Genomic DNA, 230686 nt, shown 5'->3' with positions numbered 1-230686 from the left:
GCTCGACGACATCGCCGTTGACGAGGCCGCCTGCCCACTCACCCTTCGATCTTCGGGTCAGGTTTGGTCACGGTCCCTCCGGTACGGGTCGGCACTTGATCGGCAGTCAGAGCCAACCCGCCCGGAGGGCCGTCTTCGTTCATCGGCAACAGTTGGGCGTTTCCTGAAGACCGTTATGGGAGCGGTTGCAGGGTGAAGTTCTCCGTCGTGGTTCTTCCTCTCATGATCCGGGTTTCGCGGCTCTGCGGCACGTATCCGTGTTTCGCCACGACGATCTGCAGGGTCTGTCTGGTCTGGTTCATCCAGCGGGCGTAGCTGCCGTCAGCGCCAGTGACCAGTGTGGAGGCATCGTTCGCGTCATTGACCTGGACAATCGCCCCGGCTACGGGTGTGACGGCACCGTGGGTGGACTGGCCACTGACGGTGCCGGTCAGCTTGCCCCACGACTTCGGTGGAACCACGTTCATGGTGACGCCGATGGTGGGGCCCGGGTGCGGGGTGTTCTCCTTGATCTTCAGCTCGGCCGTGTAGGTGCCCGGCTGGCTGACCGCCGCGGAGTCGAACAGGACTCCGACGGTGAGGCTGTCACCGGCCTTGATCGTCGCTGTCGTCGGCCCGGCGCTCAACCACGACACACCGGGGCCACGACAGTCCTCGTATCCCGGAAGGACCTCGCTGGCTGGCGTTGCGGACCAGTTCGCCCACGACCCGCCGATCTTGAAGAAGCCACATGCCGCGGCACCCCGGTACAGCGAGTTGTTGGAGTTGGGGAGAGCGGTCCACTTGTCGGCGCGCGGGTCGTACGCGTACCCCTCGTTGGTCACCGCCGTCGAGTCGGCAACCGCGCCGCCGGAGAGCAGCAGCTGACCGTTGGCGGCGCTGTAGCTGGTGCCCCACGCGTCGTACGTACCCGGCAGGTCGGCCCGACGCGTCCAACTGTCCGTTGCAGGATCGTAGGAGTACGTCGAGACGGAACTCGTAGAACCGGTGAAACCACCGGCACAGACAACTTTGCCGTCCAGACCCGCGCAAGCGAGCCAGGAGGTGTTCGTGGGGTAGTCGGCAGCGGTCTGGTAGGTGTCGGTTTCGGTGTCGTACACGACCACATCGCGCGTGCCGCAGCTGCTCGTGCAGCCGCCGACCATGTAGATCTTCTCGTTCAGCACCGCGGTCCCCGCCGCAGCCGCCGGCGACGGATGGTTGCGTGCGCCCTTCGTCCAGGTGTTGGTCTCCGGGTCGTAGATGGCCGCGACGCCGACGGTGGCACCGTCACCACCGGACCAGCCGCCGATCAGGTAGAACCTGCCGTCGACGAATGCCGACGAGGCCTGCTGTCGCCCTTCCGGCATCGGGGCCAGCGCGGTCCAGGTCAACGTCGTTGGATCGTAGACGTACGACGCACTGGTCGTGCCGAATCCTGATTCGGTGCCGCCGAAGGAGTAGACCTTGCCGTCGAGATAGCCGACATGGTTGTCCATGATGTTGGTGGGATAGTTGGGCAGGTCGGTCCATGGCTCGCCGTGTGGGACAACGGGGGGCTTGGCATCATCGGCGGTGGTCGCCGATGGTGCCAGTGGCAACGGGGTCACGTTGGTCTTCACCCGATTGACGGAGGTGCCGGTGGACCCCGCGATCCTGGTCGACGACGTTCTGGTGCCGTCGGCCTTCAGGATCGTGAAGCTACCGTCGTTCTCGGTGATCTCCAGTTCGACGGGCGCGGTGCCGTCGTTGGTGATGGTGAAGGTGCGCTCGTCCACGCCGCCCAGGGGGACGCTGGCCTGCACCGAGGAGGGTTTGACCGTGAGGCGCCCGGCGCCCAGCAGGAAGTCGGCCGACGTCACGCCGCCTTTGACCACGTCGACTGGTCGGGTCGTCGACTGATAGCGAGCCTTGGTCGCGGTGAACGGGTGCTTGCCGGTCAGCGACGAGTACATCCAGTAGAAGCCGTCGGCCAGGGCGTCGTCCTGGGGAGTCGCCACGGTGGTGGCGGTGTCGTGGGGAGCCTCGTCGCTGGTGACGGTCGCGCCGTTCACCGGGGTCCTGTCGTTGGCGTCGTAGACGTTGCCGACCATGAGACCGACATCGAGCGGGACGCAGTCCCGCAGGCCGACGAAGACGTCGTCCACCTGCCACCAATGGCTCCAGGTGCCGACGCGGTAGTGGAATCTGATCTGCACGTCGGGCTCTCCGGCCGCGCCAGGTAGCGAGACCTGTACCTTGCGCGGTCCGCGCAGGCTGATGTCCTGGGTCCACACCGTGGTCCAGGTCGCGCCGCCGTCGACCGAGAGGCCGATCTCCGGCTTCTCGCTGGCGTGATGCAGGTAGTCGGTCGCGAACTCCAAGGTCGCGTCGGTGATGTCGGAGAGGTCGAGCACCGGCGTCACGAGTGCGGTGTCCTGGGTGCTCGGCGGGCCGTAGTAGTCGCCGTTGACGTCTGCGAAGGCCCCGTCGCCACCGGTGAGGTTGCCCCAGTTCTCCGGGTCGTTGAAGGTCCAGACCCGCCCTGTTCCGAGGTTGTCGACGACGGTCCAGCCGTCGGGGACCTTCCCGGTGTCGAAACTCTCCCGGAGCACGGGCTCATACACGAGGCGGTAGCCCGGAGCATTGCACCCGAGGTTGACCTCCAGCGTCACGTCGAGCGTGACGTTGCCGCCAGCGGTGAGGTCCAGAGCCACCGTCTTCGGGTCGTAGCCCGCGTACTGCGCGGTCACCTGAACCCGGTAGCTGGTGCCCGACGGGAGGTTGAGCGAGTAGGCACCGGTGACGGGGTTGGTGAACGCGGACACCGGGGTGTCGCCGACGTCGAGTTTGGCGTAGAGGGGCCAGCCCTGGCCGGATCCGTCGGTGATGGTGCCCGTCACGGTGCTGGACGGACGGCTTGCCAGCGGTACGTTCAGCGTTGTCGTCCGGTCCGCATCGATCTTGACTGCGGTGAAGGTGTCGGTCGCGTAGCCGAACTTGGACACGCTCAGGTCGTACGCGCCCACCGGCAGCCGCAGCTCGAAACGGCCGCTGGCGTCGGTGCTGACAGTGCGGGCGATCAGGCCGGTCAGGCTGACCTTGGCCTCCGCGACCGGGCCACCACTCGTCGCGTCGGTCACCGTGCCGGACAGGACCCCGGTGTCGCGGGTGGGGGCGGCAGCGAGCAGCGCGAGCGCGTCCAACCGACCCTCGCCGAAGACGTTGTTGTCGTCGTCGGTGCCGCCGCACTGGTTGTCGGGGGTGTCGACCGCGGAACCGTCCATCAGGGCCTTGGTGGCGGCGACGTCCCCGAGCAGGGTCGGCGCCGCCGACCAGGCCAGGGCGATCGCGCCCGCGACGTGTGGGGCGGCCATCGAAGTGCCGGAGTAGTGGGCGTAGCCACTACCCGGAACCGACGAGCGGATAGCCGATCCCGGAGCGGAGATGTTGGGCTTGGTCTCCCCGTCCTGGCCGGCTCCCCGGCTTGAGTAAGGGTTGATGGCGTGGTTGCTGTCGTAGTTGCCTACCGAGTAGTTGATGATCCGGCTGCCGGGTGACCCACTGGTGTTGCAGGCGGAACCGATGTTGCCGTTGGCCCAGACACTGAAGATCCCTGAAGCCTCCCACGCCCTGGAGATGTCCTCCATGAACGGGTCGTTGGACGGAGACTGCGTGCCCCACGAGTTGTTGATGATGTTCGGACGCTTGCTGACGTCCGGATTCTGGCCATTCAAGTCTGTGGGTTCGAGCAGCCACTGGCCGGACTCGATCAGCGTCGTGTCGCTGTCACAGCAGCCGTTCGTCGTAATCCAGGTGGCGCCCGGCGCCATACCGATCTGATTGCCCGCACGGTCGTCCCCGACCATCGTGCCCATGGTGTGGGTGCCATGGCCGTTGAGGTCACAGGGCTTGCCCCCACAGGTGCCAGAGGCATCGAACCAGTTGTAGTTGTGGTCGAAGGTCCCGTCGCCGTTGGTGCCGCGATACTGCTTGACCAGTGCCGGGTGGTCGTACTGCACCCCGGAGTCGATGCTCGCGACCACGACGCCCTCGCCGGTGATGCCGTAGTTGGTCCAGACATCGTCGGCGTTGACGTCGGCGATACCCCACTGGAGTGACTGCGGTGTGACACTGGGCTGGTCCTCCGCGACTACGGGGATTTCGTAGGTACGCGGCTCATAGAGCATCTGCACCTCTGCCCTCCCGGCCAGTTGCTGGGCCAGGGTCGCCGAGCCGTCCTCGACGTAGATCGCGTTGGTGGCCCAGAACGACTTGTAACTGACCTTTGCCTTGTCCAGCAGGGCGCGTACCCCGCGCTGGCTGCGCGCCGCGCTGGCCTTCAGCGCGTTCGCGGTTGTGGCGCCGCGCACGTCCCAGTCCTTGGTCCGCCCGGCTTCGGTCAGGTCGGCCCTTTCGGTGAACCGGACCAGGAAGTCCTGCATGGCTGCCACCGCGAACTTCCCACCGAGAGGCTTCTCAATCTTGGCACTCGCCCGGTCAGCCGGCTCCCCCTCGGTCGGCGCAGCCTGTGCCGCCGGAGCCGTGCTCGCAAGCAGTGCCAACAGGGCGATCGTCGCAACAGCCGCGGGCCTCGACTTCCGCCGCGGACCCCGAGGTCGTTGTTTCCACATGCGCCTTCTCCTCTTTGTGCAGGCGTCTGCCGCAGTTCCGGTCGTGGCAGGCTTGGGACGGTTCATCCGGACCAGCCGGTCGGTCAGGTGCTGGCCAGCCCTCGCAGGCGCGCGGCACGCCAAGTTGACGGCGATGTCGGCGAACCCGGCGAAGCGGAGGAGGGCGGGTGATCCTCCTGGGGATGGGCCAGAGCCGCCCCAGGACAACATCGCCGGAGGGGGTTGGGGAAGCGCCCACGACGTGCGGGAATGCGACCGTGCGTGTTTCCGACAGCCGCCGGGAACCGGCCGGACGCGTGCCGTCAGCTGCGCGTTCGTCAGGCTACGGGCGGTAGCGGTGATGCTGCTTCGTCCGCGTCAGCCGTGGATGACCGACCGCCGGCCGGCTCGTCCACCAGCCATCCGCGCCGGTGCGCCTCCCAGCCGAGTTGCAGCCGGGTGCGCACCCCGGCCTCGTCCATCATCAACCGCACCCTGCGTTGCACCCAGCGCTCGCTGCGACCGAGTTGATGGGCGATCGTCGCGTCGGTGGCCCCGGTCAGGAGCAGCCCGAATATCCGCCGATCATCGATCCCTAGCCACCGGCGCTCAGCACCGGATCCGAGATCGGCGTCTCCGACCGGCAGTGGGGTCGCCTCGCGCCATATCGCCTCGAAGAACTCGACGGCGAGGGTCACGAGGCCACCAGAGTGCACCAGCAGCACGGCCGGTTGGGCGTCATGTCGCACCAGGGGCAGAACAGCGACCCGCTGGTCGTACACCCTCAGCCGCATCGGCACCGCAGGGTGCACACGGAGCTGGTCGCCCGGCCGGACGGTCTGCCGCAGCCGCTCGACCGTGTGGTAATCATCGGCGAACACCGCGTGGTCGAAAATCACCCGGCTGCTCGGAGCTGTCGAGAGTGCGGCGTCGTCGCTGAACGACACCGCGACGAACGGCGGCTTCACCAGCGCGAGCACCTCCTGCGCGGCGTCGTCCAGCCGGCTCAGCTGCGCGTGCAAGGCGGCCTCGCCTACCACGACCTCCACAAGAAGATGCTCCGCGCCGCCAGCCCTGACCGTCCGCTGGTGGGACTCGGAGAGCGCGAGCAGTTCACGCTGCGCCTCGAGCAGCCGCGAAGCCTGCTCGACCAGGAGCCGCTGGCCGGTCAGCAACGGAGGAACAGCGGTCCACCGCGCCTCCCCGCCGAACTCGGACCGGCTGGCAAGCGCATGCCGCTCCAACGCGGCGAGGACGGTGACGGCGTCATCAGTGCTGGTGCCCAACGCCCTGGCCATCTCGTCCGGCGCCACCGACGGAACAGTCACCAGATGGGCATACGCGTCAGCCAGGCCAGCCGGCAGGCCGAGCCCCTCAAGCACGGCACCACCACCTACGGCGATGCCCGCAGCGCCGCAGCCCCGGGTTTTTGTCCTCCGCAGCCGACCGGGCCGGGGGCGACTCCTGGCCGAGCCGTCGGGCGAGATCCGCCTCACGTCGCCTGGTGACGTCGGTGCTCGTACGGGGTAGCCGCCTGGTCGGCCCTACCGGGCGCCCGCCGGTCCAGGTCGGAGAAAGCCGGTACGGGGCCCGAATTGAGCACCACGTCGTGCAGGCGCTGCCGGGGCTCACTCGGCTACCGGTGGGCAAGGTCTGCGAGCTGGCTCTGGCCTGCGATCATGCGCGGATCATGCCGCCACCACCGGCAGCCGGTCAAGGAACCGAGCTGCTGGTCAGCGGCTCCGTTGCGGTGCGCGTTGGCAAGATCAAGGCAGACTTGAGCAGGGACGTCACCCTCCTGTTGCAAGTCGGCCGGTCTTGTGGCGTGGGGCCAGTTGCGTCGTCAGTCAAGGGTCCGAGCCATCCCGACAGAGTTCGGCCCCGTCTGCTGGAAACCGTGCCGCTCGTAGAGGCGGCGACCCGGCGGATCGGCGAGCAGGTTCACGAACGCACCGGGCGGCGCTTCCCGACGGATTGTCGCCAGTAACGCAGTCAGTACCGCTTCACCTATGCCCCGACGCTGGTGCTCTGGCAATACCGCCATGTCGACCACGTGGAAGTACCACCCGCCATCGCCGAGCACCCGACCCATCCCTACTGCCGTGCCGCTCTCCTCGTGCAATACGTGCACCGCAGCCCAGCCGCCCTGCACCGCGGCGGCAGCTTGATCGGGTCGACGCGGTGAGAGCCCGGACCTTTCGCGAAGGAGCAGGTAGTCTCCGACCGTCGGTGGTCCATCGACCAACCGATAACCCGCCGGCAGGGCGGTAGGCGCTGTCATGACCGCTACGGTACAGCGCTCCTTACGAGGTGTCGGGCACCGGGTCGACGTCGGCGCTGTCCCGGGTGTCGACTGGCCGGTGTCGGTGTTGTACCACCGGGTCGGATGTCGGCCCGATCACTCGGCCCAGGGTCGTGCCTCCGCGCAGCGACTCCTCTGCCGGCGGAGTGTCGCCTCCGGGCTCAGCCTCGCAGGCTGGCGATGGCCTTCTCGATACGCCGCTGGCGCGTCTCGGGCTTCTTTGCGCTCTCGATGGCACGCACGTGCTCGCGCTTGTGGCCGTACGCCACGTTGTCGTACGCGGCGCGGGCGGCCGGGTCGTCGTCCAGGGCTCGGGCGAAGTCTGCGGGTTCGACGACGTCGCGCGGCTCGGTGTCGACCTCGACCTCGACCGCGCCGCTGCCGGCCCGGCCCTACAGCCACGCGGAGATCGATCCTGCGGGAAGCGATCAGCCGACCGACGGTTGTGCTCGGCGGCGGGCCACGGTCGTGCTTGGTGTGGCCGGGGGCGGCCCACCGCGGGCCGGGCGGCGACGGGCAGGCGCTCCCGGCGCAGGCGAAGAGAGAGAGTCGGTCGCACTAGGCTTTCCGCGCGACCGCCCCGTACATGGCGATGTCCTTGTCTGCGATCCCTGGGGCCTCGGACCCGTCCGGACGCCACTTGTGGACCTGGACCAGCCCGGGCTCGACCAACTCCAAGCCGTCGAAGAACCTCAGCGCCGTGGCACGGTCGCGGAAGATGAGGGTCTCACCGAGCCTGTTGTACTGCCGCTGGACCTCGGCCAGCGGGATTGGGTCGAACTCATCGGTTGCGATGGACATCGCCAGGTAACTGCCCGCCGGCAGCACGTCCATGACCTGCCGTACGACCCGCAGTGCTTCCGCGTCGTCCTCGATGAAGTGCACGATTGCGATCAGCAGTAACCCAACCGGCTGGCTCAGGTCGAGGGTACGCAGGAATTCCGGCGCGGAGATGATCGTCTGGGGGTCGCGCATGTCCGCCGCCACATAGGCCGTGCGTCCCTGTGCTGTCCCGACCATCAGCGCACGCGCGTGCGCGAGCACGAGCGGATCGTTGTCGGTGTAGACCACACGTGCGGTCGGGTCAACCGACTGCACAATCTCATGGAGATTCGGTGATGTCGGCAGTCCGGTGCCGATGTCGAGGAACTGCCGGACCCCGCACTCGGTAGCCAGGTAACGCGCCACCCGGTGCATGAAGAACCTGTTCGCCTGCATGTGGACCCTCAACGCGGGCCAAATCCGCAACGAACTCTCACCAGCCTCGCGGTCGGCGGCGAAGTTGTCCTTGCCGCCCAGGATGTAGTCGTAGATTCGTGCGCCGTGCGCCCGGTCCGTTCGCAGATCGACCCCGCGAGCATCCTCGCCACGACGTTCCACCACTGCCTCCGTTAAGCGATGCCGCCACCCGTGCAGGCGACCCTACACCGGCGATGCGCAGTAGCTGATTCCTCTGTGGAACCTTGACGGCCCGCTGAGCTCGTTGGGTGGGCAGCAGGCCGGACGCGACCAGGGCCGCTGACCGGTGACGCATGTGGAACGACCTCGGCGAGGCGGCCGAACGCGTGGTCGCCCGACATCCGGCCCGCCCCGAGATCGCGCCCTCCTCACTGACTAAGACCACGGTTATCGCGGTCCGGGTGCCACATGGAGCGTCACGGCGCGTGGTGCCCGGACCTGCCAGATCCGCGCCCCCGCTACCGCGCCGCAGTGACCATGCCGCAGTAGCGGGGTGGTCGTCCGATGGGGTCAGTTTGCCGGCGACTTCTGGTTCTCGATTGGCGGTCGTTGGAGGTGATGACGACCGGCAAGTGGTGCGTCTTCCCGGTAACCGTCGGGACGATGGAGGACTCCTTCCTTGACCGGCCTGCGGGATGTAGCTAAGTTTCGATGAATTGAGCGGCTTGGGAGGCACCCGATGGAGCGCAGAATCTTCCTCACCGGAGCCAGCGCGATCACCGGGGGTACCCTCGCCGGGGCCCTGGCCGGCGCACCCGCCAGCGCCGACCCTGGAATCCGCCGGGTCGAGACCGGCCTGGACCTGCTGGTCCGCTCCGGCTTCCGGGACCTGCACGGACAGCGGGTGGGGGTCATCTCCAACCCGACCGGCGTCGACTCCTCCTACCGCCACCTGGTCGACCTGATGCACGGCTCGGGTCAGGTCAACGTGGTGGCGGCGTTCGGCCCCGAGCACGGATTCCGGGGCTCGGCCCAGGCAGGCGGCAGCGAGGGCACCGGCACGGACGCCCGGACCGGCATCACCGTCTACGACGCGTACGGCGCCTCGCAGGCCGACTGGGAGCGCATGTTCACCCAGTCGGGGACGGACACGGTGGTGTTCGACATCCAGGATGTCGGCGCCCGGTTCTACACCTACATCTGGACGATGTACACCTCGATGCTCGCCGCGGCCCGGGTCGGCAAGCGGTACGTCGTGCTCGACCGGCCCAACCCGATCGGCGGCCGGGCGTACGGCCCGATGATGACCGCCGGCTACACCTCCGGTGTCGGGCTGAAGGAGATCGTGCAGCAGCACGGCATGACCGTCGGCGAACTGGCTCGCCTCTTCAACGCCGAGTTCCTGCCCGCCGAGGCCGGACGGTCGGTCGACCTGCACGTGGTGCAGTGCCGGCACTGGAAGCGGGACGTGCTGGCGGCCGACACCGATCTGCCGTGGGTGATGCCCAGCCCCAACATGCCCACCACCGACACGGCGCTCGTCTACCCGGGTACCTGCCTCTTCGAGGGCGTCGCGTCGATCACCGAAGGTCGCGGCACCTGCCGTCCGTTCGAGCTGATCGGCGGACTCGACACCGACTTCGACTACCACTGGAGTGACCGCCTCAACGCCCGTGACCTGCCGGGAGTGCGGTTCCGGGAGGCGTACTTCTCGCCCACCGCAGCCGGCCAGAAGCCGGCTCTGCTCAACAAGCTCTGCGCCGGGGTCGAGGTGAAGGTCGTGGACCGCCACGTCTACGACCCGATCCGCACCGGGGTGGCCATGTTGGTGGAGGCGCGGAGGTATCCGGCGTTCGCCTGGCGGCAGGACACGTGGGACGCGGTTCGGCCGTACTGGATCGACAAGCTCACCGGGTCGCCCCGGCTGCGCACCATGGTCGACGCGGGCGCCGACGTGGACGACGTGGTGGGCGCCTGGGCCGATGAGCTGGCCGCTTTCGGCCGGCAGCGCCGGCCCTACCTGCTCTACTGATCACGGCCGGTACTGGCCGTCACCCCCTCGCGGACCGCGGGGCACCGACGATGCTGTAGTCGGTCATCCACATGACCTGGTGCTCCGGCACGCGCTTCCAGAAGTAGACGTAGTCGATGTGCCGACCCGACGTGTGCGTTCCGGTGCCCTTCTCCCCATAGAGATTGGGGACGGCCTGAAGACCTGCGGCACATTTCTTGACTGATCCTGGTTCCCAGAATGCCGAAAAGAGCCAACCCGAAATCCGGATCAGCCCCCTCACGAGACGAGCACCGCCACTGCACCGGCACCAGGCGCGAGCCGTAGCTAACCTTCCTTGACGATACATAGATGGGTAGCTAAGTTTCAGCCATCCGGATTGAAAGGCCGTCGTCTATGAAAGCTCGACTCTTCACCGCGACCGTCCTGATGGCCACGCTAGCGATCACCGTCACGCCGTTCCCCGTCCGGGCCTACGCCGAGCCTGTGTACCCGCCCGCCGCCGAGCACGGCTGGGTCACCTCGACGTTGCGGCACATGAGCCTGGAGCAGAAGGTCGGCCAACTCTTTTCCACCTACGTCTACGGCGGTAACGCCGCCGAGCCCACGGCAGCCGACCGCGCCGCCAACCGGGCCGCGTTCGGCGTCGAAACGCCGGCCGAGGTCATCGATCGGTTCCACCTCGGCGGCGTCATCTACTTCTCCTGGTCCCACAACCTGGATAGCCCCCGCCAGATCGCCACGCTTTCCAACGGGCTCCAGCGGGCCGCCCTCGGTGACGGCGCCAAGGGTCGCGTGCCGCTGCTCATCTCCACCGACCAGGAACAGGGCGTGGTGCTGCGGATGCCGGCCCCCGCGGCGCAGTTTCCCGGAGCGATGGCACTCGGCGCTGGGCGGTCGCCCCGAGCGGCGTACACGGCGGCGGAGATCACCGGGAGGGAGCTGCGGGCAGTCGGCATCCACCAGCCGTACGCACCGATTGCCGATGTCAACATCAACCCGGACAACCCGGTGATCGGCGTACGGTCCTTCGGCGCCGACCCCACCCTGGTGGCTGAGCTGACCGCCGCGCAGGTCGTCGGGTTCGAGGACGGCGCCGGCGTGACATCGGTGGCGAAGCACTTCCCCGGCCACGGCGACACGGCGGAGGACAGCCACACCGGCCTGCCGGTGATCGACCACAGCCGGGCGGAGTGGGAGCGGATCGACGCGCCTCCGTTCCGGAGAGCGGTCGCCGCGGGCGTTGATTCGATCATGACCGCCCACATCGTGGTGCCCGCGCTCGATCCGTCCGGCGACCCCGCGACGTTGTCGCCGAAGATTCTCACCGGTGTGCTGCGCGGTGAACTCGGTTTCCGGGGAGTCATCGTCACCGACGCGCTGAACATGGCCGCCGTGCGACAGAAGTACGGCGATGACCGGGTGCCGGTGTTGGCGCTCAAGGCCGGCGCCGACCAGCTCCTGATGCCGCCGGACCTCCGGCTGGCGCGAGACGCGGTGCTACGGGCCGTCGCCACCGGCGAGCTCACCGAACAACGCATCGACGAGTCGGTCCGGCGTATCCTCGCCATGAAGTACCGACAAGGGCTGGCCGGGTCGCCGCTGACCGACGTCGACGAGGCGGTACGGACGGTCGGAGCACCCCAGCACATCGCCGCCGTCGCCCAGGTGACCGACCCGACGCTCACCGCAGTGCGCAACGACGCCGGGCTGCTGCCACTGACCCACGCGAACCGGTCGGTGCTGGTCACTGGTTGGAACAGTGCCGCCTTCGCGCCGATCGCGGCGGTCGCCGGCGGGTTCACCGCCCGCGGCGCCCGAGCCACCGCCCAGCCCGCGACCCTACCGTCCGACGCGCTGATCGCCGCAACGGCCGCCAAGGCAGCGGATCATGATCTCACCGTCGTGCTGGTGAACAAGGCGTGGGACGACGTCGTCACGGACCCACGTGGCACCCAGCGGCGCCTTGTCGCGGCGCTGGTCGGCACCGGGAAACCCGTGGTGGTGGCGGCGGTCCGGGACCCGTACGACATCGCCTACCTGCCGGGTGTGACCACCTACCTGACGACCTACTCGTACACGGTGGCGGCGATGGACGCCCTCGTCCGCGCGCTGCATGGCGAGCTGTCCCCGAGCGGACGGCTGCCCGTCACGATCCCCACAGCCGAGGGCGCGGGAACCGCGCTCTACCCGTACGGCCACGGCCTGACCTGGTAGGAGGCGACGCATGCAGCGTAGGAATTTCTCCACCGATGTGGTCGGCGCGGGAACGCTCGGCACTGGTGCGGGGAGGAGAGCCACCGCGTCCTCCCGCCCGCTGCTCCGCAAGGTCGCGCTCGGCGTGACCCTGGCTCTTTTGGGTGCGGCGATGCCAGCCACCGGGGCGCCCGTCACCGCCGCGCCGCCCTCGGCCGAGTCCGGCCCGCCGGCCGTCACCCCTGCCGACATCCAGTTCCGTGACGACACGCTGCGGCCCGGCACCGCCCGCGAGGTGGGCCTGCTTCCCGAGGAGGTGGATCGCCTCCCCGCCGACCTGGCGGCATATCTGCAGCCGACCCCGGACCACCCCGGTCATCCCACGTACGCGGGTGCCGTGGTCCTGGCGGCCAAGGACGGTGTGATCGTGCAGCACGCCGCCGCGGGAACGGCGGTACGGTACGCCGCCGTCGGACCGGCACCCGGGCTGGTCGGCGTGGAGCTTCCCGCCGACCAGCAAATCCCGATGCGGCCCGACACCATCTTCGACATGGCGTCGGTGTCGAAGCTGTTCACCGCGATCGTCACCATGCAGCTGGTCGAGCGGGGACGGGTGGAGCTGGACACGCCGGTCGCCCACTACGTTCCGGAGTTCGCGGCCGGCGGCAAGGAGACCGTCACCGTACGCATGCTGCTCACCCACACCTCGGGGCTGCCCGCATTCACGGCGCTGTGGAGCAAGTACCCGACGCCGGCCGAGCGGATCGCCGCCACGCTCGCCACGCCGCTCACGGCACCGCCCGACACCCGGTACATCTACTCCGACCTCGGGCTGATCACACTCGGCGTCCTGCTGGAACGGGTGACCGGCCGACCGTTGGCCGAACTGGTCCGGGACGGCGTCACCGGGCCGCTCGGCATGACCGACACCGGCTACAACCCGGGGCCGCAGCTGCGGTCGCGGATCGCCGCGACCGAGTACCAGCCGTACGCCGGGCGCGGCATGGTCTGGGGCCAGGTGCACGACGAGAACGCCTGGTCGCTCGGTGGCGTGGCCGGGCATGCCGGCATCTTCTCCACCGCGGCGGACCTCGCCGTCCTCTGCCAGGCACTACTCAATGGCGGTGCGTACCGTGGGCAGCGGATCCTGCGGGACGACACGGTGCGGGCGATGCTGGTCAACTACAACGCACGGCTGGAGTCGGCCGATCCGGAAAGCCGCCGCGGACTCGGCTTCGAGCTCAACAAGCCCTGGTACATGATGGGGCTCTCCTCCCCCGTGACGTTCGGGCACACCGGCTTCACCGGCACGTCCATCGTCATCGACCCGCTCTCCCACTCGTTCGTCATCCTGCTCAGCAACCGGGTGCACCCCGATCGCGGCTGGGGCAGCAACAACATCGCCCGACGCGCGGTCGCGCGCGACCTCGCCGAGGCGATGCCGGTGCGCCCCCGGTCACGCGAGGCCTGGCGGGCCGACCCGGGCGACCTCGCGACGAGCACACTCACCGCACCGCTGCGCCGGGCGGCGCGAGGCGGGAAGGCGCGTTTCCTCCTGTGGTACGACACTGAGCCCCGCTACGACAGCGCCCGGTTCGAGATCTCCACGGACGGAGGGCACACCTGGGCTCCGGGGCGGATGCTGCTACACCAAGGGGACCGACGGTGGACCAGCGACGGCACGGTCACCGGCTACGGCGGCCGGGTCTGGTGGCAGGTCACGGTCGACCTGCCCGACCAGGCGACCCACCTGCGCTGGAGCAGTACGACCGACAGCTCCAGCCAGGGCCGCGGAGTTTACGTCGACCAGATCATCGCAACGGACCGGGACGGAATGCTCTTCCAAGGCGATGGGGGCGACGACTCCCGACTCATCGCCGACGGATGGTCACCCGCCCGCGACTGACGTAGCGGCCTGCGGCGATCAGCAGCGGCAGGGCGCAACACGCGGCGCAGGCGAGGGCGGCGAGCCCGCCGGTGACCTTGCTCTACTCCAGTTCGGTCCGCGGCATCACACCCGGTAGCACCACCGGCCCCACGGCTTCAACCGTCCCGCCCCGCCTGCCCACCACCCCGGTACCGTCAGACAGCGGAGCGGCGGGACGCTCAGGCCGGCCCGGTCACACCGCCCCGCTGCGGGGGTCAGCCCTGGCGGCGGTTCCAGGGGCCGGTGACGGCGTACGTGATACCCGGGTTGTAGACGTTGAAGAACATGGTCCGGCCGTCGGCGGAGAACGTCGCTCCGGCCAGTTCGCCGTACTCCGGGTCTTCATCGGTGCCGACGTTGACCCGGTTACGCGCGAAGACGAACACCTCGCCGTCGGCGGTCGTACCGAGGATGTGCTGGTCCCCGATCCCGTCCTCGCACATCATCAGGCCCCCGTACGGCGACATGCAGATGTTGTCCGGGGAGTCGAACTCCGGGTTCTCCGGCGCCGGCGTCGGACGGGTGAAGATGGTCTCCAGCCGCAACGTGTTGGCTCGCGGGTCGTACCGCCAGACCTGGCCGTCGTGGTCGCGGGCCGAGCCCAGCTCACGCCGGGCGAACGACGAGACGAAGTAGGCACAGTTGTCCTTCTCCCCCCACCAGGCGCCCTCGATCTTGTACCCACCCGTGATCGGCTTGCGGTAGTCCTGGGCACGGACCGACTCCGTCGTTGCCAGCGGGTCCGGCACGTCAAGCCACTCGACGCCGGAGAAGGACGTGCCCGCCTCGGTCACCACCGACAGGTCCGACAGGTCCGGGACGTGCAGAGCCTGCAGCACACCGCCTGCCCGCAGGCTCCCGTGGCCGCCGAGCGGCCGGTTCGGCAGGAAACGGTAGAAGCTGCCCAGCGGCGCCACGAAGGCGTCCTCGGTCTCGTAGACGATGCCGGTGTCCGGGTCGACGGCGACCGCCTCGTGCTGGAACCGACCCATCGCGGTCAGCGGTGTCGGATCTGTGTTGCGAGCACTGTCGTACGGGTCGACCTCGAAGACGAACCCGTGGTCCTTCGTGTACCCGCGGGTCCCCGCCTTGTCTTCGGTCTCCTCACAGGTCAGCCAGGTGTGCCACGGCGTCCGGCCGCCGGAACAGTTGATGGCCGTGCCGCCCAGGCTGACGTGCTCAGCGACGGCGCGGTTCGCCGCGTCGACGGCGAGTGTGCTGGTCCCACCTCCGGCGGCCGGGTCGTACGTGCGTTCCGGCGGAGCCACGACCGTGATCTTCGCGGTCGGCGAGCACTCGTGGTTGCGGACCAGGCGAGTACCGCGCGCCTCGCCGGCGAACGCACCCATGCCGTCGAACCGGCTCGGCACGATGCCACCGTCCGGCCGTACGGTGCCTTCGCGCGACAGCACCGTGTAGCGGAAGCCCACCGGCAGGTCGAGCATGCCGGCCGGGTCAGGCACCAGCGGACCGTACCCGATCTCCGGGCCGGACACCCCCAACGCGGGTGCCGCAGTGAACAGGGCGTCGACCGAACCGACCACGGCCACAGCAAGACCAGCTCCGGCCGAGCGGGACAGGAACTGGCGGCGAGACATAGACACAGACAAGCCTCCTATCTTGATCATCAAGCAGCGGAACCGGGCGGGCTGCAGCCCGGTGAACGGGAAGATCCAGTCCGGGCGGGCTGCCGAAATCACCTACATCCCGACATGATCCACCATGGACCGGCCGCCGAGCTACGAGACGTCTTTCATCTGCTGGTCGTCACCACCTCCGGGTTGTGAGCGACACCTGCCATAACCGCGCCCCCGCTGCCCCCGCCGCTCCGGTGAGCCGGACCGATGAGACCGTCGATGCCGTACTCGCCGATCTCGCTGCCGTCGCCGAACAGCTCATGGCGGACACCGTCGCCGCCGAGCGCACGGCCAGCGAGCTCAGCGACGACAAAGAGCGACCGCCGGTGCAGGGGCAGGGCGGTCCCGGCTGTTGGAGCCGGCCCAACCCGACGCGGGCGCTCACCTCGCTTCGTCTTTCCCATGCCCATCAAGCCGCTCACGATCTTCGTGACGCCAGTCGAAGGGTGGTCGCCTGGTGGGCTGACCTCGTCACTTACGTGCTGCTGGCCGCCGTGGCGGGTGAGCCCGTGGCCGCGTACCGCGCCGCCGCAGCCGACCCCAGCGCCATTCCTGATGTCGAGGAACCGCGGCGGCTGCCGTACCCCATCGAGGAGGCACGTCGGTTCGCCGAACTCGGAGCTGCCGTCGCCGGCACGCCAGGCCCCAATCCCGCCACCGACGAGGATCTGTACAGCGCGATGGCCGACTACGTCGCGCGGGTGCGTCTCGCCCTGCGGCCCTCGCCCACCGGCGGTCTGGTCGTCGTGGACGACCTCACCCGGACGATGGCCGACTGGGAGTGCCGGGTCGTGGTTCTGGTCGACTGCATCTTCAGGGGCACTCTGCGCAACTGCTCGTTCTCCGCCCGTCCGCCGGAGGACTACCGGACGCTGCTAGGAGGTGTCTTCAAAGGATCTTGGGGTCGGATGATGCAGCGCGTGGGTCGTCGTTACGAGTTGTCTGACGTCGAGTGGGAAGCCCTGTCGAGGTACCTACCGTCGGCGGTGACCGGCGGTCGACCACGGGTCGATGATCGGCGGGTTCAGGGTTCGAGTACCTGGCGGCCCCAAAGGAGCTGATTGAGAACTAGTATCCGATGCCGTGACGGAGATCATCGAGAGGGTCCTCATCGACGGCGACGCCGAACAGGTGGACGGGTACCTCGGCAACGCCAGGAACACCGCTGTGATCGACTGGCGGGCGGACGACACCGAAGTCGTCTGGGACTTCGGCCGATTCCTCGACGAGGGCGACGAACTGGGATCGGAGCACACCGACGATGGGCTCACCATCACCTACAACGGGATCTCCCACCATGTGACGCTGCCGGGGACGTTGGCCAACCGGTACGAGACGATCCGTGCCGTCATCCGGATCCTCGCTCCGAAGTACGACGCGCGACTCGTCCGCGACTCGTACTACTCGGACACACACGTGTTTCTCGTACGCCATGCGGCCTGGTGGGCCGAGTTGGACCGCCACCACCCGGAGCGCGCGGCCGAGCTGTTCCAGCCGGTGACGGCGGAGCTGGACTTTCCCTAGGGAGCTGGACTTTCCCTGGTAGTGCTTTGTTAGGTTGGCGCGTCGTTGGGTGCTCGGGCTGGTCCGGGTAGTTCGATGGTGTCGTGACCCCTGATGAGCTTTCCGTGGTGCGGCAACGGCTTGAGGCGTTCGCCGCGGACGTGTTCACCCGTTGGTGCGCTCGGATCAGCGGGCCAAGGGTGAGACCGCGTGCCGCAGCGGCGGGACCTTGACCACGGTGAAGATCGCCGACAGCAACACGGCCGCGTCGTCACCGTGCTCGCTGCCCGTGGCCGGAACCATACTCCCGAGGTCACGATGGTGACTTTCGCCGTCGGGCAACCCTCCCGCCAGCCTGGACATGGTCACCGACGTCAGGTCGGGGGGCAGCGACTGGCGGTAGAACCCGGCCGGATTCGCGATCTGTGCTATGGTATCCCAGTTGCAGTTTTGATTTCCGTAGACGTTTTCGACGCCTGATGGGGTTATCTGAAACCCATACAGGCGTTTTTTCGTTTGTCGTGTCGGTTCCGGCGCGGGGTGATCAACGCGGCGGCGTAAGGGTCCGCGCAGTGCGGTCTCTAACAGCCTGCGAAGGAGCAGACATGGCTACAGGTACCGTGAAGTGGTTCAACGGCGACAAGGGCTTCGGTTTCATCGCCCAGGACGGCGGCGGCGCTGACGTCTTCGCCCACTTCTCCGGGATCTCGGCGAGCGGTTTCCGCAGCCTCGACGAGAACCAGCGGGTGGAGTTCGACATCACCCAGGGCCAGAGGGGCCTGCAGGCGGAGAACATCCGCTCACTCTGATCCGCAACTTGCGAACGGCGGCCCGACTGGTTCAGCGGGCCGCCGTTCGGCGCTTCCTCCACGCTACCGGGACCCGCGCGCCGATCTCACCGCCGCCACTGGCGCGCGCATCGCTGCGGTCGTGCGTGCGAGTGGTCGTCAACCAACGATGGCGGCAGCGGCGCCCACCCGCAGAGCGGTCCCGCTCTTCTCGATCGCGATGGCCACGACCGGGCCCCGCAACGGTGCACTCCACGTCAACCTGTCCACGTCCTCGGTCACGTGCTCCCGGCTCGGCAGCGTGTCCTGTCCGGCGCTGTCGATCACCACGAACGAGGTTGATCTCAGGTCGCCGTCCGGGAGCTCGACCCGTAGCCCGTCGCCATCGCTGAGGGCAGTCAGCCGCAGCGTCGGCAGCTCGGGATCGATGCGTTCATCGCCGACGTGACCGAGCGGCACGAGTATCAGGAGCGGCCAGACCAGTCGCGTCGGGCCGGTCGAGTAGCGCACGACCACGACCTCGCTCGGCGTGTTGTAGTGCAACCGGTCGTCCACCGCAAGCCAGCCAGTCGCCGCGCGATCCCCGCCGGGATTGGGGTCGGCCTCGCGGAGCGCCTTGCCGAGACGGTCGAAGATGGTTTGAAAGCCGGCCACATCCACGTACCGAGACCGCGCCCCGTCGGTCAGCATCTCCCAGGCGCTGGACACATCGCCTCGCCGAACCAGGGCCTCGAACCGTACGGCCGCGTCGTGGGCAGGATCCCGAACATTGGGTTCGATACTGCAACCGCAGGCTGGCTTCGGCCTCCCGGTCGTGGTAACCGCGATGGTCAGCGCCGAGACGACGACCGCCAAGACAACGCCCACAATGATCATCCGGCGCATAGGCATACCGGCTTGGATGTCGGTACGGTGGGCCAGGTTCCCAGCATCCGCTGGCCACTGCCCGCCTTTCGCGAGGACGTCCGTTCTCTACTGCCGGTGCAGCTCGGTCGTCCAGGTGCCGGCAACGGCGACCAGGCCCTTCTGCCTGGCGGGCCGCTCACGTGGCCGGCCCACGCCGCCGGTGCGGGGCACCCGAACCTGCCCCAGCAGCGGGATCAACCGGCGGGTGTCAGCTGCCTAACGCGTCCTCGCCACATCGTGAACCGCACCAAGATCACTCACAGAACCAGCCTTTTTTATCCTGCGTAGCGATTGGCTTCGACATGGTGTAGGACGAGGACGGCCTGGACGATCGGGGTTGCTCGCCGTGGGCAGCAGCGCAGCTTGGTCAGGATCTTCCAGGTCTTGAGGGTGGCGATCGCGCGTTCGCCGCGGGCGCGGATTTTCGCGTGGGCGCGGTTCACGGCCTTCTGCCGGCGTGACAGCTTCGGGCGGAAGCGGCGCCGCTTGAACGGAGTGCGCACGCTGCCGCGGGCTCCTTGGTAGCCCTTATCGGCGAAGGTCATCACGTCTGCCCTGGTCAGCGCCTCGACGATGCCGTGGGTCCTGGCTGCGGTCAGGTCATGGACCGAACCGGGCAGCGCCGGTGAAGCCCAGACGAGCCGGCCAGCGGCATCGGCGATGACCTGCACGTTCATGCCGTGGTGCTTGTGTTTCCCGGAGTAGTACGGCCGCTGGTCGGCGACCCGGTCGGTCGGAAAGGGTGCCGTCCAGGATCGCGTACGCCAGTCGGCGGATCCGTTCCATGGCGGTGGCCAGGTCATTGGCGGCCGGCGCGAGCAGGGTTATCGCTTCCTGCACGTACCGCCAGGCGGTGGCGACGCCGATCTCGAAGCCGGCCGCGAGTCGGGTGTAGGTGTCGCCGTTACGCAGATGGGCCAGAGCGAGCAGCGCCTGCCGGCCGGGTTCGAGACGCCGCCACCGGGATCGGCGCTGTTTACGGTGGCCGCGGATGCGTTCGGCGAGGTGGTTCAGGGTGCGGCTGGACAACGGAATCGTGGCGGGGTAAGACAGCATGGCGAGGCTCCCGGGCGGGGCTTCGAGTCTTGGTCGACGGCTGTCCTACTGGAGCTTCGCGCCCTCACCGCAGTGCTGACGACCGCAGCGGTCAGGGAACGACTCGTCCGGGGTGGATCTGTCATCACCATCGGATCAATCGCCGCGGACACGGGAGCCGGCGCCTACGGAGCAGCCAAAGCGGCCGTAGCGGCATGGAACGTCGATCTCGCCGCGCAACTCGGGGCCCATGGAGTCACCGCCAACGTGGTCGCGCCCGGGTACATCGCCGACACCGAGTTCTTCCGTGACCAGCTCGCCGACGAACGCCGCGACGAACTCATCGCCGCCACCCACACCGGCCGCGCCGGTACGCCGGACGACGTGGCAACCACCGTCCACTTCCTCGCGTCTCGCGGCGCCCGTCACATCCAGACCGGGTGTGCATGCCGTATCCGAGTTCCTCGGCGGCGACGGCCCAGAAGCTGTCCTCAGCGTCGGCGACGCCTGGGTCGATGATACGGATCTGCGCCAGCAGATCCGTACCGATGGCTATCCAGCTTTCGTCGTCGGCGTCGGACGTGCGGATCGCCGCCGAGTAGCGGCGCGCGCACTCGGCCAGCGCGGCCAGGGAACTGTTGACCACGGATTCGCCGTGGCCGTCGAGCAGCAGCACCGTGCCGCGGTCGCGGTCCACGACCAGTGCGCTGAGGCCCGGATCCTCGGCGATCACCGGCCGTCCGGCCCGCACCTCGTACGGGGTGTCCGCCCACACGCCCGGGTACGGAACGATCGATTCGCCGGTCGTGAGGGGGATCAGCGCAGTCGCGATCTCACGGTCGGCCGTCATCATCCAGCCACCATAATTTCAGCCGGTGAGCCGGTGACGCGGTAGCGTGCGTCAGTGGATTGGGACGCCTTCGAGACGGCATGGCATGACAATGGATGCCAGGCCCTGGCCGACCTCGCTGCGGCGCATCCGGGCGAGCGGCTGTACGCCGCGGCCTTCCACCTCTTCTACAGCGACGACATCGAAATCCTCCCGCCGGCTCTCGCCGCTAACACCGAGGCCGCGGTGCACCAGAACCACGGTTACTCAACGCGGTTCGCCCCGCCGGAATGGCGGTGGGACGTCCTGGACGCCGCGAGCGAGGCGATGCGGCCGTGGTACCACCGCCTCACCGAGGAGTTCCTCTCGCCCAACCGCACCGACGCCGAACGAGGCAAGGCGGCGGGCGCACTCGAGGTGGCACACGACGGCGCCATGGCCCGGGTCTGCAGGGCGATGACCGCGACCGCTCGCCAGGGCGGCATCCACCGCTTGCTTCCGGCCGACTTCGTCGTCGTCATCCTCGACGGTCAACGCGGGGACGAGCAGGTCGATCTGATCCGGGCGAGCGTCGATTCGCCGGTGCTCGCAACCGTCCTCGACCTGGCCGAGTACCTGCACGAGTTCGAGCAGACGTGACCTCCAGCCGATTCAACGGCCGACCTCGCCGGTGCGGATGACCGAGGCGGGCGGCAAGCATCCCGGTCCGCTGACCACAACCCCGAGGAAGACGCGTCCCGAGGCTGCTCTCACGCAGCCAGGCGCGGATACGACGGCGTGCGTTCGCATACGGCGATGAGGTGTTGAACTGGATCATCCGCCCTGCCACGTACGTGCCGTACCAGGGCGCTCCGTACAGGTCCCCGTCGTTCATCCGGCACGTGTTCGTGCTCTGCGCGGGTGGGCTGGGTGGCCTGCTCGGCGGCGGTACCGCCGCCGGGACCTGCCTACCGATCTACCTTCCGTCAGCGAGTTCCACCGCCCCCAGCCCGCCGAGGATGCCCGGCGTCTGGCCGGCGATCGGCGAGTGGGACGGCGATCAGGTCGCCAACGCGGCGGCGATCGTCACCACCGGCACCCAGCTCGGGGTACCGGGCCGTGGCTGGGTCATCGCGGTCGCCACCGCGATGCAGGAGAGCAGCCTGTAGTAACGCGTCAAAGGTGTGCTCAACGAGCGGTCGCGGTCGCCCGCAATGACGGTGCGCAGCAGGTAGTTGTAACCCGTCGCCCGCCGACATGACCCGCATCGAGACCGTCACCGCCCGCCGCTGCCACAAATACGCATCGCATGGATCTGGTCCCGTTTGGTACCGGCTCCTGCAGCCGGGGCGGTGTTGGTCCAGGTCAGGCTGGAGTATCCCTGCTTCTCGAAGATCCTGAGTCGCTGGGAGAAGGGATTGTCCGACCATTGTTTCTCCCGCCACTGATGCCAGATCGCGGCGGCGTCGGTGGACGCGGATCTGACCTCCGTAGGCTGCGATCAGGTACTCCGATGGGACCCCGGTGGGTGGGGTTTCGATAGGCTGAGGCCCGTCCTGCCGTCGATCGCTGGAGACGACATGTGGTGGTCGGGCGCTGGCATCCTGGCGGTCATCTTTCCCGCCGTCACGGTCGCCGTGGGATACCAGCTCGGCGGCTACCCCGGCGTACCCTGCGGCTTCCTCGTGGCCGGTATCGCGACGTGGTTCGTCGGGCGGCGGGTGAACCGCACCGACGACCCGAAGACCTACCACAATGAACACCGCTTGTACTCGATCCCCATGCAGTACTGGGCGTTCCTCTGGGCGTTCTTCGCGCTGACGCAGACCGTTCTGGGGCTCCTGGGAAAGGCGGGCTGGCAGCAGGAGTGACGGTGAAGGTCACCGCCCTGCGGACGATAGAGGCCGCCGGCAACCACTCCGCGACTGTCGATCCTGTGCGGCAACGGCGGGCTCTTCCTCGACTTCGAACTCGGACGCCGCGCGGACGGCGCGATGACCGGGGACTGCTTCCCCGAGCTGTTGGTCGACCTCTTCGCACCGATGGGCAAGGGCCGGCGACCGTCCGGCCAGGGAAACGATGCCGGTCTGACAAGCCCACGTTCCTTGATGACCTCGGCCACCAGCTCACGCGACCGTTCAACCGCGTCCCGCCACACTGCATAGATCCCTTCCGGAGAATCCAGCGCTTTGGTACGCCACTCCCGGTGTCTACCAGCAGTGCCCGACCCTGGGCGACCCGCCGCTCCCGACCACACGACTGCCGATGGGCGCCCAGACCGCCATCTGTCGGCTGCTCCTGCGGATCCGCGTCAGCCGGACGATGGCCGACCTGCTCAACCCCACCCTCGACGAGGCCGCCCAGGTCGCGGCGCACGACGGGCCGCCCGAGCAGTACGCGGGGGTCACCGCCGAGGTGCTGTTCGCCTACGGGCAGGCCGGCCCGCCGCACTATCCCGCCATCGCGGCGGCCCTGAAACCCGCCTTGCCCCGGATGCGGGTGCTACCGGTGCCACGCTGCGGCCACGACGGCATCAACCGGGCACCGGCCCGGCTCCTCGCCCCCCTCGCGGCCTTCCTCGCCGAGAACCCATGACGGTACGTCCGCCGGCCGATCGCAGCTGACTGGAGTCGGCCGCCGTCGCGGCAGTGCCGAAGGCCCTCGGCGGTACCTGCCGTGGTCGACCGCGACGAGACGCGAGAGAGCCGCAACGGTGACGGGCCGTCCCTGCGCGAATTCGCTACCGCACGGGGACGGGGGCTGTGCACCGTCGCGCCATGGCCAGGAGTCGCGAGCGCTCGCCTGCGATGCCGTGGGCGACCGCCGCGCGACGCCGGTCAGATGTCGGTGATCCGGATCCCCGCGTGCGCCTTGTACCGCCGGTTCACGCTGATGAGATTCGCGGTCAGCGCCTCGACCTGGTGCGCGTTGCGGAGCCGCCCCCCGTACACGCCTCGTACGCCGGGGATGCAACTCGCGAGTTCCTGCACCAGGTCGCTCGCCTCTCTTACGTCGGCCAGCACCAGCAAGTCGGTGTCGACCGAGGCGATCTTGGGGTCGTCGAGCTTGACCGCGCTGACGTTGTGGAACGCCCCGACCACGGTGCTCTCCGGCAGCAGCGCCTGTGCCTGCTGGGCCGCCGACCCCTCCTCGACGGCGAGCGCGTAGGCCCCCTGCTTGTCGAAGCCGAGCGGGTTGACGCAGTCGACCACCAGCTTGCCCGCCAGCACGGTGACCAACTCCTTGAGCAGGTCGGCGTGGCCCTGCCACGGCACGGCGATCACCACGATGTCCCCGGCAGCGGCCGCGCCGGCGTTGTCCGTGCCGGACACACGACGGCCGGTCGCCCCGGTCAGCTCGCTGGCGGTGCCGGCGGCGCGCTCCCGGTCGCGACTACCGATGACCACCGTCAGCCCGGCGGCGGCGAATCGCCGGGCCAGGCCACGGCCTTGCGGGCCGGTGCCACCCAGGACCGCGATGGTCTTGCCGGCGAGCGACTCGGGTGGGAGAGCTGTCACGTCCTACTCCTGTTCGGGTAACGGGACGGGCTGGTCGGTTCGGCGGTGCCGCCCGTCACGTGCGCTTGCGGATCTCCTCGGCGACCTGCGGGACGATCTTGAACAGGTCACCCACCACCCCGAAGTCGGCCAGCTCGAAGATCGGCGCCTCGCCGTCCTTGTTGACCGCGACGATCGTCTTCGAGGTCTGCATACCCGCCCGGTGCTGGATCGCACCCGAGATACCCAATGCCACATACAACTGTGGAGAGACCGTCTTACCGGTCTGACCCACCTGGAACTGATGCGGATAGTAACCGGAATCCACCGCCGCCCGGGACGCCCCGACCGCACCACCAAGCAGGTCGGCCAACTCCTCGACCAGCTTGAAGTTGTCGGCGTTGCCGACGCCCCGACCACCGGACACCACGATCGACGCCTCGGTCAACTCCGGCCGCGAACCCTTCTGCTCCGCCACCCGCTCCACGACCGTCGCCAGCTTGTCGGCCTCACCGACCTGCACGGTGAGCTGCTCCACCGTCGGGGAGGCCGCCGCCGGGACCGGGGTGACCGAGTTCGGCCGGACGGTGACCAGCGGCAGGCCTCTGGTGACCTTGGACGTGACGATCGTGGAACCGGCGAACGCCACCTGCGTGGCGGTGCCGTCGGCGGCGAGCCCGACCACATCGGTCAGGATGCCGTTGTCCAGCTTGACCGCGAGCCGGGCGGCGATCTCCTTGCCCTCCTGGGCCGAGGCGAGCAGCACGGCCGCAGGCTGCACCCGACCGACCAGCTCCGCCAGGACGGTGGCCTTCGGGGCCACCAGGTAGCCGTCGATCTCCTCGCTCTCTGCGGCGTAGATCTTCTCCGCCCCGTACTCGCCGAGCTTGGCGCTCAACGTCTCGGCCACACCCGGACAACCGAGAACGACCGCGGCAGGAGTGCCCAACTCGCGGGCGAGGGTGAGCATCTCCAGGGTGACCTTCTTGACGCCGAACTCCCGGGTGGCTTCGACGACGACGAGAACCTCAGACATGTCCCTGACCCCTCACACGAACTTCTCGGTGGCGAGGAACTCGACCAGCTTGACGCCGCCGTCGCCCTCGTCGGTGACCTTCTCGCCGCCGGAGCGCGGCGGGCGCTTGCTGTGCTCCAGCACGGTGCTGGTCGCGCCGTCGAAGCCGACCTCGCTCGGCACGACGCCCAGGTCGGCCAAGGAGAGGGTCTGCACGGGCTTCTTCTTGGCCGCCATGATGCCCTTGAAGGACGGGTAGCGCGGCTCGTTGATGGTGTCCCACACGGAGACCACGGCCGGGGTCGAGGCGGTGACCACCTCGTACCCCTCCTCGGTCTGCCGCTCGATCGCCAGCTGGCCGCCGTCGACAATGAGCTTGCGCGCACCGGTCAACGCCGCGACACCCAGCCGCTCGGCGAGCATGTGCGGCATCACCTGCACCCGACCGTCGGTCGACTCCGCACCACAGATCACCAGATCCGCGTTCAGCGTGGCCAGAGCGGCGGCGAGGACCTTCGACGTGGCCACCGCGCAGGAGCCGTGCAGCGCGTCGTCCACCACGTGGACGGCCTTGTCCGGCCCCATGGAGAGCGCCTTGCGGATCGACTCGCTCGCCCGGTCCGGACCCATGGTCAGGATGGTGACCTCGCCGCCGTGCGCCTCCTTGATCTTCAGCGCCTCCTCGATGGCGTACTCGTCCATCTCGTTGATCACGTTGTTCGCCGAACCGCGGTCGACGGTGTTGTCGTCACTGCGCAGGTTGCGGTCCGCGCCCGAATCGGGCACCTGCTTGACGAGTACGACGATGTTCATCGCGCTTCGACGACCCTCCTGTTTGGTGCTGCTCTCGCTCGCCCGGTCACTTGTCGGACGCCAACCCGGTCACCACGCCCACGCGCGCCGGTTCGGCGGTCGTGGGGTCGACCGTCAGCCGGAAGCTCGGGTATCCGCCTTCCACCTCTGCCTGAAGGCGGCGGCGGTAACGCGGGGCCCCACCGAGATAGACCATCACCCGTGGGCGATCGTCGCGGTCCAGGTTGATGTTGTGACCGTTGAACCACGACTGGGTCTGCGACAGCAGGAGCTTGGCGTTCACCTCGCGCACGTGCTCCAGCCAGTCCAGCTCCGCTTCGCGGCGCCCTTCGAAGCGTCCGATCCGGTGCTCCTGGATGTGACGTGCGGTCTCGGTCATCCAGTTCACCACGTCCTCGATGCCCCGAGGGAAGTTGGCGGTAGCCGATCCGGACTGGGGCCCGACCAGGACGAACATGTTGGGGAAGCCGTTGACCTGGACGCCGATGCAGGTTTCCGGCCCGTCCTTCCAGCGTTCCTTCAGCCGGACGCCGTCGGTGCCGATAATCTCGATCCGGTCGAAGGGTCCCGTCACCGCGTCGAAGCCGGTCGCGTAGACGATCACGTCCAGCTCGAGATCACGGACCGTGCCGGCGCCGGTGTCCAGTCGGATCCCGGTCTCGGTCACCTCCTGGATCGGCTGGGCCATCAGGTCGATCAGCTCGACGTTCGGCTGGTTGAAGACCTCGTAGAAACCCGACTCACCGGCGACCCGCTTGGTCCCGAAGCCGTGGTCCTTGGGGATCAGCAGCTCGGCCACCTCCGGGTCCCGGACCCGCTGGCGGATCTTGCTGGCCACGAACTCCGACAGCTCGCGGTTCGGGCCGGGTTCCATGATGCAGTCGCGGTAGTTGCCCATGTAGAGCCCGGCGCCCTGGCCGTTGTACAGCTCCTCCCAGTGCCGTAGGCGCTCCTCCCTGCTGACGTCGGTCGACAGCGTCCGGTCGGGACGGTGGATGAAGCCGGCGGGTGTCTCCCGGCACCAGGCGAAGATCTCCTCGTACCGGGCTCTCAGCTCCGCCATCTCCTCGGGGCTGATCGGGGCGTTGCCGAGGGGGGCGCACCAGTTGGCGTCCCGCTGGAGCACGTAGAGCTGGTCGACCTTGTCGGCGACGTCGGTGATGACCTGGACGCCGCTGGCACCGGTTCCGATGACGGCGACCCGCTTGCCGGTGACGTCGTAGCCCTCCGGCCAGTCGAAGGTGTGGGTTTCCAGCCCCTGGAACGAGTCGCGGCCGGCCACCCGCGGATAGGTCGGGACGGAGAGCAGGCCCATCGCGTAGAGCACGAACTTCGCGCGGATCCGCGACCCGTCCTCGAACGAGACAGTCCACCGCCAGTCGTCCTCGGACCACTCGGCGCGCACCACCCGCGCGTTGAAGGTGATGTGCCGCCGCAGGTCGAACTTGTCGGCGACGTACTCCAGGTAGGACAGAGTCTCGGGTTGGGCCGCGAACTTCTCGGTCCAGTCCCACTCGCTCAGCAGTTCCTCCGAGAAGGAGTACTGATAGGTGTAGGACTCCGAGTCGAAACGGCACCCGGGATAGCGGTTCTTGTACCAGGTGCCACCGAGGCCGGCGTTGGCGTCGACGACCCGGACGTCGGCACCGATCTCCCGCAGTTGGCGGAGTTGGTACAGCCCGCAGACCCCCGCGCCGATGATCAGGTAGTCGACAGCGGAGGCGTCACCTGCCTCGTCCACCTTCGTTGCCATGCGCCACTCCGATCAATCAAGCGCTTGCTGCACTTTTTCCAGTCTATCGCAACGGGCCAGGAGGCGAAAGCACCATCAGAGCCCGATGATCTCGGCGTACCGCCGCATGTCCCGCTCGTAGTTCTCGTCACCGATGCGCGGGGAGACCACCACCTCGTCGATGCCCAGGCGGAAGGCCTCGTCGATGTAGGTGCGGTCGTCCTCCCAGTCCGTCTCCGTGGCCCCCTTGCTGCGCCGGCCCACCTTGAGGGAGAGCTCGGACATGTCCCGCCCGGCCGCGGCCATCGCCGCACCCAGCCGCTCGACGAAGATCCGGATGTCCTCGTGGGTCCGGCTGTACCCGGCCCACCCGTCGCCGTACTTCACGATCCGCCGCAACGTGGAGTCCGAGTTGCCACCGACGATGATCGGCAGCCGCTGCTGCGCCGGCTTCGGAAAGCAGTAGAGCGGCTCGAACTCGATGAACTCGCCGCGGTACTCGCTGATCTCCTTCGGCGACCACAGCTCACGCATCGCGGCGAGATAGTCGTTCATCCGGGCGCCACGCCGCTCGAACGGGACGTCGAGCGCCGTGTACTCCTCCTCGGACCAGCCGACGCCCACGCCGAACTCGAACCGCCCACCGCTGAGCTGGTCCACGCTCGCGACCTGCCGCGCCGTGACGATCGGATTCCGCTGCGGAACCACGAAGACGTACGTCCCGATGCGGAGCCGGCGGGTGCTCGCCGCGATCGACGCCGCCACCACCAACGGGTCGTGCACGCCCAGCGTGCGGTGGACCTCGGTGGCGCCACCCGACTCGTAGGGGTACTGCGACCGGTATGACGGGAAGAAGACCACGTGCTCGGGCAACCAGACCGAGTTGTACCCCAGTTCCTCGATGAGCGCAGCGGCGTCGTTCGGCCAGCTTCCGGAGCGCGGGCCCGTTCCCGGGAACAACTCGCTGATGCCCAGCTTCCTCATGCCGACGCTCCTTCCGACGCGGTCTTCACCTGGTCGGCGAAGCGCTCCTTCAGGACGTGCTTCATGACCTTCATGCTCGCGTTGCGCGGAAGCTGGTCGGTGAAGAAGATGTGGACGGGCTTCTTGTACCCGGCCAGTTGCGTACGCGCGAACTGCCGGACCTCGTCCTCGGTCACCGTCGAACCGGGCGCCCGGACGATCGCGGCGGAGACGGCCTCGTCCCACTTCTCGTCGGCGAGGCCGAAGACCGCCACGTCCACGACGTCGTCCATCATCAGCAGCACCCGTTCGACCTCGGCCGGGTAGACGTTCGCGCCGCCGCTGATGATCAGATCCTGGACCCGACCGGTCAGGTAGAAGTAACCGGCCTCGTCACGGTACCCGAGGTCACCGGTGAAGTACTCGCCGTCGCGGAGCACGGCTGCGGTCTTCTCCGGCTGGCCGTGATATCCGGAGAACATCGTGTCGGCCTCGATGAGCAGTTCGCCGACCTCACCGTCGCGGAGGGTCCGGCCTTCCGGGTCGGCCACCCGGACCGACGAGGTCGGCAACGGCCGCCCGACGGAGGCGAAGATGTCGCGGGCCTTCGAGTGCCCCGTCCAGTCGCTGCGGTTGGTGATGGTGATCGGGCCGACCACCTCGGTCATCCCCCAGGTCTCGACCAACCGGTCGTCGATCACGTCGACCAGCCGGCGGGCCAGCTCGGGAGGGAGCGGACCACCGGAGTGCAGCACCGACTGCAGGGTCGACAGCGCCTCCGGGTGGGCCTCCAGCGCCGCGAGCAGGCCCGGGATCAGGGGGGTGAGCCCCAGGGTGAAGGTCGCCTTGTGCTCGACCATGTGCCGGCCCCACTCCTGCGGGCTGACGCCGGGGATGAAGGCGACCGTGCCCCCGGTGTAGAAGTGGGGGAAGATCACGCCCCACAGACCGGAGACGAACGACCAGCCACCGGGGAAGGCGGCGTGCCCCTGTAGGGGCAGTCGGTAGGCGGCCGGCACGAGCTTGATGCAGTTGACCACCGCCCGGTGACTGACCCGGACCCCCTTGGGGAACCCGGTCGTGCCGCTGGTGTAGCCCACCAACGCGATGTCGTCGAGGTTGCGGTCGATTGGCAGCGGGGTGGCGTCGGCCGCGGCGAGCGCGTCGGCGTACCTGGTCGCCCCGGCCGGCGGCTGGTCGTCGATCGCGAACCAGGCAGCCAACCCCTCGGTCGCGCTCACCTGCGCCGCGACCGGGCTCACCCCCTCGGTGTGCACGAGAGCCGCCGCCCCGGAGTCCGTCAGGACGTGGTCGACCTCGGCGGCGGTCAGCCGGTCGTTGACGTGGACGGCCGTGTAGCCCCCCAGTGCCAGACCGACGTAGACCTCCAGGGACTCGACACGGTTGCCCAGCATCGCCGCGACCGACGCGCCGGGCGCGAGAGCACGGTCCCGAAGCGCGTGGGCGAGCCGCCACCCGTTCTCGATCACCTCGGCGAAGGTGCGTTGCTCCCCCAGGGCTGTGATCGCGACGTTGCCGGCGAACCGCCGGCCCGCCTTGCGGAAGACCTCCCCGAGTGTCTCCTCGGTCATGAATACTCCTTCAGGTCGTAGAGCCGAACCGCGTTGCTGCCCAGGAAGAGATCGAGTTCCTCCGCGCTGAGGACGGGTCGGTCCCCGGCGTACGGCGTCGCCAGGTCCCGCACCAGGCCGATCCACCGCTCGAGGTGCGCTCCGTCCGGGTCCTCGCGCGGGCCACGGATGATGTCCGACCCGAAGATGAGCCGGTGGGCACCGAGCTGCGCACGCATCCGGCGGACCCGGCGACGGAACTCGGGGTAGTCCTCCGCCGCGCACCGCTGCCACAACGACAGCTCGAGGTAGACGTGTTGCCAGCCGGTCGCGCAGTCGAGCGCCTCGGCCCACCAGGCCTCCAGCCCGGCGTGGGCGAAGACCAGGCGCAGGCCGGGGTAGCTCGCGAGGGCCGCCGCGATCCGCGCGGGCCGGCACCGGTCGACCTGCAACGGGTCACCGCCGAGTGGGCTGGAGTGGACCACCACCGGCAGCCGGCGCTCCTGGAGCTCGGTGAGCAGCCACGCGTACGCGGGGTCCTGGAGATCCCAGCCCGCCGCCGGGTAGAGCTTGACGCCCTTGCAGTGCCCGTGCGTGAGCGCCGCCGCGAAGAGCTCCCGGGCATCCGGGTGCCGGGGATCCAGACCGGCGCAGAAGTACAACCGGCCCTCGTGCTCCTGGGCTAGCTGCTCGTAGCGCGCGTTGAGGGCGGCGATCGGCAGGTGCGTCCCGGTGGGGGCACCGACGATCGTCCAGTCGACGACCGGCACCAGCCCGGCCGCCACCCCGGCCCGGTCGAAGGCGGCCATCGTGAGCGTGGCGTCCGGGTCGCTCTGCCCGACGGCGACGTGACCGAGGATCTCCTCGGGGTCGCGCTCGGGCAGGCGGCGTCCCGCACCCTGGCGGGCCCAGGCCCGGCGCAGCCCCTCCGGCAGCCAGGACGCGTCCCAGACGTGCATGTGCGCGTCGACGACCGGGGCGACCATGTCAGTCCCGTCCCAGCACGTGCACGGTGGAGGCGGCGGTCAACCAGTCGACGACGCCACCACCGATCTGGACGACCGCGCGCCGGTTCGCCCCGGTCAGTTGCAGCGGCCCGGCCTCGCCGCGTAGCTGTGCCACCGCGTCGTGGACCTGCGCCAGCCCGCTGGCACCGAGCGCGTGCCCGCGCCCCACCAGCCCGCCGGAACGGTTGACCGGCATCGGTCCCCCGGCATCGGTGACGCCGTCGTCGATCCAGCGCTGCTCCTCGCCGTCCGCGCAGAGCCCCACGTCGGTCCAGGCCATCAGCTCGTAGGCGACCGAGGCGTCGTGCACCTCGGCGAAGTCCATGTCCCGGGGCCCGAGGCCGGCCTGCTCGAACGCCGCCCGCGACGCCGCCTGGACGGCGTTGGGCGCGTCGGGCTGGTCCTTCGGCGGTCGGGTGCGCAGCTGGGAGGCGAGGATCCGGACCGACCGATGTGCGGCCACCGCCTCCGGCCGGCTGGTCACCACGACCGCGGCGGCGCCGTCGCTCACCGGTGAGCTCATCAGCACCGTCAGCGGCGCGACCACGGTACGGGCGGCGAGGACCTCCTCCGGGGTCGCGCCGAACCGACGGTGGGCGTACGGGTTGAGCCGCGCGCTGTTCAGGGAACGGGAGGCGACCCGGGCCAGACCCGCCAGGGTCACCCCGCGCTCGTCGAAGAGCGCCGCGGCGAGCGCGGCCTGACGGTCGACGAAGGGGCTGCGGTCGACGCCGGCACCGTCGCCGGTCCGGAACGCCTCCTCGACGTCGGCACCGGCGGAGTAGGCACTGAACATGCGCTGCCGGTCGGGGTGGTTGGCCTTCTCGACGCCGAGTGCGAGCACCGTGTCGTACATGCCGGAGGCGACGGCCATCCACGCCAGGTGCAGCGCGTTGCCGCCCGACGCGCAGGCGTTCTCGACGTTGTGGATCGGGATGCCGGCGAGACCGAGCGGATAGCCGACCACCTCACCCCGGATGCACTCCTGACCGGTGATGAGTCCGGCCAACGCGTTGGCGAAGAACATCGCCTGCACGTCGCCGACGCCGATCTGCGCGTCGGCCAGCGCGGCGTCGACGGCCACGCGGGCCAGGTCCTTCATCGACGTGTCGAGGAACTTGCCGAAAGGGCTCATCCCGACGCCACTGACCACCACGGACCCGTTCATCGCTTCTCCTCCACCTCGGCCGACGGCCTGGGCGGCACCGGCCACGCGGCGCTCACTCCCCCGTCGACCAGCAAGCTCTGGCCGGTCACGTAGCCGGCATCCGCGCTGGCGAGGAACGCGACCGCCCCCGCCACCTCCTCGGGCCGCCCCTCGCGGCGCATCGGCACGACGCTTCCCCGTGCCGTGCCGGCGTCGCCGAACTCCCGCCGGACCAGGGCGGAGTCGATGTTGCCGAGCACCACCGCGTTCGCCCGGACGCCACGGTCGGCGTACCGGACCGCCACGTGCCGCATCACGGCGAGCTGGGCCGCTTTCGTGGCTTCGTAGGACAGGGACCGGCGGCTGCTGAGCACACCGGCGGTGGAGCCGACGAAGACGAACACGCCGTGTCGGCGTTCCAGCATGCCGCCGAGCGCCGCCTGGGCGGTGAGCCAGTGCGAGCGGACGTTCACCTCGGTTGCCAGGTCCCAGTCCGCGAGGCTCTGCACCTTGACCGGCTCGCGCCCCGAGATGCCGACGTTGCAGACGACGACGTCGAGGCGCCCGTCGCCGAACTCGACCGCTGCGGCTACCGCTGCCGCGCACTGCGCCGGGTCGGCGGCGTCGACCCGGACCGCCAGGCCGGGGGTCGCCAGGTGCGCCACGGTCAGCCGCGCCCGGTCGAGGTTCTTGTCCCCGACGACGACGCGCGCCCCCTCGGCGGCGAGTCGCAGCGCGATGGCCCGGCCGTTGCCCATCGGCAGCTTCTCGCCGGGGCGCGCCGGTCCGTCGCTGCCGCCACCCAGCACGTAGGCGACCTGACCTTCGAAGCGGCGCATCTCAGTAACTCCTGGGCAGACCCAGCACCTGCTGGGCGATGAAGTTCAGGGACATCTCCTGGCTCACCGGCGCCAGGCGCATGATCCGCGCTTCCCGCCAGTAGCGCTCCACGTGGTACTCCTGCGCGTACCCCAGGCCCCCGTGGGTCTGGACCGCCTGGTCGGCCGCCTGGTACCCGGCGTCGGCGGCCAGGTACTTCGCGATGTTGGCCTCCGCCCCGCAGGAGAGTCCGGCGTCGTACCTGGCCGCGGCGACGAGCGTCATCTCCCACGCCGCCTCGAGCCGCGCGTAGGCGTCCGCCAGCGGGTGGCTCAGCGCCTGGTTGCTGCCGATCGGCCGGTCGAAGACCCGCCGGACCTTGGCGTACTCGGTGGCGCGACGGAGGGCGGCCTGGCCGATCCCGACGGCCTCCGCGGCGATGAGGACGCGCTCGGGGTTCAGGCCGGCGAGGATGTGCTTGAAGCCCTTGCCCTCCTCGCCGATCAGTCGCCAGCCCTCGACCGGCAGGTCGTCGTAGAAGGTCTCGCAGCTGGCCACGGCGTTGCGTCCGGCTTTGGGGATGGGACGGATCTGCACGTGGGCCGGGTCGAGGTCGACGAGGAAGAGGCTCAGGCCGTCGAAGCGTCGCGCCGGATCCCGGGGCGCGGGGGCCGTCCGCGCCAGCATCAGCGCCACCGACGACTCCAGTGCCTTGCTGGTCCAGATCTTCTGGCCGCTGATGCGCCAGTTCTCCCCGTCCCGCACCGCCCGGGTCTTGATCTGCGAGGTGTCGGTCCCGGCGTCCGGCTCGGTGACGGCGAAGGCGACGTGCAGGTCGCCGGCGGCGGCCCTGGGCAGGAAGGTCTCCTTGAGCCGCTCGTTGCCGTACTTGATGACGGGCTGAAGACCGAAGACGTTCATGTGCAGCGCGGTGCAGCCGTTCATCGCCGCCCCCGAGGCGGCCACCTCTCGCAGCAGGATCGCCGCCTCTGTCACCCCCCGGCCGCCACCGCCGTACTGCTCGGGAACCGCGATGCCCACCCAGCCGTCCTTCGCCATGGCGGAGAAGAACTCCCAGGGGAACCGGTGCTCACGGTCGCAGGCCAACCAGTAGTCGTCGTCGAAGCCCGCCAACCGGTCCCTGATCGCCCGGGCGATCAGCTCGTGGTCGGGGTCTCGTAGCTCGGGCACGGCTCCTCCTCGGCACCCCCGCGGGGACACCCTCGCTCGCTCTGCCGGCATGTCCACGGGGAGCGCGGGCACTGGCGTCAGTAAAGCAACTGCTCGATTATTGAGCAAGTGCTTGCTTTTTATGACGCCCACTGCCGCGCCCTCCGCCGCCTCAGCGACCCAGCAGGTCGGTGAGGATCGCCATCTCCTGCCGAAAGTCGGTGACCACCGTCGCCGTGGACTCGTCGTTGATCTCCGTCCAGGCGTCACGCACCTGCTCCCCGGTGAGGTCACGCGCGAACAGACCCCGGGTCTGGGCCACCACGACGCGGGCCACCCGCCCACCGCCGACGTTGTAGACCTCGCCGGTCGCCTCGCACTCCTGCGCACCGAGCCACAGCACCAGCGGCGCGACCAGCGCCGGGTCGAGGCTGTCGGCCAGGTCCCCGAGCAGGTTCTCGGTCATCCGGGTACGGGCACCGGGCTCGATCGCGTTCACCCGGATGCCGCTGCGAGCGCCCTCGATCGCGAGGGTCCTGGTGATGCCGATGATCGCAGCCTTCGCCGCGGCGTAGTTGACCTGACCGAAGTTGCCGAAGAGTCCCGCGGCGGACGTGGTGTTGACGATCCGCCCGTACCCCTGGCCGGTCATCACCGGCCAGGCGGCCTGGGACATCCAGAAGGTTCCGCCCACGTGCACCTGCATGACGGCCTCGTACTCCTGCGCCGACATCTTGGCGAAGGACCGGTCGCGGAGGATGCCCGCGTTGTTCACCAGGATGTCGAGCCGGCCGTACGTCGAGGTGGCGCGGTCGACGATCCGGTCGGCGCCCTCGGCGGTGCCGACCTCGGTGTCGTCGACGACCGCCGCGCCACCGGCCGCGCGGATCTCATCGACGACCTGCTGGGCGGGCGAGGCCCCGGAGGCGTCCCCGTCACCGACGTCGTTGACCACCACCTGGGCACCCCGGCCCGCCAGGAGCAGCGCGTGCTCCCGCCCGAGGCCACGCCCGGCACCGGTCACGATCGCGACCCGCCCGTCGAGCCTGATCTCGCTCATGGAACTCCTGTCAGTCGGGGCCGGCGACGCGCCGGCCGGTTCATGCGGGCGTCAGCCGAACAGCGCTGACATGACCTCGGTACGGTCACGTACCTCGTCGGGCGCACCCGAGGCGACGATCTGACCGCGCTGCATCACGTACACGTGGTCGCTCACCGCGAGCGCCAACTCGGCGTTCTGCTCGACGAGCAGGATGGTCGCGCCCGAGGAGTGCAGCCGCGCGATGGTCTCGAACATCACGTCCACGACCGACGGCGCCAGACCCATCGACGGCTCGTCGAGGAGCAGGACGTCCGGACCGGTCATCAGGGCCCGGCCGAACGCGAGCATCTGCTGCTCCCCACCGCTCATCAGGGCGGCGAGTTGCTGGCGTCGCTCGGCCAGGCGCGGGAACAGCTCGAACACCTCGTCGCGCCGCGCACGGAGTCTCGCCTTGTCGCTGCGCCCGCTGTACGCGGCGAGGTCGAGGTTCTCCTCCACGGTCAGCGGCGGCGCGATCCGCCTGCCCTCGGCGACCAGCGCCACCCCGGCCCGGACCACCTTGTGGCAGTTCCACCCGGTGATGTCCCGCCCGCCGACGGTGACCGTGCCCCCGGACGGACGGTGCAGACCGGCGATGCTGTGCAACGTCGTGGTCTTCCCCGCGCCGTTGGAGCCGATCAGCGCGACCAGTGATCCCTGGTCGACGGCGAGGTCGACCTCACGAACCGCCTGGACCGCGCCGTACGCGGCGGAGAGTCGCGATACGCGCAGCATCGGAGCGTTTGCCAAAGTAGGCCTCCCTCACGTCGTCCTGTTCCAGACACCACCGGGGCGCACCCTGCGAGAGCATCGCGCCGGAGTTCATCACCGAGACGGACTCGCAGAACTCCTCCACGAGCCGCATGTTGTGCTCGACGAGGATGAGGGTCAGCCCGCTGTCGCGCAGCTGCACCAGAAGCTCGCCGATCTCCTGCGACTCGGCGTCGTTCATGCCCGCGGTCGGCTCGTCGAGCAGGAGGACGCGTGGCTCGGTGGCCAGGGCCCGCGCGATCTCGACCCGCCGCTGGTCGCCGTAGGGGAGCGTCTCGGCCAGGACGTCGTGGTCGGCGCGGACCCCCACCCGGTCGAGCAGCTCGCGGGCGCGCGCCCGGACCTCGCGTCGCTCCCGGCGCTCGCCGGGGCTGAGGAGGATTGCCCCGGCCAGGGTGGACGACCTGCGCAGGTAGGCCCCCGCGACCACGGTTTCGAGGACCGTCATGCCGGCGAACAGTCGGATGTTCTGGTACGTCCGCGCCACCCCACGTCGGGCGATCTGGTACGGCGGCAGGTGGGTCACCTCGTCGCCGAAGACGGAGATGGTGCCGTCGTCGGGGCCGATGAACCCGGTGACCATGTTCAGCACCGTGGTCTTGCCGGCGCCGTTGGGGCCGAGGATGCCGTGGATCCGCTGGGGCGGCACCTGGATCGTGATGTCGGAGACCGCCTTCAGGCCACCGAAGGCCTTCGTCAGACCGACGATGTCGGCCGCCGGCACCGGCACGCCGGACGGTGTCCCGCCCGCGACGGCGGGCGGAGCGGCAGGGGGGTTCACGGGGCCACCTTCTGCTCGACGGTGCCGCGGGAACGGCTGACGACGGCCGGGGGACCGCCACGCGAGCGGGAGCGCAGCAACCGCAGACGGCGCAGATCCACGAGGCCGCGAGGCAGGTAGATGATGATGACGACGAGCAGGATGCCGGTGACGACGCGGTCGTACTCGCCCATGACGTCCTTGAGCAGCTCGGGCAGGATCGTGAACGCGACCGCGCCGACGATCGGCCCGGCCCAGTGGAACGCCCCGCCGAGCACCACCGCGGCGAGTGTGACGAAGCCCAGGTGGGTGTAGAAGGTGTCGGGCCCGATGTACTGCAGGAAGCTCGCCTGCATCACGCCCGCGACCCCGCCGAGGGCGCCGGAGATGACGAAGCCGACCAGTTGGATCCGGCGCGGCGAGACGCCCAGGGTCTGCGCGACCGCCGCGTCCTCCCGGACCGCCGCCGCGGCGAACCCGAAGCGGGACTTGGCCAGGCGGGCCAGGACGAAGCCCGCGACGACCAGACAGCCGATCAGCCAGGCCCAGGTGCCCAGCTCGCCGGGGACGAGGGTGCCGGCCGCGCCGCCGGTGAAGTCGGTGAGGTTGACGATCAGGACCCGACCGATGAGGACCATCGCGATGGTGGCCATGGCGAGGTAGTGGCTGTGCAGGCGGACCACCAACGCGGCGGTGACGGCTCCCAGGCCGGCGCCGAAGACGGCCCCCAGCACCAGGCCGAGCAGGGGCGACAGGCCGACCGCCCCGGCGAGGTAGCCGAAGGTGAAGGCGCTCACGGACCCGAAGAAGATCGGCGCGAGGCTGAGGACGCCGGTCCAGAGACTGACGTAGATGCTGAGGGCGAACAGCGCGTTCACGCCCGCGAACTGGAGCGTGGTGATCCAGGCAGTTGTGCTCATGGGGACCCTTCGCTGGAGGCGGTCAGGCGCGGACGAGTTGGCGCTCGCCGAAGATGCCCTGGGGCCGGACGACGAGCACGAGCAGCAGCACGCCGAAGGTGATCGCGTCACGGAACCCGGAGGAGATGTACTGCGAGCTGAGCACCTCGAGGACACCGATCGCGACACCGACCGCCGCCGCGCCACGGATGTCGCCGTAACCGCCGACGACGACGGCCGCGAATCCCTTGAGCAGCAACGCCTCGCCGACGCCGAAGGACACGTTGTTGTCGGAGAGGGCGGCCAGCACGCCGGCCAGGCCGGCGACCGCCGCCGCCAGGAACGCCACGGCGACCAGGGTGCGCCGGGCGTCGACACCCACGATCGTGGCGGAGCGCGGGTCCACCGAGACCGCCCGTACGGCCGCGCCGAAGCGCGAGCGGTTGAGCAGGAGGTGGACGGCGGTGACCGTGACGACGAGGGCCGCGATGCTCAGCAGGTGCGCGGGGAGCACGACCAGCCCCGCGACGCGGATCGGCGTGGCCGGCACCGCCTCGACCGGGTAGCTCGTCGTGGTCGGGCCCGCGAAGGCCTCGGCGACGGTCAGGAGCACGATCCAGACGCCGATGCTGGCGATGATCGGGGCGAACATGCCGGCGTTGCGTCTGCGCAGCGGGGCGAAGGCCAACGTGTCGGCGAGGACCCCGAGCAGGCCGGCGAAGAGGATGCCCACGGCAGCGGCCACCCAGAAGTTGACGCCCTCCTGGGCGACCAGCCAGTACGACGAGAGCGCACCCCAGGTGGCGAAGGTCCCGTGGGCCACGTTGAGGATGCCCATCCGCGCCAGGATGAGGGCGAATCCGATCGCGAACAGCGCGTAGACGCATCCCAGCGCGATCCCGTTGACGAGCTGTTGGGCCAGGAGTTGCACAGGGGCACTCCCCTCCGAAGGAAGTAAGCGTTCGCGACAGCTCGAATCAAGCGTTCGCTTTACCACATCATCGTAAGCTCCGTCACACTTCTTCTGTCAACACTTAATCAAGCATTTGCTTAACTCATCTCCGCGCACTAGTGTCGGGGGCCTCGCTCGGCCGAACCGGACGTCGCCGCGCGCCCCTCGACCCTGCCGGAGGTGCGATGAAACTCCCGACGACGGTGGCCCCGGACCAGGCCATCCGAACGATCCCGCCGGGGAGCACGATCGTCGCCGCTCCCGGCTGCGGCACCCCCGAGACCCTGCTCGCGGCCCTCGGCCGGCTCGCCGACCTCCTCGACGCCCCCCGGCTCTGCTCGGGCCTGCAACTCGGCTCCTACCCCTTCCTCGCCGCCTCCGCGGCCGGTCATCTGCCCTACCGCACCTGGCACCCCTACGGCCCGGCCCGGGCCGCGCTGCGCCCCGGGCACGTGGACTACGTCCCCGCCCGGGCGTCGGCGGTGCCCGGCCTCCTCGACGAGTGGGAAAGCTCGGTCGCGCTGATCCGCGTCTCGCCGCCGGACCGCAACGGCTGGTGCAGCCTCGGCCCTTCGTCCAGCTACGTCCACCACGCCGTCGCCCGCGCGTCCCTGGTGCTCGCCGAGGTCGGCCACGACGTCCCGCGCACGCACGGCGACACGGCGGTGCACGTCAGCCGCATCGACCGCCTGGTCGAGGCCGAACATCCGATGTGCGTGTTCCCGGCCGCCGCCCGCGACGAGGTGAGCGACCGCATCGCCACGCACGTGCTCGACCTGCTTCCGGCGGAGCCGACCCTCCAACTGGGGATCGGGGCCGTCCCCGAGGCGCTCACCGCGTTCCTGCGCGACAGCGACGTCCGCGGGGTGCGGTTCGTGGGGATGGCCAACGACGCCATGGTGCCGCTCTTCTCCGCCGGCGTCGTGCCGTGGAGCACCGGCCCACGGCCCGCCGTGCTCGCCGCCGAGCTGATGGGCACCGCCGCGCTGATGACCTTCGCCGACGGCAACCCGGCGATCGTGCTCCGCGACAGCCGGGTCTCCCACTCCCCCCGCGTCCTCGCGCAGATCCCGCGTCTCGTCGCGGTCAACTCGGCGATCGAGGTCGACCTCGCCGGCCAGGTGAGCGCCGAGATGGTCGGGGACCGTCAGGTCTCCGGCGTCGGCGGCAGCGCGGACTTCGTCGAAGCGGGCTTCGGATCCGACGGCGGCCTGTCGGTCGTCGCGCTGCCCGCCACCACCCCCGACGGCCGACGCAGCCGGATCGTGAACCGGCTGGGCTCGGGCCCGGTCACCCTGGCCCGCCACACGCCGGACGCCGTCGTGACCGAGTACGGCGTCGCCTGGCTGCGCGGACGCACCATCGCCGAACGCGCCGAGGCCCTCGCCGCGGTGGCCCACCCGGACCATCGGTCGCCGCTCGTCACCGCGACCCCCGACACCCCCGAGGAGACCCCGTGACCATCCACACCCGCCGTGGCCGCTACTACGAGGAGATGATCCCCGGGGACGTCTACCGGCACGAACCCGGCCGGACCATCACCGAGGCCGACAACGTGCTCTTCTGCAGCCTGACGCTGAACACCCAGACGCTGCACCTCGACGCGGTGAAGTCCGCCGAGACGGAGTTCGGGCAGCGTCTGGTCAACAGCATGCTCACCCTGAGCATCGTCTGCAGCGTCGGCGTGCCGGACCTGACCCAGAAGACCACCATCGCCAACCTGGGCTTCCAGGAGATCTCCTTCCCCGCCCCGGTCTTCATCGGCGACACGCTGTACTGCGAGACCGAGATCGGCCCCAAGCGTCCCTCGGCGAGCCGCCCCGGCCAGGGCATCGTGACCCTGGAACATCGGGGCCTGAACCAGCACGGCGTCCTGGTGTGCCGGGCCGTCCGCAGCGCGCTGGTCCGCTTCCTGCCCGAGGACGAGCGGTCGGCGTGACCCACGAGCCCAGCTACGAACAGCTCGCCGAGCGGGTACGCCGCCTCGAGGACCTGCGGGCGGTCGAGGCCCTCGCGGCCCGCTACCACCACCTCTGCGACGGCGGATGGCACGGTCCGAGCCACGAGAACCTCGACGCGCTGGTCGCGCTCTGGGTGCCGGACGGCGTCTACCGCATCAATCCCCAGCGCCCACCGTGCCGGGGACACGCGGAGATCCGCGCGCAGTTCGAGCGCCTGCGGACCTCCATGCCGTGGATCTTCCACACCTTCACCAACAGCGACGTCACCGTGCACGACGACGACGCGTCCGGAACGTTCAAGGGCATCGCCTACTACCGCCGGGGCGGCGGGGCGCACATCGTCGTCGGCACCTACTCCGGCCGGTTCCGGCGTACCCCGCAGGGTTGGCGCTTCGTGTCCTGGACCGCCGACCTCGCCCACGGCTCCGTGCTGAGCGCCGAGAAGGGCGTGGCGGTGGACGCCGAGAACGGGGCGTCGCGGTGAGCCTGCCGGGCGGTCCGTGGGGGGCCTGGGCGACCGGGCTGCGGGTCCGGCCGATCGGCGAGGCGCGGGCCGCCGCCGCAGCCCTGGAAGGGATGGGCGTCTCCGCGCTGTGGATGACCGGCGGCACCGGCGACCCCTTCGACCGGGTCACCGCGCTGCTGGAGGCAACCAGCAGCATCACCGTGGCCACCGGGATCCTCAGCATCTGGGAGCTGACGCCGGCCGAGCTGGCCACCCGACTGGCCGGGTTGCCGACCGAGGGCCGGTCCCGGTTCCTGCTGGGCCTCGGGGTCAGCCATCAGCAGTTGGTCGACCGCCGGACCCCGGGACGGTACGACCGACCGTTGACCCGGATGCGGGAGTTCCTCGACGAACTCGACCGGATCCGGCCCCCGGGAGCACACCGCTCGGAACGGGTGCTCGCCGCGCTCGGGCCGCAGATGCTCGCGCTGGCCGCCGACCGTGCCGCCGGAGCCCATCCGTACCTGACCACGCCGGCCCACACCCGCACCGCGCGCGGTCGCCTGGGCGACGCTTTCCTCGCACCCACCCAGATGGCGCTCCTGCTCCCCGACCCGGACCAGGCCCGGCAGGCGGCCCGCCGCCACCTGGCGCCGTACCTCTCCCAACCGAACTACCGCAACAGCTGGCTGCGTCAGGGCTTCACCGCCGACGACCTGGCCGACGGCGGCTCGGACCGGCTGGTCGACGACCTGGTCGCCTGGGGAGATCCCGCCCAGGTCGTCCGGCGTGCCAGCGCGCATCTCGACGCCGGCGCCGATCACGTCTGCATCCAGCTGCTCGATCCTGCGGGCACCTGGGCGGACCACACGATCCCGCTCGACGCGTGGGGTGAACTGGCGGGCACGCTCACCACGTGACGCCGCGCGACCGGTTCACACCACGCCGGGTCCCCCGGGCACAGGCCCCGAGGACCCGGCGCGCTCCTCGACGGCCGGTCAGCGGGTCGCCGCGCTGCCCAGGACGAGGGTGCCGGACGTCATGAACATGCCACCGACCCCGGTGACCACGCTGACGTCGACCCCGTCGACCTGCGCCGCCGCCGTGCCGCGCACCTGCCGGACCGACTCCTGGATGGCGAACATCCCGTACATCCCGGTGTGCGTGTAGGCCAGTCCACCACCGTTGGTGTTCAGCGGCAATCGGCCACCGGGGGCGGTGTTGCCGTCCGCGACGAACGCGGGAGCCTCGCCCCGACCCACGAACCCCAGATCCTCCAGGCCGTAGAGCGGGACGTGCGCGAAGGCGTCGTAGATCATCAGATGGTGGACGTCGGCGTGGCCGACCCCGGCCTGACGCATGGCCGCCCGGCCGGCACGTTCGATGGCGCGCGACGAGGTCAGGCTCTGCAACCCCGACACGACCGAGGACTCGCTCGACTCCCCGGCGCCCAGGACGTAGACCGCCGGTGACCGGGGGCTCAGGTCCTTCGCGCGCTCGGCCGAGGTCAGCACCAGCGCCCCACCGCCGTCGGTGACCAGGCAGCAGTGCAGCAGATGGACCGGGTCCGCGATGACCGGCGAGGCCAGCACGTCGTCGACGGTGATGGGATCGCGCAGCTTCGCCCTCGGGTTGCGCGCCGCCCACTGCCGCTGGACGACCGGGACCATCGCGAACTGCTCCTCGGTCATGCCGTACTCGTGCATGTAGCGGCGCACGCCGATCGGGAAGAGCGACGGTGCGCCCGCCGGCCCGTAGGGGACCTCGAACTGACCCATCATCGACTGTGCGGCCGGCGCCCAGGGCTGCATCCCGACGCGGGACCGACCGGACTCCCCGTGGGTCACCAGCACGGTCTCGCACAGGCCGGTGGAGATCGCCGCCATCGCGTGCCGCACGTGCAGCATGTACGAGCAACCGCCGACGTTCGTGGCGTCGAGATAGTCCGGGACGATGCCGAGGTAGTCGGCGACGTCGTTGGGCAGCTCACCGGCGGACGCCACCCCGTCGACGTCCGAGGGCCGCAGCCCCGCGTCGACCAGCGCGTTGAGGGCGGCGTCGACGTGCAGTTGCAGGGCCGACCTGTCCGGGATGCGGCCCAGGTCGGTGCTCTCGGCGGCCCCGACGATCGCGATCGCGCCGCGCAGACCCATCAGTGCACCTCCGCCGGCACGAACTGGACCACCCTGCGCTCGCCGCGCTCCTCGAAGGTCACCGCGACGGGCAGGTCGACCCGCACCTGTGCGGGGTCGTCGACGAGCACGTTCGCCATGACTCGTGGGCCCTCCTCGAGCCGCACCAGGGCCAGCACGTACGGCACCTGTCCGGCGAAGGCGGCCGGCCCCCGGTGGTTGACGACGAACGAGTCGACGGTGCCGCGCCCGCTCGCGGGGGCGAGCTCGACCGACCGTGACCCGCACGCGGGACAGCACATCCGCGGGTAGAGGAAGACGTCGCCGCAGTCGAGGCAGCGCGGTACGGTCAACCGGCCCTGGTCGATCAGGTCGAACCACGCCCGGGTGTCCGGGGTCGGATCGGCGATGGGTTTCACGGGGTTCCTCTCGATGGTCGGCGGACCGAACCGATGGTGGTCAGCCTCGGACGAGTGCGGGCAGCAGGTGCTTGCGCAGCTTCCCGTTCGCCGCCCTCGGCAGCTCGGCCACGACCGTGACCAGGCGCGGCACCTTGTAGCGGGCCAGCCGGTCGGCCAGGTGGTCCCGCAGGGCCTCCGTCGGGCCGCGCCCGTCGCGGGCCAGGCCCGAGTCGGCCCGGGCCTGGACGACCGCCGCGACGCGCTCCCCCCACTCCGGGTCGGGCACGCCGAACACGCCAACGTCCTCGACGTCGGGATGGGTCAGGATCGCGGCCTCGACCTCGGCCGGGTAGACGTTGACCCCGCCGGAGACGATCATCTCCGCCGACCGGCCGAGGAGGTACAGGTAACCGTCCTCGTCGAGCCAGCCGAGGTCCCCGACCGTGACGAAGTCACCGAGCCGGTTGGCGAGGGTCTTCTCCTGGTCACCGTGGTACTCGAAGGCGTGCGCCCCCATCCGGAGGTAGACCGCCCCGGGCTCACCGGTCGGGGCGTCCCTGCCGTCCGCACCGACGATTCTGACCTCCGCCCCCGGCTGTGGGCGACCGACGCTGCCGGGGCGCTCGAGCCACTCCCGCGCGGAGATGACGGTGCCGGCGGCCTCGGTGGCGCCGTAGTACTCCCACACCACCGCACCGAACCAGTCGATGATCGCCCGTTTGGTTTCCTCGCTGCAGGGGCCCGCGCCGTGGATCAGGTTACGCATGCTGCTCACGTCGTACTTCTCGCGGACCTCCCCGGGCAGTCGCAGCAGACGGTGCAGTTGCGTCGGCACCATGTGCGTGGTGGTGACCCGCTCGGCCTCGATCAGCCGCAGGGCCGTCTCGGCGTCGAAGCGCTCCATCAGCACGATCGTGTGGCCGAAGTGCAGCGACGTGACCGCCAGGCCGTTCACGGCGGTGTGGCTCAGCGGCGAGGTCACCAGATGGACGCCGTCACCGAGCGGCTCGACCCCGAACATCCCCAACTGCCACCGGGCGCCAGCGGCGAAGACGTCGTCGGGGTCGCCCTCGGCGAGCTTGCGCAGCACACCCTTGGGACGGCCGGTGGTCCCCGAGGTGTACCCGAGGTAGGAGCCGGGACTGCGGTCGGCGAGCGGACCGTCCGGGTGGTCGGCGCTCTCGGCCAGGAGGTTCCGCAGGCCGGGAGCCTCCCCCAACGCGAACCGACGCTCCGCCGGCAGCCCTGCCGCGTCCGCCGCGGCGGTGAGCATCCCGGCGGACCGGACCGACGCGACGGCGACGACCGGGTCGGCGTCGCCGAGGATGTACGCGACCTCGCCGGTGGTGAGGGCGGTGTTGACGGGTACGAAGTAGGCGCCGATCTGCTGGCAGGCGAGGACCACGGCCAGCGCCACGCCCTCGTTCGCCAAGACGCCGACGACCCGGTCGTGGCGTTGCAGTCCCTGCGCGCGCAGGAGCCGGGCGATCGCGTTCGCCCGACCGAGCAGGGCCCCGCGGCTGATCCTGGCCCCGTCGGCCTCGACCACCGCGCATCCCTCGGGGTGGGCCGCGGCCAACCGCCAGAAGCCGAGCTGTTCACTCATCGTCCGGTCGCCTCCGTCCGCGCACTCCGGCCAGCAGGTCGGTGGCGAGGTTCCGGCGGTGCGCCGTGGTCGTCCCGTACGCCGCCGTGAGGCTCATCACCCGCTTCAGCCAGAAGTGCAGGTGGTACTCCCAGGTGAAGCCGATCCCCCCGTGCAACTGGAGCGCCTGGACGTTGGCGAGATCGGCGGCCTGGCCGGCGTAGGCCTTGGCCGCGGCCGCGCGGTGGGCCGCATCGGGCTCGTCGATCGCGTCCAACGCGCTCAACGCGGCGGCTTCGGCCATGTCGACGCCGACGGCGACGTCGGCGATCCTGTGTTTCACCGCCTGGAACGAGCCGACCGGTCGACCGAACTGGTGGCGCACGCTGACGTACTCCACCGTCAGGTCCAGCAGCCGGCGCGCCGCTCCCGCCAGTTGGCAGGCCGCTGCGGCGACGGCCAGCGTGCGGACCCGCGCCGCGAGATCCGGCGCGACCCCCAGGACCGTACCCGGGCCACCGGGCCGGATCCGGGCCACGGGCCGGAGCGGGTCGACCGCCGGGAGGGGTTCGACCTCGACCTCCTCGGCCCGGTACATGGTGACGGTGCCGTCCGGCGCGACGTCGAGGACCAGGTCCGCCTCGGCGGCGAAGGCCACGTACGGGTCCAGGTCGCCGATCCGTACGGCGACCAGCAGCGAACCGTCGGCGAGCGAGGCGAGCCGCTGGGCCACGTCCGGGACGTCGGCGCAGGCGGTCAGGACGGTCGCCGCGAGCACCGAGGTCTCCAGGTAGGGCTCGGGCAGCGCGTGGTACCCGGTCGCGTGCAGGACGCCCGGCAGGTGCCGGGGAGTCAGTCCGGCACCACCGAACTCACCGGGGACCAGCGCCGAGACGAGTCCGGTCTCGGCCATGCGGGCCCAGAGTGACGCACTGTGGGCGGTTCCGGCGTCGAGGCACCCGCGCAGGTGGTCGAGGCCGCAGTGGCGTCGCAGCAGCTCGGTGGTGACGTCGTCGAGCTGACGACGGTCCAGGTCCAACGGATCGGTCATGACGGTCGGGGCTCCTGGGGCAGTCCGAGCACGCGCTCGCTGATGATGTTGCGCTGAATCTCCGAGGTGCCGCCGAAGATCATGGCGGCCCGGGCGTACCAGTACCGGTGGTGCCAGTCCCGCCACGCGTCGGCGGTCACCGGGTCGACCCCGGCGACGGCCGACGGGTCGCCGACGATCGCGCCGTCCTCGGCCATCAGCCGCAGACCGGTGGCGAAGATGTCGTGCTGCATCTCCGTCCAGTACAGCTTGTTGATGCTGGCCGTCCGGTCGAGGTCACCCCCGCTCTCGGCGAGCGCGGCGAGCCGGTAGACGTTGGCCCGGTAGGCCTCGGTGGCCACCAGCACCCGGCCGAGCTCGTCGAGGGCGAGGGAGTCCTCCGCCAGCCCCCGGTGCCGGATCAGGTCGGCCAGGGACGCGACGTCGTTGGAGAACTTCGCGTGGTCGCCGAAGACCGCTCCGCGTTCAAACCCGAGGGTGGACATCGCCACCTTCCAGCCCTGGTCGACCTCCCCGACGACGTTCCCGACCGGTACCCGCACGTCGGTGAAGAACACCTCGGCGAAGCCCTTCGTCCCGTCGACCATGGTCAGCGGGCGGACCTCCACGCCGGGCGTACGCAGGTCGATACAGAGGAAGGTGATGCCGGCGTGCTTGCGCCGCCTGGCCGCCTCCGGGTCGGTCCGCACCAGTGCGAAGATCCAGTCGGCGAACCCGCCCATCGAGGTCCAGATCTTCTGGCCGTTGACCACGAAGTGGTCGCCGTCGCGGACCGCCCGGGTCCGCAGCGAGGCCAGGTCCGAGCCGGAGCCCGGCTCGGAGAAGCCCTGACACCAGATGGTCTCGCACGAGAGCAGGTCGGGGATCCAGCGCCGCCGCTGCTCCTCGGTCCCGTACCGCATCAGCACCGGCCCCAGCAGGTAGAGGCCACCCATGTTGACCCGCTCCGGGGCCCTGGCCCGGTAGTACTCCTCCGCGAAGGCGATCGTGTGCCGCAGCCCGGCAGCCCGTCCGCCGTACTCGACCGGCCAGTCGACGGCGGCGTAACCGCCCTCGAACAGGGTGCGCTCCCACTGCCGGTGCTGGTCGAAGCCCTCCCGGGTGGTCCACGGCAGCAACGGCTGCGCGGGGACGTTCTCGGCGAGCCACCGCCGGACCTCGGTCCGGAACTCGTCGACGGAGTTGACCTCGTCGATCGTCGTGTGCACACTCATCGCGCGTCTCCCCCGCCAAGGCCGAGTGCGTCCGCCGCCTCGGCCAGCACCTCGCCGTAGTTGTCCACCGTCATCCGCAGCGAGATGTTGATTCCGTCGACGCCGAGTTCGGCATAGCGCCGGACGATCTCCGGCAGATCGGAGAGCTCACCGACGCCCCGGAAGCCGGCGATCACGTGCAGGTCGTCCCGGCTACGACCGGACGCTTCGACGTGGTGCTCCAGCGTCCGCAGGCCGTCGGCCAGCTCCGCGGGGGTCAGGTTCCAGGGGTACCAGCCGTCCGCCACCGTCCCCGCCCGGCGGATCGCCGCGGCCGAGTGCCCACCGACGAGGACCCGGGGAGCCCGGATGCCGACCGGCAGTGCGGGCCCGGCCCGGTCACCGCCGCCCCACGCGTCAGTCAGGGCACGGACCAGTTGTTCGCAACGCCTGCCACGGGTCCTGAAGTCGGACTCGCAGGCGGCGAACTCCTCGGCCGACCAGCCCACCCCGACGCCGAGGTCGAACCGGCCGCCGGTCAGCTCGGCCACGGTGAGGGCCTCGCGGGCGAGGATGCGCGGGTTGCGCAGCGGCAGCAGCAGCACCGAGCTGCCGAAACGCAGCCTCGTCGTGGCCGCGCACACCTCGACCGCGGTCTGGAAGATGTCCAGCAGGCCCTGGTCGGGCGCCGTCTCCACCTGGGCCTTGCCCTGGACGACCTTGTTGTGCCGCTCCTTGACGTCCGGTCTGGCCGCCAGGGGTGCCTCCGGGTACGGATAGACCGAGTCGTACCGCTCGAAGAAAAGCATGTGCTCTGGCAGCCAGATGCCATCGAACCCGGCGTTCTCCACCGCCCGGGCGAACTGCGTCATGAAGGCGAGATCACGCTCCGGGCTGCCGTCGAAGAGGTCGACCAACCCGATCTCGACCCGCCCCCGGGCGCCGATGACGCCGCTGTCGTTCATCCGGCCACCTCCGCCAGCGCGGCGGGCTCGGGAATGCGGTCGAAGACGGCCACCAGCTCGTCGATGCCGACGTCCGCCGCCACCGCCCGGCTCGTCGGCACCAGGTGGGCGTCGACGAACCAGGTCCGACGGACCGGTCCCGGCTCCGCCCCCGACGCGTCCCGTAGCTCAGCCAACGCCGCGTCGAGCGCCGCCGGGTCCAGCCGCCACGCCGCCCACGCCTCGATCCGGCCCCGGGTTTCGAGGACCCGACGCAGGACCAGTGCACCGGGGTGGCGCAGGTGGACGGTGAGGCGGCGCTCCCCCACCGGCTTCGGGTTCGCGATGGCGCCCGAGAAGCTGACGGTCGGTGAGCTGACCGCTGCTCGGCGCTGGGTCCACAGCGCCTCCATCGCGGCCAGCCGGTCCAGCGAACGGCCGACCGGGTCGGCGACGTCGGCACCGGGTTCGAGCAGGTCGGCGGAGGGCGCATCGAGGTCGACGCCGAGCTCCAACCGTCCGCCGGCGAACCAGTCGAGACTTGCCAGTTGCTTGGCGCGCACCGCTGCGGCTCGCGCCGCGAGCACGTCTCCGGCCAGACCGAGTCGGATCCGTCGGGTGGCCCGGGCGACGCAGTACAAGCCCAGGGTCGCGTCGTGCGAGGCGGTCTGCGCGACCTCCCGGTCACCCAGACCCCACCAGGAGGCGAAGCCCTCGTCCTCGGCGGCGAGCGCCGCCGCTCGGATCGCCTCCCGCAACGAGCCGGCCTGTCTCGACTCGAAAGCGCAGGCTATGCCGATGTCCATCCCGTCTCCTTCGTCGGCCGAGCGCGGGGTGAACGTCCGCGATCGGGGGGTACGGCGGGTGCCGCGACGTCGTGGGTGGGCCCGGCCGGAGTTGCGCCGGGCCCACTGCCGCGTGACCTGTCGTCAGCCGGTCCAGCCGGCGATCTTCCCGTCCGTGGACCACTGCAGGTAGGTGGCCTTCGCCTTCATCCGCGCCTGGCCGCCCTCGTAGCTGACCGGGCCGTAGACCGTGTCGAGCTGCGAGATCCCGGCGAGCGCCGTGGACACCGCCTCCGGCTTGCCGTCACCAGCGGCCTTGAGGGCCTCGGCGACGAGCCACATCGCGGTGTAGCCCTGCGCGCCGTACATGTCCGGGAGCGACCCGTACTCCTTCTGGTAGAGCCCGACGAACCGACGGGCGACCTCGTTGTCGGTCTGCTCGGCGTGGAACGGCGCGAAGAAGATCGTGTTCCGCAGTCCGCCGCCCGAGGTCTCGTACAGCTTGGCGCTGTCGACTCCGTAGTTGGCCAGGATCGGCTTCTCGTAACCGCGCTCGCGCAGCGCCCGCGCCACCAGTGCCGACGGCGTGCCGAGCATGGAGCTGACCACCGCATCCGGGTTCAGCGACTGGATCTCGGTGGCGGCCTGGGTGTAGTTGGTGTCGGCGGACTGGGTGTTGATCCGCTTCACCACGTTGACGCCGTTGCGTTTGAGCGCCGCCTCCCAGATGGTGGCGTCCTTGGCCATGCCGTCGTTGTCCGCGGTGACCACGAGGACCGCGGTCCGGACGCCGGCAGCCGGCACGACGTCGTCGATGAACTGGTCGTACAGTCCGCCGGGCTCCGAGGGGATGATCACCGGCCGGAAGACGTACGGCGGCTCGGCGAGGCCCGGCAGGATCGCCGAGGTGACGATCCCCGGAACCTTGGACTGCTTGATCACCGGAGCGAGCGCGCCGGCCTCGGACGAGAGCCCGCAACACAGGATGGCGCTCGCCCCGTCGGCGACGTACTGCCGGTACTGCGCGATGGCCTGCGCCGGGTCGCTCTTGATGTCCCCGGACTTCAGCTCGATCTTGACGCCCTCGCCCAGGAAACCGGAATCGTTGATCTCCTTGACCGCGAGCTTGGCGCCGTTGACGATCGGCACCCCGGCGAAGGCGGCCGGGCCCGAGGCCAGCGCGGGGAAACCGACCAGGTAGGTCGAACCTTCACCGGAACTCTCGGCGCTGCTGCTGCAGGCCGCGCTCGTGACTGCGGTCAGCAACGCGACGCCGGCGACGAGGATGCGACGAGGCACCCCTCCTCGACGATTGACCATGACGTTCCCTTCTTCCCACAGTGGATGAGCTGGCATTCCGTACCGGCGTCTGATGCGGTCGGGTGTTCAGCCCGGGGGTCCCGGTCGACGAGCCTGCGAGGCCGGGTCTCGAAACACTTCTCACGGCTGGTTCGGGTGCGGTACGCGCGTCAGCGCCCCCACTCCGTGATCCTGGCGTCGGCACCCCACACGAGGTGGCGTGCGGATTCCTCGACTGCGGCCTGACCGCCCGTGAAGGTCAGACCGCCGTAGACGCTCTCCATGCTCCCGAGCGCCGACAGGGCCCTGCCGACCGCTTCCGGATCGTGGTTGTCCGCGTCGGCGATCGCCGTGATCAGCATCTGCGCGGCGGTGTATCCATGGGCGGCGAACATGTCCGGTTTCGAGCCGTAGGCCGCCTGGTAGTCCTTCGCGAAGGCGGCTCCGGCCTCGTTGACCGGGAAGTCGGCGTGGTAGGGCGTCGGGAAGATGGTTCCTGCCATCGTCCCCGCCGACGCCTTGTACGCGGCGGCGCTGTCGGCACCGACGTTGGAGACGATGGGCTTGTCGTAGCCGCGTTCCCGTAGGGACCGCGCCAGGGCCGCGGTGGAGGACCCGATGGTGCTGGCCACCACGATGTCGGGGTCCTTCGCCACGATACTGGTGGCCACGCTCGTGAAGGAGGTCGTCGCGGTCGCCGCGTTGATCCGGGCGAGGAGGCGAACCTTGTTGCGTCCGAGCGCGTCGGCGTACACCCGGGAGTCCTGCACCATGGCCTGGTTGTCGTCGTTGACGACCATCACGGCCGTGCTGAACCCGGCGGCACCGATGACGGTGTCGAGGAACTGGTCGTAGATGCCGCCAGGCTTGGAGGGGATCTCGAAGGGGCGGAACAGGTGCGGCGGATCGGCCAAGCCGTCGAGGATGGAGACCGTCACCACGCCCGGCGTGACGCTCCCGGTCATCACCGGGCGCAGCGCACCGGCCTCACTGCCCAGGGTGCAGCAGAGGACGCCGGCAGCGCCGTCGGCCTCGAACTGCCGGTACGCGGCGATCGCCGCCGCCGGGTCGCCGGCGACGTCGACGGTCTTGAGCTCGATCCGGACCCCGTCGCCCAGCACGCCCCGGGCGTTCGCCTGCTCGACGGCGAGCTCGATCCCCTGCCGCACCGGAACGCCGGCGAACGCGGCCGGCCCCGACGTGCTGATCGCGGCACCCACCAGGACCCGCTCGTCCGCCCCACCGGGGGAGTCCTCGGACGCGCAACCGGCGACGGCGACCGTCAGGGTCGTCGCGACAGCCAGACCAGTAGCGCGGAACCGTCGGGACGCGACCTGCACGGGGACCACCTCGGGCTGTGAAGCAAGCGATTGATTTCGAGTATGGCGTGGGTCACGTGGCACGTCAACGGCAGTTCAGACCTCTTCTTGACCCGCTCGTCACATCCCCGAAACCGCCCGCCCGGCCCCGGGTGAGCAGGCAGCCAGGTGCCGTTCGGTCTCCTCACGTACCGGCCGCGTCGCGTCGTATGTGACACTCCGGTCGGCCTGGGGCCTCTCTGAGTTTCATCGTGATGACGTCACCTTCAGGCCACGGTCCTGGGTCGCTCCGAGGCGGGAACGGCTCACTGACGAGGGGGCCGTCCGCATGTTCGCCCCGACAGGGGCCTGAGGCCCCCGCGTACACCGGCGGACCGGGGAGCCCCCGGCCGCGACCGGCGCGCACGTGACACCGGCCGATCCGCTACCGACCGCCGCCGTCGGTGCCGGGCCGCAGGCCGACGACGCCGCGGTCGAGCACCGGTTCACCGGCGGAGTTCGTGGTCCGGAAGAGCACCTCCGAGTCGTCCTCCGTCCGCCAGGCGCGGATCACCAGGTCGTCACCGGGGAAGACCGGGCGGGTGAACCTGCCACGGACGGACGCGAGTCGGCCCGCGTCGGCACCGGCGAGTTCGTTGACGAGGATCCGGGTGGTGTAGCCGTAGGTGCAGAGCCCGTGCAGGATCGGACGGGCGAACCCGCCGCGGGCCGCGAACGCCGGGTCGGAGTGCAGCGGGTTGCGGTCACCGGTCAGGCGGTAGAGCAGCGCCTGCTCGGGTCGGGTCGACACGGTCACCTCCACGTCGGGCGCCCGGTCGGGCAGCTCCCACGACGGGCTGCTGCCGCGCTCGCCGCCGAAGCCACCGGCGCCACCGAGGAACGCACCGGTACGGCAGCGTGCCAGCAGCCGGTCGGTGCCGGCGTCGACCAGTGTGGTCTCGGTCCACACGATCGCGTCCCGGCCCTTGTCCCAGACGTCGGTGACCGTGGTGGTCGCCCACGCCCGCCCCCTGGCCGGTAGCGGACCGGTCAGGAACATCTCCTGCTCCGCGTGGACCGCGCGGGTCGGGTCGTACTCTCCGACGTCCGGGAGCCCCTCCCCGAACCCGAGCACCACGGCGAAGCTCGGGACGACCTGTTGGGCCACCCCCTCGGAGTTCTCCGTGGTGAACGCGAGCTCGGCGAGCGGGTCCCGCTGGCCGGCACCGACGGCGAGGGCGTAGAGCAGGCTGTCGCGCTCGGTCCAGTCGACGGCCCGGGGCCCGACCGTCGTCCCGACCCGCGAGGGATCCACCGGCATGACTGACCTCCTTGAACGTGCGGCGGAGCCGCGAGGGGTGACTGGTCCTCGACCGGCGCCGGGTCGGCGCCGGGGATCAACGCGTGACGCGGGTGCGCGGGCCGGCCGCACGTGGCGCCACGCACGCGGGGACGTCGCTCACGAGCCCTCGTTCGGCGGCGACGCTGCGACGGTGCGCGGCCGGCGTCCCGTAGAGGGCACGGCAGGCCATCACTCGCCGGAAGTGGTGGGTCAACTCGTGTTCCCAGGTGAACCCGATGCCGCCGTGCACCTGGATCGCCTCGCGCAGGACATGGGTCGAGCCGTCGCCCACCACGGACTTCGCCGCGGCGGCGGCACCCGGCCAGCCGGGGAGCCGGGCGTCGGCCATCCGCAGCGCCTCCCGCAGGGCGCTCCGCGCGAGCTCCAGCTCGGCGTACATCTCGACGAGCTTGTGCTTGACGACCTGGAAGCCGCCGATCGGGCGGCCGAACTGCCGGCGGGTGTCGGCGTACGCGAGGGCCAACTCGAAGGCGCGCTCCGTGGCACCGACCGCGTCGGCGGCGACCAGCAGCGCACCGAGACGCCAGGCCTCCTCGACGGCGGAGTCGACCTGTGGGCCGCGCGCGAGCACCCGCGCCGGAACGTCGGCCAGGTCGAGCGTCGCCAGGCCCCGCCCGGGGTCGACGGCCTCCTGAGGCCGTACGGCCACACCTGCCGTCGCGCGCTCCACCACGGCCAGCGCCGTCTCGTCACCGGCGCGTACCGGGAGGAGGAACTCGGCCGCGTGCGTACCGCTGTCGACGAAGGTGCGGTGCCCCCGGATCCTCCCGTCGGCGTACCGCACGGTGGTCTCCAGACTCTCGCCGCGACGGTCCTGCGTGAGGGCGGGCACGACGACGCGTCCCTGCGCGATCGCGGAGCGCAGGCCGCTGTCGTCGTCGGGGTCGACGGCGGCCAGGAGCGCGACGGCCACGCCGGCGGTGGCCGCCAACGGGCCGGACCAGCCCTGGCGACCGGCCTCGCGCAGGGCGCTGCCGAGCTCCAGCGGGCCGGCGCCCTGCCCACCCAGGTGCTCCGGCACCAGCAGGCCGACCACGCCGACCTCGTGGACCAGGCCGGACCAGAGGTCGGGCAGCTTCCCACCCTGGGCGCGGTTGCGCTCCACCGGCGCCTGCTGTCGCAGGTACCGGGCGATCACCGGGTCGAACTCGGCGCTCAGGACGAACCGATCAGACACCCTGCCTCCTCGAATACAGCAAATGCTTGCTATGCAGAGGAGAGCCTGCGACCGGGCGCCGAGCGGGGGCGGGCGACCTGGTGGTCGTCGCCGGGCACACCGCCCTCAGCGGCTGCTGCGGATGCCGTCGAGCAGGATCGCGCTCTGCACCTCGATCACCTCGTCCACGCTGACCTTGCCGCGCGGGTCGAACCAGCGGATCACCGCCTGGATGGCACCCATGAGCGTCCGGTACACCATGCGGAGGTCCAGATCGGACCGGAAGACGCCGGCGGCCACCCCGCGCTCGAGGGTGCCCAGCCAGATCGTCTCGACCTCGCGCTGACGCCGCACGATGCTCTCGATCGGACGGATGCTGTGCCAGTCGTTCTGCAGGATCGTGACCTCCGCCCGGTACTGCACCAGGCCGTGCAGCGCCAGCGAGACCAGCTTGTGCAGCGCCTCCACCGGGTCCGCCAGCTCGTCGGCGGCTCGCTGGTAGCCGGTCACCGTGAGGTCGAGGTAGGCCGCGAGGACCTCCTCGACCATCGCCTCCTTGGAGTCGAAGTAGTAGTAGAGGCTGCCGGAGAGCATGTCTGCCTCGTCCGCGATGTCCCGGACGGTGGCGTTGGCGAAGCCCTTCTCCGCAAACACCTTCGCCGCCGCGCGGACGATCAACTCCTTGCGGGCCACCCCCGTCGGCGACCCCGTCGATCGCCGCCGCCTCGTACTCACTTGCTTCCCACTCCCTGACATAGTCCGACATGATTCCACATCTCAAGCGCTTGCTGGAGTGACCGCGAGACGGCGCGGCCGCTCCCCCGACCCACCCGGACTCACGTCGTCGGCCGGCGCGACGAGACGATCGTGACGGCGGAGACCAGGTCACCGGGACTGCCGCCCTGGTTCTGCACCAGACCGAAGCCTTCGGTGGGCACCTGGCGTTCACCGGCCTCGCCCCGGAACTGCAACCACATCTCGAACAGCATTCGCAGACCGCTGGCCCCGATGGGGTGACCGAAGCTCTTGAGCCCGCCGTCGACGTTGACCGGCAGCGCCCCGCCACGGTCGTACCGCCCGTCGAGCACGTCGCGCCAGGCCGTCCCGGGAGCGGAGAAGCCCAGCTCCTCCATCAGCACCAGCTCGGTCGGCGTGAAGCAGTCGTGCACCTCGGCCAGGGAGATCTCGGTGGCCGGGTCGGTGATCCCCGCCTGGGCGTACGCCGCCCGCGCCGAGGCGCGCGACTCCGCCAGGTCGGAGTAGTCGTAGTCACTGTCGTTGCGGCCGGTGCCGGCCCCCGCGTCCAACGCCAGCGCGTGCACGTACAGCGGACGGTCGGTGTACCTCAGGGCGTCCTCGGCCCGCACGATCACCGCCGCCGCGCCGCCGTCGGCGACCCCCGAGCAGTCGAAGACGCTGAGGTCACCGGCCAGCACGGGGGCGGCGGCGATCGTCTCCTTCGGCAGCGCCTTGCGGAACTGCGCGCGCGGGTTCAGTGCGCCGTTGGCGTGGTTCTTCCAGGCGATGTGGGTCATCGCCTCCTTGATCTGCGCCGGACTGACGCCGTACCGGCGCGCGTAGGCCGGCACGATCATCGAGTACATGGCCGGCGCGCTCAGCACCGGCGGCGTGCCGTCGTTGGGCACGCTCGGCATCTCCAGGCCGGAGTAGCCGGCGTCCTTGAGCTTCTCCCCGCCCACCGCCATCACCATGTCGTAGGCACCGGAGGAGACGGCGTAGCAGGCGTTGCGGAAGGCCTCCGAGCCGGTGGCGCACATGTTCTCCACCCGGGTGACCGGCTTGTGCGCCAGGCCGAGCGGTCGGGTCAGGGTCAGCCCGGAGACCCCGGAGATCATGGATCCGAGCCAGAACGCGTCGACCTGCTCCAGCTCCAGGCCAGGCACGCTGTCGACGGCGCCGTGGGTCGCCTCGACCAGGAGGTCGTCCACCGAGCGGTCCCAGTGCTCGCCGAAGGTCGTACAGGCCATGCCGACGATGGCGACCGGGTTCCTCAGCGCGTGCACGCCCATCAGCGGTCCTCCTCCCGGTGCGGTCGCACCTTCCAGGTGTAGTTGCGTACGCCGTTGGCCGCGACGCTGGCGACCCGGAACGTGGGGACGACCCGGTCGCCGATGCTCGGGGTGAATCCGACGGCATCGGCCATCTCGAACTCGAATCGGCCGCCGCCCTCGAAGTCCACCGCCACCACCTTGGCCGGCAGCTGCACCGACTCCGAGAGCCAGTCGTCGGTGAAGGTGGCCACCCGCGCCGGGACGTCCACCATCGGCTCGGGGTCGAACGCGTCCCGGGCCCGGCACCGCAGGCAGACCCGGCGCGGCGGGAGGTTGCGGTACCCGCACTCGCGGCACCGGCCCGCGACGAAGCCGAACTTCCACCCCACCGTACGCAGGGCCGCCGGGGGCACGGGCGGCTTGACGTCGGGACGGCGGGCGGGCTCGCGCGGCAGCAGGCCCCGCCAGGTCAGGAAGTCGGCGTAGGACACGTCCGCGGTCGACCCGGCGAGCGCGTCCAGACCGCAGGCACCGGTTCGGTGCCGCTCGGTCATCCGGAACAGGAAGGCGTCGGCGCCGTCGGTGACGCTGACGGCCAGGACGAGGTCGCCGGGGTGCGCCTGCTCGAAGGCGGCGACCAGCCCCAGTCCGAGGTCGGCGGCACCGGCGTACCCCAGCTCGCCCACCGCGCCCCGACCGGTCACCTCGGCGGGGAAGGCACGGAGCACCGTGGCGCGGGCGCGGGCGTGCGGCGTGCTGACCACGACGCGGGCCAGTTCCTCGCGCTGGACACCGCTGCTGTGGAGGACGTCGTCGACAGCGTGCTGCGCGAGCGGGACGTACTCCTCGACGCCGAACCGCTCCTCCCACGTCCGGGTCCGCACCGCACCGGGCTCACGCCACCGGTCCAGGAACTCGCGCGTCACCGACGCCGTGCCGACCAGCTCGGCGACCGGCTCGGCACCGACGACGAACGCCGCCGCCGCATCGGCCCCTTCAGCCTCGTCGGCCGAGCCGGGCAGCGAGTACCGCAGATCCGCCGCGACCACCAGCGCACCGCCCTCGGCGAGTCCGGCGCGCAGCGCACCGGCACCGCCGCGCAACGCACCCCCGACGTCGTAGGCCGGGCACCGCTCGTCCAGTCCGGTCGCGGCGGCGACCGTAACGGCGTTCGACTTCTCCAGGTACGCCGGTCGCGAGGTGGCGAACCACAGGGAACCGGAGACCTGACGCGGTCCCAGGGCACGACGCGCGGCCGCGACGGCGAGCGTGGTGCTGTCCTCGTCGTACGAGGCGACCGGCCGGGAACCACGGCCCCGACCGGCCCCCAACGCGGCGACGATCGCCGCGCGTGGCAGCCGGCCGACCGGGATGTAGACGGCGTAGGACTCGATGCCGACCACACGACCCTCCGTTCTCCCCGCGGCAGCCGCGAGCCGTTTGAATCAAGCACTTGCTTTGCTACTGTAGGGCGGCCCAGCCAGAGCTGCAACTGACCGCGAGCTGCTGGACAGCGCCCGCGGCGACGAGACCGCCGCGCTCCGGGGTGACGCGCCTGAGGAGGGTCATGGCCGAGCAGGGAGCACCTCCCCGCATCGAAGAGTTCCGCGCCCAGGTCGTGGACGTGCTGAGTGCGTTCGCACGCCGCAGGACCGGCCACGGCGCGCAGTGGGGGGTCGGCGACGACCGGGTCTCGGTCGTCGCCGAGCGCTACGAGGGCGCCGCCGAGTTGGCGGCGCTGCGGCGTTACCGGGCCCACCTCGTCGCGCACGGGCTGGGCTGGGTCGACGGGCCCACCGAGTTCGGTGGTCGAGGACTGCCGACCGGGTACGCCGCGGTGCTGCGGGAGATCGAGTCGGAGTTCAACCTCCCCGACGACGCCGGTCTCCGATTCAGCGTCTCCACGCTCACCCCCACCCTGCTCGCCCACGGGACCGTCGAACAGCAGCGGACGTGGCTCGCCCGGCTGCGCTCGGCCGAGGTGATCGCCTGCCAGCTCTACTCCGAGCCCGGGGCCGGCTCCGACCTGGCCGGCCTGGCCACCCGGGCGGTACGGGACGGCGACGGTTGGCGCATCACCGGACAGAAGGTCTGGAGCTCCGGGGCGCACTACAGCGACGTCGGACTGTGCATCGCGCGTACCTCGCCCGACAAGCCCAAGCACGCGGGCCTCACCACCTTCCTGATCGACCTCGACAGCCCCGGCATCGAGATCCGGCCGATCCGCCAGCTCACCGGCGGCGCCTCGTTCGACGAGGTGTTCCTGACCGACGTGCTCGTCCCCGACGAGCGGCGCATCGGCGGTGTCGACGAGGGCTGGTCGGTCGTGGTGACCTCGCTGCTCAACGAGCGGTCGGCGATCGGCACCGAGGTCGGCGTGGACGAGGCCCTCGTGGAGCGCTTGATCGACCTCGCCCGCCACGTCGGCGACCCGGGCGACGAGCGGACCCGGGACGCCGTCGCGCAGGTCGTCGTACGTGCCTGGGCGGCGCGGCTGACCACGGCGAGGTTCCTCGAGGACGGCGGCGCGCCGGGCCCGGAGCTGGCGCTGAGCAAGCTGCTCGCCACCGACCTGTTGCGCACGATGAGCGACGTGGCCGCCGACCTGCTCGGCGCCGCGCACGTCGCCGACCCCGGCGAGTGGGGCACCTACGCCTGGTCCGAGCTGACCCTGGGCCTTCCCGGCCTGCGGGTCGGCGGTGGCACCGACGAGATCCTCAAGAACACCGTCGGCGAACGGGTTCTCCACCTACCGAAGGAGGCGCGATGAAGATCGACATGGGCATGATCGGGTCCTCCGCAGCCGCCTGCAGCCCGGTGGCCGCAGAGGCCGAGGCCCAGGGATTCGACGGCGTGTGGGCCAGCGAGAGCGTGACCGACGCCTTCCTACAGGCCCAGGCGGCCCTGCTGGCCACCCGGGAGGTGACCGTCGGCACCGCGATCGCGGTCGCCTTCGCCCGCAACCCCATGTCCACGGCGTACCTCGCCTGGGACCTGGCCGCCATGTCGCAGGGCCGGTTCGTCCTCGGGCTCGGCAGCCAGATCCAGCCGCACATCGAGCGGCGCTTCTCGATGCCGTGGAGCGCCCCGGTGGCCCGCATGCGCGACTTCCTCCAGGCAATCGACGCCATCTTCGCCGCCTGGCGGAACGGCTCCCGGCTCGACTACCGGGGACCCCACTACCAGCACACGCTGATGACGCCGGTCTTCACGCCGAACCACCACGAGCACCGCATCCCGACGATGATCGCCGCGGTCGGGGCGAAGATGACCGAGCTCGGTGGTGAACTCTGCGACGGCCTGCTGCTGCACGGCATGACCACCATCGCCTACCTCGACGGGGTGACCCTGCCCGCCCTGGAAAAGGGCCTGGCGGCCGCCGGTCGGTCCCGCGCGGACGTGGAACTCTACGCGCCGGTGTTCATGGTCATGGGGGACACCGAGGAGGAGATCGCCGAGAGCACCCGCAAGACCCGCGAGCAGATCGCCTTCTACGCCTCCACCCCCGCCTACCGGGCGGTGCTCGACAGCGTCGGTTACGGCGAACTCCAGGGCGAGTTGCAGAAGATGTCCCGCGAGGGGCGCTGGGCCGAGATGGGCGACCTCGTCGACGACACGCTGCTCGGGCAGATCGCCCTCGTCGGCACCCCCGAGGACATGCCCCGGCTGTGCCGCGAGCGGTACACCGGACGCCTCGACCGCGTCTCGTCGTACTTCGGCTGGCCGAGCGGCGACCCCGACCGCCTCCGGGGAATCCTCGCCGACTTCGCCGAGCAGCCCGCGTCACCCGGCCCCCAGCAGCGTCCCGAGGAGCAGCCATGACCGACGCCGTACTCGCCGAACTCCGCGACCGCGCGCGGATCGCCGACACGTTGCACGCCTACAGCCAAGGGGTGGACCGCGTCGACATCGACCTGCTGCTGGACCTCTTCACCGGGGATGCCGCCTTCGACTACGGGCACGGCAACGTCACCCGGGGCCGCGCCGCCCTCGCGGAGCTGTTCCGGGCGGCCACCGGCCGCTACACCGCGACCAACCATCACTGCTCCACCATCAACTACCTTGAGCTCGGAGAAGGTCGCGCCCAGACCGTCACCTACGTCTACGCGTTCCACCAGAACGGCGACTCCGGTCTGCAGTTGCACGTGTGGGGCAACTACGAGGACTCCCTCGTGGACGAAGGAGACCGCTGGCGCATCCGGGAGCGGCGCGTCCGGGTCGCCGGGGTGAAGACGACCGCCGCCGAGGATGTCCCGGAGCGGTTCGAACGGTACGCCCGCAGCTGAGCCGCCACGGTGCAGCGCACCGACCCGATCGTCGCGATCAGGCGTGGCGCGCTAGCGCCCGCAGTGGTCCTCGCGATCAGGCATGGCGTTGCAGCCCGCCGTCGACCGCGACGGTCTGGCCGGTGAGGTAGGCGGCCTGCACCGAGCAGAGGAAGGTGACCAGCGCCGCCGCCTCGGCCGGCTCACCGAACCGACGTGCCGGGACGTGCGCGACAGCGTACGCGCTGCGGGACTCCGGCGTCGGGAAGTGCCGACGCACCTGCTCGCTGTCGATGCGGCCCGGTGCCACGCAGTTGACCGTCACGCCCGCTGCCGCCACCTCGCGCGAGAACGCCTTGGACCACAGCCGGCAGGCGGCGATCGCCGCCTGCGCGGCGGAGACGACCGTGGGTTCGAGCAGACCGACCAGGTTCACCACGCGGCCCCGGCCGCTGGCCTCCAGGGCAGGACGCAGCTCCTCGGCGAGACGGCGCTTGACGTGGAAGTTCAGCTCGAAGGACCGTTGCCAGCCCGCCTCGTCGAGCGCGACGCCGGGCGGGTCGGCCTGACCGGCGTTGTTCACCAGAATCGCGACCCCACCCAGCTCGGCACGTACGGCGTTCGCGATCCGACCAGCGGCGTCGGGTGCGGCCAGGTCGACCGCCAGCACGACCGGAGGAGCGCCGCCGCCAGCCACGATGCGCCCGGCGGTCTCCTCGATCGGGCCGGTACGCCGCGCCACCAGCAGGAGCCGGGCACCGTGGCGGGCGAGGTCCTCGGCCACTGCCCGTCCGATCCCCGCGCCCGCGCCGGTGACGACCGCTCCGACCCCCGCCAGACCTGGGTCGATCATCGACGCCTCGCCTCCCGGCCGGCGCTTCGGCGGCCCGGATGACCGCCCGCAGCGCTGGTCCGTCTCGATCGCTGGACCCTAGAGTGCCCGCGCCAAGTGCGTCAAACAAGCGCTTGATAGCTTGTCGACATGACTTCGAGAAGGCGCCGCGACGGTGACCGCTGAGGCCTCGCTGAGGCAACACGACGCCGTCGTCACCCGGCTCCGGCACTTCCTGGACGCGCTCGCCAGCGCGGCACCCGACGAGCAGTCCGGCGAACGCCTGCGCCACGACCTCGCCCGCTGGACCGAGGACCTGCGGCGATACGCCGTGCCCGAGAGCCGTCGCTACTACGGCCGGTCCCCCACGCTCGCGTCGGCAGGTCAGGCCACCACCCCCTGGTACGTCGTCGACGAGGCGACACCCCCGGAGCGACTCGCCGGCCGGGCGTCCTTCGGCACCTTCTTCCTCGGCGGCCGTGGTGCCGCCCACGGGGGCACGATCCCGCTGCTCTTCGACGAGTTGTTTGGCTGGCTGGCCAACTCCGAGGGCATGCCGCCGTCGCGCACGGCGTACCTCACGACGAACTACCGTGCCGTCGTCGGCATCGGCCGACCACTGACCTTCACCGCATGGACCGACCGGGTCGAGGGCCGCAAGCGGTTCCTGCGCGCCGAGCTCCGCGACGGGGACACCGTGTGCGCCGAGGCCGACGCGCTTTTCGTCACGCTGCGTCCGGGTCAGCCCTGACGATCGGCCGGTACGCCGGTGCAGCCCGCCCGGCCGGCTGCCGCCATCGGTCGCGCCCGCGCTGGACGGGAAACTCGGGTGGACAGGGGCAACCCGACTGGCGGGGGAAGAGACCTCGCCTCTCCGGTGAGGTGTTGTCCGGGTGGCCTGTGGAGCTGCCCCGGAGATAGGGCAGCTCCACAGAGCACGCCCACTGCGGCAGCGCTCCGCGCTCCGCACGCTCAGCGCGGGCGGCCGTCGTCCAGCGGGATCGGCAGCGCGAGGGCGTCCGTACTGCCGACCGGAGTCACGGAATGCGCCGGTGGCGGCCGGTCGCTGGCCGGTATCCGCGAGAAGAGCCGGACCTGCCCCGCCGGGCCGGTTCCCCGGGTCACCACGCAGGTGACCAGACGGACCGGCGGGGGTGGTGCGACGAATCGGCCCGGCCCCCAGCGCACCCAGATCGGGACGCGGCCCGCCGCCGCCTCCGCCAGGAGTTTCTCCACGGTGCGCCGCCGGTCGGTGCGGTCCACCTCGACGACCACGGGCGGACCGGTCGGTCGGGCACAGGCGACGTCGAGTACGGAGTACTGTCCGGACAGTGGTGGGGGCAGCGGCAGGACGCTGGCCGCCCGGCGATAGACCCGCCAGCCTTGAGCACGTGCCCACTCGACCACCGAGTCGATGATCAGCGTGGTCACCTGGTCGGCTGCGGCGTCCCGGAAGGTCAACCCGTCCAGCCGACGGACGAGTGACGCGGCGACCCGCTCGCTGTCGTCGGCGACGTCCATGGCCGGCAGCCTAGCGGGTGGCGGCTGCATGACCGGCCTGAGCTTCGGTCGTCGGGCGCCCAAAGCCGGCAACACCAGGTGCCCCTGCCCGGCGACAGTGAAGACACCTCGGGAATCGCGGCGCACGACGATGGCGCCAGCGCCGTGACGGATGTCCAGCCGCACGCCACGCCCCCAGCCCAGTGCGCCGATGATCGCACGATCACGGATCCGGCCACTGCTGTCGACCGAGGCCAGGCGATACACCCGCGCTCCGGTGCGCTGCTGCGGGAGGGCCGGCGTGGGTAAGGGCGCTCGACGCAGCGGAGTGGCGGAGCCGACCCGAGCGGCTCTCGTCTGGTCCGGAAGCAGCACAGGAGGGACGACCGAAGCCACCGAAGGCTCAGAGGTCGTCTGATTCACGTACTTTGCGCGTTATGACGGTTTAGTCGCGCCAGGTTGGGGGGGGTTTCGGTGGTGAGGCGTTTGGCGAGGTTGTCGATCATGGCGATGGTGATCATGCTGGCGGAGTTGTCGGGTCGGGCTTCGTAGTCGTGGACGAGTCGGCGGTGATGCATGAGCCAGCCGAGGGTGCGTTCGACGACCCATCGCCGTTTGACCACGCTGAAGCCCTTGACCCGCGGGTCCTTGGTGACGATCTCGACGTCGACGCCGGGTCAGGCCCAGCCCGCGCTGAGGTGTCGGCAGGTTGTAAGCAGTAGGAGCCAAGCGTGGAACGACCCTTTGCCGGCTGGGTGGTCAGCTGGAGCCGACCTGTGTTGGGCGTTGGGGGCCAAGCCGGGTGTTCAGGTCGTCCAGGAGCAGCCGAAGCAAGTGCGTGAGAGTCGCCTGCTGGTGGAGGCTAAGTCCTGAGATGAGGTCGGCTTCCCGACCGAGCACACGGTCGACCAGGCGTTCGACGAGATCATGGCCGGCGGGGGTGAGGGACACCGCGACCGCTCGGGAGCCGGGGCGCGGGCTGGCGCGGATTACCAGGCCATCGCGTTCGGCGCGGGCCACCCGTTGCGAGATCGCGCCCGCGCTGACGAGGGTCCGGTCGGTGAGCTGTCGGGTGGTCAATCGATAGGGAGGACCGCTGCGCCGTAGGACGCTGAGTAGATCCAGGGTTGCCGCATCGACTGCGGCGTCGGCCAGCAGGCGGCGCCGGTCCTCGCCGAGCAGCTTCGCGCACTGCCACAGTCTGGTCACGATGCCGATGCCATCGACCGGTGTGCCCGGCCGCTCCCGCAGCCATGCCAACGCAACGGCGTCCACCGGGTCATTCTCGTGCAGATCTTCAGTCACCACGCCTCGATTTAGGTCTAAACGAAGTGCTACCGTTTAGGCCTAAGCGTAACGGAGGAGAGACCGAGATGAACCGTACCGTCCTCGTCACCGGCGGTAGCACCGGAATCGGCCGGGCTGTCGCGGCGGCCTTCGCCGCCGACGGCGACACTGTGATCATCACCGGCCGACGCCCGGCACCACTACAAGCCACCGCTGATGCCCTGGGCCCCAGAGTTCGCGCAGTGGTGTGTGACGGCACCGACCCCGCCCAGGTCGAAGCACTCGCCAGCCAGCTCCCGCCAGCGGTCGACGTGCTGGCGAACTGCGCCGGCGGCAACACCGACTTCGACCGTCCAACCCCGCACGATCTGTCCTCGCTGGCCGCGAACTGGCGGGCGAACATCGACGCCAACCTGCTCACCGCAGTGCTGACGACCGCAGCGGTCAGGAACCGACTCGTCCGGGGTGGATCTGTCATCACCATCGGATCGATTGCCGCGGACACGGGTGCCGGTGCCTATGGAGCAGCCAAAGCGGCCGTTGCGGCATGGAACGTCGATCTCGCCGCGCAACTCGGGGCCCATGGAGTCACCGCCAACGTGGTCGCGCCCGGGTACATCGCCGACACCGAGTTCTTCCGTGACCAACTCACCGACGAACGCCGCGACGAACTCATCGCCGCCACCCACACCGGCCGCGCCGGTACGCCGGACGACGTGGCAACCACCGTCCACTTCCTCGCGTCTCGCGGCGCCCGTCACATCACCGGACAGGCCATCGCCGTGAACGGAGGTCAACACACCACACGATGATCAGCGGGCCCACGAGGATTCCAGCGCATGGCGGTTCTGCTGGACGCGATCGCGATCCGGGCGTGTCCTGTCCGCGGCCATGATTCGGCTGGGCAGCCCCCACCCGTGGGCGCGGGCGTCGTCGCTGCTCGTCGACGGCATCCGGGCTACGCAGCGGGCGATGTCCGCGCCAAACAAGCAGCGCTCGCTGTGCGTACAGGGCGGCCGGCTACCGGCAAGACTGCTTCCGCTAAGCCGAACTCGTCGTCCGATACGAAGCCACCCTCATCGTCGTTGGGGTGTGGAGACGAGCCCTCGTTCGTAGGCGGCGATGACGAGCTGTGCGCGGTCGCGGGCGTGCAGCTTGGACAGGAGACTGCCGATGTGGGTCTTCACGGTTCCCATCGAGATGCTGAGGGCTCGGGCGATCTCCTGGTTGGACAAGCCACGGCCGACGAGGGTGAGCACTTCCGTCTCTCGATCGGTGAGCACACTCTGAGTCCGCGCTGTTCTCGGTGCGGACTGGTCGAGGTAGTGCTTTACGAGACGGGTGAGGATGCTCGGGGCGAACAGCGACTCGCCACTATGGGTGCGCCGTATCGCATCGATGAGCTGGCCGGGTTCGGCGTCTTTGAGGAGGAAGCCGCTGGCTCCGGCTCGGAGTGCGGCGTGGACGTATTCATCCAGCTCGAACATACTGAGCACGAGGATGCGGGTGCCGGTCAAGGCAGGGTCGGCGGTGATACGGCGGGTGGCGTCGATGCCGTCACCGCCAGGCATGCGGATGTCCATGAGCACGACGTCGGGGCGTAGTTGCCCGGCGCGGGCGACGGCCGCCTCGCCGGTGTCCGCCTCGCCGGCGACAACGAGGTCAGGTGCGCTGTCGATGATGAGCCGGAGGCTGTGGCGGATGAGGGGTTGATCGTCAACGACGAGCACTTGCACGCTCATCGGCGCTCCGCCCGGTCAGCGGTCTCAGGCAGGCGTGCGGTGACTCGGTAGCCATGGCCGGCGCGTTCGGCATGCAAGCTACCGCCCAACGCGCCGACGCGCTCGCGTAGGCCTGCCAGGCCCGCTCCGGCGCCGGGGTGGGGCACCCAGCCGGGGGTGGGCCCGTCGTCGGCGACCGTGGCGATGATCGCGTCACTGTCGCGGTAAACCGCGATGTGGGCGCTGGCGGGTCCGGCGTGTCGGGCGGTGTTGGCGAGGGCCTCGCGCACGATCGCGCATACGGTGAGCTGCACGCCTGCGGACACCTCGCCGGTATCGCCGATGTCGAGCGTAACGGTGACTCCGCTGGCGCGGGCGGAGTGCAGGATGTGGGGAAGGTCGTCCAGGGTCTCGGCGGGTCGCAGGGGCGCGTCGTCGCCGGGGGTGCGCAACACCGTGAGCAGGCGCCGCAACTCGGTGGTGGCCTGGCGGCCAGCGCGTTCGATGTCGGTCAGCGCGGCGACGCGTTCCGCGTCACCGGCTGGCCCGGTGAGGGTGCGTGCGGCGGCGGCACGGACGGTGATGAGTCCAAGCCCGTGGGAGGCGAGGTCGTGCAGGTCGCGGGCGATGCGCAGCCGCTCGGCGTGCGCGGCCCGTTCGGCTGCCCAGGCGGTCAGTTCGTCTTCGTAGATGCGCCGCTGCCGGCGGGTGCGAAGCAGCGCCCACGCCAGCACCGAAACAGCGCAGCTGGCGGCGGCGAGCAGGACGGCAAGGGTTCCGGCCGGCTGGACATCGCCGATGGTCGACAGCGCGAGGACAAGGGTCGCGAGCAGGAGGGCGGTGATCAGCCACACGCGTGAGCGCAGCACGGGCCGATCAGTGGATTCCACGTGTCCAAGTCTAGGTTTATGGCCGTTGCGCGCATCGGACCTGAGTCCGACAGACCACGGTCAGAAGAGCACGGCGAAGTCCCGACCCGGGGCCGATGCCTGCGCGACGTGATCGGTCTGAGATGTTGGTCATGCTCTTGGTCGAACAACTCGTCAAACGCCACGGCTCCCGCACCGTTCTCGACCGCGTCAGTTTCAAAGCGCGAGCGGGGCGGGTGACCGCGTTCCTCGGCCCGAACGGCGCGGGTAAGTCCTCCACGCTGCGGATCCTGCTCGGACTGGACTGCGCCGACGGCGGCAGCGCCCTCGTCGGCGGCCGCCCGTACCGGAGCCTGCGGAATCCGCTCCGCACGGTCGGGTCGATGCTCGACGGCTCCGGCGCACACCGCTCCCGCACGGCGCGAAACCACCTGGCCTGGGTGGCGCGCAGCAACGACATCCCGCGCCGCCGCATCGGGGAAGTGCTGGAACAGGTCGGATTGGCCGACGCCGCCAGGGTCCGCGTCGGCCGGTACTCGCTGGGCATGGGGCAAAGGCTCGGGCTGGCGACGGCGCTATTGGGCGAGCCAGAGGCGCTCGTGCTGGATGAGCCGGTCAATGGCCTAGACCCGGAGGGCATCCGTTGGATTCGCGGGCTGCTGCGCCGCCACGCTGACGCCGGTGGCACCGTGCTGCTGTCCAGCCACCTGATGGGTGAGGTCGCAGGACTCGCCGATGACCTCGTCGTCATCGCCGACGGTCGGATCGTCAAGGCCGGGACTCTGGCGGAGGTGACCGTCGGGTACGGCAGCCTGGAGGACGCCTTCTTCGCCCTCACCGGCGGCGGAAACGGAGTCGGGCGATGAACGCATGGAACACGTTCGCAGCGGAGTTGCGGAAGACCGCGACCCTGCCCGCCGCGTGGGCCGGGGTCGCAGTGGCGCTGCTCGGATCGGTTGCGATCACGCTACTGAACGCCTTCTCGACTCGTGCCGCGCTCGACGCGGGCCAGCCGGAGACCCGAGCGTCCACCTCCCCGTTCGAGACCGCGTTCGCCGCGATGCCGCTGGGCACCGTCGGCGCGGTTGTCATCGGGGTGATCGTCTTCAGCAGCGAGTACATGGCCAACAGCACCGATGCCGGCGGGGGCCGGCAGATCACTGCGGCCCTCACCGCATCCCCGCGCAGGGTGGGCCTCCTCGCGGCGAAGGCGGCCACCATCGTCGTGTTCGTCGCAGTGGTTGCCGTGGTCACCCTGCCCATCACCGTCGGCATCGCATGGGCCGTCATCGGCGAGGCCGGAACCGAGACCGTGACGCTCGACGAAGCGGCGACGCGCTTGCTCGGTGGCACCCTCTACTGGGCTCTCACCGGGCTCATCGCGTTTGCGATCACTGTGCTGACCCGCAGCGGCATCATCCCGCTCATCGTTCTCATCGTGAACAGCTCTGTGGTGTCGTTCTCGCTGCTGCTGACCAACCTCACCCCGCTCGCGCACTGGCTTCCCGATATGGCCGGCCGCAGGCTCTTCGGCGGCCTCTACACCGTCGAGGGCGGGCTGGACGCCGTACCGGGCGCGCTCGTCATGGGTGGCTGGACACTCGCCCTCCTCATCGTCGCCACAGTCGTCTTCCGCCGTCGAGACGCGTGAATATCGTGCGCATCGGAAACGTCACCACGGCCGAACTCGACAAGCTCCGCACCCTGCCCGCAACGACGCTCACCGCCATCGGCGCGATCGCCACCGGCATCGTGATCGCCGCAGCCCTCGCCGCCTCCGCAGTCGCTCAGGGCGCGCAGGCATCAGCCGTCGACATCACCCTCCAGACGGTGCCGTTCGCGCAGGCAGGGTTCGTTCTGCTGGGTATCCTGCCCGCTACGCACGAGCACGCCGGCCGCCAGCTCAGCACGACCCTCACGTCCGTGCCGAAACGCGGCCTGTTGGTCACCGGCAAGACGGTTGCCGCGCTCCTCGTCGTCGCCGTCACCGCGGCAGTGAGTATCGGCGCAAGCCTCGCCGCCGCCACGATCGCGCAGCACCTGACAGACGTCCCGTCTCCTGCCGACGACGGCGAGCCGGGGCTTCTCGCCGGCGCGGCGGCTTACCTCACGCTGATCGGCCTGCTCTCCCACGCCGTCGCATTGCTCGTGCGACACCTCGTGCCCGCACTCGTCGGAACGCTCAGCCTCGTACTCATCATCTCACCCGCGCTCGCCGGGGTCACCGAACACGCCCGCTGGCTCCCCGACCGCGCCATCGCACAGCTCTACGACAAGACGGACACCGCACTCACCCCGGTTACCGGCGCTCTCGTCGCCCTCGCGTGGATCGTCCTAATCGGGAGCGTCGCGATCGCACGATTCATCCGGCACGAACCATGAATACCGTCACCGGTAAGCCGGCGACGTTCAGTGTCCTCGCGACGGCTCCCATGATCGCCCACTGCACGGGTGTGCCTCTGCACAGCTTCGGCCTTGAACTGGCGTGCCACCCCGCTGGCGGCCCCCTTAGAGGGCTGAACCGACGACGCTGCTCGGGCATGGACTCATCCTCTCAACTCGGAGGACATGTCCAGGATCCTTGGTACACCTCACATGTCGTCGTTGCGGCGGGTCGCGACCACAAAGCCACTTCCCGGTGTTCCAGCCACCGCAGCGACTTCGACTGACCGTAGGCCTCGTCCATCGTCACCCACCCGACCGGCACCCCGCTATCGAGGGCACGGGCGAGCATGGTGCGGGCCATCTGCACCTTCGTGGCGAACTCGACCTCGTCCGGGATCCCGACAGCCCGGCACCGGTCCCGGTCATCGGTCCACGACGTCGGGAGGTGTGGACAGTGTGCCTTGACTCGGCGTAACTAACCAGTATTGTCATCGACACCGGTTAATGAACATTTACTGGTTAGGTGATGCCATGCGCCTGGGAAAGTTCGTCACTCGGTCTCTGCTCGGGATGCTGATGGTGTCCGCGACCGTGGTGGCCGCCCCCGCCAGCCCGGTGGCCGGGCAAGGCCCCGGCTCCGCGGTGGCTGCGTCCGATTGGCGAGGCGGGGTCGGCGACCGCCCCGAGCCCTGGCGTCCCTCGGTCCAGGAGGAATGGACCGGGCCGGCCGGCCGCTACTGCTCGTTCCCGCTCCGCGTCCGCGTGGTCTCCCAGGACGTACGGGTCCGGGTGCTCGCCCGCTACGCCACCGGAGCCGTCCGACGTGAGGAGTACGCCGGCCCACTGACCGTGGACTTCGTCAACACCGACACCGGGAGGGCCGTACGCCGGGACGTGGGCGGCGCCGGGCTGCTCGAATACCGCCCGGACGGCGGGTGGCTGCGGTACACCATCGTCGGGCCGGCGGGGTTCGACTTCCGGCCGGGAGACCAGCACCCGCGTGGCTACTACGTCCTCGACGGGCTGCACGTCGTCTCGATCAACCCGGCCGGTACCCGCCGGCTCACCCTGGGGATCGGTCGACAGGACAACGTCTGTGTCGCTCTCGGTGACCCGACCCGCTGACCACGACGACCCGGTGAAGGCGGTGGGTGGTGATGGCCGACGTGCAATTCTCCGTACTCGGACCACTGACCGCTTACCGCGACGGGGCGAGAGTGGGGCTCGGCGGCCGACGACAGCGCATGGTGCTCGCCACGTTGCTGGCGGCCCGGGGGCGGATGCTGCCCGCCGAGCGGCTGCGGGAACTGGTCTGGAGCGACGGTGGGCGTACGGCCGGGCCGGCGACCCTGCACGGCTACGTGGCCGGACTGCGGCGGGCGCTCGAACCGGACCGACCTCCGCGCTCACCGAGCACGGTGCTGCTCCGGGAAGGCCCCGGGTACGCCGTCCGGGTGCGGGCCGAGCAGGTCGACGCGGAACGGTTCACCGCGCTGGTCGCGAACGGCGTAACGATGCTGCGACGGGGGCGACCCGCTGCGGTCGTCACGACCCTGACCGGTGCCCTCGGGTTGTGGCGCGGCCCGGCGTACGCCGATCTGGCACAGGCGTCGTTCGTGCTGCCGGAGATCGCCCGCCTCGACGGGTTGCGGGCCGCTGCCACCGAGACACGACTGACCGCCATGCTGGCGCTGGGCCGGCATACCGAGGTGCTTGGTGAGCTGGAGGCGCTCGTGCTCGAACAGCCGTTACGGGAGCGCGGCTGGGAGCTGCTGGCGATCGCGTTGTACCGGACCGGTCGGCAGGGCGACGCGCTGACCGTGGTGCGCCGGGCGCGGACCCGAATCGCCCGGGACCTCGGTCTCGACCCCGGGGCGGGACTGCTTCGCCTGGAGGCGGCGATCCTCGGCCAGGACGCCTCCCTCGACCTTCCGGCCGGCCGGGCCGTACTCCCATGGGCGCCTTCCAGCAGTGGCCGGTCGTGGTGGGTGCCACGCCGCACCGCCGAGGATCCCAGCGGGATCCCAGCCGACGATGGCACCGTCGAGCACACGACCATCCACTGTGACGGGAGACACCATGCGTGGGCTGCGACCGATGACCAGCGCCGAGCCGGAGTTCGAGGTCAACGTCAAGAACAACTACGTCGACTGCGTCGAGCTGTCGAACGGACGTACCCGGCGGCGGCTGCCCCTGCCGGACGTCGCCGCATCCGCCGAGCCGGCCGGGGCGCACCGAGACCGGGCGGCGTCCCGATTGCCGGAATCCCGATGACCCGGACGGCCGCCGAGCTTGCCGGGCTCACACCGCAGTGGCGGGCCTGGACGGCCGAGAACCTGGCTCTCGGGGTGCCGGCCGGGGAGGTCCGGGAGGCGCTGTTGGCGGCGGGGCTGTCCGGGTCGGTGGTCGACGAGGAGCTGACCCGAGCGCTCGACCACCCGTACTTCCAGGCCTGCCTGCGGCTGGCCCGGGAGTACGCCTGGCAGGAGTCGCTACTGGACTTCTACGGCGATCTCCGCTCGGCACAGCTGGCCGGCGGGCTGGAGCGTCGGGTCGGCCTCTGCGCTGCCGAGTTCTTCGACCGGTACTACTTCGCCAACCGGCCGGTGATCCTGGCCGGGGCGGTCGACGACTGGCCGGCCCGACGGCAGTGGTCGCCGACCAGCCTGCGGGACCGACTGGGTGAGGTCGAGGTCGAGGTGATGACCGGCCGGGACGGCAATCCGGAGCATGGCTGGCAGCACGACGCACACCGGACGCGGATGACGTTCGCCGACTACCTCACCATGGTCGAGACGGGTGGGGAGACCAACGACTACTACATGGTCGCGCGCAACGACAACTGGCAGCACGGTCTCAAACCGTTGGCCCAGGACATCAGGCCGGTGCCCGGCATCATCGATCCAGTTCTGTTGCCGGAGGCGGTGACCCTGTTGCTGGGGCCAGCCGGCACGGTCACCAACCTGCACCACGACAACATGAACATCCTGCTGTGCCAGGTGATGGGCCGTAAACGCGTCCGCCTCGTGCCGTCGTACCAGCGTTCCCGGGTGTATCCCCGGGGCGGGACGTACAGCCATGTCGACGCCGAGCTGCCCGACCTCGACCAGTACCCGTTGTACGGGCAGGCCACCGTCCTGGCGGAAGTGCTGGAGCCGGGCGACGCGCTGTTCGTGCCGGCCGGTTGGTGGCACTGGGTACGCGCGCTGGACATCAGCGCCACGGTGAGCCTGCACCATTTCCAGGTGCCCCCGGGCAACCACTATCTACACCCACCGCTGGTGCGTGCCGATCCCTGACGGCGGGAACGACGGGTTGCGGGGCCACCGATCTCGGTGGCCCCGCAACCCACAACCAACTAACCCTTGTCCCGCTCCGGTGGGGGATCCGGGATCTCGTCCGTGGTCAAGCCGGGCGGGCCGGTCGGCGGTGGATCGCGTACGTCAGCGCTGTACCGCACGTTCGGCAGTTCGTCGGCGCGAGGTGCCCCGCCGGCAGTGAGGATGCTGGCGGCCACCATCGTGACGATCAACAACCTACGCATGTGTCACCTCCTCTCCTCGTTGCCGGGTGGACACCACCAGGTGGGGTGCCCAGCGGGCAGCATCCGCCGGTCGACTGGGATCCGGCTGGGAGCGGAGCTGGGAAGGGTGCCTCCCACCTCAGGAGTCGGCGCCACCGGGCAGGTGCCCGAGGCGCTGTTGCATTGGCGGATCGGTGGACACGCCGAGCCGCGTCAGCCGGGCACTGATCAGATCGCTCGCGCCAGCTCCGTGAACGCGACCGTCACCCGCAGACCGGGCGGGACGTCAGTGGCGAGTTCGTCGTGTCCGCGTCGGAAATTCTGCACGAAGGCGTGCCCGGTCATGATCGTCTGGGCGGTGCGGTCGGAACGTAGCCCGCGCATCGGTCTGAGCCGGTGCTTGAGCTGGCTGTGGTCGGCCTCGATCGGATTGTTGGCGTGCCGTTTGTTGGCGTGCCGTTCGACGTGGTGCCACGCCGACGGAACCAGGGCGTCGAGCACCCTCGGATAGACCGGGTTCGCGTCGGTGACCACCTCGCTGGGCGTGACCTTCAGCGTGGTCAGGACTCGGTGGAAGAACCGCCGGGCCGCCGCGGCGTCCCAACGCGCCGATACGAGCACGTCGATGAACTGACCATACTGGTCGACGGCGCGGCAGACGTATCGCCAGATGCCGTTGACCTTGACGTTGGTCTCGTCGACGTGCCAGCGGTCCCCAGGTGAGTGACGAGCGGAACGGGCGGCGTCCGCGAGTAGCGGGGTGAACCGCTACACCCATCGATAGACGGTCACGTAATCCACCTCGACGCCACGCTCGACCAGTAACTCCTCCACGTCTCGGTAGGAGAGGTTGAACCGCAGGTACCAGCGGACCGCCAGCACGATCACCTCGGGCGGCCCCGGCGGATCATGGCTTCCGCCCGGGGCGGAGCGGTTTCGCCGTTCCGGGCGAGGCGATGGGCGGTGAGCCAGGACAGGGTCCGTTCCACCACCCACCGTCTGGAGTGCGGGCCACAGCCTTCTGCGCGGTCTGATCAATACTGTGATGCCCACGTTGCCGGGTGGGGCAGCGCGACTGCCAGTGCTCGCTGCGGAAGCCGCAGCCCGGGTCAGAACGGCTGGGTGCCGCCGCTGGCGCGAAGTTCACCCTCGCTCTTCACATCGAAGATGTAGGCCATACCGTCCGAACCCTTGCAGCGGATCGACGAACCCTGCCGGTTGGTGAGGCCACCCTCGCATTGAAGGGTCACATCCTTACCGAGGTCGCGCTTGACCGCGGCGGCCCCATCCTTCTGTAGCTGCTCGTTGGACCAGTTGCCTTCATGTCCGCCACCACAGCCGGCAAGAACGAGGGCCATGCTGACGGCAAGGATCACGCGGGATGTTCTCAGAGGCCGGTTCGTTAGGTTAGGTCCGTTTCGGGGTGAGGGTGAACACTCCGGGTTGGTTCTCGGTCAGGACGTGATGCTTGACCATGCGTTTGAGCTTCGCGCGGGCGCTCTCGACGTGTTTCGGGATGGGGTCGACGCCGAGGGCGAGGCAGATGTCCTTGGCCCGCATGCCGGTGGTCGTGGTGTCGAGGACCGTCAGGATCTGCTGGTAGGGGGCGCTGGCTATCGTCGGGTCATCGGCGGTGAACTCGGCGGCGGTGAGGATGCGCAGCGTGGTGCGGGTGACCTTCAGGTCAGCCAGCTCGCCCTCGATGCGGGCGAGGTCGGCGGTGAGGGCGGTGATCTGCTCGCGTAGCCGGTCGGCGGCCTGATCGGCGGTGGCTTCGCGTGCGGTGATCAGGTCGAGGATTACGGCGAGGTTCACCGGTGTCGCCAGGACGGTGTGCTGGTGCCGGTCAGCCGGCGCACGATGGTGACCATCGACGCCCACAACGTTCGTGACACGGCCGATTCCGGGCGGCTCTCGTACTCGCGCACGAGCCGGCGGTGCAGCATCAACGTGCCGTAGGTCTGCTCGACGATCCACCGCTTGCGTACTGGCACGAACCCGGGTCGGGTGTCGGATCGTTTGACGACCTCGACGTCGACCCCGAGGACGGCGCCGTGCAGCGCGAGGTCCTGCTTGAACCCGGCGTCGACCCACGCCCGGGTGACCGTCGGGGCGCGCTCGACGACTGTGTCGAGCAGTCGGATGCCGATGGCGTTGTCGGTGACCGAGGCGGCGGTCACCACGACCGCGATGACCAGACCGAGGGTGTCCACGGCCAGGGCGCGCTTGCGGCCGGACACCTTCTTGCCGGCGTCCTTGCCGGTCGTGGCGGCCGGGACATGGTTCGCCGCCCGGACCGACTGGCTGTCCAACACGACCGCGGTCGGATCCTCGGTCCGGCCGGCCTTCTCCCTGGCCTGGCAGCGCAGCAGATCATGGATCGCCTGGTCGGTGCCGTCGTCCCGCCACAGGGCGAAGTAGTAGTAGGTCGCGGACTTCGGCGGCAGGTCGTGCGGCAGGTACGCCCACTGACAGCCGGTCCGGTTCTGGTAGAGGATCGCGTTCACGATCTCCCGCAGGTCGTAGTCACCCTGATGCCCCGACACCGAGACCCGCTTGGCCTTCCACGCCCGCAGGAACGGCCCGATCAACGCCCACTGCGCGTCGGTGACATCGCTGGGGTACGGCTTCCGATCACCCATGAACGGCCTAACGCCACTACCGCCCGACGGTCACGACCAGGATTCACATTCCCCGACATCGAGAGACCGCTATCCGTGGCGAACCCGCTGAAGGACCCTCAACCGGACGCAAAGCATAGATCAAATCAAAAGCCCTCGAACCGGCCTCTAAGGGCTCCTACCTCGGGAAAGGTGTGGTGTCCTCAGCTGTGCTGGACCGGCTGGTTTCCGGCGATGCCTCAATCCGCCACCGTTCAAATGTGTCCAGCTCACCGGCTGTGATGGAGTCTGAGGTTCCCCCGCGCCGGCGTGCGGGCCAGCAGCTCGCCGAGCTGTCCGGCGTGTGCGGCGACCCACTCGGCGGCGGCCTCGACAGGTGCCGCAAGCCGGGACTCCAGCGCGGTCAGCGGCGGGATGGTCGCCTCAGCACCCAGTTCGGACAGCAGGTCACGCAGTGATGTCGCCGTACGGTCGGCATGGGCCGGAGCGCCGGCGACCGCAACCGGCAACGCGATCACGCCGGCCAGGTCGCCCGGCCCGAGCTGATCCAGGAAGATCTTCAACAGGCCGGTGTAGGTGCCCTTGTACGCCGGGGTGGCCACGACCAGCAGCCGGGCGGCCCGTACCGGCGCGAAGGGGTCGTCCACCGGGGCGTCCGGCCGGGCGGCCGCGGGTCCGAAGGACACGCCGACGAGTTCAGCCAGGTCCAGCACGGTGGGTCGGCTCAGTGGGTTGCCAGCGCGCTCGAGATGGCTGGCCAGTTCGGTGACGACGGCGTCGGCGAGGGTGCGGGTACGTGAGCCGGCGCGGGGGTTGCCGATCAGCTCGACGGTGGTGACGGTCATGACTCTCCTGTCGGTCGGCTTGGGGTCATCGGTGTCGTTCCCTGCCGAGCGGTTCGAACGATGCGACCCGGGCGGCGTGGTCACGGGTGATGGTGGTGACCAGATGTTCGTCGGCGTAGGCCGCGTCGAGCCGGACGGACAGCTCTCCTCCTACGTTCGGCCGGTGACGTCGGACGGTCGCGGAGCCAGGGCATGACCGACACCCCACGCGACGGGGGTGCCGGTAGGGACGGCGCGGACGGTCGTCCGGTGGGTGTGCTGGCCGGGTGGTTGTCATCGGCTGGGTTTGCCGGCAGGCGACCGCTCGGGTGGGATCTTCTCGCCGGCCTCGACGGCGATCGGTAGCCGGTTCCCGGCCGGGGGCAGCGGGCAGGTGGCGAAGTCGGTGTAGGCGCAGGGCAGGTTGGTGGCCCGGTTGAAGTCGAGCGTCACCCGACCTTGTTCGTCGGGTGCCTCGATGGCGAGCGACCGGTTGGCGGGGTAGGTGCTGATGCCGGAGGTGACGTCGGTGAACAGCACCGACAGGCTGCCCGGCCTGGTGCCGGGGAAGGCGGTCAGGCTCAGCGGCAGCCCTCCGACCTCGAACTCGATCCGCCCGGGTGTCGGATAGACGTGCGAGAGTCCGTCGACCACCGCACCCACCGTGGTCGGGCGTGGCTCGTCGAAGGGCACGAATCGTCCGGGCACCACCCAGTCCAGCGTTGGTGGGTAGGTCGGTGTGCCCCGGTACGCGGCGCGGAGGGGGTGGTCGGGGTGCCGGGGACGGACGATGTCGTGCCCGCCCCGCCTGGCGATCTCCACCACCGCCGCGCCGGCGGCGACCTGGACGCTGTCCCGCTCGGCGATTCGTTCGAACGCGTGCCGGCCAATCACCTGCCGGCCGTCGACGACGAGGTATTCGTTGTCGGCGAGGTCGACCACGACGCCGTCAGGGGTGGTGTGCCACTCTCCGGGAGCGTCGGGGAACCGCTGTGGCTGTGCGGTGAGCCAGTGCAGTCCGGTGATGGCGAGGAAGCCGTGCGGGTCGGCGCGGATCTCCTCGTGCCGCCGGTGCCAGTCCTGCCACTCCTGGAGGAACGACTCGGTGAGGTGCGATGTGGGGATGTTCATGGAGATCTCCCGTCCGGACGGTGGCGAGGTCACGATGGGTGTCGACCTTGCGGTCTGGTTGCCGGCGCCAGTCGTCCACACAGGAGCGGGAGGAGCTGGTCGCCCTGGCGTTTGAGTTCCGGCAGGTAGGGGGTGTCGGAGAGGATGAAGTGGGTGATGCCCAGGTCCTGATAGTTGCGCAGCGACTTCGCGACGTCCTCCGTCGAGCCGACCAGCCAGGTGGCACCGGCCCCGATGGCGCCGAACCTGCCCGGTGCGGTGTAGAGGTTGTCGTCGAGCACGTCGGCCCGGGCGGCCAGGTCGAGCAGCCGCCGCTGACCCGCCGCGGTCTGCCAGCCCGGGCCCCCGGCTCCGCTATGGCCGGCCGCGGCCAGCCGCGCGACCTTGGCCTCCGCGTCGGCCCAGGCCTGTTCGCGGGTGTCCCGGACCAGCGTGGTGATCCGTAGCCCGAACTCGAGTGGTGGATGCTCCCGTCCCAGCTCGGCGGCGAGGCGGTTGAGCCGATCGATCCGCTCGCGGATGTCGTCGAGCGGCTCACCCCAGAAGAGCTGTACGTCGGCCTCGGTGGCCGCTACCCGCTCGGCGGCCGGGGAGGCACCGCCGAAGTAGAGCGGGGCGTGGCGGCGTCCGGCTCGGCCGGTCATCCTCGGCATCACGGTGGAGTTGGTGACGTGGAAGTGGTCGCCGTGGTGGGTGACGTCCTCCGCTGTCCACAGCCTGCGGACCAGCCGGAGGAACTCTCCGGTGCGGGCGTACCGCCGAGCCTGGTTCCCTTCCCGGTCTCCGTAGGCGGACGGGTTGTCGGAACCCGACACGATGTTGACCAGCAGCCGGCCGCCGGTGAGGTGGTCCAACGTGGCCGCTGCGGCGGCGAAGTTGGCCGGATGCCAGTAGCCGGGTCGGATCGCGACCAGCGGCTGAAAGGTGGTCGTCCGAGCCGCGAGCGCGGTGGCGACCGTGAAGGTGTCGGGTCGTCCCCAGCCGGTGCCGATGAGCGCACCGTCCCAGCCGTGGGCCTCGAGAGTCTTCGCGTGGCGGGTGAGTGTCTCCAGGCTGTTGTGATCGTCCACGAGGTCGTCGCCCCGGTGGCCCGGATCGATCTCGTTGGGGATGTACCAGAGGAACCGGGGGCTCATGGGCAGGGCACCTCCTCCTTCGTTCGCCGGGCGGCACTCACGCCTGCGTCGGGTTCGGGGGTACGGCGTCGCGGTGCAGCCCCGCGTAGCGCCCCCGGTGGTAGATCAGCGGTTCACCGTCGTTGTGCTCGCCGGCCACCGGTTCGGCGAGCACGATGGCGTGGTCACCGGCGGTGATCCGATCGGTGACCCGGCAGACCAGCCACGCCAGTGCGTCAGGCAGGACGGGTACGCCGTGCGGCCCGGTGCTCCAGCGGGCGTGGCCGGCGAACCGGTCGATGCCGCTCGTGGCGAAGGTCCGGGCGATGTCGTCCTGGTTGCGGGTGAGCAGGTGGACAGCGATGTGATCGGCCCGGGCGATGACAGGCCAACTGGAGGTGTTGTGGGCGATGCAGAACGACACCAGAGGGGGATGCAGCGAGACCGAGGTGAACGACGTCGCGGTGAATCCGACGGGCGGTTGCCCGGCGGCGGTGATCACGGTGACGGCGGCGGCCTGGTGGCGTAGCAGGCCGCGGAACCTGTCTGGGTCCACGGTGGTTGTCGGCTCGGTGGTGACGGACATGGCGTGCCTCCTCCTGGATGGCGGATGCGCGGGCACCGGTGTCGGGTTGAGCAGCGGTCAGGCGGCGGGAGATTCGCGATCCGGCGTGCCCCGGATGTCACGAGTGCGCCGGTTCGCCGCAGCAGGGAACGGGGTCGCGTCGGAGGTCGGCGGGGCACGTCGCTCCAGCGGACCGCCCGCGCGCTGCGCCCACCGTCTCTTCGCCTCAGCCATGCCATTCCTTGGCGAGCAGCTCGTAGGAGCTGACCCGGTCGGCGTGCGCGTGAGTGATGGTGGTGACGAGCAGTTCGTCGGCGGAGGTGACGTCTCGGAGGGTGCGCAGCTTACCGGCGACAGTGTCCGGTGAGCCGACGAACTGGGTGTCGACCCGGTCTGCCACCAGGTCCCGGTCCTCCGGCGTCCACGTGTGTCCGGTGGCCTGCTCGGGGCTCGGGAACGGGATCGCGCCGAGTCCGCTGCGGATGCTGCGCACCCATAGGCCGTAGGGGGCGGCGAGGCGGCGGGCGGCGGCGTCGTCGGGTGCGACGACGACGTCGGCGGAGACGATGACGTACGGTTCGGCCAGCGTCGCCGAGGGCCGGAACGCCGCCCGGTACGCCGCGACGGCGTCGAGCACGGTTGCCGGGCTGACGTGGTAGTTGGCGGCGAACGGCAGGCCGAGCGCGCCGGCGAGCTGGGCGCTCTCGCCTCCGCTGCTGCCCAGCAGCCAGATCTGCAGGTCGGCGCCCTCGCCCGGTGTCACGTGTGCGTCGAGGCCGTCGGGGTCGCGGTAGTCGCCGCGCAGCAGGGCGAGCAGGTCCCCGACCTGCTCGTCGAAGGCCGGTGACCGGGCACCGGGTTGTTGCAGGAGCGCGGAGTGCAGCGCGGCGCGAGGGGAGGTGAGGATCTTCGCGAACGAGAACGGGGGCGGGATGAGCAGCCCGCCGACCACCCGTGCCTCGGTCGGGGGCGGGGCGTCACCGGCGAGTTCCCGGGTCGCCTCGGCGCGGCGTTGACCGGAGCGGCCGAGGCCGAGGTCGATCCGGCCCGGGTAGAGGGCGTCCAGGGTGCCGAACTGCTCCAGTACGGCCAGTGGGGTCTGGTGGCCGAGTTGCACGGCGCCGGAACCGACCCGGATGTGGCTGGTGGCGGCGGCGACCTGTCCGATCAGCACTGCCGGGGCGGCGCTGGCGACTCCGGGCGCGAAGTGGTGTTCGGCGAGCCAGTACCGCTGGTAGCCGAACTGCTCGACGCGGCGGGCAAGGTCGATGGTGTTGCGCAGGGCGTCGCCCACGGTGCCGCCCGCGGGCACCGGGGACAGGTCGAGCACGGACAGTGGAGTCGATGGCATGGTGGTCCCGATTCGGCTCAGGCGGTGACGGCGGACGACGGTCGGTGCAGGGGACGGCTGGGGATGGCCCGGCGTAGCACGGGGGCGATCTCGGCCTGGAAGAGCTCCAGCGTCTGCCGGTGCTGCTTGTCGGTCAGGCCACCGGCGTCGGCCGGTAGATGGATCACTTCGTGGCCGAACCGGTCGTGGTAGCGCAGCACCTTGTCGATGATCTGCTGCGGGCTGCCGACCAGGATCGAGCTGCGTTCGATGGCGTCCTCGAGGGTGTCGAAGACCGGTTGCACGCCGAGTTCCCGCAGCGCCGCGACCCGCGCGTCGAAGATGGGTCGATAGGTCGTGACCGCCTCCTGGGAGGTCCGCGCCGCGTAGAAGCCGGCGGTGCCGGCGCCTACCAGGGCGTCGGCCGGGTCGTGGCCATAGTGCAGCCACCGCTCGCGGTAGTAGCGGATCAGCTCGGCGTACGGCTCGATGGGGTTGGTGACGTTGGCGGAGAAGAGCGGGTCTCCGTAGCGGGCGGCCAGGTCCACGGACTCGCGGCTGGTGGCGCTGCCGTGCCAGACCCGGATGGGCTGTTGCAGTGGTCGGGGCCAGGTCTCGGCATCGGTGAGCGGCGGGCGGAACCGGCCGGACCAGGTGACCTTCTCCTCCCGCCACAGCCGCCGGAACAGCTCGTAGCCTTCCCGGTTGCGTTCCCACTGGTCGTCGGCGGTGACGTGGAACAGTTGCGCCTGGGCGGCGCCGTTGCCCTTGCCGATGATCAGCTCCAGTCGGCCGCCGGAGAGGTGGTCCAGGGTGGCGTAGTCCTCGTAGGCCCGGACCGGGTCCAGCAGGCTGAGGGTGGTGACGGCGGTGAACAGCCGGATGGTGGACGTGCGGGCGGCGATGTGGCTGAGTACCACCGGTGGTGAGGAGGAGATGAAGGGCCGCTCGTGGCGCTCGCCGACGCCGTACCCGTCGAAGCCCAGTTGCTCGGCGAGCACCGCGTTGTCGACGACCTCGCGGAACCGTTCGGTGGTGCTCTTGCGCTGCCCGGTCACCGGGTCGGGCAGGTGGGTGATGAGGGTGATGAGCAGGAACTTCATGCCGGTGCCGTCCTTCCGGGCTGGTGCGGGTCCACAGGCGGCGGGGCGAGCGTCCTGGCGAGGCAGAGCGACCAGGGCAGCACGTCGTAGGGCGGGAAGACCGGGATCCGGGCCGTGGCGACGCCGGTCCAGGCGACGGGGGCCGCGTCGACCGCCTCCGCTGGCGGGAGATGGACGGGGTCGGTGGGCCGGTCGGCGTAGCGGTCGCGAAGTTCGCTCGTCATGGCCGCGCGCAGCCGTGCGGCGTCGCTATCCTGCCAGCGCCGCCGGCAGATGGTCACCGCCGTGACGGTCGGCGGGGTGGGCGTGCTCATCGCAGAGCCGCCACGGGCGCGACCGGTCGGGCAGCACCGAGGCCGAGGTGCTCGCGCAAGGTGGTGCCGGTGTACTCGGTACGGAACACACCACGTTCCTGCAACAGCGGGACGACCTCGTCCACGAATTCGTCGAGGCCGCCGGGGGTCAGGTGCGGCACCAGGATGAACCCGTCGGCGGCGTCGGACTGCACGAAGTGGTTCATCTGCTCGGCGACCTGCTGCGGGGTGCCGATGAAGGACTGCCGGCCGGTGACCTCGATGATCAGGTCGCGGATGCCGAGACCCTTCTCCTCGGCGAGGGTGCGCCACTGGCGGGCGGTGGCGACCGGGTCGGGGTACATGCCGGCCCGGCCACGGCTGATCGCCTCAGCGGAGATGTCCGGGTCGGTGGCGGGTAGCGGCCCTTCGGGGTCGTAGCCGGACAGGTCGCGGTTCCACAGTTGTTCCAGCAGCAGGAGGGCGGTCTGTGGGCTGACCTGTTGGCGGCGGATGTGGTGGGCCTTCTCGTGGGCTTCGGCGTCCGTATCGCCGAGCACGACGGTGACCCCGGGAATGATCTTCAAATCGTCCGGGTCGCGGCCGTGGCGAGCCAGCCGGGACTTCACGTCCCGGTAGAACTCCTGTCCGGCGTCGAGGGTGCCGTGGCGGGAGAAGATCGCGTCGGCGCTGGCGGCGGCGAACTCCCGTCCGTCGGGTGAGTCACCGGCCTGCAGGATCACCGGGTGCAGTTGCGGGCTGCGCGGCACGGTGAAGTGGCCGGTGATGTCGAACTGGTCGCCGTGGTAGGTGAAGGCACCCGGTTCGGCGGTGGCGAGGTACCGGCCGGTGTCGCGGTCACCGGCCACGGCATCGACTGCCCAGGACTCCCACAACTCGCGCGCGGTGCGGACGAACTCGGCGGCCCGCTCGTACCGCAGCGACCGGTCGAGGAAGCCGCCACGGCGGAAGTTCTCCCCGGTGAACGCGTCGGAGGTGGTGACCACGTTCCAGGCGGCTCGCCCGCCGGAGAGGTGGTCCAGGGTGGCGAGCTGCCGGGCCAACTCGTACGGCTCGCGGAAGGTCGCGTTGAGGGTGCCGGCGAGGCCGAGATGGGTGGTGACGGCGGCGAGGGCTGCCAGCACGGTGAGGGTGTCGGGCCGGCCCACCACGTCCAGGTCGTGGATACGTCCGCGTTGCTCACGCAGACGCAGCCCTTCGGCGAGGAAGAAGAAGTCGAACAGGCCCCGCTCGGCGGTGCGGGCCAGGTGAACGAAGGACGCGAAGTCGATCTGGCTGCCGGAGGCGGGGTCGCTCCAGACGGTGGTGTTGTTCACGCCGGGGAAGTGCGCGGCGAGGATGATCTGCTTGGGCACGGCGTTCTCCAGGATCAGGCGGTCGCGGTGGCGTACCGGTTGGCCGGGCGGGGCAGTCCGAGCAGGTCGCGCAGCGTCCCGTCGGGGTAGCCGGCACGGAACAGGCCCCGGTCGCGCAGGCCCGGGACCAACGCCCGGGTGACGGCGGTGAGGTCGTCGGGGAGGACGGCGGGACGCAGTCGGAACCCGTCCACGCCGGCTCGGTGCCACTCCTCGACCAGATCGGCGAGTTGACCGGGGGTGCCGGTGAACGCGGCGGCGTCGGTAGTGACGTCGGTGGCGGCCAGATCGTCGAGGCGGGCCCGGCGCCGGCGAGCCAGGGCCGGTGTCTCGTCGAGCAGGACGAGGAGGTCGGCGAGGATACGCAGCGGCGGCCCGGTGCGGCCGACGGTCTGCTCGGCGGCGCGGATCTCGGTGACGATGGCCGCGGCGTGGCCGGCGTCGGTAGGGGTGACGAAGACGACGTCGGCATGCCGGGCGGCGAAGGCGTACGGCACCGAGGAGTGGGCGAGGGCGGCGACGATCGGCTGACCCTGTGGCGGACGTGGCACGATGGACGGTCCCTTGACCGAGAACCACCGGCCGGTGAAGTCGATGTAGTGCAGCCGGTCCCGGTCGATGAACCGGCCGGTGGTGACATCCCGGATCTCGGCGTCGTCCTGCCAGCTGTCCCAGAGTCTCCGGACGACCTCCACCGCGTCGCTCGCCTCGGCGAACAGGTCGCCGACGAGGCGTACCGTCTCCGGATCGTCGAGGTGGGCCGGGTCCAGGGCTGGCAGGTCACGACGACCGACGTGCCGCGCCTCGGACGGCCGGGCGGAGACCCGGGGTCGCCAGCCTGCCCTCCCGCCGCTGACATGGTCGAGGGTGGCCACGGCGGTGGAGACGTGGAATGGTTCGGTGTGCGTGACGCTGGTGGTGGGCACCAGTCCGATGTGCCGGGTCAGTGGGGCGATCCGGGCGGCGACGAGCAGCGCGTCCAGCCGTCCACGGACCTGGTCGGTGCGCCCGTCCGGCCCGTCGGGCGCGGAGGATTGCAGGTCGAGGCTGTCCTCCAGGGTGACAATGTCCAGTGCGGCGCTCTCGGCCTCGCCGGCCAGGGCGGCCCACCACCGGGGCGACAGCGGTGCGGTGGGGTCCGCGTGGGAGAGTCGCCAGGCGGCCGGGTGCCAGCCCAGGCCGTCGAGGGCCGCGGCCAGATGCAGAGTGGTGTCGGGCATCGGTGTCTTCTCCTACGGTCGGCCGGCGGTGACGAGGGTGGGCAGGGCGTCGAGCAGCTACCGGGTGTAGTCGTGGCGTGGGAAGCAGAAGACGTCGCCGACCGGTCCCTGCTCGACGACCGCCCCGTCCTGCATGACCAGCACCCGGTCGGCGAGGTGGTGCACGACGCCCAGGTCGTGGGAGATGAACAAGAGCGCGGTGCCGTCGGCGGCGCGCAGTTCGGCCAGCAGGTCGAGGACCTGGGCCTGGACGGAGACGTCGAGGGCGGAGACCGGTTCGTCGCAGACGATCAGGCTGGGCCGGGGGGCGACGGCGCGGGCGATGGCGACGCGTTGGCGCTGGCCGCCGGAGAGCGCGCGGGGATGGCGGTCCCGTTGCTGCGGGCCGAGGCCGACGCGGCGCAGCAGGTCCACGACGTGGTCGGCGCGCTCGCTGCGGGACAGACCGGAATCCAGGTTCTCGGCGATCACCTCGCCGACGGTGTAGCGGGGATCGAACGAGCTCAACGGATCCTGGGAGATCACCTGGAGCCGGCGGCGCAGCGGTCGGCGGTGCCGCTCCGCCACCCCGGACCAGCCGGCCTGTGCGAAGGTGACGTCGCCGGTGTCGGGTTCGAGCAGGCCGGCGATGATCCGGGCGACGGTGCTCTTGCCGGAGCCTGACTCCCCCACCAGCCCGAGCGTCTCGCCACGGGCGATGGTGAACGAGACGTCCCGCACGACGGTGTGTTCGCCGTACCGTTTGGTGAGGCCGGCCGCGGTGAGCACGGTGTCGTCGGCGCGGACCGGCGGGCGGGCCGGCAGCGCGACGCGGACCGACGTCGCGCCGGGGCTGCGTCGTGCGGGTGCGCTGAGCCGGCGTCCGCGTGAGGAGGCTGACGGTACCGCGTCGAGCAATTGCCGGGTGTACGGGTGGTTCGGGGCGCGCAGGAGCCGGTCGGTGGGTCCCTGTTCGACGATCTCGCCGTCGCGCATGACCAGGATCCGGTCGGCGATCTGGCCGACGACGGCGAGGTCGTGGCTGATCAGCAGCAGGCTCAGTCCGGCGGCCCGGCGCTCGGCGAGCAGCGCCAGAATCTGCGCCTGCACGGTGACGTCGAGCGCGGTGGTGGGTTCGTCGGCGATCAGCAGCGGGGGTTCCCCGGCGAGCGCCGAGGCGATCAGGGCCCGTTGACGCAGCCCGCCGGAGAGCTGGTGGGGGTACTGGCGGGCGCGGCGTTCTGGTTCCGGCACCTGGACCTGGTCGAGCAGGTGGGTGGCGCGGCCGGCGCGTTCCCGGCGGGCGACGATGCCATGGGTGGCGAGGACCTCGGCGATCTCCGCGCCCACCGGGCGCAGCGGGTCCAGGGAGACCAGCGCGTCCTGCAGCACGAGGCCGGCGAGCCGGCCGCGGATGCGCCGCCAGTCGCGGGTCCGGTAGCCGCGCACGTCCTGGCCGGCGAGGTCGAGGCGGTCGGCACGGACGCGGGCACCAGGGCCGGGGAAACCGACGAGGGTACGGGCGGTGACGCTCTTGCCCGAGCCGGACTCACCGACGAGGGCGACGCACTCGCCGCGTTCGACGGTGAGGTCGATACCCCGTACCGCCCGTACCTCGCCGGTCGGGGTGGTGAAGGTGACGTGCAGGTCCTCGACGGCGACCAGCGGACTCATCGGGGCTGCCGCCCGTCGAGGCGGGCCTGCCAGTGCCGGCCCAGTACGGTCAGCGCCACCACGGTGAGGGTGATCGCGGCACCCGGCAGGATGCTGATCCACCAGCCCACCCGCAGGTAGTTGCGGCCCTCGGAGAGCATCGCGCCCCATTCCGGTGAGGGTGGTTGTGGTCCCATGCCGAGGAAGCTGAGGCCGGAGGCGGCGAGAACGGCCTCGCCGAGCCCGATCACGGCGAGCACCGGGATGGGGCCGAGGACGTTCGGGAGCACGTGGCGTGCCACCAGCCGGGTCCGGGACAGGCCGAAGGTCACGGCCTGCTCGACGTATCCGGTGCGACCGACGAGCAGCGTCTGTGCGCGGACCACCCGAGCATGGTGGGGCAGGGTGGCGACGCCGATGGCGATGATGAGGCTGGTGGTGCCGGGCCCGACGACGGCGATGAGCAGCAACGCCAGCAGCAGCATGGGGAACGCCGACAGTGCGTCGAAGGAACGGCTGAGCGCCTCGTCGGCGATCCGGTGGGCGAGACCGGCGAGCAGGCCGAGCAGCACGCCGGCGGTGACTGCGATGGCGGTGGCGGCGACGCCGATGGTGAGCGAGTGCCCGGCGCCGTGCACCACCCGGGTCCACACGTCGCGGCCGAGGTGATCGGTGCCGAACCAGTGCGCCGCGTCGGGTGAGGCGAGAACGGTGAGCGGGTCGGCGGCGAGCGGGTCGCCGGGGGCGAGCAGTCCGGGCCGGACCACGGCCACGAGCAGCACGAGCAGGTACGCACCGGCGGCCAGCGGACCCGGCCGAAGCCGTCGTCGTGGGCGGACGACCGGGTGGACGGCCTCGCCGTCCACGTGGGTGGTGGTGCCGGCCAGAGTCACGGTCATCGTCAGCTCCTCCGCAGGCGCGGGTCGATGAGCAGGTACGCGAGGTCGGCGGCGGTGTTGACCACTACGTAGACGGCAGCGGAGAGGGTCACCACGGCCAACACGACCGGCATGTCCTTGCCGCTCACCGCGGACAGGGTCACCTGGCCGAGGCCGGGCCGACCGAAGACCTGCTCGACGATGACGGCCCCGCCGAGCAGGATCCCGAAGAGCCAACCGGCGAGCGTGACCGCCGGCAGCAGAGCGTGACGCAGGGCGTGACGTAGCAGCACCGCCCGCTCCCCCAGCCCACGTGATCGGGCGGTGAGCACGAACGGTTCGTCCAGTGCCCGGTCGAGCGCGTCCCGCAGGACCTGGGCGAGCAGCCCGGCGATGGGCAGGGCGAGGGTGACCGCAGGGAGCACCAGTGCCGCGAGGCCCTGATCGCCGGCGACCGGGAAGAGGCCCAGTCGGAACGAGAAGACGGTGAGCAGCACGATGCCGATGAGGAACGTCGGGGTGGACACCACCAGCAGCTCGGCGCCGGAGCTGACCCGGCGCAACCAGGACCGTCGATCACCGGCGGTCGCCGCGGCGAGCGCGAGGGCCAGCAACGCGCCGAGCCCGGCGGCCGCCACGGCGAGGGTGAGGGTGGGGGCGAGCTGCTCGCCGATCACCTCCGCGACGGGACGGTGCAGCAGGTAGGAGCGGCCCAGATCGCCTTCGGCGAGGCGACGCAGGTAGTCGAGGTACTGCACGATCGGGGGCCGGTCCAGGCCCCACTCAGCGGTGATCTCGGCCCGGATCTGCGGGGTGTCGACACCGTCGCCGACGATGGCGTCGACGGTGTCCCCGGGCGCGGCCAGCAACGCGAGATAGGCGGCGGTGGCCGCGGCCCAGAGGACGACGAGTCCGGTGCCGAGCCGGCGGGTCACGGCGCGTAGGCGGGTCCGGCGCATGTCAGTTGCCGATCCACAAGTCGTAGGCGCTGGCGGGGACGCCGGCGGTGGGTTCGAACCGGACCCCGCCGACGGTGGTGCTGGCGGCAATCTGGTCGGCTGGTGCGTAGAGGGGCAGCAGGAGGGCCTGGTCGGCGACGACGCGCTGTTGCAGGTCGGCGTAGATCGAGGTGCGCCCGGCGGGGTCGGCGGTGGCCTGGCCGGTGTCGAGGAGCTGGTCGATGAGCGGGTCGTTGACCTTCGTGCGGTTGATGCCGCCCTTGCTGTGCAGCAGCAGGTTCAGTGCGGCACCCGCGTCGGTGTCCGCGCGGGAGTTGTCGAAGATCTCGTACTGGTTGGTGTCGAATGCCTGCTGGGCGGTGCCCTGGTCGACCAGGGAGATCTTGAGGTCGATGCCGGCGCTCTGCTTGACGGCGGCCTGCACCGCTTGGGCGAGGACGTCGCGGCGGTCGCGGACGAACGGGGCAGCCTGTACCAGCCGGACGGTGAGCCGTCTGCCGTCCTTGACTCGATAGCCGTCCGCGTCGCGTCGGCTCCAGCCGGCCTGGTCCAGCAGGGCGTTGGCCTTGGCGGCGTCGCCGCCGTAGCTGCCCTCGAGGCGCTTGTCGTACAGCGGGCTCGACGGGCTGATGACGCTCCACGCTCGGGTGGTGGTGTCCCGGTAGATGGACATGAGCACCGTGTCGACGTCGACGGCTTCCCGGAAGGCCTGGCGTACCCGCAGGTCGTCGAAGGGGGCGTGGGAGGTGTTGAAGTAGTACGAGTAGGCCGATCCGGAGTTGAGCTCCCGGCTCAGGCGCAGCGTCGCGTTGCCGGTGATCAGGGGCTGGTCGGTGGCCGGCACGCCTTCCACGAGCTGGACCTGGCCGGAGGCGAGGGCACCGACGCGGACGGCGGACTCCTTGAGGAACCGGTAGGTGATGCTGTCCAGATAGGCGGGGCCGGTGTGGGTGGCGGTGGGCGGCGCCCAGTCGTAGGCGGGGTTGCGCCGGTAGTGCAGTTCCTGGCCGGGCACGTAGCGGTCCAGGATGAACGGGCCGGTGCCGGCGAGATCGAGGCCGCCGGCCTTGAGGTTCTTCGCCTCGCGCAGCGACTTCGGGGAGACCTGCGCGCCCTGCGGAGAGGCGAGGAAGTCGAGGATGAGCACGTCCGGGTGGGTGAGGGTGACCCGTACCGCGCGCGGGTCGACGACCTCGACGGTGTCGAGGTTGCGGAGCTGCACGGCGGCGACGGTCGGGGCGTACCCGGGCTCACGAAGCTTGTCGATGTTGGCCTTGACGGCGGTCGCGTCGAACGGGGTGCCGTCGGAGAAGGCGACCTTGTCCCGGAGGGTGAGGGTGTAGGAGCGGCCGTCTGGCGCGGCCTGCCAGCCGGTGGCCAGCCAGGGCACCAGCTTGCCCTGCTGGTCGTAGGTGAGCAGCGACTCGAATGTGTTCCAGACCAGCAGGCGGGCCTTCGCCTGGGCGTACTGGTGCGGGTTGAGGGTGACCGGTTCGGTCTCGATGGCCCAGGTGAGGGTGCCTCCGGAGCGGGGTCGACCGGCGGCTTCGGCAGCGGGTGCGCTACCCGTGGAGCAGCCGGCGGTGACCGTGAGGAGGGCGGTGAGGACGACGGCGGTCAGAGTGCGCAGGCGGTGCGCGGGCATGACGGGGTCTCCTGTCCAGGCAGGCGGAAACGGGTACGGCGAGACCCCGCCCGGGCCGGTGGCACGGGTCGGTGAGGGATGTCTCGGCGCGGGGATGGCGGTCGGCTCGACGGTGAGCCCACCTCGGTGGGCCTGTGCGGCGCAGCGGGTGTGGGTGCCGGTCAGCGCAGACAGGAGCTGGACCACACCCGACCGAGGTCGATGTGGCCGCGGGTCGTCAACCGCAGCTCGCTGGACATGAGCCGAGTCCACCTGCCGACCGCGGCGATGTCAACGAATGCGCCGATGGATGTCACCTTTCGCACGCGGGGCCGCCAACCCGTTGACCGATTACCTACTAAACCTATAGGCTTTCTGTGGCTTGTGTTCGACGGACGGCTCGTGGGCCCTGCGATCGAGCCGCCCTGTATCCGCCGTCTGGTGGTGACGGCGCGGGAACCAGTCCGGGCACTGGCACCCGTACTCAGCGGAAGCAACCGCATTCCGGGACGACCGGCACCCCACACACGAGGAATCTCCGCTCCCCGTACCCGCATGCCGACGACTCCGTGCGGCCTCCCTGCCCCAGCACCGCACACCCGCTGCGGCCCCAGGGCGCGGTGCGCGCCCTGGGGCATCTGGCCTCAACGCCGGGCAGCCAAGGGGCCGATGATCCGCGCGACCAACTCCGGCACCCACTCAACGTACTCGGCCTCTGCCCCACCAGCATGCCGGGCGTACAGGTAGCGGCCGGTCGGGCCAGTCGCCTCCGGCGTGGTGATCTCGCCGCCCGCAGCGGTGAGCCCGGCGACGACGGCGTCCAGATCGTCGACGATCACGGTAGCGGAGCCGTGCCCGTAACGGGCCCGTTCCTCCGGTGGGCCAGCGATCACCAGGAAGTCGCCGATCGCGGCCAACTCGATCGCGTCGAATGCGAACCGCAGATCCGGCTCCGCGCCGACCAGGGTCCGCAGCGACGGCAGCGAGACGTCGAGGTCATCCACCCAGAGCCGGGCGTACGTCTTCAGGACGGTCATATCCACTCCTGTACGTTGAGATTGCCGACCAGACCGTACGGCGATGGCCACGGATGGGATAAGTACGCACTTTTTGGTAAGAGGCGCATGCGAAGGAGGAACGGCGAGTGGACGAGCCGTTTCCCGGCACGCCGACGGCGGCACAGGTGGCGCAGGTGCACCAGGTGGCTCGCGAGGTGTTCGACGCGGTCGGCACCAAGTGGGCGGTACCGGTCATCGAAGCCATCGGCACCGACACACGCCGCTTCGGCGAACTGCACCGGCAGGTCGCCGGCATCAGCCACCGGTTGCTCACCGCGACCCTGCGACAGTTGGAGCGAAACGGAGTAGTCGATCGAACCCTTCATCCCACCGTGCCACCACGCACCGAATACCGGCTTACACCTGCTGGCCGGGAGCTGCACAACACGATCAATGGCTTCTGCCGGTGGAGCCGCCGACACCTGGATGAGATCCTGGCATCACGCCGCCGGTTCGAGCAGGAATGACTCCCGGGTGTGCTGCACCGGTAGGTGACAGGACCCCGACCACTCCCCCGCCATCGGCTCACCGAGATGAATCGGCACGGCACCGCGCGGTCGGTGACGACGGTGCCGTCGGCCACCCATCGACCGAATCGTCCGTGAGCGGTTCTCCATGATCCGTGCCATCGGGCAGGTTCACACTGGCGCTTGGGAGGGGAGCGTGCCTGCCAACGAACCGTGGCTGGGACAAGCGTCCGCACCGACAGCGCGTGTGGGCGTCTCCCGGCAGTTCCGCTCCCCTGCCTGGTTCTACGGACGAACGGCGCGCAGGTACTTCTCGCCGGCACCGCCGTCACCAAGCCTGCGGCTCTCTTTCCTCGCCTGGATCCGAAATAGCAGGACGAGTGGCGCAGTGCCGCAAGGCTGGTGACAGCAGACGTCACAGGTGGACCCCGCTGAGGTAATGCACGCCAGTCGCCGCCTCGGCGATCGCCCACTGCCGAGCGGCCCGTTCCGAGTCGTTACACGGCGCCACGACCGGTGCGAAGTGGACGCGCTTGTCCCACTTGCGCTGGGACGGTCCGTGGAAGGCATCGGCCCGCGCCCGGGGGTCGGTGGCGGCGAAGAGGATCGGCAGTGCGCCCGCCTCGGCGCTGCGCGCAACCAGGGCGCCCAGCGCCGCCACGAGGACCCGCTCGGCGATGCTGCCCGGGTTGTCCTGCATCCCGGTCCAGGCCATCCCCGGGTGGGCGGCGAAGCTGCGGACCGGCGAGCCCGCGGCACGCAGCCGGCGGTCCAACTCCTGGGCGAAGAGCAGGTTGGACACCTTCGACCGGACGTACTGGCGAAGCGGATGGAACGATCCCGTGGCGGCCAGGTTCTCGTCGTCGGTGCCGGAGCGCACCTGCCGGTAGAAGTTGGAGCCGACCGTCACCACCCGGGGCAGCCGGTCCGGGCGAAACCGGTTCAGCAGCAACCCGGTCAGCGCAAACGGCCCCAGGTGGTTGGTGGCGATCACCCGCTCGTGCCCCTCGGGGGTGAGCTCGCGCTCCCGGGCGGAAAGCCCGGCGTTGTTGATCAGCGCGTCGATCCGACGGTGGCCAAGCGACTCCGCGAACATGCGGATCGAGCCCGGGTCGGCAAGGTCGATCCGGTGCACCTCGACGTTCCCGCGCATCTCCGCGCGGACCCGCTCACCCTTCGCGGTGTCGCGCACGGCCATCAGCACTGTCGCGCCCGCCTCGGCCAGCCGCGCCGCGGTGACCCGGCCGAGGCCGCTGGTGGCTCCGGTGACCACGACGGTCCGTCCGGTCTGGTTCGGCATGTGGTCCACGGTCCAGTTCAGCGCCATCGCCATCTCCTTAGCGGATTAGTTATCCGTTTCTGCGGCAGAAGCTAGCACGAGAACGGATAAGTTATCCTCCAGGTGTGTCCCCCACCACGAACGCGGAGAGCCTGCGCGCCGACTCGGCCCGGGTCCGTGCCCGCATGCTCGCCGCCGCCCGGGACCGCATGGCCGCAGGCGGCCTTGACCTGTCGATGAACGCGGTGGCCAAGGCGGCCGGCGTCGGCGTGGGGACGGTCTACCGCCACTTCCCCACCCGGCAGGCCCTGCTCGAGTCGCTCGCCGCCCAGAGCCTGGAAACCCTGGTCGCCACCGCGGTCGCGGCGGCCCGCGAGCCGGACGTGGGCACCGGCCTGGCCGCGCTGCTGCGAGCGGGCCTGCGGATCCAGCTCTCCGACCCGGCACTGGCCGAGGTGCTGGCCGCCGTCGACGCGGTCTGCGCAGAGACACTGGACCTGAGCCGCGACCTGGCGGCGGCCATCGCCACCCTGCTCGACCGAGCCCGCACCGAAGGCGCGATCCGCCCCGACCTGACCGCCGACGACCTGCGGCGCCTACTGTGCGGCCTGCAGCACGCGGTTCGGATCGGCGCCACCGACGACGACGCGGACCGCTACCTGGACATCCTGCTGGCCGGGCTACGCCCCTGAGGCACCCGCCGGACATTCAAGATCACAGTCGCCGTGACCGCCGAGGTTAGGATCGGGAGATGCCCTTGACCGCGGAGGACGTCGACCGGTTCGAGGCCTTCAGGGCGCGCCTGGAAACCATCGCCTACCGTCTCCTCGGCTCCGCCGGGGAGGCCGAGGACGCCGTGCAGGAGACGTTCCTGCGCTGGCAGGCCGCCGACGTCGACCGCATCGAGGTCCCCGAGGCATGGCTGACGAAGGTCCTCACCAACCTGTGCCTCAACCAACTGACCTCCGCGCGGGCGCGCCGCGAGACCTACGTGGGCCAGTGGCTTCCCGAGCCCCTGCTCGCCGGGGATCCGATGCTCGGCCCGGCCGAGACCGTCGAGCAGCGCGAATCGGTGTCGTACGCGGTCCTCACCCTTCTGGAGCGCCTCTCCCCGAGCGAACGGGCGGTGTACGTGCTGCGGGAGGCCTTCGACTACCCGCACCGCGAGATCGCGGAGATCCTCGACATCACCGAGGCCGCCAGCCAGCAGATCCTCCACCGCGCCAAGAAGCACGTCGCGGACGGCAAGACCCGCACCGAGATCGACAAGGCCGCCGCCCGGCGGATCGTCGAGGAGTTCCTGGCGGCCGCAGCCAGCGGCCAGACCGAGCCGCTCGTGCGCCTGCTCACCGCGGACGCCATCGCGATCGGCGACGGCGGCGGGAAGGTTCCGGCCCGCGCCAGGGCGTTCGAGGGCGCCGTCGCTGTCGCGAAGTTCCTGCGGGGCCTGTTCAAACCCAGCGAAACCAAGCGCGCCATCGTCGGCGGCGCACCCGAGGTCTACGCCTGGACCGCCAACGGCGAACCGGCCGTCGTGGCCGTCGTGGACGGCCGGGTCGTCGGCGTCATGTGCCTGGAGGTCACCGCCGAGGGCATCGCCGCGTTCCGCAACCAGGTCAACCCCGACAAGCTCGAACGCGCGACCGCACGCTGGGCGACCTCCGACCACGGAGAGCCCCTGTTCAACGCCTTCTGACCGCTCTGTGAGGTGCTTCACGTCGTTCCCTGTCAGGAAACGGCGGGCCGCCCGGTTCAAGTGGCAGACCCGCACAAGACAGGAGCAGGGAAGATGCCGCACCGCACCATCGTTCTCGGAGCCGGATACACCGGAGCCATCGCCGCCGGCCGCCTCGCCAGGCGGCTCCGCCGCGAGGACATTGCCATCACCCTCGTCAATTCCGAGCCCGACTTCGTCGAACGCGTCCGCATGCACCAGCTGGCCGCCGGCCAGGACCTCAAGCTCCGGCCGCTCAGCGAGATGTTCGCTGGCACCGGCGTCGAGCTGAAGCTTGCGAAGGTCACCGGTGTCGACGTCGACCGCAAGACGGTCACCGTCGTCGACGCGAACGGCGCCGAAGAACTCGCCTACGACACCCTCGTCTACGCCCTCGGCAGCGGCTGGAACACCCAGGGCATCCCCGGCGTCGCCGAGCACGCTCACGAGATCGCCAGCCGCCCCGGAGCGCTCCGGCTGCGCGAGCGCCTGGCCCACCTCGACGCCGGGCTGGCCGTGGTCGTCGTCGGTGGCGGCCTCACCGGCCTGGAGGCCGCCACCGAGATCGCCGAGGCACGCCCGGACCTCGACGTCGCCCTCGCCGCCTCCGGCGGCCTCGGCGACTGGCTCTCACCCAAGGGCCGCGGACACCTACGGAACGTCTTCGACAAGCTCGACATCACCGTGTACGAGCACTCCGCCGTCACCGCCGTTGAAGCCGACCACGTCGCCACCGCCGACGGCAACACCATCCCGGCCGCAGTCACCGTGTGGACCGCCGGCTTCGCAGTCCACCCGATCACGAAGGCGACCGCCCTGGAGGTCACCGGCACCGGGCAGATCGTGGTCGACCGGACCATGCGCTCAGTCTCGCACCCCGATGTGTACGCCGTGGGCGACGCCGCCTACGCGATGGGACCGGCCGACAAACCGCTAAGGATGTCGTGTGCCTCGGGCGGCCCGGGCGCGTGGCAGGCCGCCGACGCGATCGCGGCGCGCCTGACCGGCGGAAAGCTGCCGAACGTGCCGATCCGCTACTTCAACCAGTGCGTCTCCCTTGGCCGCAGGGAAGGCTTGATCCAGTACGTCACCGCCGACGACCGCACCAAGCAGGCGGTCCTGACCGGACGCCTCGCCGCCGTCTACAAGGAGCTGGTCTGCAAGGGCGCCGCCTGGGCCGTCGCCAACCCCACGCTCGCGCTGCCGACCCGGCGCCGCCGCGTCGCGCGGGAGAAGGCCGCAACGACCTCGGCCGTCGAAAGGCTGGCGTAGAGCCCAAAGCGAAGCGGGCACCCTTCGATACGAGGGCGGGTCCGCTTCGCTGCCGGTCCACGCGGTACGGCGACCACGTTGGCGTGGACGGTGGCCAGGTCCTCACCTGGTAAGGCTGGCGGCAACCGTCAGCTGCCGGAGCCCTTCGTCCAGGTCGTCCGTAGGCCGCCGGCGTTGCGCTGAAGGAGCAGCGCAGCGGCGAAGTCCAGATCGGCGACGACCTGCGCACGAAGCGGCGTCACCTCTACTGTGGATGAGGTGGGCGAGGATGGGAACGATGCGGTTGGTTGGCTGGTGATTGTCGGCCTTGTGCTGCTGGCTGTCGCCTTGATAACCGACTCCGACTCCGAATCCAAGCCGGCCGCGTCCAAGCCGGCGGTGACCGGGCCGCCGTGGGAGAAGCGGGTAGAGCTACAGATCTTGAAAGGCCAGCTTCGTCCACTGTGGGTGGCTGGTTGGCGTGCTTCCGCTGTGTCTGGGTAGATCCGGTGGGATGAGGTATCCCGATGGTGGTGGCTTGTCCGCGCGGGGGCGGGCGAAGCGTGAGGCGGTGCGGCGGCAGGCGGCCGGGTGGTTCGCGCAGGGTGTGTCGGTGCCGGAGATCGCGGCGCGGTTGCGGGTGTCGCAGACTGCGGTGTACGGCTGGCGCAAGCAGTGGCGGGCCGGCGGCGAGGACGCCCTCGCGTCGAAGGGGCCCGGTGGTTCGCGGTGCCGCCTCGACGACTCCCCGCTACGGCGTCTGGCCGACGCGTTGGAGCAGGGGCCGGCCGCGCACGGGTTCGGCGATGATCAGCGGTGGACCCTGGTGCGGGTGTCGGATCTGATCGCCCGACTGTTCCGGACTCGGTACACGCTGCGGGGGACCTCGTATCTGCTGCACCGTATCGGTTGGTCGGTGCAGGTCCCCGCGCACCGCCCCGTGGAACGCGACGAGGCTGCGGTCGTCACGTGGCGGCGGGAGGTGTGGCCGGCGGGAAAACGGTAGCGGCGCAGCGCGACGCGTGGATCTGCTTCGAGGACGAGGCGGGTCAGACGCTGCGCCCACACAAGGCCCGCACGTGGGGCCGACGCGGGCACATCCCGCAGGTCCCGGTGTCCGGCAAGGGCTCGGGACGGATCTCGATCGCGGGTCTGGTCTGCGTGAAGCCGGGCCGACGCAGCCGGTTGATCTACCGCACGATCACCCACCGCGGCCGCAAGAAAGAACGACGCAGCTTCGCCGAGACCGACTACATCGCCCTACTCGACGCCGCGCACCAGCAACTTGGCGGACCGATCGTCCTCGTGTGGGACAACCTCAACACCCACATCAGCGCCGCAATGCGCCAGATGATCGCCGCCCGGGACTGGCTGACCGTGATCCGCCTGCCGGCCTACGCCCCTGACCTCAACCCCACCGAACACGTGTGGTCACACCTCAAACGCAGCATCGGCAACCTCGCCGTCCAAGGCGTCGACCATCTCCAGGCGATCATCAAGAACAGGCTCAAACGCATCCAGTACCGGCCCGATCTCCTCGACAGCTTCCTCGCCCACACCGGCCTGACCCTCGAACCCGACTCAACCTAGCCTTTCAAGATCTGTAGTCGCCACCGAGTCCGGCACCGGATTGTTCGACGCGGTGTCGCGGGTGTCGAACTGCCAACTCCTTGACCACGGCTTTGACCTGCCGAGACAGACGGGCCGTGCGGCGTTGGTATCGCTCCAGCACCCCGGGCACCTGTTCGCGGAAGGTGTGGCGGCAGCCGCGCGTGGGGCACACCAGCCGTCGCACCCGCACACGGACCACCACCCGACGCCCGTCGACCGGAACGTCGGCCACCGCCCGCCAGTGATAGCCGTGCACCCGTCCCGACGAGGCCCCGCACATCGGGCAGACCGCCGTGTCCTGCGGCGTCCGGGCCCGCACCACGATCCCCCCACCCTCGTCGATCACGTCCTCGACGACCAGCGGGAACAGCCCCGAGAACACCACCTGTACAAGCTTGTTGACGTCCTCCACACAGGAGGTAACGACGCCTCGCCACCCTCCGTCACCACCGAATGTGAGACAGAGCCGTTAGATCCACAGGCCCGCCCGGTGAAGTTTAACGCGCTGCTCACGAACGCGATGATCTTCGACAACGCCCTGGACATCGCGGAGATCGTGCGGCAGCCGCTGGAGGAGGGATGGGTGATCGACCCGGAAGACCTGGCGCACATCTCGCCGTACCTGACCGAGCACATCAACCGGTTCGGCGAGTACAGCACCCACGAACTCGGCATCCAGCCCGACGCGTACGACCGGAAACTCGACGTCGACTTCACACCGCTGCGCGAACAGGACCTGACCGCCGCCGGACTCGGTCAGGCCGCTTGACGACCGCGAGCCTCCTCGTGTGAGCACGGGGCCTGCAGTCGAAGCGGCGCCCGAAGCCACCCCTATGGCTTCGGGCGCCGCTTCTCGTTAATGCTGTGCGAGGTCAGGCACCGGCGGCCAGGCTGAGCGTCTGTCCGGCCTGGCGCTGGCGGTGCTCGTGGGCCTGGTCCAGCTTGGCACGCAGCTGCTCGGCGACGGTGCTCGGGTCGGTGTCGGGGGCGGTCAGGACGGGGTGGCCGGCGTCGAGGATGCGCCGGTAGGTCCCGCGGTACTCGCCGTTGCCGTCCGCGATCAGCGCGGCGGCTCCCGGGGACTTGGCCGCGGCGGTGGCGCACTCCTCGGCCCTGTTCTCGTATAGGTACGGCCAACGGACATGTAGCGCTGCGTGACGGAGTGCTGGTAAGAATCGCGTTACCAGCCGCAAACGGCGGTGATCAGTCCTTGGATGGTGATCTTCCTGCACTGGGCGGCTCGTACACTGACGAAAATGGAGGACCACACGGCCACCGGGATCGGTGCACGTCCGGCGCCCGCCTTGCGGGAGTACGTCGACTCGTATGTCGGCTTCGACCTCCGCGGGCTCCCGACGGGGGTGCACTGCGGCCCGCCGAGCCGCGCGCTCACTGCGGTGATCAGCCTGTCAGATCCTTTGGAGGTGGCGGCGGGCGTTGACGACGGGTCGCCGGCCACCCGATTCGGCAGCGTGGCCGGCGGTCTGATGTGCCGGTCCGTCGCGATTCACCACGACGGACGCCAGCAAGGTGTTCAGGTATCGCTGACACCGCTCGGGGCCCGGGCCATCTACGGCATGCCCGCCGCCGAACTCGCCCACCGACTGGTCCCACTTGACGAGCTTCTCGGAGCGCTTGCCGTCGAGCTGGTCGACCGGCTCCGATCGGCGACAACATGGGCGGCGCGGTTCACCGCGCTGGACGAATTGCTCCTCCGAGCTGTCGGCCGTGGCGCCTGCGGCGACCATGTGCGCTGGGTGCGCCCCGAGGTAGCCGAGGCATGGCGCCGCCTCGTCGCCGCGCGGGGTTGCGTCCAGGTTGGTCCGGTCGCCGCGGAACTCGGCTGGAGCCGTCGGTACCTCACCGAGCGGTTTCGCGGTGAGGTGGGCCTGTCGCCGAAGACCTTCGCCCGAGTCTTGCGCTTCGAGCACGCGCACGAACTGGCGTCGGCGCAGGACCCGCTCCCGTGGGGCGATGTGGCAACCGTCTCTGGCTATGCCGACCAGGCCCATCTCGTGCGGGACTGGCGCGAGTTCACGGGCCGATCGCCGACGGCCTGGCGTCGCAGCGAAGCCCTCCTCGGAGCCGGGTAGCCGCCAACCGTCTGCCCGTCGCGTCGGCTTCTCTTCCCTTTTCTTCAAGACCGCCCGATCGCTGGCGTGGACGATCGTCGGCATGAGACTCGTCAACCACGAACGCAATGCCATGGACCTGCGGACCACCCCCGTGCACCTCGGACTGGGATCGAGAGCGAAACCCGTCGAGGGCTTCACCTGGGACCCGGAGGTGCTCCAGGCCTACAGCGCCGCAGTCGCGGCAGACGGCGCCAAGGGCCGGATGGTGATGATCTTCGACGGCGACGGGCTCGGCGACCATTGGGAGACCCAGCAGGCGACGAACTGGTCGTTTGCCTCAGCGGGTCCGTGACGGTCACCCGCGACGTGGACGGGCTGCCCGACCGCGTTCTGCTCGGGCCGGGCGAGGCCACCATCAACCCGGCCGGGGTATGGCACGTGGTTGACATGGAGGGGCCGACGTCCATCCTGGCCATCACTGCGACCCTCGGCACCGACCACCGTCCTCGGACCGACACCCGCCCGACCGAATGCGTCGGCACGCCCAGCCCGGAGGAAGCGCCGTGAGGACACGCATCGCGTGCCTCGGCGACAGCCTCACCCGCGCGCAGTTCAGCGTCGACTACCTGGATCTACTCGGACGACGCCGCCCTCCCGGTGACGTGCAGCTTGCCCGTTTCGGCGCCAACGGCGACTTCGCCTACAACCTCTTGCAGCGCCTCGATGCTGTCGTCACGAACCCACCCGATGTGATCACCGTGTTGATCGGGACCAACGACGCCCGAGCGAGCCTTGCCGGCTACCCCGTCGAGCAGGCCATGAAGCGCAAACAGCTCCCCGATCGCCCGTCGGCCGGCTGGTTCCAACAGTGCCTGGGAGCCGTCGTCGCACGGCTGCGAGCGGAGACCGACGCGACGATCGGTCTGCTGTCGCTACCGGTACTCGGCCAACAACTCGACGGAGCAGCGGCACACGCATCGGAGGCGTACAGCCGGATGATCGCCGAGGTCGCCGCCACCAACGAGGTGGCCTACCTTCCGCTTCACGAACGCCAGATCGAGGAACTGCGCCAAGCGGACCCGCCGCCGATTTCATACCGGGAGGTGACGCCCGCAGCGGTCGTCGGCGTCCTCGTCCAGCACGCAGTGCTGCGTCGCAGCCTCGACACGATCTCGCGGCGGCGAGGTCTCGTGCTCACGACCGACCACATCCACCAGAACAGCCGCGGCGCCGCCCTTATCGCTGAGGTCATCGACGCCGGTCTGCTGCCCCAGAGCGCGTAGCTGGTTCCGGCGCCCGGCCAGTCGGATGCCATCTACCGCGCGGAGGTGGCATCCGATCCAGGCGGTCAACGCCTACGCCATCCGGCTCGTCTGGCTGCGTGACCAGCGCGAGGGCACCTGGGTCACGGTCCCGTGGCGGCTGCTGTCGTTGACCGCGACCCCATTCGGCGAGCCGGTGGCTCTGTCGATGACGAGAAGCAGCGCTTCTTGGGCAGTTCGGGAGGCACTGCCCGTGCTGGATGTCGATGGCTTCGGGCAGCAGCTCGGTGTCGATCGGTAAGACGCCGTGTGCTGCTCGTCCGAGGCCCGGGACAAATGCGCTGGCTACGGGCGCAGGGTGCGGCCCCGTCTCGCCGTTGCCGAGTACCGGCAGGCGCCTTCCGTTCTGGCCCTGTTCTCGTATAGCTACGGCCAGGTGGCGTGTAGCACCGCTTGACGCTCAGGGCTGCGGTGAGAGATGCCGCAGTAAATGCCGGACCTACTGCGGCGGAGTCCCTACCGTGATCACTGCGGGGTGCGATGGCGCTGGGCGGTCCGGGAAGTGAAGTCGTACGCCGTCAGCTCGCCGGCAGCGACGCCCACCTGGCGGGCGACGCGCTCGACCGCGTCAGTAGGCAGATCCAGCCGCATCCTCGGGAACCGGCCGCGCCAGAGCAGGAACTTCAGCTGAACCGTGAAGCCGAGCCGGGTGACGCCGGTCTTGTTGCGGAGCCAGCCGGTCTCCTCGCCGTTCAGCGTGAAGCGGTCCACGACCTCGTCCAGCCCCAGATCACGCGCCATCGCGGTGCCCGCCACTTCAACGAAGGCCGTTCCCCACCAGCGGGTCATCATCACGGCAGCTCGGGAGCGGGGGCGCACTTCGGTTGCCGCGCGCTCGGGTCGTACCTCTGTCCGACCCGCCCGCGTCATACACCGCGGCGGTTGAGCGCTACCTCACCGGCGCGGGCATCGCGAAGTCCTCCGCGCGTATCTACCGGATCTCGTTGACGACGTGGGGATGGATGCTCACCGGTGAACCGGCGCCGACCGGACCCGGCCGCCGGGGCGCGAAGCCGCCAGTCTTCCCCGTCGCCGGGATCGACGACCCGGCACTGCCGGAGGTCTTGGCCGAGCTGGCGGCGGCGCGGGCTGACGCGATGGACGCCGACACCGTCAACCGGGAGCTGTCCATCGCGCGCCAGGCGATCGGCTGGTGGCAGAGCCAGGGCTGGATCGAGAGCGATCCGACGATCAGCATCGAGCGGAGGCCGGCGCCGCCGGCCCGCACCAAGGCTCTCGCGGAGAACCAGATCGCTGCCCTGTGGCGCTTCGACGCCGCGCTGCGGGAAAAAACACAGTGGAAGATGCTCTACGAGTCCGCCGCGCGGGCCGACGAGGTGCTGTGCCTGAACGTGGAAGACCTGTACCCGCAGGACAAGCGGGGAAGATCACGGCCAAGGGCGGGGCGACCGAGTGGATTCACTGGCAGTCCGGGACCGCCCGGCTTTTGCCCCGCCTCATCGCCCGCCGTACCCGCGGCCCGCTGTTCCTCACCGACCCAAGGCTCCGGCCAGAACACTGACGCTCGACGTGTGCCCGGAGACCGGCCGGGCCCGCCTCTCCTACCGCCGCGCTGAGGAGATCTTCGAGGAGAGCACCCGGCTGCTGGCCAGCTCCCTCGCCTCACCCGACGACATCGAGGACCTGGACGGCTGGACGCTTCACCGGCTCCGCCACAGTGCCCTGACACACGACGCGGAGGACGGCACCTCCACCCCGATGCTGCTGGCCCGCTCCCGCCACGCGTCCGTCCGCTCCCTGGAGCGGTACGCCCGTCCCGGCATCGACTCGATCGCCCGGCACGTCGCCGAACGCGACCCCGCTGCACGGCACCGCACGTAAATCCGAGCAGATCAGAGCTTCAAGATCATCCCGTTGCCCCTTTGGCGCGCATCTCGGTCACGCCCCTACGACGAGTGCAAACGGGCCAGTCAGGCCCAGGTGCGGGTGAGGAAGTTGGCAATCAGCGGGGCGATTTCGGCAAGTGGTCCTCCAGGGCGAAGTGACCGGTGTCGAACAGGTGAAGTTCGGCGTCCGGCAGGTCGGAAAGGTAGGCAAGCGCGCCGGGTTCGGGGAAGAACGGGTCGCGGCTGCCCCAGGTGATCAGAGTCGGCGGCCTGTGCTTGCGCAGCCACGCCTGCCAGTCGGGGTAGGCGGCGATGTTGCTCCTGTAGTCGTAGGCAAGCACGCGCTGCGCGTGCTTGCGGCCGGACTGGTCGAGAAAGTGCTGGTCGAGCAGCCAGCCCTCGGGGGCGATCAGTTCGGTTTCGGCGGTAGCGCCCTCGTACTGGGCACGGGTGGCGTCCAGAGTGAACAGGTCGAGGACGTACAAGTGCCTCGTCACGCAGCCTTGAACGGGTAATCCAAGCGGCGGATCTTGGAGTTGATCGCGAACCCGGTTTTCGGTCGGGCGTGTTGGTTGCGCCATCGGATGTAGGCGCCGATGGCGGCGTCCTGCTCCGGGTGGGTGCGGTGGTCGGTGCCGTTGAGGGCGAAGTAGCGCACGGCGGCGAACTCGGCCTCGATCCAGTTCAGCCAGGACGCGTAGGTCGGCAGGAACACCAGGTCGACCTGGTTGGCGGCGCAGCAGGCTCGGACCTCGGGGTGCTTGTGTGGGGAGAAGTTGTCCAGGATCAGGTAGAGGTGCTGGTCGGGCCAGCGGTGGCGCAGGGTCTTGAGGAAGCTGAGGAACTCGCGCCAGCGTTTCCGGTCACGGATCCGGTAGTGCAGGCGTCCGGTGGCCAGGTCGAGGGCGGCGATCATGTGCCGCACGCCCTGGTCACGCCGGTAGGTGGCCCGTAGTCGCACCGGTTGTCCGGCGGGTCGCCACCCGCGGCCGGGTCGGGGTTGCAGGTTCAGGGGTCCGAACTCGTCCACGCAGATCACCCTGCCGTCGACAGGCGGGTGGTCGTAGAGGTCGAGGATCCGGCGCGTCTTCGCCGTGAAGTCCGGGTCGGTGCTGGCCTTCCACGTCTTGGTGGCCTGCCAGGACACTCCACGTTCGTGCAGGACACGGCGCACGGTCTCGACGCTGACCGTCGTGACGTAGCCGGCGTCGATCAGGTAGTCCCGCAGCTTGGCAAGCGACCAGCAGGAGAACGGCCGGCCGAGGAAACGGGGGTCGCACCGGGCGATGACACAGATCCAGTCACGGGTCTGCTCATCGATCCGTCTCGGTGCGCCCCCGCTCCATTTTGGGTCCAGCGCGTCGAACCCCCGCTCGTTGAACGCATGGATCACGTCCCGCACGTAGTCCTCGGTCACCTTCAGCAGATGAGCGATGTCGGGAGCGGGCTGTCCCTGGGCGGACATCAGCACCACGATCGCCCGCCGCAGCTTCACCGGGTCCTTCGCGGTCCGGGTGACCCGCTGCAACCGCTGACCCTCGGCCATCGACACCTGCCGGACGAACACCTCCGGCCGTCTGCCCACCGGCCACCACCTCCCAAGGTCGAACCGTTGGGAGACAGCGTGCCCGACAGATCCTCAGAATCGACGGATTACACGATCAACGTTCCAAGACGAGGCGCTAGCCGGCTCCCGTCAAGCCGCCAACAGGTACTTGCATCGCGGACGGCAATTGAGCGATCGGATCAACGCATCGCCCGCCTGCCACACCAGTACTGGCGGGACCCGATCCCCGTGTCGTTTGCCCGCGACTACCTGAGCCGTTTCCCTACCCCAACCTCACTTCACCCCTCTTGACCGCCGGCGTTGGTCGCCCGGTCGATCAGGGTGCGCAGGTGTGCTTCGCCGAGGCCGTCGGGGCGGAACAGGATGCGGTACATGATCGGCGCGACCAGTTGGTCCATGACCGTCTCCAGGGGAGGTGTCGGTTCCTGCCGTTCGGTGGCGCGGGCGAGGATGATGTTGATCTGCTCTGCGGCGTAGGCGGAGCACTGCCCGGCGTTGGTGCCGTCGGGATCGCCGATCAGTGCGTCCCGGATGTAGGCCTTCCCTGGTGGTGAGGACATCTCGTCGAGGAAGGACTCGGCCCAGGCGGCGAGATCTTCCGTGAAGGAGCCGTGGTCGTCGGGCGCCGCCTCGGGCCGCAGCCGTTCGACGGCCACGTCCGACAGCAGTTCCTGCAGGTCACCCCAGCGCCGGTAGATGGTCGAGGGGGTGACACCGGCCCGAGCGGCGATCATCGGGACGGTCAGGTTGTCGCGGTCGGTCTCGGCCAGCAGGGCGCGCACCGCGTCGTGTACCGACCTCTGGACGCGGGTGCTGCGGCCACCGGGGCGTGCCATGGGCTTGCGGCTCATGGTCACCAGCCTAAGGCAAACGTTTCGCTTTAACCGGTAGCCTCCTCGTGGGCCAGACCGACGCGCAGCAGGACGTCCTCGGTGAAGGGTGCTCCGATCAGCTGCAGGCCAATCGGCAGGGCGTCTTCGTCGAAGCCAACCGGAACGCTCAGAGCCGGAAAACCGGTCAGGTTCGCGGGAGCACAGAGCCGCACGTACGCGTCCGTCACGCTCTCTACCTCCCCATTCGGCCAGACGATGCTCTCCTGCCCGATCGGAACCGCGGTGACCGGCACGGTCGGAGCGGCGAGGACGTCGACCTCGGTGAACAGCCCTGACCATGCCTCCCGGACCAGGGTGCGGGCACGCTGGCCGCGCAGGTATTCGCCGGCGCCCAGCAGCCCGCCGGCTTCGAGCAGGCCGCGGACGTCCTCGCCGTACAGGTCGGCGGCGGCGCGCAGGGTGTGCTCGTGGTAGGCGCTCGCCTCGGCCAGCATGATCACTGACTGCGCAGGGACGAGGTAGCGCGTCATCGGGATGTCCACGTCGACGAGGGTGGCGCCCAGCGCGGCGAGCTTGTCGACGGCGGCGAGCACCGCCCTCTCGACCTGCGGGTCGAGCCGGTCGAAGTAGTAGTTCCGCGGCACGCCCACGCGAATTCCGCGCAGATCGGTGTGCAGCGCGGCGCGGCGACCGGTGAGGGCGGAGAGGGCGAGAGCGGCGTCGGCGACCGTACGCGTGATCGGTCCGACGTGGTCCAGGGACCACGAGAGTGACGTGACGCCCTGGCGGGGCACGAGGTCGTACGTGGGCTTGAGGCCCACCACGCCGTTGAGGGCGGCCGGGACGCGGATCGAGCCGCCGGTGTCGGTGCCGAGGGCGAAGGTGGCGCTGCCCGCGGCCACGGCTGCCGCGGACCCTCCGCTGGATCCGCCGGCCACCCTGTCGCCGTTGACGGCGTTGCGCGTCTGCGGCGTGATCAGACCGTAGGCGAACTCGTGGGTGTGGGTCTTGCCGAGCATGATCGCCCCAGCGTCGCGCAGGCTCGACACCACCGCGCTGTCCTTCTCGGCGCGGTGGCCGTCGCGCACCCCGGAGCCCGCACCGGTGGGTCTGCCCTCGATGTCGATGAGGTCCTTGATGCCGACCGGGATGCCGGCGAGCGGGCCAGCGTCCCGGCCGGCGGCCAGCGCGCGTTCGGCGGCGTGCGCCGCCTCGCGTGCTCCGTCGGCGTCGATCGCGGAGTACGCGTTGAGCTGGGGTTCCGTGCGCTCGGCGCGCTCCAGCACAGCGTCGACCACCTCGACGGGCGAGAGTTCGCGAGCCTGGATCGCCGCGGCGAGTTCGGTAAGCGACAGGTCAGGCAGCTGCATGATCATCCTTCTGTTGACGTGTGCCGGCCTCGTACACGAAGGCCGGTGGTGTGTCGCCGAAGTCGAGCTCCCGCAGGACGTTGACGGCGTCGTGGATGTGGTTGGTTGCCGCCGCGAGCCCGGCGTGCCGGGCTTCCTCGACCAGCAGCCCGGCACGGGCGGCGAGAGCGGCCGCCTCCGGGGGCGTGAGGGGGGTGGTCATGCGCATCCTCCACTTAAAGCTATCCGTTTGCGTTAGGGAACCATAGGGGCTACGGTCCACTAACGCAAACGGATAGCTTTAAGTGGAGGTGTCATGCCAGCGGGACTGTTCCCCCGGTACGCGGCGGTGCTCATCGCACTGCTGGCCGCCTCCAGCGCGCCGACCCCGCTCTACCCGCTCTACCAGCAGCAATGGAAACTCTCGGAACTCACGATCAGCGTCGTCTTCGCCGTCTACCCCGTGGGGTTGCTGCTGGCGCTGCTGCTCGCCGGCACCCTGTCCGACCGCTACGGCCGTAAACCGGCCACCGTGATCGCTCTGATCGTCCAGGCGGTCGCGATGCTGCTGCTGGCTGTTGCCGCCGGGCCTGGCCTGCTGATCGCCGCGCGGGCCGTGCAGGGAATCGCCACCGGCGTGGCCATCGGGGCGGTCGGCGCCGCCCTGCTGGACCTCGAAGCCCCCGGTCGCCCGGGACGCGGTGCGCTGGCCAACAGCGTCGCACCCCCCGCAGGGATGGCGCTCGGCGTCGTAGCCGCGACCGTGTTCGTCTACCTCCGCCCTGAGAACACCGTGATGATCTACCTCGCGCTGGCGGTCCTATTCATCGCCGGGGCAGCGATGCTCCTCACAGGGCCAGAGCCGCGACTTCGACCGCCCGGCTCCATGCGGCCGTCCACCCCCGCCACCGCGACTGCGACGACCGGCGCAACGCACATCAGCTCGGCCCCACCGCGCCGTCAGCTCCGGGTGCCCGCGACGGCTCGCCGCGAACTGCGGATCCTGGCCGCGGCGATGGTGGCGGTCTGGGCGCTCGGCGGCTTCTACTCCTCGCTCGGCCCGTCCCTGCTGCTGCACATCGCCCCGGACCTGCCCCTCGCGGCAGGCGGCCTGATCTTCCTCGCGGTGACGGTCACCGCCGTACCGGCTGTGCTGCTCACCCGAGCGGCACCCCGCGCGGCAGTTCGGGTCGGCAGCCTGGCCGTACCCCTCGCCGCGGTACTGACCGTGGCCGCTCTGCACGGCGGCGGACCGCCCGCGCTGCTCGGCGGGGCGGTACTGGCCGGCGCCGCGTTCGGCATGGTCAACCAGGGCAGCGTACGCATCATCACCGCACCGGTCGGCGAGCGCCACCGAGCCGCGGTCGTCGCCGTGTGCTCCATCGTCAACTACCTGGCGATGAGCCTGCCCGCCGTCGCGGTGGGCGCCGTCGCCCGCACGTCCGGTCTCGCCACCGCCACGCACGTCTACGCCGTGGGCACCGTCCTGCTCGGACTCGCCGCCTCGGTGGTGCTCGCCCTGGCTCCCCGTTCGATCCCCAACACCGAAGGACACTGAAGCGCCATGACCGCCACCTGGACCGTAGGCTCCATCACCATCCACCGCATCGACGAACTGCTGCTCGCCCCACAGACCGGGCAGTGGCTGCTGCCGGACGCGACCCCCGACCTGGTCGCCCGGCAGGACTGGCTACGCCCCGACTTCGCCAGCCCCGACGCCGAACTGCGCCTGCACAGCCACAGCTTCGCCGTCGAGACCGAAGGACTGCGGGTGCTCGTCGACACCGGCATCGGCAACGGCAAGAGCCGCGCCAACCCGGCCTGGCACAACCTCGACACCACCTACCGGGACAACCTGCGTAGCGTCGGGTTCACGCCGGACTCCGTCGACCTGGTCGTGCTGACCCACCTGCACACCGACCACGTCGGCTGGAACACCCACGAGGTCAACGGAACCTGGGTTCCCACCTTCGGCAACGCCCGCCACATCACCTCCCGCGTGGAGCGCGACTTCTGGGCCGGGTACGCAATGGACGCGCCGCGCCGGCAGATGTTCGAGGACTCGGTGCTCCCGGTGGAACAGGCCGGTCTGCTCGAGCCCGTCGAGGTCCCCGACGACGGGATCGAGATCGCCCCGGGGCTGCGGCTGCTTCCCACCCCCGGCCACACCCCCGGCCACATCTCCGTCCACCTCAGCAGTGCGGGAGAGACAGCACTGATCTCGGGCGACGCCGTCCACCACCCCGTCCAGTTGGCCCATCCCTCGCTGAGCTCCTGCGTCGACATCGACGCAACCCGGGCCGAGGCCACCCGCCGACGGCTGCTCGCCTCGCTCGCCGGCACCGGCACCCTCCTACTGGGCAGCCACTTCCCCGCTCCGACCGGCGGACACGTGCTGCCTGAGGGCGACGCCTACCGCCTCGGGCATCAGGCGAATGCGGCAGTCCCGGCATCGAGTTGATCCACCGGCTGATCGGGCTCGGCTGTGCGTAAGTCACGCATACGCGGGGTGTCGCAATCCCTCGGCCGGATTCCTGCGACCAGTGCGAACGCGACGCATGACCGAACAGGAAGTCGCCGAGCAACTCTCGCGGTGTCGGCGGTCGCGGCGACCGGGCAGAGGTGGGCGCGCAGGGCCAGGGTGTTGACGAAGAGACCGACGAGGTTCTCCAGCTCCGGCACCACCCGGCCGGCGACCGGCGAGCCGATGGCGAAGTCCCGCTGGCCGCTGTGACGGAACAGCACCGCTTGCAGGCCGGTGAGCAGGGTCATGTAGAGGATGGCGCGGTGGGCGCGGCTGAGCCGGCGCGGTCCGTCGGTGAGGTCGGCGTCGAGGGCGAAGCGGTGGGTGCCACCGGCGTACGACTGCACGGCCGGGCGGGGCCGGTCGGTGGGCAGTTTTAGCGCGGGTACGCCGGCCAGTGTCCGGGTCCAGTAGGCGAACCCGTCCCCGGTGGCCGGTCCGTCGAGACGGTCCCGCTGCCAGGCGGCGTACTCCAGGTAGTCGACTGCCGGCGTGCCGGCGTGCCGTCGCGCAGTGCGCCGTAGGTGACGGCGATCTCGTCGAGCAGCAGGGTCGGCGACCAGCCGTCGCTGCCGATGTGGTGCATGGCGAGATGCACCAGGTGTTCCTGGTCGGCGAGCCGGACGACGAGCACCCGCACCAGCGGCGCGACGTCGAGGTCGAGGTTGAACGGGTGCGTACCGAGGTGGCCACCAGTTCGCGGGCGTCGGCCTCGCCGGGTGCGGCGGTGACGGTGACCGGCACCCGCACGTCGGAGGCGACGTGCACGACGGGTTCGCCGTCGGCGTTCTCGGTGAACCGCATGCGGAGGCTGTCGTGCCGGGCGGCGGTCGCGTCGACGGCGGCCCGCAGCAGCTCGACGTTCAACGGCCCGCGCACCCGCACGGTCGAGTGCACGAGGTACGCGGCGGTGCCGGGTACGAGCTCGATTTCCGACGAAGGTCGTAGGCAGAATGCCGTCCTGCGCCAGATGGCACCACGCCCCCGGTCCCGCAGGCTTTTCCCAGGCACCGGGTGACGCCGCACGGATCCCTCCGGACACCCGATCGGCCTGGAAGGTAGCAGCCCGACATGCTTCGCCAAGATCCCGCCCGGCCCCGGGCGTCCCGCCTGCGCCGGCTCGGCGCGGCTCTGGTGGCGACGGTCGCCGTCGCCGCCACCGCCGCCGGGTGCGGCACCGCACCGACCGCCATGTCCGTTCCCACGCCACCCGCTCCCGGCGCGCCGGCCGACCCGGCCGCGCTGAACGCGGCCGACGTCGACGCCTGGCTCGACGGCCTGCTGCCCGCCGCGCTCCAGCGGACCGGCATCCCCGGCGCCACCGTCGCCGTCGTCCGCGACGGCGAGATCCTCACCACCCGTGGCTACGGCCACGCGGACACCGGCACCGGCACCGGCCAGCCGGTACCGGTCGACCCGGACCGGCACCTGTTCCGGGTCGGCTCGGTGTCGAAGCTGGTCACCGCCGTCGCCGTCCTCCAGCTCGTGCAGAGCGGCGATCTCGACCTCGACGCCGACGTCGACGAGTACCTGGACTTCACGCTGCCCCGCCGCTACGACGAGGCGGTCACGCTGCGGCACCTGCTGACCCACACCGCCGGGTTCGAGGAGCGCGTCGCCGGGTTGATCGGCCTCGACGGCAGCAGCCCGAACCTGCGCGCGGCGTTGGCCACCGACCCGCCGGAGCAGATATACCGGCCGGGCACCGTGCCCGCCTACTCCAACTACGGCAACGCGCTGGCCGGATACATCGTCGAGCACGTCAGCGGGACGCCGTTCGAGAAGTACGTCGACCGCAACGTGCTGGCCCGGGCCGGCATGGCGTCGTCGACGTTCGGGCAGCCGCTGCCCCCGGCCCTGGCCGACCGGATGGCCAGCGGCTACGACGCTGCCGGTGTCGCCGGTCCGTTCGAGATCGTCGGCACTCCCCCGGCGGGCGCGTTGAGCGCACCGGCCACCGACATGGCCCGGTTCATGCTGGCGCTGACCGGCGAACCGGTCGGCGAGGGTCCGCTGCTCGACGCCGCCACCCGCGAGCTGATGCAGCGTCCCGGGCTCGACGCCACCTCGCTCGGCACCCTCGCGGACGGCCCCCGGATGGCGCTGGGGCTGTTCGACGAGAGCCGCAACGGCCGACACATCCTCGGTCACGGCGGCGACACCATGTTCTTCCACTCGCACCTACAGATCTACCCCCGGGAGCGGGCCGGCATCTTCCTCTCGCTCAACGGCGGCGGCCGGGGCGAGCTGGACAGCCACGAGCTGCGCCAGGCGGTGGTGAACGGCTTCGCCGACCGCTACTTCCCGGGCACGTCGGAGCGACCGGCCGGCGTCGACGCGCAGACCAGCGCCGCGCACGCCGCCGCCGCGGCCGGTACGTACACCGACTCGCGCGGTTTCGGCAGCAACTTCCTGACCACCATGGGCCTGGTCGGTCGGACCACCGTCAGCGTCGCCGACGACCACCGGCTGCTGTTCGAGCCGGGCCCGCTGTCGGCCACCCCGGCCCTGTACGAGGAGGTGGCTCCCTGGGTCTGGCGCGAGGTGGGCGGGCAGCGCACGCTGGCCATGCGGGTCACCGACGACCGGGTGACGGCGATCAGCCACGACTCCGCGTTCGCCCTGCTGCCGGTCGAGCCGGCACGGGCCACGGCGGTGGTCGTACCGGTGCTCGGTGCCTCCGTGCTGGTGCTTGCGCTGACCGTGCTCTCCTGGCCGTTCGGTGCCCTCCTCCGACGAGTGCTCGGTCGGCCACGCCGTGATCCGGCGGGGCGTACCGTGCGGGTGCTCAGCCGCGTCGCGGTCGCGGGTGCGCTGCTCGCGCTGATCGGCTGGGTGGTGAACATCGCGGCCATCATGGGGTTGCAGGAGGTCTCCGCCGCCTCGCTGCGCACCGTGCAGGTGCTCCAGGTGATCGGCCTGCTCGGGGTGCTGCCCGCAGGGGTGCGGCTGGTCGACGACGTACGGCGGCGCGTCGGCTGGCACCGGGTCGCCGCCAGCGCCCTGATCCTGCTGGCCCTGGCCGGTACGGGCTGGTTCGCGGTCGAGTTCATGCTGCTCGCGCCTAGCATCTCCTACTGACGCGTCGATCCGGGACGGACCGGAGCAAGGAAGTCCACCGCATGAGCACCCACCCCGATCCGCAGGCCGAGGCGACGCCCCGGACGCCCCGGCTGACCAGGCGGCTCGACGAGCGGCTCACCCGGCTCGGCGTGACCGGCCGGTTCGCCCGGGACGGCCTGCTCGCGGCGGCCGTCACCGTGGCCACCCTGCTGCTGCTGGCAATGCTGTTCTGGATCGTCGCACCGGCGGAGGGTCTCGCCGTCGACCCGGCGCGGGCCTGGCTGGTGCTGGTGCTCTGCGGTGTGCAGGCGGTGCTGCTCTGCCTGCGTCGGATCCGTCCGCTGCTCTGCCTCGCCCTGGTCGTCGCCCTGCAACTGGTGGTGATCGGCCTGTTCCTGCCGGAATTGTCGATCCGGGGCCTCGCGCCGTTCGTCGCCGCGTACACCGTCGGCACGCTGCGGCCGGTCCGGACGGCGCTGCTGATCGCGGGGGTCGCCACGGTGGCGGAGACGGCGGGCGCGGTCGCCACCGCTGTCCTCGTCGCCCCCGACATCCTCCTCGCCACGCTCGGCAGCCTCACCGCGAGTGCCCTGACCTACCTCGGCGCGGCCTTCGTCGGTGGCTACGTCGCCACCTACCGGCGCTACGTCGAGCTGGTCCGGGTACGCGCCGAGGAGGCGGTCCGGGCGCAGCAGGCCGGCGTGCAGGCGGCGATCGGCGCGGAACGGTCCCGGATGGCGCGGGAGCTGCACGACGTGGCGGCCCACCACCTCTCCGGCATGGTGGTGCAGGCGGCGGCGGTGGAGCGACTGATCGACCGCGACCCGGCGGCGGCCCGCGCCGGGGTGGCCTGGATCCGCGCCCAGGGCAAGCAGACCCTGGACAACCTGCGACTGGTGGTGGGGGTGCTGCGCGGACGGACCGGGACGGACGCGGGCGACGGCACGGTCCCGGTGCCCGGCCTGGCCGTCCTCGACGACCTCGTCCGCACCGCCGCTGACCTCGGCGGCCCGGTCGAGTTCGTCCGCGAGGGGCAACCGCGCGAGGTGCCGCCGATCGCCGACGTGGCGCTCTACCGGGTGGCGCAGGAGTCGCTCTCCAACGCCCGCCAGCACGCCCCCGGCGCCCCGGTCCGGGTGGCTCTGCGCTACCTCGACCGCCGGGTGACGCTCCAGGTACGCAACGACCCGCCGCCCCGGCGGCCCGAGCCGGCCACCCGCACCACCGGCGGCGTGGGCCTGGTGGGCATGCGGGAACGCGCACAGCTCATCGGTGCCGAGTTCACCGCCGGGCCGACCGCCGACGGAGGCTGGGCGGTCACGGTGCACCTGCCGACCGCACCGGAGGTCGCCCGCGCCGCGACGGCGACCGCGCAGGGAGACCCGACATGATCAGGGTGATGCTCGTCGACGACCAGGCGGTGGTGCGGACCGGGTTCCGGGTCATCCTGGAACAGGCCGGGGACATCGAGGTGGTGGCCGAGGCGTCGAACGGCGACGCGGCGGTCGACCTGGCCCGCTGGCACCGGCCGGACGTGATCTGCATGGACATCCGGATGCCCGGCGGCGACGGGCTCAGCGCCACCCGCCGGATCGTCGGCGAGGCCACCGAGACGCCGCCCGCCGTGCTCGTGGTGACCACGTTCGACCTCGACGAGTACGTCTTCGGCGCGCTGGAGTCCGGCGCCAGCGGGTTCATCCTCAAGGACTGCGAACCCGAGGAGCTGATCGAGGCGGTACGCCGCCTGGCCGGCGGGTACGGGCTCGTCGACCAGGCGGTCACCCGCCGGGTGATCACCGAGTTCGCCCGCCGCACCGCCGCACCGCGTACCGACGCGGTGGCCGCGCACCAGCTCACCGCGCGGGAGGCCGAGATCGTCCGGCTGCTCGCCCAGGGTCTGTCGAACGTGGAGATCGCCACCGAGCTGTTCATCGAGACCAGCACCGTCAAGTCGCACCTCGGCCGGGCGATGGCCAAGATCGGTGTACGGGACCGGTTGCAGACGGTCGTCTGGGCATACCAGAACGGTGTCGTGCCGCGCTGACGCGCCGACGGGTGTGATGCGGACGGGCGGCACATTGACATCCGGAAATGGTCCGGCGAAAGATCGTCAGCGTGCGGAGTGCCTATCTGACCAAGCGGGGTCACATCGACCTCCTGCGGCTCAAGGGCCTGCCCGACGCCATCGGTGAGGTGTGGCCGGAAGCGGTCGTGCGGACCTGCGTGATCCATCTGCTGCGGGCGTCGTTCCGGTATGCCGGCCGACAGCACTGGGACGCCATCGCCAAAGCCCTGCGGCCGGTCTACACCGCCCCCCACCGAGGCCGCCGCCCGAGCCCGCTTCGCCGAGTTCACCGAAACCTGGGGCGACCGGTATCCAGCGATCGTGCGGCTGTGGGAGCAGGCATGGGCGGAGTTCGTGCCGTTCCTGGCCTTCGACGCCGAGATCCGCACCGTCGTCTGCTCCACCAACGCCATCGAGAGCGTCAACGCCCACATCCGCCGCGCGGTCCGGGCCCGCGGCCACTTCCCGAACGAGGCCGCCGCACTCAAGTGCGTCTGCCTAGCGGTGATGAGCCTGGACCCGACCGGACAGGGCCGCCGACGGTGGACCATCCGCTGGAGACCCGCCCTCAACGCCTTCGACATCGCCTTCGACGGACGCCTGTCCGCAGGCCGCAAGTAGTCATCAACAACCCGAGTTACACCGTTCGTTTGACAGACCCGAGCCAGACCAGCGTGGGCAGCCGATGAGAGAGCGACAGCCCGGGCGCCTCAACCGAATCCGGGCCACGGTCGTACGTCAATGGAACAAGTAGCCGATGACCGGACGTCGCGGCTGCCGAGAAAGGGTTTCAGGAATATTGTCGGCTGCACGGGTCGTTCGAGAGGCGGGGTTTCCTTCGGTGGTGGATGGCCGGGCCGTAAGGGTAGGCCGATCCGATGTGCCTTCATTTGATGGCGACGGGGTTTGCTGGTGCGCCGGTAGCGCCGACGATTTTGAGGGGGGCGGCGATGTAGCAGAAGCTGTATTGCCCGTCGAGGGCGCAGTCGTAAGCGAGATCCTCTAGCCATGCTAGTTCGGTGAACACGACGCCGAGGTTGCGCATGAGCGCCGCGTGAAGTGGAAGTTTCGCCGGTACGGCCGGATCGTCGAGTACCTCGTTGGCGATCGTGTCGGTGATCAGGTTGGGGACTTGCATGGTGTCGAACCACTCGACGATGCCCGGGCGGTAGGTAAGCCCGGGCTCGTTGAGCTTGTCTGCATAGGCCTTCGGGTCGTGTCGGTAGCGCGCCATCGACCCGGTGCGGATCAGCAGGATGTCACCTGGTTCCAGTGCTACACCCTGCTGTTGGGCACAAGCAGTAAGGTCCTCGTGGTCGAAGGTTTCGTCGGCGTCGAGCCAGGTCTTGCCGCGATGGCGGGCCATATCGAGCAAGACACCGCGGCCGACGACGCCGCGTTCAGCGATCGGCAGGACTCCGCCGTGGGTCATGCTGCCGATCGTTGTATCGGCGTGATGTCCGTTCCAGGTGGTGTCGTCGTACCAGGCGTGTCCCAGGCCGTCGTAATGTGTTGTTCCCTGCAGGTACATGGAGATCGTGTCGTCGGCGTACTCCAGGCCGCCCTGGAAGGGTCGGCTTACTCCGTCTCGATAGGTGCTCTTGTCCTGGACGTTCGCTCGCTGGGGTTGCTGGCGGGCGGGCCACATGGGGTCGCCGTTCGGGTCGCACATGGTTGCCTGGAGGGTGAAGACCTTCCCTTGCTGGACTGTTCGAATGCCCCGCAGGATGGCGTTCTGGTCGAGATAGTTGAGGCAGCCCACCTCGTCGGCTTCACCCCAACGTGCCCAGTTGGTGGGTGATCCGGCGAGGAGGTTCTTCAGCTCGGCATGCATGCTCAGGAGTATGCATGATCCTCTCCAGGGTAGTTCCTCGACGAGACGTCGGCGATGAACTGCCGCCGATCGTTGGGATTGCGAATTCGGCCGTGATGCGCTTCGCTAACTCGGCGGGCACAACCTCGAGTACGACGGCGAACGCGCCGGCCGCCTCAAGGTCGCGAGCGTCCTGGATCAGACGTTCACCCGTCCCACCTCGTCCCTGCACCGTGTATCCGCCCAGCACGTTCACCGACTGCGGGGCCAGCCCGACGTGGCCCGTCACGGGGATTCCCGCGGTGACGAGTGTCTCGACCTACGGGAGGACCGCCCGGCCCCCTTCGAGCTTCACAGCCTGTGCGCGGCCTTCCTTCATGAAGCGCGCGACGCCGCGCTATCACCCACCAGCAGCGCGGGTACCCCGACCTCGTCGGAGACCCTGGCAGTAAGTGCGTCGCAGGCAGCCAGCATTGCCCACAGCTCGCCGCGCTTCTTCGCGGCCGCCAGGTCCCGGCTGGTCAACCGCCGCCCCCTGACGCCGTACAGCGAGCCGAACCCTCCCGACATGGGCGCCCTTCTAGTCTAGCGTCCTAGCTGGCCAGCTTATATAGTGCCTCGGCCACGTTAGCAGGACATCTGAGGTCCAGTGTCGCTGTCCCGGCGTGGGACGTGACGGGAAGTTCCCTCGGCGGAAGGGCTCACAACGGCTATGCCACTGCACGTTGCCGTCATCGGCGCTGGACGCGTCGGAACCGTGCTCGGGGCGGCGCTGGCCAGGGCTGGACACCACATCACCGTTGTGGCGAGGTCCCCCCGCTCCCTGGCTCGTGCTCGACGCCTGCTCCCCGACGCCTCATTCGTGTCTCTCGCTGCGGCCACGGACGCGGACCTCTTGTTGTTGACCACTTCCGATGACGCGCTCGTACAGGCTGCTCGAGAACTGGCGGACGCTCCCTCGCTGCGAGTGGGACAAACTGTGCTGCACACCTCGGTCGTGCACGGGTTGGGCGCACTCGAACCCCTTCAGCATCGCGGGCTGCGGATCGGGTCGATGCATCCGGCGATGACGTTCACCGGTCAACTGACTGACCTCGACCGCCTCCCCGGAACTACTTTCACCGTTACCGCCCAACCCGACCTGCTCAAGCCACTCCGCCGATTGATCGAGGGCGACCTGAAAGGACGTCAGCAATCACTTCGGGAGGAACAACGACCCCTTTATCATCTCGGGCTGGTCCATGGCGCCAATCATTTGGTGAGCCTCGTGAACGATGCATGCGACATGCTCAGAGCGGGTGGCATCACACACCCACAGGACGTCCTCGAACCGCTCCTGAGGGCCGCCCTCGACAACGCCCTCGACGCTGGGGACCACGGGCTCACCGGCCCCATCGCGCGCGGCGATGTCGGCACGCTCGAATGGCATGTCGCGACCCTGGAGCAGACCCGGCATCCAGCAGCCGACGCATACATCACGCTAGCCCACCGGACTGCCGAACGTGCCCACCACGCCGGCATCCTGTCCGACGTCACCGCCGCTCGACTCATGGACGCCATCGCAATCCGCCCGGATCGTCGGGCCGCGTCGACTCGACGGTGCAACTGCGGTTCCTGATTCTCTAGCCTGCGAGTTCCAAGGCTTTCGGTACCTTGAGTCGATCGGCTAGTCCGACTGGCGCCCTTCGGATGAGGGGCGCCTCGCTGCGAACGCACTCACATGGAAGGCCACCTTTTCGTACGTCCAGCCCTCGGTCAGCATGCGCTGTTTCTCGGTGTCGCCCACCGCGTATCCGTGGCACTCGCCTTTGACGAGCCGGTACACGGGCAGGAGTCCGGCACCGGCGGACGGGCTGGCGTGGAAGTCGGTACCGTAGTCCCGCCACCCGGCGGCGAGGAAGGCGTCCCGCTCGGCGGTGTCGGTGGTGAAGATGCGGTCGCCGTGGCCCGGCCGGTACAGGTAGTGAATCCCGACAAGACCGGGTCCGGGCTCCGGAGCGATGTGCACGACGATGCCGTCGGAGGCGAATCCGTAGGTGCGTACAGCGTTCTCGTCCTCGTTGTACCACCGCGTGAACAGTGTCTTTTCGCAGCCGCCGTACGGCATCCGGCTGCGGTACAACGGCTTGGTCATGCTGTCGACGACGCTGTCCGCCGCAGCTGCGGCCGTCTGATTCGCGTGCGCGTCGGCACGTAGACCTTCCCCACCGACGGTCAGGGCGGAGGCCACCAGTGCGGCCGTCACCCATGCGCCGATCCCCCGTTTGCGCATTCTGACACCAATCCAAAGCCGCAGATCGAGGCGTTTAGATCTCTCGTTACGTAGATTCCGAGTCTAGGAAACCACTCCCACGTTCAGCAAGCAGACCGTCACTGTCAGATGTCATCACTCGCACCGGCGGCGGGCCGAGCAGGCCCTCGTGTCGGTCGTGGCGACGTCGTATCTGCTCGGGGTGTCGACCCGGCGGGTGGAGAAACTGGTCGAGCAGCTCGGGATCCGGCAGTTGTCGAAGTCGCAGGTGTCGGAGATGGCGCAGCATTTGGACGCCCAGGTCGAGGCGTTCCGCAACCGGCCCCTCGACGCCGGGCATTACACGTTCGTGTGGATGGTCGCGTTGACGATGAAGGTCCGCGAACACGGCCGGACGGTCAACGTCCACGCCCTGATCGCGGTCGGCAGACCTGTTGAGGATGCGCGGAGGCGAGTCGCCTCCGCGCATCCTTGCATCGACAGGCTGCCGTCAGGGGGCGGATGGCGTCATGATCGACAATCTGGCCAGGTTGGCAAGGTCGGCTGTTGGCGTGAGCTCCACCGTAGTCGCGCCTGCCGCCTTGTCCGCAGACGCCCGCCCGATCGTGACAGCGCCAACCTGATTGCTCCGCTGCGACGGATCCGGCATCAAGACACGGTTGGTCTGGTAAACCTCACCGTCTGCGGGAACGCCTTCCATGACCAGCTTCCCGCCTGTGCCGCGTACGGAACCCGGAACATTACTGATATTCGTATACACCTGGCCGGCGAACCCGGTGCTGGTAATGAGGTCGACAGTGGCTTCGCCGCGGGTTGCATCGACTGTCGTTACGCGTCCGACCAAGCCTTCGGCGACGACGGCTAGTTGCCCCTGCCGGACTCCCTGATCCTTCGGGAACGCCACGATCACCTGGTGGCCGTTCCTGCCGACTACCTCAGCGGGTATGGCCCGCGCGTCGCCGTCCACACCGTCCTCACCAGGTACCTCGAACACCTTCGTGAGGCTGGCGAACGGTCGCTTCGGCTTGATGAACCCCGCGATCGTCGTCGTCTGCGCGGTCGCAGCGATCGGGAATCGTTTTACAATAAGGCGGCTGGCGGGTCCGTCCGGTTCTTGTATCATTTCATCATCGACTGCGGTACTCGACACCCGCACCGCTGTCACGCCCGGCATGGCGAGGGCAATGGCATAGGTGCCCGCGGAGTCATTACTAACCTCGCCGGCGGCTCCGGACAGCCGTGGACTGACCAGACTGATCACCTCAGTCTTCACCGGGTCAGGCACTGGCCGATCAACCCGCATCCGCAAGGCGTCCGCCGCACCGGAATCACCGGTGAAGAACGCCAACCGCGCGTCGCCCTGCTTGTCGTACCCCTGCAGGACGACCACCGTCGAGCGCAGGCGTGGATGACGCATCGCGACAAGGGCCCGAACATCAGTGTGCGGGCCCGCCGAGTTGGTGCGGTCCCAGACGCTGGTGGCCTCACGCACCAGGCCAGCGTCCACGTCTCCCACCGGAGACCAGCCCAGAAACGGGCCATCCGGCGGCGGTGCAGCGAGTTGCGGTGCGGGCCCGAATCCGACAACCCGAAACATCGTGACCAGCACCGCCACGCACACGGCGGCTGCGGCTCCAGCAGTGATACGCCGCCGCCCGCGACGCCGGCCTGCCTGCCGCATGATCTTGCCTTCATAGCCCTCGGTCGGTACCACCGACTCGGCCAGATCCGCCAGGCCGTCACGCAACTCAGTCGTGTTACGCATAGCGCACCTCTTCATCAGCAACAGCGTCGGCCTCAACCCACTGCTTACGCAGAGTCTGCAGACCCCTTGATGAAAGACTCTTGACCGTGCCAACCGAACAACCCAGTACGTACGCCGTGTCCTGCTCGGACAGGTCCTCGTAGAAGCGCAGTACGACGGCGGCACGCTGTCGTGCTGGCAGCCCGTCCAACGCCCGGCGGAGCAGGTCCCGCTGTTCCACCCCCACGTACTCGTCGCGGGCCTGACTCTCCACCAGCCGACCCAAGGGCTGTTCCCACCAGGATCGGCGCCGCCTCCAGGTCACGAAGGTGTTGACTAGAATGCGCCGAACGTAGTGATCGACGCCTTCCGAGCGTTGCAGTCGAGACCACGCCACGACCGTCTTGGCCAACGTCGTCTGGACCAGATCCTCGGCTTTCCCTCGGTCTCCGCACAGCAGGAAGGCGGTCCGGAGCAGCGATCCGTAACGCGCCCGCACAAAGGCTGTCACCTCCTTATCCTCGCGATCGTGCATCAGCCACCCGCACCCTTAGTTTCAATCTCACGGCCACTACTTACGCTCTCGACCCCAGCAAACGTTGCCGTGACTCCGGAACTTTTTGACGATTGAATTTCTCGACCCGCGGGTCGGTGAGGGTGACGACCAGCCCGTTTTCCTCGGTCAGCTCTCGGGCGCAACCGCCGCAGACGCTGGCTGGGCACCGATCCCGATCCATGCGGCCAAGACCGTGGCTACACCGAAGGCGACGAGCATCACGACGACGTAAAGGTTGACGCCCGCCGACGAGGGTGCGGAGCTGCCGGTGATCGCGGTGACGCTCAGCACGCTTCCACCGACAATGTTCAGCACGACCGCGCCGACGCCCAGCATTACCTGCACGAGGGCGGCGACGATGCCCTGCTTTTCCTCGCTTACGAGCGTCGTCGAGAGGTTGAAGCCCGAGGTCACCACCGCGCCCGCGGTGAATCCGAGAAGACCGGCGCAGATGACGGCGGGCACGAACGATGCAGTCGAGAACAGGAGGTTGAGCGCCGCGATCGTGCCGATAAGCACGCCGCCGACGAGCGTGCGCGCGGGGCCGATGCGACCTCCCAACCATCCCGCGAGTACTCCGCCGGTCGCGGCACCGAGCGCCGGCGCCGCGAACAGGAGGCCGAGCGCACCGCTCTCACCCGCGAGACCGTAGCCGAGGCCGTCGGCCGGCGACGTCTGTCCGATGATGCCCATCAGCTGCAGAAGTGCCTGGTAGGCGCCGGTGCCGAGCATCACGACCAGCAGCGTCGCGATCACGGGGCGCGTCAGCATGCGCAGATCGACGACCGGCTCGGGGATTCGCAGTGCCGTGAACACCCATGCCACCAGCAGCACGGTGCCCAGGACGAGCAGGAGGATCAGTCCGACGTTCGTCCAGCCCACGGCGGGGCCGAGGCTGATATAGGAGAGCACTCCGGCGAGACCGAGTCCGAGCAGGAGGGTGCCCGCGACGTCGACGCGACCACGTGCGTGCACGGGCGACTCGGGGAGGAACACGCGCACGGCGGCGGCGGCCACGAATGCGAGCGCGGCGGACAGCACGAACACCGCGCGGAAGTCGAACACCTCGACCACCGCTTCGAAGAGAAAGGGGGACGCGATCCCGAGGATCGCCGACCCCGAGGTGACGATGCCGACCGAGGTCATACCCACGCGCGCGGGAAAGACCTGGCGGATGTACACGACAGTGATGAACACCGAGCCCACGGCGGCTCCCTGAATGACCCGGCCGAGCAAGAAGATTCCCACGTTGGGTGCGACGAGGCACACGAGTGCGCCGACGCCGCCCACGAGGAGTGCGAGCACCAGCACGCGACGTTTGCCGTAGACGTCAGCGCTCTTGCCCAGGAGCGGCGCCCACATCGCGCCGGCGAGGATTGCGCTGGCGTTGAGCCAGGCGCTCTGGTCGGTGCCGAAGAACTCCGCCATCTGCGGCAGCACGAGCAGCGGCGCGACTATGACGGTGTCGACGAGCGTGTTCGCGACGATGAGGATCGCGACCCACCACACGATCCGGGCGCTCCACCGACCGTCGTCTCGGGCGGAGGACTGATGGGTGCTCGCGGTTGTTTGAGTCATTGTCCACTTCCAGGACTCGGGTACGACGCCTTCTGCGCCTATGATTTGGTCATTCTTGTGTCACGTAGTTCCGGTGCGTCCAAGATGCAGGAATTCGGCGCTCATGACCTCCTTGGCGCAGGAATCCTCACTCTCGCCCACAAGCGCGAGTGAAACGGCAATTGTTGGCCGGAGGTTTCCGGAAGCCGTCGCGCGACGGATAAGGTCGGGAGGCGTCAAACGGAGGGCCAGGGCGCATGACTGGGGACGGATCACGGGCGCGTCGCCCCGGCGGGCGAACGCGTCAGGTCACCGAACGGCTGTCGGCTGCAGCGCTCGACATCCTCGCCGAGAAGGGCGTCGACGGACTGCAGTACGAAGTGCTCGCCGCCCGCGCGAAGGTCGGGCGCGCGACGGTCTACCGACGGTGGCCGAACCGAGACGATCTCCTCCGCGACGTGCTCGCCCGGTTCGCCGAGGCATCGGTGCCGATCGCCGACACCGGCGACATCGTCCACGACCTCACGACATTCCTGCATGCATTCGCGGAGGCCTCTGCCACGCCGACGGGTCGTGCAGTCCTGCAGATCCTCCTCCGACGCGTCGACGAGGGAGACGGGCTGCACCGCATGGGGCTCGAACTCCTCGATCGTCGCACCGACGACCTGCAGCGGCGCCTCGACCGGGCCACCGAGGCCGAGCAGCTACCGCCCGTCGAGGCATCTTTCGTCAACATGATGCTCGCAGGCCCCGTGCAATGGTTCGTCCTACGCCGGTCGCGCCCCTTCACGCTCACCGACGCACGCGAGATCGTCGAACTCGTCGTAGCCGGATTGTGGCGGGATCACCCCGACTGAGCCCCGTCATCTTCGTCCGCCGACCAGTCAGGGTCCATTTCCTGCGATGTTCCTCCGGATACGCACGGTCACTCCCCCTAGAGAGATAAGTTGTCTCATTAGCGGGCGGGAACGACTCGCTCCGACGAAGGGACTCACCATGGTGGACGCGTCGAGCTTCGGATGGGACGGCCACGTGGCCCCCACGCCCCTTGAGGAGTACTCGCGTCGCTACGCCGACTTCTTCGAGATGCGCCGAGAGGACGGCATCCTCGAACTGCGCCTGCACACGGACGGTGGACCGTACGTGCACAACTGGGCCGCCCACAACGCTTGGAACCGCGTATGGCAGGACGTGGGGAACGACCCCGAGAACCACGTGCTCATCATCACGGGCACGGGAGAGACCTGGTTCCAGGGCGACCCGCGACAGACCTGGCCCAAGCCGCTCGTCGAAGAATCGCCGGACTACATCTTCCAGCAGACGATCGACGCGTGGAAGCTGATCGAGAACTTCGTCAACAACATCGACATCCCCACCATCGCGGCGGTGAACGGACCCGGGATCCACACCGAGTTCGCGCTCATGTGCGACGTGACGCTCGCGGCAGAGGACGCCGACTTCATGGACCCCCACTTCATGGTCGGTACGGCACCGGGTGACGGTCTCGCACTCGCGCTGCAGCACCTCATGGGCACGAAGCGCGCCGCGTACGCCATCTACGGCGGGACCTCGATTCCCGCACGGAAAGCGCTCGAGTACGGGCTCGTCAGCGACGTACTGCCCCGTGAGGAGCTCGTACCCAAGGCATGGCAGCTCGCGCGCGACATCATGAAGCGTCCGCGGTTCGCGCGCTGGGCGACGCACAACATCCTCAACCGCCCGTGGCGCAAGCTCGTCGCCGAGGACTTCGGCTTCCACTTCTCGCAGCAGTCGCTCGCCACGGTGGCGTCGAAGGCGCTCATTCCCGACCCCGACCTGGTCGCCGACGCCCGCCAGCGCAAGGTCTGGTAACGCGGATGACGGGAGGCGAAGCGTCGCGTGTCTCCACCGGCGACGGAGTGACCTCGTTCCGCGTCGAGGGCGCCGGGCCTCCCCTCGTCCTCGTTCACGGGCTGCAGGTGGGGCAGGAGCTCTTCGCCGAACTGCGGCCGCACCTCGTGTCCGCTTTCACCGTGATCACGTATGACCAGCGGGATCGGGGCGAAACCGCCTTCGCACCGGTGCCCTACACGACCGAGGATCTGGCCGATGATCTCGCCGCGCTGATCACGGCGCTCGGATTCTCTCGCGCGCACGTTCTGGGAACGTCGTTCGGTGGGATGGTGGCGCAAGCCTTCGCGCTGCGTCATCCCCACCGTCTCGACACTCTCGTTCTCGGCGCGACCTCACAGGCCCCGTTCCGACCCGAACGGCTCGCGGGTCCCGTGGCGGGGCTTCTGGGCGCGCTGGAGGCCGGCGACGACGAGAAAGCCCGTGCTCTCCTCGCGCGGATGGCGCCAACCGTCGCCTCCGCCACGGGGGTTGGCAGCCGCCAAGGCGCGCCCGCCCGCAACGACGCGCTCATGCGTCGCTTCGCGGCGACGCGTGCCTTCGACACCCGCGGGCGTCTGGCTGCGATCGTCGCGAGAACCCTTGTCGTGCACGGACGCGACGATGCGGTGGTGCCGATCCAGGATGCGCTGTCGATGGCGGGGGAAATCGCACACGCCGATGTCCTCGTGCTCGCGGGGGCCGGTCACGCGTGGGAGAACGACCAGCCCGCGCGCGCTGCGAGCGCGATCGCCGCGTTCCTGGCGGACACGCGGTGACCACAGTCGCACGCGGTGACTGCAGTCGCGTGCCGTGGCGCCGTGACGTGGCGCGACGTTCGTCACCTCTCACGCGCTGGCTCAGGTCACCGTACGCGCTGCCCGCCGAGGCTCACGTGGCGGATGCGGTCGCGCAGTCCCCGCAGGTCGTCGAGGCGGCCGTCCACCACGACGAGATCGGCTAGCATCCCCGGGGTGATGGAGCCGAGGCCGTCCTGCCGGAGCAACGCGGCAGCACTCGAGGTGGCAGCCCGCCACGCGTCCTGCGGTGTCATCGACGATGCCTCGGTCATGAGCTGCAACTCGTCGAGGTTGCTCGCCGAGGGGTGGGCGTAGGGCGGGGAGTCGGTGCCCATCGCGATCTTGACGCCCGCGTCTACCGCTCGGGCGAAACTCGCCCGGTGCGCCTGGAGAGCCTCACGCGCGAGTGCCAGGCTCTCGGCGGGGATCGGCACGCCGCGGTCGGCAGCGTCGACGATCGCGCGGGTTGCCGAGAGCGTCGGCACGAGCCAAGCATCCGCGCGCAGCATGAGATCTATCGCCTCGTCGTCGAGGTGATATCCGTGCTCGATCGAGCGCGCCCCGTGTCGGAGCGCCGCCTTGATCCCCTCGGTGCCCTGCGCGTGCGCGAAGAAGTCGGTCCCTGCGGCCGCTGCCTCGGCGGCGATCACCTCAAGCTCGTCGTCGCGGAAGTGCGTGTGTCGCGGATCGTCCCCCGGCGACATGACGCCCCCGGTGGTTGCGATCTTGATCGTGTCGGCCCCCGCGCGCAGCACCTCTCGCACACCGCGGCGCACGTCGTCTACTCCGTCGCGCACCGCGCGCGGCCGCCCGGGGTGCGGCATCATCATCGACATCGAACGGCTACCGCCGGAAGGGAGGTGCAGATCGCTGTGGCCTCCGGTCTGGGACAGCATGACGAGCGCGATCTGCAGGCGCGGCCCCTCGATGAGCTTCTGCTCGATCGCCCGCTTGACGCCCAGGTCCGCACCGGCTGCATCGCGCGCCGAGGTGATCCCTTGATCGAGGAGGAGCGATAGATTGCGCAGCGCCTCGTAGTACTGGAGAGAGAACGGCTCCTGTTCGGCACGGGAGATGTCGAGGTCTCGCACCATGACGTGCACATGGCAGTCGAACAGCCCGGGAACGATCGACATTCCCGAGCAGTCGACGACGTCATCGCCGTCCAGGCCGGTTCCGACGTCGACGATGCGGTCACCGCTCACGGCGACGTCGACCCGCGAGGTCGAGGCTCCGTCGAACACGGTACCTCCCGCGAACACCGTGCGCTTCAGCATGTCGACCCTCGCCCCGTCAGCACTCGACCACGTTGACGGCGAGGCCACCCAGCGCCGTCTCCTTGTACTTGTGGCTCATGTCTGCGCCCGTGTCGCGCATCGTCGTGATCACCTGGTCGAGCGAGACGCGGTGCTCGCCGTCGCCCCACAGAGCCATTCGCGCCGCATTGATGGCCTTCGACGCGGCGATCGCATTGCGTTCGATGCACGGGATCTGCACGAGCCCGCGGATCGGATCGCACGTCAGACCGAGGTTGTGCTCCATCGCGATCTCGGCGGCGTTCTCGACTTGGCGAGGGGTCCCGCCCATGATCTCGGCCAGTCCCGCCGCCGCCATCGACGACGCCGATCCGACCTCCCCTTGGCAACCGACCTCGGCACCCGAGATCGAGGCGTTGGCCTTGTACAGTGTGCCGATCGCCGCCGCGGTGAGAAGGAACCGCTCGATGACCTCTTCGCGAGCGCCCTCGGCCGTCGATCGACCTGCGGACGTGTAGTGCAGCGCGTAGTAGAGCACGGCGGGCACGATGCCCGCCGCCCCGTTCGTCGGCGCGGTCACGACCCGCCCGCCGCTCGCATTCTCCTCGTTCACGGCGAGGGCGACGAGGTTCACTCGCTGTTGCCAGTGCTCGCCGTCGTGGTCGGGATCCTCCGCTGCCAGCCGCGCCGCCCAGTCGCCCGCCCTGCGGCGTACCTGCAAGCCGCCGGGCAGCACGCCCGGGCGACCGATGGACGAGCGCACGCATGCCTCCATGACGTCCCAGATGTGCTTGAGGCCCGCCCTGATCTCGTCGTCCGAGCGTCGGGCGCGCTCGTTCTCGCGCATCACGTCGCTCACCGCGAGGCCGGTCTCGTCGCACACGGCGAGAAGCTCCGCCCCCGAGCGGAACGGCAGGGGAGGCGTCTGCGGCTCGGGCTGGTCGGCGGAGGATTCGTCGCCTTCGCGCACGATGAACCCGCCGCCGACCGAGAAGTACGTCTCGCTCGCGAGCTCGTCGCCGGCGGCGTCGACCACGGTGAACGAGAGGGCGTTGGGGTGCCGGGGGTGTACGGTCAGCGGGCGCAGGACGAAGTCCTTCATCCGGCAGGGGACGGGGTGTCGCCCGCCGAGGGAAACCATGCCCGTGCGCGTGATCTCGTCGAGGCGCGCGGTGACCTCGTCGGGCGTGATCTCTTCCGAGCGTGCGCCGGCCAGCCCCAACAGGACGGCCGTGAACGTGCCGTGACCGGCACCCGTCGCGGCGAGGGAGCCGAAGATCTCGACGCGAACCTGTGCCACCTGCTCGATGACGCCTCGCTCGCCGATCAACCCGACGAACTCGGCAGCGGCCTTCATCGGGCCGACGGTGTGAGAGCTCGACGGGCCGATCCCGACCGTGAACAGATCGAACACCCCGACGGCTGGCTGCGCGTACGTCATGGAGGAGCACGATACGTTTGTGTGATCACCATCCGCATCGAGATGCGGATTCACTGTCGAGATGCCTTTATCCGTGCAGTAAAGATGTCGGCAGAGGAACCATCACGCCGGTTGCCATACCCTGCGCGTTCACCTGCATCCCCTCCTTCTTCAAGCTGCGCAGCACCACCGAGCGATCGGCGATGGACACGCCGTGGACGCTCTCCTCGATGGCGACTTCGAGTCGCTGGACGTCGGCGAGGGTCTTCATCCACACCGACAGCACAAGGTTGTAGGGGCCGATCGTCGAGACGGCCAGCCGCACTTCGCTGAGGCGCGTGATGGCCGATCCCACCCGGTTTGCCATGGCAGCCGGCACCCGCAGGAAGTACCACGCGTGAACGGGCCAGCCCGAGTGCGCGCGCGCAATCTCCGTGCGCACGACGAGCCGCCCGCGGGCGCTGAGCGTCGCGAGAGTCTCGCGGATCCGCCGCTGCCCGATCCCCAGACTCCTCGCGATGGCGGCGACTGTCGCGCGTCCGTCACGGCCGAGGATCTGCAGCAGTTCGTGCTCCAACTGCTCGTCGACGCGGGCGCGCGTCGCCACCGAAGCTACGGCCGTGCGTTCGACGGCCGTAGCTTCACCTGCCGACAACGCCCGCAGACGCCACTGGCCCGCGTCGGTGAACGGCGACGAGAGGATGTGCGTGCGGGTGGCGCGCACACCCTCGAGCCGACGCATCCGGCCCATGATGTACTCGCTCAGGCTGTTCAGGTCGGAGGCACCGACCATCACGAGGAGATCGCGCCCTCCGGCGGTGTGATCGACCGTGAACGCCTCGGGGTCGGCAGCGAGTGCGCTCGCGATCTGTAAGGTCGCGCCAGGCTCCGCTCCGACCTCGAGGATGGCGGACGGTCCGCGTGCCTCGGCGCCAGGGTGACCAGCGACCCACGCCAGCCCGTCGTCGGTCAGTCGTTCCCAACGGCGGGCGAGCGTGACCGAATCCACGCCGATGATCGGGGCGATCGCTGCCCAGCGAGCCCGAGGGTTGATCTGGAGTGCATGGATCAGTCGCCGATCAGTGTCATCGAGACTGCGAACCTGCGTAGAAGCCTCGCGTGTGTTCATGAACCTTCACCTTACTGACTCGCGCTGCCGCACCGGGCCACCATGGTGCCTTCCCTGAGACACCGTGTGAGGAGCTGCCAGTGCAGCGAAGACTTCCGAGAGCTCGCTCGCCGATCGGCGTCGTGGGCTTCCTCGTCGTCATGGAGATCGGCAGCGGCGTGCTCCAAGGCTGGTTCTCGCCGCTGCTCGCTGCCATCGGTCAACAGTTCGACGTCGGCGCCGGCGCGCTGAACTGGGTGAACGCGATGTACATGCTCATGACGGTCGCGTGCGTACCCATCCTTGCCAAGCTCGGCGACATGTTCGGCCACAAGCGCCTCCTCGTCGTGGCGTCCAGTCTCGTGGCCGTCGGTTCTTTCGTCGTCGCGTTCGCGCCGAGCTTCGAGGTCTTCCTTCTCGGCCGGGCGCTGCAGGCCCCGCTGGCGGCATTCCTCCCGCTGGAGTTCGCGATCGTCCGCGCGCGAGACGAACGGTCAGCGAGCAAGAGCATCGGCGTCCTCGTCGGCGCACTTACCCTCGGAGCCGCCGTCGGCTCGCTCCTGTCGGGAATCCTGTTCGGCGCGATCGGCGACCTCGGCATCGTCCTGCTGATCCCCGCGGTGTTCATCGCGCTGTGCGTGCCGGTCGTCGTGCTGCTCGTCCCCGAGACGACGGTGCGCAGACACGGACGCGTCGACGTGATCGGCGCGATCCTTCTCACGGCGGGTCTCCTCGCCGTGCTGACGGGTGTTTCGAACGCCGGCAGGTGGGGCTGGTTCGACCTGCGCACGATTGCCCTGATCCTGGGCGGCACCGTGCTGCTGGCGCTCTGGGTGTTCGTCGAGCGCAGGATCCAGGATCCACTCGTCGACCTGACGATGCTCACCCGCGGTGGCATCGGGCTGCCGATCATCGCATCGGTGCTCTTCGGCGCACAGACCTACGGCGGGCAGACGGCGAGCTTCCTCTGGCTCCTCGGTGACCACGCGCGCGACGGTTACGGACTCGGACTCGCGCCCGCGGCCGCCGGCGCGATCATCGTCCTGTACGCGCTCGCGGCGTTCCTCGGCACGCTCATCGGTGATCGCCTCGCACGCAGGATCTCGGCGCCGCGCGCAATCGCGCTCGCGGGAGTAGTCGCAGCCGCGAGCTTCGCTCTCATGATCTGCTTCGCGGGGGTGAGCGCGCTGTTCATCACCTCCATGGCGATCGGCGGGGTCTCGGCGGGCGTCCTTCTCGCGGTCCTTCCGGCCGTCGTCGTGCGCAATGCACCGGCGGACTCGGTGGGGATCGCCTCGGCACTGTTCAACACGGCACGCACGGCGGCGGGGGCGGCGGCCGGTGCGGTCTTCGCGCTCGTCATGACTCTGTTCGTGACAGCGAGCACCGCCGACGCCACGACCGATGCCCACTCGACCCCGCTGTCGTTCTTCGCCGTGTGGGCCATCTGCCTCGCAATAGCTCTCGTCCTCGCGGTCGTCGGGCTGCGGATCCGGGTCACAGCGCCCGCCGCCGCGCCGCAGTCCGCACCAGACCTTCCCACCGCCCAGACGATCGAGGATCGATGACCATCTCACCACCCCAACCTTCCGACCACGCGACCGATGAGATCCGCGATGCCGTGCTCGCCTCGCGGGCGGCATGGGAGGACTCGATCATCGCCTTGAGTGCCGACATCCACCGCAATCCCGAACTCGCGTTCGCCGAGCATCACGCCGCCGCGCGCGTGGCCGACACCCTCCGTGCAGCCGGATTCACGGCGACCGTAGGGGCCTTCGGGCTCGACACCGCGGTCGATGCGACCTACGGCGAGGGCGACATCACCGTCGCGATCTGCGCCGAGTACGATGCGCTTCCCGGCATCGGACACGCGTGCGGTCACAACGTCATCGCCGCGGCCGGTGTCGGAGCTGCGATCGCGCTCGCGAGCGTCGCCGACGCCATCGGCCTTCGCGTGAAGCTCCTCGGCACTCCGGCCGAAGAGCACGGCGGCGGGAAGATCCTCATGCTCGAGGCCGGGGCGTGGGACGACGTCGACTTCTCGCTCATGGTGCACGGCGGCCCGGGGCACGACCTGCGCTGCGCCGACGTGCGTACTCAGGCGGTCGCGCGGTTCGACGTGTCCTTCCAAGGCCGTCCAGGTCACGCGGGCGCACCCAGCCCCGACGGGGTGAACGCCGCGAACGCCGCGACGATCGGCCTCGTCGCGCTCGGACTCCTGCGGCAGCACTTGCCCGACGGCACGCGGGCCAACGCTTTTGTCTCCGAGGGCGGCGAAGCGACTAACATCATCCCGTCGGCGACGCGCGTCCGCGTCGAAGTGCGTGCGGACACGCTGGAAACCGTCGAGACCGCGCGACGCCGGATCCTCGCGTGCTTCGAGGGCGGCGCCGTCGCCACGGGATGCGAGTGGAGCTGGGAGGACGCCGAGCCGACCTACGCGAATGTCGTGCAGAACCCCGTGCTCGCCGGCGCGTGGGATCGCAACCTCGCCGTGATCGGTCGCTCGCCGCAGCCGTATGCGGGGGCGCCGGGCGGATCGACCGACATGGGCAACGTCTCGCACGCCGTGCCCGCGATCCATCCGCTCATCGCGATCGAGGGTTGCGCCTCGGCACCGCACACGCCGGCGTTCACGAGCGACGCGATCGGCCCGGCCGCCGACCGCGCGGGGATCGACGGCGCGCTCGCCATGGCGCTCACGGTCGTCGACGCCGTCGCGCACGTGCGTGCGAGGCGGACGCTCGGCGCGGAGGGTACGACGGTCGGCGGGCAGCGATAGCACGGTCGGTGACGAGCGATACCACAGGCCGATGCCGCGCAGACGATCGATCTCAAGGATTGAAGACATGATCGTCAGCCAGAACCTCACGAAACGCTACGGTGAGAAGACCGTCGTCGACGACCTCTCGTTCACGGTACGGCCCGGTGTCGTCACGGGATTCCTCGGACCGAACGGCGCCGGAAAGTCCACCACGATGCGCATGCTCGTCGGCCTCGACAGGCCGACCCGCGGCGAGATCACGATCGGCGGTCGGCGGTCGGCGGTATCAGGGTCTTCCCGACCCTGTGCGGCACCTCGGTGTCATGCTCGGCGCGCTGTCGGCGAATCCCGGCCGCACAGCGCTCAATCATCTCCTCGTCGTGGGGGGAGGCCCTGTACGGTGCCAATACCTGTCGCACCTGCTGTGAGCTAGGGCTTCGTGAGTTCGGGGCACCTTCGTGACCATGGTGTTTCGATTGATCTATCTGGTCACGATCCGCGTGCTCGACGCCCTGCTGCGCGCGGCCCGAAGTGACAACGTCGTGCTCGCGGAACTGCTGGCCCTTCGCCATGAGGTCGCGGTGCTGCGCCGCCAGGTCCACGGCCGACCACGCCTGTCCTGGCCAGACCGGGCGATCCTGTCCGCGTTGGCCCGGCGGCTGCCCCGTGCGGTCCGCGCCCACCGGATCGTGGCCCCGGCGACCCTGCTGGCCTGGCACCGCCGGTTGGTCAACGTCGCTGGACCTACCCCCACCGCGGCGGCCGACCGCCCGTCAGCGACGAGACCCGCCAGCTCATCCGCCGAATGGCCCGGGACAACCCCCGCTGGGGCCACAAGAGAATCCAGGGCGAACTGCTCGGACTGGGCCACCGCGTCGGTCTCGGCACCATCCGCCGAGTCCTGGCCCGTGGCCGCCTCGGCCCCGCACCTCGCGACACCGACACCACCTGGCGGACATTCCTGCGTACCCAGGCCACCGGCCTGCTGGCCGCCGACTTCTTCCACGTCGATACCGTATGGCTGCGCCGCCTGTACGTGCTGGTCGTCATGGAGATCGCCACCCGCCGGGTCCACCTGCTCGGCGTGACCGAGCACCCGGCCCAGGCGTGGGTGACCCAGCAGGCCCGCAACCTGCTCATGGACCTCGGAGAACGCACCAGCGACTCCCAGTTCATGATCCGCGACCGCGACACCAAATACTCCGCATCGTTCGACGCCGCACTCGCCGATGAGGGCGTACAGGTGGTGAAGACACCGCCGCGCACACCGAAGGCGAACTGTTTCGTCGATCGATGGGGCCGCAGCATGCGCGAGGAGTGCACCGACCACGTCCTGATCTACGGCCAGCGGCATGTCAGGGTGGTACTGACCGAGTACGTCCGACACTTCAATCACCATCGGCCGCACCAGGGGCGCGGGCAGGTACCACCCAACCGTGAGCCGGGCATCGTGATGCCGATCGACGGCGTTGTCCGACGCCGACGACGACTGGGCGGGGTCATCAACGAGTACCACCGGGCCGCTTAACCGGATCTTTGAATTCGCAGGTCAGCAACTGGAACCGGGTTGTGGCACCCTACAAGCGTCAATCCCCATTTGTGATCCCCGATACATCGCCGAAAGACCGTCGCAGCCCGCGGTCGCGACTGTTGCCCCTGCACACACTCCACGGAGGAATCGATGACCAACCCCGCCAGCCTGTTCCTGTCCGCGTACATCTCCGCGCCGGCGGATCCCACCGCCGAAGACGCCTTCTACGACGCGGCTACCGGGCTGGACATCGACGGGCTGGAGTTCGCCCTGTTCCCGCAAGGCGCCCGGACCCTCGATCCGGACTGGATCCGGGAGCACGTCAACCCGGGACACGATCTGATCGTCTCGCTCGTGCCGTCGATGATGGCCGCACTCGGCAGCACCCCGAACTACGGCTTGGCTTCGACCGACCCCGTGCAGCGCAAGCGGGCGCTGAGCGACGTCGGGCGAGCATGCGACCTGGCCGTCAGCCTAGCCGCCGAGTACGGGACCCGGCGGGTGGTGGCGATCGAGGTGCACACCTCACCCGGCCCCCGCGCCGGCTCACTCGAGGCGTTCGAACGATCTCTTGCCGAGATCCTGACCTGGGACCGGGCCGGCGCCGAACTGTTGGTCGAGCATTGCGACGCCTACGTCCCCGGCCAGACACCCGCCAAGGGCTTCTTCCCGCTGGCGGACGAGATCGCCGTCGTCCAGGCCTTCGGCCTGCCCTCCGACGTTCTCGGGATGAGCCTGAACTGGGGTCGTTGTGCCATCGAGGGACACGGGTCACGGCTGCCGGTGGAGCACATCGAGGCCGTCACCGACGCCGGGCTGCTGCGGGCATACATCTATTCCGGCGCGACTGGCGAGGACACCATGTGGGGGCCGGCCTGGACCGACATGCACATCCCCAGCCGCGGTGACGCGCCCGCCCTGGCCGCCTCCAAAGCCTCCCTGCTGGGGCCCGACGAAATCGCCGAGACCATCCGCGCGATCGGTGACACCCCGCGGATCGGCTTGAAGTTCGGCATCCGCCCTCTCGACGCCGACGTGGCGACCCGGCTTGCGGTTGTCGAAGCGACACTCGCGCAAATCGTCGCTGCCCGCTCTGCCGGCTGACCTGCCGCCGCGCCGATGAGCGACCGACCGATCGACGCCTTCGGCAGCCTGTCCCCTGGCAGCAGGCGCAACTTTACCGACACCCTACGAGCCGAGAATGCCGGCGCCATCCTGCTCGCCATCGGGACCGTGCTGGCCTACTCCAGGTCGCTCAAGGGCGGGTTCCAATCTACGGCTCTCATAAAATCTCTCGCAAACCGTCCATGGCCGCACGGAGGTAGCCGATCCTGCAGTAGAAGTCGTCGCTCGATTCCCGCGGTCGCCTCGCCGCAGTGAGCACTGCCTCCGTGCCGTAGTAGTTCTGAACCAGCCGGCATGCGTGCGTGAAATGCATGCCTGCAGGAACGACAAGCAGGTGGTCTAGTATCAGGTGCTCGCGCCTGAAGCCAGTCCGAAGAACGACTATTCCCAGCTGGGTCGTCAGGTGGAACTCGCCCTCCGACACCTGTTTTGCGGCCCGCACAGCGGGCACGAACCGGGGCCACTTGGAGACGTCGGACACTAGCTCCCAGACGGCGTTAGGGGGATGTTGGATCGAGACGGACATGGTCTGCGCGCCCAGGGTCGGGGAATCAGCAGGGCCGGTCACGTCGAACCCTCCTCAGACGTTTCTGAACGGCGGCCGTTTCGCCGGACCACTCAAAGAGCAGCGATCCGGTGGGCCGTCCTAGCGATCGCGGGGTGGCCACCGTTCGAGTATCCACCGCATCCTCGTCGTCCGCATAGGATGATCCGTCAATCCGGAACCCGACGATGGCGTTCTAGGACAGGACCCCCAGGGGTGCGGCTACTGCCATTTAGGCGTATAGCGGACGGTCGTCCCGCTGACCAGCATCCAGGAGTCACTGGATCACGGTCGCGGGTGCAGCGTCAACACGTCCATAGCCGCGCCTTCGACGCTGGGCCGGTTCCAGTACATAGGGGTGTTTCTTCCGGTGCGCCACAGCTCGACCTGGTCGTCGTAGTTGCGGTGGAAGGCGTGTCCGGAGTTGCCGGACAGGTTCACCCAGCGGGACCGGTTCAGGTCGGCCATGTCGACGATCATCCTCATCGAGGGTACGTAGTTCACCTCGTAGCCCTCGCTGGCAGGCCATCCCGTGGCGTTGACCGTGTCGATCCCACCAGCTGCCGCCACCGGCTCGTGGTTGAAGAGCCATTCGACAGGGCCGATTCCAGACAGCCCGAAGGCGTCGTTGGCGAGCGTCAGGGTGTGCAGGTCGCCCCAACGCCACCGAGATGGTTCATCCCCGAGTCGTTCAGTGAGTTCGGCGGCGGCGTCCGTCATGGCCGAGCGAAGGACGTCCGTCATGCTCTCGGTCTCCGGTGTCGTCTTCCTGTCCCACCACCAGGACGTTGGCTCGTCGAGCAGCGGCCGGACCACCTCCCACCATCGGTCGTCTCCGCGCGGCGCGACGCTCTCTGGAAGTTCCTCGAAGCCGTTGAGCAGGAGATGACGCCAGGTGGCGTTGTAGAACGCCGCAGCGGCAGAGTCGGCACTCTGCTGGAAGTCCCAGTCGCGAAGCAGGTCCCGGGCCTTGCGGAGGGTCGTGTCGTCCGCGTCAAGTTGCACGTCAAGGATCTTCGGCACAAGGGCTGGAGCGAATCCGTGGTAGTTGTCGAACTGCATCTGCCGCATGTCCTCGGCGTCCAGCTTGCCCTTTGCTAGGCGCTCCGACAGCATGGCCGAAATCCGGTGGCTGCGGTTCCCGTAGGTCCAGTCGACCGCGATCGGATGCGGGTACCGCGGTCCGACGACTGCTTGGTTGGCGGAGACGATGATGCCGCTCGGCGGATTCAGTACGTAGGGAAGCTCAGCGAAAGGAATGAAACCTGTCCAGTCGTAGGCTGGGTCCCAGCCCGGCGCCGGCCACCGGCCGTCCCCCTTGCCGCGAATGGGAATTCGTCCCGGGGCCTGGTATCCAATGTTGCCGTCGACGTCGGCATAGGTCATGCTCTGGGCGGGCACGTCGAATAGGGCCGCAGCTTCACGGAACTGCGTCCAGTTGTCTGCGGTGTTGAGGGCGAACAGGGCTTCGATAGTCCTGCCCGGATCGAGGGCGGTCCAGCGCAAGGCCAGCCCGTACGGGACCGACTGGGCCTCGGGTGGCACGCCGGGCGCCACCGGGTCGATGCTGGGTGGACCTGTAGATGGTCGTTGGGGTATCGGCGAGCCAGAGGGGTCAACCGGGGGTCGTGCCGCTATGCCGAACAGGTCGGATGAACGGTCCGACAGCAGAGGGCCGTGTTTGGTAGCCCGGACCGTGATGGTCACGGGGTCCTCACCAGCAATCTTGAGCGTTTCACGCCGAGTTTCCAGTAGGCGCCAGCTGGCGCCGTCGTGATAACGATCTCCGTCGATTTTTTCCAGGTAGAAGTCCATCACGTCAGGGCCGAGGTTGCTCAGGCCCCAGGCAATGCGGTCGTTGTGTCCGATTATCACGCCGGGTACGCCGGCCAGGGAAACCCCGACCACGTTGTAGCTACAGCTACAGTGCAGGCCAATCTGGTACCAGACTCCTGGCATGGAAGGGCTGAGGTGCGGGTCGCTGGCCAGTAGGGGCTTTCCGGACTCGGTCAGCGAGCCACTGACAACCCACGAGTTGGAGCCGATGCCGATGCCGTCGTTGATGTCGATGAGATCGGGTAGAGCATGCATTTTGCGGCCGAGTTGCCGGGCCACCTCGCCGACGTGTCGGCGGGTTTGCTCATCGAACAGGACGGGGTTTCCGGCGTTGGTGCCAGCGCTGTCCGGTGGTGTAGCGGCGGCGTCGAAGGCACCGTCGACGACGGCTCCGCCCTCGACGATGGGCGGGTTGCGGGTGAACGGATACGGCGGGTAAAGCTCATTGATCTGCTGGCGGCTGAGCCCCTCGGCGAGCAGGATCGAGCGGGTCATCTCGGCACCCATGTTGCCACGCAGTTCCCAGGCCATGACCTTGAGCCAGGCAAGTGAGTCGAGAGGCGTCCATGGCTCAACCTTGTATTCGGGGGCGGTGAAACGCAAAAGCGCGTACTCGAGGCTCTTGGCGGCCGTGCGGTCAGCGCCACCGTTATCGCCGATCCAGGCGTTTACGCCGTCGGCATAGGCTTGCAAATAGCTTTTGGTCTGGGGCGACACGAGCTGCCATTCCTGTGCGACGACGCGACGCCAGCCGAGGGTACGCAGGTAGGCGTCTGTCTCCAGCATGGATGGCCCAAACAACTCGGCCAGGCGTCCGGAACTCACGTGCCGCCGGAAGTCCATGTCCCAGAACCGGTCTTGGGCGTGGACGTAGCCCTGGGCCTTAAGCAGGTCCTCGACCTGCTTTCCGTACAACTGGGGCACTCCGTAGGAGTCGCGGTACACGGTTACCGGTGCGGTGAGACCGCGGACCTCTATCGTGCCCTCGTAGGTGGGAAAGCTGCGCCGGACGGTCCAGACGCCGGCTGCCGAAGCCACCAGCACGAGAGCCACGAGTGCGGAGCCAGCCCAGAGGACAGCCCGGCGTAAGCGCCCTCGTCGAGGAGCGCGGGTTGGGGCTACGACGGTGGTGTCCGGTTGGTCGCCTGTCTGACCTGCGGCTGTGGAATCGCCATGGAGGTCCTGACTCGACATGCGCACATACCTACCTAGGTTTACGGACATCGCCGACTTCCATGGTTGTGGCGACCACGGCGGCCAAACACGTCCCTGATTGAGGCGACATGGCTGCGGTGTGGCGAGCGCTGACGTCTTCTGCAGCCGCCAAACTCCGCGGCCACGTCATGGTGTCTGAGCGTTGCGCAGCGGAAGGAGAGACGACTGGTTACCCTAAGGCACGCAACAAAGACGAATACCTCTTTTGCCCTATACTATGCTGAACCAGCTGTCACACTCGCAGAATTCCTCCTGTCGGAGACAGCGCTCCAGGTGAGATTTTCGTTACGGAAGTCCCCTGAAACCGGGACCGGCCTCCGCCAGACGATCGTTGCTAGCGTCGCGACCAAGTGATCGGTGAACGTCGAACCGCTTGTGCAGCTAGGGAAGGTCGACGAGGGACGGTGCGCCCATGGGCCACGACGCCCGCCGTCGACACATCCTGCCCTGCAGCAATCCGGACGATCGCCGAACCCGGCGCGGCTCGGTGGCCGAGTCACGCCCGGCTTCGAATGCCGACTGCTCCGAGGACTGCGAGGCAACGGATTTGAATATCACCCATGCCGCCCAAATGGCAGCGCATCCGGACCCTACCGTGGAGCCACGACGCGCGCCCTCCTCGTGGGTAACGCGGACGCTGGGGCCAGAATGGGCATAGCGACAGGCAGGTCCGTTTGTTCGCAGGGTCCACGTCGGTATGGCGTCAGCGACTCGGATTCGGGCGATCGGCAGCAGCCTTGCGAGCGATGCTGACAGACGGCAGGTGTCGTCTCGGCAGGATGGCTCCGCTCCTCGCCAAGGCGGCATACGCCATCAGCAGCACACTGGCCCTCCTCCGGCCGCAAGACACCACTGAGACGGTAGGCGACACAGCGAACGTGGACGTGAATCATAATGACGCCCGGTGGCCCAGCCGTGGAGCCGTTCCTCGACAAGAAACCTATGCGGTTGCCAGCGACACCGTGGCTTGGCTACTGCACGAGCACGTCTTCAGGAGTTCTCTCGAAGTTCTGGACCTTGACGCCGGAAGACCGGCACGTCCTTACTCGCAGGTGGCATGACCTTGGCTGACCCTCCTGCTGGGTGGTAACGCAGCTCAGTCAACGCAGGAAGCACGACCGGACCCCGCCAGACTGGATCTTGGCACCACGGCCTCCGACACCTGATTGGGGCAGGAAATGATCCGTACTGACATATTGGTCGGTTCACCGATCTATCTCATCGGCCTCGTCCACATCCTAGATCAGGCTGGCATCAAGGTCGCTTCCATCCGCAGCTCCGCCGATGAGGAGCCGTCTTGGCTCGCCGACGCCTCGCTGGTCGACGTCGACGCGCTGCCGCCCGACAGCGGCCTGGACCACGTCAGTCGGTTGGCGGGATTCACCGCCGTCCTCGTGCTTGCCAACGGCGCGCCGGACCCCATGCCGTTCGTGGAGGCCGGCGCGAGAGGTGTCGTCAGCAAGTGGGAGTCCGTCGATTCCATTGTGACCGCGGTGCGGTCGGTGTCAACCAGTGGCAGCGCCAGGCCCTCCAGGGTCGCCACTCCACCGGCTGACCCGTGGGCCGACACTGCCGCCCAGCAACTGTCCAACCGGGAGCAACAGGTGTTGCGGCAGATTTCGCGGGGGCTGACCCATGGCCAGATTGCCACCCGTCTCGGCATCAGCCCACACACCGTCGACACCTACGTCAAGCGCATACGGGTCAAGTTGGGCCTGGGCAACAAAGCGGAGCTCACGCGGGCGGCTTTGCTTGGCCGTTTCGCGGCCGGCTCGTCGTCGCGGTGACCGCCTTGGGGTCGCCGGGTAGGACCCGTCCCGTCGAAGCAGCATCACCACCAGCAGCACAGAAGGGACCGCGCCGTGCGCCTGAACCGCAGGGTCATTGACCAGACGGACTCTCCGATCGGCGCCGCGTACGCCCTGGCCGACCGGCGCGACCCGGGTCTTCCCCTCCTCGACTGCGCGCAGGCGGCGTTGCAGCACCCGCCGGCGTCGTCGGTCCGGGACCACGTCGTCGCCGTCGCCGCAGACGCGCACGGGGCGGACTACGTCGAGTTGCAGGGACTCCCCCGCCTGCGCACCGCGTTCGCCAAGGATCTCTGCGGGGACTACCAGGGACATGTGCACCACGACCAGATCCTCGTGACAGCGGGTTGCAACCAGGCGTTCTGCCTAGCTATTTCGGCCCTTGCCGCTGCTGGCGACGAGGTCATCATCGCCCTGCCCTACTACTTCAACCACGACATGTGGCTGCGGATCGAAGGCCTGGTGCCGAGGTACCTGGAGCCGGGGCCGGATCTGCTTCCCACCACAGCTGCGGCCGAGAAGCTGATTGGACCGCGTACCAGGGCCATCGTCCTGGTCACCCCCGGGAACCCCACAGGGTTGACGGTGCCTGCTGACACGATCGCGGACTTCTACCGGCTGGCCCAGCGACACGGGATCGCCCTGGTACTCGACGAGACCTACCGCTCGTACCGGGGATCCGTCGCGCCCGCCCACAACCTGTTCGCCGACCGGCGGTGGCCGGCCACACTCGTCAGCCTGCACAGCTTCTCCAAGGATCTCGCTATCCCGGGATATCGGGTCGGCGCGGTGGTCGCCGCCCCGGCGCTTGTTCGGGAGGCGATGAAGGTGCTCGACTGTGTGGCCATCTGCGCGCCGCGCATTGGGCAGGAGGCGGCGTGGGCCGGGCTGACTCGCGCGGGTGACTGGCGTCGGGCCCGGACCCGGGAGCTCGTTGACAAGCATGCTCTGTTCACCGCCGTCATGGCCGACAGCCCCGGCGGCTTCGAACTGCTGGCTTCCGGTGGGTTCTTCGGCTGGATCCGTCACCCGTTCACCGACCGAGCCACCGACGACGTGGTTCGGGACCTGGCCGTCAAACAGGGTGTGCTGGTGATACCGGGGACGGCGTTCCTGCCCGACGACCGCCAGACGATGCGGGTCAGCTTTGCCAACCTCGCCAACGACGAGTTTCCCGGGCTCGCGGCCCGACTGGCTGCCGCTGGCAGGAGTGGCCGCTCCGACGTCAATAGATGATGAGATCGTCCGCGGCCAGCCTCCAGGCACGCGATCCCCGCAGGTTCCGGGTGATGTTGAGTCGCTTCAACCAGCGGTCCGACCCGTCGTAGCGTGGCTGGAATGCCTTACGGCCGTGTACGGTCCGGAAGTTGTCGATGAAGAGGCAGTCGCCGGGCCGCAGGACCACTGGCCGCAGGTTCGCCTCGATGGTGTCGACCAGTCCGGTGAACGCTTGCTGCGCCCGTTCTGACCAGCCTCGGCTGTCCATGTGGTAAGGATCGAGCGCCATGTAGGGATCTCCACGGTCGCCGAACAGGAGCGGCCTGGGCTCGGGATGTTCGTTCCAGGACTTGATGAGGTTGAAGCTACGGGCGCGGAGTTTGTCGACGGCCGGGTCCCCGCTTGATGCGGCACCATCGGCCGGTTGATGCGAGTTGTCAGGCATGACAGTGAATTCCGGTGCGAACAGGGCGTCGACGTCGAGGCGCGACCAGTCGATGTCGGCGACGGTGCACACCACCGTCTCGACAAGGTCAGGGTTCTTCAGGCACATCAGCGCCACGTAGTCGCCCCGACAGGGGTGGAAGGCGTCCTCCGTATGCCACGACAGGTGCTGCAGGCTGTTGGAGCCGATCTCGTAGTGCTCGTGTCCCTTGATGGGCAGGACGTCGTGCATGATTCGGCCCTCCTGCTGCGTCGCCCACCCGAAGACGTCGCCGAGGACAGAGGCGCAGAGCAGGAAGAAGATCTCTTGAGGGAAGGACGGTGACCCGAACTGGCTGTTGCGCCAGTGCGTCGGCGTCGGCCCGAGCCGGTCCTCGTCGACAGCCAGGCCAGAGACCAGGCACAGCGCCGACGGCTCGCCGATGCGGAACTCCTCGAGGAACTCTAGGAAGTGCGCTGGTAGCTGCTTTGCGAACACGGGAGCGCGACGGATCAGATCGCGGTTCTCGATGGTGTCGTAGGCGTCGGCGATCTCCGCGAGCACGGCGGAGAGCACCATGTTGTCCGCGCGGGTCAGCGCAAAGTGATGCAAGGCCGCCTCCTCTCCTCGTCGGGAGTGTAGGTTCGCGCGACTGTCCCTCGGGGTCCCAATTAGAGGGGACAGGTCATCGGCGGGGCTCGCCCCTTACGGTTGCGGCGACAGCCCAATTGCAGAGGACTGACAGATGACCGCGGTTGCCAATCTGACAGCCATGGAGGTTGAGGCGCTGACCGACGTCGACGGCAGCCTGAACCTCACCGATGGCCATGCCCGGCTCGCCCTGTCCCCAGACCAAGCCGCCATCGTCGCGGCGCTACCGACGATGTTCGCGGAGGCGTCACGCCGGAGGTTCCCTGACATCGAGCGTGAGGCGCACACTGCGTTCCTGCAGGCGATCGGCCAGCACTCCGCGCCGATCGGCACGGGTCGGATCCTGAGTTGCTACTCGTCGACCCTGGCCACTGACATCGTGGCACGCGCGTTGCCGAACGGCTCAACGATCGCGGTCCTGCACCCGACCTTCGACAACATCGCGGACCTTTTCGTCACGCGGGGCCTGTCACTGGTTCCGCTGTCCGAAGAGGACCACCTTGACCAGGTCTGGCCGGGGCCGCCGGTCAGCGGGATCGTGTTGACGCATCCGAACAACCCGACCGGGCTCGTCACGCCGAAGGAGCACCTGCGCGCGCTGGCGGAACACACGGTTCGCCACGGGCAGCGGCTCATCATCGACGCCAGCTTCCGCGGTCAGGTGCGCGACGCGCAATACGACACCTACGCCGTCCTCGACGAGGCGGGAGCCGACTGGATTCTCATCGAGGACACCGGCAAGCTGTGGCCGACCCATGAGCTCAAGGTGGGGCTGCTGGCCTACAGCGCCCGCACCGAGCTGCCCATCGACCGCGCGTTCTCGGAGTCCCTGCTGTCCGCGTCGCCGGTCGTCCTGCTGCTGGTCACGGCGCTGGCACGGAACTGGACCGAAGGTGGCTACGAGTACAGTCGCGCGCTGGTCGAGCGGAACCGCACCGCGGTACGCGAGGCGATCGAGGCGGTCGGGCTGCGCCTGGCCGACCCGGCCTCACAAATCAGCGTCGCCCGGATCGCTTTGCCCGACGGTGGTCCCGACTCGTCGGTGCTGTACCAGGAGATGTTGAGCCACGGTGTCCACGTCCTGCCCTGCGCGCCGTTCCACTGGGCCGACCCACAGGGCGGGCTGCGGTACATCCGCCTCTCGCTGGCACGTCCGTTCGAGGCAGTCGACACCGCTGCCCGGACGCTGGCGCGCTCCTACGTCGAGCTGACCCGGGCGACAACCGCGCCGGTCCACTGACCAGCGGCGAATTCCTCGCCGACGTTGAACGCTCCCGACCATGCGCGACCCCGGAGGCACAGAGATGGACACAGATATCTCTCCCCTTCGGGAGGGCTCTACCGACAGCACCGGAATCCCCTACTACGACCCCTTCGACTACCGCATCCACGAGGACCCGTACCCCGTGTACGCCTGGATGCGGACACACGCACCGGTATACCGCAACGACAGGCGCGACTTCTGGGCGTTGTCGCGGTACGACGACGTGAAGGCGGCACTGCGGGATCCGGTACGGTTCTCCAACCGCAACGGCATCTCCCTCGAGTCGGAGTTGTGGGGCCCGCACGCGGTGAAGACGAGCTTCTACCTGGCCATGGACCCACCAGAGCACGGTGTCTACCGCAGCCTGTCGTCGGTCGCGTTCACCGCGCGGCGGGTGGCGGCCATGGAGCCGCGGATCCGGGAGCTGGCCCGTGAGCGGCTGGAGCCGCTGCGGGACCAGCGGCGATTCGACTTCGCCGCGGACTACGCCGCCGGTCTACCCAATGATGTGGTCTGCGAGATGCTCGGTGTTCCAGCCGCCGACTGGGACCAGATCCGCGCCGACACCGATCAGCTCAACCAGCGCGCAGACGGTTCGGAGGACCGGGGCGCCAACGCCGTAGCGGCCGCGCTGCGCCTGGCGAACTACTTCGCGGGCCTGGTTCAGGATCTGCGCCGCAGGCCCGGCGAGGACCTCACCTCGACTCTGATCAAGGCAGAGGTCAACGGCACCAAGCTCACCGACACGCAGGTCATCGCGTTCCTGTTCCTGGTGATCAGTGCCGGCAACGAGTCCACCGGCAAGACGATCGGCAACGCGTGGTACCACGGCTGGCGCCACCGGGAGGTGCAGCGGGCCGGGCTCGACGGCCGGGCCGCAGACTGGGCCAACGAGACACTGCGGTACGACTCGGCCAGCCAGATGACGGCCCGGACCCTCACCGTGGACACGGTCCTGCACGACACGCCGCTACCGGCCGGCGCGCGGATCGCGATCCTGCCCGCCTCGGCCAACCGCGACGAGCGGATCTTCCCCGACGCGGATCGTTTCGACCTCGACCGGGACACCAGCAAGCTCGTCAGTTTTGGGTATGGCCCGCACCACTGTCTCGGCTCGGCGCTCGCCCGTCTGGAGATGGCCATCGCGCTGGAGGAGATCGGGACCTTCGTGGCGGGCTACGAGATCGATATCGCCAACGCTCGACGGGTGCACTCGCCGCACCAGCGTGGTTTCGCCTCGCTGCCCTGCGAGGTGACCCCTCGACGGAAAGCGCGCATGCCGGGGAGCTGAGAGCCCGTCATGAGAGGAGTCACGCCCGATGATCGAGTTCGAGGTCCACCCGTCGGAGTCTCCGATGCCTGCGCCGGATCGGGAGGCGGTCCTCTCCGCGCCCGGCTTCGGTCAGGTCTTCACCGACCACATGGTGACGCTGCGGTGGTCGGAAGGGCGTGGTTGGCACGACGGGCGAGTCGAGCAGTACGGAACTTTGGCCCTGTATCCGGCGACCAGCGTGTTTCACTACGGACAAGCGTGCTTCGAGGGGATGAAGGCGTACCGGCAGGAGAGCGGCGGCGTTGCCCTGTTCCGGCCGTGGGCCAACGCCGCCCGGTTCAACCAATCCGCCCGGCGGATGGCGATGCCTCCGCTGCCGGAGGAGACGTTCGTACGGGCGTTGGAGCTGCTCGTCACTCAAGACAGCGACTGGGTGCCCGACGAGATCGGCACCAGCCTGTACCTCCGGCCGTTCATGGTCGCCACCCAGCACGGTCTCGGCTTCACCCACCCGTCGGACAGCTACCTGTTCTGCGTCATCGCCTCGCCGGCGACGGCCTATTTCGGGGGCGGGACACCCCGAGCGCTGACGGTGTGGTTGTCCGAGGATTACAGCCGCGCCGCGCCAGGTGGCACCGGTGCGGCCAAGGCTGCAGGCAACTACGGAGGGGCGTTCGCGGCAAGCCTGCAGGCGTCGGCCCGGGGTTGCGACCAGGTCGTCTGGCTCGACTCCGCGCGACACGAGTGGGTGGAGGAGATGGGCGGCATGAACCTGTGCTTCGTCTACGGGCGTTCCGGTTCCTCGCCGCAGCTGATGACGCCCGCGTTGACCGGCACCCTGCTGCCTGGCATCACCCGCGACTCGTTGTTGACGCTGGCGCCGCTGTTCGACATCGCGGCGGAGGAGGGTCAGATCACGGCCGAGCAGTGGCGTGACGAGTGCGAGGCCGGGGTCCTGACCGAGACCTTCGCCTGCGGCACAGCGGCGGTCATCGCGCCGGTTGGTCGAGTCCGCGGTGCCTCGGACGACTGGCTCGTCGGCGATGGCCAGCCCGGCCCGGTCACCAGGCGGCTCCGTGATGAGCTGCTCGGCATCCAGTACGGTCTTCGACCGGATCTGTTCGGTTGGGTGCACAAGGTCTGCTGACCGTCGGCCTCGACGCCCGTCCACAGCTGGTGGGCCTCCCCCGCGTCGGGGGCGGCCCACCGTCGTGGTTTCTACAGGCGGCCCAGTAGCCGGGAAAGCTGCGCCTGGTCAACGCGGGCCAGCGGGAAGTCGGCCGGGCCCGGCGTGGCACCGGCCGACGGCGCGGTATGGCCGAGCAGTGCCCGCACCTCGTCACGGTATCGCTCGGCCAGCGAGCGCACCGTCTCCGGCAGGTGCAGTCGTCCGCTGTACCGCCAACGCATCAGGAGACGAGCTCCCAGCACCGAGGTTTCGACGTCGATGATGTGGGACCGTCGCCCGTCGGGGCTGGCATCGGCACCGGCCGGTGAGGCGAGGACGGTCAGACCGGCCGATGCGGGGAGGTCGAGTTCCCCGAGGTGAGTGAATTTGAGCTGCGCGGGCCGGTCCGCCACCGGGTCGGGATCCTGGCGGAGCAGTTGCCATCCAATGCCGCCGGCGGGCACGGACCGGAGGTTGTCCCTGACTCCACGCGCCGTCACCCGGGGTGAGCTGTCGGGATCGCTGGTCAGGACGAGCGGGTGAGTCCGGCTGTGCCAGCCAACCGTCCGGGCGAGGTCGACGTCGTCGAAGAGTCGCTCGCGGTCGTGCCGCTCGATGTCGACCACATGCTGCGGGGATCCGGTCCACGCGGTCAGCGTGCGGGCGAGTGCCGCCAGAAGCAGTTCCTCGATCCGGCAGTCGAGACTCTCGGGGGCGGTCCGCAGCAGCACCGCCGTCTCGGCGGAGTCCAGTGACACGGTCATCGTCCGCGTCTCCGACACCATGTCGCTCTGCTCGTCCGACGGATTGTCCAGGGGCAGTTCCGCGCCAGGTGCACCGGACGTCCGTGACCAGTACGCGCGCTGGGACTGCACCGGCTCGGTGGTGCCGTACCCGGCGAGTCGCCGGGCCCATGACTGCCATGAGGTGGTCTTGGCGGGCAGGGTCACCGGTATGCCGGCGCTCAGGTGGGTCAGCGCGGTCGCGAGATCCTCGAGCAGGATGCGCAGAGAGGCCGGATCGGCAACGAGGCGGTGCGCGACGACGACGAGCCTATCCGGACGGCGGCCGCCGAGCCTGACCAGGGCGATCCGCGCCAACGGTCCGACCGCCGGATCCAGGGTGGCCTGGGTCCGGGCGACGAGCTTCGGCAGCGCCTCGTCCTGCGCGGTGTCGTCGAGGTCGGAAAGGTCGTGCACCTGAAAGGGTGTCGCGTCGCCGGACGGCGCGATGCGTGCCCTGGTGCGCACACCGGCGAGCAGGACCCGCTGGCGCAGCCCGTCGTGGTGGACCATCAGAGACTCGGTGGCCGCACGGACGTGCTGCGGGTCGACCGGTACGCGTAGTTCCAGCAGGGCCGAGGTATTCCAGTGGTGCGGCTCGGCGATACCGGCCAGGCTGAACCAGCGTTGCATCGGCGTCAGCGGCACGGGGCCGCTCACCTCGCCCTGTTCGGCATCGATGACCGGTCCGACCGTGACCGCGTCAGCCAGGAGCGCGACCGTCGGGTGGACGAACAGGTCGAACGGTTCGAACCTGAGGCCCTCCTCCTGTGCCCGGGCGACCACCTGGATGGCCAGGATCGAGTCACCGCCGACCTCGAAGAAGTTGTCGTGCATGCCGAGGCGCTCAATGCCCACCGCCCCAGCGATGATGCTGGCGAGCTTCTGCTGCACCGGAGTCTGCGGAGCCACGTACTCGGTGTCGGGGTCCAGGCGGGTGGTGCCGGGAGCTGGGAGGCGGTCGCGGTCGACCTTGCCGTTGGCGTTGAGCGGCAGCGCGTCCAGCTCGACGAACGTGGACGGCACCATGTACGACGGCAGCTCGCGTTCCAGGAACTGGCGCAGGTCGCCGACGTTCAGCGCCTCGCCGCCCGTCGGGGGTACCACGTAGGCCACCAGACGCCGGTCGCCGGGGACCGGTTCGTGCAGGACCACAACGGACTCGAGCACCTGCGGGTGCCGGCTGAGCGCGGACTCGATCTCCGCAGGTTCCACCCGGAAGCCGCGGATCTTGATCTGCGTGTCGACCCGGGAGATGAACTCCAGGTTGCCGTCGGCGCGTCGGCGCACCAGGTCACCGGTGCGGTACAGCCGTTGTCCTGGATGCTGTGGGTCGGCGATGAAACGCTGCGCGGTCAGGCCCGGTCGGCCCAGGTAGCCCCGGGCCAGGCTGACACCGCCGATGTAGAGCTCTCCCGTCCCGCCGGGCGGCACCGGCCGCAGCCGGCTGTTCAGGATACGCAGGTCCGCTGACGGCAGCGGCGTGCCGATCGGCAGGTTGGGCCAGTCGTGCACCGGGTCGGCGGGGTCGAGGTGAAAGAAGGTCGAACTGACGGTGGTTTCGGTGAGTCCGTAGACGTGCAGGAGCGGCACGCCGAGCCGCTGCCAGAGGACGAGCCGGTCGGACAGCACCCGTTCACCACCGATGATCACCAGCCGCAGTCGGTCCGGGAGGTGTCGGCCGAGCCGGTCGAGCTCACGCACCCACTCGTGCCAGTAGGCGGTCGGCAGCTCGATGACGCTCACCTTTTCGCGGTCGATGAGGTCCACCAGGTCGACCTGTCCGCTGATGATGTGTCCGGTCGGGATGACCACCGCGCCGCCGGCGACCCAGATGGGGAACAGCTCCTCGACGAGCACGTCGAAACTCGGTGAGGCGAACTGCAGGAACCGGTCTCCGGCCCCCAGGCCCAGGCGGTCGACGATGTCACGGGCGAAGGTCGCCAGGGAGCCGTGCTCGATCATGGCGCCCTTGGGCCGGCCGGTGGATCCGGAGGTGTAGACGATGTAGGCGACCGACCGGTGGTCGGGTGTCTCCGGCAGGTTTTCTCCGCTCTGCGACGGGAGGGCATCGAGCAGGACCGTCTCGCCGGGTGGTGCGACCCCGGCCGCCGTGAGATCCGTCGCCAGGGCTTCTTGGGTGATCAGCACCCGCACCCCGGCGTCGGCCAGAATGTACCCGATACGGTCGGGTGGGTAGGTCGAATCCAGTGGCACGTACGCTCCGCCGGCCTTGAGGACGCCGAGGATCGCCACGGCCAGCTGTGCGGAGCGGTCGACCAGGATGCCGACCGGGGTGTCGCGGCCCACTCCCCGCTCCCGTAGGTGCCGGGCCAGTTGGTTGGCGCTGCGGTTGAGTTCGGCGTAGCTGGTGGCGTGGCCGTCGCAGACGACTGCGGGAGCGTGGGGCGTGAGGGTCACCCGGCGTTGGAAGAGTTCCACAAAGCCGGGGCTCGCGGTGGCGTCGGTGGACGCCGGGACGGCCGCGATCGGTTCGACGGTGAGCTCGACCTGCTCGACGGTCAGGTCGGGCGTGGTGACCAGTTGGCGCAGGACGGTCTGGAACTGTTCGGCGAGCAGGGACACGGTGTCGGCGTCGAACAGTTCGGTCATGTACTGCCATTGCAACTGCAGCGTGTCGGGCAGCGGCATAGCCGAGAGGGTGAGGTCGACCGAGGCCAGTCCGAGATCGAAGGGTTCGGGTGAGATCCGCAGGCCGGCTACCTCAAGGGTGCTCTCGGGCAGGGTCAGGATGTTGATCCACAGCCTGCTCAGCGAGGTTTGCGTCGCCTCGCGACCCAGGCCCAGCGCCGAGATCAGCCGGTCGAACGGTACGTCCTGGTGGTCGTAGGCGGTGACCATGGTGTCGCGTGCCTGCTGCACCACCTCGCGCAGCGTCTGTTTCTCGCTGAGGCGCATCCGTAGCGGCAGCGGGTTGGCGAAGCAGCCGATGAGCCGCTCGGTCTCCGATCGCGTACGACCGGCGACGAGTTCGCCGATGACCAGATCGTCCTGCTCGAGGAAGCGGTAGAGCCACAGCGAGCATGCGGCGAGCAGCACCGGGAACAGGGACACTCGTTCGCGCTCGCTGAACCGGCGGATGGCGGCGGCCAGCTCGGGCGGCAGGTTGACGATGTGAAAGTCGCCGGCGTACGTGGGCCGGGCCGGGTAGGGCCGGTCGGTGGGCAGGGCGATGCCCGCCGGAATGCCGTCGAGGGTCTGCTGCCAGTGGGCCAGCTCGGCGGCGAGGCGTTCGTCGTCGAACTGCGCGCGCTGCCAGGCGGCGAAGTCCCCGAACTGGATGTCCGGCGGTGGCAGGTCGGCGCCGTCGCCGTGGTGGCGTAGGCCGTACAGGGTCACCAGTTCCTGGACCAGGATGTTCCAGGACGAGGCGTCCGAGGCGGCGTGGTCGGTGGTGAGCAGGGCGACGTGTACGTCCGGGGCCAGTCGCACAAGCGATGCCCTGAGCCGTAGCGGCTCGGCGGCGTCGAAGGGACGGACGATCTCTTCCTTCAGCCGTCGTCGTAGCTCCTCGCGCTGTTGCTCGGCGCCCAGGTGCGACAGGTCCACGACCGGGATCGGCACCTCCGTCACCGGGTGCACGATCTGCACCGGGACACCGGACCGCAGGTCGACCGTGGAGCGCAGCACCTCGTGGCGTTGGACGACCTCTGTCAGGACGCGGCCGAGCAGCGGCAGGTCCAGTTCGCCTTCGGCGCGGAAGGCGCCGGGGATGTTGTTGGCGCCGCGGAGGCGCTCGATGGTCCACTCGCGCTGCTGGGCGATGCCCAGTGGTGCCGGGGTGGCGCGGTCGCGTGGTGTGATGCGGTCATCCTGTGCGCCGCGGGTGGCGGCGAGGTCACCCAGCCGTTTCTCCACCAGCTCGCGTTGGGCGGGCGACAGGGCCGCGAGCCGCTTGCGGATGTCAGTCACCGGCCACCGCCGCCTTTCACGTCTTCCTTGAGTACCCGCTCTAGTAGGGACAGTCCAGTGGTCAGCTCGGCGTTGGTGCCGCCGAAGCCGAGGCGGACGTAGTCGCGGTAGGCGTCGCCGAAGCAGTCGCCGGGGACAAGCAGGACCCGGTGCTGTTCGGCGAGACGTCGACAGGTACGTTCCACGTCCGGTTGGTCGAGCAGCTCGACGAAGGTGGTGACGCCGCCGTCCGGCGCGGCGAGACGCACCAGGCCTGGTAGGTCGTCCGCCCAGTGGCGAAGCAGGTCCAGGTTCGCGGCGGCGTGGGCGCGTTGATGCGCCACGATGCGGTCGGCGTGGCGTACCGCCTGCTCGGCGAAGAATTCCAGGACTGGGGAGACGTACAGCGCGATGTAGTCACGCATCAGTGCCATGCGGGCGAGCAGCTCCGGCGGCGCGAGGCACCAGCCGACCCGCAGACCGGCCAGGCCGTAGCTTTTGGAGAAGGTGCCGAAGGCGATGCATCGGTCGTACGCGCTGGGCAGTGGCAGGGGTTCCGCGGCGTAGGTCAGTTCGCCGAACGCGTGATCCCACACGAGCCAGGCGCCGGCCTCCGCGGCGATGCCGATGAGTTCCTTCTGCTCGGCTGCGGTGATGGACACGCCGGTCGGGTTGTGCGGGAAGTTCACCACGATCATGCGCGGGCGTGTGGCCGCCAGCTCACGCAGCAGCGGTAGGTTCGCGGCGATGCGGCCGTCGTGCACATCCAGCGGCCAGCGGGTGACCCGGCAGCCACGGGCGGCGGCGATGTCGTGTAGTTGCTGGTAGGCGGGGTCTACGACGATGACCTCGTCGCCGGGCTCGAGCGCGAGGTGCATGACGAGGTAGATGGCTTCGCTGGATCCGTGGGTGACCATGAGACGGTCGACGTCGCCGTCGGTCCAGCGGTCGGCGAGGGCGGCACGCAGCCGGCTTCCGCCGTAGCTTTCGCTGTCGTGGAACATCATGGTGTCGAGCTCGGCGAGGTCGAATCCGCACAGTTCGCGGAACTCGGCCATCGAGAGATCCCGCACCCCGCTGCTACCGATGTCGTGGTCGACGTTGTGGTAGTAGTCGCGCATCCACGCCTCGAGCTTGGCGATTTTCAGATCCATGTACGAGTTTCCATCCCGTTTGCGGTCGCCCATCGGAACGGTCGGAGGATGCACGGGTCCAGATCCGACGCGGCGGCGAGCAGGTGGAGGTGCCGCCTTCGCTACGGTATTCAGGAACCGGCGAGTACCGATGTCGCGTGAAGGCGGGACACGGCACGAGGCACCTCGCGTGCGCTGTCCTGCGTTCGCGTGACAGTCGGTGGGGTGGATGTCCGGCTAGTGTCTGCCGGGAGGTCAACAGGCCACGGGGCACCGTCGCGGACGTCCGGTAGGAGGAGTCGACGCCGTGAATCTCTTCGATGATCCCGAGGGACGTTTCCTGGTGATCGTCAACGGTGAGGAGCAGCATTCGCTGTGGCCCGCCGCCGTCGCAGTGCCGTCCGGGTGGCGGGTGGTACACGATACGGACAGCCGGCAGGCGTGTCTGGACTACATTGAGACGAGTTGGGCGGATATCCGTCCTCTCAGCGCTCGCAGCGACAGCACGGCGACGTCCGGTCAGCACGGATGACGGCGGCGGGCGGGACGTCAGCACCGGCGCCGACGACCGGGTTCGGCACGTTCGTCGTCGTCTGGATCGGGCAGTCCGTCTCGCTGATCGGCTCGACTCTCTCGGGCTTCGCGCTCGGCATCTACGTCTACCGGCTCACCGGGTCCGCTACGACTCTCGGATTGGTCTTTGCGCTCGCTCTGCTGCCGGCGATCCTGGCGTCCCCGATCGCCGGCGCGCTGGTCGACCGGTGGGGATCGCGACGTGCCCTACTGGTGAGCAATGCCGGGTCGATGATTGTCACGTCGCTTCTGGCCCTGCTGCTGTTCACCGACAACTTCGCGGTGTGGCAGGTCTACGTTGTCGTGGCGGTCATGTCGGTCATGGCCTCGTTGGAGGTGCCAGCCTTCGCGGCCCTGGTCCCTCGGCTCGTCCCACGGCGGCACCTCGGCCGCGCCAACGGCATGCGTATGTTCGGCCTGGCGGCCAGCGAGGTTCTGGCGCCGGTGGCGGGAGGTTTCCTGCTGCTGGCCGTCGACATCCACGGCATCGTGCTGATCGACCTGTCGTCCTTCGCGTTGGCGCTGATCACGTTGCTCGCGGCCCGGCTTCCTCGGATTCCGCGCGATACCGCGACGAGACCCGGCGGCGTCGGTGCCCTGTTGGCGGAGTTCCGGGTGGGCTGGCAGTACATCGTCGCCCGCCGAGGGCTACTCGCTCTGGTGCTGTTCTTCTGCGCGGTCAACTTCAGCGCTGGCTTCATCGACCTGTTGATCAGTCCGCTGGTGCTGTCGTTCGCCCCGCCGGACACCCTCGGGATGGTGCTGTCCTTCGGCGGTGTCGGGATGATCATCTCGAGCGTTGTGGTGAGCGTGTGGGGCGGGCCGAAGCATCGGGTGCGTGGCATCCTCGGCTTCTCGTTGGTGCTTGGCGTCGCGGTGGTCATCGGCGCGTCGCGTCCGGACGCGGTGCTGGTCGCTGTCGCGGCGTTCGCCTTCATGGGCTCGTTGGGCGTGGTTATCACCACCAGTCAGGGCATCTGGCAGACGAAGGTGGACCCGCGACTGCTGGGTCGGGTGTCGGCGGTTCTCAACATGGTCGCGTCCGCTCCTCAGGTCGTCGCGTACGCCGTGGCGGGTCTCGCCGTCGACCGGGTGTTCGAACCGCTGGTCGGTCATGACGAGGTCCGCTCCCCCGCCCTGGCGGCGGTCATCGGTGACGGTCCGGGCCGGGGGATCGCCCTGCTCATGATGATCATGGGTGGTCTGATCGCGGTCTCGGTCGTCGTCGCCGCCACCAATCCACGCCTGCGGCGCCTGGAGACGGAGATCCCCGACGCCGTGAGCGACTCGGAGGACGACCGGGGCAGCGAGACGACACCTCTGTCGGCGCTGGCCGGTCCCGAGAAGACCTGACCATAGGGTGCCCCGGGACAGCTCGCCGTCGCCGTCGAAGCCGGCGGGGCGTCTCAGCGTGCGCGCACCGGAATGCCGTGGGACTGTCGTCGATTCATGTGACATCCCCGCCGTCAGCGGCAGCAGTAGTTTCGGCCTCACGGCGGCGCGCCGGTGGCGCCCGCGCGGATCGTCGCGGAGGAGATCGCCTCGGATGGACACACCGCGGTGCATACACGAGCTGTTTGTGGAGCAGGCCGCACGAACGCCGAATGCGACAGCGGTCAACCAGGGCAGCCGGTCTCTGACATACCGGGAACTCGACCACGCGTCGGACGCGCTAGCGCGTCGCCTGCGGGCCGCAGGCATCGCCAACGGGGACGTCGTCGTGGTGGCCCTGGAACGCTCGGTCGAGCTCATTGTCACCCTGACGGGCATCCTCAAGGCCGGCGGCGCCTACCTCTACCTCGATCCCGCCGAGCCGGCCGAGCAACTGTCACGCATCCTGAGGGACTGCACCGCCCGCGTCGCGGTGGCCGACGCGAGCACCCGGCACGTGGTCGACGGCGTGGCGACGGTGCTGAACCTCGAGGAGACGGCCGAGGCGCCCGCCGCCACTGGCCCCGTCCCTGCGGTCAACCCGGACACACCGGCCTACGTCTGCTACACCTCAGGGTCGACAGGAGAGCCGAAGGGAGTGGTGGTCCCCCACCGGGCCGTGTTCCGGCTCATCCACGCGCCTTCCTGGATCGACGTCCAGGACGACGACGTGTTCTTCCAGCTCACGCGGATCGGTTTCGACGTCTCCACATTCGAGATCTGGATGCCCCTGGTCCGAGGGCTGCGTCTCGCGCTCGGGCCGTCCGTGCACGCCGACTTGGACCTCGCCGAGCTGGCGGACATGATCCGCGCCGAAGCGGTGACCGTGCTGTGGCTGACCACCGGCCTGTTCCACAAGATCGTGACGCACCACCTCGACAGCCTGGCCGGCATCCGCCATCTGCTGGCCGGCGGTGACGTCCTGTCCCCGGAGCACGTCCGGCGGGTCATGGCCGCCTACCCGCACATGGTCTTCACCAACGGCTACGGTCCCACCGAGAACACCACCTTCAGCACCTGCTGGACCACGCGCACGCTGAGCAGCGCGCCACGGGTACCGATCGGCGTACCGATCGATGGCAGCACGGCGGCAATTCTCGACGACAACCTGCGGCCGGTGCCGCCTGGGGAGATCGGCGAACTGTGGGTCGGCGGTCACGGTGTCGCCACCGGCTACCTGAACCGGCCCGGAGCGACGGCGCAGCGGTTCGTCGCCGACCCTGACCCGGCGGCGCCGCCGGGCAGCCGGATGTACCGCACGGGCGACCTTGCGCGCTGGTGTGAGGACGGCACGCTGGACTTTCTTGGCCGTGCCGACCGGCAGGTGAAGATTCGTGGGTACCGGGTTGAGCCGAGCGTCGTGGAGCTGGAGTTGCTGCGCCAGCCCGGGGTGGAGCAGGCGGCCGTGCTGACCCGCACCGACGGTGCCGGCGACACCCGGCTCGTCGCGTACGTGGCGGTGGGTCAGATGAGCCCCGAGGAGTGGCCGGCGTTCGGCACGTCGCTGCGGGAGAGGCTGCAGGCGACCGTCGCACCGCATCTCGTGCCCTGGGTGATCCTGGTACGTGCCGAGATCCCCCTCAATCCGAACGGCAAGGTCGACCGTTCGTCGCTGCCCGCCGAGAAGGTCCCCCGCAACGTCTGGAACGAGTACGTCGCCCCCAGCACCGCCCTCGAACAACGGTTGGCGGCGATCTGGAGCGAGGCCCTGGGCGTCGACACGGTCGGCGTCGAGGACAACTTCTTCGAGCTGGGCGGCCACTCCCTGCTCGCCGCCGAGCTGCTGGCCGCCCTGCACGACGAGTTCGACATCGCCCTGCCGGCCCGCACCCTGTACCTACGACCCACCATTGCCGACCTCGCCGAGAAACTGCACGAGCACGAACCGCAGCCGAGTACGGCAGACCGGGAGGAGACCCTCGATGCCACCGTCCAGTAGCGGCGACGCGGGACCATCGACGGGCTTCCTCGCGCCGGCGACCGGATGCCCGGTCAGCGCCGCCGCGCAGCGCCTGGCCGACCCGATGCTGTACACCGGCCTGGGATTCCGCTCGATCTGGGCCGGCATGCGCGAGGAGGACCACCTGGAGTGGACCCAGGTCGACGAACGCAACGGCTTCTGGTCGGTGGTGCGGTACCACGACGCCGACCGGGTGCTCCGCGACGCCGCGAGCTTCACCTCCGAGCGCGGCACCCTACTCAACATCCTCGGTGTCGAGGACCCCGCCGGTGGGCGACAGATCGCCGCCACTGACCCGCCTCGACACACGATCATGCGGGCCCGGTTGCAGAAGGCCCTCGCCCACAAGGCCATCGAGCAGCAGCACGACATGATCCTCGGTCTGGTTCGGGAGGTCATCGCCCCCCTCGCTGACGGCGGACCGTTCGACTTCGCCGAGGCCATGCTCGCGCTTCCCGTGGCGGTCGGTGGGGTGTCCATGGGTCTACCCCGTGCCGACTGGCCCCGCCTCGGCCACCTGCTCAACTCCTCGATCGCCGCAGACGACCCGGAGTACCAGCTCGAGGGCGGCACGCAGGCCACGCTCGACCAGGCCCACCGTGAGTTGTTCGCCTACTTCCAGGACATCTACCGGGACAGGCGGAGCAACCTCGGCGACGACCTAGTCAGTGTCCTGATCTCCACAGAGGTCGACGGCCGACGCATGTCGCCCGGTGAGGTGATGTCCAACTGCTACAGCGTCCTGCTCGGCGCGGTGGTCACCACGCCGCACTCACCGAACTACCTGATGGTCGAACACATCGGCGACGGCCTGCTCGACCGATGGGCGGCCGACCGGTCGGTCACACCGACCGCGGTTGAGGAGGCCCTCCGGCTGGGCTCACCGGTGAGCCACTTCATGCGGTACGCCGTCGACGACACCGAGATCCAGGGCACCAGGATCAAGGCCGGGCAGGCGGTGGTCACCTGGCTGGGTGCGGCCAACCGCGATCCGGATGTCTTTCCCGACGCCGATACCTTCGACCTGCGACGCAAACCCAACAAGCACCTCGCGTTCGGTATCGGCCCGCACTACTGCGTCGGTCACACGGTCGCCCGCGCCACCCTGCGGATCCTCTTCGACGAGCTGCTGTCGCGGTTCACCGCGTTCGCGCCCGCCGGCGAACCCCAGCGTCTGCACTCGAACTTCATCTCCGGTTACAAGCACCTGCCCATCACGGCGAAGCCGGTCCGCGCCGCCTGAGCCGGCCACGCTGACTCCTGGGAGACCACACCCATGCCTGCCCCGTCGCCACGCAACAAGTGGTTGCCTCGCAAGCCGTCATCCTCCGCAGCTGGCCGGGTGTTTCTGATCCCGTACTCCGGTTGCGGCGCCAGCATGTACCGCCGATGGCCGCAGCGCCACCAGGACGTGGAGTTCCTGCCCGTCGAACTTCCCGGCCACGAGACCCGGTTCGCCGAGCCCAACTTCGAGTCGTACCAGGAGTTGGCGAAGGCGATGGCGGCCGGCCTCGAGGACCACCTCGACAAACCCTTCGGCTTCTTCGGGCACTGCGGCTCGGCCCTGGCTGCCTACGAAGTGTCCGCCGAACTGATCCGCGCCGGAATGCCCACGCCCGCCCGGCTCTTCGTTTCCTCGGAGGTCGCGCCGCAGGACGGGCCAGCGGGCCGTTTCCTGTCGATGGACGACACGGAGCTTGGCGCCGAGCTCGAGAAGCTCATGCGGGAACTCGGAGGTAAGCCGGACGCCGACTTGGTCGCGTTCTACCTCGAGGTCTTGCGCGCCGACGTCGAGACCAACAAGCGCTACGTCGTGCCGGAACCGTTCCGTCTGTCCTGCCCGATCACGGCCATCGGCTGGAGCGAGGATGACGAGATCCCCTACGCGACGATGGGCGGCTGGTCCCGGTGTGGCGAGACGACCGGGGTTCTCCTCGATGGCCGTCACCACCGGTTCATCGACGCGCCGACGGAGCTGCTGGACCTCATGAGCGCCGGGGTCGCCGCCCGGTAGCCCGCCGGCGTCACTCGCCGGTCTGCCCGTCCACCGCTTCGCGCAGGAGGTCGGCGTGGCCGTTGTGCCGCGCATACTCCTCGATCATGTGCACCAGGATCCACCGCAGGCTCGGCGCCTCACCGTTCGGCCACGGCCGCCTCGCCGCCTGGTCGAGGCCGCCCGCGCTGAGGGCCTCGGCGAGGAGCACGCGCGACCGGGCTACCGCCGCCTCCCACCGCGCGAGAAGGTCGTCGGGCGTGTCGTCCGCCGCTGATTCCCAGTCCCAGTCCGGGTCGTCCTCCCAGTTGACGCCGTCCCATGGTGGCTGCCGGGGGTGGGCGTGCAGGCGCACCGAGAACCAGTCGTCCTCCACGTAGGCGAGGTGCTTGAGCAACCCACCGAGGGTCATCGACGACACGCCGACGGTGACCCGCATGCCGGCGTTGTCTACCGCCGCGCACTTCCACGCCAACGTGGCCCGCTGGTAGTCCAAGAACCCGAGAAGCGTCTCCACCTCACCGGCCGACACCGGCGGCTCGGGTCTGCCGTACTCGTCCACGTCGGGCACACCGGGAGTCTAACCGCCGGCGTGAACTGCCCCGGCGCGACACGATCCCACGTTTGTGTGACATCCGGGCAGCGCCGGTCGCGACCTACTGTGCACCCATGGCGCCCCCTTTCCAGGCTCAGGCCATCGCCGGCAGCGACGTCACTGGTGACACCCCGGCCCGGAAGACGGGCCCGACGGTACCGCCGCGCAATCCCTACGAGGAAGCCGTCGTCGCGATCTGGAGTGATCTACTCGGCCGCTCGGACTTCGGCGTACACGACGACTTCTTCGGACTGGGCGGGCACTCCCTGCTGGCTCCAAAGGTCGTGGCACGGATCCGTAAAACGCTCGGTGTGGCGATCCCGGTGAAGGACTTCTTCGAGTCGCCCACCGCCGCCGGGCTGGCAGCAACCGTCGCGGCGCAGGCCGCCGCGGAACCTCGGGTCGTCACCCCTCGTCCACCGGACGCCGCGCCTGTGCTCTCCTTCGACCAGCAACGGCTGTGGTTGGAGAACCAACTGCTACCCGGTGCCGCGTACAACATCCACGGCCGCCGTCGCCTGACCGGGCCTGTCGACGTGCCCGCGCTCGAGGCGAGCATCCGGGCGATCCTGCTACGGCACGAGGCGCTGCGCACTCGTTTCCCGACGGTCGACGGCACCGCAGTCCAGGTTGTCGATGACCTCGAGGACACCTGGCGCCTTCGGGTCGAGGACGTCGTCGGCGAGACGGACCCGTCCGACGCGGCCCGACGGCTGGCCGACGAGCAGGCGTCCACGCCGTTCGACCTCGCGACCGGGCCGCTGTTCCGGTGCATGCTCATCCGGCTGGACGACACCACCCACATCCTCGCCGTCACGATGCACCACATCGTCTCCGACGCGTGGTCCATCGGCTTGTTCGTCCGTGAGCTCCTGGCACTGTATGAGGCCGGCGGCGACGTGGAACAGGCCGGGCTGCCGCCGCTGCCGGTGCAGTACCGCGACTACGCCGTCTGGCAGCGCGACTACCTCGCCGGTGAGACCATCGACCGCGAGGTGAACTACTGGCGGCGGCATCTTGACGGTGCTCCGACGGCGCTGAACCTGCCCGCCGCGCACCGTCAGGCGGTGGCCCGCCAGTCCGGTGGACGGGTGCACGCGGCCCTGTCGGCGTCGGAGACCGCTGCGCTGCACGTGTTGTGCCGCAAACACGGCGTCTCCCCCTTCATGGCGCTTCTGGCGGCCCTGTCCACCGTGCTGAGCCGCTGGTCCGGTCAACGCGACATCGTCGTCGGGGTGCCGATCGCGGGCCGCAGCGACGCCGGCACCGACCTGCTGGTCGGGTTCTTCGTCAACACGCTGCCGATCCGGGTCGACCTGACCGGCGATCTGACGTTCGCCGGTCTGCTGCAGCGGGTACGGCAGGTCTGCCTGGACGGCTACGCGCACGCCGAGGCACCGGTCGACGTGGTCGTCGAGCAGTTGCAGGTGGTTCGGGACCCCCGTCGCACCCCGCTGTTCGAGGTGATCCTCAACGTCATCGGAAGCCCGGAGGTGGAGCAGGTCAACGGCGTCTCCATCGAGCCCATGGAAGCGCCGACCCTGCCCAGCAAGTTCGATCTGGTGTGCAACGCGCAGGAGAACGACGGGATCCTCCGGCTGCATCTCGACTTCAACGCCGACCGGTTCGACGCGCCGATGATGCAGGTCCTGTTGTCCCACGTGCAGAGCCTGCTTCGCGCGACCGCCGCCGACCCAGCCAAGGCGCTGGTGGACTACCGGCTTGAGCCCTTCGCGGGCGAACCGGTTCCGGCGCCGGCCCCGCTTGCGGCGCACCGGCCCGCCCCGCCCGCCGGGCGGATCGCCGTGGTCGACGCCGCCGGCGAGTGGACGTACGAGTGGGTTGGCCGGGCCGCGGACCTGATCGCCGGCCGGCTACCCGAAGCAGCGACCGTCGGTGTCGTCCGGCGGCCTGTCGCCGGGTTCGTCGCTGCGGTCCTCGGCTGCGTCAGGGCTGGGCTGCCCTACTCGGTGATCGAGGCCGATTCCGAGGTCCCGCTGCACTATCTCGGCGTATCCGCCGTTCTCGACGTCGAGGACGGATCCATCGACCTGAGCGAGCTGCCATCGACCGGCTCGGGGGATGTTCCGGTCGTCGGCGACTGGGCACAGCACCGGTACGGCTTCGCCGCCGACGATCGGATCGCGCCGCTGTGTCCGCGTCCCGGTCTGCTGGTGTCGGCGATCACCAGCGCACTCGCCTCCGGCGCGACTCTGTACCTCCCGTCCGCCTCAGTGGGCGGGGACAGCGACGCCTGGCTCCACGCACACGGGATCACCGTCGCCTACCTGAGCCCTGCGCAGCTACGTGCGCTACGCGGACCTCTGCCGGCGTTGCGGCAGGTGATCGTCGACAACTCCGGCGACGTGATCTCCCACGACGTGGATCTGGTGCGTCGGGCCGCCCCTGGCTGCCGGTTCGTCGGCGTGTACCGGGTCGGCCGGGATGGCCGCCCGTTGGCCGTCCACGAGGTGCCGGAGGACTGGCAGCTGTCCACGGCACCGCTACGGGTGCCGTTGGGCGTCGAGCTATCCGAGGAGCCGGCCGAACTGCTGCACCCGATCGGTCAGGCGGCGGCCGTCGGCGAGGTCGCCGAACTGCGCTTCGGGGATTACCGGACCGGGGACCTGGCGCGACGCTGGCACGACGGCACCCTCGAGTTCGTCGGCCGACTCGGCGCGAACCTCTCCTTCGACCCGTTGGAAACACTGGCCGCGTTGCGGGACGTGCCGGACGTGGTGGACGCGGTCGTGACCGAACTCGTCGACGCGGAGGACAGGGTCGTTCTCGTCGGCTACGTCACCGGGGTCGCCCCTGAGCAGGCCGCCGGGATTCGCCGCGGGCTGGTGCTGCGGCTGCCCGAGCACCTGATCCCCCGGCACCTGTTCGTGGTCGACACGCTGGACCGTGCCCCCGACGGTGACTACGACCTGGCGACCCTGCCGGAGCCGGACGGTGACGAGACGGCGGACAGCTACGTCGCCCCGCGCACCCCGTTGGAACGACGGCTCGGTGAGATCTTCGAGGAGCTCCTCGAGGTGGAGCGGGTCGGCATCTACGACACGTTCTTCGAGCTGAACGGCTTCTCGCTGCTGGCCACCACCCTGACGGCCCGGATTCGGGACGAGTTCAACGTAGAGCTGTCCCTCCGGGAGATTTTCGGCGCGCCGACGGTGGAGAGCCTCGCGCTGCTGATTCTCAGCCGGCAAAGCGAGCTGTCCGACGACGAGGAGCTCGAGGCCATCCTGAACGAGATCGGTGGAGGGCACTGAGCATGGCTGCGGTGACGACGGCCGGTCCACTCGCTCCGCTCGGCCGGACCCGATGGTCGGTGTGGCGGGAGATCGCCCTGCGGGGTGCGGGTTTCCCCGCCGCACGGCTCGCTGAGATCTGCGACGACGAGCTCGCCGCCGCCGCGGACCAGGTCGACACGGCGACGCCGGCGACCGGCGAACGGTACGAGAGGGTTTTCGCCGCCGCGACCGCGCGGCTGTCGTCGACCGTCGCCGGCATCGCCACCGAGCCGACGTTCCGGGAGGCGGTCACCTCGCAGAATCCGGCGGTGGTGCGGACGTGCCTGGACAAGGCCGCCTCGGGGGAGCCCCGCACGTCGCGTGGCCGGCAGCACGAGCTGACCATCGCCACGTACCTGCAGCGGTACTGCCTGAAAAACGAGAGCATCAGCTTCTTCGGCCCGATCGGCTGGGCTCGACTCGTGCCCGAGGACTTCGGTGTGTCGATGGAGCCGGCACCACAGTTGTTGTCCCGCCGCACCACCTACTTCGAGTACTGGGCAATCGACGCGATAGCCGAGATGGTCGCGGCATGGCCCGAGGTGTGGCCGTGGCTGCGGCCGACGACGGTGTTGTCGACGAGACTGGCCGGCGGGGTTCTGCGGATGCCGTTCCGCAAGCCGGCGACGCTGTCGGCTGTGCAGCGGCGGGTGCTGCGCCAGTGCGACGGGCAGCGCACCGTCCGGGACATCACCGGTGACCCTCCGGACCCTGCGGTGGTCGCCGCCCTGCTGTGGTTGCGGGAGGTCGGCGCCGTCGAGATCAGCTTGAAGGGGCCGGTGGCGCTGTGGCCGGAGCGGTTCCTGGCCGAGCGGATTGCGGCCATCGGCGACGAGGCGGTGCGGAGTCGGGCGATGGCCCCGCTCGCTGAGCTGATGCGGGCCCGGGAGGTGGTTGGGGCGTCGGCCGGTGATGCCGATCGGCTCGCGGCGGCCAACCAGGCTCTCGGCGACACCTTCGAGCGTCTTACCGGCGCTGCCTCGCAGCGGCTCCCGGGCGAACCGTACGCCGGCCGTACGCTGGTGTACGAGGACGCGATCCGGGCCGGTGAGGTACGGATCGGGCAGCGGTTCATCGATCGTATCGCGGAGCCGCTGGGGTTGGTCCTGGACAGCGCCGCGTGGCTGGCCAACACGGTCGCCGATCGGTACGAGCAGCGGGCCCGGCAGGCGTTTGAGCGGGAACTCGGGCGTTTCGGCGGTACGACCGTGCCGCTGCTGCACCTGTTGTCGGTCGTGATGCCGGAGATGCTGGTTCCGGCGCGCGAGCCGGTGCAGGCAGCGGTTGTCGATGAGGTGGTGGCCGAGTTCCAGCGCCGCTGGCGGCGGATCGTCGGCCTACCGGATGCGGCGTCCGAGGGGCTGCGGCACCACCGGGTCGGTGCTGCCGACATAGCCGGGGCGGTGGCGCGCGAGTTTCCGGAGCAGTCGCCGCGGTGGAGTGGGGTGCGGTGGTGCTCCCCCGACGTCATGCTGGCGGTCACCGATCCGTCCGGTCTCGCCATCGGTGACGTCGACGTCGTTCTGGGTGAGCTGCACTGTGCCACCAACACCCTGGAGAGTCAGATCTTTCCGGCGCAGCATCCCTGTCCCGACCGGCTTCGGGAGGCGGCACTGGCCAGCGGCCTCGATGACCGGATCTTCACCATCCCGCCCCGGGACTCGCCGTTGGCGGTCACGTCGCGCTTCGCGCGTGCACCGGAGCTGATGTTGCCGACCTACACCTACCTGGCCGTCGGGGCGGAGTCCATGACGCCGCCGGCCGGTGCGAAGGTGCTCTACGGCAGCGAGCTGACGGCGTGCGTGCGCGACGGCGCGTTGATGGTGCACGACCGCGTCGAGGATCGGTACCACCGGTTTCTCGACGTCGTCGGGGAATTGTTGAACATCGTGGTGGTCAACGGATTCCGGCCGTTCGACGACGATCGTCACCTGCCGCGGGTGTCCATCGACCGGTTGGTGGTCAGCCGTGAGGCGTGGAAGTTCCCGGCATCGGCGCTGGGGTGGGCCGCTGTGATCGACGAGCGGCAGCGGTACGCGCGGGTGCGCCGGTGGCGCCGCGAGCAGGGGCTGCCGGAACGGTTCTTCTGCCGGGTGCCGGTGGAGCGCAAGCCGGTGGCGGTGGACCTGCGGAGCCTGCCGCTGGTCAACATGTTCGCCAAGCTGGTCCGCCGGACCGAGCGGTCTCGTGCGGACGCGACGATCACATTGACCGAGGTGCTGCCGGACGTGGAGCAGCTGTGGCTGCGCGACCGGGACGGCGAGCGGTACACGGCGGAGCTGCGGATGGTGACGGTCGCTCAACGGTGAGCGGTTAGCGCGCTCCGGTCGATCTTTCCTGACGGGGTCAGCGGTATGGCGGGGAGGACCTTGTACGTGGTTGGCACCATGTAGGGCGGCAGCGCCTCGGCGCACTCCTGTCGGATTCGGCGGGTGTCGAAGGTGTGGTCGACCACGAGGTAGGCGGCGAGGAAGTCACCGGATACGTGCCCGGTGACCAGTTCGACGACGGCGTCGCGTACTCCGGTGCAGCCGCGCAGGGTGGCCTCGATCTCGGGGAGTTCGATGCGAAATCCGCGTAGTTTCACTTGGCGGTCGGCGCGGCCGAGGTACTCGAGTTCGCCGTCGGGCAGCCGTCGGGCCAGGTCTCCGGACCGGTAGGACCGTACGCCGTCGACGGTGAGGAAGCGTTCGGCGGTGAGGTCGTCGCGGCCGTGGTAGCCGAGACCGACGCCGCTGCCGGAGACCCAGATCTCACCGGCCTGACCGTCGGGAACCGGTTCGCCGGTGGGGTCGCGGAGCATGATCTCCAGGTGCGGTAGCGGTCGCCCGATCGGCGATCGGTTGACGCCGTGGAGGGCCGTGTCGTCGAGTTCCTTGAAGGTGGCGTGGACGGTGGTCTCGGTGATGCCGTACATGTTGATCGGCCGGATGCGCTGCGGGAGCCCTTCGATGAAGGCGGCGGTGGTGTCGAGGTCCACCGCGTCGCCGGCGAAAATCACGTAACGCAGTGGCAGGGGCGGTCGGCCCGCGTCGGCGTGCGCCTCGGCGAGGAGGCGGAACACGGGGGGCACCGCGTTGAGGACGGTCACCCGCTGGTCGATGATCAGCCGTAGGAACACCTCGGGGTCGTACACCGCTTCGGCGTCTACGATCACCAGGGTGGCGCCGGTGCCCAGAGCGCTCCACAGCTCCCACACCGACACGTCGAAGTTGATCGAGCTGAAGAGGGTCCATCGGTCGTCCGGGCCGACATCGAGCAGCGGTAGGGCGGCATGGTGGAGGCTCAGGACGTTTCCGTGGCTGATAACGCAGCCCTTGGGCTGGCCGGTGGAGCCGGACGTGTAGATCACGTAGGCGCGGTCGCCGGCGGAGACCTCGGGCAAGTCGGTTCTGGGAGAGGCGGTGTGTCCACGGGCTGGCAGGGTTTCCCCGACCACACAACCGATGCTCGTCTCGGCAATGATCCGGCGCAGCCGCTGCGACGGGTACCCGGGGTCGAGTGGTACGTAGGCGCCGCCAGCGAGCAGGATGCCGATGACCGCGACCGGGATGTCCATTGACCTGGTGACGCGGAGTCCGACGAGGTCGCCGCGGGTGACGCCCCGGCGGATCAGTTCAGCGGCGAGGCCGCGCGCCTCGGCGGCCAGTTCCTGGTACGTCAGGTGCTCGGATCCGCACACCACCGCGGTCCGCTCGGGATGCCGTGCGCAGATCGCCAGGAACCATTCGGGAAGTGACCGGTACACGTCACCGATCGTCGTGGTCGGGCGGCCTCGGAGGGTGTCCCCACTTCTCGGGACGGCTGATCGGTGTTGGTGTGTCAACGCTGTCGGTGGTTGAAGTCGACGCGCATGACCACCCGCCGCAGTGTCGGCCGGTGCACCTCGGCGAATCCTGCGTCGGCGAAGATGCTCCGGCTACCGACGTGCAGCTCGCCCCAGATGACGTTCTGGTCCGGCCGGGTGATCATCGGGTAGCCCTCCAGCGCGTTGGCGCCGCGGGCGCGGGCAAAGCCGATCGACGCCCGGGCCAACGATCGGCTGATGCCGCGCCGCCGGTAGCCCGCACGGACGAAGAAGCAGGTGACGGCCCAGATGTCCGGGTCGTCTCGGTCCTCGTTGCGGCCCGCCCACGGCACCTGGGTGGTCCGTAGCCGGTCGTAGGCGCAGCGGGGCTCGACCGCGCACCAGCCGACGGGCTCGCCGTCGAGGTAGGCCACCAGGCCGCTGGTCGTGTCGGATGCGGGGTATCCGCAGTCGGTTTGCTCGCGCAGCCGGTGCCGGCGTTGTTCGAGAGGGACGGATCTCCACCGGGCGATGGGGATCTTGTAACGCTGGCACTGGCAGTGAGCTCCGTCCCCACGGGTGCCGAAGATCGCTTGAAGGTCCTCCCAGCTCGCCTGATTGGCGGGCACGATGTCGACCCCGGTCACGGCCGTCGGACGGGTGGTCTCGGCCATCAGCGCAGCACCATCCTCATTCGCGGTAGGCCGGTGGTCGTGGCCAGTTTGTCATGGTGGTCGGGCCACCGGGCCCGTACGGCGGGCGATGCGCCTGTCCTGGATTCCCGTGACAGTGCTGGCGAACCGGACGTCGGTAGCGTGGGCCGGGACACCGAGATCCGTCACCTCCGTCGATACGAATGAGCGGTACGTGATGCTGCAGGCCGTAGTGGGTGACCGCCGTTGGCTGAAACGGTTCTGCCGTCGCGACAGTCCGTGTGAGGTGCAGCTGGTGTGCCTGCACCACGCCGGAGGCAGCGCGGGCATGTACCGGCATTGGCCGCAGTTGCTGGCACCCTCCATCGAGACGATCGGTGTGCAGTTGCCGGGTCGGGCGGATCGTTTCCACGAGCCCCCGTACACCCGGATGATGCCGTTGGTCGACGACCTCGTGGAGGTGCTCCGCCCGTTACTCGACCGGCCCTACGCCATCTACGGCGTCAGCATGGGCTCACGGGTGATGTGGACCCTCACGCATGTCCTGCGTGACCGCAATCTGCCGATGCCGGTCCGGCTGTACACGGCGTGCGACCCGGCCCCGGTGCACGGCACCGGAAGCTGGCGGTGGGAGGGACGCAGCGACGGGCTCGAGGGATACGTGCGGGAGATGGGTGGCACCCCGCCGGCGGTTCTCGCCGACCAGAAGCTGCTGGCCGCGCTGCTGCCCACCCTGGACGCCGACCTCACCGTGCTCAGCACCAACGATTTCCGTCCGGCGGTGCCGTTGGACGTGCCCATCCGCGCTTTCGCCGGTACCGACGACCGTGAGGCCTCTCCGCAGCAGATGAACGACTGGCGCGGCGAGACGTCCGCGCGTTTCGACCTCGACGAGGTGCCAGGGGGGCACTTCTTTGACCCTGAGGGCGAGCGGCAGGTGACGGGGGCGATCAGCCGGGATCTGGCGTGAGCGGCCTGCCCGATCCGCGTCGGGGTCGATTCCGACGCGGCCTCCGGCCGGTGAGGGTGCCACAGGGCACGGAGGTCGCGTTTCACGGGCCGCTGGCCGGGGCGAGAGCAGGGAGCAACCAGTGAACACCAGCAACGTCGAGGACATCTACGAACTCACGCCGCTTCAGCAGGGCATGCTCCTGCACAGCCTGCACGACGGTGCGGCGGACATGTACCTCAGCCAGCAGACGTATCGGGCCGACGGGCCGCTGGACCCGGCTGCCCTGGTGTCGGCGTGGCAGACGGTGGTGAACGCGCATCCCGCGCTGCGGACCTCGTTCCACTGGGAGGGGCTGGACAAGCCGTTGCAGGTTGTCCACCGTGAGGTGTCACTGCCGGTGACGCGTCACGATTGGAGCGGTCTCGACGAACCGCAGCAACGCAGGCAGCTCGAACAGCTTCGCGCCGACGACAGCGGAAAGGGTTTCGACCTGGCCGTCGCGCCGCTGCAACGACTCCAGGTGATCCGCCTCGGCGCCGACCGGCACTACCTCATCTGGACCTACCACCATCTGTTGATGGACGGCTGGTCGGTGGCGATCTTCTTCAGCGACGTCCTGGCGCACTACCGGCATCTCACCGTCGGTGGACCCCCACCGCCGTCTCCCCCACCGTTCCGCACGTACATCGCGTGGCTGCAACGTCAGGATCCGGAGGCGACGCGGTCCTTCTGGGCGGATCTGCTGGGCGGGATCTCCTCGCGTCACCTGTCGACCTTGAAGCCGTGGAGCCCGTCAAGGAGCACCGGGGCGGTCGACCGGCGGAACACCGAGATGCCGGCGCGTGTCGTCGAGGGGTTGCGGGACGCTGCGGCCCGGCATCGGGTGACCCTCGGCACCATGATCCAGGCCGCGTGGGCCATCGTCCTGCGTCGCTTCACCGGTGGTGAGGAGATCACGTTCGGGTCGGCCAGTTCGGGTCGGCCACCGGAAATCGGGCAGGTCGACCGGATTGTGGGCGTGTTCGCCAACACGCTGCCCGTGCGCATCACGGTGCCCGCCGATGGTGACCTGGGGCCCTGGCTGCGCGACATTCAGCACACGTACGCGCAGATGCGCCGGTACGAGCACACCCCGCTGGCCGACATCAAGAGGTGGGCGGGAGTCACCGGGCAACAGCTGTTCGACAGCAGCGTCTCCCTGGAGACGTACCCCTCGGTCATCGAGTCCAGGGCAGGTGGGCAGTCCCTGACGTTTCACCAGGAGGCCCTGTACGACAAGATCAATTATCCGGTGGCGCTGACGATCGCCCCGGAGGCCCAGACCGTGCAGCTCCTCACCCACCGTGAACGGTTCGAGCCCGGGTTCATCGACGAGCTGGGAGCTAGCCTCCACGCGGCCTTCGAGGCGCTGATCACCGCCGACCGCATCGCCCCGGTCGCCGCCGCGGCAGGCCCCGTCGTGGCCACGTCGCCGATCGACGTACCCGGGGCCCCCGGTTCTGTCGGGGCGGTCCCGCCGGAACACGCACCGGCCACCGCGCTCGAGGAATCGATCGCTGCGGTCTACCGGGACGTGCTCGAACTGCCCACGATCGACGCGGACGTCAGCTTCTTCGAGCTGGGCGGCGACTCCTTCGACGCCGTTCGTGCCGTCGGCCGCATCGACGGGGCCAGCATCGGCACGCTCGCCGCCCATCCCAGCGTGCGCGAACTAGCCGCCGCGTTGACCTCCCAACAGCCGGACACCGGGTCGGAGCTGGACCGGGAGATCACCGACCTGGAAGGGCTGCTGGCCGCCAAACGCGCCGAACGGGACCGGCAGACCGACCCACGGCGGGTGGTCCCCGTGCCCCGCGACGCGGCGATGCCGTGCACCTACCAACAGGAGGCGGTCTGGTTCATCCACCAGGTCAATCCCACCTCGACCTCCTACCACGTGCCGTTCGCGCTTCGGCTGCGCGGTGACCTCGACGTGCCGGCGCTGGAGCGCGCTCTGCACGCGTTGGTGACCCGGCACGAGGCGCTGCGGACCCGGTTCGTCGACCAGGGCGGCCTGCCACGCCAGGTCGTCGACCCGACGCCGGCGGCGCTGCGGTTGCCGTTCGTCGAGCTGGACGACGACGAGGTCGACCGATGGGCGGAGGCGGAGTGTTCCCGCCCGTTCGACCTGGAGGCCGGGCCGGTGTTCCGGACCGCCATGGCCCGGGTGGCCCCGAAGGACCACGTGCTGCTGCTCGTGGCCCACCACATCGTCACCGACGGATGGTCGGCCGCCATCATCGGCCGTGAGCTGTCGGCCCTGTACACCGCCGCGGTCACCGGCCGCGACGCCGACCTGCCCGACCTGCCCGTCCAGCCGGCGGACTTCGCCGCCTGGCAGCGGCGGTGGCTGGCCGGGGCGGAGTTGGACCGCCAGCTCGGCTACTGGCGCGACAAGCTGGCCGGCCTCACCCCGATGCGTTTCCCCACCGACCGGCCCCGGCCGGTACAGCCCACCGGTGCCGGAACCGCGGTCACCCGGTGGCTGCCCCGGGATGTCGCCGACGCGGCGCGCGCCTACGCCCGTACCCACCGGGTGTCGTTCCTGGCGGTGCTCAAGGCCGCCCTGCTGACCGTGCTGCACCGCTACACCGGACAACGCGACCTGGCCGTCGGGTCCCTGTTCTCCGGACGCACGCACGTGGACATCGACGCGCTGGCGGGTTTCTTCGGTAACACCGTCGTGCTGCGGACCGACCTGGGCGGCGATCCCACGTTCGCCGAGCTGGTCCGCCGCTGCCACGACACAGTCATCGGCGCCACCGCCCACCAGGACGTCCCCTTCCACCTCGTCGTTGACGCGCTGCGTCCACCACGGGTGGCGGGCGGCAATCCGCTGTTCCAGATGACTCTGACGCTGCACCCGACGGGCATCACCGGCGCGGACCTCCGGCTCGGGGACGTCCGTGTGGAGACGGTGAGTGTCGAGGACCGGTACGCCATGTTCGACGTCGCCGTCGACGTCGCCGACGTTCCCGACGGCAACCTCGGCGTGTCGGTGGAGTACTCCACGGAGTTGTTCGACGACGACCGGATGATCCGCTTCCTCGACGACTACACCGCAGCCCTCACCCACGGTGTGTCGTCACCCGGGACGCCCGTCGACGCGTTGGCGTGCAGCGACAACGCCGACCGTCCGGCCCGTCCCACGCCCGCGCCGCCCGACCCGGTGTCGCCGCGCGCCGTCAACATGTCGCCCGCACGCACCGACACCGAACGGCAGCTCGCCGCGATCTGGCAGGAATTGCTCGGCGTCGACCGGGTCGGCGCGGGAGACCACTTTTTCGACCTCGGTGGCAATTCGCTGCACACCACCCAACTCGTCGCCCGCATCCGCGAGACCACGGGCCGGCACCTGAATCCCCACCAGGTGTTCGTCACGCCCGTGCTTGGTCAGCTCGCCGCGTGGCTCGACGGCCCCCCAGGCGTATCTGGGGCGCCGCGCCCGGCAGCTGACGACGGGCGGGCCACGTGGGTCGACGCGGACCACGCCGGGTCGGGAAGGCGGCCGTGACCGGCGGCTGGCCGGTCTCGTTGGCGACGGCAGGCACCGTCCCCGACGCCGGTGAGGACGGCCCCGGTTCGGCGCTGCCAGTGGGACCGGTTCCGATCACCGCTGCTCTGACGGATCGCCTGCGGGCAGTCGCCACGGCCACCGGGGCCGACGAACCGCTCGCCCTGCGGCTCTGCGTCACGGTGTTGGCGCGGCGGCTGTCCCGCCGAGACACCCCCGTCCGGGTCCGGCTGCGCTGGGGCGACCGGAAGGCGGTCATCGTGCGGGGATGCGACCCGCTCGACGAGACCGTCAGCTTCGACACCGCCCTGCGGCAGGCCGCCGAGCAGGGCGTTCCGGACAGCAGCGACGAGTCACGGGTCGACACGACGATCGCCGTGTCGGAGGCCGGTGACGCCCTCGTCGTGCAGGCGACGACGGACTCCGCGGACACCGCCGTCGCCCTGTGCTGGGCCCGGTCCCTGCTGCACCTGCTCCGGTGCGTGACCGACGATCCCGCCGCGCCGCTGGCCGCGCACGCGCTGGTCGATGCGGCCGAACGGGACCGGATCCTGTACCGCCTCAACCTGTACCGGCGGCCCCGGATCCTGCACCGCACCCTGGCCGGACCGTTCGAGGAACAGGTCCAGCGGACACCCGACGGCGATGCCCTGGTGGACGAGAACGGTCGGACGCTCAGCTACCGGCAGCTCAACGAGCGCGCCAATCGGCTGGCCCACTTCCTCCGGGCGGACGGTGCCGGTGCCGGTACCCGCGTCGGGATCTGCATGACGCGTGGCGTTGACCAGGTCGTGGCCATCTACGCCGCGGTGAAGACCGGTGCGGCCTACGTGCCGATCGATGCGGAACTGCCGGACGCCCGGTTGGCCTACATGCTGGACGACTCCGCGCCGCGACACGTACTGACCGACGCGGCGTGCCGCGAGCGCGTCCCCGCAGGCGCCTGGCGCGTTCTGGACCTCGACGCGGACCGGGCATCGTGGGGACGCTGTCCCGCGATGGACCTCCAGGTAGGTGGCAGCGCCGCGGACCTGGTGCACATCCTGTACACCTCGGGCACCACCGGGCTGCCGAAGGGTGTCGCCTACCCGAGTGACGCAGCCCTGGCCAACATCGAGTGGATGCAGCGCGAGTACCCGTTCCGGGCGGGTGACAGCGCGGTCTTCAAGACCTCCCCCGGCTTCGACGTCTCCATCTGGGAGCTTTTCTGGCCGCTGTACCACGGCGGACGGCTGGTGGTCTGCCGGCCCGGCGGGCACCGCGATCCCGCGCACCTCGCCCGGGTCGTCGAGCGGTACGCCGTGACGACAATCTTCTTCGTGCCGACCGTGGTGACACCGTTCCTGGAGGCGGTGTCCGCCGAGCGGGCCGGTGCGCTGCGGTGGGCGTTGTGCGGTGGCGAGTCGATGAGCCCTCGGCTCCGCGACAGGTTCCACGCCACCCTGCCGGCGACCACGCTCGTCAACGCCTTCGGGCCCACCGAGGCGGGTCCGGTCACCGACAACGTCATCCCGCACGGGATGGGTGGTTCGGTCGTGCCGGTCGGTCGGCCAGCCGCGAACTTCCGGATCCACGTGCTGGACGAGAACCTCGATCCGGTGCCGGTGGGTATGCCCGGGGAGGCGTACATCGGCGGTGAGATCGCGTTGGCGCATGGATACTGGCGCGCGGCGGCGCGTACCGCCGAGCGGTTCGTCGCGGACCCGTACGGCCCGCCGGGGGCGCGGATGTACCGCACGGGTGACCTGTGCCGATACCGCGACGACGGTCTGCTGGAGCACCTGGGTCGCATCGACCGCCAGATCAAGGTCCGCGGGTTGCGGGTCGAGCCGGGTGAGATCGAGGCGGTGCTGGCCGCGCACCCGGCGGTCGGTGACTGCGCCGTCGTCGGTCACGACGACCCTGTCCGCCTTCTCGCGTTCGTCGCGCCCGCCGGGGCGGCAGGCATCACCGAGGAGGATCTGCAGTCCCTCGCCGCGCGCGCCGCGGCGGTTCTGCCCGAGCACATGCGACCCGAGCAGATCGTGCCGGTGGACCGCATTCCGGCCACGATGAACGGGAAGGTCGATCGTGACGCTCTGCTCGGCGCGTGGCGCGAACAGGTCGACCGGGCCCGGGAGATCGTGGCGCCGGCCGACGGGGTCGAGGCGGCACTGGTCGACATCTACCGGATGGTCCTGCAGACGGAGTCTGTCAGCGTGCTGGACACCTTCGTGCAGCTCGGTGGGCACTCGTTGCTCGCGTTCCGGCTGCTCGACGAGTGTGGGCAGCGGCTGGGTCACGAGCCGGCGGTGACCGACTTGCTCTTCGGGACGCTGCGGCAGGTGGCGGCGTCGATCCGGGCAGCCGGGCAGGTGTCCGACGTGTACGGTCGTCAGGATCCCTGACGACGAGCACCGCGAGAAGTCAGGAGGACGGCCGTGGCAGGCCCTACCGATGACGGCGACAAGCTGGCCGCCGTCCTGCGGGGTGATCTCATCACGCCCGCGCATCCGCTGTACCAGGAGGCACGCACCATCTGGAACGGCGACATCGACCGGCGTCCCGCGTTGATCGCCCGGTGCGCCGATGCGGAGGACGTCGCGGAGACGGTGCGCTTCGCCGCGCAGCGGGGCCTGCCGATCGCCGTACGCGGGGGCGGGCACGGGGTCGCCGGGCATGCGCTCTGCGAGGACGGCGTTGTGGTCGACCTGTCGTCGATGCGGGCGGTGACGGTGGATCCTGGTCGGAGGGTGGCGCACGTGCAGGGCGGCGCGCTCTGGAGCGACGTCGACCGGGCGACCCAGGCGCATGGTTTGGCGGTCACCGGCGGCATCGTCAGCCACACGGGGGTGGGCGGGCTCACCCTGGGCGGTGGGATCGGACATCTGATGCGCCGGTGTGGCCTGGCCGCGGACAATCTCGTCGAGGCCGACGTGCTGACCGCGGACGGCCGGCTGGTCACGGTGGACGCGACTACGGATCCGGACTTCCTGCGCGGGCTACGCGGCGGCGGCGGGAACTTCGGCGTGGTCGTCCGCTTCGGGCTCCGGCTGCACGAGGTGGGTCCGACCGTGCTGGCCGGCATGGTCATCCGGCCGCTGGACGCCGCGCCGGCGCTGCTGGCGCGTTACCGCGACCTCATCATCGATGCGCCGGACGAGCTGGGGTCGATCGTGAACCTGCGGTTGTGTCCTCCCCTGCCCACCGTGCCCGCCGCGCTGCACGGCACGCCGGTCATGGCGATGGTGCTGTGCTGGTCCGGCGACATCGACGACGGGCTGGCCGCGCTGAGACCGTTCCGGGAGATGGGTCCCTCGATCATCGACACCGTCGCGCCGATGGCCTACGTCGACCTGCAGAGACTCGTGGACGCCTCCGTGCCGCACGGCAAGCACTACTACTGGCGGTCGGCGGATGTCGCGACACTCACCGACGACGTCATCGACACGGTCGTCACGCACGCCTCGCGGATCACGTCCGGGACCTCGGCGGTACCTATCTACCACCTGGGTGGGGCGGTGGGGCGCGTACCGTCGCACCAGAGTTCCTATGCCTCCCGGAACGCCGGTCACAACATCAACATCTTCGCGGGCTGGGAACCGGACGACGACCGTGATCGGCACGTGGCGTGGGTCCGGGACTTCAGCGACGCCCTGGCCGCCCACACCACCGGCAAGTACGTGAACTTCCTCAGCGACGAGGGTGCCGACGGTGTGCGGGAGGCGTACGGGGACCGGTGGCGGCATCTGCTGGCGCTCAAGCGGCGCGTCGACCCCGCCAACCTCTTCCGGTACAACTACAACATCGATCCGGGTCAGCGCGGCGAGAGGGCGACATGAGATTCGGGGTCATGATTGTGCCGGAGGACCGTTGGTCGGTGGCTCGCGGCAAGTGGCAGCAGGCCGAGCAGATGGGCTTCGATCACGCCTGGACCTATGACCACCTGAACTGGCGTATGTTCCGCGAGCGGGAGTGGTTCACGGCGGTGCCGACGATGACCGCGGCGGCGTTGGCGACGACCCGCATCCGGATCGGTGTCCTGGTCGCGTCGCCGAACCTTCGGGACCCGGTCTACCTCGCCAAGGACGTCACCGCCCTCGACGACATCTCCTCCGGCCGGCTCATTCTGGGCATCGGGTCGGGGGCACCCGGTTTCGACGCCACCATGACTCGCCGCACCGAGTGGAGCCGGCGGGAGCGCAGCGAGCGGTTCGCGGAGTACCTGCAGCTCACCGACATGCTTCTCACCCAACCGGTCACCGACTTCGACGGCCGGTACTACGTCGCCAAGCAGGTGCACTCGCACCCGCTGTGCCAGCAGACGCCCCGGGTCCCGCTCGCCGTGGCGGCCGCCGGCCCACGGGGCCTGCGCCTGGCCGCCCGCCACGGACAGTACTGGGTGACCACCGGTGACCCCAACCGGTTCGCCAGCGCCCCCTACGAGCAGGCTCTGCCGGTCCTGCGGCGTCAGGTGACCGCGTTGGAGGAGGCGTGCGCCGAGGTCGGCCGGGATCCGGCGACCATCCGCCGGTTGCTGGTCGCGGGCCCGACGGTGGGCGGCGTCCTTGACAGCAGGGATGCGTTCTTCGACGCTGCGGGCAGGTTCGCCGAGGTGGGCATCACCGACCTCGTCGTGCAGTGGCCGCGACCGGATGAGCCGTTTGAGGGCAAGGTCGCCGTGCTGGAGGACGTCGCCGGGGATCTGGGCCGCTGGCAGTCCTGACCAGCGTGGACGCCGGCGCAGCCGGCCCTGTCGCCTGTTCCGGTGACTGCGCGGAACCGGCAGGGCGTCGATAGCCTCGCCGCGGAGAGGACTGGGAGAGCTGATGAGAACCCATTACGTGGCGACCGTTCCCCTGGACGATGCCCGCCTCGGCGAGGACCTCGAACGGAGCCTGTCGTTGCGGTGGTCTGAGGCCTACAGCGACTACATCTTCGGCGGATCCTGGAATAGCTGCATGCTCTGGGCTCCGGGCGGTGACACCGGCGACGGTGTCGTGACCAACTACGCCTACGACCGGCCGCCTGCCTTCACGGCCTATGCCGACCAGTTGCCGTATCTGCGGAAGCTGATCACCGACACGGCCGACCTCGACCGGCTGAACTTCGCCCGGCTCGCCCTGGTGACCAACAGCGTCGGCATCCCTCACCGGGACCTCCTCGAACTCGACGACCTGCCGAACCAGTCGCGCAACGCGCACCGGATGCACATTCCCCTCGCCACCGACGACAACTGTCTGTTCACCGAGGGCAACACGGTGTACCGGATGCGGCAGGGGGAGATCTGGTTCCTCGACGCCTCGGTGATCCACGCGGTCGCGGTGCTGTCCGGCATCAAGCGGATCCACCTGATGCTCGATTTCGTCGACACGCCCGACCCGGGTTCGCTGCTTACCGTCGCCGGAGGGACCCCCGACACCGGCATTCCGGCTGACCGTATGGTGTCGCGGCCGGCGTTGACCGGCCCGGAGCGGGCGAGTCTGCTGGGGCTCGCCGACGTCCTGACCATGGACACCTTCAACGAGGTCTTCAGCATCGTCATCAAGAAGCACTACCGCAGCGACGGTGGCGACGACTTCGTATGGAGCACCCTCATCGACCTCGCCCGTGGCAGCGCCGATCCCGCCGTCCTGCCGCACGCGCTCAAGCTCCGCCGCTACTACACGTTGGAGCGGTCGGCGCAAGAGTTGGACCCGTTCAGCACCGTCGACCCAGCCGTCAAGGAGCACGTGTCGTGAACCCGTTCGAGGATCCCGATCGCGAGTTTCTCGTTCTTGTCAACGACGAGGAGCAGCACTCGATCTGGCCGTGCCACCTGGAGGTACCGGCGGGCTGGCGGGTCGTTCACGGTCCCGGCACCCGGCAGGCCTGCCTCGACTACGTCGAGGCGAACTGGACGGATCTCCGTCCGCTCAGCACGCGGTGATGCGCCCGGCTGCCAACCCGGTGTGGCTGCAGCGGTCCCCGTCACCGGCGGCGGCTGGGCGGGTCTTCTGTATTCCGCAGGCGGGCTGCGGCACGAACGTCTTCGAGAACTGGCCCCGGGAGCAGGACTCGATCGAGTTCCTTCCGGTGGAGCTGCCGGGCCGGCTGACCCGGTTCAAGGATCGGATGCCGGCGACATTCCAGGGCCTCGCGGCGGACATGGTCGCCGGGCTGGAACCGTACCTCGACGTGCCCGTCGCGTTCTTCGGGCACTGCTGGTCGGCTATCGCCGCGTTCGAGGTGGCTGTTCACCTCGAACGTCGGGGCCTGCCGCCGACACGGCTGTTTGTCTCCTCCGAGCTGCCACCGCAGCTCGGCCCGGCAGGGCGCATGCTCGACATGGACGAGCCCGAGCTGACGGTGGAGCTGGAGGCGACCATCCGAGATCTCGGCCGCGAGCCGCACCCGGAGCTGGTGGCGCTCTACGTCAGGGTGCTCCGCGACGACATCGGGTTGCGGCGGCGGTACGTGGCCTCGGCGCCGCTGCGGCACTGCCCGATCACCGCCATCGGCTGGACCGATGACACGGAGTACCGTCCGGAGCAGCTGGCGGGATGGGCCGACAGCGGCAAGACGACCTTCGTCGTGTTTCCCGGACGGCACAACCGTTTCGTCGACGCCCCCGCCGAGCTGCTCGACGCGATCTGCGCCGGCTTCCCGTCCCGCTGACCTAGTGTCCTGAGTTCGTAGTTCCCTGTTAGTTCGGTGTGGGTGCGTTACCTGGACCGAAGTTGCCGCCGGTCGTGTTGACCGTCGAGGAACGCCGAGCGTTGGAGTCGCTGACACGGCGGCGGACGACGGCGCAGGCGTTGGCGTTGCGGTCCCAGGTCCCGTCCCCCGCCCACCGGCGGTGGGGCGCCCACACCGTCTTCCAGGACCCGAACCTGCCGGGCAGGTCTCGCCGGGGATCCCGGTGCGGTACCGGTAGACGATCGCTTCCACGATCCGACGATGGTCGGCCCAGGGCCTGCCCCTACGCCCGATGTTGCTGGGCAGCAGAGCAAGGATGCGGTCCACTGCTCGTCGGTGACGCGGCCGTGACGAGACATCGGGAACAGGACGCCCATCCAGGCGAGCGCGCCGGCAGGAGTTGACTGCCGGTGCGCTCGCCCGGACGGGTCAGTCGATCGTCTTGACCACCCGCGCGGGCACTCCCGCGACCAGCGTGCGGGCAGGCACGTCACGGGTGACGACAGCGCCGGCAGCGACCACCGAGCCCGCACCGATGGTCACGCCCTGGGTGACCACGGCGGCCGCGCCGATCCAGACGTCGTCCTCGATCACGATCGGGGCGCTGGTGACGTACTCGCGCCGCTCGGCCAGGGGTAGCGGGTGCCCTCCGGTGATGAGACTGACCTTCGGGGCGATCATGACGTTGTCGCCGATGCGGATGCCGCCGTGGTCCATGAACGTGCAGCCCTGGTTGACGAAGACGTTCTTCCCGAACCGCGTGTTCAGGCCGTACTCGGTAAAGAAGGGCGGGTAGATCGTCACCGACTCCGGCAGCGGAGCGCCGAACACAACCGCCAGTAGTTCCACACGCGCCTCGGTATCGCTGAACGGCAGCACGTTCAACCGCGAGGTCACGTCGGTCACCTGTGCGATCCGCTCCGCATAGCGCGCGAACTCGGACGTCTGGACATACATGGCCTGGTCTGTGGTCGTGGGCATGGACGTATCCCAGCACTTCAGCGAAGGCCCGATCAAACAACCCCGAACGCGCCCAGACACAACCACCGGTTGTGGCCGTAGAGTGGGGTGTGGATGTCGAAGCGCTGCGCACGTTCGTGGCCGTGGCCGAGGCCGGCCAGTTCCAGGCCGCAGCCGACGAGCTCGGGATCAGCCAGCAGGCGGTCTCCAAGCGGGTCGCGGCCCTGGAGAAGTCCCTGGGGGTCGCGCTGCTGGTACGCACCTCCCGCGGCTCCCGACTGAGCCTGGACGGGCAGGTCTTCCTGCCGCACGCCAAGAAGGTCCTGACCGTCGTCGAGCAGGCCGAGCAGGCCGTGCGCCCCGGGGTACGCCCGCTGCGCGTGGACGTCCTCAACCGGCGCATCGCTCCGGCCCAGGCCGTCTACCGCTTCTACCGATCCCGTCCGCAGGCCAGCCTGGACGCAGTCACGCTGGCCGAGGAGAACGCCGTCCAGGCCGCCCGAGCCGTGCTCGAAGGAACCATCGACGCCTCGTTCCGCGCCCTGCCGACGGACCAGGTCCCGGCCGGGATCAACGCCGAACGACTCCTGGACTCGCCCCTGGAGCTCCTGGTCGGGCCCAGTCACCCGCTGGCCAGCGCGGCCTGGGCCAGGCCCACCGATCTGGCCGGACACCGCATCTGGATCCCCGGGATCAGGCCGGGCACCGAGTGGGCGCAGTTCTACCGGTCACTGTCGCAGGCCTTCGGCCTGAGCATCGACGCGCTCGGCCCCAACTTCGGCGACGAAGCCCTGATGGACGCCCTGGCGGACTCGGCCTCGCTGGCAACCCTGATCGGCGGCGAGGACCGCTACCTGTGGCCCCAGAGCTACAACCTGCGCCGCATCCCTCTACGCAAACCGACCCCGCTCTACCCGCACCTGCTGCTCACACGCACCGGGGACCAGCACCCCGTGCTGACCGCGTTGCGGGACCACCTGCGAGCCTCAAGACCGCAGACCACCGATGACGTGTGGGTCCCGGACTGGGTGGCCCACTGACCGGCCGCCCGATTCAGCAGGCACGTCCTAGACTGCCGGGAACGGGGTTTCACCGGTGACGCAGCGCGATGCGCACCGACCGGTAGCCACGGAAAAAGTTCGACTCCAGCCGTACCGGTGGTGCGACCAGTTCCGCGTGGCCGACGACCTCTGCCAGGGCACGCACGATCGCCCCGACCTCGATACGGGCGAGCATCGCCGCGATGCAGTAGTGGGCACCGAAACCAAACCCGAGGTGCGGGTTGGGTCGCCTGGTCGCCCGCATCTCGTCCGGGTCGTCGAAGACGTCCTCGTCGCGGTTGGCCGACCGTACCCAGAACGTGACGAACTCGCCGCGGCGCATCGTGACCCCCGCGATCTCTATATCACCGAGCAGGACCCGCATCATGTGGTTGACCGGTGTCTCGTGGCGCAGGAGCTCGTCGGTGGCGGTGGCCATGTCGGCCTGTCCGCCTCGCACGTCACGCCAGAACGCCGGCTCGGTGACCATGGTCACGGCGGCGGCACTGGAGGTGTGGCGGGCGGTCTCGTTGCCACCGGCGATCAGGTCGTGGCAATTCATCACGGCCATCTCCCGGCTCATCGGCCTGCCGTCGATCTCGGCGGTGGCCAGCACCGTCGCGACGTCCTCACCCGGGCGGCGCCGCTTGGCGGCGATCAGTTCGGCACAGTAGACGAAGAGCTCGGTGTGCGCGGCCATCTGGTTGCCGGAGGTGACGTGACCGGAACCGCCGAAGGCCGCCTGTGTCAGTCGGATGACATGGTCACGGTCGCTCGCCGGGACGCCGAGCATGTCGCAGATGACGGCGGCGGGCAGCGGCGCGGCGACCGACTGTACGAAGTCGACCGACGGTTCGGCGGCCGCCTGCGACACGAGCTGCCGGGCCAGCTCCTCGGTGCTGGCCGTCAGCCGGTGCATGAGTTTCGGGGTGAACGCCGCGCCGAGAACCCTCCGCATCGCGGCGTGGACCGGGCCGTCGCTGACCAGCAGGGACATCCCGCCGGCTGCCTCCCCCGCGGCCACGTCGGTCGCCTTCTCACCGAGATGGTTGCCCTTCGCCGACGACAACAGGTGGCTGTGCTTGAGGATTTCCCGGATCTGCGCGTGTCGGGTGATCGCCCAGTGGTCACGCAGGCCCGGTGACCGGACGGGCACGCCCGCGCGGCGGAAGGTACGCCAGATCCGCTCCGGTCGGTCGGTCGCGTAGAGCCGGGGGTCGGTGAGGTCCACGGTGCGGGCTTCGTCGAGGACATCGTCGTGGTGGGTCGTGTCGTCGGCGCGGGCGGCCGCGCCGGGTCCCCCCTGGTGCACCATGGCTCTGACGGTACGGGCGGGCCGGGCCCGGTGGGTTGTCACACAAAACCAGGACCGGTGCGCTGTCCCGGGCGGGCGGGCAGTCAGGCACGCGGGCCCTGATCGATGTCCCATAAAGCGGGGAAGTCTGCGGATCGGGTTGCCGGGCGACCATAGAGCGCAGGGAGGCGCCACGACCGATCGGTACGCCTGCATTGCCTGGGGTGATGGGACATGAGACAGACGCGACCGACTGCGGCCACCGAGGACTCCGGCGATCACTTGAGGCTGCGGTTCCATCACCTGGCCGTGCAGACGACCGACCTCAACAACTCCGTCTCCTGGTATCGGGACTACCTCGGCGCGGAACAGGTGTGGTCGTTGGACGACTTCTCCGAGCTGACCCGCAGTCGGTTGCCGGGGATCCGGGCGATGGCCGAGGTGGCCGTGGGCGATATCCGTATCCATCTGTTCGAACGGCCGGGCGGGGCAGCGGATCCGGCCACGAGCCGGTCACAGTTCCAGCACCTGTGCATCCGGGTCCGCTCGGTGGAGGAGTTGGCGGCGATGCGGCAGCGGTGGACCGATCTGCGCTCCACCGGCCGGTACTCGTTCGCGCTCGACGAGCAGCCCACCGACATCGTCACCGACAGCGACGGCGTGCAGAGCTTCTACACCTATGACGTCAACGGGCTCGAATTCGAGTTCACATACATGCCGAGTGGCATGTCGTGAGAGCCACGACGAACACGGCGCTGGGTGATCTGCCGGTTGGCGCGGGCTGGCAGTTCGGTGGGATCGCCTACGGTCTCGAACCCCTGGTCCTGCCGGTTGTCGGTGAGCTCGATGCTCCTGAGGGCCCGGCGGGCGGCCTGCCCGTCGAGGGGTACCTCGAGGTCTGCTGGCGGTTGCGCGCGCTCGCGGACGGTGGTGGGCCGGCCTCGGAGGTCCCACGGTGCGACGCGCCGGACGAGCTGTCTTGGTTCCGTTGGATCACCGGACACCAGGTGTGCTTCGTGCTCTGGCGACTGATGGCGACCCTGCTTGAGGACGTCCGCGAGGGCCGACGGTCGACCGATGAGATCCAGCAGTCGGTGAGTCGTTACGTGCACGGCTACTCGGCGATGCTGCTCTACACCGGCTCCTGCCCCATCGGCGTCTACAACACGGTGATCCGGCCGAGCATGCGGCTGCGGCACCGGGGGTTCAGCGGGAGCTGGGCCCCGGACTACTGGCCGGTGCGGGGCCTGTTCCGGGGTCGGCAGGCGAGGACGGCCTGGTACTCGGATCGCAGCGACCTCGCGGTGGCCCTGCGTCTGCACAAGGTGGTGCACGACGGGGTCGCCGCGAAACTCGTGTCGGACGGACCGTCACTGCTGCAGCAGGCCTCGGTCCGGGGAGTCGACATCCGGCTGGTCAGCATGCTCTACGACAGCTACTTCGCCACGGTGCGGGCACCGGCGACGCGACAGGAGACCGTGGCCCAGCTGCTCCGGCGGCTCACCGCCATCGCGCAGGATCTGGCCGTCAACGGACTACACGCCCACGACCAGCGGGACCACCGGCCGGCGGCGTTGTGCACTCCTGAGGTGACCGGTCACGAGGACCGCCTCGGTCACATTCTGGTCGACGTGGCGCGATGCGCGTGCGAGCACGCAGCCGATGTCACCGGACCGCGGCATCCGGCCCTGCAAGCACCACAAACGAGGTGACGAAGCATGACGGTTATCCGCCCGCCCCTAGCCGGCGACCTCGGGGCGGTCTCCTCGACCCACTGGCTTGCCTCAGGCGCCGCCATGTCGGTTCTCGAACGCGGCGGTAACGCCTTCGACGCCGCTGTGGCCGCCGGGTTCGTCCTCCAGGTCGTCGAGCCGCATTCCAACGGCCTCGGTGGCGACGTCGCGATCGCCCTCTACTCACGATCCGCTGGGGCGGCGCGGATCGTCTGCGGTCAGGGACCGACCCCGAGGGCGGCAACGATTGAGGCGTTCACCGCGCTCGGGATCTCCCGAATACCCGCCGCCGGCGTGCTTCCGGCGTGTGTGCCGGGTGCCTTCGGGGCCTGGCTACGGCTGCTCGCGGAGTTCGGCACCATGCTGCTGGCCGACGTTCTGCAACCCGCGATCGCCTACGCCGCGGGCGGCTATCCGCTGCTACCGAGCACCGCGCAGACCATCGCCGTGCTGGCCCCGCTGTTCGTCGACGAGTGGACCGAGTCCGCGCGGACCTACCTTCCGGGCGGGTCGACGCCGGCCGCCGGATCCCGGATGCGTAATCCGGCGCTGGCGGCGACGTTCGAGCGGCTCGTCACGGAGGCAGGGGCCGTGTCCGCCGACCGGGAGACGCAGATCGAGGCCGCCCACAACGCCTTCTACCAGGGGTTCGTGGCCGAGAGGATCGATGGTTTCCTGCGTCGCACTGAGGTGTTCGACTCGACCGGCCGACGCCACCGCGGCCTACTGACCGCCGACGACCTGGCCTACTGGCGAGCGGACGTGGAGGACCCGTACGCCCTGACCTACGGCGACCTCACCGTGCTCAAGTCGGGCCCGTGGTCGCAGGGTCCGGTGTTCCTGCAGCAACTGGCGCTCCTCGACGGCTTCGATTTGCCCGCCATGGGTCTCAACAGCGTCGAGTACATCCACCTGCTCACCGAGGCGGCCAAGCTCGCCTTCGCCGACCGGGAGGGCTGGTACGGCGATCCCCGACACGTGCCGGTGCCGATGGCGCAGCTCCTCACCGCCGAGTACACGCGCCAGCGGCGCTCGCTGATCGGCGGGGAGGCCACCATCGACCCGCAGCCGGGTCTGCCGTGCGCCGGTGATCCCTGGATACCGCAGCCCGAGCCGGACGAGCCGGTGGCCGACGCCCCGGAGTGGCTGACCCAGCTGCGCAGTGGCATCCCGACGGTGGGCGTCACCCGCGCGGGGGCCGGGAACACCTGCACGGTCGCGGTGGTGGACCGGGCCGGAAACATGGTGGTCGCCGTTCCCAGCGGAGGCTGGCTGAAGAGCTCACCGGTCATACCGGGCCTCGGTCTCTCGCTCGGCACGCGCGCACAGACGATGTGGCTGTCGCCCGGGCATCCCAACACGCTCGCTCCCGGGAAACGTCCCCGCACGACGTTGAGCCCTGGTGTCGTCCTGCGTGACGGTGAGCCGTACCTGGCGCTGGGTACCCCCGGTGGTGACCAGCAGGACCAGTGGACGCTCCAGACACTGCTGGCCGCCACCCGGTTCGGGCTGGATCTCCAGGCGGCCACCGAGGTTCCCGCCTTCCACATCGATCACTTTCCGCAGTCCTTCGCGCCGCGCACGGCGAGGCCGGGGGTCGTGGTCGTCGAGGCGTCGCACGATTCGTCGGTCCTGGCCGGGCTCCGGTCCCGAGGGCACCGACTGGATGTCGTGCCGGCGAACACGTTGGGCAAGGTCTGCGCGGTCGGTGTCGACCCGGTCACCGGTTTCCTGCGGGCGGCCGCCGGCGCGCGGGGACGTCAGGCGTACGCGATGTGCCGGTGACGGGTGCTGCGGGCTCTGCCCCGGGGCAGAGCCTCCGGCGTTATGAGCCGGACTGCTCGTTGGTGTACAGCAGCCCGTCGCTCCACACGTACCGCACGCCGCCCCAGCGGGCGGCGGTTGCCACGTCGGCGAAGAACCCGTGCCCGGCCAGGTTGGCGCTGGTGTTGCACAGCACCGGGATGCCACTGATTCGCGTGTACTCGACCAGGATGCGGGCGGCGGCGCACGGGGACGACTCGTCGACGGTCTGGAGGCGGGCGGTTCCGTCGAGGTGCAGCACGGCGGGAATCCGGTCCGCCCAGTCGGGTCGGGGACGGTGTTCGAAGAGCATGTAGGGATCCGGGCAGCCAGGGTCGAAGACCTCCTCGGCGCGGGAGGCGAGGCAGATCGGGGCGACAGGCCGGTAGAAGGCCCGGCCCTTGATGTTGTTGAGTCGGTCTTTCATCACCGGTGACACGGCGGGGGCGAGGATGCTGCGGTTGCCCAGTGCGCGGGGACCGAGTTCGGCGCGGCCGTCGAGGACCACCACCGGTTCGCCCTCGCGGTGCAGGATCTCGGCGACCTGCTTCGGGTCGCACGGGCGGGCCCGCCACGGCGGTCCGGGAACCTGGGGTGTCAGCCGCGGTCCCTGATAGACGTTCCACCGTACGGCCGGCGTCCGGTGGCGGTGGAACAGCTCGGTGGCCGCGGTGCCGATGGCCGCGCCGGAGTCGTTGGGGAACGGGGGGATCCACACGTCGCTGAACCGGCCGGTGGCTCTGATGGCGGTGTTCCACTTGATGTTGAGCGCGCAGCCGCCGCCCAGGCACAGGTTGGGTCGCGTGTCGGGGTGACGGCGGTCGACCACCCGGAGCAGACTCTGCAGCAGCCGGGCGCCCAGGTAGGCCTGCACTGTCGCGATAATGTCGGCGTCCCGGAGACCGGGTAGCAGTTCGCTGCGGGAGACGGTGAGCTTCTCGGCGACCTGGACGCACGCCTGGTCGGAGACCGGCGGGTTCGCCTCGAGCAGAGCGTCGAGGACGCCGAACGCGTCGTCCTCGACACGGCCGAGCGCGGCGTAGGCCATCGCCTTGCCGGAGATCTCCAGATGCCGTCGCTGGTGGGCCTCGTCGGCGCTGATGACGGCGGCGGGCATCCGGAACGGCTCGAGTGTGCCGCACAGGTGCGGGAACAGGTTGCCGATGGCCGACAGGAGCGGGGCGACGAGGCGGACCGTGTGGCCCGTCGGATCGACGTGGTAGAGCCGTGGCGCGATGCCGCCGTCCCAGACCAGCACCAGCGCGTCCTCACCGCGTTGGGCGAATGGGCTCGTGCTGTAGGTGCCCATGACGTGGCCGGTGGCATGGTAGTAGCTCGCGTAGCTGGTCTCGCCGCTGCCGCGCAGCCCGTCGGTGGTGAACGTGAACCGGTCCAGGGGTGCGCTGCCGCGTCCGCTGTGCACGTACGGCGCCACCTGCACGATGCCAGGCCGGCCGCCTCGGGTGGTGGCGATGCTCGGTGTTCCCGATCCGGTCTCGTCCCACCAGCCGTCGAGGACGAACTGGTCGACGGTGTCGGGAGCGATGCCGTGCGCGGTGAGGATCTCCGCGACCCGGTGCAGGTCGCCGAGCGGGCTGTACCGCAGTCCGTTGCCGATCTTCTCGGCTTCGACGCTGAACAGCAGCGTGCCGTCGTCGATCACCGCGACGCCACCGTCGTGCGAGACCTTCACACCGCAGATCAACACGTTGGGCCTGCTCCCTCGGGGTTCACCGTCGCCTGGACGGATCCGGTGGTCACGTCGCCGCCGGTCTGGTCGGCAGCTCCAGTGGGTCGATGAGCTGGTGGACGGATCGGCGCGGGTGCCCGACGGCCGACCACAGCACGGTTCGGTAGTGATCCAGCAGCCGGCGGATGGTGGTGGCGTCGAACAGATCGGCGTTGTACTCCACCAGAAGGGTGATCGTCTCGTCCGGTTCCTCGCGTGCCGCCGTGGCGGCGTCGTGGAATCGCTGCTCGGCGTGCGGGATGACGATGGCATTCAGGTCGAACTTGGCGGACCGGTTGTGCGCGTTGAGCACTTCCAGTTCGACGCCGGGCAGTCGCAGCGCCGGCATCGGCGTGTCGAGGAAGCTGAACATCACCTGGAACAGCGGCATGTGGCTGAGGTTGCGTGGGGGCCGCAGCTTCTCGACGAGCTTCTCGAACGGTAGGTCCTGGTGGGCGTAGGCGCCGAGGCACGTCTCCCGTACCCGGTCGACCAGCTCGAGGAACGACGGGTCGCCGGACAGGTCGGTGCGCAGGACGATGGTGTTGATGATCATGCCGAGGAGGTTTTCCAGTTCGGGTCGGTGCCGGTTGGCGACGCCGGCGCCGATGAGGATGTCGTCCTGGCCGCTGTGGCCGTACAGGACGGTCACGAACCCGGCGAGCATGGTCATGTAGAGCGTGGCGTCGTGTTCCTGGGTGAACGCACGCAGGTCCCGGGTCAGCTCGGCGTCGATGACGAGGGTTTCCTCACCGCCGCGGATGGTCGCCACCCGGGGCCGGGGCCGGTCGGTGGGCAGCCGGAGCAGCGGCGGGGCACCGGCGAGACGCTGCCGCCAGTAGGCCAGTAGCTGCTCGAGGCGGGCGCCTTGCAGCATCCTGCGCTGCCAGACGGCGAAGTCGGCGTACTGGATGGGCAGTTCCGGCAGGCGTGGGGGTCGGCTGGCCGCGCGGGCCTCGTACAACTCGAGGAAGTCGCGGAGGAAGACGCCCTGGGCCCAGCCGTCGTGGACGAGGTGGTGTTCCACGGCGACCAACACGTGGTCGTCGGCGGCCAGGCGGATCAGCGTGACCCGCAGCAGTTGGTCGCTGGCCAGGTCGAAGGGCTGCTGCCCGGCGTTCAGGATGAAGTCACGGATGTGGGCGTCCCGGTCGGCTTCGGGCAGGGCGGTCTGGTCGATCACCGCCACGGGGATGCCCCGCGGAGGCTGGACGCACTGCATCGGTTCGCCGTCACCGTCGTCGGGGAAGGTGGTTCGGAGGATCTCGTGGCGCGCTTCCAGGTCGTCGAAGGCCTGTTTGACCGCCGTCACGTCAATCTCGCCACGCAGGCGCAACGCCCGGGGAACGTTGTAGTTGGTGCTGCCCGGCTCGAACTGCTCGAGGAACCAGATCGCCTCCTGGACGAAGGACAGCGGCAGCGGTTCGTCGCGCGGGGCGGCGGGGATGGGCCCGGACTGGCTCGCGGGTGCCTCGTCGACACGTTGCGCGAGCACGGCGAGGGTGGGTGCCTCGAACACCGCCCGTAGCGTGAGTTCGCGGCCGAGGGTGTCGTTGACCCTGGCCAGCACCTTGGTCGCCAGCAGCGAGTGGCCGCCGAGGGCGAAGAAGTCGTCGTGCCGGCGGACCTCGGGTATGTCCAGCACCTCGCTCCAGATCGCCGCGAGGGCCCGTTCGTGGGGCGTCTGCGGCAGATCCTCGGGTGTGGCGTCGGCGGTGGGCCCGGGTGCGGGGGCGGTGGCGGGCAGCGCCGCGTAGTCGATCTTGCCGCTGGGGGTTCTGGGGAACGCCGGGAGGACGACGAACTGCGCTGGCACCATGTACTCGGGTAGGTGGGTTCGCAGGGCGGAGCGTAGTTGCTCGGCGGTGGGTGCCACCGGCCCAGCGGGCGTCAGGTAGGCCAGGAGGCGACCGGAACGGCGGGACGGCACAACGACGACGTCGGCCACGCGGTCGAGGCGTCGCAGCGCCACCTCGACTTCGCCGAGCTCGACGCGGTAGCCGTTGAGCTTGACCTGCCGGTCGGCGCGTCCGAGGAAGACGAGCGCGCCATCGGGTTGGTAGCGGACCAGGTCGCCGCTGCGGTAGAGCCGGCTGCCGGGTGGGCCGAACGGGTCGGCCACGAACCGCTCCGCGCTCAGGCCGGGCCGGTGGAGGTAGCCGTTGGCGAGGCCTGCTCCGCCGAGGTACAGCTCTCCGATGACCCCGACGGGTACCGGTTGAAGGTCGTCGTCGAGGACGTACGCGCGGGTGTTGGCGACGGGCCGGCCGATCGGTACACCCGCGCGCAGATCGGCGGTGTTCAGCTCGTAGGCGAGCGCGGTGATGGTCGCCTCGGTCGGGCCGTATGTGTTGAGCAGCCGCACCCTGGTGCCAACGAGCCGCTGCCAGTCCGTCACCCGCTGGGCGAGCGCGGCTTCGCCGCCGACGACGATGAGCCGCAGGCTCTCGGGGAGGGTGGCGGTGCCCTCGTCGAGGGCCATGACGAGGTCGTGCCAGAAGCCGGTGGGGATGTGCACCACCGTTATGTCCCGGGCGGCGCAGGTGGTCAAGAACGTCGCGGGGTCGGCGAGCATCTGGTCGGTTCGCAGCACCAGGCAGCCGCCGTTGATCAGGGCCGGGTAGATCTCCTCGCCGCTGGCGTCGAAGCTGATGGAGAAGAACTGGAGCACCCGGTCGTCGGGGCGGATACCGAACAGGTCGACGGCGTCCTGCATGTAGTTGCTGAGGGCACGGTGCGGCAGGTCGACGCCCTTGGGGGTGCCGGTGGATCCGGAGGTGTAGATGACGTAGGCGGTGTCGCCGGGTCCGGGGGGAGGAAGAGGGGGCGTCGTCGGGTGACCCGCGATGTCGGGCCACCGGCCGTCGAGGAGGATCACCGGCGCGGCGGCGTGGTGGAGCTTTCCGGCGAGGCTCTCCTGGCTGAGGACCGTCCGTACCCGCGCGTCGGTGAAGGTCGCGGCGACACGGTCGGGCGGGTTGAGCGGGTCGACCGGGACGTACGCGGCACCGGCCTTCATGACCGCGATCAGGGCGATGATCATGTCCCGGCTGCGGTCCAGGTAGATGCCTACCCGGTCGCCGCGTTCGACGCCGCCGGCCTGGAGGAAGTGGGCTAGCTGGTTGGCGCGCTCGTCGAGCTGCCGGTAGGACAGGCACTCCGCGCCGGCGACAAGGGCCGGCGCGTCAGGGGTACGACGGACCTGTTGCTCGAACAGGCGTGGCACGCAGATGTCGGTGTCGAGGGCTCGTGCGGTGTGGTTCCACTGCTCGACGATGCGTACGCGCTCGGGGCCGGTGGCGTGCAGTATCGTGCCGAGCGAGGCGTCCGGGTCGTCGACGGCGACACCGAGCAGGGCTGTCAGCTGGTCGATGAAACGTTGTCCGGCCGGTGGGTCGAGTACGGCGGTGCGGAACCGGAACAAGCCGACGATTCCGCCGTCGAGCTCGGACAGCGACAGCTCGCTGTCGAAGGGGCACTCCCGTAGCGTGACCGGCAGGGATTCGGCGCGTAGCGGGCCGAATGGTCGTCGGATTCCGGGATGGCCGAGCAGCACCGCCGGAAACGCCGAGGTGTCCGCCGCGGACGGCCGGTTGTAGATGAACATGTTGTGGAACAGTCCGCCGCGCGCTGCGGTGTGCCGCTCGGCGAGCAGCGGGCTGGGGAAGTCCTGATGCTCGATGGCGGCGATGACCCGGTCTCGGGTTTGTGCCAGCAGTTGGCGGAAGGTGACGGTGTGGTCGGCCTGGCTGCGCAGCATCACCGGATTCATGAGATACCCGACGGCGTCGGTCGGGCGGTGGCGGCCGCGGGCAGCGACGGGCGTGCCGACGGCCAGATCGGTCTGGCCGGTCAGCCGGTGCAGCAGTGCCAGGTAGCCGGTGAGCAGCAGCACGTACGGGGTCACGCGCTCGGCCGCCGCGCGCTGGCGTAGCCGGTGGGCCAGCGTGTCGTCGAGGCGGAACACGTGGGTGGCCGAGGTGCTGGACGTCTCCCCCGCCGGCCCTGTTCCCAGGCGGGTCGGTGGCACCCCGTCGCCGATTTCGTTTTCCCAGTGCCGTGCTGCGGCACGGCCCTCGGGCGAGTCGAGGTACGCCTCCTGCCATGCGTGAGCGTCGGCAACACCCGCTGGTACGGCGGGAAGCTGCGCCGGTTGACCGCCTGTGTGCTCGGTGTAGAGAGCAGCGAGTTCGTGGCCGAGCGTCGTGGTGGAGCGGAAGTCGGTGACGATGTGGTGGGCGGTGATCAGGACGACGTGTTCATCGGCGGCGCGCCGGTACAGGTGAAGCCGCACCAGCGGGCCGGTGGTCAGGTCGAATGGCCGGTGCACGTCATCGGTGAGCCGTCGCGCGAACGCCTCGTCGTCGAGGTCGGTGGCGTCGCGGGTCAGGTGGGTGCCGCTGTGGGGGCTGATCTGCTGGATCGGTTCTCCGTCGCGGATGGTGAAGGTGGCCCGCAGCGCGGGGTGCCGGGTCATCAGCGTGTCGAAGGCGCGGCGCAGGGCGTCGGTGTCCAGCGGCCCGCTCAACCGGAACGCGGTGGCCAGGGTGTGCGCCGTGCTGTCGGGCTGCATCTGTTGCAGGAACCACAGTGCGCGTTGTCCGGGCGTGAGCGGGGTGGTTGCTGCGGTCGTATCGGCCGGGGCGGTGGCCGTGTGGCTGGTGCGCGGGTCGGTGTCGACCTGGTCGGCGAGTTGAGCGGCCACGTCAGCCAGGGTCGCTCCGCTGAGGATGGCGGCCAGCGGTAGCCGCAGTCCGAGGTCCGCCTCGCCGCGGTGCAGGAGTTCCTGGGCGGCCAGGGAGTCCAGTCCGGCCGCGAGTAGCGGCACGTCGGTGGCGAGGTCGGCCGGCGGCATCCCGCAGGATGTCGCGGTCAGCCGTCGTAGGTAGGTCTCGAGCAGTTCGCGTCGTCGTTCGGCCGAGGCGGCGGCGAGCTCCGCCCGGTGGAGGACGGCAGCGTCGGCCGGGTCGGCAGGATTGCCTGTGGCGGTGGTGCTGCGGGCCAGCTCGGGCAAATCACCGGCGAGGAGCTGTCGGCGGCAGGCGTCGCGGCGCACCTTGCCGCTGGAGGTCTTGGGCAGCCCGCCAGCGGCGATCAGCACTACCAGTCCGACCTGTGCCTCATGCTGCTCGGCGACGTGTCGGCGGATCTCACCGGCGATGTCCGCGACGTCGATGTTCTCGCTGCCACGGACAACTTCGTGCACGATCGCCAGGCGTTCCTCGCCGTCTTCTTCCATGGCGAAGGCGGCGCCGCAGCCGGCCCGGAGGGCGGTGTGTGCCCGCTCGGCGGTTGCCTCGATGTCCTGGGGATAGAGGTTGCGGCCCCGGATGATGATCAGGTCCTTGAGCCGTCCGGTGACGACTAGTTCGCCGTTACGGAGAAAACCGAGGTCCCCGGTGCGCAGGTAGTCGTTGTCGGGGTCGTCGGTGATCCGGGCTCGGAAGACCTCGCGGCTGTCGTCGGGGCGGCCCCAGTAGCCGTGGGCCACGCTGGGGCCGCGGAGCCACACCTCACCGACCTGGTCGGGTGGGCATCGGCGTGACGTGTCCGGGTCGATGATCTCGATCTGCTGGTCCGGTGCGCTGGGCCCGCAGCTGACGAGCCGGCGGGTGGGATCGTCGGTGGGCGTCACCTCGCCTCGGGCGAGGGCGGCACGGTCGACGTCGCCGGCCGTGGAGGATGCGCGGCCGCCGGTGACGATGAGCGTGGCCTCGGCCAAGCCATAGCAGGGTAGGAACGCCTCGGTCTGGAAGCCCGCCGGAGCGAACGCTTCGGCGAAGCGCCGCATCGTGGCGTGCCGGACCGGTTCGGCACCGTTGAAGGCCACCTGCCAGGCGCTGAGGTCCAACCGCTCGCGTTGTCGTGCGGTTGTCTTGCTGACGCACAGGTCGTAGGCGAAGTTCGGGCCGCCGCTGACGGTTATCCGGTGCTGCGACAACAGCTCGAGCCAGGTGAGCGGCTGCCGCAGGAAGTCCAGTGGAGACATGAGCCAGACTGGGAAACCGCCGAACATCGGTTGCAGCAGCCCGCCGATAAGGCCCATGTCGTGGTACGGGGGCAGCCAGCTCATGCCACGGCTGTCCGCGGTGGTGCCGAAGAAGTGCCGGATCAGCCGAGAGTTGTGCAGCAGGTTGCCGTGCGAGAGCATCACGCCCTTCGGCCTGCCCGTCGACCCGGACGTGTACTGCAGAACCGCGAGAGCGTCACCGTCCACAGGCGGTGGCAACCAATCCGTCTCCCCCGCCGGTCCGTCGGTGGCGATCCATCGGATCTGGCCGAATGCGGTCGCGGCCGGGGCGAGGCCTTCGGCGAGAGTCAGCAGCGGGGCGGTGGTCAGCGCCACGGCCGGTGCGGCGTCGGCGACGGTGGCTAGCAGACGCGGCATCGTCCGGTCCAGTCGCATCGGGTTAGGCGGGAACGTGGGGACCGCGACAACGCCCGCGTACAGACAGCCGAACAGGGCGGCCAGGAACTCGGCTCCCGGTGGGTAGAGCAGGAGGGCCCGCTCGCCTACGCCGATGTCGGCCTGCCTCAGCTGGGCCGCGATGAGGCGGGCCCGCCGGTCGAGGTCGGCGTAGGTGAGCGCCTCCTCGGCGCCGTCGTCGCCGAGGAAGACGTAACCCAGCCGATCCGGCTGGTGGGCTGCCCGCCACCGCAGCAGCCACACCAGGGTGGTCACGTCGTCGACCGTACGCACGTCCGGAAGGTCATGATCGATCACGGCGGCCTCTGTCAGCTCTTTCGACCTTGTCGACTCCGGCTCGCACTCGCAGCGAAGCATCCGGATTTGTCCGACGACAGCGTCCCGATGGGGCAGCCGTCGCCCTGCCCATGGTGGCCGACCCACCCAGCAGCGGCGCTTCCCCGCTTTATGGGACGCCGATGAGGGCGGCGACGTGGATAAATTGCTGAACGTGGCAGTTCAGGCCCTGGTCACGCGCCAGTGGCGCCACGTCAGCAAAGACGCGCTTCGAAGGGAGAAAAGCGAGTGGTCGACGTACCAGAACCGGTCACGGCCGAACCTCGCGTGGACAACCTCGGGTCAACCGTCGGGGTAGGTGACCATGTCCTCGGATGACTTCCTGAGCAGCGCGCCGGCCGTCTCCCGCTTCAGTTGGTTGACCTTCGATGTCTCCTCTGTCCTGCCGGCCGGTTGGCGAGAGGAGATCGAGACGGTGGCCCGCAACGATCGGATCACCAAGTACCTGTCCCCGCCGCACTCCACCTCGCGGGAGAGCAGCGATGTCAGGTCCCTGCAGATCATGACGGTCCGTGGGGTCACCATGTGGAATCGGCTGCCCTGGCTGATCGACCTGTACCGGGGTCACTTCTGTGAGCTCTATCAGGAGGCCACCGGGCGTCGGATCTATCCGACGGAGGATCAGCGCTACGCGGTGGTGATGAACGTCCAGGAGGGCACCGACCGGTACGAGTGCCACGTCGACACGAATCCGGTGGAGGCGTTGCTGTACGTCACCGACCATCCGCGGGGCACCGGCGGTGAGCTGGTCGTGGCGAACAACGTGGATGCCAACTCCGTGGAGGAGGTCGACAAGGACTGCTCCGTGCTCTACCCGGTCTCGGGTCAGCTGGTCTTCTTCGACGCCCGGCGTTTCCCCCACTACGTCCGCGCGCTGCACAGGCCGGCACTGCGTGTGGCTGTCGGCATGAACTACTACACGGACGAGTGCCCGGAGAAGACCCGGCCGCAGGATCTGAACACGTACCTGTACGGCCCTCAAGGCGTCATCGCGCAGTGACCGTCGGTGGCGCTGCGCGCCGGTGGAAGCACTCGGTCGAGGCGGCTGGCGGCTTGGCCGGCCGCCTCGACCTCACCCGGTGCCGCCGGCACTCACCCCGAGATCCTCGAAGCGGCCGTCGGTGTACGGCGGCGCGCACAGTTCGAAAAACATGAGCGTCTCGCCGCTGTCGGCGTGCCACTGCATAATCTCGCCGACCGCTACCGCCACCGGCGTGGCCCGTTCCGCCGGAAACCGGTAGGCCGTCTCTCTGCCGTTGGGTGCCCGGACGGTCAGCGTCCCGCGGCCCGCCAGGTGGCCTTCGATGGTTTCCGTACCGGTCAGGACCCGTTGCAGGGGGGTGCGTTTCCCGGCCCGTACCTCAACGATGGCCAGGTCGTAGGCCTCGCTGTCACGGAACCGGTACACGTCGCAGGTCACCCCGTCCGTGACGGGCGTAGTCTCGACGTACTCAACCTCCGGAGACACACCACGTGCAGCGAGAAACTCCCGCAACGAAGCATGGCGATTCATGTCGATCGGCTGGTGAGGCCGAGCGTTGTCGGTCATGGGATCCCTCCGGACATCGACGGGCGGACCGGCTCGCCGATCACGCGACGCAAAACTCGTTTCCCTCAGGGTCGAGCATGACGACGTGACCTAGGTGACGGCCGTCGGACTCCTCGCGTACGACCCGTGCGCCGACGCTGACCAAGTCGTTGACCTTCGCCCGGATGAGCTGCTCGCGCTCGACCATCTGCCACGGAGGTTCTCCAGCTACGCGGATGTCGATGTGCATCCGATTCTTGGCGATCTTGCCCTCTGGTACGCGCAGGAACCCGATCGCGGGGCCAACTCTCTGCGGATCTACGATGGATGCACCGTCGGAATTGTCGTACCCCGGCTCGGCTATGTACCCAAGTGCCCTGGCCCAGAACGCGGCGATCTTTTGAGGATCGGCAGCGTCGCAGCCGAGCGTCCAATGTACGGCCATGGCTGCACGCTACACCCGAAACGGATCGAGGATGCGCAAGCGCCTCTGGGCTCGCACCGCCTGTCGGCGCATCTCGTCGGTTGGGTAGCCGGCAGCCGTAGGACCGATCGCAGCTTAAGAAGACACCGACCTCTTGCGGTGAACCCCGCCGGCGCCCGCGCTTCCATGCGGGCCTTCGTCCTCTGCCACCGCGCCGTACGGTCCCCTCCCGACAGCGGCAACGTCCTGGACGACTGAGACCTGGGCAGCTGAGAAATGACAACCCACCACCCCCCGATGCGCATCGGTCGACAACGCACTAGCGCCGGTGAGCACGGAATCCCGGCACCGCGTGAGCGCAAGGGGCGCCCGTTCCTGCCCACCCGGCATCTCTTTCCCTGGCTCAGCAGGATGTGCCCATTGACGAGCGGCAAGGGCGGCCGGCGCCGTTTCGGGAATGTTCGAGCAGGGCTGGCGCCGGTCCGGGGGCCTCAGCGCGCTCGGGGGAAGAGCCGCTCGACAGCGGTCACCACCGCGGCGCGGCGGGCGGCGGTGGTGGGGTCCACGGCGTGTGCGGCGGCGGCCTCGCTGAGTTCGGGCTGCGCCGCCCAGGTCGTGGCGATTTGGTTGACCAGGGCGAGGACGTCGGCCGGGTCCCAGGCGGGGTCGAGCTGTCCAGCCTGCTGCACCTGGCGGAGCTGGTCGATTTTGCGGGTGATCGCTGCCTGGGTGGGATCGTCGGCACCGGTTGCGGTGCCCGGCAGTTCGAGGCGGCCCCAGGTGATCAGGCGGTGGTGGTCCGGACGGGCGACGAAGTAGTCGAACAGGCGGCCCGCGTAGCCAGGGAGGTCGGTCGGGTCTATCTGGGTGGCCTCGGCGATGACGACGTACTCCCGTGCGGCGACAGCGGCATAGAGCGCGTATTTGCTGCGGAAGTAGGCGTAGACGCGTTCTTTGCTGGTCTTGGCGAGCTTGGCGATGCGGTCCACGCGGGCGCCGGCGATGCCGTGCCGGGCGAACTCCTCCATGGCAGCGCTGAGAATGCGCTCGCGCGTGGTGTCGCCGCCGGCGGCGGGCGCTGCGGTCTGGCCGGAGTAGCGGGACTGGGACATGGCCCCAGAATAAAGCACCGAACCGTTTGGTTTGGCATCTGGGCGATCGGCGCGTAGAGTCAAACGGAACAGTTCGGTTTGCCCTCTGCGGTGAAGCCGGCGAACCACCGAGGGAGTGAACTCATGCAGCACCGCAATCTGGGCTCTCAGGGCCTGCGCGTCTCGGCGCTCGGCCTGGGGACCATGGGCATGTCCATGGCCTACGGTGCCTCGAACGACGACGAGGGCATCGCGACCATCCGCCGCGCCCACGAACTCGGGATCGACTTCTTCGACACCGCCGAGCTGTATGGCGCCGGTACCGGCAGCAACGAGATCCTCCTGGGCGAGGCAGTCAAAGACTTCCGCGACGAGGTGGTCCTCGCCACCAAGTTCGGCTTCGACATGACCGCCTCGCCGCTCAGCCCCGGCTTCAACAGCCGCCCCGAGAACATCCGCAAGGTCGCCGAGAACAGCCTGCGCTACCTGCAGAGCGACCACATCGACCTCTTCTACCAGCACATCTCCGACCCCGCCGTTCCGGTCGAGGAGGTCGCCGGCGTGGTCGGCGAACTGATCACCGAAGGCAAGGTGAAGTACTTCGGCCTGAGCAACGTCGGCCCCCAGTACATCCGCCGCGCCCACGCCGTCACCCCGGTCTCCGTGCTCCAGTACGAGTACTCGCTCTTCGAGCGGGAGGTGGAGGAGAAGATCCTTCCCGTCCTGCGGGAACTCGGTATCGGCCTGGTGCCCTACTCCCCGCTTGGCCGCGGCTTCCTCACCGGCCAGGTCAAGCCCGCGAGCGAGTACCCCGCGGACGACATGCGCAGCTGGGACGAGCGCTGGCAGGGCGAGAACTACACGTACAACCTGCACGCCGCCGACCAGCTCAAAAAGCTGGCCGACACCAAGGGCATCACCACCGCCCAACTCGCGCTGGCCTGGCTGCTCGCCCAGGGTGAGGACATCGCGCCCATTCCCGGCACCCGCAGCACCAAGCGCCTCGAGGAGAACGCCGGCGCCACCGATGTCCAGCTCTCGGCCGCCGATCTGGCCCGCCTCACTGAAATCCTTCCCCGCGGCTCGGCAGGCAGCCGCTACCCCGCTGCGATGCTGTCCAGCTTCACCACAGACTGACCGCGCCGGCACCCGCGCATACGGCGCCGGGCCCGTCGGCCAACAGGCACCGCAGACCTCGCCCTCAGCGAGACCGATCTTGCCCGCATCAAGGAGATCCTCCCCGCCGGCGGATTCGGCTCCCGCCTCCCCGAAGGCATGACAGCCGACTAATTAGGGCCTGCGTCGAAGTCCGTTACAGCCACTCGTTGATGGCGGCGAGATGGATGGTGGCCTCGTAGCGGACGGCGCCCAGCTGGTGCCTGCGGTCGTCGCGATCGCGACGGACCTCGGTGGGGCGTTCCCCGACGCCCTGATTCCAGATCGCCCCGCTTCTGCCCGACCTGGTGTTGTTGGGCCTCCAGCTCGCGGTCGCCATGGTGTGCGGCTGCTGACCGCAGTGCTGCCGCCGCTACCGATCTTCGTCAAGGCGGCCCTGGCCGCGACGACGTTCGCCTCCACGATCCTGTCGGTGGTGGTCCCGGCGGTGACCGGGCTGATCGACTTCGCGGCCGGGTGGTCGAGGCCGTATGGAACCCAGCGCTGCGAGCAGGCCCGCAGCCGACTCCACGGTAGAGACCCCGGGCGGTGCGGTCGACAACGATAAGATCAGCGATGATGGCAACGAGTGCAGGGCTCACTTCAGAAGTGGCAGGGGTACTCGACAAGGGCCGTGGCGGCCGCGCGGGCCGCGAGCCGTACCTCAGACCGGTATTGAGGGCGGCGAAGCCGCCTGAGCTACGGCTTACGATCGGGCCCTTGCCCCGAGAGCGTGGTCAGACCCTGGTCCCGCAAGTGGTCTGTGCTGTGTGGCTTCCTGCGGTGTCGCCGTGAACCCCGTCATGGCCAGCGAGAGCAGGCGGGTCGCCGTGGCGCCGGGGTCGGGGTCGTTCTCGGTTGCCAGGGCGATCCCGGTGACCAGCGTCGACAGGTCGGCGAAGGTGACATCGGGCGCGAGCACTCCAGCCTCGGCGGCCCGACGAACCAGCGGCTCACCCGCCTCGGACAGTTGGTCGGACGCGCAGTAGACGCCTTCGGTGCGGCCGCGATTCAGTGCCTCGGCCAGGCCTCGGATCGTCGCTGCGGCCCGCGTGATCGCGATCAGGAAATCGACGAGCGCGGCGCGGGGATCCGGTTTGCCCGCCAGTTCGCCAGCGTGGGCGCAGAGGGCGTCGATGCGCTCCCGGAAGACGGCTTCGAGCAGGGCGTGCCGGGTCGGGAAGTGGCGTCGGACCGTGCCGGAGCCCACCCCGGCGGTCCGGGCAATCTGCTCCAGCGACGCGTCGGCCCCGTGTTCGGCCACCGCCTCCGCTGCCACCGCGAGCAGTAGTTCGTAGTTCCGGCGGGCGTCCGCTCGCATGTCTCACCTCGGCGTTGCTAAGCGGCGGGGTCCGCCGTATCTTAGCAAGCGTAAACGGCGGCCCCCGCCGTTTCTTGTGTCGAGGAGTGTATCCATGTCAGATCGAGCACCAGTCCTGGTCACCGGTGCCACCGGCCGGCAGGGCGGGGCAACCACCCGCGCCCTGCTCGCCGCCGGCGTCCCGGTGCGCGCCCTGGTTCGTGACCCCGCTACCGACGGGGCCGCCGCGGTCGCCGCCCTCGGCGCCGAGCTGGTCGCCGGCGACCTCCGCGACCCCGCATCGCTGGTCCCGGCGGCCCGGGGCGCCCGCGCCGTCTTCTCCGTGCAGATGCCGGAGCTGCGCGGCGACACCTGGGACTTCGAGAGCGAACTCGCCCAGGGCGTCAACCTGATCGAGGCCGCGCTGGCCGCAGAGGTCCCGCAGTTCGTGCACACGTCGGTCTCCGGCGCCGGGCAGCACGAGCACGCCCCCGGCTGGGCCGACGGGCGCTGGGCCGCGATGGAGCGCGTCTACCTGCCCAAGGCCGGGATGCAGGAACGCGTCCGGGCCGCCGGCTTCCATCGGTGGACGCTGATCAAGCCGGGCTTCTTCATGGAGAGCTTCCTGCCCGACCTGGCCTACCTGCTACCGCGGGGCATCGCGGGCGGGCTGGCGACGGTCCTCCGGCCGCAGACCCACCTGTCGCTGGTCGCCGTCGACGACATCGGTCGAGCAGCCGCGGCGGCCTTCGCCGACCCCGACCGCTTCCACCGCGTCGAACTCGAACTGGCCGGCGACCACCTGCCGATGACCGAGGTCGCGAAGATCATCGGTGAGTCGCTCGGCATCGACGGCGCCGCTCCCGACATGACCGAGGCGGAGGCGCTCGCCGCCGGCATGCCGCCGTGGGCCACCACCTCCCACGAGTTCCTGAACGTCGCCGGGCAGCCGGCCCGGCCGGAGTTCGCTCGTGCCCTCGACATCCCTCTGACCTCGTTCGCCGAGTGGGCCGACCGCCACCTGCGTCCCCTCCGTCAGGGCTGATCGCCCGGGCCGGTCAGGTAAGACTCTCGAGGAGACCTTCCAGGTCGCGTTCGCCCTCGCGCGTCTGCACGCCCGCGGCGAGCTGCCGGTGAGCCGACTCCACCATGTCCTCGCTGAACAACGAGAACAGGGCGGCGTTCTCCGCGGCGTACGCCTCATGGGGATCTTCGGGGTGATGTTCTCGGTGGTCGCTTCGATCGCAGCGACGACCTCCGGCCGCAGGCGGGCGATCCGCCGTGCCAGCCGGTCGACGAAGACGTCGATCTCGTCCGCCGGGAGCGCGCGGTTGACCAGACCGTAGCGTTCGGCCAGTTCGGCGCCGACGAGTTCGCCGCCGAGGAGCAGTTCCAGGGCGCGCTCCCGGCCGAGCAAACGGGCCATCTGGACCGTTCCGCCGCCGGGAAGGATCGCCATCCGGGCCTCGGGCTGGGCCTGACCGGACCGGCCAATCGCCGCAAACCGCATGTCGAGATACATCAGGAACTCGTTGCCCGCGCCCCCGGCGAAGCCGGCAACCTTGCCGATGGTGACCTGCGGCAGGCTGCGGACCTCGGTGCTGAGGGCCCCAGGATGAGCGGTGGGCGCTGATCGAGCCGGTCCTCAGAGGCCGGTTCGTTAGGTTAGGTCCGTTTCGGGGTGAGGGTGAACACTCCGGGTTGGTTCTCGGTCAGGACGTGATGCTTGACCATGCGTTTGAGCTTCGCGCGGGCGCTCTCGACGTGTTTCGGGATGGGGTCGACGCCGAGGGCGAGGCAGATGTCCTTGGCCCGCATGCCGGTGGTCGTGGTGTCGAGGACCGTCAGGATCTGCTGGTAGGGGGCGCTGGCTATCGTCGGGTCATCGGCGGTGAACTCGGCGGCGGTGAGGATGCGCAGCGTGGTGCGGGTGACCTTCAGGTCAGCCAGCTCGCCCTCGATGCGGGCGAGGTCGGCGGTGAGGGCGGTGATCTGCTCGCGTAGCCGGTCGGCGGCCTGATCGGCGGTGGCTTCGCGTGCGGTGATCAGGTCGAGGATTACGGCGAGGTTCACCGGTGTCGCCAGGACGGTGTGCTGGTGCCGGTCAGCCGGCGCACGATGGTGACCATCGACGCCCACAACGTTCGTGACACGGCCGATTCCGGGCGGCTCTCGTACTCGCGCACGAGCCGGCGGTGCAGCATCAACGTGCCGTAGGTCTGCTCGACGATCCACCGCTTGCGTACTGGCACGAACCCGGGTCGGGTGTCGGATCGTTTGACGACCTCGACGTCGACCCCGAGGACGGCGCCGTGCAGCGCGAGGTCCTGCTTGAACCCGGCGTCGACCCACGCCCGGGTGACCGTCGGGGCGCGCTCGACGACTGTGTCGAGCAGTCGGATGCCGATGGCGTTGTCGGTGACCGAGGCGGCGGTCACCACGACCGCGATGACCAGACCGAGGGTGTCCACGGCCAGGGCGCGCTTGCGGCCGGACACCTTCTTGCCGGCGTCCTTGCCGGTCGTGGCGGCCGGGACATGGTTCGCCGCCCGGACCGACTGGCTGTCCAACACGACCGCGGTCGGATCCTCGGTCCGGCCGGCCTTCTCCCTGGCCTGGCAGCGCAGCAGATCATGGATCGCCTGGTCGGTGCCGTCGTCCCGCCACAGGGCGAAGTAGTAGTAGGTCGCGGACTTCGGCGGCAGGTCGTGCGGCAGGTACGCCCACTGACAGCCGGTCCGGTTCTGGTAGAGGATCGCGTTCACGATCTCCCGCAGGTCGTAGTCACCCTGATGCCCCGACACCGAGACCCGCTTGGCCTTCCACGCCCGCAGGAACGGCCCGATCAACGCCCACTGCGCGTCGGTGACATCGCTGGGGTACGGCTTCCGATCACCCATGAACGGCCTAACGCCACTACCGCCCGACGGTCACGACCAGGATTCACATTCCCCGACATCGAGAGACCGCTATCCGTGGCGAACCCGCTGAAGGACCCTCAACCGGACGCAAAGCATAGATCAAATCAAAAGCCCTCGAACCGGCCTCTCAGGAACCGGTCTGGGCCCAGGCGACGATTTGCGGTCGGGCCTGGTTGGTGATGGCCGGCGGTGACGGCGGACCCGTCAGCCGGTACCGCCAGCCGGCGTCCTCCTCTCCCTTGTTCCTGTGCCCGGCTTACCCATGTGTCGGCCCCGCCTGAAAACTGGCTCTGGCACACTTCCTGGATGCTGTTGGTGATCTTGATGATTGGTCATCAGCTGGCGCGGAAGAGTTCTTGCAGGCGGCTTCGTGGTCGCTGACGCTGGTCGGGTCGGTGTTGAGCGAGTCGGGTGATGTTGGTGCCGGCGGCGGTGAGGACGTGTTGGACGTGGGTCTTCGCGAGCCCTCGGTACCGGCAGTGGCGTAGGCCGTGCGCGCGGACGGTTTCGGAGACGGTTGCCTCGCATCCGGCGCGCAGGTCGTAGCGCCGTTTCCACTCGGGGGTTTGCTGTTGGGCTCGTGCCTGGGTCTGGATGCGCTGCAGGGGCTCGGGTAGGAGGAGCAGGTGTCGGCCCTTGCCGTCGACGTTGCCGGTGCACTGCTGCCGGACGGTGCAGGCCCGGCAATCCGCCCGACGAAACAGCACCGACAGGCGAGGTTTGCCGTCTGCCACGGTTGGCTTCCATCGTGGACTGACCGTGCCTTTCGGGCAGGTCATGGTCTCGGCTCGCCAGTCGATGTCGAAGTCTTCCTTGGCGAACCCGGGCCGTTCGGCAGCACGCGGATCCTGGCGTACCGGGCCGACGATCGTTATCCCATGAGCTGTCGATGCCTGGTGCACCGTCTCGGGAGTGACGTAGCCACTGTCCAGAAAGTGCTCCGCCGGTGCCATGCGCTGCCCGACCAGCGCGGAGTGGATCGCATCGACGACACCGATGTCCTGGTGCGGGGCCGGAGTCGTCACGACGTGCACGATGATGTTCGGTCGTTCCTCATCGCAGGTCTCCGTCTGGTGATCCTTGTACCCGACCCATTCGACCTTGCCCGGCTTGTGGCTGAACCGGGCCTGCGGATCGTGTGGCGACACGATCTCCACGCTCGAGAACGGCCCGCGGGCCGGCTCCGCCTCGTCATCGGTCGCCGTGGCGAGGCGAGGCCTCCGCGTCGTGCCCTCCCGGCTCTTAGAGGCCGGTTCGAGGGCTTTTGATTTGATCTATGCTTTGCGTCCGGTTGAGGGTCCTTCAGCGGGTTCGCCACGGATAGCGGTCTCTCGATGTCGGGGAATGTGAATCCTGGTCGTGACCGTCGGGCGGTAGTGGCGTTAGGCCGTTCATGGGTGATCGGAAGCCGTACCCCAGCGATGTCACCGACGCGCAGTGGGCGTTGATCGGGCCGTTCCTGCGGGCGTGGAAGGCCAAGCGGGTCTCGGTGTCGGGGCATCAGGGTGACTACGACCTGCGGGAGATCGTGAACGCGATCCTCTACCAGAACCGGACCGGCTGTCAGTGGGCGTACCTGCCGCACGACCTGCCGCCGAAGTCCGCGACCTACTACTACTTCGCCCTGTGGCGGGACGACGGCACCGACCAGGCGATCCATGATCTGCTGCGCTGCCAGGCCAGGGAGAAGGCCGGCCGGACCGAGGATCCGACCGCGGTCGTGTTGGACAGCCAGTCGGTCCGGGCGGCGAACCATGTCCCGGCCGCCACGACCGGCAAGGACGCCGGCAAGAAGGTGTCCGGCCGCAAGCGCGCCCTGGCCGTGGACACCCTCGGTCTGGTCATCGCGGTCGTGGTGACCGCCGCCTCGGTCACCGACAACGCCATCGGCATCCGACTGCTCGACACAGTCGTCGAGCGCGCCCCGACGGTCACCCGGGCGTGGGTCGACGCCGGGTTCAAGCAGGACCTCGCGCTGCACGGCGCCGTCCTCGGGGTCGACGTCGAGGTCGTCAAACGATCCGACACCCGACCCGGGTTCGTGCCAGTACGCAAGCGGTGGATCGTCGAGCAGACCTACGGCACGTTGATGCTGCACCGCCGGCTCGTGCGCGAGTACGAGAGCCGCCCGGAATCGGCCGTGTCACGAACGTTGTGGGCGTCGATGGTCACCATCGTGCGCCGGCTGACCGGCACCAGCACACCGTCCTGGCGACACCGGTGAACCTCGCCGTAATCCTCGACCTGATCACCGCACGCGAAGCCACCGCCGATCAGGCCGCCGACCGGCTACGCGAGCAGATCACCGCCCTCACCGCCGACCTCGCCCGCATCGAGGGCGAGCTGGCTGACCTGAAGGTCACCCGCACCACGCTGCGCATCCTCACCGCCGCCGAGTTCACCGCCGATGACCCGACGATAGCCAGCGCCCCCTACCAGCAGATCCTGACGGTCCTCGACACCACGACCACCGGCATGCGGGCCAAGGACATCTGCCTCGCCCTCGGCGTCGACCCCATCCCGAAACACGTCGAGAGCGCCCGCGCGAAGCTCAAACGCATGGTCAAGCATCACGTCCTGACCGAGAACCAACCCGGAGTGTTCACCCTCACCCCGAAACGGACCTAACCTAACGAACCGGCCTCTTACGAGCCCGGGACGCCTTCGCCTCCCGCCACCGCAACTGCCCTGACTCGTCGTGCCAGTACTGCTGGACCCAGACTTGACGCAGCACCTCGACGGCGGCCACCCCCGAGCCGGCCGTCGGGGCGTTCGGCTCGTAGACGGCCCGCAGCAGGGCGATGCCGTCGGCGCCGACCTGTTCCACGTACTCGCGCACGGCGACCGCCCCGGTCGGCTGCCGCTCGTGACGCACCGACCGGCCATACCGCTGCGCCCACTGCGGCGGCATGACACCGGCAAGCCACACCTCGTCCACCTTCGCCAGGGCCTCCAACGCCGCCCGCATCGTCTCCGCGACCAACTCCACCCGACCCAGCCGCCGCACCGCCGCGAGGACATGGGTGGAATCCGTACGCTGCCGGCCCCTCGCCCGCACCAACCCCGCCTCCGCCAACCGACCCACCATCACCGCGAGCAACCGATCAGCCCGATCAACCTCGGCCAGCCGGTCCCGGAACTCGCTGAGCACCGAATGATCGAACCCCGGCTCGGTCAACTCCATCCCCAACGCGTACTTCCAGTCGATACGACACGCCACCGCCCGCGCCGCCGGCCGATCAGTCAGGTTCTCCGCGTACTGCAACACCGACACGAACGCCAACCGAGCAGGCGACACCCCCCGACGACCATTGACCGGAAACCAGCCAACGAAGTCGTCATCGACGAACAGGTCCTCCAACCGATCCCGCATCACCATCGCCGGAGTGCCCTTCGGACTCGCAGCCCACGCCACCCGAGCCGTCTCCACCGGCACCACCGAACCCGAACCCCGCCCCATCGACATCCCGATACCCCAACACCGAGAAGCCCTCAACTCTGGCAGCGACGCACCCCCGGTCACACAACCAAGATCACCAACAGCATCCAAAATGTGTGCCAGAGCCAAGGTTGAGCCGGCGTTGACACCATGCCTCTCATCGTGAGCACCGAGGCGCGAAGGCAGGTGACCGATATTGGCGTTCAGGTCCTCAGCTCCTATGGGTCAGGCGAGCCGCCGTCTAGTGTCGCGTGTCTGAAGTGACTTGACGGTTTGTGTGCGGGAGACGTTCAAGTTCTCCACCGACCCGCGGTTGGAAGCCAAGATCCGCGACGTGGTCGGGCTCTACCTGCACCCTCCGGACAAGGCCGTCGTCGTCTGCGTCGACGAGAAGTCCCAGATCCAGGCCTCGACCGGACCGCACGACTGCTACCCATGCGCTTCGACCAGGCCGAACGGCGTACCCACGACTACCAACGACACGGCACCACGACCCTGTTCGCCGCCCTGGAGGTCGCCACCGGTCGGATTACCGCCGACGCCTGCTACCCCCGGCACCGCAACGACGAATTCCTGGCCTTTCTCAAGCAGGTCGCCACCGCCCACCCCCGGGTCAGGCTGCACGTGGTCTGCGACAACTACACCACCCACAACCACCCGAAGGTTAAAGCCTGGCTCGCCGGAACCCCCGAATCACCCTGCACTTCACCCCGACCAGCGCCTCATGGATGAACCTCGTCGAGGTGTTCTTCGGCATCATCACCCGCCAGGCCATCCGCCGAGGAACCTTCACCAGCGTCCTCGACCTGATCGGCGCCATCCGCACCTTCATCGACGCCTACAACGAATCGGACCACCCCAGCGTGGCCGGAAGCCGGCCAACCCTAGTCTGAGATCAAGAACCGGCCCACGCCAACAGAAGGAGATGCCTTGATTTCCATCGAGATCATTGAGAAGAGCCCGTCCGGTCGGTTGCTCGCCCGCTGGAACTCCACCACCGTCGTGCCTGTCATCGGCGACACCATCGAGCTCGACGAGGGGTCGTACCGGATCGTCGAGCGCGCGTGGCATGACCCCCTAGACGTATTGCTCGTCGCGAAGAAGGAGTTCCCGCCTGAGTGATGCGGCCGTACACGTGCCGCCGGCCGACGAGTGGAACGCCCCCGGCTGCCGCCGGCACTCAGCCGCCTACAACAGGTGCCGGCGCCCGGGCTGGATACGCCAACAGCGGCTAGAACGCTGCCGCCATGACCTCACCGACCCGCGTCACGCCACCGATCCTCGAACTCGCACGAGCCTATGTGCCGACCCTCTGCGGCGGCGAGCCGGACGCGACCACGTTGGTCCGGGGTGCTCGGGACAACGGACACCACCGACCTTGCGATTCGCCTCGCCGCCGCCGGTGCGCAGCTGTACGCCGCCGCGTTCGGGCCCGGCGGGTGGACCAGGCACACGCCGCGCTCGTTAGCCTCGCTGCACCGTTGCTGCCCGGTCAAGCCATCCTGACCTCGGCGCCGGCAGGGTCGCAGGTGGATTGGCTCGTCCGCCTAATCGAGTGCTACCCCCGCGCGGTGGATTCGACGTCCGATGCCTCGGAGGCGTACGCGCCGGGTAACGCCGGCTCGCACAACTTGCATCGCTTGACGACCTCGCGGCGGGTGAGCCAGGCGGCCAGTTCGTTGGCGGTCAACCGCTTGGCGCTGCTGTCCACGCCGGCATCGTAGAAGTGGCCACGGCTGCGGTGCGTGAATTCCTGGAGCGTGGCGCCCGGGTGCTCGATGGTGCGTTGACCTGGCTTCGATTGGCAGGTGCAGGTATGGATCTTGCCCGAGGAGCTGACGACATACGGATGGCTCTCCGGGGTCATCGACGCCTCGTGCTGCTGCTTCTCCACGGCCTCCCGGTATTCGCGAAGGGCCCGCTCGTACGAATCAATCGACTCGTCGCAGTCGGGACAGCAGCCGCTGCGCTCACTGATACCAGCGATCATCTTCAGCAGCATGAGACGCACGTCGGTGGCGGTGGCGCCGGTCCGCGCGGCGGCCTGGAGCATCCGCAGCATCGCAGGTAGCTCGACCATCCAGTAGGCGCCGTCGCCCTCACTTGGAGCGAATCCGCCGTACTCGAGCACGACCTTCTCGAAGTCCTCGCCGGCGAAGGCGAACGACACGTTGTAGCCCATCACCGACATCGTCGACTCACCACCACGCTTCGATCGGGGGACGATCCAGCCTGGTCGGTGTGCCGACGCCAGCCGTTCGAACTGAGGTTCATGCAGGTGAGGGTAGTGGCAAGCTCCGCGATCGGAGTTGCGCTCCACCGTGGCGCGCCGCACCGGACTTGAGACATCTGCGCGCCCCTGGCCGCTGCCGAGCCGGCCGTCAGCCCGACGGGACGTGCGGGCACATCGCCCGGGGCCGGTAGCCGCCCGGCACGTCCTGACCGGCGGCGATCCAGAACGCGCGCCCCTCGGACAGGTGTTGTCCCAGGGTGTGCCAGGTCAGGCCCGGGTGGTCGACGCGCAGTGCCGCCAGGCCGGCGCGGGCGAGACCGCGCCGCTGGTAGCGGGGCAGGGTGTAAGGCTGCTCGACCCAGCCGAGCCGGCAGCGGCGGCAGATCTGGTAGTCGACCTCGAACACCATGTCCGCGGCCCCGGGCAGGTACGCCGTCCGGCAGCGCCAGCCGTGCCGTTCGGCGGAGACTGTGTCCTGCCATGGTGTGCCCAGGCGCGGCACGACCGGCCAGCCGTGCCGGCGTGGCCACCGGCCGCGGGTCAGCAGCAGCAGCAGCGCCTCGCGCATGGGCTCGCGGCCGGAGGCCCGACCCACCTGGTCGGCATGGGCGACCAGGTAACGGACCGCCGCGGCCTGCTGTTCGTCGAGACGCACATCGTCATCGGGTTCGGTCATCGGTGACCACCCGATTCCACCCAGCGGCCGATGATGGTGCGGCGGACACCGGCGTCGAGCATCGCCTGCACCCGGTGGCGGCCGTTGATGTAGGGCACGACGCCGTCGGAGGTCTCCGGCTGGATCGGGTCGAGGAACAGCGACGACTCGGCCGCCTTGAGTGTCGCCTCGTGCAGGCCGGCGCCGCGCAGCACCTCCAGGGCGGCGAACATCCGCTTGTGCTGGTGATCGTCGTGCTCTTGGTCAGGATCCTGATCGAGCTCGCCGGCGTCGGCGCGTGCCAGTGCCGTGATGGCCGCGACGGAGGCTTCGGCCCAGTCGACGCGGTGATACGAGCAGCAGCTCGGGCCCGTCCGGCGCGGCACGACCTGCCGGAATAGGCGCCGCCACCACGGGGTACCGACCGGCATACACGCTGGCTCGCCCTCCAGGTCCGGGCTCGGCAACCAGATCAGCGCGGCGACCGCGTACCGCATCCACGGCTCGTCAGGCGGCACCGGCTCCACGTGCCCGTTCCCGCGAGCGGCATCGACCGGGCCACCGACCAGGACGGCGAGCTCGGCCGGACGCAGGTAAGGACCCCACCTTGGCGGGCTGGCCACCGCGTGCGGGCCGGTCACGGTGAAGCCGTAATGGCTGAATCCGAGGTCTTCGCTGCCCAGCAACTGATGCGCGATGAAGATGGGCGGCTGCGCCTCGCTGGGGCACAGCCGCTGCCAGACGGCTTCGACGAAGCGCTCCGCCCGGTTCGACAGCGAGGCGCCCTCCCGGTCAGTCTGGGTGGCTACCGCCACGGGCCGCAGTCCAATGCCGGTGAACAACTGCAGGCGGAACGACGAGCGCTCGACGATGAACATGTGCTCGTCGACAATGCGGGCACGGGCACCGGCGTGTTCGCGCAGCAGCAACAGGTCTCGGACCTGATCGTGCCCTTCTGGCTCCTCGACCCCATCCATGGCCGCCACTGTATGTCGCACCACCAGCACGTCGGCGGGAGACGCGCGGTGTCACTGGTGCGAGTAGGCAGGCGCCGAAGAAGTGCGGGTTGTTGGGATCGGTTAAGCCTAAATGTTATTGCCGTGATCAACCTTCGCTGTCGTCAGCCAGAGCCGTCATCCGAACTGACCCGTCACGGTCGGAACACGATCCCAACCGTGGTGTTCGCCAAGCCCGACCGACGAGCCTAAGGGAGTGTCAAGTTAACGGCTGATCTTGGTTGAGGTGGTCAGTGGTTGGCCGGGGTGAGCCGGCCCTCGAAGGCGATCTGGAAGGCGTTCAGGGGTGCCTTCCAGCGCATGGTCCAGCGTCGGCGGCCGGTGCCGGTCGGGTCGAGGCTCATCAACGCCATATACACGCACTTGAGGGCGGCCTGTTCGTTCGGGAAGTGCCCACGAGCCCGGACGGCCTTGCGGATGCGCGCGTTGACGGACTCGATCGCGTTGGTGGAGCAGATGACCTTGCGGATCTCGACGTCGAAGGCGAGGAACGGCACGAACTCGGCCCAGGCGTTCTCCCACAGCTTCACGATCGCCGGATACTTCTTGCCCCAGGTCTCGGCGAACTCCAGGAACCGCTCGGCCGCGGCGTCCTCCGTGGCCGCGGTGTAGACCGGCTTGAGCGCTTTGGCGATCTTGTCCCAGTCCTGCCGGGCCGCGTACCGGAACGAGTTACGTAGCAGGTGCACGACACAGGTCTGCACGATGGTGCGCGGCCAGACCGTCTCCACTGCCTCGGGTAGACCCTTGAGCCCGTCGCAGATGAGCATCAGGACGTCGGCGACGCCGCGGTTCTTCAGTTCGGTGAGCACGTGCAGCCAGTGCTTCGCGCCTTCGCCGCCGTCACCGGCCCAGATCCCGAGGATGTCCCGGTGGCCGTCGACGGTGACTGCCATGACCAGGTAGATCGGCCGGTTCGCGACCTGACCGTCCCTGACCTTGACGTTGATGGCGTCGATGAACACGACCGGATACACCGGGTCGAGGGGCCGGTTCTGCCACTCGACCATGCCGTCCATCACCTTGTCGGTGATGGTGGAGATGGTCTGCTTCGACATCTCAGCCCCGTACACCTCGGCCAGATGGGCGGCGATCTCGCCGTGCGTCAAGCCTTTGGCCGACAACGACAGCACCATGTCGTCGACCCCGGTCAGGCGCCGCTGCCGTTTCCGCACGATCTGCGGCTCGAACGTCCCCGCCGCGTCACGGGGAACCCGCACCTCGACTGGCCCGACATCGGTGAGCACCGTCTTGGTCCGGCTGCCGTTACGGCTGTTCCCGCTGCCCCGACCGGCAGGGTCGTGCTTGTCGTAGCCGACATGGTCGGTGATCTCACCATCCAGGGCCGACTCCAGGACCCGCTTGGTCAGCTGCTGCAGCAGCCCACCCTCACCGGTCAGCTTCAACCCGTCACCACGAGTCCGATCGACCAGCATCGCGATCAACTGCTCATCCGTGACCGCACCCACCGGCACGGCTGCCGGCTCCTGCCCCGAGATGATCTCGGTCGTCATCTGGCGTCTCTCCCTTGATCGGTCGATCAGCCGTTATTTGTACAGTCCCCTGCCCGCGACATCCTCGGCCAGCTCGGCGACCGCCATGGCGAAGGCGTGTCGTGGAACAACCTCGGCAGCGCCCTCCGACAGGTGGGCCGGTTCGACGAGGCCATCACTGCCCACACCAACGCCCGCGACATCCTCGGCCAGCTCGAAGACCACCACGGCGAAGGCCTGGCGTGGAACAACTGCGGCATCGCCCTGACCGAGGTCCGTCGGTTCGACGAGGCCATCACTGCCCACACCAACGCCCGCGACATCCTCGGCCAGCTCGAAGACCACCACGGCGAAGGCCTGGCGTGGAACAACCTGGGCAACGCCCTGACCGAGGTCCGTCGGTTCGACGAGGCCATCACTGCCCACACCAACGCCCGCGACATCCTCGGCCAGCTCGAAGACCACCACGGCGAAGCTCAGGCGTGGAACAACTGCGGCATCGCCCTGACCGAGGTCCGTCGGTTCGACGAGGCCATCACTGCCCACACCAACGCCCGCGAGATCCACCACCAGCTCGAAGACCACCACGGCGAAGCTCAGGCGTGGAACAACTGCGGCATCGCCCTGCAGCAGGTGGGCCGGTTCGACGAGGCCATCACTGCCCACACCAACGCCCGCGACATCCACCACCAGCTCGAAGACCACCACGGCGAAGGCCTGGCGTGGAACAACCTCGGCATCGCTCTCCGAGAGGTAGGCCGGTTCGACGAGGCCATCACTGCCCACACCAACGCCCGCGACATCCTCGGCCAGCTCGAAGACCACCACGGCGAAGCTCAGGCGTGGAACAACTGCGGCACCGCCCTGCAGCAGGTACGACGACTTGACGAGGCCATCACCGCCCACAGCACCGCCCGCGACATCTACCGCCGACTTGGCAAGCGCCACGGCGAAGGCACGGCGCAGAGCAACCTCGGCATCGCTTTGGCCCAGGTACGCCGATTCGACGAGGCACGTAGCTGTTGGAGGCAGGCGGTTGAGGCCTTCATCGAGACCGGTGATGCACAGAGCGCCAAACGGGTCCAAGCGATACTCGATATACTGGGACCGTAAGGCCCGAATTGTCGGCGTACGGGCAAAGGTGCCGCGCCAGGTACACGAGATGTACACACGCCGCGAGGTCCGCCGCTTCGGCTCCGTCGGCGGGCTGCCGCCCATTCCGCTGCCCACGCTGAGTCACCAGTGAAGTCGGGTCGGCGACGAGGGACATTTTGCTCGACCGGGTCGATGGTTGTACGGCTTGCGGATGCTCGTGGTGTTCCTGGTCCGGTAGTCAGGGGTGCATCGTGATTCGGCGGGTCCAGTAGGCCCACATGGCGATCTCGACTCGGTTGCGGGCCCCGAGCTTGGCCATCAGGCTGGCCAGGTAGGTCTTGGTTGTGCTCAGGCTGATTCGTAGGGCGTCGGCGATCTCGGCGTTGGCCAGCCCGTGGGCCACGGCTTGCAGCACCTCCTCCTCACGTGGGGTGAGCGGGTCGATCGGCTGGACCGGGGGCCGCCCGGCCGGGGCTGCGGCGAACGCCGCCAGCAGCCGCACGGTGACGCTCGGGGCGATGAAGGCCTGCCCATCGGCTGCCGCCCGCACGGCCTGGACCAGTAGCTCCGGCCCGGCGTCCTTGAGGAGGAAACCGCGGGCTCCGGCGCGGAGCGCGCCGTAGACGTACTCGTCGAGGTCGAACGTTGTGATGATCACCACGACCAGCGGGTCGGTCACCTCCGGACCGGCCAGCAACCGGGTCGCGGTCAGCCCATCGGGGCGGGCATCCGGATGTCGAGCAGGCACACGTCCGGCCGCAGCTGTCGGGCCAGACGCACGGCGGCTGCCCCGTCACCGGCCTCGGCGACGACCCCGATGTCGGGCTGGGCGTCGAGCATGACCCGCAGCCTGGTACGGATGATCGGCTGGTCGTCAGCGACGAGCACGCGAATGGCCACGCTCCACCGCCCTTCCTGGCAGGGGCAGCTCGGCCTCGACCAGCCAGCCCTCCTCGGGCGCCGGCCCGGCCCGCAGGGCACCGCCGAGCAGCGTGACCCGTTCGTGCAGCCCGGTGAGGCCGAAGCCGGGCCGGCCGCGGTGGCGGGTGCAGCGTCACGCTCACCACTCCCGCCTCGTCGATGACCGGTGGGCGGCCCGAACGGGGCAGGTCCGCCAAGGCGGCGAACCCGCCGGTGGTGTACCGGGCCCGCCAGGTGATGACGGTCTGGCGGGTTATCCCCACCCGCCGCGCGATCTCCGCGTTCGGCAGCCCTTCCGCCGCCAGCAACACCATCCGGGCCCGCTGCACGTGCCCAGCCGGCGCGGTAGATCAACGGGTCAACTCACGAAGGCGGGCGCCATCGCCCGGACGGAGAACCAACGGCGCAGCGACAGACACGCCTCATTCTCCCGCACACAAACCGTCAAGTCACTTCAGACACGCGACACTAGATGGTTAGCGTCCCCGCAGGCGACGGGCTGTTAATTTGGCTTGGTCGGCAGAGTAATTGGCCGCTAACGTCGCGGTCATGATGGGCCTGGTGTTCGAAGAGCCACGTATCGCTCGAGAGCGTGGAATCAGCCCGGTGGAACCCGCGGTGAATTGGTTCTTGGAGTGCACCCGGCCGCAGGCCGCGCAGGGGCGGCGAATCGTCAACGAGATGTACTCGCGGTTCCCGTCCCGGGATGGGCGGCTACACGCCGAGCTGCGGGCGGTTGACGACACACGGCTGTACAGCGCGCTCGACGAGCTGCTCGTGCACAACCTGCTGTCTCGCCGGTACCAGGTGAGCTACGAGGAGGGCACGGGTACCCGTCCAGACTTTCGCCTCTACGCGTCCGACGGCTCGTACGTGGGGGCGGTGGAGGTTCTGACACTGACGCTGCGCGAGGACTGGACCGCGGAACAGCGCCGCCACGCCGTGCTGGTCGATGACCTGAACGCCCGTCTGACGCTGACCACTCACTCGATCATGGTGGAGATCCGCCGGTGGGACCGTGCCCCGCGGATGCGCCCGCTCGTCGCCTGGATCGACAAGACGATCGCCCAGCTGCGCGACGATCCGGCCGCGTTGCCCGTCGAGCATGGTGTGCCCGGGACGATGTACCGCAGCGCAGCCGTCGACATCGACGTCCGTTTCCTTGCGCTGCCCGCCGGCTACCGCATCTGCGCCGACGACGACATCGTGGTCAATGGCGCGGCAATCGGCGGTGTTGTCGATTCCGCAGCCAGGCTGCGGGCGCGGATCGAGGAGAAGGCCGTGAAGTACGAGCTACGCGACAGGCCGTTCGCGATCGTGGCTGGCATTCGTGACACCATGTGCGACATCCGGGACGTTCACGAGGCATTGACCGGCACGTCAGCAGTCCAGATCTTGAGCGGGGCCATGATCCGTAAGGGTGACGGGTTCTTCGGCACCGGCCGTGACCGCACCGCCGGCAAGCACCAGCGGGTCTCGGCTGTCTTCTCGGTGCACGAGTGGTTCCCTGGCGGCCCCTACCGGCCGCGAATCACCCGGTTCGACAACCCCCTGGCGTCGTACGCCTTCCCTGCAGACGCGATGCCCTTCGGCGGCCACTGGGGCGTCACCGAACAGACCCAGCAACACATACGGGCCGACTGGCTGACGCCGGCACAGGCCATGCTGCCCGCCTGAGTCCTTCGCTCCCCTGAGGATTGCGCCATGGCGCGTCTGTCGCGACAACGCGTCGATCTGCTTAGGGTGTGGCGCTGTCGACACCTGGTCCGAATCCGACGGAGGCAATCGGGATGACCGCCCCTGATCCCACTCACATGGTCAAATTCTGCCGGGACGTGCTGCCCAGCATGCTGACTGAAGCATGCGACGTAGACGAGGATCTGGCCCGCCGTATCGGCGACGACGTGTTGCAGCGGGCTGAGGCGCTGGCGGCCCTGCCGCAGCGTGAGCAGGATGTGCTGATCGCGCCGTTCGTCGAGGAGGTGTTCGACCACGAGCCGCTTGCGTCACCGCTGGACCTGAAGGCCAAGGTCACCCTCGTGGTGCGAAACAGCCTGCTCGAGCAGGCACACCACGACGGTCCGCTTGACAGCGGGATCATCCCGGCGACGGAGTACGCGGCGGGTCCGCTGTCGCATCTGCTGGCCGCGCGTCGCCGCCAGCCCATCGCCGCTCAGGATCCGAACCCTTTCGCCGGGCTGGCCGGGCGCTATCCGCGTGCGTGGGCGTGTCTGGACGCGCTGACCGACACCTTCGCCGACGGCGGTCGCGGTCCACTGCGCCTACCGTCGGCACCCACGCCCAGCCTGCCTTGCGGCGATGAGGTAGTCACGGCACCGCCGTCGGCCGACGACGCGGTGACCGTGTTCAGCGCGATCGACCCGCGCTTCGACCAGGGCTTGGTAGACCTGCTTGGGAAGGCCGCCGAAGGCGATTTCGTACTGTGCACGTCGGCGCTGAGCCGGTACTCGCGCAACAGCGAGAAACTGCACCGCATCCTCGAGTTCCTCCTCGCGCACAGGGCCACAATCCTGACCACCAACTATCTGATCCGCCCCACCGACGTCTGGGTACGCCGCGGCCGGCTCGTCAAACCAGACAGCAGCAAGCCCTTCGCCGGCGCGCTCGACACCCAGGGACTAGCCGGCACTCACCGGAAGGTAGCCGAGAGCGTCGCCGCGCAGCACGGTCTGCGCTGACTCCATCAGGCGGTTGCGCGTCGGCTTCAACGCGTCTTTGATCAGCTGCGGATGCCGACGTTTCCGGGTTAATCGAAGGGGTGCAGCTGGCCGCTAAGGCATGCAAGAGCGGTAGCAACGACCCAGCCCGGGACCATCGTCGTCATGCGTCACTGACGTCGGCTTCGGCGGTGACGGTCGCCTTGGTGACGATGGGATCCCGGATGCCACCCAGCCGCGGCAGGCAGCTCGCGACCGATGGATGCTGCGACGAGGAGCCGTTGAGTCGGCCGCCGCATCGCCGTGCCACACCGACTGCTGCTCACGGATAGCCCTGCGCCCTTCGAACGGCGGGCAAGCCGCACCACGAAGAAGTACGTCGCCGACGTGGCAGATCAAGGACACTTCTTATCGTCGGAGCTTCCGCACGTTTGCAACCATCGCCCATGATGGACGTCGTGCCCAAACGACAGTTGACCGCCTGCGCGCTCTTTCTGATGATCGTTGTCTCGCTAGTAATGATCTTTAGCGGAAGCCTCGACGGCGCGGCGGCCTGGGCAAACATCATCGCGTTACCGGTAGCGATCGTCGGTGTGATTTTGACAATTCGAAGCGCCAGCGGCTCGGCATCCTCGTCTGGCGCTCAAGATCGGGACAGCTTGAGCGGCCCGGCGAAGTCCGGGAGAGCTGGCCCTGTGGTCAACCAGGTCGGGTTCAGTGGCGGGCGCCAGGCCAACGTCGCGGGCGACTACTTCGAGCGAGGCCATGATCGCGAGGGCAGGTAAGCGTGGTAGATCGGCAAACTGGCTTTGGTGGCGAGCGTCAGGCCAACGTCAAGGGGTCCTACTACGAAGGAAACGTCGATAAGAGCACCCACACGCATCACCATCGCCACTATGGAACCAGGGCGAATGTCGACCTCAGGGACGATGAGGCAACAGAGTCTGGATCGGGAGGTGGTGCGGCAGCAGCCGCGGGTGGTGGCGGACTGGGCGTCGTCGTCGTTCTTGCTGTCTTGGGCTACTTCATCTTCGGCGGAGATGAGCCGTTCCCTGCGACGTCAGATCCCTGGCCGGCTGAGGTGAAGCAGGAGGCCGTGGTCGCGGCTGCAGGTGACTGGCTCGACAAGTGCGCGAAGTCACCGTCTGCGACCCCGGCCAATTGCCCGCAATCCATCGTCGAGACGTCGGACGTCTCCAAGGTCCGTTGGGTCTTCTACGGCAACCCTCTGGAAGCTACGGTCATTCACTACACCGAAGCGGACAGCCGCTTCGACATGCTCGGGACCGTCATGGTGACGGCGGACTACACCGCTTCGAAGGAGCTACGCCGCGTCGTGACGCCAGCGAAGTACTGGGCCAAGGTGAAGTGGGTCGATGGGAGGCTTGACGTCCAGGAGATCAAGGAGCACTCGGCCGTAGGCGACCCCGATGTAATGAAGCAAGATCCCAAGTTGCCTTGGGAGCTGGTCGCCGCGAAACTGAACGACGCCTTCACACGATGCGTGCGAGACGCCAAGTCGGCTATGCCGGCTGGATGCCCCGAATGGAGTCCGCCGTCGGGCGCCGAGAAGGTCAAATGGTCTTCCACGGGTGATCCACTTTTAACCGCTCGCGCCACCTTCGATCCGAAGTTCGCAATCTACCGCGTCAAGGGCACATACGAGTTGGCTGTGCGCTATACCTGGCTCGGAACCACGAAGACCGACACTCGCAATCCCACCTACGAAGCTTGGATCGCTCCAACAGCGGCAGGGCCAGTCGTACTTCAGATCAAGGACACGATCACGGCCTAGGTCTGATCGCCGTCGGTGCGGTTCAACGACGACCCGGTCGATGCCTGTCCGACGATAGCGTCCATCGGTGCGGACGTAGCGAGTGGATGGGGTTGCCCGGTAAGGGCGGCCAGCGCGGTGGCGACGGCGTGCAGGTCGGCTTTGATGTAGGTGGTGGTGGCGGGTCCGCGGCGATCGGTGTGTCCGGCGTAGGCGCGTGCCACCCCGTAGCCGAAGTGGCGCTCGACCCAGGTGAGGGTGGTGTGGCGGAGCCAGTGGGTGGTGATGCCGTGCACGGTGACCCATGGTAACTGCCGGCCGATGCGGGCCCAGAGCAGGTCGTAGCGCCGGTACGTGGCGGGTTGGCCATTGCGGTAGCGCAGCAGCGCTTCGGTCGGTACGACGGCGCCGCGGGCTCGGGCGTGATCGTCCAGTCGGCTGGCGAGCATCGGTGTGATGGGCTGCCAGCGTTGCGTGCCACCCTTCTCGGACAGGCGGATGAGCGCATGGTCGGTGTCCAGGTCGATCAGGCGTAGCGCAAGAGCGCCGCCTCGTCGGCAGGCAGTTTCGGTGTGCAGGCGCAGCAGTAGGGCGTCGAGCACGATGTCGTTACCGCCGCTGCGGGCGGCGGCGTTGATGTCGGACAGTTCGTCGGGGGTGAGAGCGCGGCGAGTGTTGGGTAGCCGGCGGGGTTTGCGGATCCGGTGGGCAGGGCTGTCCACGGTGGTCAGATAGCCGTCGGCGATAGCGCGGTTGTAGAAGGCGCGGGCGGCGGCGACGAGGTGCTCGCCGGCGTGCCGCCCGTGGCGTGAGGTACGGCGAGGGCGAGCGTCGGCGGCGGCCTGTCGCATGAGGGCTTCGAGGTCGCTGGCGCGTACCGCGTCGATGCGCCGGTCGCCGAAGGCGGCGGCCATGCGCCGCCAGGAGCTGCCGTAGGTGCGTCGGGTGCCCGGGCTCGCTGCGGCGACGACAGCGGGAAGGTACTCGGCGACTGTCGGCACGGCAGGCCGATTACTGCCGGTGAGGTCGGCGGCGGTGATGCCGAGGTGCTCGAGCAGCGCTCGGGCGGTGGCGACACGATCGGGATCCGTGGTCATGAGGGTTCTCCGAGGATGCGGGCGTGCAGGTCGGCCAGGACCGCGGTGATGGTGTGTGAGGGGTGCACGAGGATGCGGTTCTGGCGGGGCAGGGCGGCCAGGAGTACGGGTTCGCCGGTGGCGATGCCGCACAGGTGTCGGGCGGCGGCCGGCAGCGGCAGTTCCTCGCGGGTGCCCACGACGTGCGCGCCGTCGACGGCCGGGGTGATCAGGATTGCGCCGGTCACGACGTCGACGTGCAGCGTGAGGCCCGGTGTCCAGCCCAACGCCCGCAGCAGTGCACGAGCGGTGACGCGGCCGGCGGCGTCGGGGCGACCTACGTCGAACAGCACGCCGTCGCCAATGCCCGCGGCGAGCGCGGGCAATGTCGGCAGCGGTGCCGGCTCCGGCGATGCGACCGGCAGCGGGATAGGTACGAGTGCCTCGACGAACTGCTCGTCGGGCTGGCGCGGACGCGAGCGGCCAAGACTCACCGAGGCCACCACCAGTGCGGGCGCAGCGGTCTCAGCGCAGGTGGAAGCCACTCCCGGCGTCTGAGCACACAGATGAAAGGCAGCGATTCGCGTCCCCACGCGAGGGGAGTTGATCTCGCGTGGATCTCCACACGTAGTGGTGTCCGAGGGGGGACTTGAACCCCCACGCCCTATACGGGCACTAGCACCTCAAGCTAGCGCGTCTGCCATTCCGCCACCCGGACCTACTCGTTCAGCCTACCCTGGCTGCCGGAGTGGTTTTCCACCACCCTCTGGCTGCCCGGCGGGCCGCACGGGGCATTACTTTACACCGCCGAACTCGATCATGCACATCGCCTTTCCCTCAGGTCTCCATGCAGACATCTCCCCAGCTCAGGGGCTTGCCCAACAAGATCGTGCGCGGGAATCCCACGGCATCGGAGAATCTCCGACCGGACGTCGCACACCCGGGGTGGCGTTCCACCCGCAGCTACCGGCAGCATGACGGAGTGTCCCAGCCGTCTCCACTGTCCGCCGTCCGGAACCGGGCCCTCGCCCTACGCGCCGGAGGTGACCTCACCGGCGCCCGCCAACTTCTCGCGGACACCGTCGAGACGGCGCGTCCCCGTCTGGGCGAGGACCACCCGGACCTGCTGGGCACCGCCCACCTCCTCGCCCGGTTGCACCGGGAGGCCGACGACCCGACCGGGGCACGACGGGTCCTGGAGGAGGCGTTCGCCGCCGGGGAGCGCCGCTGGGGGCACGCCGACCCGCTGATGGTGGCGATCGCGTTCGACCTCGCCTCCGTCGCGGAGGAACTCGGTAACCGCCACGAGGCTCGCCGCAACTACCAACGGGTCGCCACGTCCGGTCCCGGGGTGCTCGGTGACGACCATCCGGCGGTCCGCGCGGCGCGCGCCTACCTGGGCCTGGCCACCGCCCCTCCGGCGTCGCCGGGGCGGGAGGAACCGACCGTCGCCATGCCCCCTGTCCCCACCCCCCGCCAGCCCGACGTCACCGTCCCGACTCCGGTCGGCGTCCCGTGGCCGCCACCACCCCCACCGTCCCCGGCGGCCCGGCCAGCGGACCTACCGGCCGCACCGGGTTCCGTCCGGCAGCCCGCGACGCCGAGGCCCGGCACGCCTTTCGAGCACATGGCGCGACCGGCCACCCCGCCGCCCGCACCGCCGGTTGGGGAGCCCACCGGCCGAGCCGTCCCCCGCCCTCGCAGCGCCCCGCCGACTCCGCTTCCACCACCGGTGACCCCGTCTGCGACACCGACCGCTCCGCTCCAGCCGCAGGCCCGCCCCGCGGCGCCGGACCCCCGACCGGCATCCGGTGGAGCACCCGGTCACCTGACCGCGCCGCCGCACGCACCTGCCGGCCCACCCGGTAACTCGCCAGCACCACCAACAGCGGCACCGGGCCAGGAGGCGACCCGGCCCGTGCCGGCGCAGCAGTGGGACGAGCCGACCGTGCAGGTCCGGCAGATCAGTACGTCCGACGAGGGGCCGCCGGTGCGCGGGCCGTCCGACGGCCAGCAGGTGTCCGTGCCACCGGTGCACGCGGCCGGTGTCCCGCCGGTCAGCGGCCCCCCGAACCTTCCGGTCAGCGGCCCTCCGAGCCTTCCGGTCAGCGGTGCTCCCTACGCCTCGCCGGTCAGCGGTGCTCCCTACGGGTCGCCGGTGAGCGGTGCACCGTACGCGTCGGTCAGTGGTCCGCCGTACCCGGGTCCGGTGAGCGGATCGCCGACGAGCGCTCCACCGCACCTGTCCTCCCCGGTCAGCGCCCCGCCCGCCGGTGAGCCGCCGCGCCCGGACGTCCCGGTCGACGTACCGCCGCACGCCGCCCCCCTCCCCGGCCGGCCGACACAGACCGCTCCCCCCGTCGGGCCACCGGCACAGAGCGCACCTGGCACCGGTGCTGCGCCGCGCGGCGCAGCACCGCCGGACACGCCGTTCGCCGGGCCGCCGCAGGTCGGGCGGTCCCACGGCGCGCCACCGCCGGTCGGGGCGTCCCACGTGCCGCCACTGGCGGGCGGGCCGGGGACCGCCGAACCCGCCGGGCAGGCGAGCACCCCCGCCTGGGACCTCCTCGCGCCGACGGGCGGACCGGCCCCGGCACCACCAGCCCCAGCACCACCGGCCCCGCCGCCGCCGGCCCTGGCACCACCCGGTCAGGCACCATCCGCCCAAGTGCCACCCCCTCAGGTGCCACCGGTCTCAGCGCCGTTCGCCCCGGCGGCATCCCTCCCGGCGCCACCCGTCCCGCCGGGTGGCGGCTCCCTGCCGGCGGACACCACCGCCCCGCTCGCGTCCGCCCCGCCGATGGTCGCCGATCCGCCGGTGGGTGGGTACCCGTTCCACCCGCTCCGGCGCTCCACGCTCGACGGGACCGGCCGACCCGGCCCGGTGTCGGGCGACCCGGCCGGCGAGTTCTTCAGCCCGCCGCCGGCACCACCGGCACCGGAGCAGCTTCCCCCGGCGTACCCGGTGGAGAAGCCGGACCGCGACCCGGGCCGGCGGCTGCTGGTGGTGATGGTGCTGGCCGCCGTGCTGGTGGTCCTGCTGGTGATGGCCGGCGTGGGCCTGCTGGTGGTGAACGTGATGCGGGACCGGACGGCACCGAGTCCGCCGACGGCCGCCCCGCCGACCCCGGCCCCGACCTTCGATCCGCCGGGTGACCTGCGGCTACGCGACGACAGCACGAGCGTCACGCTGACCTGGACCGACCCGTCCGGCGGGGTGGTGCCGTTCGTGGTGGCGGGCGGCCGGGCCGGTCTGCAGTTGGGCGCGATGGCGAGTCTCGACCCGGGACGGACGACCTGGACGGTCAACGGCTTGAACCCCCGGGTGGACTACTGCTTCACCGTCCTGGCGGTCTACTCGACCGAGTCGTACGCCACGTCCGGTCAGGTGTGTACCACCCGCGAACCGGGGCCGTCCCCGAGCTGAACGGACATCGTCCCTGCATACGGAGGGTGTCCGGGACCGGACGGTGCGGGTTCCCCCGGTATCGACGGGGCCATATGATGGCAGCCGGCTCACGGGCGGGCTGCCGGGGAACGGCGCGCCGCCTGGCCCGATGCGCGGGCGAGTCCGATCACCTGGGGGAGACAGCCGGCTGTGGCCACCACCGACGACGCCAGTACCGAATCGGGCACCACGAAACGCCGGTCGCGGATGCGCGGCGGCCTGGTCACCGTCGGCACGGTCGCCGCGCTGCTGGCCGCCATGGGCGTGACCGTGCTCAACCTCGGCTACGCCGACAACGCGGTGGCGAACTACGACGCTTCCTCGTGGCTGTGGAGCACCGCCCGCAGCGAGCTGGCCCGGGTCAACGGGATCACCGCCAAGGTGGACACCCGGGTGGAGGTGCCGCAGGCGAAGCAGCACCCGATGCAGGTCGCCCAGACCGACCGGCTGCTCGTCCTGCGGGACCTGAACACCGGTCAGGTCAGCTCGCTGGACCTGGCCACCCTCCAGATCACCGCGACCACCCGCACCACCCCGGGCCTGGGGGTGAACGTGACGCTGCACGAGGACGCGGCGTTCGTGGTGGACGCGGTGCAGGGCATCGTCCGGCAGCTCGACCCGCGGTCGCTGGTGCCGGTCGGCGAGCCGGTGCGCTATCCGCCGGGCATCACCGGCGGTTCGTTCGACGGCAAGGGTCGCCTGTGGGTGGCCGTGCCGAGCGAGGGCACCGTTTCGGCGATCACCCCGGCGGAGCTGCCGGAGAAGCCGGCCACGGCGGCGAGCGCCGGGGGCGGGCTGAGCCCGAAGCAGGTGAGCACCCACGACGTCGCCGACGGCAGCCACGAGCTGGTGGTCTCCACCCTGGACGACGGGGTGGCGGTGCTCGACCGTACGGCCGGGGCGCTGGTGACGGTACGCGGCGACACGGTGCGGCGGGTTCCGCTGCCGGCGACCGGGCCGGGCACGCTGCCGACGCGGACCAGTGGCCCCCGGGTGCCGGTGACCGTCCCCGACGCGCGGACCGTCCACGTGGTGGGCGACGACGGGCAGGTGCGGGAGTTCACGGTGCCGGGCAGCGGCGACGGGCTGCGGCCGGCGGTGGCGTGGGCGGGCCGGTTCTACTGCCCGGACGCCACCGGCGGGGTGATCTACACCTTCGACGGGGACGGGAAGCTGGTCGACACGATCTCCGGCCGGGGCACCCGGGGCCCGCTGGAGCTGGAGGTCCGGGAGAACCACCTGTTCATCAACGCGCCGGACTCCTCGACGGCCCGGGTGGTCAACGACAAGCACCAGATCAGCGAGGTCGACAAGTACGCCAATGACGTGCTCGGCGGTGACCCGCCGCCGGCTCCCCCGCCCCCTCCCCCGCCGAAGAAGCCGAAGGTCGGCAAGCCGAGCGCGCCGCGCGGGGTGACCGCCGCCGCCGGTGACGCGTCGGCCCGGGTGAGCTGGCAGGCGGCTGCCACCAACGGCGCCGCGATCGTCCGGTACGTGGTGGAGGGGGCCGGGCAGCGCGTCGAGGTCGGCGCCAACCAGCGGGCTGTGGAGATCACCGGGTTGACCAACGGGGAGACGTACCGGTTCCGGGTGCACGCGGTCAACGCCAAGGGCGCCGGCCCGGCGCGGACGAGCAACCCGGTGGTGCCGACGGCGGAGGTGCCGGACGCCCCGACCGGGGTGAGCGCGAAGGAGCGGCCGGACGGCACGGTACAAGTGCGGTGGACGGCCGCAGACGGCCAGGGCGCGAAGATCACCCGGTACGTGGTGACCGCCGCGTCGGCCGGGGCGAACGCGCCCGCCGGTGAGACGAAGGGCACCGAGCTGGTGGTGCCGGCCGGTGAGCTGGAGTACGGCCGGCAGTACGCGTTCACCGTGGTCGCGGTCAACGACCGGGGTGCCGGGTCGAAGGCGTCCGAGGTGAGCAACACGGTGGTGCCGTTCACCGCGCCGGGGCGTCCCGGGCGGTTGCGGGCGGAGACGGTGCCGGACCGGCCGGGCACGATCGTGGCGGCGTGGGAGCCGGCCGAGGCCAACGGCCGCCCGGTGACGGCGTACCAGGTCGAGGTCGGTGGGAAGCGCCGCGACGTCACCGACACCCGGGTCACCCTGGACGGGCTCGGCGACGGGCAGGACGTGACGGTGACGGTGCGGGCGGTCAACGAGGCCGGGCCGGGCCCGGAGGCGACCGAGTCCGCCCGGACGGTCGCGCCGCCGAAGGTGACCGTCACCGGCGGGTCGGCCACGGCCACCTCGGTCACGGTGAAGGTGACCGTGGACGCGGGCGGCGGGAAGGCCACCTGCGTCGCCACCACGGGCGGGAAGAGCTCCCCGGCGGGGGCGTGCGCGACGCTGACCGTGGGCGGCCTCGCGCCGGGGACGTCGTACCCGGTGACGGTGACCGCGACCAACGCCGCCGGGAAGGGCAGCACCACCAGCACCCAGAAGACCGACCCGCTGTACGGCATCGCGACCTGCAACAACGGCTCGGCCCCCGACCAGCGCACCTACTGCGACAAGGAGCGCCCCGGCGAGCGCAACGGCAACGAGGTGTTCTCGGTGGCCCGGCAGGACAACGACCGGCAGGTCGGCTGGGCGAAGCCGGGCACCCGCTGGCAGGCGTTCTGCAAGGTCGAGGGTGAGCACGTGAACTCGTACGTCTACAACGACCAGAAGGCGAGCACCTGGTGGGTGCGGATCAACTACGAGGGAAGGAACTACATCCCCTGGGCCTGGCTGAACCTCGAGGGTGGCGACAACATCAAGGTCCTGCCCGCCTGTTGACCGCGCCGAACGGCAAGGAGCACCGCGCACCGTGAAGACCCACCAGCCGCTCACCCAACCGGAGGTGCAGCGTTTCGCCGCGCTGGCCGCCCGGCTCGCCGAGAACGTCAACTCGGTGGTGCTGGGTAAGCCGCAGGTGGTGCGGCTGGCGTTGACCGCCCTGTTCGCCCAGGGGCACGTCCTGCTGGAGGACGTGCCCGGGGTCGGCAAGACCACCCTCGCGCGGGCGATCGCCGCGACCGTCACCGGCGAGTGGCGGCGCATCCAGTTCACCCCGGACCTGCTCCCCTCGGACGTCTCCGGGGTGACGATCTTCAACCAGGCGACCCGGGGCTTCGAGTTCCACCCCGGGCCGGTCTTCGCGAACATCGTCATCGCCGACGAGATCAACCGGGCGTCGCCGAAGACCCAGTCGGCGCTGCTGGAGGTGATGGAGGAACGCACCGTCACCGTCGACGGGGTCCGCCACCCGGTGCCCCAGCCGTTCCTGGTGGTGGCGACGCAGAACCCGGTGGAGATGGACGGCACGTACCGCCTGCCCGAGGCGCAACTGGACCGGTTCCTGGTGAAGCTGTCGGTCGGCTACCCGGACGAGGCGGTGGAGGTGGAGGTGCTGCGCGGGGCGACCGTCCGCTCGCCGGAGGCGTTGCCGGCGGTCACCGACACTGTCGAGATCGCCGAGCTGATCGGCATGGCGCAGCGGGTGCACATCGCCGAACCGTTGTACGCCTACGCGGTGCGGCTCGCCGCGGCCACCCGCAACCACCCGCACGTGCGGGTCGGGGTCAGCCCGCGCGGGGTCATCGCGCTGACCCGGGCGGCCTGCGCGTACGCGCTCATCGACGGGCGGGGCTGGATCATGCCGGAGGACCTGAAGACCCTCGCCGGGCCGGTCTTCGCTCACCGGCTGCTGCTCTCCTCCGACGCGCAGGTGCGGGGCGTGAACGCGGCCGAGGTGCTCCGCCAGGCGATCGCCTCGGTGCCGGTGCCCCTGCCGTCCGGGCAGACCGTCCCGGCGCAGGGCTGACCCGTCGCGGATGGGGATCACCGCCCGGGGAGTCGGGCTGCTCGTCGCCACCGTCGCTCTGCTGGCCGCCGGTTTCGCCTTCGCGTACCCGGAGCTGACCGTGCTCGGCGCGGCGGCCGGCACCGCCGTCGGCTACGCCCTGGTCGTCGCGGCCCGGCGACCGCGACTGACCGTGACCCGGCACGCCGACCCGGACCGGGTGGCCCGTGGCGAGCCGGCCCGGATGTCGGTGACCGTCCGCAACGCCGGGCGGCTGCGGGCGGCGAGCCTGGTCGCCGAGGACCGGTGCGGCGGCCGGGCCGTCCCGGTGCCGCTGCTGCGGCTGCGGCCCGGCCGGGACACCACGGTCACCTACGACGTGCCCACCAGCCGGCGCGGCGTGGTGCCGATCGGCCCGCTGCGGGTGATCCGCCGGGACCCGCTCGGCCTGGTCGCGCTCTCCCGCTCCTACGGCGACACGGTGCCGGTGTGGGTGCACCCGCGCGTTCATCCGTTGACGGCGGTCCCCACCGGGGCCGGACGCAGCCTCGACGGCCGGGTGGACGGGGTGCCACACGGGTCGATCACCTTCGACTCGCTGCGGGAGTACGTGGTCGGCGACGAACTGCGGCGGGTGCACTGGCGCACCAGCGCCCGGGTCGGTGAGCTGATGGTGCGGGAGAACGTGGACACCAGCCTGCCCCGGATCGTGGTGCTGCTGGACAACCGGGTCGAGGCGCACCCCGACCGGGCCGACGGCACGGCGGAGAGCTTCGAGTCCGGGTGTGAGGCGGCGGCGTCCGTGGTGGCCGCCGCGATCCAGGACGACCTGCCGGTGACCCTGCTGACCGTGGTGCCCGACGACGATGCGGACGCGCACCCCCTGGACCGGCTCACCAGCGTCGGGCTCGCCACCGGATCACTGCCGGACGCGACCACCCGGCTGCGGCAGCAGCGGGCCGGGGACACCCTGGTCTTCCTGACCGGACCGGGGGGCCGGGCCGGCCTCGGGCATGTGGGCGCGCTGCGCGGGGCGTACCCGTCGGTGGTGGTCGCGGTGTTCGGCGCGGCGGACGCGACCCCGGCGGACGGGGCGGGCCTGGTGGTGATCGACGCGGTCGACGGCGCGGCGTTCGCCGCCGAGTGGGACGGGGTGCGCCGGTGGTGACCGCGCGGAGGGTGCTGCGGGCGGTGCCGCTGCCGCTGGTCCTGGTCGGCATGATCGGTCTGGCCGGGGTGGTGCTGGGCCGGGTGTACGCCGGTGACCTGCTGACCCGGCTGGTGCTCGGCGCGGCGGTCGGTTCGGTGCTGGTCAGCGTCGCCGCCCGCCGGCTGCGGTCCTGGCTGGTCGCGCCGCTGTCGGTGCTGGCGCTGGCCGGCTACACGGCGGTGGCGCTGCGGGTGGCGGCCCAGCGCGCCGACCTGTCGGGCGGTCTGGGCCGGATCGTGGTGGACGCGGCCGGCAACGGTGTCGCCCGGCTGCTGACCGCGATGATCCCGGTGGAGCCGACGCCGGACACCGTGCTGGTGCCGCTGGTCGCCGCCTGGCTGGCCGGGCTGGCCGGGGCGGAGGTGGCGCTGCGCGCCGGTCGGGTGCTGCTGGGCTACCTGCCGCCGGTGCTGCTCTACGCCGGCGCGGTCTACGTGGTCGGCCCGAACGCCGGGCCGGCGCTCTGGCCGACGCTGGCCTTCGCCGCGCTGGCCGCGCTGGGGCTGGCCGTCACGGGTGGCGCGCCGCCGGAGGCCGACGGCGATCTGCCGGCCGGGACGCGGGCGGCGTTGCGGACGACCCGGACGGTCACCACCGCTGCCGGGTTGGCCGTGGTGGTGGGGCTGGTGGCCCTGCTGGCTCCCGTGGTGGCCGGGCAGGTCGACGACCGGCCGGTCGATCCCCGCCGGTACGTGGAGCCGCCCCAGGTGGAGACCCTGGACGAGAACCCGCTGATCCGGATCTCCGGGTGGGCGCTGCACCCGGAGCAGAAGCTGCTGGACGTGTCGGTCGACGGCGCTGCCCCGGCGGCGTCCGCGACCGCCGGTGCGGCCCCGGATGCCGGGCCGACGGGCTCGGACTCTGACCCCGAGTCGGGTTCGGGGCCGGGGTCGGATCCGGGGCCGGACAAGGTGCGGCTGCGGCTTGCGGTGCTCAGCGACTACGACGGGGTGACGTGGCGGGTGGGCGCGACCTACCGCAACGCCGGCCGGGTCCTGCCGGCCGTCGAGCCGGCGGCGGGCAGCCGCCTCGACACCGTCCGGCAGGAGATCACCGTGGCCGACCTGAGTGGACGGCTCCTGCCGGCCGTCGCCACCCCACGGGAGGTCGGCGGGGCACGGGTGGCCTACGACCCGACGACCGGGACGCTGATCCGCCCGGACGGGCTGACGCCGGGACTGCGGTACACGGTGACCTCGGTGCGGGAACGCCCCGACCTGAATTTGCTCGCCACCGCCGACGTACCGGCCGGCGAGGGGGTGACCCGGGTGCTGCGGGTCGCCGACGGGGTGCCGGACCCGATGCGCCGTCTCGCCGCCCAGCTCGCCGAGGAGAACGGCGCCCCGTACGCCCGCGCGGCGGCGATCGAGCAGTTCCTCGCCGAGCACTACCGGGTGGTGGCCGACGCGCCGAGCGGGCACGCGTACCCGAATCTGAACTTCTTCCTGTTCGGGCCCCGCAACGCCGGCGGCCAGCGGGGCACCTCGGAGCAGTTCGCCGCCGCGTTCGCGGTGCTCGGCCGGCTGACCGGGCTGCCCACCCGGGTGGTGGTCGGGTTCAGCGCCCCCGGCAGCGGGCCGGTACGCGCCGCCGACGCGTTCGCCTGGCCGGAGGTGCTCTTCGAGGGCCTCGGCTGGGTGGCCTTCGACCCGCTGCCCCGGCCGGACGACGAGCCGCGCCCGGTGGAGGAGGATTTCCGGCCGACCCCGGAGGATCCGCCCCCGTCGGAGGTGCCGGAGCCGACCGTCGAACCGTCCGTTACTCCCCCGGCGGTGGCCGCGCCGCCCCGCCGGGAGTCGACCGGGACCCCGGTGGCGGTGCTGGTCGGCGGCGGCTCGGGGGTGCTGCTGCTGCTCGTCGCGGTGGTGCTGGCGGCGCTGGTGGCGGCACGTCGGGCGCTGACCCGACGGCGGTTCGACCGGGGTGACCCCGCGCAACGCATCGCCGGCGCCTGGCGGGAGGTGACCGACGCGCTGCGGCTCGCCGGGCACCCGGTCGGCGGGGACCTGGCCGCCACCGAGGTGGCCGCGCACGCCCGCCGGCTGGTGGTCGCCCGCACACCGCCTGCGGACGGGGTCTCGGACCCGGGAGGCGGGGCGACGGTCGTGACGGCCGCGTCCCCGGTGGAGGAGTTGGCGGCGCTGGTCAACCGGGTCACGTTCGCCCCGGACGGGGCCGACGACGTCGAGGCCACGCGCGCCGGACGGATCGCCACCGACTACGTGCGCGAGTTGCGCGCGGCCCAGCCCCGCTGGCGGCGGATCCTCTGGTCCGTCCACCCGGGCCCGCTGCGCTGGCGCCGCTGACCCGGCGGGACCGGCGGGACCGGCTGACTCGGCTGGGCCGCCGCGCGGAGCGGCCCGGCCCGCGCCGGCCCCGCTCCTGACCCGCCCGGCGACCCGATTCCCGCGCGGGACGGAGATGCCCCGGCCCCGCGCTTGACGCCCCACACCCCCCGGTGTCAGTATCTTCTGACAGGGGGTGTCAGAAGATACTGACACCCAAGCGACGAGTCGGGGGTGGGCACCGGTGACACCGACGGGAGAAGAGTTGCTGCGGACGCTCGCCGCGCTCGCGAGCCCGCACCGGCTACGGATCATCGCCGCCCTCGCCGAGGGACGCAGCTACGTCAGCGAACTGGCCCGTCGCCTCGAAATGAACCGCCCGTTGCTCTACATGCACCTGCAACGACTGGAGGCCGCCGGCCTCGTCGCCGGCACGCTGGAGACCGCACCGGACGGCAACTCCGTCAAGTGGTTCGAGGTCGTGCCGTTCGCGCTGGACCTGACCCCGGCGGCGATCGCCGCCGCCGCACCGACCCTGGGCGCCGACGGCCCCGGAAAGGACGAGAAGTGAGCACCACCGACACCGTCACCGCGACCGACCAGATCGCCCAGACCGGCATGATCACCGGAACCCTGCTGCTCATCGCGCTGGTCGCCATCGTCGCCTTCGTGGCCCTCGGCGTCTACCGCGCCCGGTACGCCGCAGCCCGCGAGACGCAGTACCGCCACCTCGCCGAGCAGGCCGGCACCGCGCAGGAGCAGATCGCCGAGAGCAGCCGCGCCACCGCCACCGAACTCGCCGGGCTCCGCTCGGACCTGCAGAACACCCACAGCGAACTCGCTCAGGTCCGGCAGCGCCTCACCGAACTGGAGCGCCTCCTGAGCCAGGTCGGCTGACCCTGCCCGGCATCCCCACCACGGGCCGGAAGAGCTCTCTCCGTGCTGGTCATTCGGGTCGAGGTGGGGCCGGAGGAACACCTGACCGGTCTCGCGGCTCGGTGAGGCCGTCCAGGATCGTGGTCAGGTTGTGGTGGAAGGTCTCCTCGGCGTCGAGGTGGGCACCGTCGACGACGAGCCGGGCGACGGTGGGGTAGCGGCCTGTTTCGAGCATGCGTGTCAGGTAGGGCCCGAGGGCGGCCTGCCAAGCGGACACGTCGGTGCCGGTCGAACGGGCGGTGCGTCGCTCGGTGATCTCCCTGCGGAGCGCTCCGACGACGAACGCGTCGAGGGCGCCCACGGCCCGCTGAAGATCGTCGACGCTACGCACGCCAGGGGCCTGACTGAGCGCCGCCGCGGTCGATTCGCCCACGGCGAGCGCGTGCGGTCCCAGGTGCGGCCTCGCGCCGAGCAGGTCGGCGAACCACTCATGGTCGAGAGCGGCGTCGCGGGTCCGGTGAACGATGGCCAACACCGTGGCGCGCCACTCGGTGTGCTGGCCGACCTCGGCGATCCGGGCGTACACGGCGTCGACCATCAGATCGAGCAGTTCGGATCTGTTGGTCACGTAGTCGTAGAGCCGCATCGGACCGACACCGAGCTCTTTGGCGATCTTGCGTACCGACAGCCCGTCGAGGCCGTCTGCGTCGGCGAGCCGGATGGCCGCGGCGGCGATCTTCGCGCGGCTCAGCGGCACCGGCGCCGCCCGGGGCTGAGGCTCGGGCCGTTCCCAGACGGGCAGCGGTGCGCTACCGTACGGCGTATCCATAAGGTACAGCGTACGGTAACGGGGGATGACGATGCGAATCGCGATCGCCGGCGGTGGCCTCGGCGGCCTGACACTGGCCCGGATCCTGCACCGGCACGGCATCGACGCGGTGGTGTACGAACGCGAGGCAAGTCGGTCCGCGCGACCACAGGGCGGCTCGCTCGACCTGCACCCGGAGTCCGGGCAACGGGCCCTGGCCGCAGCGGGCCTCGCCGGGCGGTTCCGGTCCGAGGCACGGCCGGAGGGCGAGGAGCATCGCATCCTCGACCCGGCCGGACGCATCCTCGTGCACCACAGGCCATCACCCGGCTCGTTCGCCGGACGCCCCGAGATCGACCGCAGCGCCCTGCGTGATCTCCTGCTCGATTCACTCCCCGCCGACACTGTCCGGTGGCAGCACCGGCTCGTCGCGGCGACGCCACGACCCGACGGAGGCTTCAGGCTGACGTTCGATGGCGGCCACAGCGCCGACTGCGACGTCCTCGTCGGCGCGGACGGCGCACGCTCGGTCGTCCGGTCGCTGCTGACCGACGCGACCTTGTCCCCCGTCGCCACCCTGGTCGAGCTCAGCATCAGCGACGCCGACCGGCGCCACCCGGATCTCGCCGAGCTGGTCGGCCCCGGAAACCTCTGGTGCGTCGGCGTGAACCAGATCCTGGCAGCGCAACGCCTCGGCGACGGCGGCATCCGGGTCGGGATCTCCCTACGCGCGGACGACCGCCACCTGGACATCTACCGCAGCAAGCGGGCTCTGCTGCACATGTTCGACGGCTGGGACCCCCGCCTCACCGCACTGATCGAAGCCGGCGACAGCCCGCCCACCCCCCGCAGGATCGAGGCGATGCCCACCGGTACACGCTGGGCCCACCAGCCGGGCATCACCCTCGTCGGTGACGCCGCGCACCTCATGCCGCCCGTCGGCGAGGGCGCCAACCAGGCCATGCTCGACGCCGCCGAACTCGCCGCCGCGCTCGCCACCAACCCCGCCGACCCCGACTCGGCGATCCGGACGTACGAGGAGGCGATGTTCACCAGGACCCACCCGATCGCCGAAATGTCCGCACGGGTCCAGGCAATGATGCTCTCCCCCACGGCAGCCGACGACATCGTCCGCTTCTTCACACCGCAGCCCCCGCGCCGGCGCCCGCAGGCTGACAACGCGTGACGCAGCCGGCCACGCCCTGACAGACGCTCCCGCCCCCTGGACGCGCGGAGGCTCACGAGTGGGCGGTGAGCAGCCCCAGGCCGAAGAGGGTCCAGTCGTTGAGGACGTGCGCGCCGACGGAGGTCCACAGGTTCTTGGTGATCAGGTACGGGATCAGCAGGACGACCCGGGCGGTGCCGATGACGAGCAGGCACTGGGCGATGTTCCAGTCGTAGGTCGGCAGGTGGATGGCCGCGAACAGCACCGCGCTGCCGATCACCGCCAGGACCAGCCCGGCACGTCGCCCGGTGCCCAGCACCGTAGTGGCCAGGGTGAGCAGCGCCAGGAACGGCAGGACGGTGAAGACCTCCTCGCCGATCAACTGGGGCACCGTGCTGGCGAAGTACGCCAGGCGGTCGAACGTGCCGAGTCCGGCGAGCGTGTCGTTGGCGGGGTTGCTGTTGACGTTGAGGACGGCGGAGACGACGAATGCGATCACGAAGGACACCACCAGGTTGATCGCGGCGAAGGCGACCATGAGGGCCACGTCCTTCAGGCGCACCGGCTGGAACAGGTACGACAGCGTCCCCGGAGCGAGGCGGGCGAGCACGAGCAGCGGGATGCCGAAGAAGAGGACCCCGCGCACCGCGACGCTGAGCCAGGGCGGACCGGGCAGGGCGACGAGCAGGTCCGCGGCGGCGGCGACCACGACCGCGCCCATGAGCACCGCCCACTGCCCGCCGGTCAGACG

Annotated in this window: 196 protein-coding genes, 1 tRNA gene and 20 pseudogenes (1 of these 217 only partly in view); 98 read left to right on the top strand and 119 right to left on the bottom strand. The window is 69.7% G+C overall.

The window, feature by feature from the left end; genetic code table 11:
* Positions 1–173 precede the first annotated feature (173 nt).
* The 5 genes and pseudogenes from GA0070618_RS22240 to GA0070618_RS22220 all read right to left on the bottom strand — a co-directional run bounded on the left by GA0070618_RS22240 (position 174) and on the right by GA0070618_RS22220 (position 8256).
* The gene (locus tag GA0070618_RS22240; RefSeq protein ID WP_197701589.1) at positions 174–4658 is read right to left on the bottom strand and encodes a S8 family serine peptidase; all 4485 of its coding nucleotides are present in this window, start codon (positions 4656–4658) and stop codon (positions 174–176) included.
* 251 nt (positions 4659–4909) lie between these two features.
* Positions 4910–5953 (bottom strand): helix-turn-helix domain-containing protein, encoded by a 1044-nt coding sequence (locus GA0070618_RS22235; protein WP_088983353.1) that lies wholly within the window; start codon positions 5951–5953, stop codon positions 4910–4912.
* Between the two features lie 461 nt (positions 5954–6414).
* Positions 6415–6852 (bottom strand): GNAT family N-acetyltransferase, encoded by a 438-nt coding sequence (locus tag GA0070618_RS22230; protein ID WP_088983352.1) that lies wholly within the window; start codon positions 6850–6852, stop codon positions 6415–6417.
* 182 nt (positions 6853–7034) lie between these two features.
* Positions 7035–7199 (bottom strand): annotated as a pseudogene (locus GA0070618_RS22225) (YdeI/OmpD-associated family protein); the annotation flags it as partial.
* Between the two features lie 232 nt (positions 7200–7431).
* On the bottom strand, positions 7432–8256 hold the full coding sequence (locus GA0070618_RS22220; protein ID WP_414467532.1) for an SAM-dependent methyltransferase: 825 nt from the start codon (positions 8254–8256) through the stop codon (positions 7432–7434).
* A 535-nt stretch (positions 8257–8791) separates the two neighbouring features.
* Here GA0070618_RS22220 and GA0070618_RS22215 point away from each other — a divergent pair.
* The 3 genes from GA0070618_RS22215 (at position 8792) to GA0070618_RS22205 (ending at position 14165) form a co-directional block, all read left to right on the top strand.
* Positions 8792–10084, top strand: a complete 1293-nt coding sequence (locus GA0070618_RS22215; protein WP_088983351.1) for an exo-beta-N-acetylmuramidase NamZ family protein — start codon at positions 8792–8794, stop codon at positions 10082–10084.
* 375 nt (positions 10085–10459) lie between these two features.
* Positions 10460–12280 carry a glycoside hydrolase family 3 protein gene (locus tag GA0070618_RS22210; protein ID WP_197701588.1) on the top strand — a complete coding sequence of 607 codons (1821 nt, stop codon included), beginning with the start codon at positions 10460–10462 and terminating at the stop codon, positions 12278–12280.
* A 10-nt stretch (positions 12281–12290) separates the two neighbouring features.
* A complete protein-coding gene (locus GA0070618_RS22205; RefSeq protein ID WP_088983350.1) occupies positions 12291–14165 on the top strand; it encodes a serine hydrolase domain-containing protein in 1875 nt (624 codons plus the stop codon).
* Between the two features lie 236 nt (positions 14166–14401).
* Here GA0070618_RS22205 and GA0070618_RS22200 read toward each other — a convergent pair whose 3' ends face one another.
* Positions 14402–15784 carry an alkaline phosphatase PhoX gene (locus GA0070618_RS22200; protein ID WP_088983349.1) on the bottom strand — a complete coding sequence of 461 codons (1383 nt, stop codon included), beginning with the start codon at positions 15782–15784 and terminating at the stop codon, positions 14402–14404.
* A gap of 185 nt (positions 15785–15969) precedes the next feature.
* On the opposite strand from GA0070618_RS22200, the gene GA0070618_RS22195 reads away from it, so the two are divergent.
* From GA0070618_RS22195 to GA0070618_RS22185, 3 genes are all read left to right on the top strand, one after another.
* Positions 15970–16884 carry a hypothetical protein gene (locus GA0070618_RS22195; protein WP_088983348.1) on the top strand — a complete coding sequence of 305 codons (915 nt, stop codon included), beginning with the start codon at positions 15970–15972 and terminating at the stop codon, positions 16882–16884.
* Positions 16885–16906: 22 nt separating this feature from the next.
* Positions 16907–17347: a hypothetical protein gene (locus tag GA0070618_RS22190; protein ID WP_088983347.1), complete on the top strand. Its 441-nt coding sequence runs from the start codon at positions 16907–16909 to the stop codon at positions 17345–17347.
* Between the two features lie 584 nt (positions 17348–17931).
* Entirely contained in the window at positions 17932–18135 is a 204-nt protein-coding gene (locus GA0070618_RS22185; protein WP_088983346.1) for a cold-shock protein, read from the top strand.
* 138 nt (positions 18136–18273) lie between these two features.
* Here the strand turns inward: GA0070618_RS22185 and GA0070618_RS22180 are convergent, their stop codons facing one another.
* Together GA0070618_RS22180 and GA0070618_RS22175 are read right to left on the bottom strand one after the other, a co-directional pair.
* A complete protein-coding gene (locus tag GA0070618_RS22180) occupies positions 18274–18999 on the bottom strand; it encodes a hypothetical protein (RefSeq protein ID WP_088983345.1) in 726 nt (241 codons plus the stop codon).
* A gap of 296 nt (positions 19000–19295) precedes the next feature.
* A pseudogene (locus tag GA0070618_RS22175) lies at positions 19296–20076 on the bottom strand (transposase family protein).
* Here GA0070618_RS22175 and GA0070618_RS22170 point away from each other — a divergent pair.
* Positions 20002–20427, top strand: a pseudogene (locus GA0070618_RS22170) (SDR family oxidoreductase); the annotation flags it as partial. The pseudogenes GA0070618_RS22175 and GA0070618_RS22170 sit on opposite strands and share 75 nt — an antisense overlap.
* On the opposite strand, the gene GA0070618_RS34825 reads toward GA0070618_RS22170, so the two are convergent.
* Entirely contained in the window at positions 20396–20905 is a 510-nt protein-coding gene (locus tag GA0070618_RS34825; protein WP_231931932.1) for an SUKH-4 family immunity protein, read from the bottom strand. The pseudogene GA0070618_RS22170 and the gene GA0070618_RS34825 sit on opposite strands and share 32 nt — an antisense overlap.
* 54 nt (positions 20906–20959) lie before the next feature.
* Here GA0070618_RS34825 and GA0070618_RS34820 point away from each other — a divergent pair, with 54 nt between their 5' ends.
* The 4 genes and pseudogenes from GA0070618_RS34820 to GA0070618_RS22135 all read left to right on the top strand — a co-directional run bounded on the left by GA0070618_RS34820 (position 20960) and on the right by GA0070618_RS22135 (position 23458).
* Positions 20960–21523, top strand: coding sequence for a DUF4303 domain-containing protein (locus tag GA0070618_RS34820; RefSeq protein WP_088983343.1), 564 nt, complete (start codon positions 20960–20962; stop codon positions 21521–21523).
* Positions 21524–21717: 194 nt separating this feature from the next.
* A pseudogene (locus GA0070618_RS22150) lies at positions 21718–22029 on the top strand (hypothetical protein); the annotation flags it as partial.
* Between the two features lie 414 nt (positions 22030–22443).
* Positions 22444–22734: a hypothetical protein gene (locus tag GA0070618_RS22145; RefSeq protein WP_088983342.1), complete on the top strand. Its 291-nt coding sequence runs from the start codon at positions 22444–22446 to the stop codon at positions 22732–22734.
* Positions 22735–23128: 394 nt separating this feature from the next.
* On the top strand, positions 23129–23458 hold the full coding sequence (locus tag GA0070618_RS22135) for a hypothetical protein (protein ID WP_088983341.1): 330 nt from the start codon (positions 23129–23131) through the stop codon (positions 23456–23458).
* Positions 23459–23700: 242 nt separating this feature from the next.
* Here GA0070618_RS22135 and npdG read toward each other — a convergent pair whose 3' ends face one another.
* The 15 genes from npdG to GA0070618_RS22060 all read right to left on the bottom strand — a co-directional run bounded on the left by npdG (position 23701) and on the right by GA0070618_RS22060 (position 39039).
* Positions 23701–24381, bottom strand: coding sequence for an NADPH-dependent F420 reductase (gene npdG, locus GA0070618_RS22130; RefSeq protein ID WP_088983340.1), 681 nt, complete (start codon positions 24379–24381; stop codon positions 23701–23703).
* 55 nt (positions 24382–24436) lie between these two features.
* On the bottom strand, positions 24437–25396 hold the full coding sequence (locus tag GA0070618_RS22125) for an electron transfer flavoprotein subunit alpha/FixB family protein (RefSeq protein WP_088983339.1): 960 nt from the start codon (positions 25394–25396) through the stop codon (positions 24437–24439).
* Between the two features lie 12 nt (positions 25397–25408).
* The gene (locus GA0070618_RS22120; RefSeq protein ID WP_088983338.1) at positions 25409–26188 is read right to left on the bottom strand and encodes an electron transfer flavoprotein subunit beta/FixA family protein; all 780 of its coding nucleotides are present in this window, start codon (positions 26186–26188) and stop codon (positions 25409–25411) included.
* Between the two features lie 46 nt (positions 26189–26234).
* Complete coding sequence (locus GA0070618_RS22115) at positions 26235–27941, bottom strand: flavin-containing monooxygenase (RefSeq protein ID WP_088983337.1); 1707 nt, start codon at positions 27939–27941, stop codon at positions 26235–26237.
* A 75-nt stretch (positions 27942–28016) separates the two neighbouring features.
* The gene (locus GA0070618_RS22110) at positions 28017–28904 is read right to left on the bottom strand and encodes an LLM class F420-dependent oxidoreductase (RefSeq protein ID WP_088983336.1); all 888 of its coding nucleotides are present in this window, start codon (positions 28902–28904) and stop codon (positions 28017–28019) included.
* Positions 28901–30475: a class I adenylate-forming enzyme family protein gene (locus GA0070618_RS22105; RefSeq protein WP_088983335.1), complete on the bottom strand. Its 1575-nt coding sequence runs from the start codon at positions 30473–30475 to the stop codon at positions 28901–28903. Before GA0070618_RS22105 ends, GA0070618_RS22110 begins: the two co-directional genes overlap by 4 nt.
* Entirely contained in the window at positions 30472–31440 is a 969-nt protein-coding gene (locus GA0070618_RS22100; RefSeq protein ID WP_088983334.1) for an amidohydrolase family protein, read from the bottom strand. Before GA0070618_RS22100 ends, GA0070618_RS22105 begins: the two co-directional genes overlap by 4 nt.
* A gap of 1 nt (position 31441) precedes the next feature.
* Entirely contained in the window at positions 31442–32629 is a 1188-nt protein-coding gene (locus GA0070618_RS22095; RefSeq protein ID WP_088983333.1) for a thiolase family protein, read from the bottom strand.
* Positions 32626–33447, bottom strand: a complete 822-nt coding sequence (locus GA0070618_RS22090; RefSeq protein ID WP_088983332.1) for an SDR family NAD(P)-dependent oxidoreductase — start codon at positions 33445–33447, stop codon at positions 32626–32628. The genes GA0070618_RS22095 and GA0070618_RS22090 overlap by 4 nt, the downstream gene beginning before the upstream one ends.
* A 1-nt stretch (position 33448) precedes the next feature.
* The gene (locus GA0070618_RS22085; RefSeq protein WP_197701586.1) at positions 33449–34618 is read right to left on the bottom strand and encodes an acyl-CoA dehydrogenase family protein; all 1170 of its coding nucleotides are present in this window, start codon (positions 34616–34618) and stop codon (positions 33449–33451) included.
* A 151-nt stretch (positions 34619–34769) separates the two neighbouring features.
* Positions 34770–35657: an SDR family NAD(P)-dependent oxidoreductase gene (locus GA0070618_RS22080; protein ID WP_088983331.1), complete on the bottom strand. Its 888-nt coding sequence runs from the start codon at positions 35655–35657 to the stop codon at positions 34770–34772.
* A 51-nt stretch (positions 35658–35708) separates the two neighbouring features.
* The gene (locus tag GA0070618_RS22075) at positions 35709–36413 is read right to left on the bottom strand and encodes an ABC transporter ATP-binding protein (protein WP_088983330.1); all 705 of its coding nucleotides are present in this window, start codon (positions 36411–36413) and stop codon (positions 35709–35711) included.
* Positions 36358–37230: an ABC transporter ATP-binding protein gene (locus GA0070618_RS22070; protein ID WP_197701585.1), complete on the bottom strand. Its 873-nt coding sequence runs from the start codon at positions 37228–37230 to the stop codon at positions 36358–36360. Before GA0070618_RS22070 ends, GA0070618_RS22075 begins: the two co-directional genes overlap by 56 nt.
* Entirely contained in the window at positions 37227–38129 is a 903-nt protein-coding gene (locus tag GA0070618_RS22065; RefSeq protein ID WP_088983329.1) for a branched-chain amino acid ABC transporter permease, read from the bottom strand. Before GA0070618_RS22065 ends, GA0070618_RS22070 begins: the two co-directional genes overlap by 4 nt.
* 22 nt (positions 38130–38151) lie before the next feature.
* On the bottom strand, positions 38152–39039 hold the full coding sequence (locus GA0070618_RS22060; protein ID WP_157748978.1) for a branched-chain amino acid ABC transporter permease: 888 nt from the start codon (positions 39037–39039) through the stop codon (positions 38152–38154).
* A gap of 206 nt (positions 39040–39245) precedes the next feature.
* On the opposite strand from GA0070618_RS22060, the gene GA0070618_RS22055 reads away from it, so the two are divergent.
* Genes GA0070618_RS22055 through GA0070618_RS22040 form a run of 4 tightly spaced genes read left to right on the top strand, consistent with a single transcriptional unit; the run spans position 39246 to position 42386 of the window.
* Positions 39246–40520, top strand: coding sequence for an acetyl-CoA hydrolase/transferase family protein (locus GA0070618_RS22055; RefSeq protein ID WP_088983327.1), 1275 nt, complete (start codon positions 39246–39248; stop codon positions 40518–40520).
* Positions 40517–40999, top strand: coding sequence for a MaoC family dehydratase (locus GA0070618_RS22050; protein WP_222432997.1), 483 nt, complete (start codon positions 40517–40519; stop codon positions 40997–40999). Before GA0070618_RS22055 ends, GA0070618_RS22050 begins: the two co-directional genes overlap by 4 nt.
* Positions 40996–41505 (top strand): nuclear transport factor 2 family protein, encoded by a 510-nt coding sequence (locus GA0070618_RS22045; protein WP_157748977.1) that lies wholly within the window; start codon positions 40996–40998, stop codon positions 41503–41505. Before GA0070618_RS22050 ends, GA0070618_RS22045 begins: the two co-directional genes overlap by 4 nt.
* Entirely contained in the window at positions 41502–42386 is an 885-nt protein-coding gene (locus GA0070618_RS22040; protein WP_197701584.1) for a TIGR03620 family F420-dependent LLM class oxidoreductase, read from the top strand. The genes GA0070618_RS22045 and GA0070618_RS22040 overlap by 4 nt, the downstream gene beginning before the upstream one ends.
* 78 nt (positions 42387–42464) lie before the next feature.
* Here GA0070618_RS22040 and GA0070618_RS22035 read toward each other — a convergent pair whose 3' ends face one another.
* From GA0070618_RS22035 to GA0070618_RS21970, 14 genes are all read right to left on the bottom strand, one after another.
* Positions 42465–43619 carry a thiolase C-terminal domain-containing protein gene (locus GA0070618_RS22035; protein ID WP_088983325.1) on the bottom strand — a complete coding sequence of 385 codons (1155 nt, stop codon included), beginning with the start codon at positions 43617–43619 and terminating at the stop codon, positions 42465–42467.
* On the bottom strand, positions 43619–44017 hold the full coding sequence (locus tag GA0070618_RS34085; protein WP_170107935.1) for a Zn-ribbon domain-containing OB-fold protein: 399 nt from the start codon (positions 44015–44017) through the stop codon (positions 43619–43621). Before GA0070618_RS34085 ends, GA0070618_RS22035 begins: the two co-directional genes overlap by 1 nt.
* 40 nt (positions 44018–44057) lie before the next feature.
* The gene (locus tag GA0070618_RS22025) at positions 44058–45605 is read right to left on the bottom strand and encodes an AMP-binding protein (RefSeq protein ID WP_088983323.1); all 1548 of its coding nucleotides are present in this window, start codon (positions 45603–45605) and stop codon (positions 44058–44060) included.
* On the bottom strand, positions 45598–46635 hold the full coding sequence (locus GA0070618_RS22020) for an acyl-CoA dehydrogenase (protein WP_088983322.1): 1038 nt from the start codon (positions 46633–46635) through the stop codon (positions 45598–45600). Before GA0070618_RS22020 ends, GA0070618_RS22025 begins: the two co-directional genes overlap by 8 nt.
* Positions 46632–47849 (bottom strand): acyl-CoA dehydrogenase family protein, encoded by a 1218-nt coding sequence (locus GA0070618_RS22015; protein ID WP_088983321.1) that lies wholly within the window; start codon positions 47847–47849, stop codon positions 46632–46634. Before GA0070618_RS22015 ends, GA0070618_RS22020 begins: the two co-directional genes overlap by 4 nt.
* A complete protein-coding gene (locus GA0070618_RS22010; protein ID WP_088983320.1) occupies positions 47846–48793 on the bottom strand; it encodes an LLM class flavin-dependent oxidoreductase in 948 nt (315 codons plus the stop codon). Before GA0070618_RS22010 ends, GA0070618_RS22015 begins: the two co-directional genes overlap by 4 nt.
* On the bottom strand, positions 48790–49578 hold the full coding sequence (locus tag GA0070618_RS22005; RefSeq protein ID WP_088983319.1) for an LLM class flavin-dependent oxidoreductase: 789 nt from the start codon (positions 49576–49578) through the stop codon (positions 48790–48792). The genes GA0070618_RS22010 and GA0070618_RS22005 overlap by 4 nt, the downstream gene beginning before the upstream one ends.
* A 123-nt stretch (positions 49579–49701) precedes the next feature.
* Positions 49702–50856 (bottom strand): ABC transporter substrate-binding protein, encoded by a 1155-nt coding sequence (locus GA0070618_RS22000; protein ID WP_157748976.1) that lies wholly within the window; start codon positions 50854–50856, stop codon positions 49702–49704.
* 170 nt (positions 50857–51026) lie between these two features.
* Entirely contained in the window at positions 51027–52196 is a 1170-nt protein-coding gene (locus GA0070618_RS21995) for an ABC transporter substrate-binding protein (RefSeq protein ID WP_157748975.1), read from the bottom strand.
* A 403-nt stretch (positions 52197–52599) separates the two neighbouring features.
* Complete coding sequence (locus GA0070618_RS21990; protein ID WP_088983316.1) at positions 52600–53475, bottom strand: MaoC/PaaZ C-terminal domain-containing protein; 876 nt, start codon at positions 53473–53475, stop codon at positions 52600–52602.
* A 76-nt stretch (positions 53476–53551) separates the two neighbouring features.
* Positions 53552–54694, bottom strand: coding sequence for an acyl-CoA dehydrogenase family protein (locus GA0070618_RS21985; RefSeq protein WP_088983315.1), 1143 nt, complete (start codon positions 54692–54694; stop codon positions 53552–53554).
* Between the two features lie 105 nt (positions 54695–54799).
* The gene (locus tag GA0070618_RS21980) at positions 54800–55366 is read right to left on the bottom strand and encodes a TetR/AcrR family transcriptional regulator (RefSeq protein WP_170107936.1); all 567 of its coding nucleotides are present in this window, start codon (positions 55364–55366) and stop codon (positions 54800–54802) included.
* Between the two features lie 143 nt (positions 55367–55509).
* A complete protein-coding gene (locus GA0070618_RS21975; protein WP_088983313.1) occupies positions 55510–56703 on the bottom strand; it encodes an acetyl-CoA acetyltransferase in 1194 nt (397 codons plus the stop codon).
* Positions 56703–58088 carry a zinc ribbon domain-containing protein gene (locus GA0070618_RS21970; RefSeq protein WP_088983312.1) on the bottom strand — a complete coding sequence of 462 codons (1386 nt, stop codon included), beginning with the start codon at positions 58086–58088 and terminating at the stop codon, positions 56703–56705. Before GA0070618_RS21970 ends, GA0070618_RS21975 begins: the two co-directional genes overlap by 1 nt.
* A 164-nt stretch (positions 58089–58252) precedes the next feature.
* Between GA0070618_RS21970 and GA0070618_RS21965 the strand changes: the two genes are divergently transcribed.
* Genes GA0070618_RS21965 through GA0070618_RS21955 form a run of 3 tightly spaced genes read left to right on the top strand, consistent with a single transcriptional unit; the run spans position 58253 to position 60971 of the window.
* Positions 58253–59455, top strand: coding sequence for an acyl-CoA dehydrogenase family protein (locus tag GA0070618_RS21965; protein WP_088983311.1), 1203 nt, complete (start codon positions 58253–58255; stop codon positions 59453–59455).
* Positions 59452–60507, top strand: a complete 1056-nt coding sequence (locus tag GA0070618_RS21960) for a TIGR03617 family F420-dependent LLM class oxidoreductase (protein WP_088983310.1) — start codon at positions 59452–59454, stop codon at positions 60505–60507. Before GA0070618_RS21965 ends, GA0070618_RS21960 begins: the two co-directional genes overlap by 4 nt.
* Positions 60504–60971 carry a nuclear transport factor 2 family protein gene (locus GA0070618_RS21955; RefSeq protein WP_088983309.1) on the top strand — a complete coding sequence of 156 codons (468 nt, stop codon included), beginning with the start codon at positions 60504–60506 and terminating at the stop codon, positions 60969–60971. Before GA0070618_RS21960 ends, GA0070618_RS21955 begins: the two co-directional genes overlap by 4 nt.
* A gap of 76 nt (positions 60972–61047) precedes the next feature.
* On the opposite strand, the gene GA0070618_RS21950 is transcribed toward GA0070618_RS21955, so the two are convergent.
* Positions 61048–61803: an SDR family NAD(P)-dependent oxidoreductase gene (locus GA0070618_RS21950; protein ID WP_088983308.1), complete on the bottom strand. Its 756-nt coding sequence runs from the start codon at positions 61801–61803 to the stop codon at positions 61048–61050.
* 154 nt (positions 61804–61957) lie between these two features.
* Here GA0070618_RS21950 and GA0070618_RS21945 point away from each other — a divergent pair, with 154 nt between their 5' ends.
* Positions 61958–62533, top strand: a complete 576-nt coding sequence (locus tag GA0070618_RS21945) for a PaaI family thioesterase (RefSeq protein ID WP_197701583.1) — start codon at positions 61958–61960, stop codon at positions 62531–62533.
* Positions 62534–62754: 221 nt separating this feature from the next.
* On the opposite strand, the gene GA0070618_RS21940 is transcribed toward GA0070618_RS21945, so the two are convergent.
* The 3 genes and pseudogenes from GA0070618_RS21940 to GA0070618_RS21925 all read right to left on the bottom strand — a co-directional run bounded on the left by GA0070618_RS21940 (position 62755) and on the right by GA0070618_RS21925 (position 64587).
* A complete protein-coding gene (locus GA0070618_RS21940; protein ID WP_088985725.1) occupies positions 62755–63303 on the bottom strand; it encodes a hypothetical protein in 549 nt (182 codons plus the stop codon).
* 398 nt (positions 63304–63701) lie between these two features.
* Positions 63702–63956: pseudogene (locus GA0070618_RS21930) on the bottom strand (hypothetical protein); the annotation flags it as partial.
* 85 nt (positions 63957–64041) lie between these two features.
* On the bottom strand, positions 64042–64587 hold the full coding sequence (locus tag GA0070618_RS21925) for a MarR family winged helix-turn-helix transcriptional regulator (protein WP_231931404.1): 546 nt from the start codon (positions 64585–64587) through the stop codon (positions 64042–64044).
* 68 nt (positions 64588–64655) lie between these two features.
* Between GA0070618_RS21925 and GA0070618_RS21920 the strand changes: the two genes are divergently transcribed.
* The gene (locus GA0070618_RS21920) at positions 64656–65381 is read left to right on the top strand and encodes an SDR family NAD(P)-dependent oxidoreductase (protein WP_088983307.1); all 726 of its coding nucleotides are present in this window, start codon (positions 64656–64658) and stop codon (positions 65379–65381) included.
* 264 nt (positions 65382–65645) lie between these two features.
* On the opposite strand, the gene GA0070618_RS21915 is transcribed toward GA0070618_RS21920, so the two are convergent.
* Complete coding sequence (locus GA0070618_RS21915) at positions 65646–66311, bottom strand: response regulator (RefSeq protein ID WP_088983306.1); 666 nt, start codon at positions 66309–66311, stop codon at positions 65646–65648.
* On the bottom strand, positions 66308–67180 hold the full coding sequence (locus GA0070618_RS21910; protein WP_088983305.1) for a sensor histidine kinase: 873 nt from the start codon (positions 67178–67180) through the stop codon (positions 66308–66310). Before GA0070618_RS21910 ends, GA0070618_RS21915 begins: the two co-directional genes overlap by 4 nt.
* Before the next feature lie 131 nt (positions 67181–67311).
* Here GA0070618_RS21910 and GA0070618_RS21905 point away from each other — a divergent pair, with 131 nt between their 5' ends.
* Genes GA0070618_RS21905 through GA0070618_RS21895 form a run of 3 tightly spaced genes read left to right on the top strand, consistent with a single transcriptional unit; the run spans position 67312 to position 69541 of the window.
* Complete coding sequence (locus GA0070618_RS21905; protein WP_088985723.1) at positions 67312–68025, top strand: ABC transporter ATP-binding protein; 714 nt, start codon at positions 67312–67314, stop codon at positions 68023–68025.
* On the top strand, positions 68022–68810 hold the full coding sequence (locus GA0070618_RS21900; protein ID WP_088983304.1) for an ABC transporter permease: 789 nt from the start codon (positions 68022–68024) through the stop codon (positions 68808–68810). The genes GA0070618_RS21905 and GA0070618_RS21900 overlap by 4 nt, the downstream gene beginning before the upstream one ends.
* Positions 68807–69541: an ABC transporter permease gene (locus GA0070618_RS21895; protein ID WP_088983303.1), complete on the top strand. Its 735-nt coding sequence runs from the start codon at positions 68807–68809 to the stop codon at positions 69539–69541. Before GA0070618_RS21900 ends, GA0070618_RS21895 begins: the two co-directional genes overlap by 4 nt.
* 212 nt (positions 69542–69753) lie before the next feature.
* On the opposite strand, the pseudogene GA0070618_RS21890 reads toward GA0070618_RS21895, so the two are convergent.
* Positions 69754–69992: pseudogene (locus tag GA0070618_RS21890) on the bottom strand (transposase); the annotation flags it as partial.
* Between the two features lie 83 nt (positions 69993–70075).
* On the opposite strand from GA0070618_RS21890, the gene GA0070618_RS21885 reads away from it, so the two are divergent.
* Both GA0070618_RS21885 and GA0070618_RS21880 read left to right on the top strand, forming a co-directional pair.
* Positions 70076–70669: a hypothetical protein gene (locus tag GA0070618_RS21885; RefSeq protein WP_088983302.1), complete on the top strand. Its 594-nt coding sequence runs from the start codon at positions 70076–70078 to the stop codon at positions 70667–70669.
* Positions 70670–70701: 32 nt separating this feature from the next.
* A complete protein-coding gene (locus GA0070618_RS21880) occupies positions 70702–72843 on the top strand; it encodes a cupin-like domain-containing protein (protein ID WP_094978028.1) in 2142 nt (713 codons plus the stop codon).
* Positions 72844–72902: 59 nt separating this feature from the next.
* On the opposite strand, the gene GA0070618_RS33605 is transcribed toward GA0070618_RS21880, so the two are convergent.
* The 20 genes and pseudogenes from GA0070618_RS33605 to GA0070618_RS21785 all read right to left on the bottom strand — a co-directional run bounded on the left by GA0070618_RS33605 (position 72903) and on the right by GA0070618_RS21785 (position 90775).
* The gene (locus tag GA0070618_RS33605) at positions 72903–73088 is read right to left on the bottom strand and encodes a hypothetical protein (RefSeq protein ID WP_143740503.1); all 186 of its coding nucleotides are present in this window, start codon (positions 73086–73088) and stop codon (positions 72903–72905) included.
* A 207-nt stretch (positions 73089–73295) separates the two neighbouring features.
* Positions 73296–73955: pseudogene (locus GA0070618_RS21875) on the bottom strand (IS6 family transposase).
* Between the two features lie 14 nt (positions 73956–73969).
* Positions 73970–74068, bottom strand: a pseudogene (locus GA0070618_RS34810) (IS5 family transposase); the annotation flags it as partial.
* 108 nt (positions 74069–74176) lie between these two features.
* Positions 74177–74443, bottom strand: a complete 267-nt coding sequence (locus tag GA0070618_RS21870) for a hypothetical protein (protein WP_088983300.1) — start codon at positions 74441–74443, stop codon at positions 74177–74179.
* Positions 74444–74474: 31 nt separating this feature from the next.
* Positions 74475–74882: a hypothetical protein gene (locus GA0070618_RS21865; RefSeq protein ID WP_088980870.1), complete on the bottom strand. Its 408-nt coding sequence runs from the start codon at positions 74880–74882 to the stop codon at positions 74475–74477.
* The gene (locus tag GA0070618_RS21860; RefSeq protein WP_088980871.1) at positions 74879–75709 is read right to left on the bottom strand and encodes an IS5 family transposase; all 831 of its coding nucleotides are present in this window, start codon (positions 75707–75709) and stop codon (positions 74879–74881) included. Before GA0070618_RS21860 ends, GA0070618_RS21865 begins: the two co-directional genes overlap by 4 nt.
* 248 nt (positions 75710–75957) lie before the next feature.
* Entirely contained in the window at positions 75958–76533 is a 576-nt protein-coding gene (locus tag GA0070618_RS21855) for an NADPH-dependent FMN reductase (protein ID WP_088983299.1), read from the bottom strand.
* 273 nt (positions 76534–76806) lie between these two features.
* On the bottom strand, positions 76807–77643 hold the full coding sequence (locus GA0070618_RS21845; RefSeq protein WP_088985722.1) for a DUF1684 domain-containing protein: 837 nt from the start codon (positions 77641–77643) through the stop codon (positions 76807–76809).
* A gap of 29 nt (positions 77644–77672) precedes the next feature.
* A complete protein-coding gene (locus GA0070618_RS21840; protein ID WP_088983297.1) occupies positions 77673–78779 on the bottom strand; it encodes an LLM class flavin-dependent oxidoreductase in 1107 nt (368 codons plus the stop codon).
* 37 nt (positions 78780–78816) lie between these two features.
* Positions 78817–79344 carry a flavin reductase family protein gene (locus tag GA0070618_RS21835; protein ID WP_088983296.1) on the bottom strand — a complete coding sequence of 176 codons (528 nt, stop codon included), beginning with the start codon at positions 79342–79344 and terminating at the stop codon, positions 78817–78819.
* Positions 79345–79549: 205 nt separating this feature from the next.
* Positions 79550–80674: an LLM class flavin-dependent oxidoreductase gene (locus GA0070618_RS21830; RefSeq protein ID WP_088983295.1), complete on the bottom strand. Its 1125-nt coding sequence runs from the start codon at positions 80672–80674 to the stop codon at positions 79550–79552.
* 17 nt (positions 80675–80691) lie between these two features.
* Positions 80692–81756: an LLM class flavin-dependent oxidoreductase gene (locus tag GA0070618_RS21825; protein ID WP_088983294.1), complete on the bottom strand. Its 1065-nt coding sequence runs from the start codon at positions 81754–81756 to the stop codon at positions 80692–80694.
* Positions 81753–82070 (bottom strand): hypothetical protein, encoded by a 318-nt coding sequence (locus tag GA0070618_RS21820; protein ID WP_088983293.1) that lies wholly within the window; start codon positions 82068–82070, stop codon positions 81753–81755. Before GA0070618_RS21820 ends, GA0070618_RS21825 begins: the two co-directional genes overlap by 4 nt.
* Positions 82067–83425 (bottom strand): NtaA/DmoA family FMN-dependent monooxygenase, encoded by a 1359-nt coding sequence (locus tag GA0070618_RS21815; RefSeq protein WP_088983292.1) that lies wholly within the window; start codon positions 83423–83425, stop codon positions 82067–82069. Before GA0070618_RS21815 ends, GA0070618_RS21820 begins: the two co-directional genes overlap by 4 nt.
* 14 nt (positions 83426–83439) lie before the next feature.
* Positions 83440–84645, bottom strand: coding sequence for an LLM class flavin-dependent oxidoreductase (locus GA0070618_RS21810; protein ID WP_088983291.1), 1206 nt, complete (start codon positions 84643–84645; stop codon positions 83440–83442).
* A 57-nt stretch (positions 84646–84702) separates the two neighbouring features.
* Positions 84703–86298, bottom strand: coding sequence for a dipeptide ABC transporter ATP-binding protein (locus GA0070618_RS21805; protein ID WP_088983290.1), 1596 nt, complete (start codon positions 86296–86298; stop codon positions 84703–84705).
* A complete protein-coding gene (locus GA0070618_RS21800) occupies positions 86295–87176 on the bottom strand; it encodes an ABC transporter permease (RefSeq protein ID WP_088983289.1) in 882 nt (293 codons plus the stop codon). The genes GA0070618_RS21805 and GA0070618_RS21800 overlap by 4 nt, the downstream gene beginning before the upstream one ends.
* A 2-nt stretch (positions 87177–87178) precedes the next feature.
* Positions 87179–88114, bottom strand: coding sequence for an ABC transporter permease (locus GA0070618_RS21795; protein ID WP_088983288.1), 936 nt, complete (start codon positions 88112–88114; stop codon positions 87179–87181).
* Between the two features lies 1 nt (position 88115).
* Positions 88116–89759, bottom strand: a complete 1644-nt coding sequence (locus GA0070618_RS21790; RefSeq protein WP_088983287.1) for an ABC transporter substrate-binding protein — start codon at positions 89757–89759, stop codon at positions 88116–88118.
* Between the two features lie 623 nt (positions 89760–90382).
* Positions 90383–90775 (bottom strand): VOC family protein, encoded by a 393-nt coding sequence (locus GA0070618_RS21785; RefSeq protein WP_088983286.1) that lies wholly within the window; start codon positions 90773–90775, stop codon positions 90383–90385.
* Positions 90776–90951: 176 nt separating this feature from the next.
* Between GA0070618_RS21785 and GA0070618_RS21780 the strand changes: the two genes are divergently transcribed.
* On the top strand, positions 90952–91263 hold the full coding sequence (locus tag GA0070618_RS21780) for a winged helix-turn-helix transcriptional regulator (protein ID WP_331253084.1): 312 nt from the start codon (positions 90952–90954) through the stop codon (positions 91261–91263).
* A 415-nt stretch (positions 91264–91678) separates the two neighbouring features.
* On the opposite strand, the gene GA0070618_RS21775 is transcribed toward GA0070618_RS21780, so the two are convergent.
* Positions 91679–92590: an SDR family NAD(P)-dependent oxidoreductase gene (locus GA0070618_RS21775; RefSeq protein ID WP_157748974.1), complete on the bottom strand. Its 912-nt coding sequence runs from the start codon at positions 92588–92590 to the stop codon at positions 91679–91681.
* Between the two features lie 77 nt (positions 92591–92667).
* Here GA0070618_RS21775 and GA0070618_RS21770 point away from each other — a divergent pair, with 77 nt between their 5' ends.
* The 5 genes from GA0070618_RS21770 (at position 92668) to GA0070618_RS21750 (ending at position 97097) form a co-directional block, all read left to right on the top strand.
* The gene (locus tag GA0070618_RS21770; RefSeq protein ID WP_197701581.1) at positions 92668–93234 is read left to right on the top strand and encodes a TetR/AcrR family transcriptional regulator; all 567 of its coding nucleotides are present in this window, start codon (positions 92668–92670) and stop codon (positions 93232–93234) included.
* Between the two features lie 59 nt (positions 93235–93293).
* Complete coding sequence (locus tag GA0070618_RS21765; RefSeq protein WP_088983283.1) at positions 93294–94238, top strand: RNA polymerase sigma-70 factor; 945 nt, start codon at positions 93294–93296, stop codon at positions 94236–94238.
* Positions 94239–94331: 93 nt separating this feature from the next.
* Positions 94332–95528 carry an NAD(P)/FAD-dependent oxidoreductase gene (locus GA0070618_RS21760; RefSeq protein ID WP_088983282.1) on the top strand — a complete coding sequence of 399 codons (1197 nt, stop codon included), beginning with the start codon at positions 94332–94334 and terminating at the stop codon, positions 95526–95528.
* A gap of 517 nt (positions 95529–96045) precedes the next feature.
* Positions 96046–96513: a winged helix-turn-helix domain-containing protein gene (locus GA0070618_RS21755; RefSeq protein WP_231931403.1), complete on the top strand. Its 468-nt coding sequence runs from the start codon at positions 96046–96048 to the stop codon at positions 96511–96513.
* Positions 96492–97097: an IS630 family transposase gene (locus GA0070618_RS21750; protein ID WP_172900409.1), complete on the top strand. Its 606-nt coding sequence runs from the start codon at positions 96492–96494 to the stop codon at positions 97095–97097. The genes GA0070618_RS21755 and GA0070618_RS21750 overlap by 22 nt, the downstream gene beginning before the upstream one ends.
* Before the next feature lie 64 nt (positions 97098–97161).
* Here the strand turns inward: GA0070618_RS21750 and GA0070618_RS21745 are convergent.
* A pseudogene (locus GA0070618_RS21745) lies at positions 97162–97530 on the bottom strand (transposase family protein); the annotation flags it as partial.
* On the opposite strand from GA0070618_RS21745, the gene GA0070618_RS35225 reads away from it, so the two are divergent.
* The gene (locus GA0070618_RS35225) at positions 97417–97887 is read left to right on the top strand and encodes a Tn3 family transposase (protein WP_269148507.1); all 471 of its coding nucleotides are present in this window, start codon (positions 97417–97419) and stop codon (positions 97885–97887) included. The pseudogene GA0070618_RS21745 and the gene GA0070618_RS35225 sit on opposite strands and share 114 nt — an antisense overlap.
* 103 nt (positions 97888–97990) lie before the next feature.
* Here GA0070618_RS35225 and GA0070618_RS21735 read toward each other — a convergent pair whose 3' ends face one another.
* Positions 97991–98311: a hypothetical protein gene (locus GA0070618_RS21735; protein WP_088983281.1), complete on the bottom strand. Its 321-nt coding sequence runs from the start codon at positions 98309–98311 to the stop codon at positions 97991–97993.
* 21 nt (positions 98312–98332) lie between these two features.
* Here GA0070618_RS21735 and GA0070618_RS21730 point away from each other — a divergent pair, with 21 nt between their 5' ends.
* From GA0070618_RS21730 to GA0070618_RS21720, 4 genes are all read left to right on the top strand, one after another.
* Positions 98333–99211 carry a helix-turn-helix domain-containing protein gene (locus tag GA0070618_RS21730; RefSeq protein ID WP_197701579.1) on the top strand — a complete coding sequence of 293 codons (879 nt, stop codon included), beginning with the start codon at positions 98333–98335 and terminating at the stop codon, positions 99209–99211.
* A gap of 82 nt (positions 99212–99293) precedes the next feature.
* Positions 99294–99545 (top strand): hypothetical protein, encoded by a 252-nt coding sequence (locus tag GA0070618_RS34320; protein WP_197701578.1) that lies wholly within the window; start codon positions 99294–99296, stop codon positions 99543–99545.
* Positions 99542–99760 carry a hypothetical protein gene (locus GA0070618_RS34315; protein WP_197701577.1) on the top strand — a complete coding sequence of 73 codons (219 nt, stop codon included), beginning with the start codon at positions 99542–99544 and terminating at the stop codon, positions 99758–99760. The genes GA0070618_RS34320 and GA0070618_RS34315 overlap by 4 nt, the downstream gene beginning before the upstream one ends.
* Entirely contained in the window at positions 99757–100476 is a 720-nt protein-coding gene (locus GA0070618_RS21720; RefSeq protein WP_088983280.1) for an SGNH/GDSL hydrolase family protein, read from the top strand. Before GA0070618_RS34315 ends, GA0070618_RS21720 begins: the two co-directional genes overlap by 4 nt.
* 504 nt (positions 100477–100980) lie before the next feature.
* On the opposite strand, the gene GA0070618_RS21710 is transcribed toward GA0070618_RS21720, so the two are convergent.
* Positions 100981–101307: a DUF4158 domain-containing protein gene (locus GA0070618_RS21710; protein WP_157748973.1), complete on the bottom strand. Its 327-nt coding sequence runs from the start codon at positions 101305–101307 to the stop codon at positions 100981–100983.
* Between the two features lie 170 nt (positions 101308–101477).
* Here GA0070618_RS21710 and GA0070618_RS34310 point away from each other — a divergent pair, with 170 nt between their 5' ends.
* Both GA0070618_RS34310 and GA0070618_RS21700 read left to right on the top strand, forming a co-directional pair.
* On the top strand, positions 101478–102092 hold the full coding sequence (locus GA0070618_RS34310; RefSeq protein WP_197701576.1) for a site-specific integrase: 615 nt from the start codon (positions 101478–101480) through the stop codon (positions 102090–102092).
* Positions 102046–102357: a hypothetical protein gene (locus GA0070618_RS21700; RefSeq protein WP_197701575.1), complete on the top strand. Its 312-nt coding sequence runs from the start codon at positions 102046–102048 to the stop codon at positions 102355–102357. The genes GA0070618_RS34310 and GA0070618_RS21700 overlap by 47 nt, the downstream gene beginning before the upstream one ends.
* A 121-nt stretch (positions 102358–102478) precedes the next feature.
* On the opposite strand, the gene GA0070618_RS21695 is transcribed toward GA0070618_RS21700, so the two are convergent.
* The 5 genes from GA0070618_RS21695 to GA0070618_RS21675 all read right to left on the bottom strand — a co-directional run bounded on the left by GA0070618_RS21695 (position 102479) and on the right by GA0070618_RS21675 (position 106334).
* Positions 102479–102847 (bottom strand): alpha/beta fold hydrolase, encoded by a 369-nt coding sequence (locus tag GA0070618_RS21695; protein ID WP_197701574.1) that lies wholly within the window; start codon positions 102845–102847, stop codon positions 102479–102481.
* Positions 102848–102855: 8 nt separating this feature from the next.
* Positions 102856–103947 carry an IS630 family transposase gene (locus tag GA0070618_RS21690; protein WP_231931402.1) on the bottom strand — a complete coding sequence of 364 codons (1092 nt, stop codon included), beginning with the start codon at positions 103945–103947 and terminating at the stop codon, positions 102856–102858.
* 260 nt (positions 103948–104207) lie between these two features.
* A complete protein-coding gene (locus tag GA0070618_RS21685; protein WP_088985716.1) occupies positions 104208–104780 on the bottom strand; it encodes a TetR/AcrR family transcriptional regulator in 573 nt (190 codons plus the stop codon).
* 29 nt (positions 104781–104809) lie between these two features.
* Positions 104810–106132, bottom strand: coding sequence for an amidase (locus GA0070618_RS21680; RefSeq protein ID WP_088983277.1), 1323 nt, complete (start codon positions 106130–106132; stop codon positions 104810–104812).
* Positions 106119–106334 (bottom strand): hypothetical protein, encoded by a 216-nt coding sequence (locus tag GA0070618_RS21675; protein ID WP_088983276.1) that lies wholly within the window; start codon positions 106332–106334, stop codon positions 106119–106121. The genes GA0070618_RS21680 and GA0070618_RS21675 overlap by 14 nt, the downstream gene beginning before the upstream one ends.
* A gap of 93 nt (positions 106335–106427) precedes the next feature.
* Here GA0070618_RS21675 and GA0070618_RS21670 point away from each other — a divergent pair, with 93 nt between their 5' ends.
* Positions 106428–107669 carry an MFS transporter gene (locus tag GA0070618_RS21670; RefSeq protein WP_088983275.1) on the top strand — a complete coding sequence of 414 codons (1242 nt, stop codon included), beginning with the start codon at positions 106428–106430 and terminating at the stop codon, positions 107667–107669.
* Between the two features lie 6 nt (positions 107670–107675).
* Positions 107676–108572, top strand: coding sequence for an MBL fold metallo-hydrolase (locus tag GA0070618_RS21665; RefSeq protein WP_088983274.1), 897 nt, complete (start codon positions 107676–107678; stop codon positions 108570–108572).
* Here the strand turns inward: GA0070618_RS21665 and GA0070618_RS33600 are convergent.
* Positions 108539–109269: pseudogene (locus GA0070618_RS33600) on the bottom strand (condensation domain-containing protein). The gene GA0070618_RS21665 and the pseudogene GA0070618_RS33600 sit on opposite strands and share 34 nt — an antisense overlap.
* A gap of 143 nt (positions 109270–109412) precedes the next feature.
* Positions 109413–109514, bottom strand: a pseudogene (locus tag GA0070618_RS35220) (hypothetical protein); the annotation flags it as partial.
* A gap of 192 nt (positions 109515–109706) precedes the next feature.
* Here GA0070618_RS35220 and GA0070618_RS21650 point away from each other — a divergent pair.
* The 4 genes and pseudogenes from GA0070618_RS21650 to GA0070618_RS21635 form a co-directional block, all read left to right on the top strand.
* Positions 109707–111716 carry a serine hydrolase domain-containing protein gene (locus tag GA0070618_RS21650; RefSeq protein ID WP_088983272.1) on the top strand — a complete coding sequence of 670 codons (2010 nt, stop codon included), beginning with the start codon at positions 109707–109709 and terminating at the stop codon, positions 111714–111716.
* Positions 111717–111757: 41 nt separating this feature from the next.
* Entirely contained in the window at positions 111758–113089 is a 1332-nt protein-coding gene (locus tag GA0070618_RS21645) for a sensor histidine kinase (RefSeq protein ID WP_088983271.1), read from the top strand.
* Positions 113086–113742, top strand: coding sequence for a response regulator (locus GA0070618_RS21640; RefSeq protein ID WP_088983270.1), 657 nt, complete (start codon positions 113086–113088; stop codon positions 113740–113742). Before GA0070618_RS21645 ends, GA0070618_RS21640 begins: the two co-directional genes overlap by 4 nt.
* Positions 113743–113861: 119 nt before the next feature.
* A pseudogene (locus GA0070618_RS21635) lies at positions 113862–114384 on the top strand (transposase); the annotation flags it as partial.
* Between the two features lie 265 nt (positions 114385–114649).
* Here GA0070618_RS21635 and GA0070618_RS21630 read toward each other — a convergent pair.
* From GA0070618_RS21630 to GA0070618_RS35575, 3 genes and pseudogenes are all read right to left on the bottom strand, one after another.
* Positions 114650–115597, bottom strand: coding sequence for a cyclase family protein (locus tag GA0070618_RS21630; protein ID WP_088983269.1), 948 nt, complete (start codon positions 115595–115597; stop codon positions 114650–114652).
* Positions 115536–115883, bottom strand: a pseudogene (locus GA0070618_RS35370) (3-methyl-2-oxobutanoate hydroxymethyltransferase); the annotation flags it as partial. The gene GA0070618_RS21630 and the pseudogene GA0070618_RS35370, both read right to left, overlap by 62 nt.
* Before the next feature lie 68 nt (positions 115884–115951).
* Positions 115952–116146, bottom strand: a complete 195-nt coding sequence (locus tag GA0070618_RS35575; protein WP_414467531.1) for a 3-methyl-2-oxobutanoate hydroxymethyltransferase — start codon at positions 116144–116146, stop codon at positions 115952–115954.
* Between the two features lie 142 nt (positions 116147–116288).
* Here GA0070618_RS35575 and GA0070618_RS21620 point away from each other — a divergent pair, with 142 nt between their 5' ends.
* Positions 116289–117194, top strand: a complete 906-nt coding sequence (locus tag GA0070618_RS21620; protein ID WP_088983268.1) for a Rossmann-like and DUF2520 domain-containing protein — start codon at positions 116289–116291, stop codon at positions 117192–117194.
* A 48-nt stretch (positions 117195–117242) separates the two neighbouring features.
* Here the strand turns inward: GA0070618_RS21620 and GA0070618_RS21615 are convergent, their stop codons facing one another.
* Complete coding sequence (locus tag GA0070618_RS21615; RefSeq protein ID WP_088983267.1) at positions 117243–117848, bottom strand: hypothetical protein; 606 nt, start codon at positions 117846–117848, stop codon at positions 117243–117245.
* Positions 117849–117972: 124 nt separating this feature from the next.
* Here GA0070618_RS21615 and GA0070618_RS21610 point away from each other — a divergent pair.
* A pseudogene (locus tag GA0070618_RS21610) lies at positions 117973–118254 on the top strand (transposase); the annotation flags it as partial.
* 63 nt (positions 118255–118317) lie between these two features.
* Here the strand turns inward: GA0070618_RS21610 and GA0070618_RS21605 are convergent.
* The 3 genes from GA0070618_RS21605 to GA0070618_RS21595 form a co-directional block, all read right to left on the bottom strand.
* Positions 118318–119592: a rod shape-determining protein MreC gene (locus GA0070618_RS21605; protein ID WP_088983266.1), complete on the bottom strand. Its 1275-nt coding sequence runs from the start codon at positions 119590–119592 to the stop codon at positions 118318–118320.
* Positions 119585–120106, bottom strand: a complete 522-nt coding sequence (locus GA0070618_RS21600) for a SigE family RNA polymerase sigma factor (protein ID WP_088983265.1) — start codon at positions 120104–120106, stop codon at positions 119585–119587. Before GA0070618_RS21600 ends, GA0070618_RS21605 begins: the two co-directional genes overlap by 8 nt.
* Before the next feature lie 147 nt (positions 120107–120253).
* Entirely contained in the window at positions 120254–121636 is a 1383-nt protein-coding gene (locus GA0070618_RS21595; RefSeq protein ID WP_197701573.1) for an MFS transporter, read from the bottom strand.
* A gap of 305 nt (positions 121637–121941) precedes the next feature.
* Between GA0070618_RS21595 and GA0070618_RS21590 the strand changes: the two genes are divergently transcribed.
* The 3 genes from GA0070618_RS21590 (at position 121942) to GA0070618_RS21580 (ending at position 124332) form a co-directional block, all read left to right on the top strand.
* Positions 121942–122541, top strand: a complete 600-nt coding sequence (locus tag GA0070618_RS21590; RefSeq protein ID WP_088983263.1) for a TetR/AcrR family transcriptional regulator — start codon at positions 121942–121944, stop codon at positions 122539–122541.
* Between the two features lie 139 nt (positions 122542–122680).
* Complete coding sequence (locus GA0070618_RS21585) at positions 122681–123535, top strand: enoyl-CoA hydratase/isomerase family protein (RefSeq protein WP_170107893.1); 855 nt, start codon at positions 122681–122683, stop codon at positions 123533–123535.
* Positions 123536–123540: 5 nt separating this feature from the next.
* Positions 123541–124332: an alpha/beta fold hydrolase gene (locus tag GA0070618_RS21580; protein ID WP_088983261.1), complete on the top strand. Its 792-nt coding sequence runs from the start codon at positions 123541–123543 to the stop codon at positions 124330–124332.
* A gap of 86 nt (positions 124333–124418) precedes the next feature.
* Here the strand turns inward: GA0070618_RS21580 and GA0070618_RS21575 are convergent, their stop codons facing one another.
* From GA0070618_RS21575 to GA0070618_RS21565, 3 genes are all read right to left on the bottom strand, one after another.
* The gene (locus GA0070618_RS21575) at positions 124419–125630 is read right to left on the bottom strand and encodes a metal-dependent hydrolase family protein (protein WP_088983260.1); all 1212 of its coding nucleotides are present in this window, start codon (positions 125628–125630) and stop codon (positions 124419–124421) included.
* Between the two features lie 16 nt (positions 125631–125646).
* A complete protein-coding gene (locus GA0070618_RS21570; RefSeq protein WP_088983259.1) occupies positions 125647–127050 on the bottom strand; it encodes an L-serine ammonia-lyase in 1404 nt (467 codons plus the stop codon).
* A gap of 67 nt (positions 127051–127117) precedes the next feature.
* On the bottom strand, positions 127118–128158 hold the full coding sequence (locus tag GA0070618_RS21565) for an Lrp/AsnC family transcriptional regulator (RefSeq protein WP_088983258.1): 1041 nt from the start codon (positions 128156–128158) through the stop codon (positions 127118–127120).
* Between the two features lie 122 nt (positions 128159–128280).
* On the opposite strand from GA0070618_RS21565, the gene GA0070618_RS21560 reads away from it, so the two are divergent.
* The 5 genes and pseudogenes from GA0070618_RS21560 (at position 128281) to GA0070618_RS21540 (ending at position 133536) form a co-directional block, all read left to right on the top strand.
* On the top strand, positions 128281–129705 hold the full coding sequence (locus GA0070618_RS21560) for an MFS transporter (RefSeq protein WP_197701572.1): 1425 nt from the start codon (positions 128281–128283) through the stop codon (positions 129703–129705).
* Positions 129702–130919, top strand: coding sequence for an amidohydrolase (locus tag GA0070618_RS21555; protein WP_088983257.1), 1218 nt, complete (start codon positions 129702–129704; stop codon positions 130917–130919). Before GA0070618_RS21560 ends, GA0070618_RS21555 begins: the two co-directional genes overlap by 4 nt.
* Positions 130920–130986: 67 nt before the next feature.
* A pseudogene (locus GA0070618_RS21550) lies at positions 130987–131284 on the top strand (ATP-binding cassette domain-containing protein); the annotation flags it as partial.
* Positions 131285–131706: 422 nt separating this feature from the next.
* On the top strand, positions 131707–132429 hold the full coding sequence (locus tag GA0070618_RS21545) for an integrase core domain-containing protein (protein ID WP_231931400.1): 723 nt from the start codon (positions 131707–131709) through the stop codon (positions 132427–132429).
* Positions 132430–132582: 153 nt separating this feature from the next.
* Positions 132583–133536: a DUF4862 family protein gene (locus GA0070618_RS21540; protein ID WP_088983256.1), complete on the top strand. Its 954-nt coding sequence runs from the start codon at positions 132583–132585 to the stop codon at positions 133534–133536.
* Positions 133537–133714: 178 nt separating this feature from the next.
* On the opposite strand, the gene GA0070618_RS21535 is transcribed toward GA0070618_RS21540, so the two are convergent.
* On the bottom strand, positions 133715–134125 hold the full coding sequence (locus tag GA0070618_RS21535; RefSeq protein ID WP_088983255.1) for an SRPBCC family protein: 411 nt from the start codon (positions 134123–134125) through the stop codon (positions 133715–133717).
* Between the two features lie 261 nt (positions 134126–134386).
* Positions 134387–136990: a penicillin acylase family protein gene (locus GA0070618_RS21530; protein WP_231931399.1), complete on the bottom strand. Its 2604-nt coding sequence runs from the start codon at positions 136988–136990 to the stop codon at positions 134387–134389.
* Between the two features lie 1340 nt (positions 136991–138330).
* Here GA0070618_RS21530 and GA0070618_RS21525 point away from each other — a divergent pair.
* Together GA0070618_RS21525 and GA0070618_RS21520 are read left to right on the top strand one after the other, a co-directional pair.
* Positions 138331–138939: a response regulator transcription factor gene (locus tag GA0070618_RS21525; RefSeq protein WP_088983253.1), complete on the top strand. Its 609-nt coding sequence runs from the start codon at positions 138331–138333 to the stop codon at positions 138937–138939.
* A gap of 75 nt (positions 138940–139014) precedes the next feature.
* Positions 139015–140196, top strand: coding sequence for an aminotransferase (locus tag GA0070618_RS21520; RefSeq protein ID WP_088983252.1), 1182 nt, complete (start codon positions 139015–139017; stop codon positions 140194–140196).
* Here GA0070618_RS21520 and vioC read toward each other — a convergent pair.
* Entirely contained in the window at positions 140186–141214 is a 1029-nt protein-coding gene (gene vioC, locus GA0070618_RS21515; protein ID WP_088983251.1) for an arginine beta-hydroxylase, Fe(II)/alpha-ketoglutarate-dependent, read from the bottom strand. The genes GA0070618_RS21520 and vioC overlap by 11 nt on opposite strands.
* A 133-nt stretch (positions 141215–141347) precedes the next feature.
* Between vioC and GA0070618_RS21510 the strand changes: the two genes are divergently transcribed.
* The 3 genes from GA0070618_RS21510 (at position 141348) to GA0070618_RS21500 (ending at position 144937) form a co-directional block, all read left to right on the top strand.
* Positions 141348–142493: an aminotransferase class I/II-fold pyridoxal phosphate-dependent enzyme gene (locus GA0070618_RS21510; RefSeq protein ID WP_088983250.1), complete on the top strand. Its 1146-nt coding sequence runs from the start codon at positions 141348–141350 to the stop codon at positions 142491–142493.
* A 64-nt stretch (positions 142494–142557) separates the two neighbouring features.
* Complete coding sequence (locus tag GA0070618_RS21505; protein WP_088983249.1) at positions 142558–143808, top strand: cytochrome P450; 1251 nt, start codon at positions 142558–142560, stop codon at positions 143806–143808.
* Positions 143809–143836: 28 nt separating this feature from the next.
* Entirely contained in the window at positions 143837–144937 is a 1101-nt protein-coding gene (locus GA0070618_RS21500) for a branched-chain amino acid aminotransferase (protein ID WP_088983248.1), read from the top strand.
* Positions 144938–145008: 71 nt separating this feature from the next.
* Here GA0070618_RS21500 and GA0070618_RS21495 read toward each other — a convergent pair whose 3' ends face one another.
* The gene (locus GA0070618_RS21495) at positions 145009–149673 is read right to left on the bottom strand and encodes a non-ribosomal peptide synthetase (protein WP_088983247.1); all 4665 of its coding nucleotides are present in this window, start codon (positions 149671–149673) and stop codon (positions 145009–145011) included.
* Positions 149670–150839, bottom strand: a complete 1170-nt coding sequence (gene vioD, locus GA0070618_RS21490; protein ID WP_197701570.1) for a capreomycidine synthase — start codon at positions 150837–150839, stop codon at positions 149670–149672. Before vioD ends, GA0070618_RS21495 begins: the two co-directional genes overlap by 4 nt.
* Positions 150840–151092: 253 nt before the next feature.
* On the opposite strand from vioD, the gene GA0070618_RS21485 reads away from it, so the two are divergent.
* The 5 genes from GA0070618_RS21485 to GA0070618_RS21465 all read left to right on the top strand — a co-directional run bounded on the left by GA0070618_RS21485 (position 151093) and on the right by GA0070618_RS21465 (position 156763).
* Positions 151093–151317, top strand: a complete 225-nt coding sequence (locus GA0070618_RS21485; protein ID WP_088983246.1) for an MbtH family protein — start codon at positions 151093–151095, stop codon at positions 151315–151317.
* Positions 151314–152711 carry an MFS transporter gene (locus GA0070618_RS21480; protein ID WP_088983245.1) on the top strand — a complete coding sequence of 466 codons (1398 nt, stop codon included), beginning with the start codon at positions 151314–151316 and terminating at the stop codon, positions 152709–152711. Before GA0070618_RS21485 ends, GA0070618_RS21480 begins: the two co-directional genes overlap by 4 nt.
* Before the next feature lie 193 nt (positions 152712–152904).
* Entirely contained in the window at positions 152905–154728 is a 1824-nt protein-coding gene (locus GA0070618_RS21475) for a non-ribosomal peptide synthetase (RefSeq protein WP_197701569.1), read from the top strand.
* On the top strand, positions 154712–155992 hold the full coding sequence (locus GA0070618_RS21470; RefSeq protein ID WP_088983244.1) for a cytochrome P450: 1281 nt from the start codon (positions 154712–154714) through the stop codon (positions 155990–155992). The genes GA0070618_RS21475 and GA0070618_RS21470 overlap by 17 nt, the downstream gene beginning before the upstream one ends.
* 33 nt (positions 155993–156025) lie before the next feature.
* Positions 156026–156763, top strand: coding sequence for a thioesterase II family protein (locus GA0070618_RS21465; protein WP_088983243.1), 738 nt, complete (start codon positions 156026–156028; stop codon positions 156761–156763).
* 10 nt (positions 156764–156773) lie between these two features.
* Here the strand turns inward: GA0070618_RS21465 and GA0070618_RS21460 are convergent, their stop codons facing one another.
* Positions 156774–157313, bottom strand: a complete 540-nt coding sequence (locus tag GA0070618_RS21460; protein WP_088983242.1) for a DinB family protein — start codon at positions 157311–157313, stop codon at positions 156774–156776.
* A 98-nt stretch (positions 157314–157411) separates the two neighbouring features.
* Between GA0070618_RS21460 and GA0070618_RS21455 the strand changes: the two genes are divergently transcribed.
* On the top strand, positions 157412–160609 hold the full coding sequence (locus GA0070618_RS21455) for a condensation domain-containing protein (protein WP_088983241.1): 3198 nt from the start codon (positions 157412–157414) through the stop codon (positions 160607–160609).
* Positions 160610–160611: 2 nt separating this feature from the next.
* Positions 160612–162939 carry a lantibiotic dehydratase gene (locus GA0070618_RS21450; protein WP_088983240.1) on the top strand — a complete coding sequence of 776 codons (2328 nt, stop codon included), beginning with the start codon at positions 160612–160614 and terminating at the stop codon, positions 162937–162939.
* On the opposite strand, the gene GA0070618_RS21445 is transcribed toward GA0070618_RS21450, so the two are convergent.
* On the bottom strand, positions 162930–164378 hold the full coding sequence (locus tag GA0070618_RS21445) for an amino acid adenylation domain-containing protein (RefSeq protein WP_157748971.1): 1449 nt from the start codon (positions 164376–164378) through the stop codon (positions 162930–162932). The two genes, GA0070618_RS21450 and GA0070618_RS21445, sit on opposite strands and share 10 nt — an antisense overlap.
* Before the next feature lie 74 nt (positions 164379–164452).
* Positions 164453–165091 (bottom strand): GNAT family N-acetyltransferase, encoded by a 639-nt coding sequence (locus tag GA0070618_RS21440; protein ID WP_088983238.1) that lies wholly within the window; start codon positions 165089–165091, stop codon positions 164453–164455.
* A gap of 88 nt (positions 165092–165179) precedes the next feature.
* Between GA0070618_RS21440 and GA0070618_RS21435 the strand changes: the two genes are divergently transcribed.
* The 8 genes from GA0070618_RS21435 (at position 165180) to GA0070618_RS21400 (ending at position 176211) form a co-directional block, all read left to right on the top strand.
* Complete coding sequence (locus GA0070618_RS21435; RefSeq protein ID WP_197701568.1) at positions 165180–166040, top strand: thioesterase II family protein; 861 nt, start codon at positions 165180–165182, stop codon at positions 166038–166040.
* Between the two features lie 121 nt (positions 166041–166161).
* A complete protein-coding gene (locus GA0070618_RS21430; protein ID WP_088983236.1) occupies positions 166162–169575 on the top strand; it encodes a condensation domain-containing protein in 3414 nt (1137 codons plus the stop codon).
* Positions 169572–171962: a non-ribosomal peptide synthetase gene (locus GA0070618_RS21425; protein WP_197701567.1), complete on the top strand. Its 2391-nt coding sequence runs from the start codon at positions 169572–169574 to the stop codon at positions 171960–171962. Before GA0070618_RS21430 ends, GA0070618_RS21425 begins: the two co-directional genes overlap by 4 nt.
* Before the next feature lie 33 nt (positions 171963–171995).
* Positions 171996–173396 carry an FAD-binding oxidoreductase gene (locus tag GA0070618_RS21420; RefSeq protein WP_088983235.1) on the top strand — a complete coding sequence of 467 codons (1401 nt, stop codon included), beginning with the start codon at positions 171996–171998 and terminating at the stop codon, positions 173394–173396.
* A gap of 38 nt (positions 173397–173434) precedes the next feature.
* Positions 173435–174280 carry an LLM class flavin-dependent oxidoreductase gene (locus tag GA0070618_RS21415; RefSeq protein ID WP_231931398.1) on the top strand — a complete coding sequence of 282 codons (846 nt, stop codon included), beginning with the start codon at positions 173435–173437 and terminating at the stop codon, positions 174278–174280.
* Between the two features lie 103 nt (positions 174281–174383).
* Positions 174384–175295: an aspartyl/asparaginyl beta-hydroxylase domain-containing protein gene (locus GA0070618_RS21410; protein ID WP_088983233.1), complete on the top strand. Its 912-nt coding sequence runs from the start codon at positions 174384–174386 to the stop codon at positions 175293–175295.
* Positions 175292–175483: an MbtH family protein gene (locus GA0070618_RS34080; RefSeq protein ID WP_170107891.1), complete on the top strand. Its 192-nt coding sequence runs from the start codon at positions 175292–175294 to the stop codon at positions 175481–175483. Before GA0070618_RS21410 ends, GA0070618_RS34080 begins: the two co-directional genes overlap by 4 nt.
* Positions 175483–176211 (top strand): thioesterase II family protein, encoded by a 729-nt coding sequence (locus GA0070618_RS21400; RefSeq protein ID WP_088983231.1) that lies wholly within the window; start codon positions 175483–175485, stop codon positions 176209–176211. The genes GA0070618_RS34080 and GA0070618_RS21400 overlap by 1 nt, the downstream gene beginning before the upstream one ends.
* A gap of 148 nt (positions 176212–176359) precedes the next feature.
* Here GA0070618_RS21400 and GA0070618_RS34805 read toward each other — a convergent pair.
* A pseudogene (locus GA0070618_RS34805) lies at positions 176360–176559 on the bottom strand (transposase); the annotation flags it as partial.
* A gap of 102 nt (positions 176560–176661) precedes the next feature.
* The gene (locus GA0070618_RS21390) at positions 176662–177249 is read right to left on the bottom strand and encodes a sugar O-acetyltransferase (protein ID WP_231931397.1); all 588 of its coding nucleotides are present in this window, start codon (positions 177247–177249) and stop codon (positions 176662–176664) included.
* A 53-nt stretch (positions 177250–177302) separates the two neighbouring features.
* Here GA0070618_RS21390 and GA0070618_RS21385 point away from each other — a divergent pair, with 53 nt between their 5' ends.
* A complete protein-coding gene (locus tag GA0070618_RS21385) occupies positions 177303–178232 on the top strand; it encodes a LysR family transcriptional regulator (RefSeq protein ID WP_088983229.1) in 930 nt (309 codons plus the stop codon).
* 49 nt (positions 178233–178281) lie between these two features.
* Here the strand turns inward: GA0070618_RS21385 and GA0070618_RS21380 are convergent, their stop codons facing one another.
* Positions 178282–179547, bottom strand: coding sequence for a cytochrome P450 (locus tag GA0070618_RS21380; protein WP_157748970.1), 1266 nt, complete (start codon positions 179545–179547; stop codon positions 178282–178284).
* Between the two features lie 213 nt (positions 179548–179760).
* On the opposite strand from GA0070618_RS21380, the gene GA0070618_RS21375 reads away from it, so the two are divergent.
* The 3 genes from GA0070618_RS21375 to GA0070618_RS21365 are packed head-to-tail and all read left to right on the top strand — an operon-like array spanning position 179761 to position 183044.
* Positions 179761–180261, top strand: a complete 501-nt coding sequence (locus GA0070618_RS21375; RefSeq protein WP_088983227.1) for a VOC family protein — start codon at positions 179761–179763, stop codon at positions 180259–180261.
* Positions 180258–181238 (top strand): hypothetical protein, encoded by a 981-nt coding sequence (locus tag GA0070618_RS21370; protein WP_088983226.1) that lies wholly within the window; start codon positions 180258–180260, stop codon positions 181236–181238. The genes GA0070618_RS21375 and GA0070618_RS21370 overlap by 4 nt, the downstream gene beginning before the upstream one ends.
* Positions 181239–181244: 6 nt before the next feature.
* Positions 181245–183044, top strand: a complete 1800-nt coding sequence (locus GA0070618_RS21365; RefSeq protein WP_088983225.1) for a gamma-glutamyltransferase family protein — start codon at positions 181245–181247, stop codon at positions 183042–183044.
* 40 nt (positions 183045–183084) lie between these two features.
* Here GA0070618_RS21365 and GA0070618_RS21360 read toward each other — a convergent pair whose 3' ends face one another.
* Both GA0070618_RS21360 and GA0070618_RS21355 read right to left on the bottom strand, forming a co-directional pair.
* Entirely contained in the window at positions 183085–184770 is a 1686-nt protein-coding gene (locus GA0070618_RS21360) for a carbamoyltransferase N-terminal domain-containing protein (RefSeq protein WP_088983224.1), read from the bottom strand.
* A gap of 49 nt (positions 184771–184819) precedes the next feature.
* Complete coding sequence (locus GA0070618_RS21355) at positions 184820–191473, bottom strand: non-ribosomal peptide synthetase (protein WP_170107892.1); 6654 nt, start codon at positions 191471–191473, stop codon at positions 184820–184822.
* 385 nt (positions 191474–191858) lie between these two features.
* Between GA0070618_RS21355 and GA0070618_RS21345 the strand changes: the two genes are divergently transcribed.
* Positions 191859–192554 carry a 2OG-Fe(II) oxygenase gene (locus GA0070618_RS21345; RefSeq protein ID WP_143740387.1) on the top strand — a complete coding sequence of 232 codons (696 nt, stop codon included), beginning with the start codon at positions 191859–191861 and terminating at the stop codon, positions 192552–192554.
* 72 nt (positions 192555–192626) lie between these two features.
* Here the strand turns inward: GA0070618_RS21345 and GA0070618_RS21340 are convergent, their stop codons facing one another.
* From GA0070618_RS21340 to GA0070618_RS21330, 3 genes are all read right to left on the bottom strand, one after another.
* Complete coding sequence (locus tag GA0070618_RS21340; protein WP_088983220.1) at positions 192627–193103, bottom strand: hypothetical protein; 477 nt, start codon at positions 193101–193103, stop codon at positions 192627–192629.
* Between the two features lie 40 nt (positions 193104–193143).
* The gene (locus GA0070618_RS21335) at positions 193144–193527 is read right to left on the bottom strand and encodes a VOC family protein (protein WP_088983219.1); all 384 of its coding nucleotides are present in this window, start codon (positions 193525–193527) and stop codon (positions 193144–193146) included.
* Between the two features lie 470 nt (positions 193528–193997).
* On the bottom strand, positions 193998–194618 hold the full coding sequence (locus GA0070618_RS21330) for a TetR family transcriptional regulator (RefSeq protein ID WP_088983218.1): 621 nt from the start codon (positions 194616–194618) through the stop codon (positions 193998–194000).
* A 123-nt stretch (positions 194619–194741) separates the two neighbouring features.
* On the opposite strand from GA0070618_RS21330, the gene GA0070618_RS21325 reads away from it, so the two are divergent.
* Positions 194742–195734 carry an aldo/keto reductase gene (locus GA0070618_RS21325; protein ID WP_088983217.1) on the top strand — a complete coding sequence of 331 codons (993 nt, stop codon included), beginning with the start codon at positions 194742–194744 and terminating at the stop codon, positions 195732–195734.
* A 724-nt stretch (positions 195735–196458) separates the two neighbouring features.
* Here the strand turns inward: GA0070618_RS21325 and GA0070618_RS21310 are convergent.
* Positions 196459–197073, bottom strand: a complete 615-nt coding sequence (locus tag GA0070618_RS21310) for a TetR/AcrR family transcriptional regulator (protein ID WP_088983214.1) — start codon at positions 197071–197073, stop codon at positions 196459–196461.
* A 94-nt stretch (positions 197074–197167) separates the two neighbouring features.
* On the opposite strand from GA0070618_RS21310, the gene GA0070618_RS21305 reads away from it, so the two are divergent.
* Positions 197168–198097, top strand: a complete 930-nt coding sequence (locus GA0070618_RS21305) for an NmrA family NAD(P)-binding protein (RefSeq protein ID WP_088983213.1) — start codon at positions 197168–197170, stop codon at positions 198095–198097.
* 201 nt (positions 198098–198298) lie between these two features.
* Here GA0070618_RS21305 and GA0070618_RS21300 read toward each other — a convergent pair.
* The 4 genes and pseudogenes from GA0070618_RS21300 to GA0070618_RS21285 form a co-directional block, all read right to left on the bottom strand.
* Positions 198299–198646: pseudogene (locus tag GA0070618_RS21300) on the bottom strand (enoyl-CoA hydratase/isomerase family protein); the annotation flags it as partial.
* A gap of 71 nt (positions 198647–198717) precedes the next feature.
* Entirely contained in the window at positions 198718–199125 is a 408-nt protein-coding gene (locus tag GA0070618_RS21295; RefSeq protein WP_088980870.1) for a hypothetical protein, read from the bottom strand.
* Positions 199122–199952 (bottom strand): IS5 family transposase, encoded by an 831-nt coding sequence (locus tag GA0070618_RS21290; RefSeq protein WP_088980871.1) that lies wholly within the window; start codon positions 199950–199952, stop codon positions 199122–199124. The genes GA0070618_RS21295 and GA0070618_RS21290 overlap by 4 nt, the downstream gene beginning before the upstream one ends.
* 356 nt (positions 199953–200308) lie before the next feature.
* On the bottom strand, positions 200309–201130 hold the full coding sequence (locus GA0070618_RS21285; protein WP_088983212.1) for a transposase: 822 nt from the start codon (positions 201128–201130) through the stop codon (positions 200309–200311).
* A gap of 236 nt (positions 201131–201366) precedes the next feature.
* On the opposite strand from GA0070618_RS21285, the gene GA0070618_RS21280 reads away from it, so the two are divergent.
* Positions 201367–202197 (top strand): IS5 family transposase, encoded by an 831-nt coding sequence (locus tag GA0070618_RS21280; RefSeq protein WP_088980871.1) that lies wholly within the window; start codon positions 201367–201369, stop codon positions 202195–202197.
* Complete coding sequence (locus GA0070618_RS21275; RefSeq protein WP_088980870.1) at positions 202194–202601, top strand: hypothetical protein; 408 nt, start codon at positions 202194–202196, stop codon at positions 202599–202601. The genes GA0070618_RS21280 and GA0070618_RS21275 overlap by 4 nt, the downstream gene beginning before the upstream one ends.
* 1 nt (position 202602) lies before the next feature.
* Here the strand turns inward: GA0070618_RS21275 and GA0070618_RS21270 are convergent, their stop codons facing one another.
* On the bottom strand, positions 202603–203346 hold the full coding sequence (locus tag GA0070618_RS21270) for a transposase (protein WP_269148433.1): 744 nt from the start codon (positions 203344–203346) through the stop codon (positions 202603–202605).
* 346 nt (positions 203347–203692) lie between these two features.
* Here GA0070618_RS21270 and GA0070618_RS34800 point away from each other — a divergent pair.
* Together GA0070618_RS34800 and GA0070618_RS21260 are read left to right on the top strand one after the other, a co-directional pair.
* A pseudogene (locus GA0070618_RS34800) lies at positions 203693–204278 on the top strand (IS630 family transposase); the annotation flags it as partial.
* Positions 204279–204342: 64 nt separating this feature from the next.
* A complete protein-coding gene (locus GA0070618_RS21260; protein WP_088983210.1) occupies positions 204343–204534 on the top strand; it encodes a hypothetical protein in 192 nt (63 codons plus the stop codon).
* Positions 204535–204970: 436 nt separating this feature from the next.
* Here the strand turns inward: GA0070618_RS21260 and GA0070618_RS21255 are convergent, their stop codons facing one another.
* The 4 genes from GA0070618_RS21255 to GA0070618_RS21240 all read right to left on the bottom strand — a co-directional run bounded on the left by GA0070618_RS21255 (position 204971) and on the right by GA0070618_RS21240 (position 208752).
* The gene (locus GA0070618_RS21255; protein WP_088983209.1) at positions 204971–205594 is read right to left on the bottom strand and encodes a hypothetical protein; all 624 of its coding nucleotides are present in this window, start codon (positions 205592–205594) and stop codon (positions 204971–204973) included.
* A gap of 199 nt (positions 205595–205793) precedes the next feature.
* Positions 205794–206321 (bottom strand): hypothetical protein, encoded by a 528-nt coding sequence (locus tag GA0070618_RS34795; protein ID WP_231931396.1) that lies wholly within the window; start codon positions 206319–206321, stop codon positions 205794–205796.
* The gene (locus tag GA0070618_RS21245) at positions 206318–207277 is read right to left on the bottom strand and encodes a hypothetical protein (protein WP_143740594.1); all 960 of its coding nucleotides are present in this window, start codon (positions 207275–207277) and stop codon (positions 206318–206320) included. Before GA0070618_RS21245 ends, GA0070618_RS34795 begins: the two co-directional genes overlap by 4 nt.
* Positions 207278–207546: 269 nt before the next feature.
* Entirely contained in the window at positions 207547–208752 is a 1206-nt protein-coding gene (locus tag GA0070618_RS21240; RefSeq protein ID WP_231931856.1) for an IS256 family transposase, read from the bottom strand.
* Positions 208753–208926: 174 nt separating this feature from the next.
* Between GA0070618_RS21240 and GA0070618_RS21235 the strand changes: the two genes are divergently transcribed.
* Positions 208927–209922, top strand: a complete 996-nt coding sequence (locus tag GA0070618_RS21235; RefSeq protein ID WP_088983207.1) for a tetratricopeptide repeat protein — start codon at positions 208927–208929, stop codon at positions 209920–209922.
* Positions 209923–210142: 220 nt separating this feature from the next.
* Here the strand turns inward: GA0070618_RS21235 and GA0070618_RS21230 are convergent.
* Both GA0070618_RS21230 and GA0070618_RS35570 read right to left on the bottom strand, forming a co-directional pair.
* Positions 210143–210804 (bottom strand): annotated as a pseudogene (locus GA0070618_RS21230) (response regulator).
* Between the two features lie 185 nt (positions 210805–210989).
* Positions 210990–211139: pseudogene (locus tag GA0070618_RS35570) on the bottom strand (helix-turn-helix domain-containing protein); the annotation flags it as partial.
* A gap of 235 nt (positions 211140–211374) precedes the next feature.
* Here GA0070618_RS35570 and GA0070618_RS21220 point away from each other — a divergent pair.
* The 4 genes from GA0070618_RS21220 (at position 211375) to GA0070618_RS21205 (ending at position 215298) form a co-directional block, all read left to right on the top strand.
* The gene (locus GA0070618_RS21220; protein ID WP_088983206.1) at positions 211375–212502 is read left to right on the top strand and encodes a hypothetical protein; all 1128 of its coding nucleotides are present in this window, start codon (positions 211375–211377) and stop codon (positions 212500–212502) included.
* A 113-nt stretch (positions 212503–212615) separates the two neighbouring features.
* Positions 212616–213524 (top strand): hypothetical protein, encoded by a 909-nt coding sequence (locus tag GA0070618_RS21215; protein WP_088983205.1) that lies wholly within the window; start codon positions 212616–212618, stop codon positions 213522–213524.
* Between the two features lie 425 nt (positions 213525–213949).
* Complete coding sequence (locus GA0070618_RS21210; protein ID WP_088983204.1) at positions 213950–214288, top strand: hypothetical protein; 339 nt, start codon at positions 213950–213952, stop codon at positions 214286–214288.
* A gap of 2 nt (positions 214289–214290) precedes the next feature.
* On the top strand, positions 214291–215298 hold the full coding sequence (locus GA0070618_RS21205) for a hypothetical protein (protein WP_143740523.1): 1008 nt from the start codon (positions 214291–214293) through the stop codon (positions 215296–215298).
* Here the strand turns inward: GA0070618_RS21205 and GA0070618_RS21200 are convergent.
* The 3 genes from GA0070618_RS21200 to GA0070618_RS21190 all read right to left on the bottom strand — a co-directional run bounded on the left by GA0070618_RS21200 (position 215295) and on the right by GA0070618_RS21190 (position 217071).
* Positions 215295–216374: a tyrosine-type recombinase/integrase gene (locus tag GA0070618_RS21200; RefSeq protein WP_088983202.1), complete on the bottom strand. Its 1080-nt coding sequence runs from the start codon at positions 216372–216374 to the stop codon at positions 215295–215297. The two genes, GA0070618_RS21205 and GA0070618_RS21200, sit on opposite strands and share 4 nt — an antisense overlap.
* The gene (locus GA0070618_RS33585; RefSeq protein WP_143740525.1) at positions 216371–216898 is read right to left on the bottom strand and encodes a hypothetical protein; all 528 of its coding nucleotides are present in this window, start codon (positions 216896–216898) and stop codon (positions 216371–216373) included. Before GA0070618_RS33585 ends, GA0070618_RS21200 begins: the two co-directional genes overlap by 4 nt.
* Positions 216899–216984: 86 nt before the next feature.
* Positions 216985–217071: transfer RNA gene (locus tag GA0070618_RS21190), tRNA-Leu, on the bottom strand.
* A gap of 264 nt (positions 217072–217335) precedes the next feature.
* On the opposite strand from GA0070618_RS21190, the gene GA0070618_RS35215 reads away from it, so the two are divergent.
* The 7 genes from GA0070618_RS35215 (at position 217336) to GA0070618_RS21155 (ending at position 227983) form a co-directional block, all read left to right on the top strand.
* Positions 217336–219780, top strand: coding sequence for a fibronectin type III domain-containing protein (locus tag GA0070618_RS35215; protein WP_269148432.1), 2445 nt, complete (start codon positions 217336–217338; stop codon positions 219778–219780).
* Positions 219781–219951: 171 nt separating this feature from the next.
* On the top strand, positions 219952–222585 hold the full coding sequence (locus GA0070618_RS21180; protein WP_414467530.1) for a fibronectin type III domain-containing protein: 2634 nt from the start codon (positions 219952–219954) through the stop codon (positions 222583–222585).
* Positions 222586–222616: 31 nt separating this feature from the next.
* Entirely contained in the window at positions 222617–223612 is a 996-nt protein-coding gene (locus GA0070618_RS21175; protein ID WP_088983199.1) for an AAA family ATPase, read from the top strand.
* 10 nt (positions 223613–223622) lie between these two features.
* Entirely contained in the window at positions 223623–224759 is a 1137-nt protein-coding gene (locus GA0070618_RS21170) for a DUF58 domain-containing protein (protein WP_088983198.1), read from the top strand.
* Positions 224735–227107, top strand: coding sequence for a transglutaminase TgpA family protein (locus tag GA0070618_RS21165; RefSeq protein ID WP_414467529.1), 2373 nt, complete (start codon positions 224735–224737; stop codon positions 227105–227107). The genes GA0070618_RS21170 and GA0070618_RS21165 overlap by 25 nt, the downstream gene beginning before the upstream one ends.
* A 223-nt stretch (positions 227108–227330) precedes the next feature.
* On the top strand, positions 227331–227657 hold the full coding sequence (locus GA0070618_RS21160) for an ArsR/SmtB family transcription factor (protein WP_197701563.1): 327 nt from the start codon (positions 227331–227333) through the stop codon (positions 227655–227657).
* On the top strand, positions 227654–227983 hold the full coding sequence (locus tag GA0070618_RS21155) for a hypothetical protein (RefSeq protein WP_088983196.1): 330 nt from the start codon (positions 227654–227656) through the stop codon (positions 227981–227983). The genes GA0070618_RS21160 and GA0070618_RS21155 overlap by 4 nt, the downstream gene beginning before the upstream one ends.
* A 49-nt stretch (positions 227984–228032) precedes the next feature.
* On the opposite strand, the gene GA0070618_RS21150 is transcribed toward GA0070618_RS21155, so the two are convergent.
* Complete coding sequence (locus GA0070618_RS21150) at positions 228033–228719, bottom strand: TetR/AcrR family transcriptional regulator C-terminal domain-containing protein (protein WP_231931395.1); 687 nt, start codon at positions 228717–228719, stop codon at positions 228033–228035.
* Positions 228720–228816: 97 nt separating this feature from the next.
* Between GA0070618_RS21150 and GA0070618_RS21145 the strand changes: the two genes are divergently transcribed.
* Positions 228817–229956 carry an FAD-dependent oxidoreductase gene (locus tag GA0070618_RS21145; RefSeq protein ID WP_231931394.1) on the top strand — a complete coding sequence of 380 codons (1140 nt, stop codon included), beginning with the start codon at positions 228817–228819 and terminating at the stop codon, positions 229954–229956.
* Positions 229957–230008: 52 nt separating this feature from the next.
* Here the strand turns inward: GA0070618_RS21145 and GA0070618_RS21140 are convergent, their stop codons facing one another.
* Positions 230009–230686, bottom strand: the 3' portion of a protein-coding gene (locus GA0070618_RS21140) for a CPBP family intramembrane glutamic endopeptidase (RefSeq protein ID WP_094978035.1). Its footprint extends 111 nt past the window's final position; the window shows 678 of its 789 coding nt (coding positions 112–789); its start codon lies beyond the right edge, outside the window; its stop codon occupies positions 230009–230011.

The sequence above is a fragment of the Micromonospora echinospora genome (genome assembly GCF_900091495.1).
In the GTDB taxonomy this organism is placed as follows: Bacteria; Actinomycetota; Actinomycetes; order Mycobacteriales; family Micromonosporaceae; genus Micromonospora; species Micromonospora echinospora.
The sequence above is the reverse complement of the archived record's forward strand: the minus strand, read 5'-3'. Positions and strand labels throughout refer to the sequence as shown.

Bases quoted from the DNA above. Each gene is read 5' to 3' on its own strand.
- GA0070618_RS22240 (WP_197701589.1), bottom strand. From the start codon at position 4,658: ATGAACCGTCCCAAGCCTGCCACGACCGGAACTGCGGCAGACGCCTGC.
- GA0070618_RS22230 (WP_088983352.1), bottom strand. From the start codon at position 6,852: ATGACAGCGCCTACCGCCCTGCCGGCGGGTTATCGGTTGGTCGATGGA.
- GA0070618_RS22215 (WP_088983351.1), top strand. From the start codon at position 8,792: ATGGAGCGCAGAATCTTCCTCACCGGAGCCAGCGCGATCACCGGGGGT.
- GA0070618_RS22210 (WP_197701588.1), top strand. From the start codon at position 10,460: ATGAAAGCTCGACTCTTCACCGCGACCGTCCTGATGGCCACGCTAGCG.
- GA0070618_RS22205 (WP_088983350.1), top strand. From the start codon at position 12,291: ATGCAGCGTAGGAATTTCTCCACCGATGTGGTCGGCGCGGGAACGCTC.
- GA0070618_RS22200 (WP_088983349.1), bottom strand. From the start codon at position 15,784: ATGTCTCGCCGCCAGTTCCTGTCCCGCTCGGCCGGAGCTGGTCTTGCT.
- GA0070618_RS22185 (WP_088983346.1), top strand. From the start codon at position 17,932: ATGGCTACAGGTACCGTGAAGTGGTTCAACGGCGACAAGGGCTTCGGT.
- GA0070618_RS22180 (WP_088983345.1), bottom strand. From the start codon at position 18,999: ATGCGCCGGATGATCATTGTGGGCGTTGTCTTGGCGGTCGTCGTCTCG.
- GA0070618_RS34825 (WP_231931932.1), bottom strand. From the start codon at position 20,905: ATGACGGCCGACCGTGAGATCGCGACTGCGCTGATCCCCCTCACGACC.
- GA0070618_RS22145 (WP_088983342.1), top strand. From the start codon at position 22,444: ATGTGGTGGTCGGGCGCTGGCATCCTGGCGGTCATCTTTCCCGCCGTC.
- GA0070618_RS22135 (WP_088983341.1), top strand. From the start codon at position 23,129: ATGGGCGCCCAGACCGCCATCTGTCGGCTGCTCCTGCGGATCCGCGTC.
- GA0070618_RS22125 (WP_088983339.1), bottom strand. From the start codon at position 25,396: ATGTCTGAGGTTCTCGTCGTCGTCGAAGCCACCCGGGAGTTCGGCGTC.
- GA0070618_RS22120 (WP_088983338.1), bottom strand. From the start codon at position 26,188: ATGAACATCGTCGTACTCGTCAAGCAGGTGCCCGATTCGGGCGCGGAC.
- GA0070618_RS22115 (WP_088983337.1), bottom strand. From the start codon at position 27,941: ATGGCAACGAAGGTGGACGAGGCAGGTGACGCCTCCGCTGTCGACTAC.
- GA0070618_RS22110 (WP_088983336.1), bottom strand. From the start codon at position 28,904: ATGAGGAAGCTGGGCATCAGCGAGTTGTTCCCGGGAACGGGCCCGCGC.
- GA0070618_RS22105 (WP_088983335.1), bottom strand. From the start codon at position 30,475: ATGACCGAGGAGACACTCGGGGAGGTCTTCCGCAAGGCGGGCCGGCGG.
- GA0070618_RS22100 (WP_088983334.1), bottom strand. From the start codon at position 31,440: ATGGTCGCCCCGGTCGTCGACGCGCACATGCACGTCTGGGACGCGTCC.
- GA0070618_RS22095 (WP_088983333.1), bottom strand. From the start codon at position 32,629: ATGAACGGGTCCGTGGTGGTCAGTGGCGTCGGGATGAGCCCTTTCGGC.
- GA0070618_RS22090 (WP_088983332.1), bottom strand. From the start codon at position 33,447: ATGCGCCGCTTCGAAGGTCAGGTCGCCTACGTGCTGGGTGGCGGCAGC.
- GA0070618_RS22080 (WP_088983331.1), bottom strand. From the start codon at position 35,657: ATGAGCGAGATCAGGCTCGACGGGCGGGTCGCGATCGTGACCGGTGCC.
- GA0070618_RS22075 (WP_088983330.1), bottom strand. From the start codon at position 36,413: ATGCTGCGCGTATCGCGACTCTCCGCCGCGTACGGCGCGGTCCAGGCG.
- GA0070618_RS22065 (WP_088983329.1), bottom strand. From the start codon at position 38,129: ATGAGCACAACTGCCTGGATCACCACGCTCCAGTTCGCGGGCGTGAAC.
- GA0070618_RS22055 (WP_088983327.1), top strand. From the start codon at position 39,246: ATGAAACTCCCGACGACGGTGGCCCCGGACCAGGCCATCCGAACGATC.
- GA0070618_RS22035 (WP_088983325.1), bottom strand. From the start codon at position 43,619: ATGGGTCTGCGCGGCGCGATCGCGATCGTCGGGGCCGCCGAGAGCACC.
- GA0070618_RS22025 (WP_088983323.1), bottom strand. From the start codon at position 45,605: ATGAGTGAACAGCTCGGCTTCTGGCGGTTGGCCGCGGCCCACCCCGAG.
- GA0070618_RS22020 (WP_088983322.1), bottom strand. From the start codon at position 46,635: ATGACCGATCCGTTGGACCTGGACCGTCGTCAGCTCGACGACGTCACC.
- GA0070618_RS22015 (WP_088983321.1), bottom strand. From the start codon at position 47,849: ATGAGTGTGCACACGACGATCGACGAGGTCAACTCCGTCGACGAGTTC.
- GA0070618_RS22010 (WP_088983320.1), bottom strand. From the start codon at position 48,793: ATGAACGACAGCGGCGTCATCGGCGCCCGGGGGCGGGTCGAGATCGGG.
- GA0070618_RS22005 (WP_088983319.1), bottom strand. From the start codon at position 49,578: ATGGACATCGGCATAGCCTGCGCTTTCGAGTCGAGACAGGCCGGCTCG.
- GA0070618_RS21990 (WP_088983316.1), bottom strand. From the start codon at position 53,475: ATGCCGGTGGATCCCTCGCGGGTCGGGACGACGGTCGGGCCCCGGGCC.
- GA0070618_RS21975 (WP_088983313.1), bottom strand. From the start codon at position 56,703: ATGGGCGTGCACGCGCTGAGGAACCCGGTCGCCATCGTCGGCATGGCC.
- GA0070618_RS21965 (WP_088983311.1), top strand. From the start codon at position 58,253: ATGGCCGAGCAGGGAGCACCTCCCCGCATCGAAGAGTTCCGCGCCCAG.
- GA0070618_RS21960 (WP_088983310.1), top strand. From the start codon at position 59,452: ATGAAGATCGACATGGGCATGATCGGGTCCTCCGCAGCCGCCTGCAGC.
- GA0070618_RS21955 (WP_088983309.1), top strand. From the start codon at position 60,504: ATGACCGACGCCGTACTCGCCGAACTCCGCGACCGCGCGCGGATCGCC.
- GA0070618_RS21950 (WP_088983308.1), bottom strand. From the start codon at position 61,803: ATGATCGACCCAGGTCTGGCGGGGGTCGGAGCGGTCGTCACCGGCGCG.
- GA0070618_RS21940 (WP_088985725.1), bottom strand. From the start codon at position 63,303: ATGGACGTCGCCGACGACAGCGAGCGGGTCGCCGCGTCACTCGTCCGT.
- GA0070618_RS21920 (WP_088983307.1), top strand. From the start codon at position 64,656: ATGAACCGTACCGTCCTCGTCACCGGCGGTAGCACCGGAATCGGCCGG.
- GA0070618_RS21915 (WP_088983306.1), bottom strand. From the start codon at position 66,311: ATGAGCGTGCAAGTGCTCGTCGTTGACGATCAACCCCTCATCCGCCAC.
- GA0070618_RS21905 (WP_088985723.1), top strand. From the start codon at position 67,312: ATGCTCTTGGTCGAACAACTCGTCAAACGCCACGGCTCCCGCACCGTT.
- GA0070618_RS21900 (WP_088983304.1), top strand. From the start codon at position 68,022: ATGAACGCATGGAACACGTTCGCAGCGGAGTTGCGGAAGACCGCGACC.
- GA0070618_RS21885 (WP_088983302.1), top strand. From the start codon at position 70,076: ATGCGCCTGGGAAAGTTCGTCACTCGGTCTCTGCTCGGGATGCTGATG.
- GA0070618_RS21880 (WP_094978028.1), top strand. From the start codon at position 70,702: ATGGCCGACGTGCAATTCTCCGTACTCGGACCACTGACCGCTTACCGC.
- GA0070618_RS33605 (WP_143740503.1), bottom strand. From the start codon at position 73,088: ATGCGTAGGTTGTTGATCGTCACGATGGTGGCCGCCAGCATCCTCACT.
- GA0070618_RS21860 (WP_088980871.1), bottom strand. From the start codon at position 75,709: ATGGGTGATCGGAAGCCGTACCCCAGCGATGTCACCGACGCGCAGTGG.
- GA0070618_RS21855 (WP_088983299.1), bottom strand. From the start codon at position 76,533: ATGACCGTCACCACCGTCGAGCTGATCGGCAACCCCCGCGCCGGCTCA.
- GA0070618_RS21845 (WP_088985722.1), bottom strand. From the start codon at position 77,643: ATGAACATCCCCACATCGCACCTCACCGAGTCGTTCCTCCAGGAGTGG.
- GA0070618_RS21840 (WP_088983297.1), bottom strand. From the start codon at position 78,779: ATGAGCCCCCGGTTCCTCTGGTACATCCCCAACGAGATCGATCCGGGC.
- GA0070618_RS21835 (WP_088983296.1), bottom strand. From the start codon at position 79,344: ATGTCCGTCACCACCGAGCCGACAACCACCGTGGACCCAGACAGGTTC.
- GA0070618_RS21830 (WP_088983295.1), bottom strand. From the start codon at position 80,674: ATGCCATCGACTCCACTGTCCGTGCTCGACCTGTCCCCGGTGCCCGCG.
- GA0070618_RS21825 (WP_088983294.1), bottom strand. From the start codon at position 81,756: ATGAAGTTCCTGCTCATCACCCTCATCACCCACCTGCCCGACCCGGTG.
- GA0070618_RS21820 (WP_088983293.1), bottom strand. From the start codon at position 82,070: ATGAGCACGCCCACCCCGCCGACCGTCACGGCGGTGACCATCTGCCGG.
- GA0070618_RS21810 (WP_088983291.1), bottom strand. From the start codon at position 84,645: ATGCCCGACACCACTCTGCATCTGGCCGCGGCCCTCGACGGCCTGGGC.
- GA0070618_RS21805 (WP_088983290.1), bottom strand. From the start codon at position 86,298: ATGAGTCCGCTGGTCGCCGTCGAGGACCTGCACGTCACCTTCACCACC.
- GA0070618_RS21800 (WP_088983289.1), bottom strand. From the start codon at position 87,176: ATGACCGTGACTCTGGCCGGCACCACCACCCACGTGGACGGCGAGGCC.
- GA0070618_RS21795 (WP_088983288.1), bottom strand. From the start codon at position 88,114: ATGCGCCGGACCCGCCTACGCGCCGTGACCCGCCGGCTCGGCACCGGA.
- GA0070618_RS21790 (WP_088983287.1), bottom strand. From the start codon at position 89,759: ATGCCCGCGCACCGCCTGCGCACTCTGACCGCCGTCGTCCTCACCGCC.
- GA0070618_RS21785 (WP_088983286.1), bottom strand. From the start codon at position 90,775: ATGACCGTCCTGAAGACGTACGCCCGGCTCTGGGTGGATGACCTCGAC.
- GA0070618_RS21775 (WP_157748974.1), bottom strand. From the start codon at position 92,590: ATGGCGCTGAACTGGACCGTGGACCACATGCCGAACCAGACCGGACGG.
- GA0070618_RS21765 (WP_088983283.1), top strand. From the start codon at position 93,294: ATGCCCTTGACCGCGGAGGACGTCGACCGGTTCGAGGCCTTCAGGGCG.
- GA0070618_RS21760 (WP_088983282.1), top strand. From the start codon at position 94,332: ATGCCGCACCGCACCATCGTTCTCGGAGCCGGATACACCGGAGCCATC.
- GA0070618_RS21730 (WP_197701579.1), top strand. From the start codon at position 98,333: ATGGTGATCTTCCTGCACTGGGCGGCTCGTACACTGACGAAAATGGAG.
- GA0070618_RS34320 (WP_197701578.1), top strand. From the start codon at position 99,294: ATGAGACTCGTCAACCACGAACGCAATGCCATGGACCTGCGGACCACC.
- GA0070618_RS21710 (WP_157748973.1), bottom strand. From the start codon at position 101,307: ATGATGACCCGCTGGTGGGGAACGGCCTTCGTTGAAGTGGCGGGCACC.
- GA0070618_RS34310 (WP_197701576.1), top strand. From the start codon at position 101,478: ATGCTCACCGGTGAACCGGCGCCGACCGGACCCGGCCGCCGGGGCGCG.
- GA0070618_RS21685 (WP_088985716.1), bottom strand. From the start codon at position 104,780: ATGAGCCGCAAGCCCATGGCACGCCCCGGTGGCCGCAGCACCCGCGTC.
- GA0070618_RS21680 (WP_088983277.1), bottom strand. From the start codon at position 106,132: ATGCAGCTGCCTGACCTGTCGCTTACCGAACTCGCCGCGGCGATCCAG.
- GA0070618_RS21675 (WP_088983276.1), bottom strand. From the start codon at position 106,334: ATGACCACCCCCCTCACGCCCCCGGAGGCGGCCGCTCTCGCCGCCCGT.
- GA0070618_RS21670 (WP_088983275.1), top strand. From the start codon at position 106,428: ATGCCAGCGGGACTGTTCCCCCGGTACGCGGCGGTGCTCATCGCACTG.
- GA0070618_RS21665 (WP_088983274.1), top strand. From the start codon at position 107,676: ATGACCGCCACCTGGACCGTAGGCTCCATCACCATCCACCGCATCGAC.
- GA0070618_RS21650 (WP_088983272.1), top strand. From the start codon at position 109,707: ATGCTTCGCCAAGATCCCGCCCGGCCCCGGGCGTCCCGCCTGCGCCGG.
- GA0070618_RS21645 (WP_088983271.1), top strand. From the start codon at position 111,758: ATGAGCACCCACCCCGATCCGCAGGCCGAGGCGACGCCCCGGACGCCC.
- GA0070618_RS21640 (WP_088983270.1), top strand. From the start codon at position 113,086: ATGATCAGGGTGATGCTCGTCGACGACCAGGCGGTGGTGCGGACCGGG.
- GA0070618_RS21630 (WP_088983269.1), bottom strand. From the start codon at position 115,597: ATGCATGCCGAGCTGAAGAACCTCCTCGCCGGATCACCCACCAACTGG.
- GA0070618_RS35575 (WP_414467531.1), bottom strand. From the start codon at position 116,146: ATGTCGGGAGGGTTCGGCTCGCTGTACGGCGTCAGGGGGCGGCGGTTG.
- GA0070618_RS21620 (WP_088983268.1), top strand. From the start codon at position 116,289: ATGCCACTGCACGTTGCCGTCATCGGCGCTGGACGCGTCGGAACCGTG.
- GA0070618_RS21615 (WP_088983267.1), bottom strand. From the start codon at position 117,848: ATGCGCAAACGGGGGATCGGCGCATGGGTGACGGCCGCACTGGTGGCC.
- GA0070618_RS21605 (WP_088983266.1), bottom strand. From the start codon at position 119,592: ATGCGTAACACGACTGAGTTGCGTGACGGCCTGGCGGATCTGGCCGAG.
- GA0070618_RS21600 (WP_088983265.1), bottom strand. From the start codon at position 120,106: ATGCACGATCGCGAGGATAAGGAGGTGACAGCCTTTGTGCGGGCGCGT.
- GA0070618_RS21590 (WP_088983263.1), top strand. From the start codon at position 121,942: ATGACTGGGGACGGATCACGGGCGCGTCGCCCCGGCGGGCGAACGCGT.
- GA0070618_RS21585 (WP_170107893.1), top strand. From the start codon at position 122,681: ATGGTGGACGCGTCGAGCTTCGGATGGGACGGCCACGTGGCCCCCACG.
- GA0070618_RS21580 (WP_088983261.1), top strand. From the start codon at position 123,541: ATGACGGGAGGCGAAGCGTCGCGTGTCTCCACCGGCGACGGAGTGACC.
- GA0070618_RS21575 (WP_088983260.1), bottom strand. From the start codon at position 125,630: ATGCTGAAGCGCACGGTGTTCGCGGGAGGTACCGTGTTCGACGGAGCC.
- GA0070618_RS21570 (WP_088983259.1), bottom strand. From the start codon at position 127,050: ATGACGTACGCGCAGCCAGCCGTCGGGGTGTTCGATCTGTTCACGGTC.
- GA0070618_RS21565 (WP_088983258.1), bottom strand. From the start codon at position 128,158: ATGAACACACGCGAGGCTTCTACGCAGGTTCGCAGTCTCGATGACACT.
- GA0070618_RS21555 (WP_088983257.1), top strand. From the start codon at position 129,702: ATGACCATCTCACCACCCCAACCTTCCGACCACGCGACCGATGAGATC.
- GA0070618_RS21545 (WP_231931400.1), top strand. From the start codon at position 131,707: ATGGCCCGGGACAACCCCCGCTGGGGCCACAAGAGAATCCAGGGCGAA.
- GA0070618_RS21540 (WP_088983256.1), top strand. From the start codon at position 132,583: ATGACCAACCCCGCCAGCCTGTTCCTGTCCGCGTACATCTCCGCGCCG.
- GA0070618_RS21525 (WP_088983253.1), top strand. From the start codon at position 138,331: ATGATCCGTACTGACATATTGGTCGGTTCACCGATCTATCTCATCGGC.
- GA0070618_RS21510 (WP_088983250.1), top strand. From the start codon at position 141,348: ATGACCGCGGTTGCCAATCTGACAGCCATGGAGGTTGAGGCGCTGACC.
- GA0070618_RS21505 (WP_088983249.1), top strand. From the start codon at position 142,558: ATGGACACAGATATCTCTCCCCTTCGGGAGGGCTCTACCGACAGCACC.
- GA0070618_RS21500 (WP_088983248.1), top strand. From the start codon at position 143,837: ATGATCGAGTTCGAGGTCCACCCGTCGGAGTCTCCGATGCCTGCGCCG.
- vioD (WP_197701570.1), bottom strand. From the start codon at position 150,839: ATGGGCGACCGCAAACGGGATGGAAACTCGTACATGGATCTGAAAATC.
- GA0070618_RS21480 (WP_088983245.1), top strand. From the start codon at position 151,314: ATGACGGCGGCGGGCGGGACGTCAGCACCGGCGCCGACGACCGGGTTC.
- GA0070618_RS21475 (WP_197701569.1), top strand. From the start codon at position 152,905: ATGGACACACCGCGGTGCATACACGAGCTGTTTGTGGAGCAGGCCGCA.
- GA0070618_RS21470 (WP_088983244.1), top strand. From the start codon at position 154,712: ATGCCACCGTCCAGTAGCGGCGACGCGGGACCATCGACGGGCTTCCTC.
- GA0070618_RS21465 (WP_088983243.1), top strand. From the start codon at position 156,026: ATGCCTGCCCCGTCGCCACGCAACAAGTGGTTGCCTCGCAAGCCGTCA.
- GA0070618_RS21455 (WP_088983241.1), top strand. From the start codon at position 157,412: ATGGCGCCCCCTTTCCAGGCTCAGGCCATCGCCGGCAGCGACGTCACT.
- GA0070618_RS21450 (WP_088983240.1), top strand. From the start codon at position 160,612: ATGGCTGCGGTGACGACGGCCGGTCCACTCGCTCCGCTCGGCCGGACC.
- GA0070618_RS21440 (WP_088983238.1), bottom strand. From the start codon at position 165,091: ATGGCCGAGACCACCCGTCCGACGGCCGTGACCGGGGTCGACATCGTG.
- GA0070618_RS21435 (WP_197701568.1), top strand. From the start codon at position 165,180: ATGCGCCTGTCCTGGATTCCCGTGACAGTGCTGGCGAACCGGACGTCG.
- GA0070618_RS21410 (WP_088983233.1), top strand. From the start codon at position 174,384: ATGAGAACCCATTACGTGGCGACCGTTCCCCTGGACGATGCCCGCCTC.
- GA0070618_RS21400 (WP_088983231.1), top strand. From the start codon at position 175,483: ATGCGCCCGGCTGCCAACCCGGTGTGGCTGCAGCGGTCCCCGTCACCG.
- GA0070618_RS21380 (WP_157748970.1), bottom strand. From the start codon at position 179,547: ATGGTGCACCAGGGGGGACCCGGCGCGGCCGCCCGCGCCGACGACACG.
- GA0070618_RS21375 (WP_088983227.1), top strand. From the start codon at position 179,761: ATGAGACAGACGCGACCGACTGCGGCCACCGAGGACTCCGGCGATCAC.
- GA0070618_RS21365 (WP_088983225.1), top strand. From the start codon at position 181,245: ATGACGGTTATCCGCCCGCCCCTAGCCGGCGACCTCGGGGCGGTCTCC.
- GA0070618_RS21345 (WP_143740387.1), top strand. From the start codon at position 191,859: ATGTCCTCGGATGACTTCCTGAGCAGCGCGCCGGCCGTCTCCCGCTTC.
- GA0070618_RS21340 (WP_088983220.1), bottom strand. From the start codon at position 193,103: ATGACCGACAACGCTCGGCCTCACCAGCCGATCGACATGAATCGCCAT.
- GA0070618_RS21335 (WP_088983219.1), bottom strand. From the start codon at position 193,527: ATGGCCGTACATTGGACGCTCGGCTGCGACGCTGCCGATCCTCAAAAG.
- GA0070618_RS21330 (WP_088983218.1), bottom strand. From the start codon at position 194,618: ATGTCCCAGTCCCGCTACTCCGGCCAGACCGCAGCGCCCGCCGCCGGC.
- GA0070618_RS21325 (WP_088983217.1), top strand. From the start codon at position 194,742: ATGCAGCACCGCAATCTGGGCTCTCAGGGCCTGCGCGTCTCGGCGCTC.
- GA0070618_RS21310 (WP_088983214.1), bottom strand. From the start codon at position 197,073: ATGCGAGCGGACGCCCGCCGGAACTACGAACTACTGCTCGCGGTGGCA.
- GA0070618_RS21305 (WP_088983213.1), top strand. From the start codon at position 197,168: ATGTCAGATCGAGCACCAGTCCTGGTCACCGGTGCCACCGGCCGGCAG.
- GA0070618_RS21290 (WP_088980871.1), bottom strand. From the start codon at position 199,952: ATGGGTGATCGGAAGCCGTACCCCAGCGATGTCACCGACGCGCAGTGG.
- GA0070618_RS21280 (WP_088980871.1), top strand. From the start codon at position 201,367: ATGGGTGATCGGAAGCCGTACCCCAGCGATGTCACCGACGCGCAGTGG.
- GA0070618_RS21270 (WP_269148433.1), bottom strand. From the start codon at position 203,346: ATGCGGGATCGGTTGGAGGACCTGTTCGTCGATGACGACTTCGTTGGC.
- GA0070618_RS21255 (WP_088983209.1), bottom strand. From the start codon at position 205,594: ATGGGCTACAACGTGTCGTTCGCCTTCGCCGGCGAGGACTTCGAGAAG.
- GA0070618_RS34795 (WP_231931396.1), bottom strand. From the start codon at position 206,321: ATGACCGAACCCGATGACGATGTGCGTCTCGACGAACAGCAGGCCGCG.
- GA0070618_RS21245 (WP_143740594.1), bottom strand. From the start codon at position 207,277: ATGGATGGGGTCGAGGAGCCAGAAGGGCACGATCAGGTCCGAGACCTG.
- GA0070618_RS21240 (WP_231931856.1), bottom strand. From the start codon at position 208,752: ATGCTGGTCGATCGGACTCGTGGTGACGGGTTGAAGCTGACCGGTGAG.
- GA0070618_RS21220 (WP_088983206.1), top strand. From the start codon at position 211,375: ATGATGGGCCTGGTGTTCGAAGAGCCACGTATCGCTCGAGAGCGTGGA.
- GA0070618_RS21215 (WP_088983205.1), top strand. From the start codon at position 212,616: ATGACCGCCCCTGATCCCACTCACATGGTCAAATTCTGCCGGGACGTG.
- GA0070618_RS21210 (WP_088983204.1), top strand. From the start codon at position 213,950: ATGATGGACGTCGTGCCCAAACGACAGTTGACCGCCTGCGCGCTCTTT.
- GA0070618_RS21200 (WP_088983202.1), bottom strand. From the start codon at position 216,374: ATGACCACGGATCCCGATCGTGTCGCCACCGCCCGAGCGCTGCTCGAG.
- GA0070618_RS21170 (WP_088983198.1), top strand. From the start codon at position 223,623: ATGGGGATCACCGCCCGGGGAGTCGGGCTGCTCGTCGCCACCGTCGCT.
- GA0070618_RS21145 (WP_231931394.1), top strand. From the start codon at position 228,817: ATGACGATGCGAATCGCGATCGCCGGCGGTGGCCTCGGCGGCCTGACA.